The following is a 223,010-nucleotide window of genomic DNA, read 5'->3' on the forward strand; positions in this document are numbered from 1 at the left end:
ATACCGTCGTGCGAGGCGAGGAAGTTGAAGAAGAAGCAGCCCATCGGCGCCGGCGGCATGCGCATCTGCCAGCGGTTCAGCAAGGTCGAATCGCCGGTCAGAAGCGCATGCACCATCAGCGGCGGAAAGGAGAAGTTGTAGACCGCGTGCGCCTCGTTGCGGTTGCCGAAGTAGGAGAGGTTCTCGAAATTGGGGACGTTGGTCTCGGTGATCAGCACCAGCGCCTCGTGCGCGTAGTCGGCGAGCGTGCGCATCAGGCGCACGATCTCGTGCGTCCTCGGATGATGGATGCACGAGGTGCCGAGTTCCTTCCAGACAAAGGCGACGGCATCGAGGCGGATCGTGCGCACGCCGTTGTCGATGTGGAAGCGCATGATCCGGATGAACTCGAGCAGCAGGTCCGGATTGGCGAAGTTTACATCCACCTGGTCGTGGCTGAAGGTGCACCAGACGTGCTTTTCGCCCGACGGCGTCTCGACCGCCCGAAGCAGCGGATGCGGACGCGGGCGCACGACGGCGGAAAGATCGGTCGCCGGGTCGACGTCGATGAAATAGCCGCTCCCCGGCTCCTGGTCCTGCAGGAACTGGGTGAACCAGGCGCTGGAGCTGGAGACGTGGTTGAGCACGAGGTCGGCCATCAGCCGGTAATCGGCGCCGAGCCGCGCCAGATGGTCCCACGATCCGAGGTCGGAATTGACCTTGGTGTAATCGACCACCGAGAACCCGTCGTCCGAGGTCCACGGGAAGAAGGGCAGCACGTGCACGGAGCTGATGGCGCCGCGCAGATGCACCTTCAGGAAATCGTGCAGCAGCGTCAGCGGCGGGTGCTCGCCGTCGATCAGCGAATTGCCGTAGGTGATGAGCACCGCGTCGCGCTCGCTCCAGGGAGGAGCGCTCGCGCGCCGGGCGGTCGGCCGCATCCGGGCGCCGCTTCCGGCGGGCCAAAACGCCTCGATCACCTGAGCGGTGAGTTCTTCCGGGTCCCGCTCGGGATAGATGAAGCGCAGATGCGCCTCGAGCTTGCGCTGGAGCAGCGGGCGCGACGGGAGCGGGCGTGAAGCGGAACCGGCCATCCGCCGATTTCAGCCTATTGCAGTGCAACATGCAAGGTTGGCGGCGTCATCGGCTGCGCCGGCAAAGTGTCACCGCGCTGTCATCGCGATCGACTACCCGCTGACGAAAGCCTCCACCAGCGGGATTCGCGACCATGACAGACCTTTCCGCAGATATCGGCCTTTCCGGGCGCAGGCGCATCGGACGGGCCGTCTACCAGAACAAGGCCCTTACCAGGGAAGGTCTCCTGGAGCGGCTCTTCGCCCTCCTCTTCACCGGTCTCGTCTACCCGCAGATATGGGAGGACCCCGAAGTCGACATGGAGGCCATGCAACTCGGCGAGGGTCACCGGATGGTCACGATCGCTTCGGGCGGCTGCAACGTGCTTTCCTACCTCACGCGCTCGCCGGCCCGCATCGACGCGGTCGATCTGAACACCGCGCACGTGGCCTTGAACCGCCTCAAGCTCGCGGCGCTGACGCACCTTCCCTCGCAGGGCGACTTCTTCCGCTTCTTCGGCGCCGCCGGCAACGTCCACAACGTTAAGGCCTACGACCTCTTCCTCGCGCCGCATCTCGACGCGTCCGCCCGCCGCTACTGGGAAATGCGCGATATCCGCGGGCGCAGGCGCATCTCGGTCTTCGGGCGGGATTTCTACCGCACCGGTCTGCTCGGCTGGTGCATCGGCGCAGGACATCTCGCCGCCCGGATGCACGGCGTCAATCCGGCTACGATCCTGGAGGCGAAGGATCTGCGCGCACAGCGCATTTTCTTCGCCGAGCAGCTCGGACCGCTGTTCGAGAGCCGGTTCGTCCGCTGGGCGACCTCGAAGAAGGCGTCGCTGTTCGGCCTCGGCATTCCGCCGGCGCAATATGACGCGCTGGCCGGGGACAAGCCAATGGCGGACGTGCTGCGCGAACGGGTGCGCAAGCTCGCCTGCGATTTCCCGCTGAATTCCAACTACTTCGCCTGGCAGGCTTTCGCACGGCGCTACCCGAAGCCGGGCGAGGCAACACTCCCGCCCTACCTGGACGCTGCGAACTTCGGCACGATCCGCGGCAATGCGGGGCGCGTGAACGTCCACCACGTCAATTTCGTCGAACTCTTGGCACGCAAGCCCGAGGCGTCGGTCGACCGCTACGTGCTCCTCGACGCGCAGGACTGGATGACGGACGCGCAGCTGGAGGCCCTGTGGAGCGAGATCACCCGCACCGCCGCCCCCGGCGCCCGCGTCATCTTCCGCACCGCCGCCGCGCCGACCTTGCTGCCCGGCCGGGTCTCCGAGGCGATCCTGTCGCAGTGGCGCTACGAGGCCGAAGCCTCGGCGGAGTTTTCGGCACGCGACCGCTCGGCGATCTACGGCGGCTTCCATCTCTACGTGAAACGGGACTAGCGCGGTGAACGGCTCCGCCTCGAAACGCCTCGAGAGCCCCGACTCCGGCCATGCCGAACTCATGGACGGCGTCTACCGGGTCCAGCGCCATTTCTACGACGCGACACGCAAATACTACCTGCTCGGCCGCGACCGGATGATCGCCGGGCTCGACGTACCGCCGAGCGGCACGGTTCTCGAACTCGGCTGCGGCACCGGCCGCAACATCGTGCTCGCCGCGCGAAAATACCCGCAGGCGCGCTATTTCGGCCTCGACATCTCGGCCGAGATGCTGACCTCGGCCCGCAAGGCCGTCGAGCGCGAGGGGATGTCGGCAAAGGTCATGCTGGAGCGCGGCGACGCGACCGGTTTTGACGCGCAGGCTCTTTTCGGGAGAGCCTCCTTCGACCGGATCTTCGTCTCCTACGCGCTGTCGATGATCCCCGGCTGGGAGAAGACGATCGCCCTCGGCCTGGAAGCGTTGGCATCCGGCGGCTCGCTCCACGTCGTCGACTTCGGAGGCCAGGACCGCCTTCCCGGCTGGTTCCGCAGCGGCCTGCGCGCGTGGCTCACCAAATTCCACGTCGCCCCGCGTGACGAATTGCGCGAGCTGCTTGAATCGGAAGCGCAAAGGACCGGCGCAAGCCTCGATTTCGAATCGCTTTTCCGAGGCTATGCCGTCCACGCGGTGATGCGGCGCTGATCGCTATTCCACCGCTTTTACGAGCGCCTGCACCAGAGCCTGCGGCTTGTAGCCCAGCTTCGAGGGCGTCAGCCCCAGCCGCACCACGACCAAGTTCTGCGACGGGATCATGGTGATGGTCTGTCCATCGTGGCCAATCGCCCAGAAGGAGTCGTCCGGCAGCGTGAAGCCGGCGTCAGATTCCTCGCCCTCAGGCGTCCCGCCGCGCGGACCGTGCAGCCAGAGCTGCCCCTGCCCGTATTCGCCGTCGGAGGCCGCGACGGGCTGGCGCATCCAGCCGACGAAGCCGCCGGGCAGGATCTGGCGGCCGTCCCACTCCCCGTCCCCCAGCAGGAACTGGCCGAACCGCGCCCAGTCGCGGGCGCTGGCGTAGAGATAGGACGAGCCGACGAATGTGCCCGACGCGTCCGCCTCGAGCACCGCGCTTTCCATGCCGAGCGGATCGAAGAGCGCCTCGCGCGGATAGTCCAGCGCATTTTGCGGCTCGCCGATCGCGTCCTGCCAGATGCGCGAGATCATCACTGCCGTGCCGCTGGAATAGTTGAACGCCGCTCCCGGCTCAGCCGTCAGTGGCTTCGACGCGGCGAAGGCCGCCATGTCGGGTTCGAGATAGAGCATGCGCGTCACGTCGGTGACGTCGCCGTAGTCCTCGTTGAACTCCAGCCCGCTCGCCATGCCGAGCATGTCGGCGAGGCTGATCGCGGCGCGCTCGTCGTCCCAGCGCTCGAAGAGTTCCTGCTGGTCGGTCGCGAGCAGCCCTTCCTGCACCAGCGTGCCGACGATCGCCGCGTTCACCGTCTTGGTCATCGACCAGCCGAGAAGCGGCGTGGCGGCCGAGAAGCCCTCGCCGTAGCGCTCGCCCACGATGCGCCCGTCATGCACGACGACGACCGCTCGCATGCCGGCTCCGGTGAGTTCGGCATCGTCGAGGATGGCGGCGATCTTGGTATCGGTGGAGGGTTCCACCAGGTCGCCCTGAGGCCAGGGCGACTGCCGCGCCGTCAACGAGCCGGGCGTGGCGGAGATGTCTTCGATAACCGAACCGGCCGGAACGCTGGCGCAGCCCAGCCCCGCGCGATCGATCGCCCTGCTCTCGCCGAAGATGCCGAGCAGCGCGGCCGAGACCGAGCCTTCGGACACGTCGACGTCGACGTCGATATATCCGAGCAACCAGTGTCCCGGCGCCTGCACGTCGACGGCGAGGACCTGCTCCGGATCGCGCCCGGCGATGAAGACGTTCGAACACACGATCTTGGCCGTGTAGCCGGTGCCGACGCGGATCAGGTCCGGCGGGGCGAAATAGAGCCAGCCGGCAGCCGCCACCACCGCGAGCACCACGAGGATGACCAGCCACTTCAGGATGCCGATGACGATACGCATTTGAACCTGGCCGCCCCTGCCCTATTGTTACCCTGCGGTCTTCAAATCGCCGCCATCGCCCATTTTCGGTGTGGCGGACTTTCGGGCGGAAGCCGGGGAAATGCAACCGCCAAGCGCGGACGACCGTATGCCGATGTGTCACTCGCGGTGACCGGCTGTTAACCGTTCGTTTTCCATGCTCTCCCTCGGGTCGAAGGCGATTCGGGGCAACGAGGCGGAGGCAGAAGAATGCGCCGATGGGCGGCAGTGGCACTTGCCCTGGTGGTTGCGGGGTGCACCTCGACGGGGCTCGATCTCGCCGAGATCGCCCCGACGTCCGCTCCTGGCGACATCGTACTCAACCCGCGATACGGCGACCGCGATCCGCATGACTGGGGCGCTCGGACGCCGACGAGCTATCCGGTGCACGGCACCGACGTCGCCAAGTACCAGACGGAAGTCGACTGGGCGCAGGCCAGAGCCAGTGGCATCTCCTTCGCGTTCATCAAGGCGACCGAAGGCGGCGACCGCGTCGACGACTACTTCCACCGCAACTGGAATGCCGCAAAGGTCGCCGGCGTCGCCCGCGGCGCCTACCACTTCTATTACTTCTGCCGCCCGGCGATCGAGCAGGCGCGATGGTTCATCCAGCACGTGCCGCGCGACAAGACCGCACTTCCTCCCGTGCTCGACATGGAATGGAACCACCTGTCGCCGAGCTGCAAGTTGCGGCCGCCGGCCGCGACCGTGCAGGCCGAGATGAAGGTGTTCCTCGACGCAGTCGAGAAGCACTACGGCAAGAAGCCGATCATCTACACCTCGATCGATTTCTGGGAGGACAACCGGCTCTGGGAATTCAAGGGCTATCCCTGGTGGCTGCGCTCGGTCGCCGGGCATCCGGACACGAAGTACGGGAAGCAGTCCTTCCTGTTCTGGCAGTACACAGGCACCGGCATCGTTCCCGGCATCCGCGGCGACGCCGACATCAACGTCTTCAACGGCAGCGCCGCTTCCTGGCGCAAGTGGCTGAAGGCCAACGCGAGCTGACGTCCGGCGGCGCCATACCTGCGTTCAGAGCCTATCGAAGCCGTCCTTGTCGCGCGGGAGCAGGATGAGCGCGGTGGCGAGGAAGGCGAAACCGAAGGTGACGCCGAAGGACATGGCCAGGATGGCAAGCGCCGCGGCCCGCTGGTCCGAGTGCATGACGAGCTCTCCGAACCCGCGGACGTTGAACCAGATCAGCCCCGCGGCGACGAGCCAGCCGATCAGTATTCCCGTCAGGGAATTGACGATCACGAAGCGTATCAGCTTGGGCATCGGGCCATACCCTCTTCCGGGCCATTCCCGGCTCAGGCCATCGTCTCCAGGCTAGCAAAGCTTTCGGGCTGCGTCCCCTCGTCAAATGGACGCGACACTTCCACGAACGTGTCCGGGTAGAAGCCGTTGAAGCGCGACCTCAGCGCCAGCGAATAGGCGCCGATGTGTCCGATCTCGATCCAGTCGCCGGTGTCGACCGTCTCGGGCAGCCAGAAAGGCCGCGACAGGATGTCGACCGAATCGCAGGTGGCGCCGCAGACCTTGAAGGGGACGATCTTCTCGCGGTCGCCGTTGCGGCTGCGAATGGCGGGATCGGGAATGAAGCGCGCAGGCAGCGTGATCTTGCCGGTCCAGGAATCCGACAGCGACGACCAGATGCCGTCGTTGATGTAGATGCGTCGTCCCTTGCGCAGCAGAACCCGCACGATCAGCGAGAAGGCGTGCGCGCAGATCACGCGGCCGGGCTCGGCCACCAGCGGCATGTCGCCGAAACCCCACTCCGTGATGTCGCCCCGCAGGCGCGACATCAGCTGCCCCAGCGACGGCATTTCGGGCGCCTTGCGGTTCGGATCGTGGCCGTATTCGGCCGGAAACCCGCCACCGACGTCGAGCCCGGCCAGCGGCACGGCGGCCCGGTTCCGCACCCAGTCGGCGGTGCGCAGCGCCCGCTCGTAGGTGTCGGGGTCGGAAATCTGGCTGCCGACGTGGAAGCAGATGCCGACCTTGTAGCCGTTTCGGTCGAGCCGCCGCAGGAGTTCCACTGCGTGCGCCGGCCCCGCGCCGAATTTCTTCGACAGTTCGTAGGCCGCACTCCCCTTGGTCTGGATGCGCACGAAGACCGTCATGGTGCCCGGATCGATGTCGAGCGCCTGCACCACGCGGGCAAGCTTCGTCACCTCGTCCTCGTGGTCGATGGCGATGACGCGGATGCCATAGGTTTCCAAGGCCAGGCGGATGTCGGACTGTGCCTTGACCGGATGCATGTAGAGCATCTCGGCCTGGGGCGCGACGGACCGGACCGCCTCGAACTCGGCCGGAGAGGCCACGTCGAAGGCGGTCACGCCGGCCTCGGCCAGCGTCTTCAGGACGATCGTCTCGCCGTTGGTCTTGACCGCGTAGGCCGTCTTGCCCGGAAACATCTCCATGAAGCGCTTGGCGTCCGCCTTCAGGACCTCGGGCCGGAAACAGTAGACCGGGACGTCCGGCCGGAGCGAAAGGGCCGCATCGCGGGCGGTGTCGAATCGTTGCATGAGCTGTCCCCGTGTTGGCTCGAATCTAGGGCAACGGAGCCCGTATGGAAAACTCCGGTGTGACGGCACGGCGCAAGATCGGGAATCGGGTGGCGGTTTTTCGCCCCGAGACCTATCAGCCGGTGCATCGAACCAGGAGGATCGGCACTCGATGAACGGGAAATCCGCGGCCGCGCGGCCGATGTCGGCGGCAGTCTGGGCGCAGCTCCTGCTGCTCGGCGCGATCTGGGGCGGCTCGTTCTTCTTCGCCCGCATTGCGGTACAGGAGATACCGCCGTTCACGCTCGTGCTCCTGCGCGTGGCGATAGCGGCGGCCGCGCTGCACGGCTACCTGGCGGCGCGTGGCATATCGCTGGCCCCGGCGTTGCGGGTGTGGCGTGGGCTGCTCCTGCTCGGAGCGGTCAACAACGTGATCCCGTTCAGCCTGATGTTCCTCGGCCAGACCGAACTCGGCGCCGGGCTCGCTTCGGTTCTCAACGCGACGACGCCGTTCTGGACCATACTGGTCGGAAGCCTCCTCGTCGCCGACGAGAAGGTCACCGCCGGCAAGCTGGCCGGCATCGCGCTCGGCATCGCCGGCACGGCGGTCATGATCGGTCCCGGCCTGCTCGCCGGTCTGGGCGGGCCGGTATGGGCGAAGTTGGCCCTGATCGGCACCGCGCTTTCCTATGCCTTCGCCTTCGTGGTGGCGAAGCGTATCGGAGGGCTGTCGCCGACGGTGATCGCCGCCGGGCAGCTGACCGCATCGAGCGTGATCATGGTCCCGATCGTGGCAACGGTCCACGGAACGACGGAGATGTTCGCGGCCAGCGGGCGGACATGGGCCGCGGTGCTGGGGCTGGCGCTGCTGTCCACCGCTTTCGCCTACATCCTCTACTTCCGCATCCTGGCGTCCGCTGGCGCCACCAATGCCTCGCTGGTCACGCTGATCGTGCCGGTAAGCGCGCTCATCCTCGGCGTCGTCTTCCTCGGCGAGCGGCTTGAGGCTTTCGAAGCGGCCGGAATCGCGCTCATCGGATGCGGCCTGGTGGTCATCGACGGCCGGGTCGTTTCCACGCTGCGGCGCCGAAGGCCGGGACTCTCCGATGCGGGAATACCCCCTGAGCCGACGAAAAAATCCACATGAAACGAAGCGGCCGATACCGGAAGCAAATCAACGGCTAACAGGGTAGCCGCGCAACGCCCTTCCACACCGATGCCGCATCGCAGCATAGTTTTCGCTTGCGAGTGGCCCAAACTCGCCTACACTTCTGGCATAGTCTACGCAGGAGGCTATGACATGGGACTGACAAAGCCTATCAACGCATTGATGATCTGTTTTGCGTTTGGTTTCATCGGCGCCATGATAGTGGGAGTGATCCACTGAGCCTTTAAGCCGGAGCGCCCCGGCACGATGAGTAGCATGGACGAGGATGGCCGGGCCCTGGAGCCCGGCCATTTCCTTTTGTGCCGCCGCCGACCTCAGGCAGCGGCCGGCTTGACCTCGTGCAGCGGCTCTGCCGACCGGATGCCGATCATGTGGCAGATGGCGAAAACGAGGTCTGCGCGGTTCATCGTGTAGAAATGGAAATCGGTGATGCCGCGCTCCACGAGGTCGAGCACCTGTTCCGCGGCAACCGCCGCGGCAACGAGCGCGTGCGTCTGTGGGTCGTCGTGCAGCCCGTCGAAGCGCTCGGCGAGCCAGGCCGGAACGTGCGCGCCGCAGCGCGCCGAGAAATTGGCGACCTGCGTGAAATTGTGGACCGGCAAGATGCCGGGCACGATCGGCACGTAGATGCCGGCGCGCCGAACGCGTTCGACGTAGCGCTCGTAGCTGTCGTTGTCGAAGAAGAACTGGGTGATCGCCCGCGTCGCGCCACTGTCGACCTTGCGCTTCAGCATGTCGATGTCGGTGGCGAAATCCGGGCTTTCGGGGTGCTTTTCCGGATAGGCGGACACGGAGATGTCGGACGCGCCCTTTTCCCGCAGCGCCGCGACGAGTTCGGCGGCGTTGGCATAACCGCCCGGATGCGGACGGTACCGCGCGCCCACGCCTTCGGCGGGATCGCCGCGAAGCGCCACGAAGCGGGTGACGCCCATCCCGAGGAACTCGCGGATCACCTCGTCCACCTCGTCCCGCGTCGCGTCCACGCAGGTCAGGTGCGCGGCCGGACGAAGCCGCGTATCGCGCACCATGCGACCGACGGTGCGGGCGGTGCGCTCGCGCGTCGATCCGCCCGCGCCGTAGGTCACGGAGACGAAGGACGGAGCGAGCGGCTGGAGCCGCATCGTGGTCTCCCAGAGCTTCGCCTCCATGGCGTCGGTCTTGGGCGGGAAGAACTCGAAGGATACGGCGATCTTGTCACCGATGTCCGGCCGGCGGGAGAAACGGTACTGGTTCAAGCGGATAACTCCGTATCTTGATGGCGGCTTTCAATGGAATCGGCGATGAGCAGCCGGCGGTCGCGGGCGAGCCAGAGCTTCACCGTGAGGTTCTCGCCGGCGATGCCCTGCGGTTCGAATTCGAGCGTCGTTTCGAGATCGAGGGAGGCCTCCTCCAGCCAGTCGGCGATCTGGCGTTCGGTGAAGCCGAGGCGAACATGCGCGTGCTCGTCGCGCAGGAACTCCATCTCGTGCGGCGCGAAATCGACGATCAGGAGCCGCCCGGACGGGCGCAGCACGCGCCCGGCCTCCGCGATGGCGCGGCCGGGTTGATCGAGATAGTGCAGCACCTGGTGGATGGTGACGAGGTCGAACTGGTCGCGCTCGGCGGGCGGCGCGTAGATGTCGCCCTGCCTGACCTGCGCGTTGGTGATGCCCGCGTCGTCGAGCTTGGCGCGGGCGATGGCCAGCATCTCGCGCGACATGTCGACGCCGATGCCGTGCTGGTAGAAGGGCGAGAGAATTTCCAGCATGCGGCCGGTGCCGGTGCCGAGGTCGAGCATGCTGCGGAAAGGTTTTTCGCCGACCAGCCCGACGATGGAACGCTCGACGGCTTCCTCGGGCACATGCAGGGAGCGGATGCGGTCCCAGCTGGCGGCATTCGATTCGAAATAGGAGGCAGCCCGCTCCTGACGGCGCCGCTTGACCGCTTCGAGCCGTTCGAGATCCCGGTCGACCGGCGACTGCGACGTGTCGATCCGCGCGATCAGCCCCGAGACGAGTTCGCGCTCGAAGGTCTGGTCGGAGAGATGGAAATAGGCCCAGGAGCCTTCCTGGTAGCGGCCGATCAGGCTCTCGTCGAGAAGCAGCTTCAGGTGGCGCGAGACGCGCGGCTGCGACTGGTTGAGGATTTCGGTCAGATCCGAGACGGTCAGGTCGCCGCGCGACAGCAGGAAGAGTATCCGCATGCGGCTGGATTCCGCGACGGCCTTCAAGCTATCAACGAAAGTCTCGAGATCGGTAAGCGGACGTGTGAGCATCCAGTTCTCCAAACGATATAAAGATATGTTTATATCAATCTGGGACGAAGCGCAACCTCTCCCATCGATCCGGTCACGTCCCCTGGGAGGCAATGGTCAATGAAACGCGAAGGCGAAGTGGAGCTGGCCCGGAATCCCGCGGAGGACGCGACGGATGCGGGCGTCGTCTTCATCGGGCGGATTCTCTCGCCGTGGACGGACCGTTTTGAGTGCCCGAAAAACATGGCGGCCGCGCGCGAGGCCGGAAAGCCGGCACGCGTCGAACTGGACGAGACCTATCGGCGCGGCCTGATGGGACTCGACGGCTACAGCCACGTCGTCATCCTGACATGGCTCGACCGCTCGCAGCGCAATCTTATTATCCAGAAGCCCCGTCATGCCCAGGAACCGCGCGGCACGTTCGCCTTGCGCTCCCCTGCCCGCCCAAACCCGATCGGCATGCATGTCGCAGGGATCATCAGCATCGACGAGGCCGCGGGCGTGGTGGAGATCGACGCGATCGACGTGCTCGACGGCACACCCGTCGTCGACCTGAAGCCCTACTTCGCCTCCATAGACGCCTTTCCCGACGCGAGTCGTCCCGCTGACCGAGGCAGGCCGTGATTGCCCGCACAGGCCGGCGGCGCGCCGTCGCGAAGGCTCTGACCCTGCTCTTGCCCGCCGCTCCCTATTCCGACATCGAAAAGATCCGCGCCGACGCGCTGGCCCCACACCTGAAGGCGCTGCCCGCCTCGACGGCGGTCTGGCTCGCTGCCGTCGCCCATGTCCGCCACGAGCACACGAGCTACGACGAGCTTCTGGCGGACGGCTACGACCGCGACGCGGCGCGGTTCTTCGTGGTGGACGAAACCAACGCGGTGCTGACCCACTGGCGAGCGACGCGCCTGCTCGAGCCGGATGCCGACGACGAGTGACATGCCGCTTGAGCGGCCGTAAAAATGTCGTAACTGTCTCCATCAGCAGGACGTGGAACGCGGGCGGAGACAGGACGGCATGGCGCGCCAGAGGCGTAGGACGCAGACCGGGGATGAACCCGCGAGGCCGGGCGTGCTGGCGCGTATACGCGACTACCTCTCGCTTCCCAATCTCGAGACCCGGTCGACCAGCCTGCGGACCGTCTTCCTCAACGGCCTCTTCCTGTTGATTCTGGTGATCCTGCTTCCCGTGCTCGTCAGCCAGTTCAGGCGCGAGCAGGTGATCATCGAGCCGATCGCCGTTCCGGATGCGATGGCTGCGCAGGGGCTTACCGCAGAGGTGGCCGCGAGCCGGCTCTGGGACGGCTTGCACGACGTCGTGGTCGAGGCCCGCACGGCCAAGGAGAGCATCACCGCCCTGCCCGATTCGCGGCGCGTCGAGTTCTCCTTCCCCGATTCCGGCTTTTCCTTCGAATCGCTGATCTATCATCTGCGGAGGCTGTTCAACGCCTACGAGACGCGGATCGCGGGCGAGTTCGTCTGCGCGACGCCCGACTGCAACCGCGACGGCATGCAGCTGCGGCTGCGCATCGTGCGCGGCGACGTCGAGATCGTCGACCTGCCGCCGGTGGGCGAGCAGATCGAACGGGGCTACTTTCGCGAGGCCGCCGCCGGCGTGATGGCGGTGCTCGACCCCTTCGTCGCCATCGCGGCGAACTCCGAGAAGGAGCCGCTGCGCGCGACGATCCTTGCCCGCAAGCTGATCCGGTCCCACCACAAGGACGCCAAGTGGGCGCACAACCTGATCGGAAACATCAGGATGGCGCAGGGTGACGTTCCCGCCGCGATCGCCGAGTATCGGGCCGCACTCGACCTCGACCCGGCCTTCGTCATCGCCCGGACGAATCTCGGCAACGCACTGCGAGAAAACGGCGATGCGGTCGGCGCGCGGGGGGCCTTCGACGAGGCGGCGCGGATCGACCCGACAGACGTGCGCGCGGTGGAAGGCTACGCCGAACTGGCCGTCGGCGCGGGCGACGTGGACGGCGCGGTCAGATACTTCAGCGAGGCCGCCGCGCAGGACCCGCTGAACCCGCGCTACTTCGCCCGCGCCGGGCAAGTCCTGATGGATGCCGGCCGCGGCGCCGCGGCCGAGGTGATGCTCGCGCGGGCGCTGGAGATCGATCCCGGCTACCTGCCAGCCTTCGCCTTCCTGGCGGCGGGGCAGTTGGTCCGCGAAGACTATGTTGCAGCCGAAAAGACCTATCGCGACGCGGCCGACTATGCGCCGCAGGACGCCGGGGCACAGATCGCGCACGGGCGCATCCTGACGATCCTGAAGCGCTGCGAGGAGGCCCTCGTCCGGTTCGACCGGGCGATCGCGCTGGATGCTGCGAGCGTCGATCCGCGGCTGCAGAAGGCGCGCTGCCTGCAGATGCTGGAACGGCAGGAGGAGGCGCTGGCGGTGCTCGGCGACGCGCAGGCGCTCGACCCGGCGAACGCGGAGGTCTACCTGTCGATGGGCGACAGCCTGCGCGATACGGGTCGCAAGCAGGAGGCGGTCGCGGCCTACCGGAAGTTCCTCGAACTCGACACCGACTCGCCCATGCGCGCGGTGGCGGAAAGGTTCATCGAGCTTCTGTCGGGGTGAAGCTAAGGCCGATAGATCCACTGCTCGGGAATGCGCACCGACACCTCCTCGTCCGCCACGATGCGGCCGGGCTTCTCCACCCACGCGACGAGCCCGCGCAGGCGCTTGGCGACCTTGGGGAAGAGCAGCGCGCCGGCTTCCCGGTCGGGCATCCTCGCATGGTCGGCGACGGAGCGGCCGGCCAGGCGGCACGGCGCGTTCTGGCCATCGATCTTCAGCGTCACGCCGCCCTTGAAGAACAGCAGCGTGCCGGCGGGAAGCATCGACAGCCGCGGGACGCCCTCCAGCACCAGATTGGCGCCGATCCATTCCGGGCGGATTTCCCGCAGGTCCATGCCCGCGGCGATCGTCGCCAGTTCGTCGGACGCGACGATGGAGACCTGGCGCTCGTTGCGCATTTCCGTGCCGCGCGGATACCAGGGCTCGCGGCCGCCCGAGCGGCGCGTGGCGCCAGCGTGGAGATCGCCCGCCACACCTTCGAAATCGAGTTCGAGAGCCTCGACAGGACGCGTCACAAAATGATCGGAGGGGGCGATAAGTGTCGCGGACACTTTTGCGAGAAGCTTCCGGCCGGGAACGATCTCGACCTCGTCGTCGAAGCGCATCAGCGGGAGTTGCATCTCGAAATCGGCCCTCACATCATCCTGAGCAACGCGCCGCCGATCGAATAGCCGGCGCCGTAGGTGCACAGGAGCCCGAACTCGCCGGGCTTCATGTCGCGGTGGTTTTCCTCGAGCGCCAGCACGGCGCCGGCGGCGGCCGTGTTGCCGAGCCGGTCGAGCACCATCGGCGCGCGGTCGTGGCCGACTTCCTGGCCGAAGGCGAGCTTCAGGATCATCGCGTTCATGCGCGCGTTCGCCTGGTGCAGCCAGAAGCGGCGGATGGTGTCGGGCGTGTGCCCGTGCTCTTTCAGGAAATCGACGATGAAGCGGTGGCTGGCGACGGTGACGTCCTTGAAGACCTTGTTGCCCTGCTGCTTGATGAGTTTGCCCTCGGTCGGCACTCGGCTGGGGTCGTCCTCCTCGACGCGGTTGAGATAGCCGTAGTTGGAGCGGATGTTGTTGGAGAACTGCGTCCAGTTGCGCGTGTCCATAACCTCGAACCGGCCCGGTCGCTCCTCGCCGTCCTCGACGGCTTCGAGCAGCATGGCGGCGGCGGCGTCGCCGAAGATGAAGTGGGTCTGGCGGTCGCGGAAGTTGAGGTTTGCGGTGATCAGTTCGGGCGTCACCACCAGCGCGCGGCGGTGCGCCCCTGCCCGCACCAGATTGAACGCGACGTGCAGGCCCGCCGCAGCCGACGAGCAGCCGAGCGAGAGATCGAAGGCCGCGCCGTTGGCACCGATCTCCTTCTGGATCTCGATGCCGATGGAAGGATACATGCGCTGAAGATGCGAGGATGCGCAAACGACAAGGTCGACTTCCGCCGCGTCGACCTTCGCGTCCTCCAGCGCCCGACGGGCGGCACTCGCCCCGAACTCGGCCAGCACGGAGAGATCGTCGTCCTCGCGCGCGGCGAAGCGCGGCGCCATGCGGTCCGTATCGAGGATGCCGTCGGGCGTATGCGCGTGGCGCGCCTTGATGCCCGAGGCGTGGTAGATGAACTCAGCGCTCGACTTCTGCAGCGGATCGAGCCCGGCGGCGGCTCGCCGGCCGTTTTCCTCGTCGACCCACGCGTTGAAACTCGCGACGAGTTGCTCGTTGGTGATGGAGGCTTCCGGGATCGTGACGCCGATCCCGCTGACGATGACGCGCTTCATGCCACTCATGTCCTGTCCGCAACGCGGGCCGCGAACCCGCAAGACCGCATTGGGTTGTCTCTGCGTCCGCGCGGTTTATGCCAATTCGATGACGAGACACAATGCGCGATCGCGCCGGGATGGACGAAGGCACCGCCGGGCGCCGACGTTCCCGACGCAATGCGCCTTCCCCGAGCCAGAGGCAAGGCCGGCGAAGCGACGCGCACCGACCGCGGCCTCAAGCCTTCGTCGCCACGAGGAAGAGCCGCGGAAAGCGCAGCAGCACCTTGCCATCAAAGGTCTCGGGATAAGCCTCGGCGATTCGCGCTTCGTAGGCCGCCAGAAACTCGCCGCGCTCGCCCAGTGAGAGCGGATCGAGGTAGCGTTTGAGGCCCGTCGACTTCAGCCACTCCACGATCGCGCCGGCCCCGTCGAGCGGATGGTTGTAGACTGTGTGCCACGCGTCGAGCCGCGCGGCGAGCGGCTTGAGCACGTCGTAGTAGTGGCGCACGGGCGGCAGCGGATCGCGCGCCGCGCCCTCCATCTTTGCCGCGAACGGCATGGCGCGGGCCGCCTCGCGCATCAGCACGTGGCTCGGTTCGGTCAGATTGTCCGGCATCTGCACCGCCAGCGCCCCGCCCGGCGCGAGGAAGTCCATGAGGCGGGCGAGCAGCGCGGGATGCTCCGGCAGCCACTGGAAGACCGCGTTGGCGAAGATGACGTCGACCGGTTCGGCCGGCTCCCAGGCAGCGGCATCGGCCAACATGAAGCCCACCTGCGGCAGGCGCTTCTTGGCCTTCTCGATCATGTCCGGCGAGGTGTCGAAGCCGGTGACCGTGGCGTCCGGCCAGCGCTCGACCAGTAGTTCGGTCGAGTTGCCCGGCCCGCAGCCGATGTCGACCACCTGACGGGGCGCGGCAACCGGCACCTGCGCCAGGAGATCGCGCGCCGGCCGCGTCCGCTCGTCCTCGAACTTGAGGTACTGCGCGGCGGACCAGTCGGGACGGGAGGGAGAAGAACTCATCGATGGACCTCGCGGCGTGGGAGACGTGGCTTCCATGGAGGGCGACGGTGACGCCATTCGCCCTTGGGCGACGCCTCTTCCGGGTAGCCTTTACGCCCGTTCGATCCATAGCAACAGGGGCGCGCCGACGCGAGCCGGCACGATGTCTCGATCGGATTGTTTGGCAGGGTTCGCCCGCCGGCCGCGCAGATGGCAGCCTAGGACGTGTCGTTCGGCGCCCATTTCAGGGCCAAGCCGAAGCTGGACAGGACCTCATCGCCGAACGAACGGGGGCGTGTCGGCCGGCGGTCGAGCGGGCTTGCGTCCGGCAGCAGGAAGACGAGCGCGGCGGCCAGCGCCCGGAAGCGCGCGGCGAGCAGCAGCGCATCCGCCGCATCGTTCCCGACCGCCGCGTTTTCCACGACGGCCGAGGGCGGCACGCCGTGCGCGTCCAGCACATACCCCGTCGCGACGATTTCGGCGCGGCGCAGGAAGCACAGGACGAGGAAGCGCACAGGAAACGACCGCCCGGCAGCGCGCTCGGCGAGGGCGGCAAACGAGACGAGCAGCGCAACGATGCGCCGCATCATACTGTCTCCCCCGCCCGATCCATACACGCCCATCTTGCGGCCTTTCCGTCACCCGGCGGGGATTGTGGGCGAGGTGGCGGGGGTGTGGACAGAATTTTTCGGATTTTTTGCGGGCGATAGCGTGGTTCACCTTCGACATCGCGCCGCCCCTCATCCGGCCGAGCATCGCTCGGCCACCTTCTCCCCGTGAACGGGGAGAAGGGGCGGCTTCATCGAGGCCTCGCCAATCGCGGAAATCGCAGGGCGGGCGCCGAAATCGCGTCGTCCCCTTCTCCCCGTTCACGGGGAGAAGGTGCCCAGAAGGGGCGGATGAGGGGCGGCGCGGATGTTTGAAAGGACCGCTGGTATCAGCCTGCGCGGCAGGTTTACCGATACACTTCCCGCCGATTGCCAATCCGCACGACGACGACTGTGACGACCTCGTCCTCGATCGCGGCGATTATGCGGTAGTCGCCGATGCGATATTTCCAGTAGCCGGAGAATGGGCCGGCAAGCGCTTCGCCGATCTCGCGTGGGTCGGACCGGTTGACGATACGGTCGCGGATGAAGCGGGCGATCCTTTCGCGGTCAACTGATCCGATCCGCTTCATATCCTTCTTGGCGCGCTCTTCGAAACGGACCCGCCAAGGCACTGGTCAGACCTTTTGGGCCGGCCGGTCGAGATCAATATCCAGTTCGCGCAGGACGTCCTCGAACTCCACGAATTGCGGATTGTCGCGCATGCGCTGTTCGGCGAGATAGGCGTCTTCGAGATCAGCCAGATGTTCGAGTATCGCCTCGCGCGCGTAAAAGCTCTTGGTCCGGCCAGTCTTGCGGGCCAGATCGTCCAGACGTTTCTCGACTTCAGGCGGTAATCTCAGTGCGAGCATGGCTGGTCTCCTGCTGCTATACATGTATAGCAGCAGGCTCGGTTCGGCAAGGGAATGGCCCTACCTCGTCAGCCGCTTGTACGTCATGCGGTGCGGGTTGACCGCCTCCGGGCCCATGCGACGGATCTTGTCCTTTTCGTAGTCCTCGAAGTTACCCTCGAACCATTCGACGTGGCTGTCGCCCTCGAAGGAGAGCATGTGGGTGGCCATGCGGTCGAGGAACATGCGGTCGTGGCTGATGATGACGGCGCAGCCGGCGAAGTTCTCCAGCGCGTCTTCCAGCGCCGCCAGCGTCTCTGTGTCGAGGTCGTTGGTCGGTTCGTCGAGGAGCAGAACGTTACCGCCGGTCTTCAGCATCTTGGCGAGGTGCACGCGGTTGCGCTGGCCGCCGGAGAGATTGCCGACCTTCTGCTGCTGGTCCTGGCCGCGGAAGTTGAACGAGGAGCAGTAGGCGCGCGTATTGGCGTCGTGCTTGCCGAGCTTGACCACTTCGGCGCCGCCGGAGATTTCCTCCCAGACGGTCTTGTTGGGGTCGAGCGTGTCGCGGCTCTGGTCGACATAGCCGAGCTTGACGGTCTCGCCGATGCGCACGGAGCCGTTGTCCGGCTTTTCCTGGCCGGTGAACATGCGGAACAGCGTCGTCTTGCCGGCGCCGTTGGGGCCGATCACGCCGACGATGCCGCCGGGCGGAAGCTTGAAGGAGAGGTCGTCGATGAGCAGGCGGTCGCCGTAGCCCTTCGAAAGGCCCTCGACCTCGATGACGACGTTGCCCAGCCGCTCGCCGTGCGGGATGACGATCTGGGTGTCCGACGGGCGGCGGCTGTCGGCCGATTCGAGCAGCTGCTCGAAGGCGGCGATACGCGCCTTGGACTTGGCCTGGCGCGCCTTGGGGCTGGAGCCGATCCATTCGCGCTCGCGGGCGATCGCCCGCTGGCGGGCGTCGTCCTCGCGGCCCTCCTGCTTCAGGCGCTTGGCCTTGGCTTCGAGATAGGCGGTGTAGTTGCCCTCGTAGGGGATGCCGCGGCCGCGGTCGAGCTCGAGGATCCAGCCGGTGACGTTGTCGAGGAAGTAGCGGTCGTGGGTGATGATCATCACGGCGCCGGGATAGGCGCGCAGGTGCTTTTCCAGCCACGCCGTGGTCTCGGCGTCAAGATGGTTGGTCGGCTCGTCGAGGAGGAGCAGGTCGGGCTGGCGCAGCAGAAGCTGGCAGAGCGCCACGCGGCGGCGCTCGCCGCCCGACAGCTTGGTGACGTCGGCCTCCTTGGGCGGGCAGCCGAGCGCTTCCATGGCCATCTCGACCTGCTGCTCGATGTCCCACAGGTTGAGCCGGTCCATCTCGTCCTGGAGCTTTGCCGCCTCGTCGGCCGTCTCGTCGGAATAGTTCATCATGAGCTCGTTGTAGCGCTCGATGATGGCCGTCTTGGCCTTCACGCCTTCCATGACGTTGCCGAACACGTCGAGCGCCGGATCGAGGTCGGGCTCCTGCGGCAGGTAGCCGACGGTGGCGCCATCGGCGAGCCAGGCCTCGCCCTGCCACTCCTTGTCGACGCCCGCCATGATGCGCAGGATGGTCGACTTGCCCGAGCCGTTGGGGCCCAGGATGCCGATCTTGGCTTCGGGATAGAAGGACAGGTGGATGTTTTCCAGCACCTTCTTGGCGCCGTAGGCCTTGGAGAGGCCTGACATGTGATAGATGAACTGGCGTGCCATGGGGCGCGTCGCACTCCGTCGGATTCGAGGAAAAGCTGAAATTGTGCGCGCTATGTAGGCGAAAGCGCCGGCCGGGGCAATGCCGCCGGACAGCCATGCGCGCCATGCACTCGACATCGGCGCGCACAAGGACTATCAGGCGCGCAAGATTGTCCGCGACGGATTTCGCCGCGCGCAGGCGGGACCCGTGGTTCGGGCGCCGCTTCATGGGCCCCATACCCCGAAAGTAGATCATGTCCGATTTCGAAGGCGTCCTCCCGACGCTCGCCGCCGCGTTGCAGGAACGCGGCTACACAACGCTCACCCCGGTGCAGGAAGCCATGCTTTCGCCCGACCTGAAGGACGCCGACGCGCTGGTATCGGCCCGCACGGGCTCCGGCAAGACCGTCGCCTTCGGGCTGGCGCTGGCGCCGACGCTGCTGGGCGAGGAGGCTGCCTTCGGCAACCCCGGCGCGCCGCTCGGCCTGGTGATCGCGCCGACGCGCGAACTCGCCATGCAGGTCAAGCGCGAGCTCGAATGGCTCTATGCCGGGGCGGGCGCGCAGATCGCGTCCTGCGTCGGCGGCATGGACATGCGCTCGGAGCGCCGCACGCTGGAACGCGGCGCCCACATCGTGGTGGGCACGCCGGGCCGCCTGCGCGACCACATCACGCGCCACGCGCTGGACCTTTCCGAACTGCGCGCGGCGGTGCTGGACGAGGCCGACGAGATGCTCGACCTCGGCTTCCGCGAGGACCTCGAATTCATCTTGCAGGCCGCACCCGAGGAGCGGCGCACTCTGATGTTCTCGGCGACCGTCTCGAAGCCGATCGCCACGCTGGCGGAGAACTACCAGCGGAACGCGATCCGCATCGCCACCGAGGGTGCGCGCGAGCAGCATGCCGACATCGAGTACCGGGTGCATCCCGTGGCGACGCACGACCGCGACAATGCCATCGTCAACGTGCTGCGCTTCCACGAGGCACGCAACGCGCTGGTGTTCTGCAACACCCGCGCGGCGGTGAACCATCTCACGGCGCGGCTCAACAACCGCGGCTTCCCGGTGGTGGCGCTGTCGGGGGAACTGAGCCAGAGCGAGCGCACCCACGCGCTGCAGGCCATGCGCGACGGGCGCGCCAAGGTCTGCATCGCCACCGACGTCGCCGCGCGCGGCATCGACCTGCCGCATCTGGACCTGGTCGTGCATGCCGACCTGCCGACGAACCCCGACACGCTGCTGCATCGTTCGGGGCGCACCGGACGGGCCGGGCGCAAGGGCGTCTCGGCGCTGATCGTGCCCCTGCCGGCGCGCCGGCGCATCGAGCGCACGCTGATGTCGGCCAATATCACACCCGTCTGGGTCGCGGCGCCCAACGCCGACGACGTCGCCGCGCGCGACGAGGAACGGCTTCTGGCCGACTCGGCGCTGGTCGAACCGACGAACGAGGACGAGGCACAGGCGGTGGAAAAACTGCTCGCGCAGCATTCGGCCGGCCAGGTCGCCACCGCCTTCCTGCGGCTGTGGCGCGCCGGGCGCTCGGCGCCCGAGGACCTGAGCGAGGTTCCGGTCGACCCGAAGGCGCGCGTGCGGCGCGATCGCGACGAACCGTCCTTCGGCGAAGCGCCGCGTCCGCGCGACCGCGACATCGGGCCGACGGTGTGGTTCTCGCTGTCGGTCGGACGCCGCCGCAACGCCGAGCCGCGCTGGCTGATCCCGCTGATGTGCCGCACCGGCGCGATCACCAAGGCCGAGATCGGCGCGATCCGCATGCAGCCGGAAGAGACCTTCGTCGAGATCGCCGCGAGCCACGCCGACGCGCTGATGCAGGCGGCGGGACCGAAAGGCATGCTGCAGAACGACATAAGCCTGACCCGGCTCGACGGCATGCCGGACCTGTCGCCGCGCAAGGCGTGGGGCAAGGGCGACCGGCAGGACCGGCCGCCGAGGAGCGACGATCGCCCGCGCCGCGAGCGCGGCGACTGGAAGGAGAGGCCGGCACGCGACGACCGGCCGGCGAGAACGGGCGCACGCGACGAGGCGGCCCCGCGACCCGACTGGAAGAAGCAGAAGGAGCGCCCTGCCCGCACGGATCGAACCGACCGGCCCGCGGCTCCGGCGAACCGCGAGGACGCGCCGCCGGCGCGCGCCGACGAGGGGACGCCGTTGCGCAAGAAGCCGAAGAAGAAGGCGTTCAAGGACAAGGGCAAGCCCGATTTCGCGCGCAAGGCCGAGAAGAGGGCGAAGCGCCAGAAGACCGACGGCTGAGGAGCCGGCGGCCCCCCTCCGTCGCCGCTGCGCGACGCCACCTCCCCACTGCGTGGGGTGGAGGATAAGACGTCACCCGCCGCAGCGCCCATCCTCCACCCGAAAACGTGGGGCGGAGGGAGGAAGCCGAAGCGGCGGCATTCCGGAGACTGATCACCGCAAGCCCTCGCGTCAGGCCTCCCCGATCGGTCGCCAAGCGTACAGCAGCCGGGAATTTAGGCTCGGCACTTGCCCTGCGGCCGGGAATGGTCCCGAATGCCCGGTCCCGCAACAGGAGGAAAAGCGCAATGTCGACCGCACTGATCGTCGGCGTGGGTGACGGCCTGTCGGCCTCGCTCGCCCGAAAACTCGCCGCGCGGGGCATGAAGCTGGTGCTGGCCGCCCGCAAGGTGGACAAGCTCGAAGCGCTGGCAGCCGAGACCAACGGCGTGACGGTTTCCTGCGACGCGGCAAACGGCGAGGACGTCGAGGCACTGTTCGGGCGGACGGACGAGATGGGAGGCGACCTGGAGGTGGTGATCTACAATCCCTCGTCCCGGGTGCGCGGTCCGTTCGTCGACGTCGATCCGGGCGAGGTCCAGAAGGCGCTGCAGGTGACCGCCTTCGGCGCGTTTCTCGTGGCCCAGCAGGGAGCAAGGCGCATGCTGCCGCGCGGCAAGGGGACGATCCTGTTCACCGGTGCATCGGCCGGTGTGAAGGGCTATCCGCAGTCGGCATCCTTCGCGATGGGCAAGTTCGCGCTGCGCGGGCTGGCCCAGTCGATGGCACGCGAACTGCATCCGAAGGGCATCCATGTCGGCCACGTCGTCATCGACGGGGCGATCCGGAATCCCGGCCGCACCGAGCCGGCCGACAAGCCCCATTCCATGCTGGATCCGGATGCGATCGCCGAGACCTACATGCAGCTGATCGACCAGGACCGCAGTGCGTGGTCGTGGGAGGTTGAGGTGCGGCCTTGGGTGGAGACGTTCTGACCGCCCTGCCCTATTGCAGGCCGGCGGCGTCGACGATGCCACCGGAGCAGCCGGGGTCGGCGGTCGGGGCGGCGGTGGAGATGAGGTCGGAGAGGTTTGTCTCGTCGTCGATCTCGCCGGAGAGGCCGATGGTGATCTCGCCGATCAGTCGGCGCCCGTTCGACGGATCGGTCACGCAGGAGACCCGCACGCGCGATCCGGCTCCCGGCCCGAAAGCGGTGTCGAAGGCGGCGCGGATCTGTGTCGAGGTCAGCGAGGCACCGATCTTGCCAGCGAAGAGGTCGCGCACGGCCGAGGCGTTGAGGGAGCGCATCAGCGCCAACGAATCGGCGTAGTATTCCTCCATCGTCCCGCCGTGGCAGGTGCCGTGCTTGGTCCATTCGTGGCGTTCGAGCAGCGAGGCCGTCCCGGGCATGACCTTCGCCAGTTCCGCACGCGTCGCGGCCTCCAGGGTCACCTCCGGCAGGTCGCCCCAGCGGCCGGCGCGGTCGTCCTGCTCTGCATTTGCCGCCACGCCGCAGTAGATGTTGGAAAAGGGCTGCGGCCAGAGGCCGTGAAGGGCGAAATGGCTGGCATCGAAACGATCCGGCGTCTGTGTCCGGCATTCCCTAGTGTCTGGCCTAGTCTCGCAGAAACCCGGCTGCCAGCTCGCAGCCAGCAGGAACTCGACGCGCCGCGGCTGCCTTGCGTGTTCTTCCGGAGACGGCGGAGCTGACGCGGGAGATTTGTCGGCATGCACGCCGCAGCTCACGGCTACCCAGCGGCGATCGGGCTCGGCATCGGGGACGCGGATCAGGTAGTGGCTCGGCGGCTGCCTGTTGCCGGCCAGCATCTCGTAGGCCTGTCCAGCTTTCGTGGTCACACCGCCCGGATTGGCGCCGTTGCGGATCGATTGCGTGGCGGCGCATTCCCTTCCGGCGATGAACAGGCCGTCGAGACGCACCTCGGCATTTGCGGATGACGCAAGAAGAACGATCAGGGCGGCCAGGGCCTGAAGCCCGAACGCGCGCATGGCAGTCTCCCCCGGATTGCTTCGAGTTGCTTCATCCTAGACCGGAAACCATGCGCGAAGTGTGACGCGGGGCACGATCCCAGCCAGGACGTCAGCGACCAGAAGTGCCCGTGCTCAAGCCCCCATGGTCTGGCTGCGGTGCGCCCAGCCGGTCATGCGCATCTCGATCCACGCCATGAGGGCGTACATGACGATGCCCTCGATCGCCAGCATGACGAGGCCGGCAAAGACCAGCGGCACGTTGAACTGCGACTGCGCGCCCAGCATCATGTGGCCGAGCCCGGAATTGGCAGCCACCGTTTCGGAGATGACCGAGCCGACGAAGGCGAGCGTGATGGCGATCTTCAGCGAGCCGAAGAAATACGGCATCGAGCGCGGGATGCCGACCTTGAGCATGATGTCCATCTTCTTCGCGCCCAGCGCCCTCAGCACGTCCTCCATCTCCGGCTCGATGGTGGCGAGGCCGGTGGCGACGTTCACCACGATCGGGAAGAAGGCGATGAGGAAGGCCGTCAGCACGGCGGGAATCGTGCCGATGCCGAACCAGATGACCAGCACCGGCACCAGCGCGACCTTGGGGATGGCGTTGAAGCCGACCATCAGCGGATAGAGCCCCGCATAGATGAAGCGCGACCAGCCGACGAGGATGCCGAGCGCCAGCCCGCCCACGACGGCGAGCACGAAGCCGGCCACGGTCGTGTAGAGCGTCTGGAGCGAGTTCTTCCAGATCGCCGACCAGTACTGCACGATGGCGCCGGCGATCACCGTCGGCGCCGGCAGGATGTATTGCGGAATGGCGAAGACCCGCACCGCCGCCTCCCAGACCACGAAGAGCGCCGCCGTATAGAGCCACGGCGCGGCCTTCACCCAGTCGATGCCTGCACGGGGCGCGCTCATGCGGCCTTCCTCGCGTCTGCGATCGAGCCGCGCAGTTCGTGCACCACGTCGTTGAACTCCTTTTCATACATGAGTTCGAGGTCGCGTGGCCGCGCGAACGGCACCTTGCGTTCCTCGATCACCCGGCCGGGCCGCGAGCTCATGACGAAGATGCGGTCGGCGAGGAAGACCGCCTCGCGCAGATCGTGCGTGACCAGCACGATCGTGACGCCTTGCGCGGCATGCAGATCGCGGATGACGCACCACAACTCCTCGCGTGTGAAGGAATCCAGCGCCCCGAACGGTTCGTCGAGCATCAGGAGGTCGGGTTCGTGGATCAGCGCGCGGCAGAGGTTCGCCCGCTGCTGCATGCCGCCGGAGAGCTGCCAGGGGAACTTCTGCCCGAACCCCTTGAGGCCGACCGTTTCGAGCAGCGCCTCCGCCTTCGCGACATACTCCGCCTTGTGGGCGCGCAGCCTGCCGCGATGGCGCTGCACCACCTCCAGCGGCAAAAGGATGTTGTCCAGCGTCGTTCGCCACGGCAGCATGGTCGGGTTCTGGAACGCCATGCCGACGATGGAGACCGGCTTGGTGACCCGCTCGCCGGCCACCACGACGGAGCCCCCTTGCGGAATGTAGAGGCCGGTCACGAGCTTCATCAAAGTGGACTTGCCGCAGCCGGACGGACCGACCACCGCGGCGAATTCACCCTTGGCGACCGACAGCGTCAGGTCCTGGACGGCGAGCAGCCCTTCCGGGCCGCCATAGCGCATGTCGACATGCTCGATCGCGACGAGCGGCTGCATCCCCGAGCCCCCTTCCCCGGATCAGGGGAGCATCCGCTCCTCCTTGGGAGGAAGGTAGCTGGAATTGAACACCTCTTCCGCCGTCACCTTGCCCTGCAGCCCCATCGAGAGCTTCAGGAGGTCGATCGACTTCGTCAGCTTCTCCTCGTCGATGCCGCCGAACCCGTTTTCCTGGACCCACGGCGTATTGATGTTCATCGAATTCGCCATCTCCAGCCGCTCGACCTCGATCTCCTTGGTGAGGATCTCGTTGCGCGACATGACCGCGTCGACGCCGGCTTCCGGGTCGGAGACGGCATCGGCAAAGCCCTTCGCGAGCGCCTTCAGGAAGCCCTTGACCGCATCGGGATTGGCCGCGGCGAAGTCCTCGTTGACCATGACCGCGTTGCCGTAGAGGTCGAGCCCGTGGTCGGCCATCAGAATGGTGACGATGTCGTCTTCGGGGATGCCCTGCGCCTTGAGGTTGAGCACGCTCGAGAAGGCGAAGCCGAAGATCGCATCCACCGCGCCCTGCGCCAGCATGGGCTCGCGGACCGGGAAGCCGACGTTCTCGATCGTGATGTTCGAGGTATCGATGTCGGCGACCTCGACGAAGACCGGCCATTGGCCGAAGGCCGCGTCCGGCGGCGGCGCGCCGAGCTTCTTGCCTTCCAGAGACTTCGGATCCTCGGTGATGCCCTGCGCCTTGCGCCCGATGACGGCGAAGGGCGGCTTGTCGTAGACCATCATCACGGCCTCGACCTTCTGCGAGGGATCCTCGTCCAGGAACTTGATCAGCGCGTTGATGTCGCCGAAGCCCATGTCGTAGGCGCCGGTCGCGACCCGCGGGATGGATTCGCGCGAACCCGCGCCGGTGTCGATCGTGACGTTCAGGCCTTCAGCCTCGAAATAGCCCTTGTCGATCGCGAGCAGGAACCCCGCCGCCGGACCTTCGAACTTCCAGTCCAGCGTGAACTTGACGTCGGTCTGCGCCTGGGCGGCGTGCATGCCGGCGGCGCTGAGCGCGGCGGCAGACAGGATGGTCGCCGTGGCAAGCGAGAAAAGGCGTCTGGTGAGGAACATAGGCACACTCCGAAGGGATTGACTTCGGTGGCAATGAAACATCGCAGAACCGACTTGGCAAGAGCGATGTGCCCAAGGTTTTGGCACGCCCTACGCCTGAACAATCGCTGGGCATTCCGCCGCCCCACAAGACTGGAGGAAGGCTGGTGTCGCATTGTCGTCCCGGCGGAGGGCGCCACCGGCGGCAGACGGTTGTAATCACCTCCGCAAATCCGTACGCAAGGGGGATTCACGAAAGGACACGATATGGCGCGAACACCAAACTACGACTTCGAGCGGAAGGAACGCGAGCGCCAGAAGGCGGCGAAGAAGGCCGAGAAGCTGGCCGCGAAAGCTGCCGCCAAGGAACGCGAAAAAGCCGAGGCGGAAACCGAATCCACCTCGACCGAAGACAAGTAGCAGGACGTTGGAAAGACCAGCCGGCCAGACGGCCGGCCGGGGTCCGTCAGCCCGGGACCTTGTCGCTCACCAGGAGATCCGCCTCGCGCGCGGCCGCGACGAAAGCGCGCCGGGCCGTCATGGCCGGCTTGCCGCTGGAGACGGCATCGTGGCAGGCCTGGAGAGCGGCGCGGTGCTTCGCGCTTCTCTTTCCCTGCCAGCCGTTGAGGAGATAGTCGGACGCCTCGCGCGGTGAGGAGAGAACCTTGCTGTCGCCCTCGTTGCCCGTCTTGACGGTCACCGGTACTTCGAAATGATTTTTTTGCATGGCCGCTCATAGACCATCGGGATGGCGAAAGCGAGGCTCATGACGCCTTTGCGCGATATGACCGCGACGATTGCCGGTTCTGCCGCTAAGCACACGCGGCGATCCAGTTGACGCGGCGGCGCTCCTGCCGAATTGTCCCAGGCAGGAGGACCCCATGCCTTTCGATCAAAAAGCCGAAATTTCCGCACCGTCGGGCGCGCAGCTGAACCTCTACGGGAAGCGCCCGCCGGGTGCCGTCCGCGCCGTCGTGCAGGTCAACCACGGGCTCGCCGAACACGCCGCCCGCTACGGGCGCTTCGCCGACCATCTGGCGGACCACGGCATCGCGACCTTCGCGCACGACCATCGAGGACACGGCGCGACGCGCACGCCCGACGCGCCGCCCGGCATGTTTTCGCGCGAGGGAAACGGCGCGAAGAAGGTGATCTCCGACGTTCTGGCGGTGCACGACCACATCGCCGGCGAGATGCCGGGGGTGCCGGTGATCGTGTTCGGGCACTCGATGGGCGGGCTGATCGCGCTGAACTTCCTGCTGCAGCATTCGGACCGCGTTGCCGCGGCCGCGATCTGGAACGCGAATTTTTCCGCAGGTCTCGCCGGCCGGGCCGCGCAGGCCGTCCTCGCCTGGGAAAAGTTCCGGCTCGGGTCCGACGTCCCCTCCCGCATCCTGCCGAAGCTGACCTTCCAGGCCTGGGCGAAAGGAATTCCCGACCGGCGGACCGAATTCGACTGGCTGTCGCGCGATCCGGCAGAGGTCGACAAGTACATCGCCGACCCGCTCTGCGGCTGGGACGCTTCGGTTACGATGTGGCGCGACGTCTTCGATCTCATCTTCGCGGGTGCAGACGACGCCGGGTTTTCCGGCATCCGCCGCGACCTGCCGGTGATGATCGTGGGTGGCGAGAAGGACCCGGCGACCGACGGCGGCAAGGCAACGAAGGACCTCGCCAGGCGGATGGAGGCGATGGGTTTTTCGAATCTGACTTCAACGGTTTACGCGGGGACGCGGCACGAGAGCCTGAACGAGGTGAATCGCGAGGAGGTGATGGGGGATTTCGTGGCGTGGGTGGAGGGTGCGCTGTCGTTGCAAAACCTATCGTGATGGGTGACCTAGCGCAGGAAGGAATCCATGGCTGACATAACCGACGCCGAACTCGACGCCTTCGTTTCGGAAGGTTCTTCGAATGCGGGTGAGCTGCGTGCGTCGTCGGCGCGGTATGATTCAAAGAGCAAACGGATCGTCGTAGAGCTCACCAACGGCTGCACTTTCGCTTTCCCGCCTTCGCTCGCTCAGGGGTTGGAAAGCGCAACGGATGCGGAACTCGCCGAGATCGAGGTCCTGGGAGCGGGTTATGGCCTCCACTGGGAAAGGCTCGACGTCGACTTCACCGTACAAGGTCTGATTTCCGGCGTGTTTGGAACCGCATCATGGATGGCCCGGAGGGCGGGCAAGGCGACGTCGGCCGCGAAGGCGGCGGCCGCGCGCGCGAATCGGGCCAAGGGTGGCCGACCGCCAAAGAGCGCACGGCGATAGCTGCGTGACAGTCGCCCGCCGCGTCTGCTAGGCACGCGGCATCGTTCGCCTGGAGCTTTTTCTACCCATGTCCGCGCCACCGCTTTCCGGCATCCGCGTCATCGAGCTTGCCCGCATCCTCGCGGGGCCGTGGGCCGGGCAGCTGCTGGCCGATCTCGGCGCCGACGTGATCAAGGTGGAAAACCCCGACGGCGGGGACGACACGCGCAGATGGGGCCCGCCCTTCGTCACGGGCCATGACGGTGAGAACCTTTCCGCCGCCTACTACCACTCGACGAACCGCGGCAAGCGCTCGATCGGGCTCGATTTTTCCAAGCCGGAAGGCGCCGAGACGCTGAAGAAGCTGATCGCGACGGCCGACGTGCTGATCGAGAATTTCAAGCTGGGCGGCCTCAGGAAATACGGCCTCGACTACGACAGCCTGAAGGCGATCAACCCGCGGCTGGTCTACTGCTCCATTACCGGCTTCGGCCAGACGGGCCCCTACGCGCCGCGCGCCGGATACGATTTCATCATCCAGGGCATGTCCGGCATGATGTCGATCACCGGCGCGGCGGGCGGCGAGCCGCAGAAGGCGGGGGTTGCCATCTCCGACATCTTCACCGGCCTCTATTCGGTGATCGCCATCCAGGCGGCGTTGCGCCATGCGGAGAGGACCGGAGAGGGCCAGTTCATCGACATGGCGCTGTTCGACACGCAGATTTCGGTGCTCGGCAACCAGAACCTCAACTATCTCGTCTCGGGCGTCGCGCCGGTTCAGATGGGCAACGCCCACATGAACATCGCGCCCTACGAGGTGCTGCCGGTGAAGGACGGGCACATCATCCTGGCCGCTGGAAACGACGGGCAGTTCCAGCGATTCTGCAAGGTGGTCGGCCGCGAGGACCTCTCCGCTGATCCCGACTTCGCGACGAACCCGGCGAGGGTCGCCAACCGCGCGCGCCTGCGACAGCACTTGGAGGCGATCCTTGCAGAGTGGGAACGGGAGCCGCTGCTAGCGAGGCTCGAGGCGGCGAGCGTGCCGGCGAGCCCGATCAACACCATCGCGCAGATGTTTTCCGATCCGCAGACCATCGCGCGCGGCATGCGCATGGACCTCGACGACGACCACGGCAACAGTCTGCCCTCGGTGCGCGCGCCCATGTTGATGTCGGCCACCCCGCTCGCCTACGACCGCCCCTCGCCCCGCCTCGGCGAGCACACGAGCGAGATACTCGCCGAACTGGAGAAGAAGAACCCATGAAGACCGGCGGACAGTTGATCGTCGAGGCGCTCGAGGCGAACGGCGTCGAGCGCATCTACTCGGTGCCGGGCGAAAGTTACCTCGCCGTTCTCGACGCGCTGCACGATTCGAAGATCCGCAACATCGTCTGCCGGCAGGAAGGCGGCGCGGCCATGATGGCCGACTGCGAGGGCCGGCTGACCGGCCGCCCCGGCATCTGCTTCGTCACGCGCGGGCCCGGCGCCACCAACGCTTCTGCCGGGGTGCACATCGCGCGGCAGGATTCCAACCCGATGATCCTCTTCGTCGGCCAGGTGGCGCGCGGCAATCAGGAACGCGAGGCGTTCCAGGAAGTCGACTACAGGGCCTTCTACGGCTCGACCGCCAAATGGGTGGTCGAGATCGACGACGCGGCGCGCATTCCCGAACTGGTCACGCGCGCCTTCGCGACCGCGACCTCCGGCCGCCCCGGCCCGGTGGTGGTCGCCCTGCCTGAGGACATGCTGCGAGACACGGTCGAGGCGCCGGCCGCCCTGCCCTTCACGCCGGTGGAAACCTGGCCGGGTCCGGCCGAGATGGCCGAGGTGGAGCGGCTGCTCGGCGAGGCGAAGCGGCCTTTCGTCATCCTCGGCGGCACGCGCTGGACCGAGAGCGCCGTCAAGGCCATGTGCGGCGCACTGGAACGCTGGGCGCTGCCGGTCGGCTGCTCCTTCCGCCGCCAGGCGCTGTGCGACCAGCTTCATTCCTCATACGCGGGAGACGTGGGCATCGGGGTCAATCCGAAGCTCGGCCGCTACATCAAGGAGGCGGACCTGGTGCTGCTCGTCGGCTGCCGCTTCGGCGAGATGCCGTCGTCGGACTACACGCTCCTGAAAAGCCCCTACCCCGACCAGAAGCTGGTGCACGTCTTCCCCGACCCGGAAGAACTCGGCCGCGTCTACAGGCCCACCGTCGCTGTCAACGCCACGCCGGCCGCCTTCGCGCATGCCTTTGCCGAAACCGCGCCTTCGACGACGCCGGTCTGGGCGAACCGGACCGAGGAACTGCACCAGAGCTACCTCGAATGGTCGGCACCGCCGGAGAAGGGCGTGGGCGACGTGCACATGGGCAAGGTCATGGCCTGGCTGGAAACCGAGCTGCCGGAGGATGTGATCATCTGCAACGGCGCCGGCAACTTCGCCACCTGGGTGCACCGCTTCCACCGCTTCCGCCGCTTCAACACCCAGGCCGCGCCGACCTCGGGCTCGATGGGCTACGGCCTGCCGGCCGGCGTCGCGGCCAAGACGATGTTCCCGGACCGCGAGGTGGTCGTGTGGGCCGGCGACGGCGATTTCCTGATGCACGGCCAGGAGTTCGCCACCGCCGTCCAGCATGGCGCGCCGATCGTCGTCGTCATCCTCGACAACGGCATATACGGCACGATCCGCATGCACCAGGAGCGGGAATACCCCGGCCGCGTCTCGGGAACGAGCCTCCAGAATCCCGACTTCGCGGCTTACGCCCGCGCCTTCGGCGGCCATGGCGAGACGGTTGCCACGACCGATGAATTCGCCCCCGCCTTCGAGCGCGCCCGCGCGAGCGGCATGCCGACAATCGTCCACGTGAAGCTCGACCCGGAGGCGATCACGCCGACGAAGTCGCTGAGCGAAATCCGGTCTGGGAGGTAGGCGCAGTAGCGGAGAAATGAACAGGGAACCGGGGCGGGTTGCGAATTCGGGTGCGGAGAGGGCTAGCGACCGCATCGTCGCGATTCAGAGTACCTTCGGTCCCCCCCCAAAACCAGCCGTTCGTCCAGAACTTGCTAAACGGTAGAGCCGGGGTTGGGTGCGGACTTGCAAGTTCCCCGCAGCGGACCCACCGAGAGTTCCCCGATCATGGTTTCAGCGCGCGCTGGGTGGCTCGCCCGGCTTCGTCGATGATCGCTTCGACATCGGCAGGAGGTGAAGTCGAGATCAGCTGCAGGGCGATCCCGCGCAGGAGGCCAAGGAGGTAAACAGCCATCGCCTCGGGGTCGGCGTCTGCTCGCACCGAGCCGTCGCTGATCCCTTCGCGGACCGTGTCGGCCAGCAGTCCCCGGAAGCGGGCGTCTTGTTCCGCGTATAGCGGCATCAAGACAGGATCGCTGGCAATCGCCTCGCCCCACATCTGCAGGAACGCCCGGGCAGCAGGACGTTTGTTGCTGACGTTCTTCAGATAGGCGCGAACCGTATCCGACAGCCAGACACCAGCGCTTTCGCCAGGATCCGGGAGATCAAAGGCCTGAGCATCGCGCATCACCGCGCGGAGCAGATTCTCGCGGCTCCCGAAGTGATGGGAAACGATCCCCCGGCTATAGCCGGCGGCCGCGCCGACCTGCGCCAGGGTCAGCGCGCGCGACCCGCGCTCGGCGATCAGCGCCGTCGCGGCAGCAATCACCTTGCGTTCGGTCTGCTCGCGACGCTCTTGCTGCGTGCGGCGAGCGGGAAGCTGATCGGGCATCAGGACTGTCCGGTCATCAGGCCGACGGAGCAGGAAGCCCGCCGGTGTACGCACTCGTCGCGCCGTTAGCATGCGCAACTGAGCGCGCGCAAGCCGATCAGGCTGGATGATAGGCGTCGGTACTTGCAAGTGGGCCGACATGTGATACTTGTGTGTTAATCAACAAGTTTAATGAGAGCCGAATGTCCCGCACCCCACTTGTCCTCGTCCATGGCAATCCGGAGTCGGCCATCATCTGGGGGCCGCTCATCGGAGAGCTCAAACGGGCCGACGCCATCGCCCTGTCCCCGCCCGGATTCGGCGTCCCGGCGCCCTCTGGATTCGATTGTTCGACGACAGCCTATCGAGACTGGTTGGCGTCCCAATTGGAGTTGTTCCGCGATCCGGTCGATCTGGTGGGACACGACTGGGGCGGAATCCACGTCGCGGCGCTGGCCATGAGCCGTCCGGAACTGATCCGCAGCTGGGCCTCCGACGCGCTCGGCGTGTTCGCGCCAGATTACGTCTGGCATGCGCGGGCACAGAAGTGGCAGCAGGAGGGCGAAGGTGAAGCCTCGGTGCAGGAAATATGGGGCGGCGACCTGACGCAGCGACACGCGGTGACGTCGGCCCTCGGCATGACGGACCGGATGGCGGAGCGGGTCGCGGCAGGCATGGATCCTGAAATGGGCCGCGCCGTCCTCAACCTGTTGCGGTCGGCGCGACAGCCGACGATGGCCGAAGCGGGACAGCTCCTGCAAAGCGCTTCGCGACGCCCTGGCCTCGCTCTCATCGCCCTCGATGATTTCGGGCGAGCCAGTGGGACGGTGGAGCAGCATGAGTGGGCAGCGCAGCAATCGGGTGCAGAAATGGCGCATCTGGCGGGTGTGGGACACTGGTGGCCGGAGGAGACGCCCGCTCCGGTTGCTGAGGCGCTAACGAACTTCTGGTCGGCGCTGCCGAATTAGGCAAGGACACCTTTGTCCGGCCTCGGGGGGCAAGACCCGTGACGCGGTTCGCCCGTGCCGTAGCGACAAGGTCGTCAGGGGTAGTCCTCGAGGATGGCATTGGGACAGAATGAAGTCGATTGGAGCAGTGGACAGGCAACCACCGCTTCGGCCCCATCACTCGCCAAAACCCGCCAGTCTCCTCCCCACCCTATGTCAGAAACTCCGAATCGACACAGGAAGGTACTTCTCCAGGCCGGGTCGAAATCGAGCATCAGCTTCTCCGAAAGTCGCCGTGTATGGCAGGCGAGCGTGAAACCGGCTTCGAGCTCCCAGGGTTGAAGCGAGACGCTGACGGCGATCTCCGACAGGCGCGCGACTATTCCGCATCGGCAGGGCAGCACATGCCACCGGCGCAAGGCAGCGGTCGGCATCGGCGCGAAACCTGTCGCGGATCGGGCAGCGCACATAGGGCGTTTGGCGGGGCGTGGGCGGCGTGGTAGAATTGCGGCGTCCATCCAGAGGATAGCGCGATGAACAAGATCGACCGCGTCACCATCGACCTGCCGGCGGAGCAGACGGCGTTTATCGAACGACTGGTCGAGTCGGGCGAATTTGATTCCGCCAGCGAGGTGATAAAGGCGGGGATCGAGGCGCTGCAGTTGCACGACCGCGAGATCGAGCACTGGCTGCGGACGGAGGTAGCGGACACGTTTGACCGCATGCAGGCCGATCCCTCGCGCGGCATACCTCTCGAGGATGTCATAGCGCGGTTTGAGAAGCGGGCGAGCAAGCGACAGGGTTGAGAGGTGCGACGGCGACGCCTCGTCATCGCCCCAGAGGCGGAAGCCGACCTGGTCGAAATCGAGGAGCAGCTTCTGCGCGTAGCCTCGTCCCGAACCACGAACGCGTTCTTGGGCCGGATATTTGCATTCCTAGGCGGACTTCAGACAGCCTCCGAGCGTGGACATCGCCGGGACGATATCAGGAGGAGACTGCGCATCATCGGCTTCGAACGCCGCCTGACCATCGCCTTTGCCGTTCACGAGGATCGTGTCGACATCCTGCGCGTCTTCCGCGCCGGGCGGGACTGGGAGGCGGAGTTCGACGAGGGTTGAGCTTACCTCACACCGCGTCGAAATCCAGCACCAGCCTGTCCGACAGCGGCCGGGTCTGGCAGGCGAGCGTGAAGCCGGCTTCGATTTCCCAGGGCTCCAGCGAGAAGTTGACGGCCATTTCCGACTGGCCTTCCACGACGCGGCAGCGGCAGGTGCAGCACATGCCGCCGGCGCAGGAATAGGGCAGTTCGAGCCCGGCGTTATGGGCGGCGTCGAGCACCGTCTCGGCGCCCTCGCCCATCGGAAATTCCCGGCGCACGCCGTCCAGTACGACCTCGATGGCGACGCCGCCGGCGACCGCCTTCTGCGCCGCATCCGAGGGCGCGCGCGGCCGGGGCGCCTCGCCCGAGGGGGTGAAACGTTCGTAGCGGATGCGGTCGGGGTTGACGCCGTAGGCCTTCAGCGTCTCCGAGACGTCGTCGATCATCTCACCGGGTCCGCACAGGAACACACCGTCGCTGCCGAGCGGATCGATCAGGCCGAGATCGGCCATGTGCGCGATCTTCTTCCCGTCGATGCGGCCGTTGAGCAGGTCGAAATCCTGCTTCTCGCGCGACAGCATGTTGACCAGCGAGAAGCGCCGCATGTGGCGATCCTTCAGGTCCTGCAACTCCTCGCGGAACATGATCGTATCGGTAGAGCGATTGCCGTAGACCAGCGTCACCGTGCTTTCCGGCTCGTGGCCGAGCACGGTCCGGGCAATCGACAGCATCGGCGTGATGCCGGAGCCCGAGGCGATGAGGAGATAGTCGTGCCGTTCGCCGGCGAGCGAGGTGAAGCGGCCTTCCGGCGGCATGACGCGGATCGTGTCGCCGACCGACAGCACCTCGTTGACGAAGCGCGAGAAGCGGCCGTCGGCCACCTTCTTGACCCCCACCCGCAGATGCGAGTCGCCGGGTGCGGAGCAGATGGAATAGGAGCGGCGGACGTCTTCGCCGTCGACCTTCGCGGCGAGCGTCAGATACTGGCCCGGCCGGAAGCGGAAGGCGTCGCGCAGGTCGTCGGGGACGGCGAAGGCGATCGCCACCGCGTCGGTGGTCTGGCGTTCGATGCCGGTGACAGTGAGATCGTGGAAGCGCGGGGCCATTGGCGGTGCCTCAGATGCACTTGAAGTAGTCGAAGGGTTCGCGGCAGGCGAGGCAGCGGTAGTGCGCCTTGCAAGCGGTGGAGCCGAATTCGGAAAGCTTTTCGGTGTCGGCCGAACCGCAGCGGGGACAGGCGACCTCGACCTCGCCGAACAGCGAGCGGATGGAGGTGGAAGTCTTTTGGGGCGGCGCGATACCGTAGTCGCGCAGCTTCTCGCGGCCTTCCGGCGTGATCCAGTCGGTTGTCCAAGCGGGCGAGACGACACGCTCGACGCGCGCCTCGAAGCCGGCGTCGCGAAGCGCGGCCTCGACGGCGAGTTCGATGGCGAGCACGGCGGGGCAGCCGGAATAGGTGGGCGTCACCTTGGCGATCGCGATGCCGTCGACGATTTCTACCGAGCGCAGGATGCCGAGGTCGGCGACGGTGACGCAGGGGACTTCGGGGTCCGGCACGGAAGCGGCGGCGAGCCAGGCGCGGTGCTGGAGTTCCTCGTTCTCCCCGCTCGCGGGGATGAACGGGGAGAAGGGGTCGATCGCGGCTTCCTTCACCATGTCGCGCCCGGGAAGGTGCGCTGCATGTATTGCAGGTCGGCGAGCAGGAAGCCCATCGCCTCGCCGTGCATTCCCTTGCGGCCGCCGCGCTGCGCGTAGGGCGGCGTGATAAAACTCAGCCCCGCTTCGGCGAAGATCGGGCCGATAATGCGGTCGAAGGCGGGGCGGAGCGACGATGGCTGCGGGGTGATGCCGGCTTCGGCGGCTAAGACCGTGACGGTGTCGTCGTCGAACATCTCGTCCACGAAGGGCGCGAGGGATTCGATCGCGGCCTCCATGCGCCGCCGGCTCTCTTCTGTTCCGTCGCCGAGCCGCACCACCCATTCGCCTGCGTGGCGGATGTGATAGGCGACCTCCTTGACCGCCTTGGCGGCGATGCCGGCGAGCGTTTCGTCGCTCGATGTCGCGGCGGCCTTCCAGAAGGGCTCCATGAAGGCGGCGAAATAGAGCTGGCGCAGCATGGTGTGGGCGAAGTCGCCATTCGGCCGCTCCACCATCAGGCAGTTCAGGTATTCGCGCTCGCGCCTGAGATAGGCGAAATCGTCCTCCGTGCGGCCCCTGCCCTCGATCTCGGCGGCATAGGCGTAGAGCGCCCGCGCCTGGCCGATCAGGTCGAGTGCCATGTTGGGCATGGCGAGGTCTTCCTCCAGCATGGGCGCATGGCCGCACCATTCCGACAGGCGGTGGCCGAGCACCAGATGGTCGTCGGCGAGCCTGAGCACGAACGTGACCAGCATCTCGCGGTCGAGCGTGGTGGAAGACATCACATGTGCCCCACTTCGTCGGGGATCTCGTAGAAGGTCGGATGGCGATAGATCTTGGAGGCGGTCGGCTCGAAGTTCTCGTCCTTCTGCGCCGGATCGGAGGCCACGATCGCCGCGGACGGCACGACCCAGATCGAGACGCCCTCGCCCCGGCGCGTATAGACGTCGCGCGCGGCCTGCAGCGCCATCACCTCGTCGGCGGCGTGCACGGAGCCGCAATGCTTGTGCGACAGGCCGTTGCGCGGCCGGATGAAGACTTCCCAGAGGGGAATTTCGTTCTTTGCCATGGTTCTTTTCCTTACGCGCAGCGCTCTTCCATCCAGCGCTTCAGATGCGGCAGACCTTCCCAGCCGAAGGCTTGGTCGCTGCTGCCGTGCTTTTCGAAGTGGTCCAGCCTGCCCCGCGCCTCCGCGAGATCCGGTCGATGGCCGACAGGAACCGGCCACATGACGAAATACGGCTTGCCGGTGGTCCTGAACCATTCGGCCTTGCGGTGGTAGATCCGCTTGTGGACCGTGTTCCAGACGAAGTGCTCCAGATGCTCGGCGCTCTCCCAGACCGACATGTTGATCACCGCGTCGGGATCGTCGTCGAAGCGCAGGTCGGTCGCGTCGTCGCCCTCGCCGACCAGCCGCCAGACGAAGCCGGCGCTACGCTCGGCGACCGCGTTGACGCGGTCGAGATTGTCCACGAAATCCCCCATGCGCGGATCGTCGAGGGGGAAGCGCGGGTGTGCGACGTTGACCTGGGCGAGATGCATGGCCTTATTCCGCGGCATCTGCGAGGTTGCGTTGACGTACATCGGCGTGCCTGCCCTTGATCAGATCGATCACGTCTACGATGTGCGGCGGGTCGGCCGGCGGGAACGGGCTGCCTTCCTTCTCGATGAACTCGACCCACTCGTCGACGATGACGCAGAGTTCCGCGAAGACCTCCTCTTCGTTGGGACCGTCACATCCGCCCGTGAAGAGCGACGGCGCAATGCCGACGTAGCAGTTGTCTTCGTACGACCACTTCACGATCTTCATGTAATCCCTGGAACGGCTCATCGCTTCGTCTCCTCAATGGCCTGACGAACCAGCTTTTCCTTGTAACGATCCGCATCGTCACCCGGGGCCCCGGAAAGGGTCAATCTACCCGCAAACTTAGGATGGACGAAGTTGCGGTGGCTTCCCTTGCCTCCGACCTGACGAAAGCCGGCACGCTCGAGATCGCGAAACAGCATTCTCAGCTTTCGCGGCACCGCCGCTCACTCAGCCGCGAGCCGCGTCGCCTGCTTGCGTGCCCTGCGCTTTTCGGCGTGCGCCAGGGCTGCCTCGCGCACCCAAGCGCCGTCGTCCCAAGCCTTGCGGCGTGCTTCGAGCCGTTCGCGGTTCATCGGGCCGCCGCCCTTGACCACGCGCCAGAACTCGTCCCAGTCGATGGCGCCGAAATCGTAGGAGCCGCGCTCCTCGTTCCACTTCAGCTCCGGATCGGGGAAGGTCAGGCCGAGATATTCGCCCTGCGGCACAGTCGCGTCGACGAATTTCTGGCGCAGTTCGTCGTTGGTGAAGCGCTTGATCTTCCACTTCATCGACTGGTCGCCGTGCTGGCTCTCGGTGTCGTGCGGGCCGAACATCATCAGCGACGGCCACCACCAGCGGTTCAGCGCGTCCTGCGCCATCTCCTTCTGCTCGGGCGTGCCCTTCGCCAACGTCATCATGATCTCGTAGCCCTGGCGCTGGTGAAAACTCTCTTCCTTGCAGACGCGGATCATGGCGCGTGCATAAGGGCCGTAGGAGCAGCGGCAGAGCGGGATCTGGTTCATGATCGCCGCGCCGTCGACCAGCCAGCCTATGGCGCCGATGTCGGCCCAGGTGAGCGTCGGATAGTTGAAGATGGAGGAGTACTTGGCCTTGCCGGCCAGAAGCTCCTCGGTCATCTGCTCGCGCGAGACGCCCAGCGTCTCGGCGGCGGAATAGAGGTAGAGGCCGTGGCCGCCCTCGTCCTGCACCTTGGCGAGAAGCGCCGCCTTGCGGCGCAGCGAGGGCGCGCGGGTGATCCAGTTGCCTTCCGGCAGCATGCCGACGATCTCGGAATGCGCGTGCTGGCCGATCTGGCGCACCAGCGTGCGGCGATAGCCTTCCGGCATCGGATCGTTGGGCTCGATCTTCTCCTCGGCGTCGATACGCGCCTGGAAGGCCGCGAGGAAGGCTTCGTCCTCGGTGGTTTCGGTCTTGGCGCCGATCAGTCCCTGGCTGTACATCGCATCTCCTCCATGGTCGGATGATAGCACATCCGGCCGCTTGGGAATATGTAACGAAAAATGGTCGCGATTGCAAGTTTTCGTAACATGAAATGCGGGGAAGCGCGGTGACGGCATTCGGGGTGAAGGAAGCGGAAGAGACGCTGGCGCGGGTGTTCGCGCCCTGGATCGTCGAGATGGGCCTGAAGCCGGTCGGCTTCGACGCGAGGGGCGGCAGCTTCGTCCTGCCGGAGAACCGTGCGCTGGTCCATGTCGGCGGCGTCATCTGCGGCCAGGCGACCGCGGCGGCGGCCGACACCTGTTCGGTCGTAGCGCTCTCGGCGCTGAACGGGCGCTTCCGCATCTGCACTACGGTCGACCTCACCACCCACTTCATCCGGCCGCTGAAGCCGGGAGAAGTCGAGATCCGGGTCGACGTGCTCTCCAACGGCAGGCGCATGGCCTACACGAAGGTAGAGATGCGGGCGAAGGGCGAGGAGAAGATCGCGGTGACGGCGACGAGCGCGTTCGCGTATCTGGAGGATTGACTGGCGGCGGCCGGTTCGGCGGTGGCTTTGCGCCGAAGGTCGCAAGATCGCCGCCCGGCGCGTCGCGGGCGGCAATCAGAGAGGTCCAGGGGCTGAGCGTTACTCCGCCGCGATCGGGAGATCGTGGCCGGCGGTGCGTTCCAGGGCGTGGACGTTGCCGGCGTGCGCGCCATCCTCGCCGGGCTCGTCCTTCTCGTTGGGCCGCACGGCCCAGCGGAAGAGCCGTGACACGCCGAGCGCCGCGTCGTCCATGATCGTGTACATGGACGGGATGAAGACCAGCGACAGGACCGTCGAGACCAGGAGGCCGCCGATCACGGCGATCGCCATCGGCGCACGGAACTCGCCGCCGTCGCCGAACGCCATCGAAGCCGGGATCATGCCCGCCGACATGGCGATGGTCGTCATGATGATCGGGCGCGCGCGCTTGCGGCAGGCGTCCAGAATGGCTTCGGCGCGCGGCACGCCGTGCTTCACCTCCTCGATGGCGAAATCGACCAGCATGATGGCGTTCTTGGTGACGATGCCCATCAGCATGAGGATGCCGATCACGACGGGCATCGAGACCGCCGAGTTCGTCAGCCACAGGGCCGTCACCACGCCGCCGATCGACAAGGGCAGCGAGCCCAGGATCGTGATCGAGTGGAACACCGAGCCGAAGAGCAGGATCAGCACGACCAGAACCAGCATCAAGCCGGTGACCATTGCCATGGCGAAGCCCGCGAAGACCTCGCCCATGACCTCGGCGTCGCCCGTCTCCTGCACGCGAACGCCTTCGGGAAGGTTCTGCACGCGCGGCAGGGCGTTGACCAGCGCGAGGCCCTCGCCGATCTCGTAGCCGGGGGCCATGTCGGCGCCGATGACGACACGGCGCTGGCGGTTGAAGCGCTGGATCGACGACGGCCCCTGGCCGTAGCTGATGCTCGCGACCGAAGAGAGCGGCACGGTGGCGCCGGTGGCCGTCTGCACCGGCAGCGAACTGACGATCGAGAGATCGTCGCGCGCCGCCTCGTTCAGCTGCACGCGGATCGGGATCTGGCGGTCGCCGACCGTGTACTTGGCAAGATTGGCGTCGATGTCGCCGATGGTGGCGATGCGCAGCGTCTCCGACAGGGTCGCGGTCGAGATGCCGAGCTGGGCCAGGCGATCGAGATCGGGTTCCACGATGATCTCCGGCCGGTCGAGCGCGGCGTTGGACGAGATCGCGCGGAATTTCCCCGTCTGGGTCATGGCGCTCTGGATCTCGCGCGCCGTGGTGTCCAGCAGATCGCCGTCGGTGCCCATCACGCCGAACTCCAGCGAACGCTGTCCGCGGTCGTTGACGAAGTAGACGCGCAGGTCCGGCACGACGGCGAGCTTGGTCAGCAGCGTCTCCTCGATCTCGGCCTGCTTCACCTCGCGCTCCGACTTGTGGACGAGGTCGGCGACCACGGTGGCGCGGCGCGGCTCGAGCGAACCGGTCGGGCTGGAGCCGCCGATGACGTAGACATTCTCGACCTCGGGCATCTCCCGCATGATCTCGGTCACCCGGTCGGTGGTCTCGCGGGTGTCCTCCAGCAGGGTGCCCGGCGGCAGTTCGAGCGAGAAGACGATGCGGCTGGCATCCTCCTTGGGGATGAAGCCCGACGGCAGGAAGCCGATCGCGTACATCGACGCCCCGAAGAAGCCGATGCCGGCGAGAAGCGTCAGCCAGCGGAACCGCAGCGACGTGCGCAGGAAACCCATGTAGCCGCGCATGATGAAGCCGGGATTCGGCTCCTCGTGGCCGTGGGCGCGCAGGAAGTAGGCCGCGAGCATGGGCGTGATCAGCCGGGCGACGAGCAGCGAGAAGAACACCGCCACGGCGACCGTGAGGCCGAACTGCTTGAAGTACTGGCCCGCGACGCCGCCCATGAAGGAGACCGGCGCGAAGACGGCCATGATGGTGGCCGAGATCGCAATGACGGCGAGCCCGATCTCGTCGGCCGCCTCGAGTGCGGCGCGATATGGCGACTTGCCGAGCTTGATGTGGCGCACGATGTTCTCGATCTCGACGATGGCGTCGTCGACGAGGATGCCGACCACCAGCGTGATGCCGAGAAGGCTGACGAGATTGAGCGAGAAGCCCATCAGGTCGAGCGCCCAGAAGGTCGGGATGGCCGACAGCGGAAGGGCTGAGGCGGCGACCAGCGTGGCGCGGAAATCGCGCAGGAACAGGAAGACGACGAGCACGGCAAGCACCGCGCCCTCGACGAGCGTCTCCATGGCCGAATCGTAGTTGCCTTCCGTGTAGGAGACGGAATCGTCGACCTTGGCGATCGAGACGTCCGGATATTCCGCCTGGAGTTCGGCGATCGCCTCCGTCGCCCGCTCGTTCACCTCCACGTCGCTCTCGCCCTTGCCGCGGAAGATGCCGAAGGAGACGACGGTCTGGTTGTTGACCCGCGCGAACGACTTCGGTTTCGCCCAGGAATCGGTGACGGTCGCGATGTCCGACAGGGTGACGCGCCGGCCCCCCGCGAGCGGGATTTCCAGCGAGCGCAGGCCTTCGATCGAATTGGCGCCGCCGAGCGTGCGAATCGTCTGGTCGCGGCCGCCGAACTCGCCGTTGCCGCCCGTCAGGTCGACGTTGGCGGCCCGCAGCGCCCGGTTGACGTCGCCGGCCGTCGCACCGAGCGCCGTCAGGCGGTCCGGATCGATCTCGACCTTGATCTCGCGCGTCACGCCGCCGTAGCGATCGACGCGGGCCACGCCCTTCAGCCCCTGGAGATCGCGGATCACGACGTCGTCCACGAACCAGGAGAGTTCCTCGATGGTCATGGCGGGAGCGCGTACCGCGTAGGTCAGGATCGCCTGGCCTTCGACGTCGATGCGGTTGACGAGCGGCTCGTCGGAGGTTGCCGGCAGCGCGGAGCGGATGCGCTCGACGGCATCCTTGACGTCGTTGACGGCGGTCTGGGTGTCCACCTCGAGGCGGAATTCGACCATCGTCTGCGAATTGCCCTCGGTGATCGTCGAGATGACGTTCTTGACGCCCGAGATGTTGGCGACGGCATCCTCGACGCGCTTGGTGACCTGCGTCTCGAGTTCGCTCGGGGCCACGCCGGGGTCCTTCACGACCACCGAGACGAGCGGGATGTCGATGTTGGGAAAGCGCGTGATCGGCAGGTTGGCGAAGCTGATCAGTCCCAGCGCCGTCAAGACGATGAAGAGGAGGATGGAGGGAACCGGATTGCGGATCGACCAGGCGGAGAAGTTCCAGTTCATTGTGAGACGGCTCCCGTCCGGTCGCCCCGCACGGGCGTGATCGCGTCGCCGTCGGCCACGAAGGTGCCGGCACGGGAGACGACTTCGTCGCCTTCGGCGAGCCCTTCCAGGATCTCGACGTAGCCGTCGGCCCGGGCGCCGAGCACCACGGGGACGGTCGATACCTTGTCGTCGCCATCCAGGCGCTGCAGGAAGCCATCGCTGCCGCGGTAGACAAGCGCGGTGGACGGCACCGCGACGCCCTCGCGCCGCAACAGCTCGATGCTGCCGCGGGCGAAATTGCCGGCCCGCACGTTCTCCTCGGCGGAGAGCGCGATGCGGATCGTGCCCATGCGCAGTTTCTGGTCGACTTCGGGCTCGATCATGCGGATCTCGGCGGGGATCGCTTCGTCCATGCCGGGCAGGCGCACGTTCGCCTTGAGCCCGGCCGAAAGGCGCGGCAGGACGGTTTCGGGCACGTCGGCCGCGAGCTCGAGCTGGCCGTCGATGGCGATGCGGAACAGCGGCCCGACGCTCGCCCCGACGATGCCGCCGAGCGTGGCGTTTCGGGCCAGGATGAGCCCGTCCGCCGGCGCCTTGACCTCGGTCTTCTCGATCTGGAGATCGATGTTGCGCATCTGCGCATCGATGACGCCGAGCTGGGCCTCGGACGCGGCAAGCGCCTTCTGCGCCGAGACGAGCTTGGCCTGCGCGCTGTCATAGGCATTGACGGCATTGTCGAGTTGCGACTGCGCCGCGATGCCTTTTTCCTGCAAGCGGCGGGCGCGTTCCAGCCCTTCGTCGGCCTGGCGCACGCCGATCTCGGCATCGGTGATCTGGGCACGGACCTGCGCGATGCTCGCTTCCGCCTGGGCGCGGTTGGCCACGACCTGGGCGCGCTGCGTTTCCAGCATGGCCTTGTCGAGCACGGCGAGAAGGTCGCCCTTCTTCACCATGTCGCCCTGGTCGGCATGGAGTTCCAGCACGATCATGCCGGAAAGGTCGATGCCGACCGCGGCTTCCTCGCGCGGCACAACGCTGCCGGTCACCTCAAGTGTCTCCACCAGTTCGCGGCGCTGCGCCGGCACGACGCGGATCGCGGGGGGACGCGCGCCCTCGACCGCGACGGCCGACGTCTCGGCCTCCGGCGCGGTGAAGGCATCCTGGGAGATGCCGAGTGCCGCGGCTCCGGCTAGGAGCACCGCCGCGGCGGAAAAAAGGACCCGTCTGGTCTTCATGGTTCGCCTCGTGTGATGGCGGATTCAGTATCGGCCGGCCGTTTCAGGTCGTTGCCGCTCGTCAGGCCGTTTCGTGAAGCTTGCGTTTCGGTCGAAAGATCGCTTCCATCGTCACGCGCATCAGCGCCTCGACGCGGTCGAGCGACACTCCTTTCGAAGGAAGGTCGTTGATCGCCAGCCCTTCGCCGATCGCCATGAGGACCGGGAGGATCGTCTCGAGTTCGACACAGGGATCGATCTCGCCGCGACTTATCGCGGCTTCGAAGTAGTCGCGGAAGCTGGACTGCACCTCGCCCATCGACTGGTGGCAGGTGAACTGGATCGCCTCGTTGCGCATGGATTCGGCGCGGATCTCGGTAAACAACGGCGCATTGCCGCTTTCGTGGATGTAGCGGAGGTGCCCCATCGCGGCGTTGACGAAGCCGTCAATCACGTTCGGGTTCTCGCCCATGGCGGCGAACATCTCGGCCTCGTGGCTGCGGTCGGCTTCCGTGATCGCCTCGATGATTGCTTCCTTGGACGGGAAGTACCGGTAGAGCGCGCCGGGGCTCATGCCGAGCTCGGCGCAGATCTGATGCATCGAGGCACCCTGGAAGCCGGAGCGCACGAAGCAGGACTTGGCGGCATCGAGAATGCGCATCACCTGCTGGTCGCGGCGTTCCGCGCGCGTCATGGGCGCCTCGACGGCCTCGCCTTCCGGCTCGACCACGAGTGGCTGCGTGTAGGGCATGCTAATTTACCTGAATGCGAATGATCGTTCTCAATTTAAGCGAATGTTCGTTCGCAGTCAAGATACCGCACTGCACAATGATGAGAGCGGAAGGCCGCCGATCGAAACAGGCTTAATGTTCCGGGAGGTATACGAAGGCGCAGTCAGCGCGGATCGGACAGGAAGGCCGCGGCGGAACGGCGCATGTCGGCAAGGTCGTCGTCCTTCATGCGATCGAGCGTCGCGTACATCATCCGCATGCGCCGGTTGCCGCCGAGGCGTTCGCGGTGACGCGCCAGGAAATCCCAGTAGAGATAGTTGAAGGGGCAGGCATCCGGGCCGTGCCGCTTCTTCACGTCGAAACGGCAGGCGCCGCAATAGTCCGACATGCGGTCGATGTAGGAGCCGGAGGCGGCATAGGGCTTGGACGCCATCAGGCCGCCGTCGGCGAAGAGGATCATTCCGACCACGTTCGGCATCTCCACCCACTCGTAGGCGTCGTGGTAGACGACGAGATACCACTCCTGCACCTCGCGCGGATCGAGTCCCGCGAGGAGACAGAAATTGCCGATGACCATGAGCCTCTGGATGTGGTGCGCATAGGCGTTGGCTTTGGTCTCGCCGATCGCCTGGGCAAGGCAGTTCATGTCGGTCTCGCCCGACCAGAAAAACCAGGGCAGCGGCCGGTCGGCGCCGAGCGCGTTTGCGGTGGCGTAGGCGGGCATCTTCCACCAGTAGATGCCGCGCACGTATTCCCGCCAGCCGACGATCTGGCGGATGAAGCCTTCCACCGCGTTGAGCGGCGCGTGGCCAGAATGATAGGCATCTTCGGCACGCCGGCAGCACTCGGCGGGGAGCAGCAGGCCGCAATTGATAAGCGCCGAAAGATGCGAATGGAAGAGCAGCGGCTCTCCCGTGCGCATCGCATCCTGATAGTCGCCGAACAGCGGCAGGGCATGCTCGACGAACCAGTCGAGCAGGGTGAGCGCATCCGATCGCGTGACGGGATGGTCGAACGGCTCCAGGTCGCCGAAGTGCTGGGGAAAGTTCGCCGCGACCAGGTCGATCACCGTCCGCGTCGTCGCGTCGGGCTCGAACCGCGGCCGTCGCGGCACGTCGATGTCGGCGGGCAGCGGCCGGCGGTTCTCGCGATCGAGGTTCCAGGCGCCGCCCTCCGGCCGGTCGCCGCGCATCAGATAGCCTGTTCGGCGGCGCATCTCGCGGTAGAAGAACTCCATGCGCAGTTCGCCCTTCCGTGTCTCCGCCCACTCGGCGAAGTCGCCGGTGGAACAATGGAACCGCGTATCCTCCCGGATCTCCACCGGACAGGGCAAGGTCTCGGCCCAGTCGCGCATGGCCTGCAACAACCGCCATTCGCCGGCTTCGGTCACCACCACCCGGTCGGGGCGATGCCGTTCCACGGCGCGCTGCAGCGCCTCGCCCAGCGTCCGCGGCCCCCTCGCCTCCCCGAAACGGACGTAATCCACCGTAACTCCTTCGGCGCGCAACTCTTCGGCGAAGTGGCGCATGGCCGAGAAGAGGAAGGCGATCTTCTTCTTGTGGTGGCGGACATAGGTGGCTTCCGCGCCGACCTCGGCCATCACCACGACGTCGCGGCCGGGATCGAGCCCGTCCATGCTGGACATCGAGCGGGAAAGCTGGTCGCCGAGGAGAAAACGCAGGGTACGGATCATCGCCGGAAGAAATAGGCCCGAGCCGAAATCCGTCGAGCCTCGACTTTGAAGCGGCGGCGAAACGGGGCAAGATCGCCCGCGACAGCGAGAAAGGACGAAGATGCGCAGGACGGTGGTACCGGCGGCCCTGAAGGGCGTCTACGACAACTGGCATTTTGCGCCGGCGGTGATCGCCAATGGCATGATCTACTGCTCGGGCATCATCGGCACCAGCCCCGGCGGCGAGACGCCGGGCGCCGACGGGCTGAAGGGCGCCGAGGCGACGCTCGCCGACCCCGATGCGCCGCTGGCTGCGCTGGCGGCAGTGAAGGACCCGGAAGCCCAGTTCGCCACCGCCTTCGAGGCGCTGAAGGCCATTCTGGCCGAGTGTGGCGCGGAGCTATCCGACATCGTCGAGATCACGACCTACCACGTGGACATCGCCCGCCACATGGAGACCTTCATGCGGGTGAAGGACCGGTATCTCAAGGAGCCATGGCCGGCGTGGACGGCGATCGGGGTGAGCGAGCTGATCGTGCCGGGGGGATTGATGGAGATCAGGGCGGTGGCGGTGGCGCGGGGGTGAGAGGGCTCAGTTCTCGCGCCCCTCTTCAACCGCCCGGGTCTTCAGACGTGCGAGATCACGCTCCTAAATGGCGATCGACACCACGGTGAAGATTGATCCAATTGTCATCCTCGGCAAGTGTCGTGTGCAGCCCAAACGAAGCGAAGACAAGCATCTGCGTGATGACGGTAAGCACGTAGCTTATCGCGACATCGGTGAGGGTATCTGCCAGCAATATGACGCGCGACTGAGCAAAAATCTCCTAAATAAGTTAGAAGAGAGACGATTGTCTGACATCGTCGAGGCGTATCACACCATTGATCAGCCACGTATCGGGATAAAGCGAGTGGGTACCCATTGCGAGAAGCATCCCCTTTTTCGGGTACTCCTCGCCGAAAACTCGCTGCAACTGATCGAGCGCTTTGGTTTCTCCATAATTGTTCGACCAATTGAAATATGTCGCTTCAATCTCCCAATCCTGACAGGTGCCGAAACGTTCACCGTCCTCGGTGCGATATCGATATTTAAACCGAAAGGGGCACGGTCGATATGGCGTCGCTTGTTTTGAGAAGAGATCGCCCTGCGCTCGAAGTGCATCGAATCGCTTAGCTTCTTCGTCGATATCGGAAGATGATTTCTTCTCGGCGACAAACTCGATTATGTCTGGTTTCAGTAGCGCAAGCGATCGGCCGGCGTTCCGTTCTCGTTGAAGGCTGGTGATGATCGATTTCGTCAGGAACCGCTCGCGTTCCCCTCGCTTCAATTCACCAGAAATTTCAATCGAGTCCTGATCGACGCGCCTGCTTTCGGGACGAGGATCATCATTCGGCCGCCGCCACTTGAATTTTATGCGGTCCCACCGTCCGAATTTCTTGTTGGCATCAAGCAGTCGAAAAGAAACCGGATACAGACGGAGCCACTGGCCATATAGATCGAGACCGGCGCAGCAAACTGTTTCCCCGTGTCGCTGACCGACTTGGGGTGCTGCTTTGATGATAACGACCGCTTCGGTGTTACCCGAAGATGGCAAGTGCTCCGTCATGCGTGTGTTCAAACCCCCTACCGATCTTGGTCTTCAAGCCGCTTTGAACTCCGAGGTGAACAAGTCGAAACCCGCCATATTGAGCCATTTGATTGGCGACGATGCAACGATGACAATGTGTATGATCGCGCTCAAAACAAAGGAGACATGCCATCTTCTGCGAGGCAGCATCCAATCCGCGACGCATGTCGGTCTGCGCGGCTGACGACTTCAGGTGCGCTCCAAAAATCTGACGGAAATCATCGAAGCGCCCTTCGCGCGCAGCGATCCGACCAGGCTTGGGATCTCCAAGACCCTTCAGATGCAGGTATTCGATATCGCAGGTCTCCAACGAGCGCGAAAGCGCATTTTTTGAGAATCCCGGCTTTCTGGAGATCGGAACATCACGCACATCGATCAAGAGGTCGATCCCGAAAGCTTTCAGCGTCGCGAGAAAATCGCCGATAGAACTTCCTTCATAACCGACCGTGTACAGAGTCTTATGTTTCATTTACCTGCGAATCCCTCACGTAAGTTTTTACTAGACCATGACACACATGGTTAACAATTTCCTTTATGCATTCGCGACAGCGGTCCTGCGGCAGGCATCCAGCGTGCAAAGTGGAGGCATGGCCATCGCGATCAAGGGAAACCTGGATTTCGGCCTGCTGGCAACACATCATCCATCGGTCAGCAGTTCAGCCGAGAGAGAGTTGCAGCCCGCGCCGCAACCATCCCTCTCGGGCGTCTATCGCAAGTACTCTAAAGGCGAATAGTCGAAGCTACTCCCTACCCGAACTTCCCCGTCCGCGGAAACCCCTTCGGCACCATCCGTCCGGCGGCGGCGCGGTCGCCGGTCCATTCGGCGAGTTCTTCCTTCGACTTCACGAAGGCGCGGCCGGCGGAATCGGTCCAGGTCAGGCCGGCTTCGAGGGTGAAGGTCTTGATGTCGGAGACGCCGCCGTCCTTGTAGCGTTGCAGGCGCACGCCCTTGCCGCGGCCCATTTCGGGGATCTGGGCCAGAGGGAAGGCGAGCATCTTGCGGTTCTCGCCGACGACCGCGACGTGGTCGCCGTCGACCGGGATGCAGCGCGCCGCCTCGTCGGGCGCCTTGACGTTCATGACCTGCTTGCCCTTGCGGGTGTTGGCCGCCACCTCCTCTTCCGGCACGACGAAGCCATAGCCCATGTGCGAGACGAGCAGGAGCTTTCGCTTCGGATCGTGGACGAAGGCGGTGACGATGGCCTGATCGTTCTCCATGTCGACGATGATGCGGATCGGCTCGCCGTGGCCGCGTCCGCCGGGCAGCCGGTCGGCGCCAATGGTGTAGAACTTGCCGCCGGTGGTGAAGACGAGGATCTTGTCGGTGGTCTGAGCGTGGAAAGCGAGCTTGAGCTTGTCGCCCTCCTTGAAGGCGAGGCTGTCGAATTCCGCCAGGTGCCCCTTCATGGCGCGCAGCCAGCCCTTTTCGGAGACGACGACGGTGATCGGCTCCTTCTCGATCATGGCGTGCTGGATGTGGGTGACGTCGTGTTCGGGCGCGTCGGCGAAGCGGGTGCGGCGGCGGCCGAGTTCGGTGCGCGAGCCGAAGCGGTCGCGCAGCTTCTCGACCTCCCAGCGGATCGTCTTCCACTGCTTTGCGTCGGAGGCGAGCAGCGCCTCGATCTGCGACTTCTCGGCGGTGAGGTTGTCGAATTCCTTGCGGATCTCGAACTCCTCAAGCTTGCGCAGGGCGCGCAGGCGAAGGTTGAGGATGGCTTCGGCCTGGGTATCCGTCAGGTCCCAGCGGGCCATCATGACCTGCTTGGGCTCGTCCTCCTCGCGGATGATACGGATGACCTCGTCGATGTTGAGATAGGCGATCAGGTAGCCGCCCAGGATCTCCAGGCGCCGCTCAATCTCGGCCAGCCGGTGCCGGGAGCGCCGGACGAGGACCTCCTTGCGGTGGTCGAGCCACTGCTGCAGCGCCTCCTTCAGCGAGACGATGTTGGGCACGCGGCCGCGCGACAGCACGTTCATGTTGAGGCTGAAGCGGTTTTCGAGCTCCGACAGCTTGAACAGCGATTCCATCAGGATGGCCGGATCGACACTGCGGCTCTTGGGCACCAGAACGACGCGGATGTCCTCCGCGCTCTCGTCGCGGATGTCCTCCAGCAGCGGCAGCTTGCGCGCCATCAGGAGCTCGGCGATCTTTTCGATCAACTTGGCTTTCTGCACGCCGTAGGGGATTTCCGTGACGACGATCTGCCAGGTGCCGCGCCCCTGGTCCTCGACGGACCAGAGTGCCCTCACCCGGAACGAGCCGCGGCCGGTCTTGTAGGCCTCCACGATCGTCTCCCAGCGGTCGACGATGACGCCACCGGTGGGAAAATCGGGGCCGCGCACCATGTTCTCGTCGTCGTCCTCCGGGTGCGGCGTCTGGGTGAGCAGGTCCTCGACCGTCGCATCGGGATGGTCGATCAGGTGGAGCGAGGCCTTGCAGAGCTCCGCGACGTTGTGCGGCGGAATGGAGGTCGCCATGCCGACGGCGATGCCTGTCGACCCGTTGGCGAGCAAATTCGGGAAGGCGCCCGGAAGAACCGTAGGCTCCTCGTTCTCCTCGTTGTAGGTGGGGCGGAAATCGATCGCATCCTCGGTGATGCCGGACAGAAGCTCGGTCGCCGCCTCCGTCATGCGCGCCTCGGTGTAGCGCATGGCGGCGGCGTTATCGCCGTCGATGTTGCCGAAGTTCCCCTGCCCGTCGACCAGCGGGTAGCGCACGGAGAACGGCTGCGCGAGACGCACCAGCGCGTCGTAGATCGACTGGTCGCCATGCGGATGGAACTTGCCCATGACCTCGCCGACGATGGAGGCGCATTTGGCGAAGCGCTGGTCGGGATTGAGGCGCAACAGGCGCATGGCGTGCACGATGCGGCGATGCACGGGCTTCATGCCGTCGCGCACGTCGGGCAGCGCCCGGTGCATGATCGTCGACAGCGCATAGGCGAGGTAGCGCTCCTCGAGCGCCTTCTTCAGATCGACGGGCTCGATACCGTCGCCATCGCCATCGCCGGACCCGGGCGGAATCAGGCTTTTTCCCATGTCCGGGGGTTAGCGGAGCCGGCCCGCCGCGGCAAGCGGGAACGGATTGCCGTCCCCAGCGGATATGCGGGGAAACGCCATGCGGGCTCCACCGCCACGAAACGGCAACGTTGCGATGCGATCCGAAAGGTCCCCGGAACGCCGACGCGGGCGCCGTGGTGGATCAAACACGGGAGTGGCATAGTTTACAGACGGCGGCGGCTTGCGCGGGCAAGGACATCATACGGTCGCTTTTTCTTCGATTGATGAGAAAAGAAACGCACGGAAACCTCAGGGAACACATCATGACGCTTCACAAATCCAGGCTCAGAACCCTCGCCATCAGCGGCCTGCTCGCCGCTCTCGCGCCGCTGCCCGCCTTCGCCCAGAGCGCCGACGAGGTCGCCGCCCGCCTGAAGGCCATGTTCGAGAAGCAGGGTGTCCAGGCTTCCTGGGACGATGTGAGCGGTTCGGGTTCCTCCGTCATGCTGCAGGGCGTGACGATGAGCGCCCCGGGCGAACAGGAAAAGATTGCCATCGGCGACCTCGACCTCGAGGACGTTCGCCAGGATGGCGAGACGATCATCGTCGGGACGCTGACGCTGCCCACCTATTCCTTCTCCGGGGAAGGAGTGGAGGTCGACATGAGCGACATGTCCATCTCGGAGCTGCAGCTGCCGCCGCAGGACACGACCGACACGATGAATGACATCGCGGTCTACGATAGCGCCGATATCGGGTCCCTGAACGTCTCCTACGCCGGCAAGGACGTCTTCTCGCTGCAACAGCTTCATACCGAGATGACGGGCGGAGACGGCGCGCCCTATGCGTTCAGCGGCGCCGCGGAACGCTTCAGCGCCGACCTGTCGTCGATCGAGGATGCCAAGGCGAAGGCTGCGCTCGCGAGCGCAGGTTACGAGACGCTCGCAGGCACCTTCGAGATGGCGGGAAGCTGGGATCCCCAGAGCGGCAGGCTTTCGCTCGACCAGTACGACATCGCGGTCGACGATGCCGGCACGCTCGGCTTCACCTTCGAGATCACCGGCTACACGCCGCAGTTCATCGCCGCATTGCGCGAGATGCAGACGAAGATGGCCGAGACTGAAGGCCAGGACAACTCGGCGCAGGGCATGGCGATGCTGGGCCTGATGCAGCAGCTCAACCTGCACGGCGCCACGCTGCGCTTCGACGACGACACGCTGACCCAGAAGGTGCTCCAGTACTTCGCCAACCAGCAGGGCGCCAAGCCCGCCGACATCGCCAACCAGGCGAAGGCCGTGCTGCCCTTTGCGATGATGCAGGTCGGAAACCCGGAACTGACGGCCCAGGTGAGCGCGGCGGTGAACGCGTTCCTCGACAATCCCGAGAGCCTGGAAATCCGCGTCGAGCCGGAGAACCCCCTCCCGTTCGCCATGATCGCCGCCAGCGCCATGACCGCACCGACGTCACTGCCACAGCAGCTCGGCGTGGGGGTGTCCGCGAACGAGTAGCGGCGAAAAAGGCGCAATCGAACGCCGGGTTCAATCGTACCCGGCGGCCTCCCCCGTTCTCAGATGCTGTGCAGCCTGCGCCATTCGCGGCAGGTGAGGTCGAGGATGGCGAGGGCGCCGGCGCGCAGGTCGTCCGGGGTCAGCGTGTGGGCCGGCTTGTCGCCGGTGAGCGGGACGTGGACGAAGCCGCTGATGGCGGGGGCGAAGCTCTCGCAGGCCTTGGCGCGCGACAGCATGAAGACCGTGTTGCAGAGATAGCCGCCGGCGTCGTCCGACCATTCGACCGGCAGGTTCATCTCCGCGAGCCGGTCATGGATCGCTTGCAGCGGCAGGCCGGAGTCCAGCGTGTCGGGGCCGGCGCAAACCTGTCCGGCGTCGCGCAGGGCGCCGGAATTGTCTGGGCGGTCGGCAGCGAAGCGGTTGCGGGCAAGCCGTTCCAGGCGGAAGCCGGACGCCTCGTCTGCGAGGCCGAAATGGATCGCGACGTCGGGTGCGAAGTCGCGTCCGAGTTCGGACAGGCGCGGCCCGACGACGGCGTAGTCGACCGGAAGGACCGCGGCGCGGAACGCCTCGACATGCTCCAGATGGTCGACCGGCGGCTCCTCCGTCAGGCTCTTCACCAGCCACTCGGTCGGGTTCACCGGCGCGCCCGGGAAGGGCTCGAAGCCGGTGACGAGGACGCGCGGGCCGGCAGCCATGGCCTAGCTTTCCTTCTTGACCGGATTGACGCGCAGCGAGAGTTCGCGCAGCTGCGTCGCCGAGGCTTCCGAGGGCGCGCCCATCAGAAGGTCCTGCGCCTGCTGGTTCATCGGGAACATGGTGATCTCGCGCAGGTTCTTGGCGCCGACAAGAAGCATCACGATGCGGTCGATGCCGGCCGCCATGCCGCCATGCGGCGGGGCGCCGTACTGGAAGGCGCGGTAGAGGCCGCCGAAACGCTCCTCCACCACGGTATGGTCGAGCCCGACGATGCCGAAGGCCTTGACCATCACCTCAGGCAGATGGTTGCGGATGCCGCCCGACGCGATCTCGAAGCCGTTGCATACGAGGTCGTACTGGTAGGCCTTGATCGACAGCGGCTCCTCGGTTTCCAGCGCCCCCAGCCCGCCGCGCGGCATGGTGAAGGGGTTGTGGCCGAAGTCGATGCGCTTTTCCTCCTCGTCCCATTCGAAGAAGGGGAAGTCGACGATCCAGGCGAGCGCGAAGCGGTCGCGGTCGACGAGGTTCAGTTCCTCGCCCGCCCGCGTGCGGGCAGCACCTGCGAAGGGATAAAATTTCTTCGGGTCGCCGGCGGCGAAGAAGCAGGCGTCGCCCGGCTTGAGGCCGAGTTGCACGCGCACGGCTTCCGTGCGTTCCTCGCCGATGTTCTTGGCGATCGGGCCGGCGCCTTCGACCTTGCCGTTCTCCTCGCGCCAGAAGATGTATCCCAGGCCCGGCTGCCCCTCCCCTTGCGCCCACGAGTTCATGCGGTCGCAGAAGGCCCGGCTGCCGCCGGTCGGCGCGGGAATGGCCCACACGGCCGCTGCCGGATCGTTGGCGAGGATGTTGGCGAACACCTTGAAGCCGGAACCGCGAAAGTGCTCCGAGACGTCCTGCATCTCGATCGGGTTGCGCAGATCCGGCTTGTCGGAGCCGTATTTCGCGATCGCCTCGTCATAGGCAATACGCGGAAACTCCTGCGTGACGGGCTTGCCGTTGGCGAAGGCCTCGAAGACGCCGCGCAGCACGGGCTCCATGGTGCCCAGAACGTCGTCCTGTTCCACGAAGCTCATCTCGAGGTCGAGCTGGTAGAACTCGCCCGGCAGACGGTCGGCGCGCGGGTCCTCGTCGCGGAAGCAGGGCGCGATCTGGAAATAGCGGTCGAAGCCCGACATCATGATGAGCTGCTTGTATTGCTGCGGCGCCTGCGGCAGCGCGTAGAAGGTGCCGGGATGGATGCGCGAAGGCACCAGGAAGTCGCGCGCGCCCTCGGGCGAGGACGCGGTCAGGATCGGCGTCGAGTATTCGGTGAAGCCCGCCTCGCCCATGCGCTTGCGCATCTCGGCGATGATCTTCGTGCGCTGCACGATGTTGCGGTGAAGCGTCTCGCGGCGAAGGTCGAGGAAGCGGTACTTCAGCCGGATTTCCTCGGGATAGTCAGGCTCGCCGAAGACCGGCAGCGGCAGTTCCTTCGCGGAGGACAGCACCTCGATCTCCTGCGCGAAGATCTCGATTTCGCCGGTCGGCAGGTTCTTGTTCACGGTCTCGGGCGAGCGGGCCTTTACCTTGCCGTCGACGCGGATGACCCACTCGCCGCGCACCTTCTCGGCGGTCTTGAAGGCGGGCGAATCGGGGTCGGCGACGATCTGCGTCAGGCCGTAATGGTCGCGCAGGTCGATGAAGAGGAGCCCGCCATGGTCGCGCACGCGGTGGACCCAGCCGGACAGGCGCACGGTCGACCCTTCGTCGGACTTTCGGAGTTGAGCGCAGGTATGGCTGCGGTAGCGATGCATCGGAATTCCGGTCTTCTCGAGGAACGGTCACGGGGCCGTCGGCGCGACGCGCCCGGCCCCTCAAATTCGCGCGGAAAAGCGCATGCAGGCCGGCTTTTGTCAAGGATGCGACCCGAAGGCCGAAACCCTGCCGCATTCTCAACCGAATAGGGCCGCGTGGTACAATAAGCCAGTGGTGGCGCGGTTCATCATCGCGCCCCGTTCGCTTCAGCATGCAAAGTTCCGATGTCCGCCATCCGGCCGCTGATCCCGCTCCTCATAGCCGCCGGCATCCTGCTTGGCGGCAACGGCCTGCAAGGCACCCTGATCGCGCTGCGGGGCGCGCAGGAGGGGTTTGAGCCATCGACGATCGGGCTGATGGGGACGTCCTATTTCGGCGGCTTTCTGCTTGGCTGCCTGGCCGTCACCCGCATCCTGAAGGCCGTCGGGCATGTGCGGGCCTTCGCGGCGCTCGCCGCCATCGCCTCGGTCGGCACGCTGCTCCTGGTGCTTTTGATCGATCCGCTCGTGTGGTCCGCGATCCGTTTTGCCAGCGGCTTCTGCTTCGCCGGCCTCTTCACGATCATGGAGAGCTGGCTGAATTCCGGCGTCTCCAACGAGAGCCGGGCGCGCGTGCTGGCGCTCTACCGCATCATCGACATCGGCTCGGTGACGGGCGCGCAGTTCCTCATTCCGGCCATCGGCGCCGACGGCTTCGCCATTTTCGCCGTGATGTCGATCATGATCACGCTGTCGCTGGTGCCGGTCTCGCTCGGCGACCGCTCGAACCCGACGCCGCCGGAGGACGTCAGGCTCGACCTCGGGCGCGTCTGGCGGATCTCGCCGCTCGGCTGCATCGGCTGCATTGCGGTCGGCGTGACCAACAGCGCGTTCCGCACGCTGTCGCCCGTCTATGCCGAGGCGATCGGCATGTCGGTCGCCGACATCGTCATCTTCGTCAGCGCCGGCATCATCGGCGGCGCCATCATCCAGTATCCGCTCGGATACCTCTCCGACCGCTGGGACCGGCGCAAGGTGTTGCTCCTGACCACCGCCGCCTCGCTGGGCGCCGCGCTCGCCATCGCGACGGTCGCCGGGACCGACCGGCTCATGAACTTTTCGCTGGTGTTCGTCTTCGGCTCCTTCGCCATGCCGCTGTTCTCGCTGTCGGCCGCGCACGCCAACGACCGCGCCGGAAAGGGCGAGTTCGTGCTCGTCAACGCCGCGCTGATGCTCTTTTATTCCTTCGGCGCGATCGGCGGCCCCATCGCCGCCTCGGCCGCCATGCAGGCGCTGGGACCGCGCTATCTCTTCGTCTTCTCGGCCGCCGTCTACGTCGTCTTCATCGGCTTCATCCTCTACCGCATGGGCGCGCGCGGCGGCGTGCCGGCGGCACGGCGCGGAAGGTTTACCGCGCTGCTGCGGACCTCGACGGTGTTTTCGAGGCTGGCGCGGCGGGGTGGGGCGAAGAGCACGGGGGATTTGCGGGGGGATGGGGGCTAGGTGTGGTGGTGCGGCGCTATCTGGCCGGGCCGACGAGAAGCGACCTCGTTACTCACGAAGAGTATGGTTTGCCAGCAGCCCGAACCCCGCCGTTAGAACAGCGTTCGGATTTCGGTTCTAACGCGGCTCGATTGCCCACCGCCCGCATCTGGAAATGAAGTTTGAAATGCGGACGTTCGGCCGGCAGAATGCGAACGTGGATCGGTCATTCCGGCATGATCGCCTATTGGATCGGCGCTCGGGAGCACGCGACAAGCTTCGGGCTTCGCGGTTGCGGCGACGTCAGGCGGCTGGCCTGAGGCGTCGATGAAGGTAGTTCTCATCGAACCCTGCGATCTGGACGAGCGCAATCGGATCGATGATGGTCAGGCTGCCGCGTTGCAAGGTCATGGCGCCCGTCTTGCGGAGTTCCTTCAAGACGCGGTTGAGATGCACCGGAGTCATCCCCAGTGAATCCGCCAACAGGAGCTGCGACAAGGGAAGCTCCAGATGGGCGTTCGCGGTGATTCCGATGTTGCGGGCCCGCAGATAGAGTTCGCACATCAGGTGAGCGACCCGCTCGATGCTGCAGCGACGGCCCATGCTGGTGATCCAGGCTCGCATCGTGCCCTCATCGACCAGTTGCGCGATGTACATCGCCTTGGCGATCCTCGGATGCCGATCCATCATCGCGTCCATCTCGCGACGGTCGATCGTCGCGACGACTGCCGCGGTGATCGTCTGGATGCTGTGGTCCATTTCTCCAAGAAGGCCGATATGCAGGTCGCAGCAATCCCCCGGCATGAGATAAGCCAGGATTTGCCGGGTCCCGTTCGGAAGGATCTTGTATCGGCAGGCCCAGCCGGCGAGGATGACGAAAACCGGACCGGGGCGGTCACCCTCCCGGATCAGATCCTTGCGGGCATCGACGTTGCGCGCTCCCTCAGTCGCCGCCACCAGGGCGGCAATCTCATCATCACCGAGATTATCGTACCCCTGCAACTTTTCGACGAACCGATTGCCCATATCGCATCGTCCCACGTCGCGATAAGGTTTGATATTGTTCAAAGTTAATGTCGAAAGTTGATTTAGATGATGGCAATCGAGCTCTCGGCCTCCTACAGTCCGCCGATCGCCGGACTGGATTCATGGCCCCGGCGCCTGGGAGATGAAGTGCTCTCGCCAATGCGAGCGAAGGGCATGGCAACAAATATCGTCAACAACCATCAGGCGACGACTCACGCCGCATCGGACGGTCCCGACGCGCATGGGCAGGCTGCATTGCTCCTCGTCGAGAGCTTGATCCATATGCTTGTCGCGCGCACGGTGATCAGCGTCGAAGAGGCAATCGAGGTCGTCGAGACCGCTGCCGAGGTGAAGGCGGAAGTTGCTGAATCTCTGGGCGATTCCCCGGACCGGCTTAGGCACTCCCTCACGCTTCTCCGGAAGATTTCGCACAGCCTGAGCCAGGACCTCCCGTGAGATTGACTTACTGCGCCCTTAGGCGGGGTGGACAGGCAGAAAACGACTGACCTTGATCCATGTTGCAATGGCATCGTTCGTTACTCTGTATGCTGGTCTTCGTTGTACAGCAACGGAGACTCCGATGGACTATTTCAACTTGGTGCCCCTTACTGCCATCGACCCTGTTCTTGAGCAATCGATCTCCGCGGCGCTGCTGGCCTACCAGCCTCACACCCGCGCCATTTCCGTGAACCACATTCGCGAGACGGTGCTCTTGATTTACCCTACGTGCGAAGTACCGGTGGTGATCCTCAACAAGCACATCGGTGACCAGGCGATACGAGGCGGCTACAACGTTCATTTCGACGGAGAGGGAGTTTCGGCTCTCGATCTCGCGTCGGAATAATTTCTTCGAACGATATAATTTGTTCCTGATCAAACAGGGCGGAATGGTGTCGTTGGTGGACCGTTGGCCACCAACTTGGCCGTCAATCTCAATGGGCAAGTCCGCTTTCGGGAACACAGGGATCTGAGCCGAACGGCCGGAACGCGGGCGCGTTGCCGACGAGGTTCCGTCACTCGGTGCAGGTCGGCTTCGTCGATGGGGCCACCCGAAAACCGCCATACCCCTTTCCCGCCCCCTTTCCGTCTCCCTCCCCGCCCCCCGTCAAATTCCCGCCACAAGATGAAGACTCTTCGCTTTCGATATCCTAAAAACCACGCATGCACCTGATCACGTCCCCCGACGAGCTTGCCGCCGTCATCGCCGAACTCTCCAGATCCCACTTCGTCACTGTCGATACCGAATTCATCCGGGAGACGACGTTCTGGCCGGAACTGTGCCTGATCCAGATGGCGGCGCCGGGGGTCGAGGCGCTGGTCGATCCGCTGGCGCCGGGCATGGACCTCGCCCCGTTCTTCCAGCTGATGGCCAACGAGCGGGTGACGAAGGTCTTCCATGCCGCGCGGCAGGACATCGAGATCATCTTCCATCGCGGCGGGCTGATCCCCCACCCTGTGTTCGACACCCAGGTCGCGGCGATGGTCTGCGGCTTCGGCGACAGCGTGTCCTACGAGCAGCTGGTGCAGAAGATCACCGGCGGGCAGATCGACAAGTCATCGCGCTTCACCGACTGGCGGCATCGGCCGCTGTCGGAGAAGCAACTGACCTATGCGCTGGCGGACGTCACCTTCCTGATCGACATCTACAAGAGCCTGAAGGACCAGATCGACAAGGAGGGCCGCGCGCACTGGTTGAAGGAGGAGATGGAAATCCTCACCGCGCATCGCACCTACGATCCCCATCCGGAGGACGCCTGGCGGCGGCTGAAGATGCGCATGCGCAAGCCGCAGGAACTGGCGGTGCTCCAGTCCGTCGCGACCTGGCGGGAACTCGAAGCGCGCGAGCGCAACGTGCCGCGCGGGCGCGTCATCAAGGACGACGCGATCTACGAAGTCGCGCAGCAGCAGCCGCGCGACGCCGCCGCGCTGGCGCGCCTCAGAAGCATCCCGAAGGGCTGGGAGCGCTCCTCGGGCGCGGCCGGGCTCCTGTCTGCGATCAACGCCGCCCTGGCGATCCCGAGCAATGAATTGCCGAAGCTGCCCAAACAGAGCCACGCGCCGGAAGGATCGGCGGCGGCCGCCGAGCTTCTCAAGGTGCTTTTGAAGCTGGTCGCCGAGGACCACAACGTGGCCGCCAAGATGCTGGCGTCGAGCGACGACATCGAGAAGATCGCAGCCGAGGGCGAGAAGGCCGACGTGCCGGCGATGCACGGCTGGCGGCGCGAGGTCTTCGGCGACAAGGCGCTCAAGCTCGTGGGCGGCGGACTGGCGCTCCGGTTCGAAAACAGGCGCGTGACGGTCTTCGAGCTCTGAGGGACGGCGGATCGCTCAGTCGCCGAGCCGCATGTCGAGCGTCTTGCCGGTGAGTCGCGCCAGCTGCTGCAGCCGGCCATCCGGCCGCTCGCCCATCAGGTCGGCATGGGATTTCGGCACGACCAGCGTGATGCCGCCGCGGTCGTTGGCTTCCCATTTCAGCCTTGGGATGACGCCCGGCATCGAAGCCGAAAAGAGGTAGATGACGCGCAGGATGCCGCCGAGCAGGCGCGCACGGTCGAGGTAGCGCTGCGTCGCCAGCGCGCGGATCTGCGGCGCGGCGTCGTCGTTGAAGAGACCTTCGTGGCGGTAGAGATTGGCCAGCGCGATATAGGCGCGGCCGGGATGGTCGATGCCGAAGAAGGCGCCGTGGGCGATGATGTTGAGCGACTGGATCCCGCGATAATCCGGATGGGCGCGCCAGCCGATGTCGGCCATCAGGCAGGCTGCGCGGCGGTAGCGGGCCTCGTCCTCCGTCTCGTCCATGCCGAAGGCGGCGAAGGCCGAGCCGGTCCATTCGGCAAGCTCCCGCGCATGGGTGGCCGAGCGCGCGCGCAGCACCGCCAATTCGTCGGCTGCCGCAATGAGCGGATCGTTCGACTTGTCCGCGTCCTCGAGCAGCGAATAGAGATAGCCCTCGCGAACGCCGAGCGCGGAAATGACGATCTTGCCCGGCTTCATCAACGTGATGATGTGGTTGAGCACCGTCGCGCCGTAGGCGAGCAGGCCGCGCCGGTTTTTCGAGACCCGGTCGATGCCCTTCAGCTTGTCGATGTCGCCGCGCGCGACGCGCTTGAGGAAGGAGGCGGACGCCGCGACGTCCATCTCGTAGTGATGCATGACGTGCAGCGGATAGCCCGTCGCGTTCATGTGCAGCCGGGCGAGATTTCGCCACGTGCCGCCGACGCAGTAGAAGTTGCGGCCCGCACCGTTTTCGAGCAGCGAGGCCCGCGCCAGTTCGCGCCGGGCGATCCGGCCCGCCGAGGCGATGGAACCCTTCGACATGTCCTGCAGGCGAAGGCCGCCGAGCGGCAGCGTGATGCCGTCGCCGATCTCCTCGCCGCGCACGTCGACCAGCTCCAGACTACCGCCGCCGAGGTCGCCCGCGATGCCGTCGGCCGGGTGGAAGCCGGAGATCACGCCGAGGGCGGAATAGTGGGCTTCCTCCCGGCCGGAGAGTATCCTGATCTTCGTTCCGAGGATTTCCTCGGCGCGCTGGATGAAATCGGGACCGTTCTCGGCCTCGCGCGCCGCGGCGGTGGCAATCACGTGGAGTTCCTCCGCGCCCGCCTGTTCCGACAGGGCGCGAAAGCGGCGGAACTCGTCGATGGCCCGGCGCACCGCGTCGGGATCGAGCCGTCCGGTCGAGACGATGCCCTTGCCGAGGCCGGCCAGCATCTTTTCGTTGAACAGCACGGTGGGCGCGCGGGCGATGCCCTCGTAGACCACGAGGCGGACCGAATTCGATCCGATGTCTATGATCGACAGGGGGCGGCGGTTCTGCAGCCGGCCCTGGGAGTGTGCAATCATCAGGAAGCGGCTGCTTTCGCTTTCTTGCGCCGGCCGTGGCGGACGATACGCTTGGGCGCGTTGGATTTCAGGGCCATTCCTCGTCCCGAAAGGCTTGGATTGGTCATGAAATATTCCTGCGCGTTGAAAGGTTCCTCGCCCTCCTCCGGAGCCATGCGGCGCGAGGTGCCGTCGGGCAGTACTTCGAAACTCTGCTGGTTGTCCATGATGTTTCCCAGCATGATCTGGTCCAGCACCTGTTCATGCACAGTCTGGTTGGTGATCGGCACCAGCGTCTCCACCCTGCGGTCGAGGTTTCGCGGCATCATGTCGGCCGAGCCGATGTAGACCAGCGCCTCGTCCGACGGCAGGCCGTGGCCGTTGCCGAAGCAGAAGACGCGGCTGTGCTCGAGGAAGCGGCCGATGATCGATTTGACGCGGATGTTGTCCGACAGGCCCGGCACCTGCGGGCGCAGGCAGCAGATGCCGCGGATGACGAGGTCGATCTCGACGCCGGCGCTGCTGGCCTCGTAGAGCGCGTCGATGACCATCGGGTCGACCAGCGCGTTCATCTTCATCCAGATCTGCGCCGGCCGGCCGGCCTTCGCGTGACCCGTCTCGTCGTTGATGTGCTTCAGGATGCGCTGGCGTAGCGTGAAGGGCGAGACCGCGATGCGCATCTTCTCGGCCGGCTCGGCATAGCCGGTGATGAAGTTGAAGATGCGCGTCACGTCCTGCGCGATCGCCGGATCGGTCGTGAAGTACGACAGGTCGGTGTAGATGCGCGCCGTGATGGGGTGGTAGTTCCCGGTTCCGACATGGATGTAGCTCCGCAGACGCCCCTCCTCCCGGCGCACCACGAGCGAGAGCTTGGAGTGCGTCTTCAGCTCCATGAAGCCGAAGACCACCTGCACGCCGGCGCGTTCGAGATCGCGCGCCCAGCGGATGTTGGCCTCCTCGTCGAAGCGCGCTTTCAGTTCAACGAGCGCGGTGACCGATTTGCCAGTCTCGGCCGCGTCGATCAGCGCGCGCACGATCGGGCTGTCGTTGGAAGTCCGGTAGAGCGTCTGCTTGATGGCTACCACCTCGGGATCGGCGGCGGCCTGACGCAGGAACTGCACCACGACGTCGAAGGACTCGTAAGGGTGGTGGACGACGATGTCCTTTTCCCGGATGGAGGCGAAGCAGTCGCCGCCATGGTCGCGGATGCGCTCGGGGAAGCGCGGGTTGTAGGGCTTGAATTTCAGATCGTCGCGCGGGATGCCGACGATCTCCGAAATCTGGTTCAGCGCAAGCGGGCTGTTCAGAAGGCTGACGCGCGTGGACGAGACGCCGAGTTCGCCGGCGACGAAGGTGCGCAGCGGCTCCGGGATGTCGCGGTCGAACTCGATGCGGATGACGGACCCGCGGCGGCGCCGCTTCAGTGCGGTCTCGAAGAAGCGCACGAGGTCCTCGGCCTCTTCCTCGATTTCGATGTCGCTGTCGCGGATGATGCGGAAGGTGCCGGTGCCCTTCACCTCGTGGCCGGGAAAGAGCTTGTCGATGTGGAGGCCGACCACGTCCTCCAGCGAGATGAAGCGGATGGAGCGCTCGCCGTCGGGAAGCCGGACGAAGCGCTTGAGCGCGACCGGTAGCCTGAGCAGCGCCGTCATGTGCTCGCCGCTCCTGAGGTTGCGCAGGTCGAGCGCGATCGAGAAGCCGAGATTGGGGATGAAGGGAAAGGGATGCGCGGGGTCGATCGAGAGCGGCGTCATCACCGGATAGATCGCGTCGTTGAAATGATCCTCGAGCCAGCCGCGCTCGGCATCGGTGAGCCCGTCGCCGCGGACGAGGCAGATGCCTTCCCCGTCGAGCAGCCGCAGCAGCGCCGAGAAGCTCGCCTGCTGGTCCTCCTGCAGACGCGCGACCTCGCGCAGGAGCTGTTCGAGCTGCTGCTCGGGCGTGCGCCCGTCGGCGGAGAGCGTCGAGATGTTTTCCCGCACCTGGCCGGCGAGACCCGCGACGCGCACCATGAAGAACTCGTCCAGATTGGCGGCCGAGATCGACAGGAAGCGGACGCGCTCGAGCAGCGGATGGTTCGGGTTCTGCGATTCCTCCAGGACGCGGCGGTTGAACTGGAGCCACGAGAACTCGCGATTAACGAAGCGGTCGGGGTTGCCCTCGGCCATTTCGGGGCCGGTGGGTACCTCGCGCTGGAACTCGCTGGGTGCCGGCGTGAGTAGGTTCATGTCGATGTCTCGCTCCTTGCAGCGCCCGCGGCCGACCGGTGCTGGCGCATCCAGAAACCGCGGTAGCGACACAGTGTGACAACAGATAGCACGGACTTGCAAACGGGCCGATAATGATCCAAACGCTGGGCGCGTCACCAAGATCACCATCCCCGCAGGAGACGACGATGGCCGGCCACACGATCCCGCATTTCCAGAACGACGCCGGACATCACGCGGTCGACATCGGCGTCAAGGAATTCATGTGCACGGGCGCGACCGATCCCTTCGACCACCCGCACGTCTTCCTTGACATGGGCGACGACAGCGAGATCGTCTGTCCTTACTGCTCGACGCTCTACCGCTACGATCCTTCGCTGAAATCCTCCGAGACGCGGCCCGAGGGATGTATCTACATGACCCGCGCGGCCTGAAGCGTCCGAGAGAGCCAGCGTGACGGCGGACGCCCGCCCGAAGACGATCCTCATAGCCGGAGCCGGAATGGCCGGGCTGACGGCCGCGATCGCTTTCGCGGCTCGCGGACATTCGGTGCGCGTCTTCGAACGAGCGCCGCAGCTCGAGGAGATCGGGGCCGGCCTGCAGCTCTCGCCCAACGCGACGAAGATCCTCGACACACTCGGCGTGCTCGAAATGGTTCGCCCGGCCTCGGTGCGTCCGGAGGCGATCGTGCTGCGCGGCGCCTACGGGCTGAAGGAGATCACGCGCGTGGCGCTGGGCGATTTCGCCGAGAAGCGCTGGGGCGCGCCCTATCTCACCGTCCACCGGGCCGACCTGCAGAGCGCGCTCGCCTCGCGGCTGAAGCGCATGGCCGGCGTGGAACTGATCACCGGCGCGGACGTGCGCGATGTCGCCTTCCATCCGAAGGGAGCGACGCTCTCCATCGACCACGGCGGCCGCATCCTGGAGGCGACGGGAGATCTGGTGGTCGCGGCTGACGGCGTCTGGTCGACCCTGCGCGGCGACGAGGGCAATCGACAGTCCTTCACCGGGCTCACCGCCTGGCGCGCGACCATCCGGCGCGGCGAGCCGCACGGCTTTTCCGAAGGCATGATCGCCGGAGACGTCGTCACCGCTTACCTCAATCCCCGCTTCCACTTGGTGGCCTATCCGATCCGCGGCGGAGCGGCGGTCAATCTGGTCGCGATCACCAAAGGCGCGCGCATAGCGCCGTCATGGTCGGCCATGGCCGACAGCGGCGAACTCGTGAAGGCGCTGGCGGCGACGCCCGGACTGGCGAAGCTCGCCGAGGGTGCGGGAAGCTGGACGAAATGGCCGCTGCACGTCGTCGACCGGCGCGGCCCCTGGACCAGCGCACGCGGCATCGCGCTGATCGGCGATGCCGCGCATGCCATGACGCCTTTCGCCGCGCAGGGCGCGGCGATGGCGATCGAGGACGCGGCGGTGCTGGCCATGCTGGTGGACCGGCACGGCGACGACCTGCCCGCAGCGCTCGCCGCCTACGAGCGGCAGCGCAGGCCGAGGATCGCGCGGGTGGCGCGGCGCGGCGCCTTCAACCGATTCACCTGGCACGCGGCGGGTCCGATCGCGATCGGACGCAACGTCGTCGCGGGCATGCTCTCGCCGCGGCGGCACGCGACCGACCTCGACTGGCTCTACGGCTGGGACGCTTCGACGGCGGAGTGACGCGCGGGCGTCAGTCGACGGTCGCGCCGCGCGGCGGAACGTCGGCGTGCAGGGCGAGCGACCATTCGAGGAAGACCGGCAGCGGCGTCCAGAACCCGGTGCGGAGGCCGGCGGCGCGCAAGGCCGACGCCGTCCACACGTTGCAGCCCGCGAGCGCGTTGAACCAGCCGTGGGCATCGTAGAAGAGATCGTCGTCGCCATAGCCCGGCGCGGCCAGGCGGAAACCGCCGGCGTCGGTGTCGAAGCTTGCGACCGTGAAATCCAGAAGCGCCTCGAACTCCGTCTCATCGAGGTCGAGGACGGTGACGGCAGGATGCTCGGGCGAGATGTCGCCCGCGATAAGGACGTGCATCACTGAGCTGTCGAGCGTGAAGGCGCGCAACACCGGGAGCGGCTTCAGGTCGGCCCAGGTCGGGGTCTCGACGTAGAAGGAGCGCCCTCCCCAGCCGAGCACCAGCCAGCGCGCGCCGGGCGCGTCGATCGGCAGCCCGTCGGCGGCCATCGACGAAAACCGTGCCACGACGTCCGGATCGGCGGGCAGCGCGATGTCGGTGTGGATCGGATTGGAAAGCAGGAGGACGGTTCGGCGCGTGGCGCCCTCCTCACCCGCCCGCTGCAACGGCAGCAGCGGACGCGGGACGAGGATGCCGGCCGCAACGGCAAGGATCGCCGTGGCGGCGGCGAACAGGGCGAAGCGAAACAGCCGGCGCATGCGCCGCATTCGGGCGATTCCGGCGTCCCGGGGTCAGTGCAGGATCTGGCTCAGGAACAGCTTGGTGCGCTCGTGTTGCGGATTGTCGAAGAACTCGGCCGGCGTGTTCTGCTCGACGATCTGGCCCATGTCCATGAAGATCACGCGATTGGCGACCTGCCGGGCGAAGCCCATTTCGTGCGTGACGCAAAGCATGGTCATGCCCTCTTCCGCGAGCCCGACCATCGTATCCAGCACTTCCTTGATCATCTCGGGATCGAGCGCTGAGGTCGGCTCGTCGAAGAGCATGATGCGCGGGTTCATGCAAAGCGAGCGGGCGATCGCCACGCGCTGCTGCTGGCCGCCGGACAACTGGCCCGGATACTTGTTGGCCTGCTCGGGGATCTTGACCCGTTCGAGGAAGTGCATGGCAATCTCGTCGGCCTGCTTCTTCGGCAGCTTGCGCACCCAGATCGGCGCCAGCGTGCAGTTCTCCAGGATGGTCAGGTGCGGGAAAAGGTTGAAGTGCTGGAACACCATGCCGACTTCGCGACGCACCTCGTCGATCTTCTTCAGATCATTGGTGAGTTCGATGCCGTCGACAATGATCTTGCCCTTCTGGTGCTCTTCCAGCCGGTTGATGCAGCGGATCATCGTCGATTTTCCCGATCCCGATGGACCGGCGATGACGATGCGCTCGCCGCGCATGACCTTGAGGTTGATGTCCTTCAGGACGTGGAAGTCGCCGTACCACTTGTGCATGCCGACGATCTCGACGGCGACGTCGGTATCGGAGACCTCCATCTTGGCGCGTTTGACAGCCGTGTCGTCGGCCGGAGCCGCATTGTGCATAGCCATCGAGGTTCCCCTTTATCGTTGTTCCATGGCTGTTGACGGGAATTGTCTATCGTTTGTGGCCGGTGTCCAGCAGCCTTTCCATGAAGATCGAGTAGCGGGACATGCCGAAGCAGAAGAGCCAGAAAACGAAGCCGGCGAAGACCAGCCCGGTCATCGGCGTCTGCGGCGAGGCCCAGGCAGCGTCCGAGAAGTTCTGGCGGACGATGCCGAGCAGATCGAACATGCCGATGATCGACACAAGGCTCGTGTCCTTGAAGAGGCCAATGAAGGTGTTGACGATGCCGGGAATGACGAGCTTGATCGCCTGCGGCAGCACGATCAGGTACATCTTCTGCCAGTAGCCGAGGCCGAGCGAATCCGCGCCCTCGTACTGGCCCTTCGGGATCGCCTGGAGACCGCCGCGGATCACCTCGGCCATGTAGGCGGAAGCGAAGAGCGATACGCCGACGAGCGCGCGCAGGAACTTGTCGAAATTGACGCCGGCCGGCAGGAAGAGCGGGAACATGACGCTCGCCATGAACAGCACCGTGACGAGCGGCACCCCGCGCACCGCCTCGATGAAGATGACGCACAGCATCTTCACCACCGGCATCTTCGATCGACGGCCAAGCGCCAGGACGATGCCCAGCGGCAGGGACACCGCGATGCCGACGAAGGAGAGGACGAGCGTGACCAGCAGTCCGCCCCAGACCGAGGTCTCGACGTACTCCAGCCCGAACCAGCCGCCGACGAGCAGGAAGAACGCCACGACCGGGAAGACGAAGAAGAACAGGATGGCGTTCAGGCCCTTGCGCGGAGCGCTGGGGATCAGGAGGGGGATCAAAAGCGCCACGAAGATCGCCGCCACCAGAAGGACGCGCCAGCGCTCGTCGATCGGGTAGCGCCCGAACATGAACTGCTCGAACTTGGCGCCGACGAAGGCCCAGCAGGCGCCGGACCAGCCTTCGGGCTGCACGCCGCCCTGTGCGACCGTCGCGCATACCGAGCGATCCGATCCGGTCCACTGGGCGCTGATGAACGCCCAGTCGATCAGCGGCGGGACGACCAGGGCGATGATGACGAGCCCGACGATGGTCAGGACGATGTCCGCCGGCGTCGACAGGAGATTGGTGCGCACCCAGCGCACCGCCCCCCTCTCGCTGATCGGCGGAGGCTGGTTCGCGATCATTTCGGCGCGAACGAACGAGAGATCGTGCTCCTGCATGTTCGTCTACCGCTCCACCAGCGCCATTCGGGAATTGAACCAGTTCATGAACACGGACGTGGTCAGACTGAGGCTCAGATAGACCACCATCCAGATGGCCACGACCTCGATCGACTGGCCCGTCTGGTTGAGGATCGTGCCGCCGATGGCGACGAGATCGGGGTAGCCGATGGCAACCGCCAGAGACGAGTTCTTGGTCAGGTTGAGGTACTGGCTGGTCAGCGGCGGGATGACGATGCGCATGGCCTGCGGCACGATCACCAGCCGCAGCGCCTGCCCGGGACGCAGGCCGAGCGCGAAGGAGGCTTCCGACTGCCCGTGCGCGACGCCCAGAATGCCCGCGCGCACGATCTCGGCGATGAAGGAGGCGGTGTAGAAGGAGAGTGCCAGATAGAGCGCCAGGAACTCCGGCTTCACCGTCCAGCCGCCGTTGAGGTTGAAGGCGCCGAGCACCGGGTACTCGAAGGTGAGCGGAGCGCCCATTACCAGGAAGGCGAGGATCGGCAGCCCAAGGATGAGCCCCACCGACGTCCAGAACACCGGGAAAGTCTGTCCGGTCGCCATCTGTCGCGCATGAGCGCGCCGGGCCACGAACCATGACATGGCGATGCCGAGCACCAGGGCCAGCGGAACGAGCCAGGCGCCGTCGCCCCAGATGGCGCGCGGAAAGAATAAGCCGCGGCTGTTGAGGAAGCTGTAGAGCGGCAGTTCGATGGAATCGCGCGGGAGCGGCAGGACCGACAGAACGCCGAGGTACCAGAAAAAGATGACGAGCAACGGCGGAATGTTGCGGAAAACCTCGACGTAGACGGTGCAGATCCGCGAAATCAGCCAGTTCTTCGAAAGCCGTCCGATGCCGATCAGGAAGCCGACGATCGTCGCCGTGATGATGCCGACGAAGGCCACCACCATCGTGTTGATGAGACCGGTGACCAGCGCCCTGCCGAACGTCGAATCCGGCGTGAACGGGATCAGGGAGACGGCGATGTCGAAGCCGGCGCGGCTGTCGAGGAAACCGAAACCGGACGAGATGTTCGCCCGCCGCAAATTGTCGATGGTGTTGCCGACGATCCAGGCGACGAAAGCGAGGAGGCCTACGAAGACCACCACCTGGAAGACGACGGAGCGGACCTTGGGATCGTAGAGGAGCGACGAACGGGCGGAGCCGTGGTCGCCAAGCGTTTCCTGGGAAGCCATCGGGTACCTTTCAGAAGGCTCCGGGAGGCGCGTTGCGCCTCCCGGGTCCGGTGACGTTCCTTAGCGGATCGGCGGCGCGTACATGATGCCGCCCTTGGTCCAGAGCTGGTTCAGGCCGCGAGCGATCTTGAGCGGCGAACCCGAGCCGATGTTGCGCTCGAAGCTCTCGCCGTAGTTGCCGACGGCCTTCACGATGTTGACGACCCACTCCTTGTCGAGGCCGAGACCTTCCGCGAGCGTCGAATCGGCCTCCTGGCCGAGAACGCGCGCGATCTCGGGGTTGTCGGAACCCTTCATCTCCTCGACGTTCTCCTGCGTGATGCCGAGTTCCTCGGCGATGATCATCGCATTGAGCGTCCACTTGACGACGTCGAACCACTGGTCGTCGCCCTGGCGCACGGCGGGGCCGAGCGGCTCCTTGGAGATGATCTCGGGAAGCACGACGTGATCGTCCGGCGCGGCGAGCGTCAGGCGGATCGAATACAGGCCCGACTGGTCGGTGGTGTAGACGTCGCAGCGGCCGGAATCATAGGCGGCATTGACCTCTTCGAGCTTCTCGAAGACGACCGGGTTGTATTCCATGTTGTTGGCACGGAAATAGTCGGCGAGGTTGAGCTCGGTGGTCGTGCCGGTCTGCACGCAGACGGATGCGCCCGAAAGTTGCAGGGCCGAGTTCACGCCGGGCAGGTTCTTCGCGTTAATCATGAAGCCCTGGCCGTCATAGTAGTTGACGCCCGCGAAGTTGAAGCCGAGCGCGGTATCGCGGCTGAGCGTCCATGTGGTGTTGCGCGACAGCATGTCGATTTCGCCCGACTGAAGCGCCGTGAACCGTTCCTTTGCGGTGGTGGGGGTGTACTTCACCTTGGTCGCGTCACCGAAGACCGCCGCGGCGACCGCCTTGCAGATGTCCACGTCGAAGCCGGCCCACTCGCCCTGGTCGTTCGGAGAGGCGAAGCCGGCGAGGCCGGTGTTGACGCCGCATTGGACGAAGCCCTTTGCCTTCACGTCGTCGAGCGTCGCGGCCGAGGCGGCCGAGGCGGCCAGCCCGAGGGCCGCTGCGCCGAGTACGCCGGTCAAGATCGTCGTTTTCATACCTGAAACCCTTTTTCTGTTCCCGGGGTTTTCCCCGGTCTGTTACCCTCGCGGAAGTCTATCGCAGCCCCCGTTAACCCCCGGCGGCAGCGTACCTCTTCAGCACGCCTCCCTGCAGCTCCCGTACGCGCATCGAAGGCGATTATTACCAATTGGTCAAGGGTAAATGGCTGAATCCGGCCGCTTACTCCTTGTGGGAGCGGCGGTTTCGAGCCCGCCTGGACGGATTCGGTCGTGGTGCCCATGAAAGCGGCGGAGAAAGCCCGATCCGCGGGCAAAGCCCCCTGCCCTCGATCGTGCCTCGGAGCCGATATGATCCGTCGCGCCCTAATATTGCGCTGGCTTCGCCGCCGCATTATGGCTTGCCGCTAATACATTGCCAGGGAGAGAACATGGCAGCAAATGGCGACCCGAAGTCGGGCATCAATACGCGTCTCGCGCATGCCGGACACGATCCGCGGACGTTTCACGGCTTCGTCAATCCGCCGGTCGTGCACGCCTCGACCGTGCTCTTTCCCGATGCCGGGACGATGGCCGCGCGCAACCAGAAATACACCTACGGCACGCGCGGAACGCCGACGACGGACGCGCTGGCCGATGCCATCGACGAGCTTGAAGGCTCGGCCGGAACCATCGTGGTTCCGTCGGGGCTCGCGGCCGTGACGATCCCGCTGCTCGCGTTCCTCTCAGCCGGCGATCACGTTCTGATCGTCGATTCGGTCTATCACCCGACAAGGCGTTTCGCCGACACCATGCTGGCGAGGCTCGGCGTCGAGGTGCAGTACTACGACCCTCTCGTCGGCGCCGGCATCGATGCGCTGATGAAGCCGAACACGAAGGTGGTCTTTACCGAATCGCCCGGCTCCAACACGTTCGAGATGCAGGACATTCCCGCCATCGCTTCTGTTGCCAAGGAGCGTGGGGCGGTGGTGATGATGGACAATTCCTGGGCGACGCCCGTACACTTCCGCCCGCTCGACCACGGTGTCGACATCTCGATCCATGCGGCGACCAAGTACCTAGCGGGTCATTCCGACGTGCTTATGGGGACGGTTTCGGCAAACGAGCGTTGCTGGGCGCAATTGCACGAGACGTTCCTGACCCTCGGATGCTGTCCCGCCCCCGACGACGTCTATCAGGTGCTGCGCGGGCTGCGCACCCTCGGCGTGCGGCTGGAGCGCCATCAGAAGAGCGCGCTGGAGATCGCGCGCTGGCTGGAAGGCCAGCCAGGCGTGTCACGGGTGCTCTATCCGGGGCTGGAGAGCGATCCGGGACACGCGATCTGGAAACGCGACTTCCGCGGCGCCAGCGGCACGCTTTCGATCGCACTCGACGGCGGCGGGACGAAGAAGGCGCACGCTTTCCTCGATGCCCTGAAACTGTTCGGCCTCGGCTATTCCTGGGGCGGCTACGAGAGCCTTGCCGTGCACGTGTCGCTGAGCGACCGGATTGTTGCGAAGGGCGACTACGACGGCCCGCTGATGCGCCTCCAGATCGGGCTGGAGGACGTGGCCGACATCAAGGCCGACCTTACGCGGGCGCTGGAAGCGGCACGATCGACCGACGGGTAGCGGCGGGACGGTCGTCCCGCGCCCTTACCCGAGTTCGAGCGTGGTGACGGCGAAGATGCGCGACGCCGCGATGTCCGGCGCAGGACCGCGATACATGCGCGTCGTCTCGAAGCCCCTGCTCATGCCAGCGTTGAGGAGCATTTCCGTGAAGTCCGGGTGCCCGTCCGGCGCGTCCAGATGAACGTCCTCCCCGCAATCGCACGATAGCGCCGAAAGCAGCCTGATGGCCGTTTCGGTGTCGTCTGCGAAGAGCGGCCCGATCTTGAAGCCCTCGCGGCAGCGGCGGCGCACGGCGTAACCCGTCACGGCGCCGTCGCGCAGACTGACGAGCGCCAGGTGCGGAGCGTCGGTCCAAAGCCTCAGGAAAGCCGGCCGCGGCGCGGGAAAACAGGTCCGGTCGAACGCGGCGATCCCGGGAACATCATCCGGCTCGACCGGCCGGATTTCCGCATCGGAGCCGGCGACCTCGAACCGACCGCTGTAGCGGAACGTGCGGTAGGCCGGGACGAAACCCATGCGGGCGTAGTTCGCCTTCTGCGCCGGCACGGCGTCGAGGCCGATCGTTCGGCCCGACAGCCGTTCCATGCCGGCGTCCCAGACGGCCTTGCCGTGGCCCCTGCCGCGCAGGTCACCACGGCAGATGTAGAGCCCGATGAAACCGAAATCCGGACCGTAGCGGACGGCCGAAATCCCTGCCGCCAGATCGCCGTCGACGAATGCGCCGATAAAACCATCGGGATCGGCGGCCTGGAACGCTTCGGAGTCGTGAAGCCCCGGGTTCCAGCCTTCGAGAGCCGCCCATTCGACGAGCGTGTCGAGTTCCGCGCGGGTGAGCACGCGGATCGTGCGGCCGGTCATACCGCTTCCGCCGCCAGCGTCGAGAACGGCGCCATTGTTCCCGAGAAACGCTTCGGCGCCGGCGCGGCGTAGGCACCGCGCTTCGAGGTGGCGAGGCCGAGTGCCACCAGCGCCTCGGCCTGCTTGACGGCAGCGCCCACCCCGTCGATCACCGGCACGCCAAACTCGCCCTGCAGCCGGTGTGCCAGGTCCGCCATGCCGGCGCAGCCGAGCACGATGGCTTCGACATGGTCGTGATCGAGCGCGTAGCGGATCTCGTCGCGCAGGCGGCCGCTGGCGCCCGACGTCGGATCCTCCAGCGCGAGCACCGGAATGCCCGCCACCCTGACCCGCACCCGGCTGCCCATGCCGTAGCGGATGGCGAGTTCCTCGATCGGAATGCGCGCGCGCTCGTCGGTGGTGACGATCGCGATGCGTTTGGCGATGCAGGCGGCGAGGCTCAAAGCGGATTCGCAGATGCCGAGCACCGGAATCGCGGCCATGGCGCGCGCGGCGTCGAGCCCGGTGTCGTCGAAGCAGGCGATGACGGCGGCATCGCAGCCTGCCCGCTCGCCTTCCCGGATGAGGTCGAGCAGGCCGGGCACGGACAGCGCCTCGTCGAAATAGCCCTCGATGGATGCCGGGCCGGTGCAGGACGTGACCGCCTCGATGGTTGTCTGCGGCCCCGCCGCGGCACGGGCGGCCGCGGCGATCGTCTGCGTCATCGACGCGGTCGTGTTCGGGTTGACGACGAGAATGCGCATGATGCGGGAAGCCTATCCCTGCGCCCGCTTGCGGCCAAGCCACAGGATGATGCCGAGCGTCGCGGCGATGACCAGGAAGGAAAAGGCCGTCGTGACCGTGCCGAGCGCGTAGAGCACCGGCGTCGTCACGTTGGTGGTCATTCCGTAGATCTCCAGCGGCAGCGTGTTGTAGGTGCCGGACGTCATCAGCGAGCGGGCGAACTCGTCGTAGGAGAGCGTGAAGCCGAACAGGCCCACGCCCACGAGGCTCGGCGCGATCATCGGCAGGAGCACGTGCAGGAAGGTCTGCCACGATGAGGCGCCGAGATCGCGTGCGGCTTCCTCGTAGGACGGCGAGAAGCGGTTGAAGACCGCGAACATGATCAGCACCCCGAACGGCAGCGTCCAGGTAAGATGGGCGCCGAAGGCCGAACTGTACCATGCCGGCGGGATGCCGATCTGCTGGAACATCACGCCGATCCCGAGCGACACGATGATGGAGGGCACCACCAGGCTCGCCACCGCGAGGTAGAAGAGCGGGGTGGCGCCGAGGAACTTGCGCCGAAACGCGAGGCCGGCCAGCAGCGACACGACCACGGTGACCAGCATGACGCCGATGCCGAGCATCAGCGAGCGCCGGAAGCTGCCGCCGAAATCGCCCACCGCCTGCTGCTGGGTCAGATCGTAGAACCAGTGCAGCGAGACGCCGTTGAGCGGAAACGTCAGGCCGCCGCTCGGTCCCTGGAAGGACAGGATCAGGATCGCCGAGAGAGGACCGTAGAGGAAGAGGACGAACAGGACGAAAAAGACCGTGAGGATCCAGAACTCCAGGCCGCGCCTTTCGTGAGACATCTTAAAGCTCCTTTCGGATGTCGACGATCCGCAGGATGCCGGCGACCATGACGAGCACCAGCGCGAGCAGGATGACGGCGTTGGCAGCGGCGGCCGGATATTGTAGCAGCGACATCTGGTTGCGCATCATCAGGGCGACCGAGGCGCTCTGGCCGCCCGACATCACCTGCACGGTGATGAAGTCGGCCATCACGAGCGTCACCACGAAGATGGTGCCGATCGCGATGCCGGGCTTGGCGAGCGGCAGGATGACGTTGGTGAGGGTCTGGAAGCTGGTGGCGCCGGCGTCGCGCGCCGCCTCGATCAGGGAGCGGTCGATGCGCATCAGCGTGTTGAAGATCGGCGTGACCATGAAGAGCGTGTAGAGGTGCGTCATGGCGAGCACGACCGCGAAATCGGAGTAGAGCAGCCATTCGATCGGCGCCGGGATGAGGCCCATGTCGATCAGGGTCGAGTTGACCAGCCCGTTGCGTCCCAGCACCGGGATCCACGAGATCATGCGGATGATGTTCGACGTGAGGAAGGGCACCGTGCAGACCAGGAACAGGACCATCTGCATGGTGGTGGTGCGGATGTGAAACGCGAGGAAATAGGCGACCCAGAAGCCGAGGAAGAGCGTGACGGCCCACACGATGGCGGCGAACTTCAGCGTGTTCAGGTAGGTCTTCCACGTGACCCAAGAGCCTAGCGTGTCCTGATAGTTCATCAGGATGAAGTCGGGATAGAGCCGGGCGAAGTCGTAATCCCAGAAGCTGACGGTGGCGATGACGATCAGCGGCGCCAGCAGGAAGGCGCCGAGGATGAGCGCCAGCGGCGCCGCCTGCAGGTAGGCGGCGAGCGACGCGATGCCGGCGCGGCGCGTCCTCGGCCGGCGCGCGGCGGCTGCCTGTTCGACGGCGATCGTCATCATGGCCCCCAAAGGTTCGAAGACTGGCCGGAAGGGTCTTCCCGCGGACGGGAAGACCCATTGCTTGTCAGGAGGCGATGAACTCGTTCCAGCGGCGGACCATGTAGCGGTCCTCGTCCATGACCGAGTTCCAGCAGGCGACAGCGCCCATGCGCTCCTCGAAGGAGCCGCCGTCGCGCACGGCGCCGGCCTTTTCCATGACCTTGCCGTCGGGGGCCAGGATGTCGCCCTGTGCGGGCTTGCCTTCGACCCAGAAGCCCCATTCGTCCTCGCTCATGTACTCCTTGGCGGTGTCCATGGCCGCCGAGTAGTAGCCCTGGCGGTTGAGGTAGGCGCCGACCCAGCCGGACAGGTACCAGTCGATGTACTCGTAGGCCGCGTCGAGCTTGGCGCCTTCGAGATGCTTGGCGAGCCCGATGCCGCCGCCCCAGGAGCGATAGCCTTCCTTGAGCGGCTGGTAGACGCAGGGGATGCCGCGCGAGCGCACGGCGGCCACCGCCGGCGACCACATGGACTGGATGACGACCTCGCCGGAGGCCATCAGGTTGACGCTCTCGTCGAAGGACTTCCAGAACGCGCGGAACTGGCCGTCGCGCTTGGCGGCGATGAGGAAGTCGATGGTCTTGTCGATCTCCTCCTTGGTCATGTTGCCCTTGTCGGCGTATTTCACTTCGCCCATCGCCTCCATGATCATGGCGGCGTCCATGATGCCGATAGAGGGGATGTTGAGGATAGACGTCTTGCCCTTGAAGGCCGGGTCCATGATGTCAGCCCAGGTGGTGATGTCGCGGCCGACGAGGTCGGGCCGGATGCCGAGCGTGTCTGCGTTGTAGATGGTCGGCACCATCGTCATCCACTCGGTCGGTTCGGTGGCGAAGGTGGTCGAGTCCTGTGATTCTACGAAGCCGACGGTGTGCGGCGCCGTTCCCTGGGCGATAACGCTGTCTGGCGTGAGTTTGCCGGTGATGAAGAGCGGCACGATCTTGTCGTAGTACTTGAGGCGGCTCGTCTGCATCGGCTGCATGACGCCCGCCGGATAGACCTTCTTGGCGATCCAGTACTCGATGTCGGCGATGTCGTAGCTGTCCGGCTGGGTCACGGCACGCTGCGCGGCGGCATCGGAATCGGTCGCGGTCATCTCGAGCGTGATGCCGAGGTCTTCCTTGCACTTGTCGGCGATGGCGTTGAGGTTGGAGACCCCGGTGCCGAACTGGCGCAGCGTGATCGGGTTCTGCGCCCAGATGGTCGGGAATCCGGTGATCATGCCGGAGCCGGCCGCAAGGCCCGCCGCCGCCGCGCCCGTCTTCAGCAGTTTGCGCCGGCTGATGCCGCCCGTCGTTTCTTTGGTCATCTCAGTTCCCCTGTTCTGGTGGTCGCGCTCATGAATCCAGACGGCCGAGGACGAGCGCATCCTCCGCCTGCCACGCCAGCGGCACGGTTTCCCCGACCGCAACCGGCCGGGCAAAGAAGTCCGTGTCGCTGACGATGGCCGTGAAATCCTCGATGCCGGCGCCGCTCGCGGTAAGCTTCACCGACGAGCCGCGATATTCGACGTTGGTCACCGTGCCCGTGAATCCGAGCCCCGGCTCCGCATCCCCCGCGATGCGGACGTGATCGGTGCGCACGGCGATGTCGGCCGTCTCGCCGATCTCGCGCACGGCGCCCTCGGCGCGGAAGCGGCCGCCGCTCTCGACCTCGATCGAGATGCCGGTCGCGTTCCGCTCCACGACGCGGCCGGCGATTACGTTGTGATCGCCCATGAAGCGCGCCACGAAGGCGGTGGCGGGCCGCTCGAAGACGGTGCGCGGCTCGGCCGCCTGCTCGATGCGCCCGTCGTTCATCACCACCACGAGGTCGGCGAGCGCCATCGCCTCCTCCTGGCTGTGCGTCACGTGGACGAAGGTGATGCCGAGCGAGGATTGCAGGCGCTTGAGCTCGGCGCGCATCCTGATCTTGAGGAACGGGTCGAGCGCCGACAGCGGCTCGTCGAGAAGCAGCGCCTCGGGATCGGTGATCAGTGCCCGCGCCAGTGCGACGCGTTGCTGCTGCCCGCCCGAAAGCTGCGCAGGCTTGCGCGTCGCGAAGGTCTCCATGTGGACGAGCTTCAGCATTTCGGCCGCGCGCGCCCGGCGCTCGTCTTTCGCCACGCCCTTCATCTTGAGGCTGAAGGCAACGTTGTCGGTGACGTCGAGATGCGGGAACAGCGCGTAGGACTGGAACATCATGGCCGTGCCGCGCCGGGCCGGCGGGAGATCGGTGACGACCGTGTTGCCGAGCCGCACGTCGCCCGACGTGATGCTCTCGTGGCCGGCGATCATGCGCAGCGTCGTGGATTTGCCGCAACCGGATGGGCCGAGCAGGCAGCAGTAGCTCCCGGCGGGGACCTTCAGGTTGATCGACCGCACGGCGGCTGTCGTGCCGTAGAGTTTGGAGACGGAAGCGATGTCGATCGCGGCGGCCTTGCTCATGCTGCGTCCCTCGTGGCTCGATGTTGCGATGCATCATGCGTGCCAGATCGGACGGCTGCGGCTTCTTCGTTGTTTGCGTTGGTTTTTTGCTTCCGAACGGAAGTGCGCGACTTGTGGGCGAAACGAGACGCTGCTCAATTTCTGGGCGTTTGTACGAGAAAGAGATTATCGATTGTACACAATCCGTCCATGAGATTGCGACAAGATCGGCTCTTCCTTCTGACGCGATTCGCGGTAGAAGAGGGCGGGAGTTCGACCGGAATGAACATCATCGACGCAAGCCCGCTGGGGCACCGAGACGCGGGGGAGGATCGCTCGCAGGCCATCCGCGACCGGCTGCGCGACGCGATCGTCGACCGCAGGCTGGCGCCCGGGGCGAAACTCGCCGAGAGCGAGGTCGGGGCGCTGTTCGACGTCAGCCGCACCGTGGCGCGCGCGGCCCTGCAGATGCTCGCCTTCGAAGGACTGGTGCGGATCGAGCGCAATCGCGGCGCCTACGTCGCCGACCCCTCGCCCGACGAGGCCCGGCAGGTCTTCGCGGCCCGCAGGGTCGTGGAGCCGGGCATCGTCGCGGCGATCTGCACGCGGATCTCCCCAGTCGACGTCGCCACGCTGAGGCGGCATCTCGGCGAGGAACGCAACCACATGGATCGGCACGGACCGGGCGCGCGACGCGACGAGATCAAGGCCTCGGGCGATTTCCACCTGTTGCTGGCCACCATGAGCGGCAACGCGATCCTGCGCCGCTTCATGGAGGAACTCGTCGCCCGCTCCTCGCTGGTGATCGCGCTTTACGGCCGCTCCGGCGCCTCGAGCTGCGGCCACCAGGAGCATGGCGGCATCGTCGATGCGCTGGAAAAGGCCGACGCCGAAGCGGCGCGCACGCTGGTGCTGCGCCACATCGACCACATCGAGGCCGACCTCGACCTGCGGCGCAACGCCGGCCTGGCCCTGAGGGACGCACTGGAACTCTGAGGCAGCGGTGGAGGTGCCAGTCCGGCGTCTGTCAGCGCATACGGGGATCGGACCGGCGCCGGGCGTTGGCCGACGTGCGGGCCGGATCAGTCCGCGTGGCCGGCGATGACGGAAAGGAAGGCGGGGCCGTAGCGCTCCAGCTTGGCCTCCCCTACCCCCGCCACTTCCGCCATCTGCGCCCGCGAGGCCGGTCGCGCCGCGGCGAGTTCGGCCAGCGTCCGGTCGTGGAAGATGACGTAGGGCGGCACGTTCTGCGAACGTGCGATCTCCATGCGCTTTTCCCGCAGCGCCTGGAACAGCGCCTGGTCGCGCTCGGGAAGCACGGTGGCGGCGGCCTTGCGCGAGGCGGTGCCGCGCTCGGCGCGAGGCGGCGCCGGAACCCGTAACATGAGCGTCGGTTTCTCGCGCAGGAATTTGCGGCCTTCCTCCGAGATCGACAGCCCGCCATGGCCCGCGAGATCGACCGCGACCAGCCGCAGGGCAACGAGCTGGCGTAGGATCGCGCGCCAGGCACGGGCGTCATGCTCGGTTCCGATGCCGAACGTCGAAATTTTGTCGTGGCCGTTGTCCAGCACGCGCTTGTTGCCGGCACCCAGCAGCACGTCCGCGATGTAGGCCTGCCCGAACCGCTCGCCCGTCCGATAGATGCAGGAAAGCGCCTTTTGCGCGGCGATCGTGCCGTCGAACAGTTTCGGCGGCTTCGCGCAGGTGTCGCAGTTGCCGCAGGGCTCGCAGGTATCGCCGAAATAGGACAGCAGCACCTGCCGACGGCAACCGGCCGCCTCGGCGAGCCCCAGCAGAGCATCGAGCTTCTGGCGCTCCGTCATCTTGCGCTGTTCGGAGGCGCCCGATTCCTCGATGAAGCGGCTGCGCAGCGCCACGTCCTCGGAGCCGTAGAGCATCAGCGCCTCGGCGGGCAGTCCGTCGCGCCCGGCGCGGCCGGTTTCCTGGTAATAGGCCTCGATGCTGCTCGGCAGGTCGACATGGGCGACGAAACGCACGTCCGGCTTGTCGATGCCCATGCCGAAGGCGATCGTCGCCACCATGATCACCGCCTCGCCATGCTGGAAGCGCGCCTGGTTCGCCTCGCGCGCCGCCTTGTCCATGCCGCCATGGTAGGGCAGCGCGTCGTGGCCCTGCGAAACGAGCCATTCGGCCGTCGCCTCCGTCTTGCGCTTGGAGAGGCAGTAGACGATGCCGCTTTCCCCTTCATGGCTCGCAAGGAAGCGCTTGAGCTGCCCGCGCGGATTGTCCTTTTCTGCGACGGCATAACGGATGTTGGGGCGGTCGAAGCCGGCGATGAAGGCCGAGCCGGGATCGATCCCGAGATGCGCCAGGATTTCCGCGCGGGTGGGCGCATCGGCCGTCGCCGTCAGCGCCATGCGCGGCGTGTCGGCGAAGCGGGTCACGAGTGTGTCGAGCTGACGGTAGGAGGGACGGAAATCGTGACCCCACTGCGACAGGCAGTGTACTTCGTCGATGGCGATCAGCGACAGCTTCACCCGCGCAAGCCGGTCGAGCACGTCGGACCGGAGCAGGGTTTCGGGTGCGACGTAGAGCAGATCGAGCTCGCCCTGGCGAATGGCGCGCCAGAGACTGTCCCGCTCCTCGCCGGCAAGGTCCGAATTGAGCGCGGCCGCCCTCACCCCCGCCTGGCGAAGGGCCGCCACCTGGTCGGCCATCAGGGCGATGAGCGGCGACACCACGAGACCCATGCCGGGCCGCGCGATGGCCGGGATCTGATAACACAAGGATTTGCCGCCGCCGGTCGGCATCAGCACGAAAGCGTTTTCGCCGCCGATCACATGGTCGACGATGTCCTTCTGGAGGCCTCGGAAGGCGTCATAGCCGTAGACGGTCTTCAGGATGTGGCTGGGATCGGCGAGCAATGCGGGCCTTTCGTCCGGGAATCAGCGTGATCCCGCCTCCCTAGCAGATTTCGACGGCCCGGCGGCGACTCCGTCTCGAAACGCGCTGCCTGCAGCCGTACCTCCGGCCGTATCGCGAGCTCGTCTGCAGGACCGATCCGGCAACCCAGTGGATCGCTGCCCGTCAGGCCTCGTCGGACGGCAGACGCGGAACGATGAGATCGGCGGCCGAGCCGAGGTCGGACGCGATCGCCGCCTCGACAGCATCGGCGTCCCTGTCCCTCAGCGCTCGGATGATCTCGTTGTGCAGCGCCATCAAGTCGGCGCTGTTGATCTTGGAGGGATGATAATGGAGAGCGGGCCCCATGCGAACCCACAGATTCTCGATCAGGGCGAGGAGCGTCGGCCTGTCCGCCATCCGATAGATGGTGAAGTGAAAGCGGTGGTTGTCGGCGAGCGCTTCCTTGGTCGTGTCGAGACCGATCAATCGTTCGTTGATGCGTTCGAGCTCGCGGATCTTGCCGGCATCCACGCTGCCGATCGCGACGCGCCCCGCCAGGCCCTCCAGGCGCTGACGTATCTGGATGATATCGCGATACTCCCGTTGCGTTACGCGCCGCAGGAAAAAGCCGATCTGCGGACGGCCTTCCAGCACCCCATCCGCTTCGAGACGCTTCAACGCGTCGCGCACCGGCTGGGAACTGACCTTGAGCACGTGGGCGAGCGATCGGCTGGTCAGGGAGGTGCCGGGCGCGATGCGACCGCTCATCATGGCCTGGCGGATGCTGCGATAGACCTGCCTCTCGACCGTTTCGGAAAGCGCGACGTCTATCGCTTCCAGTTCGGGCGCCTGCGACTGCTGTCTACCGGGACCGGGCCGCCTGTTCACTTCCTTTATCGCCCCTCCGCTAATACTCCATAGCACGGCAATTTGCCGCTGCTAAGCCTTAACGTTAACGCGCGAGTGAATGCCCAACGAATTGGGTCTGATGGCATCGAACTGCCGCTGCCCGAAAGCATCATGGATGCAGAGCCGTCCCCGCGCGAAGTGCCGGGTGATCAGATGATCTTTCGCAGTCTATACGAGGAAAAAAGATAACAAGAATGATACTTTAGACAATGGTGGGCCCGGAGGGAAACCCCTGAATTTCCGGAAAGCTAAGCTAATTCAAAGACTTTTGGTCCGCCCTGTGTGGCGTCTGTGTAGCATCTTAAAGGGGCATAGGCAAGTTTTGTGAACCCGGGATCAAAAAGCGCGTAGTTAGAACTATTTTCGTCCCGAGGTTGCGCTTAATGGGAAGCCTTCAAACCCATGGAGACTAAACGTGGCAACATACCGCGACATTCAGGAGCATACTCGCCGGACCCGGTTATTTACACCGAAGCCATGTTGGATAGCGCACATCCTGTCCGATTATGGGCTGACGACGCGCCAAGCGTACAATCGATACCATCCAGACAAACGCGAGCACCCATGTCCGCCACATCGCCGGCGCGAACTAGAGGCAGCCATGCGAGAAGTCGGCGCCTTGCCAATCTAGCTTTGTACTTGATTCACACCGGCAGTCTCTCCGCCTTGGCAGAAAACAGTCAATTCCTCTGTTGCCGCTGTTCGCAGATCCCCGAGAACATCTGCTATGTCATTCTGGAAGCTAGGTGAACGGGCCGTCAGATCGTGCACGAGACGCCAAACCCAATTGTGCTTGGCCCGCCAGTCGCCGAATGCCGCTGTTGTCGCGGCAACAGCTTTCCGAAGGTGCGAGCTTTCGGTTTTGCCCTCCGCGACCGAGAGGACAGCATTCAAGATGCGAAGTCGCCCACGACGTTTGCATCCGTCGTCCGGCTCCACGGTGACGATATCTTTCTTGCGCCTGAATTTCATCCCGAGGAATTCGAAGCCGGCCGCGAGCGTCTGTGTACTGGACCTATGCATCACAAATCTTCCAGACGGGTGAGACGCGAACGTCTCGCGCAGGTTCTCGATCGCGGCGTCAACAGCAGCATAGCTTGGACCGAGGACCGCGAAGTCATCCGCCACATTGACGATATCGATGCCAGCCGGCAGTTCAACGTCCTTGAGGATGGTCGCGATTACATGGTTAGCTATTGCGGTTGACGTGGCAGCGCCCTGCGGCAGCCCGGCAAGTGAGGTGAGTTGTAGATAGTATGCGTAGATGTAGCTAAGGCCATGTTGTCCATGCCCTACGCCTTTCAGCCTAGCTCTTGTCCTAGCCATTCCTGTGAGATCAGCCATCAATTCCCCGAAGGGTTCATTCCGGTCCTCCAATAGTGCAGTTGACGTAATGTGGCGCGGCGGGACGGGGAGATTGGTCTTCACCCATTCCCGTTCGATGCTTGGATAGAAGTTTTCCAAGTCTAGGATACCCACGCAGCGAATAGCCGGGTCCGTCATGATCTCAGCCACGCGGTCGACGGCGGCGCGATGGCCGCCTCGCCCCTTGCCGGAGTAGGACGACTGACTTGTCGCCAGAACGCCGCCATATGCGTGCGATAGGAGCTTCTGCCTTACGCGATCGAACATGCCGAACGCGTGCATGGGGCGAAAGGTCTTCCCTTTGGGGACGGGAAAGACAGTGTACCTGTCATGGCGTTCCTGATGTGTCGGCACCGTAATCAACGGAGCGTTGCGGGGGTTGAGGCGCTCGGCAAGTGCGAGCGCATCCGTCGCTTTCTTCCGCCGCATGGCCCCACGCCCCGGAGCCCCATCTCCCACAAGAACGATGTCCCTTTCGATTACGATCTCCCCTCGTCTGAGTTCTTCCTCGTGATCTTGTGCCAACCTGTCGAACGCTGCGATCTGGTCCCGGTGCAACGCGTTGCACCAGTCCGGCGCGACGAAGTCGGGCTGTGGCTTAGGCTCATCCTCATTGCCACGCTGAGCCAGCGCTCTCCGGTTGTACCTACGGCATTCCTCGATTGCGATATAGCGGCGAACATCCCATGACCTCTCAATCAGACGGCCGATCTTCTTCGCATCGCGAGTTCGACCTTCAGCAAGAGCAGTTTGCTGCCTCCGCTGGAACCGCTCCAGCTCCTTCTTTCCGCGTCGATAGGCGGACGGGCTTATGGGGCGCCAGCTCTTCGGATTTCCGACCAGAGCGTGCTCGGCATCGGCCGATGGCTGAGAGGTAGTCATGTGAGTTGCCTATTCCGCGCCCGTTCAATTTTCTGGTCACCCGTCCCCGCACGCGAATAGGCAGAACTCGTGCGGGGACTTCAGGGGTAACCGATGTCGGAGGCCAATCCGACGCCGAATACTTACCATCTCGCGGGTTGAACAGTCAACTACAACCTCATTTTCTATAATAGTTGCCAAACACTTCGACGGTTGACCTTGTCATTTTTCTCAGTACTGCTGGCGTCTCTAAATCTAACCTCGAAGGGTGTCCCAACGTGATGCTTCAAGAATTCACCGAAACGCTGGACCAAGTCTGCACTCCTCTCCAGATCCGGGTCCTGCAGATCAGCGAAACCGAAGGTCTTAGCCTGTACGCGGTGCACCGGGTGCTCTCGTCATGACAGCGTCCTCCGGTCAACGCCTCCAAGACGATTTGGACGCCGCCATAGCCGAACTCCAACTCAACCACCATGCCACACCTGACGCTCGCGCGAACGCGGCCATGATCCGCAAGCTGTTTGGTGTGGAGCCGGGCGCGCTGAGTTGTGACCAGGCGAGTGATTATGAAGGGCGGCTATTTCATCTAGCCTTGGATGCTAATGGCATTAGGGCGCGAGCCCATGTTCTGAAAGCGAAGGCACTCGCCGGCGACGCTTCCTTGTCCCACATCGTTTCCGACCGTTGTCTCGACGACGCCGGCATGGAGCTTGAGACCATCACCGAGCGCGAGGCCCTTCTTGCGCAGCACGGCATGATCGACCCGGCTCTGTTGCCACAAGAGCCCCGGGAACCGTCTGCGGAAGCTTCACAATCCGACGCTGAAAAGCAGCATGATGCCGTTAGCTTGGAGGATCTGCGGTGCCTAGAGGCTCTCTCGCGTCTGGAGCGAGGCGCTACCCGCAAGGAGCTTACAGAGCATTATGGAAAAAGCTTCCGTACAATCTACACCTGGCTTGAAAAGGCAAAGAAGCTACGGCTCAAAGCTTTTGAGGAGGTCCGCCCTGCGGAAAAGCTCGCGGAAGCGAGTCACGATTTCGAAATGATCCGCTCGGATCTTCTAACGAGCTACGAAGAAGCTAAGAGGAAGGGCAACAGCCGGGCAGCGCTCGAAATCTTGAGGGAACTGCGGGCTTGGAGGCAGCAGGACCTCGATATGTGGAACGCAATTGGTTTTTTCCATCAGTACAAGCACCCTGTTGTTTTGGACGATATGAAGAAGGCGATGATGCACGACCTCTTAGGGGGACTGCTTTAATCAGCAGTCACTGCCGAAAACTGCCGATTTGCGAATTACCTTAGGTCCCAGATTGCAACCGGTTGCAAATGCCCCCACCAGCCAGGAGTGCTTCCGGGCCGTACGAAGCGAGATGCGCGTGTCCCGATGCTAGGAAGGTAATTGGCATGCCTAACCCATGTGACACAACACGGAAGCTGTGTGGCAGAGTGGCAGAACGTTACAGGCAAAAGGTCCGGCCACTTTTCCTTGCTGCGCCCAAATTCGGCGCAACCCGCATCTTCTACGCGGAAATGAGGCTGCGGCCTAGGGCTGAGACTCATTCAGACCCAGAATGCGACGAGGGTTGCGAGTGCGACGGCCGAGAGGAAGTTTCGGGCGAGCTTGTCGTAGCGGGTAGCGATGCGGCGGAAGTCCTTCAGCCTGCAGAAGGCGGCCTCGATGCGCCAGCGTCCCTTGTAGCGCACTTCGTCGTAGTCGATTGGCACTTTCCGGTTCGAGCGCCCGGGAATGATGGCCTCGGCACCTTCCGCGTGCAGGCGTTTGCGTAGCGCATTGGCATCGTAGCCCTTGTCGGCGATCAGGCAGCGCACCCGACCGGCCGCGTCCATCAACGGCCCGGCCATGGTGACGTCGGCGACGTTGCCGGCCGTCAGCCGCAGAATGGCCGGGCGGCCGAGAAGGTCCGTCACCGCATGGATCTTGGTGGTCTGGCCGCCGCGCGAGGGTCCGATGGCCTGTGCTTTCGCCCCCCTTTTCCGCCATGGGCGGAGCGGTGGGCCTTCACGTAGCTGGAGTCGATCGACGCCGACAGCGCAAGCACACCCCGGGCAACGAGGGCATCCAGGATGCGGCTCCACAGCTGTCTGCGAGACCAGCGATTGAAGCGGTTGTAGATCGTTGTGGGCGGACCGTATTCGGCCGGGCAGTCCTGCCAGCGGCAGCCGGTCTTCAGCACATGCAGGATGCCGCTGATGACGCGTCGATCATCGACCCTGCGCGCGCCCGGCTGGTTCCTTGGAAGGTGCGGTTCGATCGCCGCCCACGCCTCGTCGTCCAGCCAGAAAAGCCTGCTCATCATCGTCTCCGTCGCAATACGACGGCAGGGAATCTGATTTGCTACAGACCTTCAACAGCCTGATTGGGTTTCGACCCTAGTACCCCCACGGAACGGGAGGAGGTGCCCATCTCAGCCGTTCCCCGACTGGGTCCGGCCCGGCCACTCTCGAGGATATGCGGCTGAAGCGGACAGTCGCCAAACGGACCTGATTCCGCGGCACTAGATTGCCGAGCCAAGTTTTTATTACCTGTGCCAAATCTATGCCCCAGCAGTCGCGGATAACCGCTCTTCTTGGCCGAAGCTACTGATTGCGTCCCTACGGCGTTTCGGTACATATAACAGGATCTTTGGGGGGACTCGAACCTGCAGCCATTCTCGCCACGCGACCTGATAGCATGCAATCCGTGGTCGTCGATACTTCTTACGACCTACTCGCTCAGTCTGTCCTTTCTCGAGGCGATACCTCTCTCCTCGGTCTACCGGACCTATCGCAATTTCACCGTCATCTCCGACATCGAAGGATACCGTGCCTCGCTCGCCGACGTTGGTGCGGTCGGCGTTGGGCGCGACTACGATGTAGTTCCCGTCAGATGCCAGAATGGGATCTTCCATCCGAAGATCGCACTCTTAGCGGACGAGGCGGGTGAGATACGTGCCACGGTCGGCTCCGGAAACCTGACTTTCGGGGGGTGGGGCTACAACAACGAGATTCTCGAATACCTGCGGCCCGGGAGGGACTCGGCGTGTTTCGCAGATCTAGTCTCGATGCTCGAAGCGATAATGCGCGAGACGGCACCGACCGGCCGGCTCGTATGCGTAACCCCTCCTGACCTTAGCTCCTTCATCGAGCTCGGCCGGAAGGCGGCGGCTGTCGCAGGCGATGGCGGTTCGCGGCTTCTTCATACGATGGATAGACCCCTTGCCACGCAGATCGGGGAGATGGCTGCCGATCTTGGTGGTGCCGTGCATGTGAGCGTGGTGTCACCGTTCTTCTCAAGGCACCACGGCATCCGGCTCCTATGCAAATCTCTCCGTTGCGAACGAGTGTCGGTGGCAGTGCCTACGATTGCGCCATCGGTCTTCGACTTCGACGCGGCCGTGGCCGACGGTCTCGAAGTGTCGCCTGTGGCATGCGACGCCTTCAGCGATGACAGATCGCTACACTCGAAGCTGTTCGACATCGAATGCTCGAAGGGGCGCCTGATCGTGGGAGGCAGCGCGAACGCCACCATCGCGGCGCTTGGGGGTGCAAACGTCGAGGCCGTTGTGGCGAGGATACACGACCGCCCGCCACTCTTCGGATGGTCGCCGTGTATGGCATACAAGGAAGTGAGCCTCACGGGCGAAAAGGAGCCGAAAAACCGCGACGGGGCCGCCCTCGTCGTGGAATATGGAGGCGGCGCCCTGTCCGGCAGGATGGTGGGGGCAGACGGTGTTGCCGGAGAGTGGGAGGCGATACTGGCGGCTGGTGCGCGCCGCGCTGCGGCCGGCCGAGTGTGCGTCGCGGACAGCGGGTCCTTCACGGTCGTTGTGCCGAGCGATGTGGATCCCCTTTCCTTCGGCTCATCAGTGCAGGTTATCTTTGTCCGCGGATCCGAAGAAGTCAGGGGCTGGCTTATGCTGCGCGGTTTCCTCGATGCGATGAACCGCCGAGGGCCACTGGCGAGATCGATCGGACGGCAGGTGGCGGGGTTCGGCACCGTCGGCGACATGTCGCTCATTCTCGAGTTCATGGCGAGAGAACCATCCGCGCTTTTAGAGGCTGCGGAACGAACAGGCGGTGGGCGAAAGGCCACCGCCCCGGACCCGCACCTGTTCGTGAAAGGGGCCTTCGGCACGAAGAGCGCGCTCGACATGACCGAGACCTGGCGCAGTGGATCCGGAACCCACGGACATGACGATCTGATCGATGCGCTTGTCAGGCATCTCGCCAGTTCGCTTCTCGGCGGTTGCGACGATGCGGGGGACGACGAGGATGAGGAAAAGAGGGAAGGCTCCAGAGAGCGGAAAGACGGACCGGGCAAAGGAGGTAACACGGGCGGCACCAGCCAAAGGATTAAGAAACAGCTCGTTGAACGAGCTTTCGCGCAGTTGTTCGCAAGACTGGAGCAGGTTCCCGCGGGGTCAGCCCGCGGGAACGGCCTGTACGTTCTTTTCGACATGATCGTGCGGATTATTCCGAGGGCGGAGGAAGGCGAACGGCTTCTTGCCCCCTACCTCGAACGCTGGCTCACCCTTGCGAAGGGCGCGAGACCGCTAGGGGACGATCAGGTTGGACTCGATGACTGCGTGGCGGCCGTCGTCAGCCGACTGGTGATCGGCGACCGGGACAAAGCGGTGACAATGCATGAGTTCCTGCAGTCATGGATCAGCGGAGAGGTGCCTGACAGTTTTGCGAGTGAAAGGTCGCCGAAGGCAGGAAGCCTCAACCAGCAGCTCCTCGGCAGAGGGTTTGCCCAGGAAGAGTGGTCCGCAGCGTGGCGCTCCATTCTTAGGACGCGCACAACATGGAACACTGTCAACGACCTGCGGCGGACGCTCCTAGCGAGGGTTACGTCCTTCGTTGTGCCGGAAGGAGCAACAGATCAGGAGGTGGCGGTCTTCCGCAGATATGTGGCCGGCGAAGGAAGACCCGACCGGATATACTGGCTGGAGCGCCACTATGCTGCCCGTCCGGCATGCAGGTGCGGACATAACTTCCCAGGAATGCAGGAGAAACGCCTGAGAACGTTGCGCCTCGCCACCTGCGACAACATCCGATGCGGGCGGGTCGTTGTGGATGTTTCACTCTAGAGGGCGCGGACATGCGACTGGCTGAAATCGACGAGATTTTCGAGAAGGCTCCTGGGTGCCGCGTGGTTGACGAGCTGCGGACCGACGAAAGCGGCATCGATCCGGTGGGCCTGCGTCAGCTCAATCTCGATCTGATGGATGACTCCCTTCCAGGCATCAACAATGTGACGCAGCACGTCCGTCCCTATACATTCATGGCGTGGGCCGCATGGAAGGCTTCCATCGTCGCACGTGAGGCGGGGAACAGCGATCCGGCGCTGATCGCAGATCTTGCTGACCGCTATGAGGCCCTCTACGCATGGTCGCATTTGATCGCAGGCCGTCCATTCAGGGGAGCGTCGGCGCTGAAGCGGACTATCGGCCGCCGAGCGGACGGGGAGCCTTTCGTATTCAGTGGACCGGTATGGGACGAGTGCAGGAGGAGCCGCACCAGCTTCATGGCTCCGACCGAATACGGCCCATCGATCAAGTCCCTTCATTACATTGGTGCCGATTCCGGGCATATCGCAGACGAGGCCATGCCCGCGGTTCTCGATTTCAATGCACGGGTGGGCAATTTACTGCCAGCGCGCTTCTTCGCAATCGAAGCTCCTTCTGTCACGGAAGATGAGATTGCTCCCTTCGCCCAGCAACTCCCTGTAGACGCGCCGTCGGAAATCGAGATGAAGGTGTTCAGGAATCTGTTCTTCGACATCGGCGGACACGCCGCCTCGCCGGGAGCGGCGAAGCGCAGGAAAGGCACGATCGACCTCGTCCGCGGTCTCCTGCAACGGGAGGGGCCAAGCTCCGTCGACACGATCAGAAGGTATTTTGCCCGGCACGATTTGCCCGCGGTGTACGACGGCGATCCCGAACAGGTTGCCATCTCAGGCATGCTGCTATGCCTCCTCCAGGCGAGACAACTCCAGAGGCTCGCCACAGAGGCCATGCTTCTCTGGCTCGAGCGGCTACTTTCCGAAGACCGCATCGGCACAATGTACCAGCCAAAGACGTCCGAGGAGATCATTGCGAGGGCGCACGAAGCCGCGGCAGCGGGAGACCTCGTCTATGCTTCTTCGGCGACCGTCGGCGACTTCCTTCTGGCGATTGAGATCGAGGGCGACACGATCGGATGGCCGGGCGCGTCGTCGGCGAGCACGACCGACGCCGTATCGATGATTGCCGAACTCATCGAGGCGCAGCTCCGCGATGTTACCCGCGTCCCTGCACTCGCCGCCCGCTCATTCGCCATCGTGCGGGCCGTCGCCAATGCATTCGAGGGCAGAAGACCCCCAAGCGGCCTCGCCGACGGGGTAGAAGGCCGCCCTGACAGGCTTCCGATGGGGCTCATGGCCAGACGGCTGGAGGCCATAGGTGACCGGCCGATGCGCTTCATCTGGAAGGAAATCGTCGAGAGCTGGGTGATCGGCCAGCATGTCCACTGGTCAGCCGTCCGTGGCAGCGACGGAAAGAAACGTCTCCGGATCGGACTTGAGGGCGATGGCTGGATGAGGGTCCGGAGATCGCCATCGAGAGGCGTGTACGAGCCGACAGGCGACCGACTTCAGACGATGCTTTCCCTAGCGGTATCGTGCGGTCTCTTCTCTCGAGATGCAGACGGTCGATACATGGTTGTTTGACAGCGAGGCACTTCCGGCGGCTTCCGTGGCACCGCTAGGTGTTCCGTCGCCCCTCTGCCATTCGCCAGGGCCATCGATGCTGCGAAGTTCGCCGACCAACGGCAAACAAGAAAATGTTTATTTGTCAAACACTTAGACATGCGTTACATTCCTATATGTTCGATTAGGAATGGAACATGCCTCCCTAGATGCGACGAGCAGTGGCATACATCCGGGTCTCAACTTCCAAGCAAGGTCGCTCCGGGCTTGGCATCGACGCTCAGCGCGATGCAATCCAACGCTTCACAACTTCTGAAGGGCTTGAAGTAGTGCAGTGGTTCCACGAAATCGAGACTGGCAAAGGGGCCGACGCGCTCGACCGCCGCCCCGTGCTGGCGGCGGCACTTACTCTGGCGCGGAAACTCAAGGGGCCGGTGGTCGTTTCCAAACTCGATCGTCTATCTCGCGACGTGCATTTCATCTCGGGACTAATGACGCAGCGGGTGCCCTTCTTGGTGGCAGAGCTCGGCGCCGACACGGACCCCTTCGTACTCCACCTCTACGCAGCGCTGGCCCAGAAGGAGCGTGCGCTGATCTCGCTGCGGACGAAAGACGCCCTTCAGGCGAAGAAGATGACGGGCGTGCGACTCGGCAACCCATCCAATCTCGAGGAAGCGCAGCGGCGCGGCGCGGCGGCAAACGCCCAGGCGGCGGAAACCTTCGCCACCAACATCTTACCCCTCGTCCATGTCATTCAGAGTAGTGGTGTCACTTCGCTACGCGCCATTGCTGCTGCACTCAACGCTCGAGGGGTTCGCACCGCACGAGGTGGAGTGTGGCATCCAACGTCGGTGAGCCGCCTTCTGCGCCGCGGCTGACCGCGACCACTTAAGAAATTGCAACCCGTTGCACCGGAAAGAACTATGCCACGTCCCAATCGCTTGACGCCGTTTGGCACTTTCGAGCCTGTACCCGCACGCGGCACCGTTATGGGTAACCGCGGCTGCTTACACGATCGGGAGGGTGTACTTGGCACTAAACGATATAGACATAAGAACTGGATCATCTGCCGCCTAGAATTCAAGGATCGCCGGCGGACCATCAACGCGCCCGGCCTATACACCGAGCTCTTCGCACTTGATGAGGCTACCATGATGGCGGCTGGACACCGCCCTTGCGCCGAGTGCCAGCGTAAACGGTATGACCTTTTCAAAGTAGCTTGGCGGCAAGCGCATGGTCTTCCCAGCGATGCACATCTCAGCGCGTCCGAAATCGACGCTCACTTGCATACGGCGCGTATCGATCGGCTCGGACGCCAAATCAGGTACCAAGCCCGCCTGTGCGATCTACCCGATGGCAGCTTTGTAACCCTGCCCGGAGTTTCAGGACAGCCCCTCATCCTGTGGGATGGCACTCTACACGCGTGGGGGCATGAGGGATATTGGCCGCCTCAGAAGACTCGCACCGATTTAGTCGTAACGGTTTTGACGCCCCTGCCACTCGTCCGCGTCATGGAGGCAGGTTATTTGCCCGGCGTCCTGCTCCCTGGGATAGGATCACGTCGCGCTCTCAATCCTGCCTCATCTATGCCCACCGCCGCCTTGCGCTAGCGGCGAGTTGCTGAGCCGAGGTGTCAATCGGCATGGCCTGTTCGATTTCGTGCGTGAAGGCCGGAACGGTGTTGCCGGGCCGCGGCCGCTCGGCGACCGCTCGCAACGGATCATCCGTCAGCCTGTCGAGGTACTTGACGATGCCCTTCTTGACCGTCCGGTATTCCGGCGGATCCTCCCCCAACGTCTCGGCATGCGCCTTGATCGCAGAGACGATCTGCGCTTTCGGGAAGCGGCCGACGCCGTCGATTGTCACCTGCGCCAGGACGGCAGTAGCGTAGCCAAGCAGCTTCTCGGCGCGAACCAGCCGCTTGCAGTCATTCATGAGCAAGAGACCGGGCACCAAGTCGGGGGCACTGATGGAAATCGAGCGCATGCTGACGGCACGGATGCGTCGCGATGTCTCGGCACCTGACCGATAGACGGCGCGTCTGCTCAGGATTTTCTGCATGGGGCGTCTCGGAAATAGGCAGCGTGCAAGCTGCAGGGTTATGACCCCCAGGCTGTCCAGAGCCTGACGGATGTGTTCGGTCCGATCGGCGCGCTGTCGATGTCGATCGACACGAAGCGACGCAAGGCCAGTGCGGCGAGCCCGGTTATGGGACGCGTCTCCCTGAACGCTCCAAGACACTCGGCCACGCCAAGCGTGCCGTTCTCCTCGAGCCCCGCCAGCAGACGGATGCGGTCTCCGAGAGGGCATTCCCAACGGGCATAGCGGAGAAGGTCGCGCGCGTTCGCGAGACGGAATCCTTCACGGACGACAGCGGAGTCGACAACGACATAGGCGCAGCCGCGCTCTTCCGCCTCGTGAGAAAGCCATCCGTAGCCGGGTCCGCTTCCTGCATCGACAAGCTCGTGCCGTGCGCCTCGGCGCACCAGGAAGTCGGGTACGTGGCTCTGGTCGTCCCGCGCCAAGACGGCAGGAAGGCAGGACCATGCGGCGACGTCGTCGTCGACGTCCAGCAGGCAGGCAAGATCACGCGCCAGCTGAGTCCTGAACGACGGCGCGCCTTGGCACCGCACGGTGCCGAACGGCCTGAACAGGTTCGACGCAATTCCTGTTTTGGTAGGGATGGGACCCTGCAGGGGATCCGGTTGTTGCAGAGCGGCCATTGCCTGCTCCCATGCGCGCGTTCGACATGCCAGCGGTCACGCGGGCGGCGGAACGATCAGCGTATGAGCAGGGTCCGGATCATGGCGTCGGAACGAATACAGAACACAGCCAGGATCGTCAAGCATTGTCGCAAGCCACACGAACTCGCCATGGATGCGGGGCCGCCGCGCCGATGCCGGGCGGCGTTTCCATCGGCGCGGACGTTCACGGTCGAATCCTGAAGCGCCGGGACTCTGGGGTCCCAGCTACCGCGCCGGGTAGGTGACCGAACCGCCGTCATGAAAGACCGCGCCGTCAGTCGGGACTGCCGGGTCGATACGGCCGCTTCCCATCAAATGGAAGACCTGTTCGCCGTTGGCGAGAAGATGGTCCGAGATGATGCGCCGATGGCATCGCCACCAGACGGCCTCCGAGCACATGATGGCGCACCTGGATTCCCGCCCCAGGGCGAGGAGCCGGTCGAACCCGGCCTTGAAGTCCTCTGTAAGCGCGTAGTCCGCGTAATTGTGGAAGCTCCGGTTCTGCCACGCACCGTTCGTTTCGGCAGGGACGTCCTCGACCTTTTTTCGTCGACCGCCGAGCGGAACGATCAGCTCGTACCCGATCTGCACCTCGGCCAGTGTCTGAGCGAGGTTCTCGCTGTCGAACTGCGGATGGGCCCGCGATCCGGGCAGCCTGCGGACGTCGACGGCCATGCCGATCCTGGCCGTGCGCAGCAGATCGATGAATTCGTCGCCGGTCCGGTTCGAATGGCCGACCGTGAAGAAGGGCTGGCTCATGATCGGGCGGGGCCGGAGACGCTACTTCTTGCGGTCGCCTCGATCTCCCTGCCCGGGTTTCGCATCGTTCTTCGCCTTCCGCTTCTGGTCCTGGGCAAGGCTTCGCCCGACGTCCTCGACTTCCTTGAAACGGCCTTCGCCGTCTCGGCGGACATACCGCTTGTCCCCGGGTGTCGGTTCGATCAGTTCGCGCTTGGCTGTCATCGGGTGTCTCCTTCGCTTGGATCCACGTCCAACGGACTTGGATTCCATCTTGTTCCGGAAGGCGATGGCAGACGCTCTTTGAGGCGGCGGATCGAGGGCCGACGTGGCTGCTCTAGGCTCCGTCGATGATCATCCTGTCGAGCGGGATGTCGTGCCACTGCGGGTAGATGGTCGGCAGCTTCGCCAGCTCGTAGCCGACGCCGAAAGTCAGCGGCCTGCTCGGCATCGCAGCAAGCGTCCGGTCGTAGAACCCGCCGCCATAGCCAAGCCTGAACCCGGCGTCGTCATAGCCCACCACCGGAACCACGACGATGTCCGGAAGGGTCGCCGTGCCGCCAGCCGGCACCGGGATGTTCCATACGCCCTTCTCCAGCTTCTCCCCGGCAGACCAGGTACGGAACTCGAGCGGCTTTCCCTTTTCCAGGACGACGGGCAGGGCAAGCTGACCCCCGCGTGCCGGCACGCTGGAAGCCCATTCCCGGAGGTCGGGCTCGCCGCGGAACGGCCAGTAGATCCCGACGACGCTGCCCTCGACGATACCGATCTCCGCATCGAGCCGATTGGCTATCCTACGCGCCGCCTCTGCCCGCGCGTCCGCGGGAACGGCAAGGCGCTCTGCGATGAGACGCTCCCGCTGTGACTTTCGCCAGCGCGCGACATCTATGGTCGTCTGTGCATCGCCCGGAGAAATCCCTGAATAGGAAGGATCGAGCTCGTGCATGAAACAGGGTGGTGACGCGTAGCCTCTCGCATCCCTTTGCTTGTCCGTCATGTCCGTCCTCCTGTGGCTGCGTGTTCGCGAACGGGGTCCGTGCCCGTCGCTCCGTCGGACACCGCTGTCAACGCGACATCCGTGGTTCTCGCGTCGAGCGCGAGGGATTCGGGCGTCTGTGCAGGCAGCGCCGGCATGATGCGGAAGTCGGACCGCTCGGCTGGCGGCAGGGCGGGGCTGCGCATTGAACGCCAGAGCGCGTAGAGGCCATAGAGCGCGTATACGCCGCCCATGGCGACGAAGAACCCGTCCGGACCCATCTCGTCCATCAGCCTGCCGCCGAGCTGCGGCCCGACCATGTTGCCGATCCCGTAGACGATCAGCAGCCCTCCGGACACCTGCAGGAACTCGTCGGCGCTCGCCTGGTCGTTGGCGTGGGCGACGTTCAAGGCGTAGATGGTGAAGAGTACCGAGCCGAGCGCGAACACGCCGGTGACGATCGCGAAGGGGTCGGTCGGAGCGACCATCACCATGCAGGCGGAGATCGCGGCGCCGATCGCGCCAGCCAGCGCCATGACGTAGCGCCTGTCGATCCTGTCGGAAAGCCATCCGAACGGCACCTGGAAGACCACGCCGCCGACCATCGCGGCGGTCATCATCGTGGCGATGCCCGTCTCGGTCAGTCCCGCCGCCTTGCCGTACAGCGGCCCGAAATAGCTCCAGTTGCCAAAGATGACGCCTGCAAGGAACGATCCCACGACGGCAGCGGGAGACTTCCGGAACAGGGCCCCTGCGTTGATGGTCACCTGCGTCAGCGGTTGGGGCGAAGGGGCGACCGATAGTGCCACCGGAAGCAGTGCCGCCCCGAAGGCGAGCGCGCCGACCATGAAGAGCGTCTCCTTCGTGATGTCCCCAAGCGGCAGGATGAACTGGCCGACCGCCACGCCCGACATCGACACGATCATGTACGCCGCGAAGACCGTCCCCCGGCTGGCGTTGTCGACGCGTTCGTTCAGCCAGCTTTCGATGACCATGTATCCGCCGACCAGTGTCACGCCGCCCAGCGCACGGAAGAAACCCCAGGCGACCGGATGGGGGACGAGCGCGAGGAGCAGCAGCGAAGCGGCGAGCAGCGTCTGAAGGACCGCGAAGACCCTGATGTGACCGACGCGCCTGACGAAGAGCGGCGTCAGGATGCAGCCCGCGGTGAAGGCGACGGCGTAGGCGGTGCCGATCCAGGCAATGGCCGTCGATGACCAGCCTTCGGCGGACGCCCTAAGCGGAACGAGGACGTTGCCCAGTCCGGTCCCGACCATCATCAGGAAGGTCCCGAGAAGCAAGGCGGTGAAGGAGCGAAGCTGCTGCCACAAGATGTCGCTTACCGTAGATGTCGATGCATGGAGCTTATGCCACCCGGTCGGCACGGAGCCCCTCGAATGCGTCGTCTGCCTGGCGCTTTCCCGCCATTGGCCGAGGGCGTGTGCAGACTCGAAGCGGTCGGATTCGCGCCGAAGCAGGCGTTGGGCTTTGTGATCACCTGCGGTATGCTGCCAAGGGGATGCACTCGGTCGCGAAATTGCCGTGACGAAGTGGATCATGCTGGCAGTCGGCGTGCTGCTTTCCGCGAACGGCTTCTATACGCGCACCTTTGACTACCCGAACGACACCCCGGTCCGCAATTGCTTCAATATGGATGCTGTCGGTGTCTACGGATGTTTCCATAGCCAGCTGGCGCCCATGCTGATCGCCTGGGTGCCGTTCCTGGTCGGGATCGCACTCATCGCATGGTCTGCGTGAGGATAATCCGGAAAGCCGCCTGACCGGCTCGTTCCGTTGGGAAGGCAGCGCGGTTCCCTTGGCTTGACTTTCCGGTCGCGAAGGCCCACGTCTGGGGCATGTGCAGCACCGACCGCCACCTCCTTCTGTTCTTCAGGGTGTGCCCCATCGCGGGCATCTGACCCCCGGCCAGGTCGCGTCGCGCCCCGGCCGCGGGGCATAGGCTGAATTCCGGTTCGCCGGAGCTACCATCACTAAAGCGGCAACCAATCCCAGATCACCGAAGACAAGCGTTACGCCATGGCTGCGTGCGCGGGTCGCTTACATGAGAGGGCCCGGAGATGGCTCAACCGACCAAGAAGAACCGCAAGCCGGCGATCGCCGTGACGCGCACCGACAGCGAGCGCCTGTGGCGGCTCGCCGAATCCTTGGCTCACCGCAACCGCGCCGTGGCGGAAGAACTGCTCGCGGAACTTGACCGCGCGAAGGTCGTCGAGGACGGCCGGCTCGCGCCGGACGTGGTGCGCATGGGATCGTCCCTGCGCTTTACCAGCGATCTCGGCGAGGACAGGAACGTCACGCTGGTGTTCCCGGGCGAGGCCGATATCGCCGAAGGCAAGGTATCGGTCCTGACCCCGATCGGCGTCGCGCTGATCGGCCTGTCCGCCGGGCAGTCGATCGACTGGACCGCGCGAGACGGGCGCGTTCACCGCCTGACGGTGGAATCCGTCCGCCCACCGATGCCTTCTGTGCTTCCGGCAGAGGCTTCGCAGGAACTGCGGACAGCGTCATGACCGCAATCCGGCCGCCGTGCCGCCTCTCGTTGTTCGGGGGGTGCCTCATCGCAGGATAGCCGCCCCTGAGCCGCGCCATGCGGCCAGGGGATTCTCCAGTGCGCCGAAACGTAACCGCTCGAAGCCGAGCGATGGAGAACTGCGATGACGAAAGATACCTGCTTCCTCACCACCAAGGACTTCACCATCCTAGAGGTCATGCGCGACCGCTGCCTTGGCCGCGACGATCCCCTTGCGCCGATCCTCAAGCGGAAGATCGAGGCGGCGACCGTAATGTTCCGGGACGATATTCCGGTGAACGTCGCCACCCTGAGCAGCCGCGTGACGTTCAGCGTCAACGGCCGCGAGCCTGACAGCCGCATCATCTCGCACGACCGGATGACCTCTCCTATCGGAATGTTCCTTCCGATCACCACGGCGCGCGGGCTCGCATTGCTTGGACTTTCCGAGGGCCAGGAGTTCACGATCGCGAACGCCGACGGCGAGGAAGATCGGATCCTGCTTCACGAAGTGCACTACCAGCCGGAAGCGGCCAGACGGGAAAAGGAGGCCTTGGAGAGGATGAGCGGACCGACTTCGGGCAAGCCGTCCTTGCGGGTGATCAGGGGCACCTTTCACGATCAGCCCCGCCTCGTGCCGGTGTCGCATGACGGCTTCGACGACCCAGGCCCTTCGGCCGCCTGAGCGTCCGGCGCGGCGCAGGAGCAATAAATGATCGAATACCTCATCCTCGCCGCGGCGGCCTTCTTCGCCGGAATGCTGAATACGGTCGCGGGCGGCGGCACGTTCCTGACCTTCCCCGCGCTCGTATTCACGGGGGTGCCCCCGGTTGCCGCCAACGCCACCAGCGCCGTCGCGGTGTTTCCGGGGTACCTCGGAGGAGCGCTCGGGTTTCGCAAGGAGATCGCCGCCTACGACAGGAAGCGGCTGATGAAGATCGTCGCCTTTACCGCGATCGGAGGGCTTGCGGGCTCGTTGCTGCTCCTCGTCTCTTCAAACGAAGCGTTCTCCGTCGTGGTCCCCTTCCTTCTCGCAGCGGCCACCCTGGCTTTTGCCTTCGGCCCTCGCATCCAGGCGTGGGCGAGCCGCCGAAGCCTGGGCAAGCCGGAGGGCGCCTTGGGAACGCTGCTCGTCTCCGTGTACGGCGGTTACTTCAACGGCGGCCTCGGCATCGTGCTGCTGGCGCTGTTCTCGCTGTGGGGAATGCGCGACCTCAACGCGATGAACGGTCTCAAGAACGCGCTGTCCTTCGTGCTGTCCGGGATTTCGGTAGCCACCTTCGCGGCGGCCGGGATCGTCGCGTGGCCGCAGGCAGTCCTCATGATGGTCGCTGCCACTGTCGGCGGATACGCCGGGGCCCCCGTCGCAAGGGCGCTGCCTGCGTCCGTGGTGCGGACGATCGTCATCGCCGTCGGGGCATCGATGAGTGCCCTCTTCTTCTGGCGGGCCTTCGCATGAGCCGCCCGTCTCGCTTCCGGTCAGGAGCGTTGCTGATCCGCCAATGACCCCGGGGACCAGCTATCCGGGCACGCCGCCGACCGCGGCTCGCCGCCCGGACGCTTTTCGGAGACTGACATGTCTGATCATAACAATCCTCGCCCGCGATCCGCTTTCGCGCGGATGATCGTCCGTGGGTTCGGGCGATGGCAAAGACGCAAGGCGATGGACCAGCTTCAGGCCCTGGACGACAGGGAACTCTGGGACATCGGCCTCTCCCGCAACGACATTCCCCGTGCGGTCGAAGGTCTCTTCCGGGACAAGTAACCGGATGAAGCTCAGGTCATTTGCTTGAATGGAGATCGCCAATTGGACATGACGACCAAGGTCATAATCGCGTGCGGCACGCTTGGGCTCATGCTCATCGCGTTCGCGGTTCTCTGACCCTTCGACGAAGCCCTGCACGCGGAGAACTTTCCGCGTGCAGGGCTTTTCCTATCGCCGCTTGCCCGGCATCGTCGCTCGCACCATGAGCTCCGACACGGAACCGGTTCCGGTCTTCTCTGCCTTCTGCTGCTTGGGCTTGCGGGCTTCCTTGTTGCCCTTCCGTTTCGCCATGACGGCTTCCTTCCTGACGGCGCCGCGCACGGCTGCATGGCAGCTCGCGGCGCGGTTGATCCATGATGTGAAAGGAATGTCCCTGGCCCGCCGCCCGAGGCTGCACGAGCCAGGGCTAGATGCCGTTTTTCGGACGCTTCCGGAAAGGAAGCCGCATTTCGGAGAAAGCAATCACCGCCGCATCTTGGCCAGGATGCAGGCGATGTCAAACCGTCTTTGCAGTAAATGGCCGTTGGCCGGGCGACATAAGGTCGCCTCGCAAAGAGGGCTGCGAACTGCTATATCGGCGGCATGTGCATGGAGACTTTCATCAAGGTTTCGAGGCTTGCCGGGAACGGTCGCATCCGCCCCCGGAGCAGGCTTCCTCACCCCGATTTCCGCACCTGATCCTGCTCCGGGAAATCTCTACGAAACCTGCGGTCTGATCCTGCGGCGCCGAGCGCCGCATCGATGGAGCGTCCGATGAGAGCCCCCCGTTCACGGCTGATATGCCGTCCCTGCAACCGCCATCTCCCACTGTCCGCCAGCCGTTGTCCCTGGTGCCTGTCTCCGCCCGCCCACAGCTCCGCGGGCCCGTCCCGGATTTCCGCGCTTTCGCGCGTGATCTCGTCGGAAATGGGGACGCGGTCATGATGCAGTCCCTTAATGACCCTGCAGCTTCCGGCGACCTCCTGAGGGAACACGCGGCGCTCCCGTGGCGCATGAACTGCGACGGGAACCTCGAAGTCATGCTCCTGCGCCCGCGGAGGGGCGGAAGCTGGCGCGTTCCGGCAGCCCGCTTTTCCGTCACGAGAACGGAGCTCCAGTCCGCCGACCGCGCGGCCTTCCAGGAAGCCGGCATCATGGGAAGGGTCGGTTCCGAACCGCTCGGGCGATACGTGGCGCTGAGACTCCGACCATGCGGCAGCCGCAAGGCGGTCGAGGTGACGGTCCATGGGCTCCATGTCTGGGGCACCTTGGTCAGCTGGCCGAACGACGTGAAGGTAATCCGTCGCTGGATGGCTCCTGCCGAGGCGGCGGTCTCGATCGAAGAGGCCGGGCTTCGCGATATCTTCGCGTCCCTCGTCTCGGGCGCGGCGCCTGTCCAGCCGGAACTGCCGTCATGCAGCCGAACCGTCGCAGTCCGGAACGGGTCCGTTTCAGGGCTTGCTTCGTCGCCAACAACGGTTAGGTTCGCTCCATGCTGAAAATGCCAGCCTTCGTGCGCCTCGACGGCGCGCGCCTGCTCAAAGCGGGCATCTAACCCGGACGCGATCTGACCCCTGGCTCAGCGTCCGGGTCCGCCAGGCTCAAGCAACCTCATTCGATCTTCGCGCCCGCGATCCCGGGCGGTCGCCTGCGGCGTTCGGCCCGGGCGGGGAGTCATTCATGGAAATCCTCGATCTCCTGCGTCCCCAGGACGTCCTGATGCGCCATCCGGCGCAGGCGAAACGCCCGCTTCTGGAGGCCATGGCGCGTCAGCTTGCTTCGCGGACCGGACTTACTCTCGTTTCAGTGCTTTCGGCACTGCTCAGCAGGGAGAAGCTGGGTGCCACCTGCATCGGCCAAGGCATCGGCATGCCTCACGCGATGCCGGGCGGATTGGGGGAGCCGGCTGCTGTGCTTGCAGTCCTCGAACATCCGATCCCTTACGACGCGTCCGACGAGCAGTGCGTGGATGTCGTGCTGGGGGTAGTCTGGCCTCGCGAGGGTTCTACCGAATTCCTGAACGCTCTGGCGCGCTTCTGCAGGCACCTCTCCCGTCCGCAGGTCCTGAAAAAGGTCAGGGCCGCTATGTCGGCCGAGGAAGTCCTGCAGCATCTCGGCCAGCCGAAAGATGCCGGATGTCCCTCGGTCTCCGCGCTGTCGACCGCAGTCACGCCTGGGCCCCTGGCCATGCCACGGCCGCAGGCAGCAGCAATGTGGGCTTGGCGATGAGCACGATGGCGATGGACAGGCTCTCCGGCTGGCTGGACGGCCGGATGTCAGATCGGAATCTGGCGGACGCGCTCGGCTGCGACGTCGAATTCGTCCACCGTGTCTCGGAGTGTTGGACCCGGAACTCCCTTTCCAGGGCGCCCGCAGAGCGAACGCAGGGCGTGCAGACCTGCACAAGGCTGGCGATAGCCCACGCCCTGCACACGACCGGCGCGCTGACGCTGCCGGACGCTGCCGCCGTGGCGGCTGGAAGCTGGCAGGTTTCGGCGTCCCTGCTGAAGCTTCTGGAGTTCCGTCCGAGTGGCTGTCAGCCCGGCGACGGTGATGACGAAGCGGACCCTTTGATGCAGTTCGTCCCGCATGCGGCGGAGGCCATCCCGATCGCAGCAGCCGACGAATATCTGGATGTGGCGGACGGCCGCCGGGTCTACTGGCGCAAGCCGCGGCGCGACGCATACCTGCTTGCCTGTGACCTTCATCGCCTCTCCTGCGCAAGCAGACGCGAAGACACGCCTGCCCTGCAGGAAGAGTATCTCGAGCTGCTCGCCAGGCTGCGGGAGCCGGAGGACCACGTCTGCGAATGGATCGGGACCGTAGCCGACGGCCGCTTCCGCCCTGCTCCCGACAGGTTCGCCGAGCGCTCGCCCGCGATGCGGCAGGGACTTTTCCACCAGGGGAGCCGATCGTTCGCCGAGTCCTACGCGACGAAGGTTTCCGTCAACGTGTCGCTGGCGGCGCGCTCGATGAAGCGGCGCGCTCTTGGCCTTGCCGTGACCGATCCGCTGAAGATGACGGCCGCCCGGAAAGGCGACGGCAAAGCATGATGAAGACCCCGCACTACCTGATCGACAAGTCGAAGCTGCTCCGCAACCTCGAGCGGATCGAACACCTGCGCGAGAAGTCCGGAGCCAAGGCGCTGCTGGCGCTGAAGTGCTTCGCGGCCTGGAGCGTGTTCGACTTCATGCGTCCCCACATGGACGGCACGACGTCGTCCTCCCTCAACGAGGTCAGGCTGGGAAGCACCCGATTCGGCGGCGAAACCCATGCCTACAGCGTCGCCTGGGCCGACCACGAGATCGACGAAGCGGCCGGGTTCGCCGACAAGATGATCTTCAACTCGATCGGCCAGCTTGATCGTTTCGGCGCGCGCGCAGGCGGCCTTGCCTGTGGTCTGCGCCTCAACCCCGGCATTAGCGTCTCGCATTTCGACCTCGCCGACCCGGCGCGTCCGTTCAGCCGCCTCGGCGAAACCGACCCGGGCAGGATCGAAGCCGTCCTCGACCGGATCAACGGCTTCATGATCCACAACAACTGCGAGAACGGCGACTTCGCGCTGTTCTCTGAAATGCTCGACCAGATCGAGGAGAAGTACGGCGAACTGTTACGTTACGCCGACTGGATCAGCCTGGGCGGCGGCATCCATTTCACGGCCGACGGCTATCCGATCGAGGCCGAAGGGGTCGTGTCGGTCAAGCCGATGCCGAAGCCCGGCTGGACGATAGACAAGGTCGTCGCCCCTTATGAGGCGGAATACGAGCTTCACGGACGGAAGGTCGCGGAGGGAGTGACTGAAATCACATGGAGCGGCGGCAGCCTGGCCGACGACGAGTATGACGAGTTCGTTTTCCGCGGGACCGCGTCCGGTCATCGAGCCTTATGCGCTCACCGTCTCCATTCTTGAAACCGCCATGCTCGGAAGGTCCGGGAAGAAGAAGGGGACCAGTTCGTGACCCGTCTCGATTTTGCAACCCGTTGCAACGAATTCCGAAGCACCCTCCCCGCCGACGCGCTGGACATGACAGAAGTTCGCTTCGCGGCTCCCGGCGACGACGGAATCATTGAAGGCTACGCGACCCGCTTCAATACGGTGGACAGCTACCGGACCAGCTTCGATCGCGACGCTTTCGCATGGGAAGGCCGGTCCCTTCCGCTCCTGTGGAGCCACAATCCCGGAGATGTTGTCGGCAGCGTTCGTTCGATCGTCGTGGAAGACGCCGGCCTGAAAATCCGCGGCCGGCTCAATCTCGACGTACAGCGCGCCCGCGAAGTGCGCGCCATGCTGATCGCAGGCGATATCGGCGGCCTGTCCATCGGCTTCCGTCGCCTTGCTGACGTGCCTCGCCCCGGTGGCGTCCGCCACATTACCAAAGCGGAGCTTCGCGAAGTCTCGTTTGTCGCGATGCCGTTCGTACCCGGCTCGCAAGTCACCTCTATTCGTACCGCTACCCAGATCGGCCAAGCGCCCGCCTTGGCCTCTTTTGTCAACGCATGCCGGAAGACGGCGCGGGCGCTGAGCCGTGCTGGCTGGCCGTGGACCTTTCCAGCAATTCAGACCTCACCGTCATCGTTGCCGCGTGGCGCGATTGCAAAGGCGGCTACATCGTCCGACCGTGGTTTTTCTGCCCTGCCGACAACCTGACCCGTAAGGCGGAGCGGGATGGGGTCCCCTACCCTCTTTGGGCAGAGGGAGGTTTCATCGAACCGACCCCCGGCAACGTCGTGGATTTCCGTGCAGTGGAAGAGACAATCCGCGAACTGTGTGAGCGTTTCGATGTGCGGGAAATCGCCTTTGACCCTCACCTCGCCCGTAACATGATGAACACGCTACGCGAGGATGGCTATCCAGCGATTGAGATGCGGCAAGGCTGGGTGACGATGGCACCGGCGATCAAAGAGCTTGAACGCGCGATCATCGGCAGACAGTTCCGTCACGGCGGGCATCCGGTGCTCCGGGCGATCGGCTCGAAAGCACCATGGCAAATGCCGCCACCCGCGCGAGCATGGCGTTGAGGGGCATAGGCGCTGGCATCTTCGCCGGTCTTGCGGCCGGTGGCGTGGCAGGCGTCGTCAACCAGATCGGCCAAGTCGCGCAAGGCATTGCCGCAATAGGCGATGAGGCCAAGCGCGCAGGCGTATCTAATCGCGTGTTTCAGGAATGGGCGATAGTCGCGGAGCAAGCGCGAATTCCAGTCGACGCAATGATCGACGGGCTGAAAGAATTGCAACTTCGCGGGGATGAGTTCGCGATCACGGGAAAGGGTAGCGCTGCCGAAGCCTTCGCACGTCTCGGCTACGGCGCCGAAGAGTTGAAGAGCAAGCTTGCCGACCCGTCCGCGCTCTTGCTGGAAATCATCGATCGGCTCGGCAAATTCGATAAGGCTGCGCAGATCAGGATCAGCGACGAGCTCTTCGGTGGCTCCGCCGGGGAGCGCTTCGTAGAGCTGCTAGATCAGGGCGCGGCTGGCATTCGCCGAACGATCGACGAAGCGCACACACTCGGCAATGTGCTTTCCGATGAAGTGATCGAACGCGCCGCCGAGATCGACCGGCAATTCAAGATCATATCGCAGACAGTCGGCACGGCGCTGAAGGGAGCGATTGTCAACGCCGCTACTGCGCTTCAGCAGTTCATCGACAGTTTCAGGAATTTCGAGGATCAGCAGGATGCAACCCTCGACGCCAGAATTGCCGAGATCGGAGCGCAACAACTCGCCCTCGAAAACAGAATCTTGAAGCTGAAGGGGCAGCAGCACGACGGCGGCTTGTTCTCGCGCGATGTGTCCGGCGACATTGCATATCTTGAAGAACAACGTGCCGGGCTTTTGGAAGAGGAAGCGCAGATCATGCGCGTGATCGCGGCCCGCCAGAAAGCCCGCGAGATCGCGCCACTGCCCGCGATTGGCACACCTTTTTTGCCGCCGGCATACACCCCGCCTCCGCCAAGCGGCAGCGCCGCCCGCGATGCATCGGCCACGAAGATTGAACGCGAGCGGCAGGCTGTCACGGACCTGATCGCGGAGCTTGAACGCGAGTTGTCTCTGATCGGCGCGACCGATCTTCAGCGCCAGATTTCCAATGCGCTTCGGGATGCCGGGGCGGCGGCCACCGACGATCAACGCGCCAAGATCGCCGCGCTGATCACGGCGCTGCATGCGGAAGAGCAGGCACAACAGAAGGCGACCGATGCAAAGCAGGAATTCGCGTCAATCGCCAGCAACGCGGTGACCGGCTTCATATCCGATCTGCGCAGTGGTGCGACTGAAGGCGAAGCGTTCGGCAATATGATCAGCAACATCGCCGATCGCCTTATCGACCTTGCGGTGCAGATGATGATCATCAAGCCGTTGATGTCGGCCTTCGGCCTGAAGGGCGGCGGTTATGTCTCAACTGGCACATCGCCGGTGAGCCTCGCCACCGGTGGCTACGTGAGCGGACCCGGGACAAGCACAAGCGACAGCATTCCCGCCCGCCTTTCCGATGGCGAATACGTCGTCAACGCGGCGGCGACTAAGCGGAACCGGGCCTTGCTCGAGGCGATCAATGCGGGACAGATTCCACGTTTCGCCAGCGGCGGCCCAGTAGGACGCGGCGACCACCCGAAGGGCATGGCTGGCGCAAGCACGGGCAACATCACATTCGCACCCGCCACCTCAATCACTATCGAAGGCGGCTCGCGTGATCCGGCGGCAGATGAGAAAATGGCGAACAGTGTGGCAGCGAATGTGGAGCGTGTTCTTCAGGAGAAGATGGCCAGCTTCATGATGGAGCAAATGCGCGGAGGGAACGCGTTGAAGCGCGGCAGTTTCGCGTGAGGAAGGTTGCAGATGATCAATGCTATATTAGAATGAATGGAAAGCGCAGTGGGGCGTGAGTATGACAGATGAACTTTTGACTTGGTTTTTTAGCGTAATCACCTCCGCCGGCCTGGTGGGCATTGTCACCTATCTAGCGCGAGAGACGATCGCGAGGTTCTTTTCCAAAACAGTCGAACATCACTTCGAAAAAAAACTGGAAGAATTTAAATCGGAAATACGAGGTAAAGAACAAGAGCTAGAGCAAATAAGATCCTTCTTAATATCTTCCCATAAAGAACGCGATAATGCGCTGCAATCGAAACGCCGAGAGGCAGCTGAAACACTGCTGAAAATTCGCCGCGCCCTTTCTCAGTTTTCTTTGCTTGTTGAATACATGAGAATATTAAATATTGAGAATATTATACGAAGTAGCGATCCGAAGATACAAGCTCTTTTTGAGGCTCTAACAAAGCCTTTCGATATTGAAAGCAATTTAAGGAAGATAGGAGAGATAGACGATACGAATCCTCGTCTATATTTGAGTGAGAAATCATTGAGAGCATATGACGCATACAAAACAATCATCGTGCAAGCCACGATGATGATGAAGCTTTTTAGCTTACCCCTTACAGATAAGAAAAAGCTGGTAAAAGACGGTCATTTGCGAGATATGATTGTCAAGCTAGTTCCGAGTTCAAAAGAAGGTTTTGATAATTTTGGTGAAAGTTTTGCCTACGAATGGTCTCAATACTTCTATGATGAAATACTAATATCGCTGAGACATGAGATTTCCGGAGTGGATGACATGTCTCGTGATACTGATTCTGCTCAGCGACTTGCTCTAGATTCACGCCGCGCGCTCATCAATGTCCAAACCTCTATACGAACTGCCGGCCTGTCGGACACATTGTTGAAATCAGGTGAAATCTCCGACGATTCACCGTTGAAAGCATAGGCAATCAGCTAGGCTGCGGGAACGCCATCTTGGAGACCTATAATGAAACTCAAACTTTTGATCGATACATCTGTTTGGTTAGACCTTACAAAAGATCTCCGTCATTTGCCAATACTGGATGCACTTGCTGCATTAAATGAAGCGGGCGAAGTAGAGCTGATACTGCCGGAGATCATCCTCGACGAGTTCGCGCGAAATCGTGACCGGGTGATGGCATCCAGCCGCGCAAGCTTCTCAAGCCACTTCAAGCGAGTAAAGGACGCAGTTTTGCAGTTCGCGCCCGAGCAGGGGCGGGCCGACCTCATATCTCAGTTAAGCGAGATCAATCACCGCATTGCCACGGACGGCGAAGCCGTGAACGAAGCGGTTAGTATTATTGAGGGTCTGTTTCTCATCACCGGTACAATTCCCACCAGTGAAAGTGTTAAGGCCCGTGCAGCAGGGCGTGCAATAGCCAAGATTGCCCCGTTTCACCGACAAATCAACGGGATTGGTGATGCGATCATCATCGAAACTTATATCGACGAATTATCAAAGCGAAAAGAAGATGAAACATATGCTTTTATTACACATAACATCCATGATTTTAGTCAAAAAGGCGTAGACACACGAATACCGCATCCGGACATTGCCGACCTATTTGATGGATTACATTCGCACTACTCCACCAACCTCGGAGCACTTTTAAAAGAACATGCCAGCGATCTTATCGAAGAATTCACCTTTGATCGTGAGTACGTGAGCGAGCCGCGAACGTTGTCTGAGCTGCTCGAAGCGGAGGACAAGCTGATTGAACAGATCTGGTACGGACGCAAAGGAGGCATCATACACGCCGTCGAAACCGGCAGGGAAAAGCGTGTCTCCAGAGAAACGTGGGAAGCCGCTACGCCTGACGAGCGGCGAGGCATGATCATAGACGAAATTTGGGAGGGAATGATCGTTGCAATGAAGTCTGCGGAAGAGAAGTACCCCGGCGAACTCGGCCCGTGGACCGATTTCGAATGGGGCATGCTTAGCGGAAAACTCTCGGCAATTCGGTGGGTGCTTGGAGACGAATGGGACATGCTTAACACCTAGCCGTCACCAAAAACTACCGTCTTTCAGGTCACCGGCCAGTATCAAACCTTCATATTTCACTACTGCCATCCATCGCGCCAGCGTTGAAGGACGGGTACCCTGCCCATAGCGTTCCTCAACGCCGCCCGATCGCGCCCAACCACCCATTGCCCTCGTGGCATCGATGGGTACGCCGGCCTCGCGTAGCGCGTCCCTAAAGCCGTGTCGGAAAGAGTGAAACGAAACACCCGGCTCGTTGATGCCGAGCACCTTCTTTTGCCAATAGGCAAACCGCTTCTGGAACAGGTCCGACAACTCAGCCTGACTACTTCCCGGCAAATCGTGGAAGAGACGTGACCCGCCTTCCCCCCGCACATTTGCAACCCGTTGCAACAAACCAAGCCGGATCAATTCGGGATGCACCGGCAACACGCGTTCACTACCCGGCGTCTTCAGGCTCTTAGCCGCGGTCTTTCGCAGGATGAAGCATTCTACACCATCGCGAACGCCGATATCGTCCACGGTCAGCCCGACGATCTCTCCTAGACGCATGCCTGAGAAGATCGCGATCAGCGGCACCCACCGACGACCGGCAAGCGCACCGCCTTTCGACCACTCCCCAAGACCCGCGACAATTTTGTTCATCTCATCGATTGTGAACGGCCGCTTGGATATATCGGCCGCGCCCTTTGCCGGCGCGAGCCGCACCGCCGGGTTGACGGTTAGAAGCCCCTTGTTAATCGACCAATTGAAAAACGCGCTCAATGTATGCGTGTAGACCCGCACCGTGCCGACTGCCATCTTCCTATCATTGCGGGTAGCCGCGCGGGCGGCGATGTCGCGCAAGGTCTTGCACCCTTCATATGCTTTCAGCTTTGTGACGTTAGCGGGGATGCTGGCGAGCAGCTCTTGCACGGCCGAACAGTCGGCCCTCGTGATCGCTGCCAACGGCATGTCCGGCCCGATCACTTCCTTCATGGCGCGGAAGGTCATTACGTATTTGGCGTCGGCAGTGTCCCCTAGATGCGCCCGCGTCGGATCGGTTTCCATGCGCTTGATCGCCTCCCCGAGCGTAATCCCTTCCGACGCGGCCGGACGCGGCGACACTGAGTTGATGCCGGCGAAGAGCGGATCATGTGCGATGTCGCCATGCTGCCCGTCCATCCGATCAAGCATTCGCTTCAAATGCTCGATGTCAGCACGGCGAAGCAGTTCCAGCAGTTTCACGAGTTCGGGCGAAGCCTCGAACCTCTCCGCACGTATACCAATCCGACTTGGAGCCGGAAGCGGGACGCCGAGATTTCGCTCATTGATCAGCGAACGGGCCTGAGCAAAGAGCGCAGCTTCAGCCGAAGGGTCGCGGCTCTCATACGCGGCGATGTCATGTTCCGCGTTTTCCCGCACCTCGTCATCCCGTATGGTGACAGTATCCTGTTCCACCCGCCAGAAGTCGCCAAGAACGGCGCGGCGAATTTCGGCATCTGTCACCGACTGCGCAGGAACAGGCTCCCCGTTTTTCAGCGCTTCGCGGGCTCGATCCCATTCCAGATCAAGTCGGACGGATGCCCGCCGGGCTTCCTTGGCAGCAACCCGATAGTCAGTGGTTCCAAGCGCGATCCAGATTTCGCGCTTTCGGAGTGCTTTTACCAGATCAGTCGGAACACGCCGCCGAAGGCTGTACGTACTGCCCCGCCGTATCAAACCCGTGACTTTTTCCACCTGCTCCATCCCGCTAGTGTAGCGTTCTTGTGTAGCAGATCAATCTCCTACGGCTTTGATTTCGCTGTTTTTTCCGAGATATCAATCCCTTGCGGAGGGACTGGTGGGCCCGGAGGGACTCGAACCCCCAACCAAGCGGTTATGAGCCGCCGGCTCTAACCATTGAGCTACAGGCCCCACGGGGCGTGGATTAGTGGCTTTTTCGGGCTCGCACAAGCGGCGCGCCCAAAACAACGCACAATCGCGGCATAATCGGCCAGGGACATTCTTCAACGGAGACAACCCCATGGTCCGCACCGCCTCGTCCCTCTTCCTCGCCGCAGCGCTTGCCGCGGTTTCGCTTCCCGCGCTGGCGCAGGACGCGGATCGATGGCGGCCGCATATCACGGTGACCGGCGAGGGCGAGCACGCGATGCGGCCGGACACGGCAATCCTGAGCTTCGGCGTCATGCGCGAGGCCGAAACGGCGCAGGCGGCCATGCAGGCCAACAACGAGGCCATGGCGGCAGTGACGCGGGCGCTGAAGGAGGCCGGCATCGAGGACCGCGACCTTCAGACCGCCGGGATCCAGATCAATCCCCGCTACGAGTATCCGCGCGACAATCAGGGTGGCCAGACGGCCGAACTCGTCGGCTACCAGGTGACGAACACGCTGACGGTGCGGGTGCGCGACATCTCAAAGGCCGGCACCGTCCTCGACGAGGCGGTTTCGCTGGGCGTGAACCAGGGCGGCGGCATCAGCTTCGTCAACGAAGATCCCTCCGAGGCGCTTTCGCAGGCGCGCAGGGAAGCGGTCGAAGACGCGATGGAGAAGGCGCGGACGCTGGCCGAGGCGGCCGGCGTGAAGCTCGGCGCGGTGGCGAAGATCGCCGAACGGACCGGCTCCATGCAGCCGCCGCAGCCCTTCATGGCCAAGGCTGCCGCCGACATGCGCGAATCGGTGCCGATCGAACCGGGCGAGAACGCCTATCGCGTCGAGGTCGAGATGACTTTCGGGATCGACGGCGGCAACTGAGCCGGCCGAACAAGCACGAACGCCGCCGGGCGGGCCGGCGGCGTTCGGACCTAAGCGGATCCGCTCAGAAGCGGATGACGGGGCAAAACGGCGCGCGGCCCACCGTCACGCTGACATGACGACCGGACTTGCGGCCGTTCACTTTCACCGCACGATGGTTCGCCCAGGCGACATGGGCACGCCGGACGCCGAGCGAGCGGACCTTGGCGACCGCCTCGCCGTTCGTGCAGACCCGCGGGCTGAATCCCTTGCGACCGCCGTGGCGCGGGAAATGGCCCCTGCGCGGCTCGTCGCGGCGGAAGCGATGTCCCCGCACGTCGGGGCGTCGGGAATGGTCACGGCGCATCTCGCCGCGATGGCCGCCAGGGCCGAACTGAGCCTGGACGGTGGGAGCAGTGATATTCTGCGCCGCCATGGCCCCGCCGACGCTCGCGGCGAACGCGCCCGTACCGATTGCCGCGGCCAGTGCCACCGACATGATGTTCTTCATCCTGAGCATTCTGCTTTCTCCGATCTCGGTTATCTGGTTGCCGCTTCAGCGGACCCGGACAATGGCAGGTGACCCCTGAACCGGGATCGAACGGCCCGTTCAGCCGCCGTTCATGAAGATGGCCGGGAGAAAGGATCGGGCTCCCGCCGCCGGCGGGAGGAATCAGAAAGGAGATCCGGAAGCGCCGGAAGAAGATGGGGCGCCCCGGCAAGCGCCGGATATGTGACCTTGTCGGTGCACGTCCTGTTGAATGGGGGCAGTAGCCCTACGGCTCCTCTTCAAGCACGTGCTCGAAGTAGTCCTCGGGTTCATCGAGCTCCTGTTCCAGCGCGGTGATGCGGCCGCGCATGGAGATGCCGGCCTCGTGGACGCTCTCCGGCCGTCCCGACCTGAGCGGGTGCCAGTCCGGCAGGTCCCTGCCCTCTGCGACGAGACGATAGGCGCAGGTCGACGGCAGCCAGGAGATGGTCCTGACGTTCTGCGGGGTGAGCTTGACGCAGTCGGAGACGCGCGAGAGCCGGTTCGTATAGTCGACGCAGCGGCAGAGGTCGGCATCGAACAATCGACATCCCACGCTCGTCCAGTAAATCTCGCCGGTATCCTCGTCCTCCAGCTTGGCCAGGCAGCACTTGCCGCAGCCGTCGCAGAGCGATTCCCACTCGGCCTTCGACATTTCGTCGAGGTCCTTGGTTTTCCAGAATGGTCTGTCCATTGCGCGCATGTCGCGTCGCATAGCACCGAGGTCAAGCGACTGCGCAGGAAAAATGGCGGGGGCAGAGATGCGGACATAAAGGAACCATCCGGATCGAGGAGGGTTTGTGCCGCGAAGGGCTTACTCTCGAGAGGAGATACATTTCCATGAAACTTCATGCACGCATCGTCGCGGGCACAGCACTCGGCGTGCTGATGGCATCGGCGCCGAGCTGGGCAGACGGCCCCCAGGCTGACTCCGTCCCCGCGCGGAACATCCTGCTGGCGCAGAACGACGCTCCTCCCGCAGAGGAGGTCCCGTCGCAGGACGGCGCCCCGCCTGCTCCGGCGGGCGAACAGGCCGCTCCCGCGCCGCAGCCGCCGGCCGAAGAACCGGCCCCGGCACCGAATGCCGCCGAACCCGCGCCCGAGCCACAGCCGGCCCCCGAACAGCCGGCGCCCGAGCCGGAAGCCGCTCCGCAGCCCGCACCCGAACCCGCTCCCGCGGAAGCGCCGCAGGCCGAGACCCCGCCTGAACCGGCACAAATGGGGGATGGCGCGGCGCAGGACGCACCTGCGCCGGAAGCACCCGAGGCCGCGCCGCAGCCGCAGGACGCGGCACCTGCCCCCGAGGCCGCGCCCGCCCCGGAGCCCGAGCAGCCCGCACAGGCCGACGAACCTGCCGCCGGCGCTCCGGCCGTCGAACCCCCGCCCGCGGAAGAGGCGCCCCGTGATGGTGCGGCCCCTGCCCCCGAGGGTGCGGGCGACATGCCCGCTCCGGGTGGAGACACGGCGCCTGCCGAACCGGCACCGGCGGACGGAACGCCGCCTGCTCCCGAGCCGGCTCCGGCTCCCTCGGACCAGTCTGCTCCCCCGCCGCCTCCCGGCGACCAATCGCAAGACATGCCGGAGAATGCCGCGCCGATCCTGGACAGCGCCAAGCAGCCGGGCGGGATGACGGGCGACCAGCCCCTTCCCGAGACGGAGGTTCCCGAAAGCGCGGACGTTCCGCCACCGACCTCGGACCAGGATGCCCAGACGCCGGAAATCTCTCCGCGCGACATCGAATCGATTACGGCCACCGAGGGCCGCCGCATCGACCGCGATGCGTATCGTCGCGAACGCAACGAGGGTCCCGAAGGCGCCGACGTGCTGCGCGAGATCGGCGAGCGCATCATCTACCAGCTCGGCGGCGAGACGTTCGTGCGCGGTCCCGACCGCGGGCGCCTGGAACGGAATGCAGAGGACATCTACTACGACGAACTGCCGCGCGGCCGGGTTCGCGAGACCATCGTCCGGCCGAACGGCGTCCAGATCGTGACGGTGCGCAACCGCTTCGGCGACGTGATCCGTCGCTCGCGGGTCATGCCTGACGGACGCGAGGTCATCCTGACCTATGTGGACGAGCGCAACTACGACCGCCAGCGCGAATGGCGCGATCCGGGTCGGGACCTGCCGCCGCTGCGTCTGCGTATTCCCTATCGCGAATACATTCTGGACGCGGGCCAGGTGCAGGATCCGGACCGGTACTACCAGTTCCTGGATCAGCCGCCGGTGGAAAGGGCACGTCAGCTCTACTCCGTCGACGACGTGAAGCGGTCGGCGAGACTGCGCGATACGGTACGGCGGGTCGATCTGGATACGATCACGTTCGCGACCGGTTCGGCGGAGGTCGACCGAGGTGAAGTCGACGAACTGGAAGGAATCGCTTCGGCCATCCAGCGGATGCTGGACGAGAACCCGGCGGAAACCTTCCTGATCGAGGGTCACACCGACGCCGTGGGGTCGGATGTGTCTAACCTCGCGTTGTCGGACGCCCGTGCCGAAGGGGTCGCCACCGTCCTGACGCAGTACTACGACATCCCGCCCGAAAACCTCGTTACGCAGGGTTACGGCGAACGCTACCTCAAGATCGCGACCGACGGCCCGTCGCGAGAGAACCGTCGTGTCGCCATCCGGCGCATCACGCCGCTGGTGACGCCGGTGGCAAGCGCTCAGTAGCGGCGAACAGTCGTCGAAAATCGATGCCCGGCGGAGCGATCCGCCGGGCATCTTTCGTTGCGGGAGATGTCTCTTTTTCGATAGGCGGACGGCCGGTCGTCAGGAAAACGTGCCCGCCACCTTCGTGTCGGTTTTCTCGAACACCTCGTCTGGAACGAAGAAATCCGCGGCGAGTGGTCCTTTCGCGCCCGGCGCGTAGGTGGAGAAATCGGTCACGCCGGCTTCCCGCAGCACCAGCTCGTCGATGAAGAAATTGCCCGTGCACTCGCGCGACGGCCGCGTGACGATCGCATGGAAGGCATCGGCCATCACCTGCGGCGAACGGCTCATCCCGGCGACGGTCTCGCCGCCGAGCAGGTTGCGAACGGCGGCGGTGTCGATGGCCGTCAGCGGCCACAGCGAATTCACGGCGATGCCGTCGCGGGCGAACTCGGCGCTCATGCCGAGCGTGCACATGGACATGCCGAACTTTGCCATGGTGTAGGCGACGTGGTTCCTGAACCACTTCGCCTGCATGTCGAGCGGCGGGGCGAGATTGACGATGTGAGGGTTCGCCGCCTTCTTCAGATGCGGGATGCAGGTCTTGGAGACGAGGAAGGTGCCGCGCGTATTGATCTGATGCATCAGGTCATAGCGCTTCATGTCGGTCTGGAGCGTGCCCGTGAGCTGGATCGCGCTGGCATTGTTGACGCAGATGTCGATGCCGCCGAACGCCTCGACCGTGGCGTTCACCGCCTCGGCGACCATCTCCTCGTCGCGGATGTCGCACAGGACCGGCAGCGCCTTGCCGCCCGCCGCCTCGATCTCGGCGGCCGCCGTGTGGATCGTGCCGGGCAGCTTGGGATGCGGCTCGGCCGTCTTGGCCGCGATCGTCACGTTGGCGCCGTCGCGGGCGGCGCGCAGCGCGATGGCGAGACCTATCCCGCGCGAGCCTCCAGAAATGAACAGCGTCTTGCCTTGCAGCGACATCGCGACCTCCCCTGTCGTTAGAGTTGGTCGATCCTCGCGCGCCAACGGAGGGGAAGCAAGCCCGCGCACCGCTCGAAGGTGGCCATGGCGGATATTACGAGCAGGAGCGTGGGCCGCCTCAGCAGTGGATCGCGGCCAGCCGCTGGAGAAAATCCTGGAGGCGCTGTAATTCGGGCGGCAGTTCGGCCGATCTCGACCGGTAGCCGAAGGCGAGGCGTTCCAGATCCTTTTGCGCCCTCCAGATGTCGTAGGATCCCAACTCCGTCGCCCCCGCCGCTGGGACGGCCTCGTTCACGCTGCTCATACCCATCTGCGTCTCCTGCAAGCTTCAAGAGCCGCAACCTATCGTCGCAGGTGCCTGCCTTCTTTGCGCGCGGTCAAAAATGGCGGAAAATGTTCACACCGCGGCGGAATGCCGTGCCTCGCCCTGTTTCAGGTAGCTGTCGAAGCGGGCCGCCACGGTGCGCACCAGCGGCCGGTGCTTTTCCGGAACGACGAAGAGGTCGCCGCGTCGCACGAGCCAGGGATGGCGTCCGGTGGTCGAAAGCAGCGCCGCTTCGGCAATGAGCGGCCGCGCGACGGGTCCGAACCGAACTGCCGCCTCCTCCGCATCGAAGGCGAAGTCGCACATCAGGCGTTCGATGATCCAGGCGCGCGCATGGTCTTCCGCGCTGAGTTCGATACCTCTGACCGTCGCCAGGCCGCCTTCATCAACCGTTCTCTGATAGACCGAGGTCGCCGGCTGGTTCTGCGCGTAGCCCTGCCGGAACCGGCTGATCGAGGAGGCTCCTAGGCCAATGAGGGTCTCGCAGCGCTCGTCGGTGTAGCCCTGGAAATTCCGTTTCAGGCGCCCTTCCCGCGCCGCTTCGGCAAGACTGTCCTCCGGTCTGGCGAAATGGTCGATGCCGATTGTCTGGTAGCCGGCTTCCTCGATCAGGCGGGCTGCCAGCATGGACTGGGCGTAGCGTTCCTCGGGCTGCGGCAGCCAGTCGTCGGCGATCATGGTCTGGTGCTTCTTGAACCACGGAACGTGGGCATAGCCGAACAAGGCAATCCGGTCGGGCCGGAGGCTCAGCGCCTTCGTCACCGTCTGCTCCAGGGTCGCGCAGGTCTGGTGAGGCAGGCCGTAGAGAAGGTCGAGGTTGACGGACGTAATGCCGCGCTCGCGCAGGCCGTTCACCACCCGCTGTGTGCATTCGAAGCTCTGCTCGCGATTGATCGCCGCCTGCACCTTCGGGTCGAAATCCTGCACACCGAGGCTGGCGCGCGTCATGCCGATCGCGGCGAGCGCGTCCAGCCGTTCCTCCGTCATGTCGTTGGGATCGATCTCGACGCTGATTTCGGGCTCGTCGACCAGGCGGAACGAATTGCGCAGCGATGCGCCGAGCCGCAGGATGTCCTCGGGTTTCAGCATGGTCGGCGAACCGCCGCCGAAGTGGATCGCCCGCACCGGCGCGCGGTTGCCGATCAGACCCGACACCGTCTCGATCTCGCGGCAGAGCGAGGCGACATAGCTCGCCACCGGATCGTACTGCCGGGTCTGCTTGGTGTGGCAGGCGCAGAACCAGCACAGGCGGTCGCAGAACGGCACATGGAGATAGAGCGAGATCGGCTCCTCGCGCTCGATCCGGAGGATCCAGTCGCGAACGGTCTCCGCGGTGATTCCGGCGTGGAAATGCGGCGCCGTCGGGTAGCTCGTGTAGCGCGGTACGGCTTCATTCAGTCGTGACGTGTGCTCTTGGCGCATCCGGAAAGCTCCCTCGCAATGCTTTTCGAATGCACTCCGGGCTTCCGACCAACCTTGATTTCGGTCAATGTGGTTCCGGATGAGACAATCTGGCGCAAGATCGGCGCCGGCAATTCCGCTACACCGGCGCAACGGCGATCACGGTTCGATGGAAGACAGGCAGGATATCCACAACGCGGGCGTGCCCGTCCTTTGCGAAGCGTGCGAAGCGCGCCACCGGGGGATATGCGGAGCCTTGTCGCCCGATCAGCTGCTCGGCCTCTCCAAGACATCCTCGAAGCAGAAGATCGAAGCCGGCGCCGAACTGGTGGGAGACCAGGAGACGATCGATCACTATTCGAACGTGCTCGGCGGCGTGGTGAAGCTGACCAAAACGCTGTCGGACGGGCGCCAGCAGATCGTCGGCCTGCAGTTCGCCCCCGATTTCCTCGGGCGGCCGTTCAGGTCCGAGAGCGCGATCAACGCGGAAGCCGCCACCGACGTGGCGCTGTGCTCCTTCCCCAAGGCCACCATCGAACGCATGATGAAGGAGAGCCCGGGCCTGGAGCACCTTCTCCTGACGCAGACGCTGAAGGAACTCGACGAGGCGCGCGACTGGATGGTGACGCTGGGCCGCAAGACCGCTGCCGAGAAGGTGGCGAGCTTCCTGCTGCTGATCGCCCGCAACATCGATCCGACGGCTCAGACCAAGTCGGGCGCGAGCTTCGACCTGCCGCTGACCCGCGCCGACATCGCGGATTTCCTCGGCCTCACCATCGAGACGGTGAGCCGGCAGCTGACGCGCCTGCGCGCCGACGGCGTCATCCGGATCGAGAACAACCGCCACGTCGTGGTCGACAACATGTCCCGCCTGGAAGCAAGGTCCGGCATCTGAACGGGACCGGCCGCGAGGCCTCTCAATCCTGCCGGAAGCAGTGGTCCCGGCTTCCCACGCCGGGCATGTCATAGAGCAGGACGATCACCGGTTCGCCGTCCGCCACCCGCTCGGCGTTCATGCCGAGGATGGCGACCGCGTCGCCGTCGGATGGCGCGAGCGGTCCCGATAGCCATTCGAACGACCCGTCCGCGCCAAGCCGGAAAATGCCGCCGCCAGCGGCGAGATCGGTCATCGCATACGTGCGATCGGCGGAGAAATCGATGGAATGGCTGACGCCGCGCTCGCTGCGGCAGAGGTAGGAGCCGGCGACGAGGAGCGGCGATGCACGGTATTCCGGGTCGAGTTCGAACGGCTTTGCGTAGGCGCCGGCCGGCAGGGCCGCCATCAGGACCGCCAGTGCGATCGTCTCAACGCTCCGCACGGCCTTGCCACTCCTGCCTTGGAAACCGACGGCCAGCCTAGCGTTCCAGCGGCTCCTGTCCAGCAGGACCCAGTCGCTAGGCGTGCCGGTCGCCCGCCGAGGTCGCATGGATCAGCGGCAGGACGTGTTCCTGCTCGAACGCGACGTGGCGGCGCACACCCTCGAAGAAGGCGCGGAGCATGAAGCCGAGCGCTTCGGGGTTGGTGACGGCTTCGCCATGGCCGATCGCCAGCAGCGCTTCCGAAAGATCCTGCGCCGAGCATTCGTCCTCCACGTGCTCGGCCCGCAGGCGCTTCACCGTGCTTGCCGCGCGCTGGCCGGGTCCACCGACTTCGAAGGCCGGATAGACGATCTCTTCCTCGTAGCGATGGCATTCGCGAAGAAGAGGCACCAGCGAACTCGCCACCTCGAGGCACCGGAATCGATCGATGCTCGACGGCAGTCCGTCTGCGATGGCCTCCAGCGCGTCGCAGATGCCGAGCTTTCGCTCGTGCGCGCGGCCGAGTTCCACGCATGGCACCGCCCCCTCCCGTCCGCATGCGCCGGCGACCGGACAGATGTCCGGCTGCTCGCATGCCTGCGCCGCCGATTGCTTGTTCACCGGTGCGAATTCCCCTGCTGCACGGTTCGATCCGCAGAACGTGCCAGACCTCCCGGCGCCCGTTCTTGACCTGAATCAAGGCGGTGGGGGGTCCGAGGCGCGAGAAACCGGCACACGGGCGGCCACGAGTCGCCTGACTTTGGTTTCATGAGCGCGAGCGGGGAAAAAGATGAAATACGGCGCAGAAATCGTGGGGATAGGCCTCTTCGCCTTCCTGGCTCTGCTGGGTGCGGCCTTTGCGACCGACACCCTGTTCCAGCAACATATGTGGGTCCTCATGACGGTCCTCGTCATCAGCGCAGCCGTGCTCATGCGCAACACGTCATTCGGGCCGCGCGCCACGGCCGAGGCGGCGGCGATCCCCTTCAAGACGAACGGCACCGACTACCTGGACGGCGTCGTGCGCTACGGCGCCGTCGCCACCGTGTTCTGGGGTGTCGTCGGCTTCCTCGTTGGCGTGGTGGTGGCGCTTCAGCTCGCCTTCCCCGACTTGAACATCGAACCCTGGTTCAACTTCGGGCGCATGCGGCCGCTCCACACCTCCGCGGTCATCTTCGCTTTCGGCGGCAATGCGCTGATCGCGACGTCCCTCTACGTCGTGCAGCGGACATCCCGCGCACGTCTCTTCGGCGGCAATCTCGCCTGGTTCGTCTTCTGGGGCTACCAGCTCTTCATCGTCATGGCGGCGACCGGCTATCTGCTGGGCATCACCCAGGGCCGCGAATACGCCGAGCCGGAATGGTATGTCGACCTGTGGCTGACCATCGTCTGGGTCGCCTATCTCGTCGTCTTCCTCGGCACCATCATCAAGCGCAAGGAACCCCACATCTACGTGGCGAACTGGTTCTACCTGTCCTTCATCGTTACCATCGCGATGCTGCACGTGGTGAACAACCTGGCCATCCCGGTTTCGATCACGGGTATCAAGAGCTACTCGGCCTTCTCGGGCGTCCAGGATGCGCTGACACAGTGGTGGTACGGCCACAACGCGGTCGGCTTCTTCCTGACCGCCGGCTTCCTCGGCATGATGTACTACTTCGTGCCCAAGCAGGCCGGCCGCCCGGTCTATTCCTACCGGCTGTCGATCATCCACTTCTGGGCGCTGATCTTCCTCTACATCTGGGCAGGTCCGCACCACCTGCACTACACCGCCCTGCCCGACTGGGCGCAGACGCTGGGCATGGTGTTCTCCATCATGCTGTGGATGCCCTCCTGGGGCGGCATGATCAACGGCCTGATGACGCTGTCGGGCGCCTGGGACAAGCTCCGGACCGATCCCATCATCCGCATGATGGTGCTGGCGATCGCCTTCTACGGCATGTCGACCTTCGAGGGCCCGATGATGTCGATCAAGGCGGTGAACTCGCTCAGCCACTACACGGACTGGACCATCGGCCACGTGCATTCGGGCGCGCTCGGATGGGTCGGCATGATCTCCTTCGGCGCCATCTACTACCTGGTTCCGAAGCTGTGGTACCGCGAGCGGCTCTATTCGCTGCGCCTAGTGACCTGGCACTTCTGGCTCGCCACGATCGGCATCGTCATCTACGCCGCCGTGATGTGGGTCGCGGGCATCCAGCAGGGTCTCATGTGGCGCGAGTACGACGATCAGGGCTTCCTGGTCTACTCCTTCGCCGAGTCCGTCGCCGCGATGAAGCCCTACTTCGTCGTCCGTGCCCTGGGCGGCGCCCTCTACCTGGCCGGCGCGCTCGTCATGGCCTGGAACGTCTTCATGACCATCCGCGGCTACCAGCGCCAAGAGGAGCCCATCGGCGGCTTCGCTCCCGCTTCCGTGCAGCCCGCCGAATAAGGAACCTCACCGATGGCACTCATTGACAAGCATGCGATCCTGGAGCGGAACGCGACCCTTCTCCTGGTCGGTTCCTTCCTGGTCGTCACCATTGGCGGCATCGTCGAGATCGCGCCTTTGTTCTATCTCGAGAACACGATCGAGAAGGTGGAGGGGATGCGTCCCTATTCGCCGCTCGAACTCGCCGGCCGCGACATCTACATCCGCGAGGGCTGCTACGTCTGCCACTCGCAGATGATCCGGCCCTTCCGCGACGAGGTAGAGCGCTATGGCCACTACAGCCTCGCCGCCGAATCCATGTACGACCACCCCTTCCAGTGGGGATCGAAGCGCACCGGGCCCGACCTCGCCCGCGTCGGCGACCGCTATTCCAACGAATGGCACGTGCAGCACCTGACCGAGCCGCGCTCGGTCGTGCCGGAATCGGTCATGCCGAGCTATGCGTTCCTCAAGGAGACACCGCTCGAGGTGAAGGGCTTCTCCACCCACCTCGTCGCCAATGCCCGCGTCGGCGTGCCCTATACCGAGGAAATGATCGCCAGCGCGGAAGCCGACATGCGCGCCCAGGCGGACCCCGACGCAGACTGGTCGGGCATCGAGGAGCGCTATCCCAAGGCGAAACTCGGCGACTTCGACGGCGACCCGTCGGCGCTGACCGAAATGGACGCGCTCGTCGCCTACCTGCAGATGCTCGGCACGCTGGTCGACTTCTCGACCTACGACGAAGCCGCCGGCTACCGCTGAGGAGAACCGCCATGGAAATCTACACCGCCATGCGGCACTTCGCCGACAGCTGGGGTCTCCTGTTCATGACCCTGTTCTTTGTCGGCGCCGTGCTCTTCGCCTTCCGCCCCGGCAGCCGCAGGCATGCCGAAGAGGCCGCGCAAATCCCACTCAAGGACGACTGAAATGAGCAAGGAACACATCGACGAGGTATCCGGCGTCTCGACGACCGGACACGAGTGGGACGGCATCAGGGAGCTCAACAATCCGCTCCCGCGCTGGTGGGTCTGGACCTTCTACGCGACGATCGTGTGGGCGATCGGCTACATGATCTTCTATCCCGCGTGGCCGCTGGTCTCTTCGGCGACGACGGGGCTGCTCGGCTATTCGAGCCGCGCGGAGGTGCGCCAGGAGCTCGAGAACGCCGAAATCGCCAGGCGCGACTACGTCGGCGCGGTCCGCTCGTCCGAATTGAGCGACATCCTGGCCGACGACACGCTGCGCCAGTTCGCCACCGCGGCCGGCGCGGCGGCCTTCAAAGTCAACTGCATCCAGTGCCATGCGACCGGCGCGCAGGGCTCGCCGGGCTACCCGAACCTCAACGACGACGAGTGGCTGTGGGGCGGCGACATCGACGCGATCCACCAGACGATCGCGCACGGCATCCGCTTCGCAGGCGACGATGAGACCCGCATCTCCGAAATGCCCGCCTTCGGCGACATCCTGGAGCCTGACCAGATCAGGCAGACGGCGGCCTATGTCGCGTCGCTGACAGGAACGCCCTCCAGCCCGGAGATGGCGGAAGCGGGTGCGACGGTATTCGCGGAAAACTGCGCCGCCTGCCATGGCGACGATGCCAAGGGCATGAAGGATCTGGGCGCGCCGTCTCTCGCCGATCCCATCTGGCTCTACGGTTCCACCGAGGCCGAGATCGCCGCGCAGATCCGCGCACCAAGGCACGGGGTCATGCCCGCCTGGCAGGCGCGCCTGGGCGAGACGACCGTCAAGGAACTGGCAGTGTACATCCACTCGCTGGGCGGGGGAGAGTGAGGGGCGGCGCCATCGCTCTAAGCTTCCTCGAACAGGCATCCAAGGACCCGGCGCCCGCGCCGGGTTCTGTCTTTTTGGTACTCCTTCCGGGAGGCAGCTAGCCTTGGTCTGGCCCCGCGTCTTCCCGGTCCAGCCGGTCGAGTATGGCGAGAGCGGCCGGAACGTCGGCCATTGCCGCGTGCGCGCGAAACCGGGTCTCGGTGTCGAACGATGCGATCGCCTCGTAAGCCATGCGCTCGAAGAGCTTGTTCACGCTCATTCCGCGCGCCTTCGCAAGCCCCTTGAGCCGCTCGGCGGCGTCGTCCGGCAGTCGGATGGTCAAGGTGCTCATGTCAGCTGCTCCAGAAATTCGCGCGGCGTCATAATGCGTAGTTGGCGGAAGATCAGTTCGCCACGTGTGACGTCTCTAACATTGTGCGTCACGATGGCCGAGGCACGTCCGGCGATGGCCAGTTCGATCAGATGATTGTCCTTCTCGTCCGGCAGGTTGGGACGCCAGCCGAAATGGATCGTGACCCAGCGACCGGAATGCGCGAGCGCCATCAAAACCTGCCGCCTTTCTTCGGATGTCGTCTCCTCCGTCCAGATGTCCCGACCAAGCACGTCTTCGTATTCGAGCCAGAGCGCGTTCCCGAACAAAGGCCTGATCAGACCCAATAATGCGCGGCGGATCACTTCACGCGACGCCCCGCCTTGCGATCGCAACGCGGAGACAAAGACACTTGTATCGAGCACGACGTCCATCGGCCATGATGGCATATATGCTGGCATCCGAGAACCCGCAATTCTTCTCGGATGGCTGGACGCATGTCCGAGATCGCTTCACCGTCCGGCCCGCACCATCCCCCTCCCCGCATTTGACGCTGATCAAGGCCGCATGTGCGCGGCCGTGGGAGAAGCCGGACAAACCTGCCAGCAGAGTGCCCGCCGATGAACGTGACCGTGAAGAATCCCCCCTCCTCCGGGACCGTCGAACGTCTTGATGCCGAGGCGGTGAATTCGGCGAAGATTCGTCAGCCGCTCTATGCGCCGCGCAAGAAGATCTTTCCCAAGCGCGCCAGCGGCGGCTTCCGCCGCTTCAAGTGGCTGATCATGGCGATCACGCTCGGCATCTACTACCTGACGCCCTGGCTGCGCTGGGACCGCGGCCCCTTCGCGCCCGACCAGGCGGTGCTGATCGACCTCGCCAACCGGCGCTTCTATTTCTTTTTCATCGAGATCTGGCCGCAGGAGTTCTTCTACGTCGCCGGCTTGCTCGTCATGGCCGGCATCGGGCTCTTTCTCGTCACCTCGACCGTCGGCCGGGCCTGGTGCGGCTACACCTGCCCGCAGACGGTCTGGGTCGATCTGTTCCTCGTCGTCGAGCGGGCGATCGAGGGCGACCGCAATGCCCGCATCAAGCTCGATGCCGGACCATGGACGCTCGACAAGGTGGCCAAGCGGGTCTCGAAACACGCGATCTGGCTGGCGATCGCGGTTGCGACCGGCGGCGCCTGGATCTTCTATTTCGCCGACGCGCCCTCGCTGCTCGGCGACTTCCTCACAGGCAGCGCCGCCCCGGTGGCCTACATCACCGTCGCGGTGCTCACCGCCACGACCTACACCTTCGGCGGCCTGATGCGCGAGCAGGTCTGCACCTACATGTGCCCCTGGCCGCGCATCCAGGCGGCCATGCTCGACGAGCATTCTCTCACCGTCACCTACAATGACTGGCGTGGCGAACCGCGCTCCCGCCATGCCAAGAAGGCGGCTGCCGCGGGCGAGGTCGTCGGCGATTGCGTCGATTGCAACGCCTGCGTGGCGGTCTGCCCCATGGGCATCGACATCCGCGACGGTCAGCAGCTCGAATGCATCACCTGCGCGCTGTGCATCGACGCCTGCGACAGTGTCATGGACAAGGTCGGCAAGGAGCGCGGGCTGATCTCCTATGCCACGCTCAGCGATTACAATGCCAACATGGCGATCGCCACGGCCGGCGGAACGACCGCCATCGATCCCCGCCGGGTGCGCGACGGCGGCAAGCTCTCCGACAGGATCGCGCACTTCCACCTGCGCAAGATCTTCCGTCCCCGCACCTTCATCTATCTGGGAATCTGGACGATCGTCGGCCTTGCCCTCCTGACGGCGCTCCTGTCGCGCGACCGGCTGGAGGTCAACGTGCTGCACGACCGCAATCCGCAGTTCGTGACGCTGTCGGACGGCTCGATCCGCAACGGCTACACCGTCAAGCTGCTCAACATGATCCCCGAACCGCGCGTGATCTTCGTTTCCATCCAAGGGCTGCCCGGCGCGGTGATGACGGCGAACGGCATCGACCAGCCGGAGGGCCGCTCGCTGGCTATCCCGGTGGAGCCGGACAAGCTGCGCACGCTCAAGGTCTTCGTGCGCCAGCCGGCGCGCCACGTCGCGCACGAGACCCAGCATTTCCGCTTCGTCGTCGAGGACAAGGCAAGCTTCGAGACCGACGAATACAAGGCCACGTTCAATGCACCGGAGAGAAGACGATGAACCAGCGCGGTAAGACGTCCGGCGAATTCACCGGCAGGCACATGCTCATCATCATGCTGGCCTTCTTTGGCGTGATCATCGCCGTCAACCTCACCATGGCGAGCTTCGCCAACTCCAGCTGGTCGGGGCTGGTCGTGAAGAATTCCTATGTCGCCAGCCAGGAGTTCAACGAAAAGGCGGCCGCTGGCCGGGCGCAGGCGGCACTCGGCTGGTCGGCCACCATGGCCTATGCCGACGGAGAGTTCGCCTATTCGCTGGCCGACCGGGACGGGAAGCCGGTGAGGATCGACGGCGGCGTCGTGCAGTTCCGCCGCCCGATCACCGACGTCGACGACCACTCCGTAGGTCTCACCAAGAAAGGCCGCGGACGGGCCTCCGCTGCGGTCTCCCTCGGCGACGGCGCATGGATCGTCGAGGTCGACGCGGACGCCGGCATGGAGACGCCTTTTCGCGACGTGCGGCGGGTGACGATCCGGGGCGGCGTGCTGCAATGAGCTGCTGCGCGCCCGGCGTCGAGACCGCCGCCGAACTGGATAAATCCGAAAGTTCCGGCCCTTCGGCGGAGGAGCTGCTGCTTTCCAGCCGTGCCGTGGGCGAAGGGCTGCGTCAGACCGACCTGTCGGTCCCGGGCGTCCACTGCGGCGCCTGCATCCATGCGATCGAGACGGCGCTGTCGAAGCTCGACGGCGTCGAAAGCGCGCGGGTGAACCTGTCGGCCCGGCGCGTGTCGGTGCGGTGGCGCGAGGATACCATGCCGCCGATCGTGGAGACGCTGAACCGAACCGGTTACGCGGCCCACCTTTTCGACGAGCTCGCCGAAGGCAAGGACCGGGCGCTCGCCGAACTGGTCCGCGCAACCGGGATTGCAGGCTTCGCCGCGGCCAACATCATGCTCCTGTCGGTGTCGGTCTGGTCAGGCGCCGAGGATGCGACACGCGACCTCTTCCACTGGATTTCCGCGCTGATAGCCCTGCCCGCGCTCTACTTCGCCGGCGGTATCTTCTACCGCTCGGCCTGGAACGCGCTGCGCCACGGCACCATGAACATGGACGTGCCAATCGCGCTCGGGGTCACGCTTGCCTATGCGCTCAGCCTCTACGACACGATCAACCACGGCCAGGAAGCCTATTTCGACGCCGCCGTCTCGCTGCTCTTCTTCCTCCTGATCGGCCGGACGCTCGACCACGTCATGCGCGACCGGGCGCGCACCGCCGTCACCGGGCTGGCGCGTCTGGCCCCGCGCGGCGCGATGCGCCTGCGCGACGACGGCACGCGCGAATACCTGCCCGTGAACGAGATCGAACCCGGCATGCGCCTGCACGTCGCGGCCGGAGAACGCATACCGGTGGACGGCGTGGTCGCGGAAGGCGCATCTGACCTGGACTGCGCCTTGGTGACCGGCGAGAGCGCGCCGCAATATGCCGGTGTCGGCGAAGAGGTCCGCGCCGGCATGCTGAACCTCACCGGGCCGCTGGTCCTGAAGGCGACCGCGCGTTCGCAGGATTCCTTCCTGGCCGAAATGATCCACCTGATGGGCGTCGCCGAGGGCGGGCGGGCGCGGTACCGCCGGATCGCCGACCGCGCCTCGGCGCTGTATTCGCCGGTGGTCCATCTCACCGCCCTCGTTACCTTCGTCGCCTGGTTCGCCGTCTCCGGCGATTTCCACAAGGCGACGACCATCGCCATCGCGGTGCTGATCATCACCTGCCCCTGCGCGCTGGGGCTCGCCGTGCCGATCGTCCAGGTCGTGGCGGCGCGCCGCCTCTTCGAGGAAGGCATCATGGTCAAGGACGGGTCCGCCATGGAGCGCCTTGCCGAAATCGACCATGTCGCCTTCGACAAGACCGGGACGCTGACGATGGGCAGGTCGCGGCTGACCAACGCATCGGAGATCGGCGCTCGGACCATGGCGCTCGCCGCCAGCCTCGCGCGGCACTCCAGGCACCCGCTTTCGAAGGCGATCGTCGCCGCGGCGGGAAATCCGGTTTCCGGAATTCCGTTCGACGAAATCCGAGAGATCCCCGGCTGCGGCGTGGAAGCCGTATCGGAGGGGAGCGTCTGGCGGCTCGGACGGGCGGGATGGGCGCTCCGCGGCGACGGACGTAAGGACTTGGGGGGCGAGACAGTTCTTTCCCGCGACGGGGAAAGGCTCGCGAGGTTCGACTTCGAGGACCAGGTGCGCACCGGCGCCGCGAGAGCCGTTGCCGATCTCCGGCAGGCGGGATGTTCCGTGGAAATCCTGTCGGGTGACGCGCGACCGTCCGTTGCCTCGCTTGCCGTCCAGATGGGCGTGGAAACCCACAGTGCCGAAATGTTGCCGGCCGGCAAGGCGGAGCGGCTGCGGGAACTCGCGGACCAGGGTCGCAAGACGATGATGGTCGGCGACGGCCTGAACGATTCCCCTGCTCTCGCCGCCGCCCATGTGTCCATGGCACCCTCCACGGCCGCCGACATCGGTCGCAACGCTGCCGACTTCGTGTTCCTGCGCGACAGCCTGACGGCAGCCCCGCACGCGCTGGCGGTCTCGCGCAAGGCGGGGCGGCTGATCCGGCAGAACCTCGGACTGGCGATCGTCTACAACGCGGTGGCCGTGCCGGTGGCGATATCCGGCCACGTGACGCCGCTGATAGCGGCCGTGGCGATGTCGGCCTCGTCGATCCTGGTGATTGCCAACGCCATGCACCTCCATGTGGGGAATCGGGCCGAAGCCGAAGCTAGCCCCGCGACCGACGGGATCAAGCTCGTGGCAGGTGCGGCATGACGGCCTTGATCTATCTGATACCGGTGGCGCTCGCGCTCGGCGCCCTGGGGCTCGCCGCCTTTCTCTGGAGCCTGCGCAGCGGCCAGTACGAAGACCTGGACGGGGCGGCAGAGCGGATCCTTGTCGACGACGACGAACCGCCGGCTCCGCGCCGCCGATCCTCCCCCTCCGCATGCAAGTGATCCGGTACACCTTCCAGCATCTGGAACGATTCGCCGTCCCGGACTCTTTCTCCCGCAGAAGAAGACCAGGAGCCAGGCAATGGACACGTACTCCAAGGGCACGAAGGTGTCCTGGCGGTGGGGCGCCCACACCGCCGAGGGCAGGATCTCGCGCCAGTTCACCAGCGACGTGAAACGAACGATCAAGGGCACCGAGGTGAAGCGGCACGCCTCGCAGGACGAGCCCGCCTACATGATCGAACAGGACGACGGCGCGCGTGTCCTGAAGAGCCATTCCGAGCTGCGGAAGCTCTAATGCCCGGCCCCGGGGCGCCGGCCGACTGACGGCATTCGCCGGGTCCTCGCCGACCCGCCGATCGCCGCCCATCCTCCACCCGCTCATGCGCGGACGTTGACTTTTGTCAATGCCCGTGACTAATGACAATCGGGAGGAGGCACATGGCGTATCGTCCGGCAGAACAGATCGTCCACAAGGCCGCTTGGCTCTATTACACCCATGGCCTGCGCCAGGACGAAGTAGCCCAGCGCCTCAACATCTCGCGCGCCTCGGTCGCCCTGTACCTGCGCCGCGCGCGCGAGACGGGTGTCGTCAACATCGCTACCTCGACCCACCTTTTTCGCGAAGACATGCTGGCGCGGCGTCTTGAAGAAGTGTTCGGGCTCGAGACCGTCTGGCTGGTCGGGCGCGAGGGTTTGATTGCCGATCCCGCCGCCGAGATACCGCGGCTCGCCGCCAACGTCTTCGTCGACATGGTGGGCAATGGCGACCGGGTGGGCGTTGCCTGGGGCCGTACGGTCTACGCCATCGCCGATGCCATGGCCTATGCCGACCGCGAAGGCGTCACGGTGGTCGAGATGTGCGGCAATCTCGGATCGCCCTATTCCTACCGGCCCGACCAGTGCACCATGGAGATCGCGCGGCGCTTCAACGCGCGTGGACTGAACTTCTACGCCCCCCTCGTGCTCAGCACCGAAGCGCTCGCCGGCGACCTGCGCAGCGAACCGGTGATCCGCGAACAGCTCGACGGGATCGGCAGCTGCGACATGGCGCTGTTCAGCGTCGGGACGCTCGACGCCGACAGCCACGTCATCAAGTGCGGCGCGCTGGAACTCGCGGAACTGGCACGGCTGAAGGAACTGGGGGCCGCGGGCGTCATCGCCGGGCAGATCATCGATGCCGAGGGCCGCCTGCTCGACTGCGACTACAACCGGCGTGTGATCTCGGCAGACTTCGACGCCATCCGGGCGATTCCGCGTCGGCTCATGGTCGTGCAGGAAGACGAGAAGCTCGGGCCGCTCGAAGCGGCGATCAAAGGGCGCTTCTTCACCCACCTGATCGTGACCTCAACCGTCGGCGCCCGCCTGCTGAAACGCGCCGGACATGACCTCGCCGGCACGACGGCGACCGAAGCGATCGCCTGACCGACCGGTCGTCGCAAGCAACCACCAATCTTGGACCAAACGGGAAGACCATGCAGAACCTCTGGAACGACAGCGACGCCCGCAAACTCGTCGAGACCTACGCGGCCAAGGGCGTATCGGAAGATCTGGCACTGCGGGTCTACACGACGCGTCTGCTGGGCGGCGAACCGCGCCTGGTGCTTCACGGTGGCGGCAACACCTCGCTGAAAACGAAGGCCTCCGACATCCTGGGGCGGGAATGGGACGTGCTGTGCGTGAAAGGCAGCGGCTGGGACATGGGCGTGATCGAGCCGGCCGGACTTCCGGCGGTAAAGCTCGACGCCCTGCTCGACGCCCGCAAGCTCGACACGCTCGGCGACGAGGCGATGGTCGCCATGCAGCGCGCCAACCTGGTCGACCCCTATGCGCCGAACCCCTCGATCGAGACCCTGCTCCACGCCTTCCTGCCACACAAATTCGTCGACCATACCCATTCGACGGCGATCCTGGCCCTCGTTGACCAGCAAGACAGCGAGCCGCTCTGCCGCGAGGTCTTTGGCAAGCGCATGGGTTTCGTGCCCTACATCAAGCCCGGCTTCGATCTCGCCAAGGCGGCGGCCGACATCTACGACGCGGACCCCTCGGTGGAGGGGCTGATCCTCGACAAGCACGGCATCTTCACCTTCGCCGAGGATGCCCGCACCGCTTACGACCTGATGATCGAGTTCGTCACCATGGCGGAAGACCACGTGGCGAAGAAGGGCCGGACGCCGTTCCGGCCGGTGTCCCTGCCAGCCAGTATCGCGACTCCACGCGACATCGGGCGGTACCTGCGCGGTGCCATCGCGATCCCAGAAGGCGACGGCCGGTTCGGCCGCATGGTCTCGGATTTCCGCACATCCCCGAAGATCCTCGACTACGTGAACGCGCAGAACGCGGAGGAACTGGCGACGCGCGGCGTCTCGACGCCGGACTTGTCGATCCGCATCAAGACGGGTCCGATGGTTCTGCCCGCGCCCGAGGCGGGAAAACTCGACGGCTATGGCGAAGTGGTGCGCGAGCGCGTCGCCGGCTTTGCTGCCCGCTACCGAGACTATTTCGACACCAACGACGCGAAAGACACGGTGCCGCGCACCATGCTCGATACCATGCCGCGGCTCACGCTCGTGCAAGGCCTCGGCCTCTTCGGCCACGGCCGCAGCAAGAAGGAAGCCAGGATTGCAGCCGACGTCGGCGAGATGCTGGTGGAGGCGGTGACGGGCGCCGAGGCGATCGGCTCCTTCCATCCCCTGCCCCTCTCCGACCTCTTCGAGCTCGAATACTGGTCTCTCGAACAGGCCAAGCTCGCCTCCAACAAGCCCAAGCCGCTCTCCGGCCAGGTCGTCGTCGTCACCGGCGGCGCCGGCGCGATCGGCGCGGCGACCGCCAGGACCTTCGCCGCGCAAGGCGCGCATGTCGTCGTGGTCGATCTCGACGCCGACAGGGCGAAGGAGACCGCGCGGACGGCCGGCAACGACGCGATCGGGGTGGGCGCCGACGTCACCGATCCGGCCGCCGTCCGCGCCGCTTTCGAGCGGGCGACGAACGTCTTCGGCGGGGTCGACATCGCGATCTCCAACGCCGGCGCGGCCTGGGAGGGCGGGATCGGCGATCTGGACGACGCGACGCTGCGCAGAAGCTTCGAACTCAACTTCTTCGCCCACCAGCACGTGGCGCAGAACGCAGTGCGCATCTTTCGCATGCAGGGCACCGGCGGCGTGCTGCTCTTCAACACGTCCAAGCAGGCGGTCAATCCCGGCCCCAACTTCGGCGCCTATGGCCTGCCCAAGGCCGCCACGCTCTTCCTGTCTCGGCAATACGCGCTGGAATACGGCAAGTTCGGCATCCGCTCCAACGCCGTCAACGCCGACCGCGTGCGCTCTGGCCTCCTGACCGATGAGATGATCGCCAGCCGCTCCAAGGCGCGCGGGCTGTCAGAGAAGGATTACATGGGCGGAAACCTGCTCGGGCTGGAAGTGCGCGCCGAAGACGTGGCGCAGGCCTTCCTGCATCACGCGCTGGCCGAACGCACGACGGGTGACGTGACGACGGTGGATGGCGGGAACATCGCGGCGGCGTTGAGGTAAGGTGGAGGGGCGGCGCTACGCCCGATCCGTCCGGCTGAAGTCGTCGCCCTTGTAGAGCAGCGGCACGCCGACGGAGCGAGCGCAGGCATAGGCGAAGCAGTCGCCGAAGTTGAGCGCTGCCGGGTGGCCGACGAGTTTGCCGTAGATCGATTGCGCATCGAGCGCCAGCGAGCCCACCTGCGGCGAAACCGGAACTTCCTCGATCTGCATGCGTGCGAGGAACGCATCGAGTACCTGACGGACAGCATCGAACGTCGCGGGGGTCGGTCTCGAAGCGGGCGGGGTTTGCTTGCGAGCGAGAGCCAGGACCACTTCGAAGCGAACCAGCGGGGAGATGAAGAGACCGGTGGTGCTCTCCTCCAGCCGGGCAAAGATTTCCTCCCAGCCCTCCTCGACGCCGAGGATGGCGACGATCGCCGAGGCGTCGACGAACATCAGATGTCGCCCCACATTTCGTCCATGAAACGCTTCATGTCGAAATCGGGGTCGCTCGGGCCAAGCGCGGCGATCTTCTCCTGAAGCTCGGCGATACCGGCCACGCGCGTGCGCTGCCGCTTAACGCGCTCCAGTTCGTTCTCGAGAGCGACTCGGACCGCGTCCTTCTTCGTGGTGGTCTTGAGGGCCTTTTGCAACTCGACCGCCAGGCTGTCGACAGCCTTGTCCCTGATGAACAGCGCCATGAGATATCTCCTGCGAGCGCAGTATATATCCCGCGGGAGGAACGGTAAACGCCCGGTCTTCCGCGCGCCGAAAAGGGCGGCCCTGTCCGGACCGCCCTTCCCTCTCATCAGTCCATTCGGCGCCTATTCGTTCGGGTTCGGCATCCAGTCTGGCATGGCCACGTCGGCATGGGCGAACTGCGGCAGCTTGGCCGAGAGTTCCTCCATGTTCTTGATATCCTGGTCGTTCAGGTCCGCCTGAGTGATCAGGGTCGGCGGCACGATCACGCTGGCGCCGGGTTCCTCGCCGGCGAGCAGCATGGCGAGAGCGCGCACCGAAACCTGGCCGACGACCGCCGGGTTGGTGGCGGCAGTGGCGACCCAGGCGCTGCCGGGTTCGCGCATGGCGGAGATGTCGGCGGTCGAGATGTCGGCGGAGTAGATCTTGATCGAGCTCGACAGGCCGGCCTCGTCCACGGCAATCTTCACGCCCTTGGCGAACTCGTCATAGGGCGCGAACATGACCTGGATGTCGGGGTTGGCAGTGACCACCGAACGCGCCTGGTTGGCGACCGAGTTGGCGATCGGATTGTCGAGCGTGCCGAACTGCGCGACCTCTTCGATGCCCGGATACTTTGCCTTGAATTCCCGCCAGGTCTCGTCGCGGCGGTCAAGCGGCGCGATGCCGGCGACGTAGACGTAGCCCGCCTTCCAGGCCTCGCCATTGTCCTTTACGGCCTGCTCGAGAGCCAGGCGGGCGAGGTCGCGGTCGGACTGCTCGATCTGCGGGATGGCCGGGTTCTCGACGTTGACGTCGAAAGCGACGACCTTGATGCCGGCATCCACCGCGCGCTGCGCGGCATCCTTCATGGATTCGGTCAGCCCGTGCTGGATGATGATGCCGTCGACGCCGAGCGCGATCGCCTGGTCCACCATGTCGGACTGGAGCGCGGCGTCCTGGCGGCTGTCGAGGACGCGCAGATTGACGCCGAGCGCCTTGGCCTGGGCTTCCACGCCCGACAGATAGGCCTGGAAGAAGTCGCCGGTCGACAGATAGCGCACCAACGCGATCTCGACGTCGCCCGGATTGTCGAACGGCGCCGGCTTGTCCTGCGCCGCGGCAAGCGCCGGCCACAGCAGGGTGGCTCCCATGAGGCCGGCGGCGAGCCGGCCGAGGTGTCTACGCGAAATTCTCATGCTTTCCTCCACTTTTTACGTTTGGCATTTCCGGACGTTCCCGCCCTAGCGGCCATTGCGGCCGAGGAGCGCGAAGGTGAACACGAGCGCGATGACGAGCACCGCGCCCTTGACGAAATCCTGCGTGTAATAGGGCACGTTCATCATAGTCAGCCCCTGCAGCAGGATGCCGACGAAGAGCGCGCCGATGGCCGTGCCGAACGCGTTGGGCTTGGCGGCACCCAGGACCGCGAAGCCGATCAGCGCCGCGGCGACCGCGTCGAGCAGGAGATTGTTGCCGGACGCGATGTCGCCGCGCCCCAGCCGGGCGGCGAGCAGGATGCCGCCGATCGAGGCGAACACGCCCGAGATGACGTAGGCCCAGATCTTGTACGCCTTGACCGGCGCACCGGCGAACTCCGCCGCGCGCGCGTTGGAGCCAACGGCGTACATCATGCGGCCGAAGCGCGTGTATTCGAGGAAGAACCAGATCAGGATGGCGAGCACGATCAGCACCACCACCGATGCCGGCACGAGGTCGGCGATGAAGAAATCGAAGCGGTGGCGGCCGAGCGCCAGGAACTCGGCGCTGAAGGTGCCCTGCGCTGTCGAGCCGTCCGGCAGGGTCATGCCGGCGGCGATCGAGCGGCCCTCGGTCGGGATGCGCTGGACGCCGATCAAGAGAAACATCATGCCGAGCGTGGCGAGCAGGTCCGGCACTCGCATGTAGCAGATGATGAGGCCGTTGATCAGGCCGACCAGCGCGCCGATGGCAAGGCACGCCAGCACCGCCACGAGCGCGTTCTGCTCCAGCACGACCATGACGTAGGCCGCCGCCATCATCGCCGACGTCGCGATGGAGCCGATCGACAGGTCGAAGCCCCCGACCACCAGCGTGGCGGTGACGCCCAGCGCCAGGATGCCGGTGATCGAGACGGACTGGAGGATGAAGACGGCGGCCTGCGGGGAGGCGAAGCCGCGGGTGGCGAGCGAGAAGAAGACGACGAGCCCGAAGAGCAGCGCCAGGAAGCCGTAGCGGATTGCCAGCGACCGCAGCCCGAGGCGCGGGCGCGCTGCCACCGCATCGCCAGCCTGCACCACCGGGCGTTCCGCCACGTCGCTGTCCATCGTCACCCGTTCCCTCTACGCCGCGCCCTGGAGGCGCTTGCCCGCGACCTCGGCGAGCAGCAGGTCTATGTCGATGTCGCGGTTGAGGTGCTCGCCCACGATCGTGTGTTCCGACATGACGAGGATCCGGTCGGCCGTCTCCAGCGCCTCGTCCAGTTCCGTGAGGAACAGCAGCGTCGCGCGGCTGCCGGCGCTCTCGCGCAGCTTGGCCGCGATATCGTGGCGCGCCGAGATGTCGACGCCCTGGAACGGCTCGTCGAGCACCAGCAGGCGCGACGGCTGGGTAAGCCAGCGCGCCACCGTCACCTTCTGCTGGTTGCCGCCCGATAGCGTCGCCAGATCATCCCGCTCCGACTGGCAGACCACGTTCATGTCGGCGATCCGCTCGCGCGCGGCCGCCCGTTCGCCGCGCCGGCTGGCGACGCCAAAGCGCGAAAAGCGCGGCAGGAAGGGCAGGCTCATGTTTTCGTAGATGTTGAAGTCCGGCACGATGCCGGTGCGCGCCCGATCCTTGGCGACGAGGAAGACGCCGCTGCGGATCGCGTCCGCCGGCGTCCGCGGTGCGTAGGGCGCGCCGTCGAGGCTCATCGAGCCGAAGACCGGCGCCGACAGCCCGAAGATGGTTTCCGCAAGTTTCGTCTTGCCAACGCCGACCAGTCCGGTGATGGCGACGACCTCGCCGGTGCCGAGCGCCAGCGAGAAAGGCCGGGCGCCCCGATGGATGCACAGGTCGGTCGCGGTGAAGACGCGCCGGTCGGCATCGCGCGAGGCGAGCCCGCCGGAGTTCAGGTTCTGCCCGAGCATGGCGTTGACCGCGCCCTCGTAGTCGAGCGGCTTTTCGTCGAAGACGCCGGCGATGCGCCCGTCGCGCAGGCTGATAATGCGGTGGGCGAGACGGCGGATGTCGGACATGCGGTGCGAGATGTAGAGGATCGCCACGCCGCGCTCGCGCAGCCGGTCGATCAGGGAAAAGAGACGGGAGGCCTCATTGCTCGACAGCGACGAGGTCGGCTCGTCGAGGATCATCACCTTCGGCTCGCGCGCCATGGCACGCGCGATCGCCACCATCTGGCGGTCGGCGAGCGAGAGTTCGGTGACGTCGGCCCGCAAGTCAATGTCGAGGCCCATGCGCCCGGCGACTTCGGCCGCCTCGCGGCGGATGCGGCGGGGATTGAAGAACGCGCCGGAACCGGGGCCATTCAGCCGATCGAGGACGAGGTTCGTCGCGACGTCGAGGTCCCCGACGACGCCGTCGTCGATGTTCTGGTGCACGGTCACGACACCGGCCCGCATGGCGTCGGCCGGCGATCCCGGGAGGAACGGCGCGTCGCCCAGCATCATCACGCCGCGGTCGGCGCGGTGGATGCCGCTCATGATCTTGACGAGGGTGGATTTTCCGGCGCCGTTGGCTCCCATGAGCACGGTGACCTCGCCGGCGCGCAGGTCGAGCGCGATGCCGCGCAGCACCTCGTTCGGCCCGAACGATTTCCCCAGCCCCGCGATCCGGAAAACGGCGGTGTCTGCCATGCACTCCTCCCGATCCGACGCTAGGCACCGCCCGAGCAATTGTCAACATCATTGACAAATGACAGAGCCTTGCTAGCGTAATCGCGCTCCGGGCGGCGGTCCGGGACGTGAGGAGGAGCAATATGCAGGAGATCGCGTTCAAGGCCCTGTCGGTCGAGACGTTGGGCCGGAGGCTCGGCGGCGTCGCGGCGGTGGCTGACCGCGTCGGCGGCGCGGCCGAAAACTGGAAGATCCGCGAGGTCGGCGACGGCAACCTCAATCTCGTCTTCATCGTGGAAGGCGAGGCCGGCACGGTCGTGGTCAAGCAGGCACTTCCCTATGTCCGCCTCGTCGGCGACAGCTGGCCGCTCCCCCTGAAACGCTCCTTCTTCGAATACAATGCTCTTGTGCGCCAGCAGCAGAGAGCGCCGGGCATGGTGCCGGAGATCTTCCACCACGACGAGGCGCAGGCGCTAGTGGTGATGGAGTTCCTGTCGCCCCACATCATCCTGCGCCGCGCGCTGATAAAGGGCGAGCAGCTGCCGCGCATCGCCGAGGATCTCGGGCTGTTCATGGCGCGGACACTGTTTCGCGGCTCCGACCTTTCGCTCACGCCGCGCGTACGCAAGGAGGACATGGCGCTGTTCGCCGACAATGTTGAACTGTGCGACATCACGGAAAACCTCGTCTTCACCGATCCCTATTTCGACGCGCCGATGAACCGGCACACGCCGGGCCTCGACCCGGTCGTGGCCCGGCTGCGCGCCGATCGCGACCTGAAGGTCGAGGCGCAGAAGATTAAGCATCTCTTCGCCGCCAAGGCGGAGACGCTGGTGCACGGCGACCTCCACACCGGCTCCGTGATGGTCACGCCCGGCGACACGCGCATCATCGATCCGGAGTTCGCCTTCTACGGGCCGATCTCCTTCGATGTCGGCATGCTGCTCGCCAACTACTGGATGTCGTTCTTCTCGCAGGCTGGCCACGAGACGGAAGGCTCGCGCGACGCGATGCGGGCATACCTGCTGTCGGTGATCGAGAAGACATGGTCAGTGTTCCGCACGGAGTTCTCGCATCTGTGGCGCACCGAGCGCACCGGCATGCTCTACCACCGCAGCCTCTACGAGGACCAGGGCGACGATCTCGCCTCCGAGCAGGCGCTCGGCCATCTGCTGCACGAGGTATGGACCGAGTTGCTGGGCTTTGCCGGCGTCGAGATCCACCGCCGCATCCTGGGTCTCGCCCACAATGCCGATTTCGAGGACATCGCGGACGAGACGGCACGCGCGCAATGCGAGACCGCGGCGCTGGCGTTCGGCAGGCACATCGCCGTGAACCGCCGCCACATCCAGTCGCTCGCCGAGATCAATGCGCTCGCCGAGACGCTGAACGGCGCGCGGAAATCGATGCTCGCGGAGAAGGCTTCATGAAGGTTTCCGGCAGGCACTACCGCACGATCTGGGTCAATGAGGACGGCTGGTCGGTCGACATCATCGACCAGCGCTGGCTGCCGCACGATTTCCGCGTCGAGACGGTCCGCACCGTCGACGGCATCGCCACCGCGATCCGCGACATGTGGGTGCGCGGCGCGCCGCTCATCGGCGTCACCGCAGCCTACGGCGTGGCGCTGCGCATGCGCGAGGACGCCTCCGACGCCTCGCTCGATGCGGCATGGGAGACCCTGCACGCGACCCGGCCGACCGCGATCAACCTGCGCTGGGCGCTCGACGAGATGCGCCGCGTGCTGCGTCCGCTTCCTGTCTCCGAAAGGGCAAAGGCCGCCTATCGTCGCGCCGCCGAGATCGCCGACGAGGACGTGGAGCTGAACCGCGGCATCGGCCGGAACGGACTGGAGATCATCCGGACGATCGCGGCCAAGAAGAAGCCAGGCGAGCCGGTCAACATCCTTACCCACTGCAATGCCGGGTGGCTTGCCACCGTCGACTACGGCACGGCGACCGCGCCGATCTATCTCGCGACGGAAGCCGGGATACCGATCCACGTCTATGTCGACGAGACGCGGCCGCGAAATCAGGGCGCGCACCTGACGGCGTGGGAGATGGCGGGCCACGGCGTTCCGCACACGCTGATCGTCGACAACGCCGGCGGCCATCTGATGCAGCATGGCATGGTCGACATGGTGATCGTCGGCACCGACCGCACGACGGCCAACGGCGACGTCTGCAACAAGATCGGCACCTACCTGAAGGCGCTCGCGGCGAAGGACAATGGCGTGCCCTTCTATGTCGGCCTGCCCTCCCCCACCATCGACTGGACCGTACGCGACGGCGTGAAGGAAATCCCGATCGAGGAGCGGTCGGCCGACGAGGTCTCGCTGGTCTGGGGCCGCGACGAGGACGGCAAGACCCGGCAGGTGCGGATTTCCCCCGAGGCGACGCCCTGCGGCAACTACGCCTTCGACGTCACGCCCGCTCGCCTCATCACCGGGCTCATCACCGAGCGCGGCATCGCCGACGCCTCTGCTGAAGGACTGGCCCGGCTCTTCCCCGAGCGCAGCGGCATGGCGGCCTGAGGAAGCGACCGCGAGCGGTACGGCGCCGAGGTTGCGCCTCCCGACGATCGAAGTCATCATGCCCGCATGAGACTTCTTTGTCTTCTCGCCGTCAGTCTTCTGGCCGGCTGTGCCAGTCCCGCGCCCGTCTCGTCGGTCTATCCGCCGACGGATCCGGACGACGTCGATACCTCCTGGACGCCGACGACAGGCGCGGTCATGCTGGGACGGGTGAGCGGACATGCCTGTTCCGAAAAATACATCGACAGGCGCGATCCGTCGAAGACGGCGGCGCGCCGTGCCCTGAAGGAAGAAGCGGCAAAGCTTGGTGCGACGGGTATCCATCGCGTGACATACGTCGACCTGGGCACATTCGGTCCCTGCCGCGGTAAGCAGGGTGTCGAGGCAACCGGCATCGCCTACAGGGACGCCGATTGACCGCGTTGGTGGGTATCCCTCAGGGAACCTGTCGCAAGATCTCGTCTCTGATCCGGAACTTGTCTTGCGCCGGAGATGTTCTGGCAGCGGATTCGCTTTGATCCTATCATCGGCAGCGACTCGCGGTCCGTGCCGCACGGCGAGTCGGGCATCCATTATCGCCTGTGGAACGATCCGGACGGATGCATGCGATCTGGCGTACTGGTGCCGACGGCCTTCGGAGAACGGGTTCGGATGAAGATGTCGAATATCGATGGGCGGCGAGCCGGACGCGGGAATCGCGCCGACGGGAGAGGCGTGCGAACGGCCCTGCTCCTTTGCGTCGTCGCGCTGACTGCGTGCCAGTCGGCGCCCGCCGGCCCCGGAGCGGTCGCGACCTCGTCCAAGAGCGCGGCGTTGCGTACCATGGAGCAGGTGGCAATCAATGCGCACAAATGCTGGTTTGCCAGCAATGACCCGGCGTTCCGCAGCTACAGCTTCGCCAACGAGCTGAATTCTTTCTCCGGCCGGCCGCGCTTCCTTCTGGTGCCGAAGAGCAATTTCGGCGGAAAGCCGATGCTCGTCGTGCAGGCGGAAGGCGAACCGGCCCGGGTGGATGCATTCGGCCCGCTGATGGACCAACCCGTCGGCACCCGCGTCTCCGCCGACCTGAAGAGATGGATCGGCGGTTCGGCCTCCTGCACGCAGACGGCGTGACAAGCGACCCGACCGGACAGCTATTTCCAGAACGGCCGCGATGCTTCGCGGTGCGCCATCGAGCGGGAGATGCCGATATCCTTCAGCTGGTCGTCCGACAGCGCCAGGAGGTCGCGCCTCTGCCGCCGCCGCTCGAACGCATCCTCGATGCGGCGCAGAATCCAGGACAGCACATGCCTCAAACCAGGGCGGCGAACCGCGGCTGATCCGACGGATTCCGCATGCCCAATCTGTGTCGAATACATTGCGCTCATTGTTCCTATCCTTATACTCGATTGTACCCGCTCTTCGTCCCAGCCGATGTATGTATTGACTCACATTGCAGGACAATATAGAGAATTGTCACAATGACAAATTGGATGCCGAAACTCGCCGAAGGGGCTGGGCCGCTGTATCTGCGGCTCGCCGGTCAGATCGAGAGCGACATCGCCTCGGGCACGCTGCCCGTCGGTGCGAAACTCCCGCCACAACGCAACCTCGCCTACGACATCGGTGTCACGCTCGGCACGGTGGGCCGCGCCTATGCGCTGGTGCGCGAAAAGGGGCTGGTGTCGGGGGAAGTGGGCCGCGGGACTTTCGTCCTCGGCAGCGAGAGCGCAAGGACGTCGGCCCCTCATCCGACACCGGATTTCTTCGGCGGCACCCGCGCACTCGTCTCGCCGCCCGGCCTGCTGCGGCTCGATACGACCGCCGCGCCCGATGTCGGCCAGACCGCCGCCATCGAGACCGTGACGGCACGCATCGCGCGCGACCAGACGAGGCACAGCCTGGACTACGTCCGCGCCCCGGCGCCCTCATGGCGCGAAGCCGGCAGGGCATGGCTCGCCGCAGGCGACTGGCAGCCGGAGACGGACGACATCGTGCCGGCACTGGGCGCCCACGCGGCGATCCTCGCCGTCATCGCGGCCGTGACCGCGCCGGGCGACCGTATCGTCTTCGAGCAGCTCACCTATTCCTCGGTGGCGCGCAGTGCGGCGCTGATCGGCCGGCGACCGGTGGCGGTCGACATGGACGACGAGGGCATGTGCCCGGAGGATTTCGAGCATCTCTGCGCCCAGCAGCATCCGAAGATGGCGTTCCTGATGCCCGACATGCAGAACCCGACGCTCGGCGTTATGTCGGAAGCACGGCGGCGGCAGATCGCCGAGATCGCGCGGCGCTACAATGTCTGGCTGATCGAGGATGCGGTCTACGGTTCGCTGATCGGGGAGCGGGCGATCCCGCTCGCCGCACTAGCCCCGGAGCGGACGTTCCACGTCGGGGGGCTCTCCAAATCCGTGGCGGCGGGCATCCGCGCCGGCTGGGTCGCCTGCCCGCCCTACTACGCCGCCCGCGTCCAGACCGCCTACCGGATGCTGACCGGCGGCAAGCCCTTCCTGCTCGCCGAACTCGCCGCGCGGCTGGTGCTGTCGGGCGAGGCGGACGCGATCCGCACCAGGGTGCGACGGGAAATCGCCGAGCGCGAGGCCATCGCCCGCCAGCTTCTGGCCGGGCTCGACTTCGCCTCCGGCCCGCAGGCGCCGTTCCTCTGGATGAAGCTTCCCGAGCCGTGGCTTTCGGGCATCTTCCGTAACGCCGCGTCGAACGAGGGCGTGCTGATCGACGAAGAGGACGAGTTCAAGCCCTCGCGCACTGACAAGATCTTCCACCGCATCCGCATCGCCTTTTCGGATCCCCCCGCCCGTGACGACATGCGGCGCGGCCTGGGAACCATCCGCCGCTTGCTCGAGGGCGGCGCCGCCGGCCACGACAACTTCGGCTGATCGGGACGACCCCGCATTTTCAGTGGCTTTTTGGCTGCGCTCGGGTGCATCCGGGCCGGCGTTGCGCTATGGGGACGGCAGCATCGCGCCTTCGGAGTCCACGGCTGGCATGAACATCCCCAACACCGTTCCCATCACCCCGGAACTGATCGCCGCGCACGGGCTCAAGCCGGACGAATTCCAGCGCATCCTCGACCTGATCGGGCGCGAGCCGAGTTTCACCGAGCTCGGCATCTTCTCGGCGATGTGGAACGAGCACTGCTCCTACAAATCGTCCAAGAAATGGCTGCGCACACTCCCGACCAGCGGTCCGAGGGTCATCCAGGGGCCGGGCGAGAATGCCGGCGTGGTCGACATCGGCGACGGCGACTGCGTGGTCTTCAAGATGGAGAGCCACAACCATCCCTCCTTCATCGAGCCCTACCAGGGGGCGGCGACGGGGGTCGGCGGCATCCTGCGCGACGTCTTCACCATGGGCGCGCGGCCGATCGCGGCGATGAACGCACTTCGCTTCGGCGCACCGGACCATCCGAAGACGAAACATCTCGTGGCCGGCGTGGTGGCGGGCGTCGGAGGCTACGGCAATTCCTTCGGCGTGCCGACGGTCGGCGGCGAAGTGAACTTCGATCCGCGCTACAACGGCAACATCCTCGTCAACGCTTTCGCCGCGGGCCTCGCGAAGACCGACGCGATCTTCTACTCGAAGGCCGAGGGCGTTGGACTGCCGGTCGTCTACCTCGGCGCCAAGACCGGCCGTGACGGTGTCGGCGGCGCCACGATGGCCTCGGCCGAGTTCGACGAGAGCATCGAGGAGAAGCGCCCGACCGTGCAGGTCGGCGATCCGTTCACGGAAAAATGCCTGCTGGAAGCCTGCCTCGAACTGATGGCCTCGGGCGCCGTCATCGCCATCCAGGACATGGGCGCGGCGGGCCTGACCTGCTCGGCCGTGGAAATGGGTGCCAAGGGCGATCTCGGCATCCGACTCGAACTCGACCAGGTGCCGGTACGCGAGGAGCGCATGTCGGCCTACGAGATGATGCTGTCGGAGAGCCAGGAGCGGATGCTCATGGTGCTGCGCCCCGAAAAGGAGGAGGAAGCGAAGGCGATCTTCCGCAAATGGGGCCTCGACTTCGCCGTCGTGGGCCGCACGACCGACGACCTGCGCTTTCGCATCCACCACCAGGGCGACGAGGTCGCGAACCTGCCGATCAAGGAACTCGGCGACGAGGCGCCGGAGTACGATCGCCCCTGGGCCGAGCCGAAGGCCCCTTCCCCGCTCGCGGCCGATGACATCCCGCAGGCGGACGTCGCCGATTCCCTCCTGAAGCTGCTCGGTTCGCCCGACCTGTCGAGCCGGCGCTGGGTGTGGGAACAGTACGACACGCTGATCCAGGGCAATTCGCTGCAGATGCCCGGGGGCGATGCCGGCGTCGTGCGCGTCGAGGGGCATCCAACGAAGGCACTCGCCTTCGCATCCGACGTCACGCCTCGCTACTGCGAAGCCGACCCCTACGAGGGCGGCAAGCAGGCGGTCGCCGAATGCTGGCGCAATCTCACAGCGACCGGCGCCCTGCCGCTTGCCGCGACGGACAACCTGAACTTCGGCAATCCCGAGCGGCCCGAAATCATGGGCCAGTTGGTGCGCGCCATCGCCGGCATCGGCGACGCCTGCCGCGCGCTGGAATTCCCGATCGTGTCGGGCAACGTCTCGCTCTACAACGAGACAAGCGGGACGGGCATTCCGCCGACGCCGACAATTGCTGGCGTCGGGCTGCTCCCGGACTGGTCGAAGATGGCGCGGATCGGGTTCGCCGCGCCAGGACAGATGATCCTGCTCGTCGGCGCGCCGCCCTCGTGGGGAACGCATCTCGGCCAGTCGGTCTACCTGCGCGATATCCACGGCCGTGCGGACGGGCCACCGCCGCCCGTCGACCTGGCGCACGAGAAGAAGGTCGGCGATCATGTCCGCTCGCTCATCGAGCGCGGCATCGTGACCGCCGCGCACGACCTGTCGGACGGCGGCCTGGCGGTCGCGCTAGCGGAGATGGCCATGGCATCGGGCATCGGGGCAACCATTCCCGGACTGGTCGACGCCGACCCGGTTTCCGTCTTCTTCGGCGAGGACCAGGGGCGCTATCTGCTGACGCTCGGCATCGACCCCGACGGCGACGAATGGGACGCGTTGCGGGCCGAACAGGAGGGCCTCGGCATCTTCGCGCCGTGGATCGGGTCGACGGGCGGGACTTCCTTGAAGCTCGGCGAGGCGCGTGCGATACCGGTCGGCGAATTGAAGGCCGCGCACGAATCCTGGTTCCCCGGGTTCATGGACTGCAACTGACCGAGGTTTTCGCCATGCCCATGAATGCGCACGACATCGAACGGATGATCAAGGACGCGATACCGGACGCGAAGGTGACGATTCGCGACCTCGCCGGCGACGGCGACCACTATGCGGCGGAGGTCGTGGCCGAGAGTTTTCGCGGCAAGTCGCGCGTGAAGCAGCACCAGATGGTATACGACGCGCTGAAGGGCAACATGGGCGGCGTGCTGCATGCACTGGCGCTGCAGACCAGCGCGCCGGACTGAGCGCGCCAGGACAATCGCCCAAGCCGCGGAATGGCGGCAAGCGGGCCACGGAACTCGACAATCGGGCGGCTGTATTCTATCTATGGGGTCAATCCCCCTTCCAATCTCCGGCCTTGAACCGGACGAACGAGGAACAAGCAATGAGCGCGATCAACCAGTTCATCGACAACGAAGTGAAGAGCAACGACGTCGTCCTTTTCATGAAGGGCACCCCGGGCTTCCCGCAGTGCGGCTTCTCCGGTCAGGTCGTGCAGATCCTCGATTACGTCGGCGTCGACTACAAGGGCGTGAACATCCTGACCTCGGACGAACTGCGCCAGGGCATCAAGGAATATTCCAACTGGCCGACCATCCCGCAGCTATACGTGAAGGGCGAGTTCGTCGGCGGATGCGACATCATCCGCGAGATGTTCCAGGCCGGCGAGTTGCAGAGCTTCCTCGACGAGAAGGGCATCAGCGTCAAGGGCGCCGCCTGACCTCCATCAAGGCATAGCTGCCGGACCACGTCCGGTATCGTTTGAACGAAAATGCGCCGCAAGCCGGCGCGTTTTCTTTTTCGTCTTCACTTTTTCGGTGGTTGGCCATGGACCAGAAGGTTCCCGCTCCAGCAAAGGCTGCGTCCTTGCTGACGATCCCGCGCTGGGAGTTCATCGCGCTCGCCGCCGCCATGATGGCGCTGAACGCGCTCGCCATCGACGTGATGCTGATCGCTCTCCAGCAGATCGGGGCCAGCCTGATGGTCGACGACGAGAACGCCAGGCAATACGTCGTCACGGCCTATGTGGTCGGCTTCGGGATGATGCAGCTCTTCTTCGGTCCGATCTCGGACCGCTTCGGCCGCCGCGGACCATTGCTTGCCGGCCTTTCCGTCTACGTCGTGGCCGCCTTCGCCTGTGCTTTCGCGCCGAGCTTCACGGTGCTCCTGCTGCTGCGCTTCGTCCAGGGTCTCGGGGCGGCGGCGACCCGCGTCATCGCGGTGTCGATCGTGCGCGACGTCTATGGCGGACGCGCCATGGCCGAGGTCATGTCGCTCGTCTTCATGGTGTTCATGATCATCCCGATCGTCGCGCCGGGCATCGGACAGGTCATCATGCTGTTTTCGGAATGGCACATGATCTTCGTCTTCATCGGCGTGGTTTCGGGCGCCTTCACGCTGTGGACGTGGCTGCGGCTGCCGGAGACGCTGCGCGAGGAAAACCGGCGCCCGTTCACTTTGGCGAGCGTGGCCCAGAGTTTCCGCATGGTCGTCACCAACCGGGTGGCGATCTGCTACACGGTCGCCATGACGGCGGTGTTCGGCGCGCTGTTCGGCTTCATCAATTCCGCGCAGCAGGTCTACATCGGCATCTACGACACGGGCGAACTGTTCCCGGTCTACTTCGCCGCCGTGGCCGGCATGATGGCGGTGTCGTCGTTCCTCAATTCGCGCCTCGTCGGCCGGATCGGCATGCGGCGCCTCGCGCACGGCGCGCTGATCGGCTTCGTCGCGGTCAACACGATCGCCTTCGTCCTGTCCCTGCTCGGCCCGGTTCCGTTCTGGCTGTTCCTGGCGCTGTTCTCGATCGCGATGATGCAGTTCAGCTGGATCGGGTCCAACTTCAACGCGCTCGCAATGGAACCGCTCGGCCATGTCGCAGGAACGGCCTCCTCGGTGCAGGGCTTCCTCCAGACGGTCGGCGGAGGCGTCATCGGAGCGGCGATCGGGCAGGCCTTCGACGGAACGGTCGTGCCGCTGGCGGGAGGATACTTCTTCGCTTCGCTGGTCGCGCTCGTCATGACCCTGGTGGCGGAAAAGGGCAGGCTCTTCGAGCCGCACAACCCGCCGCTCTAGGGATTTTCATCAGGGCGGCTGGACAGCGCGGCGAAATCGAAGAGCTTGCGGTCGAGCAGGTGGCTCGGCCGCACGTTCGCCAGCGCGCGGATCATGGTATCGCGGCGGCCCGGCATGCGGGCCTCGATGTCGTCAAGCATCGCCTTCATGGCATTGCGCTGCAGACCTTCCTGGCTGCCGCAGAGATCGCAGGGGATGATCGGGAAGCGCATGGCGTCGGCGAAGCGCGCGAGATCCTTCTCGCCGCAATAGGCGAGCGGCCGCAGCACCATCACGTCGCCGTCGTCGTTCACGAGCTTCGGCGGCATGGCCGCCATGCGTCCTCCATGGAAGAGGTTCATGAAGAACGTCTCCAGGATGTCGTCGCGATGGTGCCCGAGCACCAGGGCCGAGCACCCCTCCTCCCGGGCGATCCGGTAGAGGTGCCCACGCCGCAGCCGCGAGCAGAGCGAGCAATAGGTACTGCCCTGCGGCAGCTTGTCGGTTACTATCGAAAAGGTGTCGCGGTACTCGATCCGGTGCGGAACGCCGACCGAGGCGAGATAGTCCGGCAGCACGTGCTTGGGAAAGTTGGGCTGGCCCTGATCGAGATTGCAGGCCAGCAACTCGACCGGCAGCATGCCGCGCCACTTCAGGTCGAGCAGCAGTGCGAGAAGTCCGTAGGAATCCTTGCCGCCCGACAGCGCCACGAGCCAGCGCTGGCCAGGCGTGGCCATGGCGAAATCGTCCATCGCCTGCCGCGCGTTGCGCAGCAGCCGCTTTCGCAGCTTGTTGAACTCGACCGATTTCGGCGCCGCTTGGAAGAGCGGATGCGATCCGGCATCTTCCGTTTCCGCCGGTGCGACGATCATGTTCATGGCCTGTCTCCCGGAACTGTTCCGACGGGACTACCCGAGGCCCCGCGCAAAGAAAAGGCCGCCTGGGCGGCGGCCTGATCCAAACCGGCGATCGATGCCGAAATCAGCGCGAGTAGTACTCGACGACGAGGTTCGGTTCCATCTGGACCGCGTAGGGCACGTCGCCCAGCGCCGGCACGCGTCCGTACTTGGCCGTCATCTTGGTGTGATCCACCTCGATGTAGTCCGGCACGTCGCGCTCGGCGAGCTGGACGGCTTCGAGCACGATCACGAGCTGCTTCGACTTCTCGCGCACCTCGATCACGTCGCCCGGCTTGCAGCGGTAGGACGGGATGTTGGTGCGGCGGCCGTTGACGTTGATGTGGCCGTGATTGATGAACTGGCGCGCCGACCAGATCGTCGGGACGAACTTCGCGCGGTAGACGACGGCGTCGAGACGCGACTCGAGCAGGCCGATCAGGTTCTCCGACGTGTCGCCACGGCGGCGGTTGGCCTCCTCGTAGGTCTTGCGGAACTGCTTCTCGGAGATGTCGCCGTAGTGGCCCTTCAGCTTCTGCTTGGCGCGGAGCTGCAGACCGAAGTCGGACAGCTTGCCCTTGCGCCGCTGGCCATGCTGGCCGGGACCGTATTCGCGCTTGTTGACCGGAGACTTCGGGCGTCCCCAGATGTTTTCGCCGAGACGGCGGTCGATCTTGTATTTTGCAGACTGGCGTTTGCTCATCGCATTCCCTTTCAAGCGATAGCGCCCGGACCGAAAGGATCCGGGCAAAGGAAACGCGCCCTCCTCTGGCTCCCGTTTTCGGAGCCTGACAGGATCCGTTCGCACGCTGCGACAGACCCGCGGGACACGTCAAAGTAATACACCGGCCCTCGCGGACCGGTGCGGTAGGCTCACTAGGCCATCACGGTTGCGAAGTCAACGACCGCGATTGGGGTTCGTCATCGGGTTCGGCGCGGCAGGCTCCGGCTTCTTCGTCTCTTCCACGGTCGAGACCACGGAGACCGTCTTCACCGGCGCGTCGGCCTTCTTCTTGACCGAACGGCTCGCGGAGGCGCGCGCCTTGCTCTTGCCGCCGACGAAGCTCTTGTAGATGTATCCGGTGCGGCCGTCATAGACCACCTTGCACCAGGAATCGCAGCCGAGGAGTTCGACACCGGCTCCGCCCGGAATGACGAGGATCACGCGGTTCTCGTCCCCGGGACCCGAGCGCATGTTAACGGCGGTGTTAACGCGGGACTGCCTGGCATCGGGAGCCGGATCGGCCGGCGCCTTGACCTTGGTGGCGGCGGGATCGATCGACCCGGTCTTTTCGTCGCCGGTGGCGTCCTGCTCGGGCAATTTGCCGGCATCCGCTGACGCATAGGCGAGCAGGTCCGGAGAAGACGCTTCGTCCCGCTTCGTCGCCCTGTCGCCTTTAACGAGGGATTTCATCGCGGCGAGCGCGGCCGCGCCGGATGGCGCCGACGACTTCGCCCAGCGCGGATCGTTCGCAGGCGGGATCGCGACCGCAACCTTCTGTGGTGGGGTCGCGTCGGCTGCCGACTTTTCGGCCTCATCCTTCGCGTCGGCTTCCGCAGCGACGTTGGGCGCGGTTACCGCAGCAATTTCGCCGTCAGTTTCCTCTTGTGCGCTTTCAGCGCCCGGCTCGCCTGCGTTGGCAGCCGTCAGCGAGACCGCGGATTCATCGGCAAGCGGCGTTCCGGGCATCATGTAGGCGAATGTCGCGGCCAGGGCCGCCGTGGTGCCGACCAGGGCCGATATGACCGGCAGGGCGAAACCCCGGCCCCGGCTGGGTCTATGCTGCGGAAGGAATATCGCCACCGGCTTTTCCTGAGCCGGCCTGAAAACCCGTCGCGAATTGGTGTCGTCGTATTTAGCCGTCACACGCCCTTCTCCACGCAGAACCGATGTCATTCCCGACAATGGGTACAGCGCCCCCGCACCGTCATTGTTCATCGTCCCGGCCCCTCGGCCGGCGGTCCCATGGATGTTGCGGTCCGGAACCCGTGCACTGACGCTTCTGGGGGCGGAATGTGGCAATCATTTGTTAGCAATCGGGAATTGGAGGTCTGGCAGGCGGTATTCCGCTGCATTTCCCGTGGAAATCCCTGCCCTTGCCGATCGAACGTGAACCGCTTCACAGCCTCGCGCCCGCCGATGCGGGATGATTCGCGCATCCACCCTGGATACGGGAGATCGCGATGAATCCCTGGACACGGGCCTGCATCGGCGCGCTGGGCGGGTTTGCGGCGTGGCTGTCGAAGCTCCTGGCCCTCGATGCAGCGACATTGAACCAGTTCGTCGAGCAGCAATTGTGGCTCCAGGCCGCCGACCTCAAGGTCAGCGTCTTCATCATCCTGCCGGTGCTCGTCTTCCTCGGCGCCGTGATCGCCTGGCTCACTGAAGAGAGCCTCCGGATCAAGCTGTTCGCCATCGGCGTGTCCGCTCCGGCGATCATCGCGCCCTGGACGGCCAAATCCACCATGAACGACATCGCTCTGCTGGAATCGATCGCGCTGGTCCAACCCGCCTACGCCCAGACGAAGGACGCGCGCCAGCAGGGTGTCGTCGACGGACTGAAGGTGCTCCTGGGCATCACCGAAATCCCCGATCCCAAAGAGGAACGCTACTGGGTCATCGTCGGCGCGTTCTCGGATCTCGACCAGGCCTATCTGCTGGCCAACGAGATCAACCACGCACACCCGGAACTCGATGCCTTCGTCGGCAGCCGCATGCCGGGCAATCCCCTCTTTCCGGTCATCGTGGGCGGCAAGGACGGCTACATGACGCTCGCGAACGCCCAGAAGCTCCAGCAACACGTGAACGATCTCGGGCTAAGCAAGGGCGGCGCCTATCTTTCCGCCTATGCGGAGCGGGTGCCCGAGGACGGCAATCCGAGATGATCCGCTGATTTCAAACCCGTGCGGATTCCGGCAGGCGGGCGGCGAGGCCGAACCCCTGCATGAGGCGCCGCGTCGCGAAATCCGGCGAGCGCGAGGTGAAGACGGCGATGTCGGCATGGGGCGCCGGCTCCCGGCCGGGCCTGTCCTCCGAGTACGCTGGGTCTCGCGGCAGGAGCGACAGCGCGCGTCGTGCGATCGCCTCGGCGGGATCCAGCCAGTCTACCGGCCAGGGCGCGGTCTTGCGCATCCGGTTCACCAGGAACGGATAATGCGTGCAGGCCAGCACCACGATATCGGTGCGTGCGCCGTCGTGCTCGACGAAGCACGGCTCGATCTCCGCTCTCACCGCCGCCTCGTCGACGAAGCCCTCGCGCATGTAGGTCTCGGCGAGGGACGCCAGCCTCTCGCTGCCGACGAGACGCACGTGGCATTTGGAGGCCCATTCGTGGATCAGGTCGCGCGTGTACTGTCGCCGGACGGTGCCCGGCGTGGCGAGTACGGACACCAGTCCGCTGCGGGTCCGCTCGGCGGCCGGCTTTATCGCCGGCACCGTCCCGACGAAGGGGGTGGCCGGATAGGCCGCGCGCAGGTCGGACAGGACCAGTGTCGAGGCCGTGTTGCAGGCGATCACCGCGATCTCGGGATCGTGCTCCTCGACCAGCCTGCCGAACAGATCGACGATCCTCGCCCTTAGCGCGTCTTCCTCCCAGGCGCCGTAGGGAAACCCGGCATCGTCGGCGACGTAGACGAAGCGGCGGTCCGGCATGAGGACGCGCGCCTCGCGCAGCACCGTGAGGCCGCCGACGCCCGAATCGAAGACGAGGACGGGCCGCTCACGCATCGCCGCTCCCGCCCCGCCCCGACGCGGCGCCATCGTCGAACGCCTTGCGCTCGGGATAACCCGCCCCGCGCGGCTCCTTGGGCGAGAAATAGTCGAGCGACGATAGCACCCCGCGCAGGACCTTGATCTCGGCCTCGGCGAACCCGGGGCGCGTCAGCACCGAACGCAGGTTGTCGAGCATCTTGGGCTTCTTTTCCGGCGGCCGGAAATAGCCGCGCACGTCGAGCGCGCGTTCCAGATGCGACAGGAAGGAATGCAGATGCTTGCGCGAGGCGGGTCTCAGGTCCGGCCCCTCGAAGGCGGTCTGCGTCTCCGTCTCCAACCCCGATTTCATCCACTCGTAGGACATCAGGAGCACCGCCTGGGCGATGTTGAGCGACGAGAAGGCGGGATTGACCGGGAAGGTGACGATCTCGTCGGCGAGCGACACCTCCTCGTTCGACAGGCCGAATTTCTCGCGGCCGAACAGGATGCCCGTCCTCAGCCCCGCCTCGACGCGGCGCCTGAGCACCCTGCCCGCTTCGACCGGGCCCTTCACCGGCTTGAAATTATCGCGCGGCCTTGCGGTGGTGGCGAAGACGAAATTGAGGTCGGCCACGGCCTGCTCCACCGTCTCGAAGACCGCGACGGCGTCGATGACATGGTCGGCGCGGCTGGCGGCCGCCCTCGCCTTCTCGTTCGGCCATCCGTCACGCGGATGCACGAGCCGAAGCTCGGCAAGGCCGAAATTCGCCATGGCGCGCGCCACCATGCCGATGTTTTCCCCGAGCTGCGGCTCCACGAGGATGATGACGGGACCCTGGAGGTGGTCCGGCTTGCCGCTTGATAATTCGTTCATGTGCATTCGCTGACGAGCAGAGGTGCCGTTTGCGGCAATTCCGCGTCACTGCCATACTCCGAGGCGAAATTGAAGCTTCAGCGGGTTTTGACGAATGACGGACGAACTTTCCGAGCGCATCCGTTCGGTGCTGGCTGACGATCCCAATGTCGGCGAGATCCGCATGTTCGGCGGGCTGTGCTTCACCCTAAACGGAAACATGCTGGTCGGCAGGATGAAGTCCGGGGACCTCCTTGCACGGGTCGGCGTGGAACGGGAGCCCGACGCGCTTGCGATGGACGGCGCGTCGCGGATGGACTTCACCGGGCGCGGAATGCCGGGGTTCGTCGTCGTCTCGGCGGATGCCCTGCAGGACGACGAGGTGCTGCGCAGCTGGATCGCGATGGCGACGGCCTATGTCGGACCGATCCCACCCAAGGTAAAGCCGGCACCCAGCGCGAAGAAGAAAGCCGCCAAGGCGAAGACCGCCTAGCCCGGTGCGACGAACGCCCTGATGGCGGCGGCGACCTCATCGGGCTTCTCGTGCAGGATCCAGTGGCCTGCGCCAGGCACGTGCCGGATCGTCAGCTCGGGCGCGAAGGCGTCCAGCCCGTCGAGGCAGGCGGTGGTCAGCGCCTCGTCCGCGCCGCCCCACACGACCAAATGCGGCATGCGCACGGTGACCCTTTCCGGATCGACGGAAAGCAGCGGCACATCGCCCGCTTCTTCGCCCGGTTTGGGCACCACGACCGGTGAGGAATTGTACCAGTGGAGCATGGCTTCCATGGCGCCGGGCTGCGCCCAGGCGTCCCGATATTCCGCAGCGGCCTTGGGGGTGAGCCAGTCCGTCCTCGAAAAGCCGGCGATCATCTTCATGGTCCGCGCGAAGCCGTCCTTCGCCATGTGCGCGGCGGCGTCCGGCGCGCGCAGGACATGGAAATACTGGCTCGCCCGGCGCTGCGCCTCGTCCTCGACGATCGCGCGCTGGAAGCAGACGGGATGCGCGCCGTTCGCGATGACCAGATGGGTCAGCCTGTCCGGATGGGCGAAGGCATAGGCATAGGCGATCGAGGCGCCCCAGTCGTGGCCAGCGAGAATGAATGGCTTCCCGGGCGACAGGTGCTCGGCCAGCCCGTGCAGATCCTGCACCATGTTGCGGGCGCGATAGGCCTCGACGCCGAGCGGCTTTGTCGACAGGTTGAAGCCGCGCTGATCCGGCAGGACGACGCGGAAGTCTCCCGCGAGCCTTTCCGCCACCGCGTGCCAGGCGGCCCAGTATTCGGGAAAACCATGCAGACAGACGACCAGCGGCGCGTCCTCCGGTCCCAGCGAGGCGCAATGCAGGCTGATCTCGTCGAGATCCACGCGAAAGAACTGGATGTCGGCCAATGTCGATCCTCCCGGCCGGAACTTCCGCCAGCCGGTGGTCGAATGCAAGCGGCTCCAAAGTTTTGCCGGATTGATCTAACCTGATAAGGGTCCGCGCGGGTTGGCATGGGCGAAGGGGGAGCACCTTGAAAAGGAGAATGGTCGCGCTGGCGCTGTCCGCGTTTCTCGCAGGCTTGCCGCAGACTTCACCGGCGAAGGATCAGCCGAATCAGAGGGCGACGGGTGCGGCCTTCGATGATGCCTACAGCCTGTACCGGCGCGGGAGGGCATTGCGGGAGGAAGGAAGCCGGGATCGTTCCGAGGAGGCGCTTCGCATCTTCCGCCGCGCGCTTGACCGCTATGTCGAGGAAGCCGGAGCGAACGGACCGCTCCTCGGCCACTATTGGGGCGAAGTCGCCTTCACCGCCGAGACCCTGGGGCGATCGGAGGAAGCGCGGGAAGCCCGGCGCAAGCAGGTCGCGGCGCTGGAGCGGCATGAACCGACCAGTCTCGCTCTGGCCGATGCTCTCACGCGCCTCAGCTGGCTCGAGTCCGAAGCGGGAAACCACGAGGCGATGCTCGCGGCCGCGACGCATTCGCGCGCCGTCTACGAAAAGCTGCCGGAACAGACCGGTTTCGTTCGCCTGCGCGAGGCGGGCAGCCATCTCGACGAAGGCGCGGCGCTGGTGCGTCTCGGACGTCCCGCGGAAGGCATGGCCGCGTACCGGACCGCCCTCGAGCGGTATCGCGAACTCGACACCGAGGCCGGCGAGGAGGTGCGCCAGGGAGCGGCCGAAAACCGCGTCACGACGCTCTCCAACATGATCGGGCTCGCCCCCGACCTGGAACTCGGCGCCGAGAGCCTCACCTGGCGACAGGAACGCGTCGACGTCCTGCGCCGGATCGCACCGGGGTCGGAGCGGCTGGCCGACATGCTCGCCGATCTCGCGACGCAACTGCGCGACAAGGAAAGATACGAGGATCAGCTTCGGGCGCTCGACGAGGCGATCGCGGTGCGCTCGGGTCTCGCGGCGAACGAGGCGAAGATGACCTCGCTGCATTGGGAGCGCGGCATCGGGCTCTACTATCTCGGCCGCAAGAGCGAAGCGGTCGACGCCTACGAGAAGGCGATCGCCGGCCTTGAGCGCGCCGCCGAGCCGAACCACGCCGACATTGCCGCCCTATACGGCAACGTCGCCGGGATTGCGCTCGAAGGCGAGGACGTGCGGGCGGAAGCGGCCGCGCTGGCAAAGCAGGTCGAGAACCTGCGCGCCGCCGCTCCCGGCGGCGAGAAACTGGCCGACGTCCTCGACCGCCTGGCGTTCATCGCGGCGAACGACCAGCGTTTCGACGAGGGTGCCGCGCTCCGCCGCGAAGAGGTGGCGATCCGGCGCAACCTCCAGCCCGATTCACTGGCGCTCGCGATCGCACTCGACAACCTCGTCTTCAACCTCCAGGGGCTCGGCGAGCACGAGGTGAGCCTGAAGCTGCTCGACGAGGCGATCGACCTCGGTCTGCGCCACGACCCGGAGACCCGGCAGAGCGCCATCGCGAGCGCCATCCGCCGCGGCATTTCGCTCAACGCGCTCGGCCGCTACGACGAGGCGATTGCCGCCTTCGAGGAAAGCCTCTCCTGGCTGGAAACCACCGAGCAGTCGGACCCGCAGAACCTCGTGGTCGCGCTCGACAACTTCGCCAATCTCGCCCAGTCGCTGGGGCGCTTTGCGCAGGCGGAGCGGATCGCCGGGCGTCAGGTGTCGCTGCTGCGCGAGTCGCAGCCCGATTCGGCCTTCCTCGCCTCCAGCCTCCTGAGGCTGGCGGAGGCCCGGATCAGGCTTTCCCGCTACGAGGCGGCGCTCGACCCGATCCGCGAGGCACGCGCCATGCGGATACGGCTGGAAGGCGACATGAGCGCGGGTGTCGGCGAGACCTGGAACATGGAAGGCCAGGTCTACGAGGGTGCCAAGCAGTACGAGCGCTCGCTCGCGGCCTATGACGAGGCGCTGTCGCGCGTGCGCGCCAGCGTCGGCGAGGAGACGATCGACTTCGCCTCGGCACTCAACAACGCCGCTTGGGCGCGTCGCTTCACCGGAGACCTGGAACGCTCGGAGCGGGAGTTCCAGCAGTCGACGGCCATCATCGAACGCCTACTTGGGCCGCTCCATCGCTTCACCGCGATCGGCTACACCAATCTGGGCATTCTCGCCCAGCTTCGGGGGCGCAACGAGGATGCCGTGAAGCTCAGCATGCAGGCCCTGTCCGGCATGATGCGCGACCGCCGCGCCACGCTGGACGAGCAGCGCTGGGCTTTCGAGACGTTGTCCAACGCCTTCAAGGAGATGGGCGACACCCGCCGCGCCATCCTCTTCGCCAAGCAGGCGGTGAACGCCCAGCAGGAACTGCGCGCCAACAACAAGGAACTCTCCAAGGAGGAGATCCAGGACTTCAAGACGGAATGGCGCCGGCTCTACGAGAACCTCGCCTCGCTGCTCATCTCGGAAGGCCGGCTGAGCGAGGCGCAGGCGGTGCTGGCGATGGAGAAGGAGGAGGAGTTCGTCGACTTCATCCGCCGCGACGCGACCGAGGACCTGTCCGACAGCCGCGCCATGCTCACGGATGGCGAGGAGACCGTTCAGGATTCCGTCGAGACGCTGCTGTCGCGCCCGATCGCCGCCGCCACGGAAGTCGCCGCGCTGATGGAACGCAAGAACGCCGGCCGGCTGAGCGGCGAAGACGAGGAACGCCTGGAGCAGCTCGAAGAGGTGCTCGACACCGCTTATTCCGACTTCATGGACGACGTCGACGCCTTCCTCGAAAACTCGGCGGAGGAAACCTCCGACATCCAGCGCGAGGTCGACGCGATCAACCTGTCCTTTACGGCCGACATGCAGGACGAACTGCGCGTGTTCGAGGGCCGCGCGGCGATGCTGCAGGTGGCGAGCCTCGGCGACACCACCCACCTCTTCCTCACCGTGCCGGAAGCCGCCATCCACCGCGAGGTGGCCATTCCGCGCGCCGAGCTTTCCAAGCTGATCTTCGAGGCACTGACGGCGATCGAGGAGCGTTCGCCGGAGGCGCAGGCTCGGCTCAAGGCGCTCTACGACGTGCTGGTGGCACCCATCCGCGCTGAAATCGACGAGACGGGCGCCGGAACGCTGATGCTCAACCTGCAGGGTTTCCTGCGCTACGTGCCCTTCGCCGCGCTCTACGACGGCGAGCACTACCTGATCGAGGACTACGCGCTTTCGCTCTTCACGCCGGCCGCCAGGACCGAGTTCGAAGCGGCAGACCGCGAGCCCGAAAAGAGCGCCGGCTTCGGCGTGACGGCCGCGCATGCGGGCTTTTCGGCGCTGCCGGGCGTCGCGCAGGAGATGCAAGCGATCTTCGACACCGGCACGCTGGCCGGCTCGGCGAGCCTGGACGACGCCTTTACGCGCGACAGCTTCAGCACCGCGCTGAAGGAGCGGCCCGCGATCGTCCACATCGCCAGCCACTTCAAGCTGGTGCCCGGCCGGGAGACCGATTCCTTCCTGCTTCTCGGCGACGGCTCGCCGCTGAACCTCGCCGAAATACGCAAGGGCCGAAATTTCCGCTTCGGCGGCGTCGACCTTCTGACGCTCTCCGCCTGCCAGACCGCGCGCGGCGGCGATTCGGACGGCGGCGAGGTGGAGAGCTTCGGCGCGCTCGCGCAACGCAACGGCGCCTCGGCCGTGATGGCGACGCTCTGGCCGGTCGCCGACGAGGCGACGGCCAGGCTGATGCAGGACTTTTACCGCGGCTTCGTGCGCGATGGACTGGACAAGGCGGCCGCCCTTCGCGCCGCCCAGATCGCCATGCTGCGCGGCGAGGCGGCCGTCTCGGCATCGGGCGAGCGCGGGGCCAAGTCGCTCACTGTCTCGGCCGCCGCTCCTGCCGCCGACCACCGCCATCCCTATTTCTGGTCGCCCTTCATCCTGATGGGAAACTGGCTCTAGAAAAGCCGGCATCGGCGGGCACGAAGGGCGACTTTCGGCGGCGTTGAGCGCGTTTGCGCCCCCTGTTGCGCTTTGCTATAGGGTCGCGCATTCGTTCAATCGCGGGGCATTCCAACGGTCCCGCCTCCCCGAAAGCGAGGCTACTCCATGTCGAAAATCAAGGTGGACAATCCCGTCGTCGAACTCGACGGCGACGAGATGACCCGCATCATCTGGCAGTTCATCAAGGACAAGCTGATCCACCCCTATCTAGACATCGACCTCAAGTATTACGACCTCGGCATGGAGCACCGCGACGCCACCGACGACCAGGTGACGATCGACGCGGCCAACGCCATCGCGCAATACGGTGTCGGCGTGAAATGCGCCACGATCACGCCCGACGAAGCCCGCGTCGAGGAGTTCGGCCTGAAGAAGATGTGGCGCTCGCCCAACGGCACGATCCGCAACATCCTGGGCGGCACCATCTTCCGCGAGCCGATCATCATGAAGAACGTGCCGCGCCTCGTGCCCGGCTGGACCAAGCCGATCGTGGTCGGCCGCCACGCCTTCGGCGACCAGTACCGCGCCACCGACTTCCGCTTCCCCGGCAAGGGCAAGCTGACCATCAAGTTCGTCGGCGAGGACGGCCAGACGATCGAGCACGAGGTCTTCGATGCGCCGGGCTCGGGCGTCGCCATGGCGATGTACAATCTCGATGATTCGATCCGCGATTTCGCCCGCGCCTCGCTGAACTACGGCCTGCTGCGCGGCTGGCCGGTCTACCTGTCGACCAAGAACACCATCCTCAAGGCCTATGACGGGCGCTTCAAGGACATCTTCCAGGAGATCTACGAGAAGGAATTCGCGGCCGATTTCAAGGCTAAGAAGATCACCTACGAGCACCGCCTGATCGACGACATGGTTGCGGCGAGCCTGAAATGGTCGGGCGGCTACATCTGGGCCTGCAAAAACTACGACGGCGACGTGCAGTCCGATACGGTCGCGCAGGGCTTCGGCTCGCTCGGCCTGATGACCTCGGTCCTGATGACGCCGGACGGCAAGACGGTGGAAGCCGAAGCCGCGCACGGCACGGTGACGCGCCACTATCGCCAGCACCAGAAGGGCGAGGAGACCTCGACCAACCCGATCGCCTCGATCTTCGCATGGACGCGCGGCCTTGCCCATCGCGCCAAGCTCGACGACAACGCCGCCCTCGGGACCTTCGCGGACACGCTGGAGAAGGTGTGCATCCAGACCGTGGAATCGGGCTTCATGACCAAGGACCTGGCACTGCTGATCGGCCCCGACCAGCCCTGGCTGTCGACCACCGGCTTCCTCGACAAGATCGACGAGAACCTCCAGAAGGCGATGGCCTGAGGCCATGGCGGCGGAGAGGCCACGCCTCTTCGGCGCCGCCTACAGCGTCTACGTGCGCATCGCGCGGCTGGCGCTGATCGAAAAGGGTGTCGACCACGAGCTCGTGCCGGTCGACATCTTTTCGCCGGAAGGCATTCCCGACTGGTACCGGGAGCGTCATCCCTTCGGGAAGATCCCCGCCTTCGAGCACGGATCGCTGCGCCTATTCGAGACCGCGGCGATCGCGCGCTACGTCGACGAGGCGTTTCCTGGCCCGGCGTTGCAGCCGGCGGACGTCGCCGAACGCGCGGTGATGAACCAGATTGTCGGCCTCCTCGACGCCTACGCCTACCGCACGCTGGTGTGGGACATCTATGTGGAAGCCGTGTCGAAGCCGCGCGAAGGCGGCGCCACGGACGCGGCGAAAGTGGCGGCCGCCCTGCCCCGCGCCCGTACCTGCCTCGAGACGCTGGAACGTCTCAAGCGGCCGGGGCCATGGCTCCTCGGCGAGCAACTCACGCTGGCGGACCTGCACGCGGCACCCATGTTCGCCTATTTCGTTCAGGCGAGCGAAGGCCGTGACATGCTCGCGGAGTTCCCCGGGCTGGGCGGTTGGTGGGAAGGCATCCGGGTGCGCGACAGCTTTATGAAGACGAACGAAGGAGATTGAGCGACGCCCGCCCGGTCTACCTCTATACCGCCCCGATACTTTAATATTCAGTGATATATAGAATAATGTCGCTCCGTTGTTGATGGATAACCATCAATCGCAATAGTCACCCCTCCCGCACCGCCAATATTTCTGCTTCACACCGTGATTCGGAACGGATAAATGTTTCGTGGGGATTCTTGCGGGGAAGCAAACATGCAGAAGAAACTTGCGGCCGAGTTCCTCGGCACGTTCTGGCTCGTATTCGGGGGATGCGGGAGCGCGGTGCTTGCCGCGGCATTTCCGGAGGTGGGAATCGGTCTCGTCGGGGTGTCGCTCGCCTTCGGTCTCACCGTCCTGACCATGGCCTATGCGGTCGGCGGCATATCCGGCGGACATTTCAACCCTGCCGTATCGGTCGGCATGGTCGTCGCGGGGCGGATGCCGACCGCGGATCTCGCAGGCTACGTCATCACGCAGGTGGTGGCCGCTGCCGCGGCGGGCCTTCTGCTCTATGTGATCGCCTCGGGCAAGGCGGACTTCGCGGCCGGCGGCTTCGCTTCCAACGGATATGGAGTGCTGTCGCCCGGCGGCTATTCGCTCCTTGCCGCCCTGCTTATGGAAGTGGTGATGACGGCCTTCTTCCTGTTCGTCATTCTGGCGGTCACCTCGCCCGGCGCGCCGGCGGGTTTTGCGCCGATCTCGATCGGGCTGACGCTCGCGCTGATCCACCTCGTGTCGATTCCGGTGACCAACACCTCCGTCAACCCGGCGCGCTCGACGGGCGTGGCCCTGTTCGCGGAGACCGCCGCCCTGGGGCAGCTCTGGCTGTTCTGGGTCGCGCCGATCGCCGGCGCCGCACTCGGTGCGCTGGTCTGGAAGGGGCTTCTTGCGAGCCGCGCGGACCCGGCCGGCATCGTGCCTGCCGAATAGAAAAACGGTTCGCGCCCGGCGGCCGGCCTTCCAGGCCGCGCCCCCGTTCGGCTCGGTCAGAGCAGGCTGGGGGCGCAAGGGGCGCCGCGACGAGCCCGTCGCGGCGTTGTCGTGCGTGCGCCGCGTCGTTGAAATCGCCACGGTTCCGTTCTATCGCCGTGGCGACACGCGACCAGCCCGAAACCCGCGAGCAAGGCCCGGCGATGAAAGATCTCTCGATTTCCCTCCTCACCATATGCGGCCTCGATGAAATCGAGCAGCACGGCTCGCGCGGCGTCACCCACGTGCTGTCGATCCTCGATCCGGACTGGCCCGAACCGGAGGGCTTTCGCGCCTACGACCGCCATCATCGCACGACGCTTCATTTCCACGACATCATCCAGCCCGCACCGGGCCGCATCCTGCCGCAGCCGGCCCATGTGGAGGCGGTGCTGGAGTTCGGCGACAAGCTCGCGGGCGAAGCCTCAGCGGACGAGGGACACCTGCTGGTCCACTGCCACATGGGCGTGTCGCGTTCGACGGCGGCGATGGCGACGCTGCTCGCCCAGCTTCATGCGGACGCGGACGAGGACGCGATCTTCTCGCATCTGCGCGATATCCGCCCGCAGATCTGGCCGAACTCGCTGATGATCGGCTATGCGGACGACCTGCTGGGCCGCGGCGGCCGCATGACCGCCGCGCTGCGCCGCCTTTATGCACAGCAGCTCGAACGGCGGCCGGAATACGCGCGCTACATGTCCGAGATCGGCCGCGCGCGCGAGGTGGATATGGCCGGCGCCGCCTGAGGCCGCGCAGGCACCCGCCGCTCAGGCGTCGAGTGTCGCCTTCACCGCGTCGATGGCGGCCTGCGCCTTCGAGCCGTCGGGTCCTCCGGCCTGCGCCATGTCGGGACGTCCGCCGCCGCCCTTGCCGCCGAGCGCTTCGGACGCGACCCGCACGAGGTCGACGGCGCTGAACCGCTCCGTGAGATCGTCGGTGACGCCGACAACGGCGCTCGCCCGGCCGTCCTCCGACTGGCCGATGAACACCACGATGCCCGAACCCACCGATTTCTTGCCGTCGTCGGCGAGCGGCTTCAGGTCCTTCGGCGAGACGCCGGAGACCACGCGGCCGAGGAAGTTCACGCCCGCCACGGTTTCGGCCGCGCCGGCGGCCTCGGGGGAACCGCCGCCGAGCGCCAGCTTCTTCTTCGCGTCCGCGAGTTCGCGCTCCATCTTGCGGCGCTCCTCGACCAGCGTCTCGACGCGGGCCAGCGCGTCGGACGTCGAAACCTTCAGCGCCGCCGCGATCGCCTTGAGGCGCCGCTCCTGTTCGTCGAGATGGCGCCGCGCGGCTTCGCCCGTCAGCGCCTCGATGCGGCGCACGCCGGCCGCGACCGGGCTCTCCGCCACGACCCGGACAAGCCCGATCTCGCCGGTGGCGCCGACATGCGTGCCGCCGCACAGCTCGATCGAATAGGTCTTGCCGGCCTTTTCGCCTTGCGTAGCCGTGCCCATAGAGACCACGCGCACCTCGTCGCCGTACTTCTCGCCGAACAGCGCCATCGCGCCTTCCGCGATCGCGTCGTCGACCGCCATCAGCCGCGTGGTGACGGGGCTGTTCTGGAACACGATCTCGTTGGCGACGGCCTCGACCCGGTCGAGGTCCTCGGGCGCGATCGCCTTGGTGTGCGAGAAGTCAAAGCGGAGCCGGTCGGGCGCCACGAGCGATCCCTTCTGGGCGATGTGGGTGCCGAGCGTCTCGCGCAGCGCCTCGTGCAGAAGGTGGGTCGCCGAATGGTTCATGCGCAGCCGGGTGCGGCGCGCGTGGTCGACCTTCATCTCGACCGGCGAACCAGCCTTGACCTCACCCTTCTCGACCGTGCCCGAATGGACGAAGAGACCGTCGGCCTTCTTCTGGGTGTCGGTGATGCGCACCCGGAAGCCCTCGCCCGAGAACGTGCCGGTGTCGCCCATCTGGCCACCGGACTCGCCGTAAAAGGGCGTCTGGTTGACCACGATGCCGATCTCGTCGCCCTCGCCGGCGCTCTCCACCACTGCGCCGTCCTTCACCAGCGCAGCGATGACGCCTTCAGCGCTCTCGGTGTCGTAGCCGAGGAACTCCGTCGGTCCCGCCTTGTCCTTGACGCCGAACCAGACGGTCTCGGCCGCCGCCTCGCCGGAGCCGGCCCAGCTCGCGCGCGCTTCCGCCTTCTGGCGGTCCATGGCGGCGTTGAAGCCTTCCACGTCGACCGAGATGCCGCGCTGGCGCAGCGCGTCCTGCGTCAGGTCGAGCGGGAACCCGTATGTGTCGTAGAGCTTGAACGCCGTCTCGCCGTCGAGCCGGGCACCCTCGCCCATGTTTTCGGTCGCGTCGGTCAGGAGGCCTAGGCCGCGCGTCAGGGTGGTACGAAAGCGCTTCTCCTCGAGCTGCAGGGTCTCGGTAATCAGCGCCTGGCCGCGCACCAGCTCAGGGTAGGCCTGCCCCATCTCGCGCACGAGCGCGGGCACCAGCCGCCACATCAGCGGCTCGGTCGCGCCGAGCAGCTGCGCGTGGCGCATGGCACGCCGCATGATGCGGCGAAGCACGTAGCCGCGCCCCTCGTTGGACGGCAGGACGCCGTCCGCGATGAGGAAGCTCGAGGCGCGCAGATGGTCAGCGATCACCCGGTGGCTCGCCCGGGTCTTGCCTTCGGCGGGAACGCCGGTCGCCTCGACGGAGGCCCGGATCAGCGCCTTGAACAGGTCGATGTCGTAATTGTCGTGCTCGCCCTGGAGAACCGCCGCAATGCGCTCCAGCCCCATGCCGGTGTCGATGGACGGCCGCGGCAGGCCGACGCGCTCCTCCTTCGTCACCTGCTCGTACTGCATGAAGACGAGGTTCCAGATCTCGATAAAGCGGTCGCCGTCCTCGTCGGGGCTTCCGGGAGGCCCGCCGGGGATGCCCTCGCCGTGATCGTAGAAGATTTCCGAGCACGGACCGCACGGACCCGTATCGCCCATGGCCCAGAAATTGTCCGAAGTCGGGATGCGGATGATGCGGTCGTCGCCCAGACCCGCGATCCTTTTCCACAGCGAAGCTGCTTCGTCGTCGGTATGGTAGACGGTGACCAGGAGCCGCTTCGCGTCGAGCCCGAACTCCCTGGTGATCAGGTTCCAGGCGAGTTCGATCGCGCGATCCTTGAAATAGTCACCGAACGAGAAGTTGCCGAGCATCTCGAAGAAGGTGTGGTGGCGCGCGGTGTAGCCGACATTGTCGAGGTCGTTGTGCTTGCCGCCGGCGCGCACGCATTTCTGCGAGGTCACCGCGCGCGAATAGGGCCGCTGCTCGACGCCTGTGAAGACGTTCTTGAACTGCACCATCCCGGCATTGGTGAACATCAGGGTCGGATCGTTGCGCGGGACGAGCGGGCTCGAGGCGACGACCTCGTGACCGTTCTTCCTGAAATAGTCGAGAAATGCCGACCGTATCGCGTTGACGCCGCTCATTCGAAATGCCTTCCAGAGACGCCCGGAGACGTCCGGGCAAACCGAACGGCTTCTTATCCACTGGCCGGGTCAGTGTCCAGAAAACACCGGCGCAGGTCGACGTTCCGCGCCGATCCCGTCAGTGGATGCGAAAACCGCCGGAGCGAGGCCGGCGGCAATCGACATGACAATCCGATCGGCTCGGGAGCCTACATCTCGGCTGCCTCGCCGCCATCCTCTTCCTCGGGGCCATGGTCGAGGAATTTTTCCGCGATCAGCCCGGCGTTCTGGCGCAGCGCCATCTCGATCTCGCGCGCCGCCTCGGGATTGTCGCGCAGGAACTGCTTGGCGTTCTCGCGGCCCTGGCCGAGACGCTGGGAATTGTAGGAGAACCAGGCGCCAGACTTTTCAACGATGCCCGACTTCACGCCGAGATCGACGAGCTCGCCGGTCTTGGAAACGCCCTCCCCGTACATGATGTCGAACTCGACCTGCTTGAAGGGCGGCGCGAGCTTGTTCTTCACCACCTTGACGCGGGTCTGGTTGCCGGTGACCTCGTCGCGCTCCTTGACCGAGCCGATGCGGCGGATGTCGAGGCGCACGGAGGCGTAGAACTTGAGCGCGTTGCCGCCCGTGGTGGTCTCGGGCGAGCCGAACATGACGCCGATCTTCATGCGGATCTGGTTGATGAAGACGACCATGGTGTTCGAACGCGAAATCGACGCTGTCAGCTTGCGCAGCGCCTGGCTCATCAGCCGCGCCTGCAGGCCGGGCAGCGAATCGCCCATCTCGCCCTCGATCTCGGCGCGGGGCGTCAGCGCCGCGACCGAATCGACCACCAGCACGTCAATGGCGCCGGAGCGGACCAGGGTGTCGCAGATCTCTAGCGCCTGCTCGCCGGTGTCCGGCTGCGAGATCAGGAGGTTTTCCAGATCGACGCCAAGCTTGCGGGCGTAGACCGGATCGAGAGCATGCTCGGCATCCACGAAGGCGCAGATGCCGCCCTTCTTCTGCGCCTCGGCGACCGTGTGCAGCGCCAGCGTCGTCTTGCCCGAGCTTTCGGGACCGTAGATCTCGATGATGCGCCCCCTGGGCAGGCCACCCACGCCGAGCGCGATGTCCAGGCCGAGCGAGCCGGTCGAGATCGTCTCGATCTCGACGACTTGCTCGTTGCGGCCGAGCCGCATGATCGAGCCCTTGCCGAACGCGCGCTCGATCTGGGACAACGCCGCGTCCAGAGCCTTGGATTTGTCCACCGAATTGTCCTCAACCAGCCGCAATGAGTTCTGAGCCATGATACATTACCCCTTGATCGTCAATGAAGTCCGGGCGCTTCGCTGGACGGATTTATTTGTACATGTTTTGTTCCGTTTCCGCAAGTCCCGGTCATCCTAGTGAAATCAACATGATACGCGACAAGTTCGTCGAATGTTCTCATCCCTCTGCCTCGGGATGGTCTCGCTCCGCTCGCACATCGGCCGGGCGGACATGCGGCCGGCGATTCGCCGCGGCGGCGGATGGAGTGCCAGCCCTGCGGGGTATCCCGGGACCTTCGGAGGCGAGCTCGCATGACGCCGGGTGACATCCACCTGCTGGGGATCGGCGGCGCGCATGTCGACCGGCGCGGCCAGGTGTCCGGCACCTTCGTGCCCGGCGCCTCCAATCCCGGCACCATGCGCGAGGAGGTCGGCGGCGGCGTCTTCAACGCGCTGCGCAACGTCGTGCGCCGCGGGGCGCGGGCCTCGCTGCTTTCGGTGCGCGGCGGCGACGGCGCGGGCGAAGCCGTTGCGCGGGCGATCGCCGAGGCCGGGATCGAAGATCTCTCGTCGGTCTTCCTCGACCGCTCGACGCCGAGCTACACCGCGCTTCTGGATCGCGAAGGCGAACTTTTGGCGGGGCTCGCCGACATGGCGCTCTACGAGATGGCGTTTCCGCGGCAGCTGACGCGCAGCAAGGCGCGGGACGCGATCGGCCGGGCCGGAGCAATCCTGTGCGACGCCAACCTTCCCGAACCGGCGCTGGCAAAGCTCGCGGATGCGGCCGCGGACAAGCCGCTCTTCGCCATCGCCATTTCACCGGCCAAGGTGGTGCGGCTGCGGCCGGTGTTGCCGGCGCTGACCTGCCTGTTTCTCAACCGGCGCGAGGCCGCATCGCTGACCGACGGGCGGGCGGACGCGCGCGCCGAGACGATGGTGGCCGAACTGCGCAAAGCCGGGCTCGAACGCGCCGTCGTCACCGCCGGCGCCGGCGCGATCGTCGCGTTCGAGGGCGAGCGCATCCATGCGATCGATCCGCCCGAACCCGAGCGGATCGTCGACGTGACCGGCGCAGGCGACGCGCTGGCCGGAACGGCGATCCTGGCCATGCTGTCGGGCGTCCCCTTCCCCGAGGCAGTGCGCCACGGGCTCGCGGCAGCGAAGCTTTGCATCGAATCCGCTCAGTCCGTGCCGGACCATTCCGAACCCGCCTTTTCCGACGCGCTCGCCCTTGTTCCCGAGATGCAGGCGATGGCATGAGACGCGCATGACACCGGAATCGGCACGGCCCCACCTGGACATCTTCGAACCCGTCGCGGCAGCATTGCGCGACCGGAAGCCCGTCGTGGCGCTGGAAAGCACCATCATCACCCACGGCATGCCCTATCCGCAGAATGCCGCCATGGCCGCGCGCGTGGAGGAGATCGTGCGCGAGGAAGGCGCGGTGCCGGCGACGATCGCGGTCATCGAGGGCCGTCTGAAGATCGGCCTGTCCGACGGAGAACGCGAGGCGCTGGCGAAGGAAGCCGGCGCGCTGAAGCTGTCGCGGGCCGATCTCGCCTATGCAATCGCGGAGCGGCGCACCGGCGGCACGACCGTCGCCGCCACGATGATCGCGGCGGCGCTCTCCGGCATCGAGGTGTTCGCCACCGGCGGCATCGGTGGCGTCCACAAGGGGGCGGAGACCACCTTCGACGTTTCGGCCGATCTCGACGAACTCGCCCGCACGCCCGTCATCGTCGTCTCAGCCGGCGCCAAGGCGATTCTCGACATCGAAAAGACGCTGGAAGTACTGGAAACGAAAGGCGTTCCGGTCGTCGGCTACGGCACGGACGTAATGCCGGCGTTCTGGTCCAGCCGGTCCCGGTTCCGCGCGCCGCTGCGCCTCGACACCCCGCAGGCCATCGCCCGCTTCCAGTCGGCGCGGCGGGATCTTGGGATCGGCGGCGGCATGCTGATCGCCAACCCGGTGCCGGCAGAGGCCGAAATCCCGGAAGCGGAGATGGCGGGCTTCATCGCCGCCGCGCAGGCGGATGCGGCGGCGAAGGGCGTCTCGGGCAAGGAAGTTACGCCCTATCTTCTCGGCCGTATCCTTGAATTGACGGACGGCCGCAGCGTGGTCACCAACATCGCGCTGGTCGAGAACAACGCGCGGCTCGCCGCCCGCATCGCCACCGCCTTGGCCTGATTCGGTCCGGGCGGAAACCCGCCGCAGATCACTGGACTAAAGTTCCATCGCCTGGCCGGTGCGGGCGCTCTCCTCCGCCGCAGCGCCGATCATGACGGCCCTCAAACCGTCGTCGAGCGACACTTCCGGCTGTCCGCCATGACGCACGAGGTTCAGGAACTTCTGGTGCTGGAAGAAGGTCGAACCATGGTGGTCTCCCGCCGCCAGGATGCGCTCCTCGACATGGATCTCCTCGCGCACGGGCAGCTTGGTCGCCCGCGGCGAGATCACGATCTCGGAGGCGCGCTCGCGTTCCTCGGGGGAGAAGCGGGCAGGCCCCGGCACGAACGCCTCGATGCGCGCCTTGTCACCGGTGGCGGCGATCTGCTCCTGCCAGTACGAGCCCTCGGCAAACATGCACAGATCGAGCATGGCGCGCACGCCGTTGTCGAAGTCGACGATCACGAAGGCATTATCCAGCACGTCGGGGGTGCGGCCGTCGTATCGTTCGTCGAGGAAATTCACGTCCATCGCACCCGAGGCGTAGACACGCACGGCCTCGGCCTCAGCCAGAAGGCGCATCAGGTCGAAGAAGTGGCAGCATTTTTCCACCAGCGTGCCGCCGGTGCGGGCCGAAAAGCGGTTCCAGTCGTCGACCTTGTGCAGGAACGGAAAGCGATGCTCGCGGATCGAGATCATGCGCAGCCGACCGGCGGTCCCGGCCGCAAGTTCGTGGCGCAGGCGCTCGACCGGCGGCATGTAGCGGTATTCCATCGCGACCCATACGGGTGCTGCCCGCCGCTCCGCCAGCCGCAGCACCTCGCGGCAATCCTCCACGGTGGCGCAGAGCGGCTTTTCGACCAGGATCGGCTTGTTCGAGGGCAGCACGTCCCGCAGGATCGCGGCATGGGTGTCGTTGGGGCTGGCAATCACCAGCACGTCGCAGCAATCGGCGGCCAGGAGTTCGCGATGGCCGGGAAAGACGGCGCAGCGCTCGTGCCCCGGCCCGGCCGCGAGTTCCCGGCTCTGGGAAAAGGGATCGGCGATCGCAGTTATCTCCGCGCCGTCGAGCAGGCCGATGTTGCACATGTGCTCGCGCCCCATCATGCCCGAACCGATGATGCCGTAGCGGATCGTCATGGGCCTCACGTCAGAGATCGAGAACGGGGATTCCGAGGGACTTTGCTGCGGCTCCGAGAGCATCGCGGTGGTCTCCGTAGGCGAGCGCCAGATGGTGCTCGAGCGCCGCGCCCATGATGCGGTCGAGCAGATTTTCTGCGGGGGTGTCGAAGCGGACGACGCCCGACGTGCCAGTGAAGGCCATCGGCCGTTTCAGCATCTCGCCGCCACCGATGACAGCGACGGTGCGACCGCGCGCCTGGCTGATGCGGAAAAAGGTGACGCGGCCGGGCTTCAGCGGAAATTCGTAGAGCAGCGGCATCTTGCGGTTGGTGTGGATCGTCGCCTGCGGCGCCGCGTCCGGATCGGCCATGGAGACCGGCGCCTGGCCGCAATGCCATACGACGCCGGTATCGTCGCCGGCTTCGAGGTCCACGAGGTCGGTCAGGAAGGCCGGCGCGTCGGCGACCTTCTGGAGGAGCAGCGCGGACAGCGCGCCGTAGACGTCGGCCTCGCAGGCGCAGGGCACCCGCCCCTCGCCCATCATGGAGACGGGTCCGCAGACCGCCCCGCCGTACTCGGTGAAAGTCTCGGGCCAGCAGCGGATGGCGAAGGCGTCGTAGCTGCCCTCGCGCCGCAGCGCCTCGATCGCCGGCTTGAGACGCAGCGACCGTTCGAGCTGCTGCTGGTCGACCGTATCGAGCCCGGAGAGCGCCGCGGACGCGAAGGCCCGGGCATCCGCCAGTTGCGCCGCGTCCACCGATCCGGCACGGGAAAAGAGGTATCCGAGGTCGAGTTCGTCGACCCGCACGCCAGCGAGTTCGCCGATCCGGCCCGCATCGTACGCGCAGGTCGGGAACCCGTCCGGGTGGCGGCCGATCTGGGCGATCCGTGCACCGCGAATCGCGTCGGCAGCCGCGACGCCGCGCGGATCGTCGCCAGCGGCGGGATGTGGGTCTACGTCGCGCGCCATGCGCTCACCGGAAAGAAGCCCATGCAGGGCGGCTTCGATCCCGGCGTCGTCCGGCGCGGCGTGAAGGTAGCCGAAGTCGCGCCCGGCCAGCCCCAGCGCATGCGCGGCGAGATTGAGGCCGCAGAAGGCGTTGAGCCGCAGCCGACCGCCGAGACGCGGCTCGGGGATCGACCAGATGGCGAGCGGCTGCGCGAACTCCTGTGCGGCCTCTGCCACCATCGCGGCATCGGTAAAGGTCACCTGCAGCACGAGAAGGTCGGTGATTGCCTGTCCGCCCAGGTCCTTCATGGCGGCGCGCGTGGCCTCGGCGTCGAAGAGCAGGTGGCGGGGACCCGTCACCGCCAGGCCAGCCGCGTCGAGCGCCGCCAGCATCGCCGCGAGCTTCTCCTCGGCGAAGGCCACGTCGAAAGTGGCGCGCGCAAGCGGCAGGATGCCGATGCGGCGTTCGGCGGCGGTGGCTTTACCTGACATGCGAGGCCTCTATCTGGACACTGGCCAAGGTTCTGAAAAAGGAAGATGACCGGCCATGCTTCGTATCCTGCTCGCGCTCGCGATGACCCTCGCCTCCTTCGCGTCCCTGGCACAGGAGGACGCCATTGCGACGCTCGAGGACGGCGGCAAGGTGCTGCTGATCAGGCACGCCCGGGCGCCGGGCACGGGCGATCCGGACAACTTCGTGATCGACGACTGTTCCACCCAGCGCAACCTCTCCGAGGAAGGCCGGCGGCAGGCAGCCGCACTCGGAGACCGGTTGCGGACAAACGGCATCGAGGTGACCGAGGTCCTTTCCAGCCGCTGGTGCCGCGCTCTCGACACCGCCCGGCTGGCCTTCGGCGACGACGCTGTCACCCCTTTCGAGCCGCTCGATTCCTTCTTTGGCGATCGCGGCCGGCGGGACGGTCAGACCGAGGCCGCGCGCCAGCGGATCGCCGCCTTCGACGGCCCCGGCACGCTCGTCATGGTGACCCATCAGGTGAACGTCACCGCCCTGACTGAGATCTTCCCGCGCGAGGGCGAGGCGGTCGTGCTGGAGCCCACATCGGAAGGCTTCGAGGTGATCGGCCGCGTGACGTTCGACTGATCGCGCAATTGCGACGTTCACGATCCGGAGAACTGCTCGCCTGTCCGTCATTTTGCTTGCCATGCGGAATGCCTATATCCAGTGTCTCGGACAGGAACACGCATGCATCGAATTCTCCTCGCTCTCACGCTCGTCATCTTCGCGTTCCCGGCAATGGCGACGGAAGCCGGATGGGCGTTGCTGCGCGAGGGCGGGCACGTCGTGCTGCTGCGCCATGCCTATACGCTCGGCACCAGCGATCCGCCCGGCTTCGACATCGAGGACTGTTCCACGCAGCGCAATCTCTCCGAACGCGGCAAGCTCCAGGCGCGCAAGATGGGCGCCTTGTTCGCGGCGCGCGGCGCTCCGATAGAACAGGTCTATTCGAGCCGCCTCTGCCGCGCGGTCCAGACCGCGAGGCTTGCCTTCCAGTACGAGGAGGTGGAGGAGTTCCCTCCCCTCGACCCGCTTCCCGCCGACCCGGGCGCGGCGGCGAAGGCGCGCGCCGCGACGATGGACCTGATCCGCAGCTACAAGGGCTGGGACAACATCGTGCTCGTGACCGATCTCGAAAACATCATGGCCCTCACCGGCCAGACGGCGCGGGAGGGCGAGGCCCTCATCATACGGACCTACGACGAGGATCTGCGCGTGCTCGGGCGCATCATCTTCAACTGAGCCGGTCACGCCGACGACCTCATGAAGGCTTCGGCTTCCGCCCTGCCAGGCGTGCCGGCGCGGCCGCCGAAGCGGGTGCACTTCAATGCGGCGACGGCATTGGCGAAGCGGATCGCCTCCCGTTCCGCCTGCCCCTCGCCCAATGCCAGCGCAAAGGCGCCGTGCCAGACGTCCCCTGCCCCCAGCGTGTCGACGACGTCCACGGCGAATGCCGGAACGTGCGCGGGCGCGCCGGCTTCGAAGAAGCTGACGCCTTTCGCGCCGTCCGTGTAGCAGACCCACGCGCCCGTCTCCTCGCGGGCCGAGCCTAGCGCCGCGTCGAGATCCTCGATACCGGCGAAGTCCCGCAGTCCCTGCGCGGAAAAGGCGATGTGGGAGGCCTGGCGCAGTGCCTCCTCCGCCTCGCGCACCGGCGCCTCGGCGTCGAGAATGCCGGGGATGCCGCGCTCCCGGGCAGCGGCCATGGCGACCGCGGCGCCTTGCGGCCAGCGCGTATCGGCAAGGATAGCATCGAGCGCGTCGGGGACTGCGGGTTCCAGCCAGGACGCATCGAAGCTCAGCGCCATGTCGCGGAAATTGACGATCTGCCGCTCGCCATCGGCATCGACGTAGATCGAGGAGAAGGAAGAACGTCCGTCCTCGATCCGGCGCACGAGAGAGCAGTCCACACTCTCGGCCTTCAGCCCCGCGACGATCATCTCGCCGATCGGGTCGCGGCCGATCCGCGCGGCCAGGAGCGCCTCGCCGCCGAGTCGCGCCACCGCCGCGGCCGCATTGGCCGCGCAACCGCCGCCGATGATCGCGCCATCGCGGGCGCGATACTTTTCGGGGTGGCGGGGCAGTTCGTCGACGGACATCACGATATCGATCACCGCGACCCCGACGGTCATGATTCTGGACATTGTCGCGGACCGGAAGCTCACGTGGCCACGATTGTTCGCGGCGACTGGGGCAGGATAGCGAGTCTTGTATAAGTTACAGGATAGCGAGTCTTGTATAAGTTACAAGACTCGGGGTTCCGCACTTCCGCTGGAAAACCACCCTGCCGGTTTGACATCTCGGTAAAAGCGATTAGGAACCGCGCAGATCATTTCCCCACGTTTTCCCAAGGTTCAAACGCCGTGACCAACACCTTCGACAAGGTTGCCGACATCATTGCCGAAACCAGCGAGATCGAGCGCGACACGATCACGCCCGAGAGCCACACGATCGACGATCTCGGTATCGACAGCCTCGACTTTCTCGACATCGTCTTTGCCATCGACAAGGAGTTCGGGATCAAAATCCCGCTCGAGAAGTGGACGCAGGAAGTCAACGACGGCAAGGCGACCACCGAGGAATACTTCGTCATGAAGAACCTGTGCGCCAAGATTGACGAACTGGTCGCAGCCAAGGCCCGCTGACCCCCGGCAAGCCGGCTTCCGCGCGGACGGCCTTGACGCGGCTTGCCCGCGCCGTCACATGATCTGCCCATGAACGAACACGACGCACTCGTCACCGGCATCGGCATCCTTTCCTCGCTGGGAGAAGGCACCGATGCACACTGGCGCGTGCTGACCAGCGCCTCCCCGTCGCCGCGCATCGACAGCGAACGTTTCAAACCCTACACCGTCCATCCGCTCTCCGAGATCGACTGGAGCACCCAGATCGCCAAGCGCGGAGACCTGCGCCAGATGGAAGCCTGGCAGCGGCTCGGCACCTACACGGCCGGCCTGGCGCTCGACGATGCGGGCCTCAAGGGCGACGAGGCGCTTTCGGCCAGCATGGACATGATCGTCGCGGCCGGCGGCGGCGAGCGCGACGAGGCCGTGGACGCGGCCATCCTTGAAGCGTCCCTGACACGCAACGATCGCGGCGTTCTCCTGAACGAGAAGCTGACGACGGAACTGCGCCCCACCCTGTTCCTGGCCCAGTTGTCGAACCTGCTCGCGGGCAACATATCGATCGTCCACAAGGTGACGGGTTCCTCGCGGACCTTCATGGGCGAGGAAGGTGCCGGCATTGCCGCGGTCGAGACGGCGGTCGCCCGGATAAGGTCCGGACAGTCGAGCCACGTCCTGGTGGGCGGCGCCTTCAACACGGAACACCCCGACCACCTGCTCGGCTACCAACTCGCCGGCACCATGCAGCACGGACCCTGGTCGTCCGTCTGGGAGCGCGACGAGAACCGGGGCGGCGGCGTGATTACCGGATCCGGCGCGGCCTTCCTCGTGATCGAGTCGCGCGAACATGCTGCCCGGCGCGGACGCAAGGCCTATGCCGCGATCGAGAAGGTCGTATCGGACCGGTTCAGGCGCGACCGCGTCGATCTGGCGGAAGCCATCGGCGGTGTAATCGACGCGACGGCCCCGGACGAAGCCGTCACGGCGGTCTCGGGTGTTTCGGGCGCGCATGCGCCGACACGCGCCGAGAAGGCTGCCTTCGACGCACGGCCGAACATCGCGGTGCGGGGCTTCACTGCGCTCACCGGCCACATGAAGGAAGCGCAGTTCCCCTTCGCGATCGCGCTCGCGGCACTGGCGATCCACGAGGGAGGCACGTTTCCCCCTTTCGATGCCGCCTTCGAGAAGCCTTCGCAGGCGACAGGCAGGATGCTGGCCACGACGATCGGCACGCGCCGCTTCGAAGGCGCCGCGCTGCTGTCGCCGGTCTGAAGCAAGGACGCAGGGCCATGACGAAGATGACGGACAATTTCGGACGGCCGGTCGTGGTGGTCACCGGCATCGGCGTGGTGACGTCGCTCGGCACGGGCAAGGAGCAGAACTGGGCGGCCCTGACCGAAGGCCGGTCCGGCATTCATCCCATCCGGCGCTTTCCCGTGGACCATCTGAACACCCGCATCGCCGGAACGGTCGACTTCCTGGATTCGAGCAACAAGGGCGCGGGCGCCCTCACCCACGAACTGGCGGATGCCGCGGCCCGCGAGGCGACAGGGCAAGCCGGCATCGGATCCGACTTCGGCGGCCCGCTGTTCCTCGCCGCGCCCCCGGTCGAGCTCGGATGGATCGAGCGCTTCGACCTCTACGGGCGCGTGTCGGAAGGCAGCGGCTACGACCGGTTGCTGGCTGCCGCGCAGGCGGTGTCGGGAAAGGAATTCCAGGAAGACACGCAGTTCGGCGCGATCGCCGACCGGCTCGCCGACAGTTTCGGCACCCGCGGCCTGCCGATCACGCTCTCCACGGCCTGCGCCTCGGGCGCGACCGCGATCCAGCTCGGCGTGGAGGCGATCCGGCGCGGCGAGTGCGATCGCGCGCTGGCGATCGGCGCCGACGGTTCCGCATCCGCCGAGGCGCTGATCCGCTTCGCGCTGCTCTCGGCCCTCTCGACCCAGAACGACCCGCCCGGCAAGGCGTCCAAGCCCTTCTCGAAGGACCGGGACGGCTTCGTGCTGGCCGAAGGGTCCGCCGCGCTGGTGCTGGAATCGCTGGAGGCGGCAATGGCACGAGGCGCCAAGGTGCTCGGCGTACTGCGGGGCTGCGGCGAGAAGGCCGACGACTTCCATCGCACCCGCTCCAAGCCGGACGGATCGCCCGCGATCGCCGCGGTTCGCGCCGCCCTTTCGGACGCCGGCATGGATGTGGACGAGATCGACTACATCAACGCCCATGGCACCTCGACGCCCGAGAACGACAAGATGGAGCACCTGTCTCTGTCGACCGTCTTCGGCGAGCGCATACGGTCGATCCCGATCTCGTCGAACAAGTCGATGATAGGCCACACGCTGTCCGCCGCCGGTGCGATCGAGGCCGCCTTCTCGCTGATGACGATGCAGGAAGGAGTCATTCCGCCGACCATCAACTACGACAATCCCGATCCGGCCATCGAGTTCGACGTCGTCCCGAACGTGAAGCGGGAACGGCCGGTGTCGAGCGTCTTGTCCAATTCCTTCGGTTTCGGCGGCCAGAACACCTGCCTTGTCATGACCCGCGAACCGGTCTAAGCGGACCCCCTTTCCACCGGGACGTCCCAAGCCCATGCGCGCATTGCAACTTGTAGAGGACCGCAGGCTCGAGGCGGTCGACCTCGACCCGCCGCCGCCGCCCGGCCTCGGCGAGGTGACGGTCGCGATCCGGGTCGTGGCGCTGAACCACATCGACGTATGGGGCTGGCGCGGCATGGCCTTCGCCAAGCGCAAGATGCCGCTGGTGATCGGGGCCGAGGCCTCCGGCGTGGTTGATTCGGTCGGCCCGGGCGTGACCGGTCTGCTTCCGGGCCAGCTCGTGTCGATCTACGGCGCGCGCACCTGTGGCCTCTGCCGCCCCTGTCGCGAAGGCCGCGATAATCTGTGCGAACACGTCGCCGGCGTGCACGGCTTCCATCTCGACGGTTTTGCCCAGGAGCACATCAACCTTCCGGCCCGGCTTCTCGTCCCGGCCCCGCCCGGCGTCGACGACGTCGGGGCGGCACTCGCGCCCGTCACATTCGGCACCGTCGAGCACATGCTGTTCGACAACGCCAAGCTGGAGCCGGGCGAGACCATCCTCGTCCATGCCGGCGGCTCCGGCATCGGCACCGCGGCGATCCAGCTTGCCCGCAAGATGGGTTGCACGGTCATCACGACGGTCGGCTCGGACGACAAGATCGACAAGGCGAAAGCGCTCGGCGCCGACCACGTCATCAACTACCGCTCCGACCGCTTCGAGGGCGTGGTGCGAAAGCTGACCAAGAAGAAGGGCGTCGACGTGGTGTTCGAGCATGTCGGCGCCGACACCTGGGCGGGCTCCATGCTCTGCCTCAGGCGTGGCGGCCGGCTGGTGACCTGCGGCTCGACCTCGGGCGTCTCCACCAGCATGAACCTGATGCAGCTCTTCCAGCAGCAGCTGAAGATTCTGGGCTCTTTCGGCTGCCGCATGGAGAACATGGCCGACGCCATGCAGAAGATGGCGGCAGGACTCGTCTCACCCGTCATCGACACGGAGATCGGCTTCGACGGGATCGGCACGGCGCTGGAGCGGATGGAAAGCCGCGCGGTCTTCGGCAAGATCGTCCTGCGCGTCTCGTGATGGCTTCGAAGGGCGGCATCCTGTTCAGACCGCTTGCCGCCCGAGCCTCGCGCGGCCTCAAGATCGCGAACTACTGGACCATCGCGCAGCTTTCGCTCGGGCTGCTCAAGACCATCCGCCTCCTGCCGGCGGACAAGGCACTCGATTTCCTCGACAACGCCGCGCGGCGCCTCGGACCGCTGATGGGCCGCCACCGAACCGCGCTGTCGAACCTGCGCGCGGCCTACCCCGACAAGCCGGATGCCGAACTCGAAGCGATCGCGAGGGACATGTGGGGCAACATGGCGCGGCTGGCCGGCGAGTACGTGTTCACCGAACAGCTGATGCGCCGCGATCCCGGCGCGAGACTTCCCGCCAACGTCGAAATCGTCGGCGAGGACCTTTTCGTGCGGCTATGCGAGGAAAAGGGGCCGCACATCCTGTTCACCGGACACGTCGGGAACTTCGAGCTCCTTCCCATCGTCGCAGCCGCCTACGGACTGAAGGTGACGGCGCTGTTCCGGGCGCCGAACAATCCCTTCCTGGCTGCCGAGCTTCTCGAGAAGCGAACCGAGACCATGGGAGAACTCGTCGCGTCGGGACGCGGCTCGGCCTTCCAGCTCGCGCGCGTGCTCGAGGCCAACGGCAACATCGGCGTTCTCGTCGACCAGAAATTCAGGCACGGTCTCCCCGGGACCTTCTTCGGCCGCCCCTGCGAGACGAGCCCGCTCCTGGCCAAGCTCGCCAGGCAGTTCGACTGCCCCGTCCACCCCGCGCGCTGCATCAGGCTGCCCGGAAACCGCTTCCGCCTCGAGCTGCGCGAGAAACTCGACCTGCCGCGCACGCCAAACGGCGCGGTCGACGTCGCCGCCACCACGCAGCTTCTCAACGACACCGTCGAGGGCTGGGTGCGGGAGTATCCCGGCCAGTGGATGTGGTTTCACAAGCGCTGGAAGCTCTCAGGTACGAAACGCCGGCCGGGCGCAAAGTCCACTCCGGCCTCCGGAGCATGACGAGGGCGCCCGACCAGTAGGGCGTCCATCCGCCTTCCGGCGGACGGCCACCCTCCCCACCACCTAGTTGGTGACGACGATCCGCGTGTTGCCGGCACCGACTTCCTTGACCAGCGCGTAGAGCTTGGCGGCGTTGGCCGTGTCGAGGCGCACGCATCCGTGCGATGCGGGCCTGCCGAGCGCCTTCACATAGTTGGTACCGTGAATGGCATAACCGCCACGGAAGAAGATCGAATACGGCATGGGCGACATGTCGTATTTCCGCGAGTGCCACATCTTGTGCATGCGGGTCGGGCTGTACTGCCCGCGTGGCGTCACGTATCCCTTGCGGGCCGTCGACACACGCCATTTGTAGAGGACGGTGCCGTGCTTCTTCACCGTCATCGTCTGTTCGGAAACGTCGATGCTGGCGACCAGGGAGGCCGCGAGACCCGCCGATGCCGCGCCCAGCAGCATCGCACCCGCCGCGACGATCGTGATCATGGTTTTTTCGATCTGTCGAAACCCCAAGCTACGTTGCAGATGCCGCAACGTAAGAGCTTCCAGATGAACCGTAAGTGAACAATTTAACAGGCTGTCGCAAAGCGTGATCGACTCATCGCGACATGACCGGTTCGCGCCGCTGGCTGAGGCGAAATTGCCGCTAACCCGCTTGCAAACCGCTGTTCCGGCTGCTCAATTCTCGACCATGAACGAACAGCTCTTCCGCGCGATCGAAGCTCGCACCGACGATCTCGTCGCCCTCACCGCCGATCTCATCCGCTTTCCCACGGTCAACCCGCCGGGCGACGCATACACGCCCTGCGCGGAGTTCGTCGGCGAGCGCATGCGCCGCTCGGGGTTCGAGACCCGATTCATCCGCGGCGAAGGCACACCGGGCGATTCCGACCGCTATCCGCGCACCAATGTCGTGGCACGTCGCGAAGGCCGTTCGCCCGGCCCGACCGTCCACTTCAACTCGCACATCGACGTCGTTGAGGCCGGCGAAGGCTGGACGGTCGACCCCTTCGCCGGGACGGTCCGCGACGGCAAGGTGTTCGGGCGCGGCGCCTGCGACATGAAGGGCGGACTGGCCGCTTCGATCGTCGCGGTCGAGGCGTTCCTTGAGGTCCATCCGGACTATCCGGGCGCGATCGAGGTCTCCGGAACGGTGGACGAGGAGTCCGGCGGCTTCGGCGGCGTCGCCTATCTGGCCGGCCTCGGCCTCTTCTCCAAGCCGCGCGTCGACCACGTCATCATCCCCGAGCCGCTCAACAAGGACCGCATCTGCCTCGGCCATCGCGGCGTGTGGTGGGCGGAGATCGAGACCAAGGGCACGATCGCACACGGATCGATGCCTTTTCTCGGCGATTCCGCCGTGCGCCACATGGGAGCCGTCCTCTCCGCTTTCGAGGAGGAACTGTTTCCCGCCCTCGACCTCAAGCAGACCCGCACGCCCGTGGTGCCGGAAGGCGCGCGGCGGTCCACCATGAACATCAACTCCATCCACGGCGGGCAGACGGAGGACTATTATCCGGGCCTGCCCGCGCCCAACGTACCGGATTCCTGCCGTATCGTGATCGACCGCCGCTTCCTGCTCGAGGAAGACATCCAGAACGTGAAGGGCGAGGTGCTGTCGATCCTCGAACGGCTGAAGAGCGACCGGCCGCGCTTCGACTATGCCGTGCGCGACCTGATGGAGGTCCTGCCGCTGATGACCGAGCGCGACGCGCCGGTCGCGGCCGCCGTCGCCGCAGGCATCCGCGAGGTGCTGGGCAAGGAGCCGGACTACGTCGTGTCGCCGGGGACCTACGACCAGAAGCACATCGCCCGCATCGGCCATCTGCACGACTGCGTCGCCTACGGGCCCGGCATCCTCGACCTCGCGCATACGCCGAACGAATGGGTGGGGATCGCAGACATGGTTGAATCGGCCAAGGTCATGGCGATGAGCCTCGATGTTCTGCTGCGGGGTGTCGGCCGCTAAGGACTCACCGACGACAGAATCCCTTTAACCATACCGGCACGACCACGGAAAGTTGATCACACGGTAACTTGAACGAAACTGCTCCCGTGCTGGATGATGTCGTGTATACTGCATTGGGCTTGAGGGGTTCTCGTATGATGCGTCTTTTGTATTCGGTTCTGCTTGCGGCCAGTGTGCTGCTCGTCCAGCCACTCACCGCTTCCGCTGCCAGCATCGTGGCACGCGTGGATCTTTCCACCCAGACGATGACCGTCTCGCACCACGGACATGTGAAATATCGCTGGAAGGTATCGACCGCGCGGCAGGGAAAGGTGACGCCGGTCGGAAGCTGGAAGGCGAAGTGGCTGTCTCGCAACCACCGCTCGAGCCGCTACAACAATGCGCCGATGCCCTATTCCATCTTTTACAACGGCAACTACGCAGTGCATGGGACCTACAGCATCAAGAGGCTCGGCCGGCCAGCCTCGGCGGGTTGCATCAGGCTGCACCCCGACAACGCCGCCGTCCTGTTCCGGATGGCCCAGCGCGAGGGGCTGTCGAACGTCCGGATCGTCGTGCAGCGCTGACCGCCGGGGCCATTCAGCCCCCATCCGTTTGCGGGCGCCGGCTCTCTCGACGCCGGCGCGGCTACCCGGAGCACTGCCCACCGGTTGAGCAGCCGCGTCGATTTGAACGTCAACGCCGCGCCCGCAAGCATGTGCTGCCGCCACATGGATCGTCCATTTTCAAAGTGGCAAGACCTGATCAATCATGATACGGCACCGCCGAGATCGTACGTGAGGCAATCCTTAGGCGAAGCATTGCCGGGCTGGTCCGATACTTGCGTCTTCAATCGCCGCACGCTACGCGTCCGACCGACCGGATTGGAGAGTCCCTGTTCATGAAACTGATCATCCAGATTCCCTGCTACAACGAGGCGGGCACGCTCGCCATCGCACTGGCGGAACTCCCCCGCCACGTACCGGGATTCGACAAGGTCGAGTGGCTCATCATCGACGACGGCTGCGTGGACGAGACGGTGGCGGTCGCCAAGGCAAACGGCGTCGATTACGTGGTGCGCCACACCGGTAACCAGGGTCTCGCCAAGGCTTTCATGACGGGTCTTGAGGCGTGCCTGGCGGCGGGCGCCGACGTCATCGTCAACACCGACGCCGACAACCAGTACAACGCCGGCGACATCCCCGCGCTCGTCGCGCCGATCGTCGAAGGCAAGGCCGAGATCGTGATCGGATCGCGCCCGATCGCGACGATCCAGCATTTCTCGCCGGTCAAGAAGGCGCTGCAGAAGCTCGGAAGCTGGGTCGTGCGCGCGGCGAGCAAGACCAAGGTTCCGGATGCGCCGAGTGGCTTCCGTGCCTATTCGCGCGCCGCGGCGCAGCGCATGATGCTGTTCAGCGAGTACACCTACACGCTCGAAACCATCATCCAGGCCGGTCAGAAGAACATGGCCGTGACGTCCGTGCCGGTGCGCGTCAATGGCGACCTGCGTCCTTCGCGACTGGTGAAGAGCATACCCTCCTATATCCGCCGTTCGATCGTCACGATCATACGCATCTTCATCATCTACCGGCCGTTCCGGTTCTTCGCGACCATCGGGCTGGTGCTCTTCCTGGCGGGCGTGCTCCTCGGCCTGCGCTTTCTGGCATACTATCTCATGGGCGACGGCGACGGCCACATCCAGTCGCTGATCCTGACCAGCGTGCTGCTGCTGATGGGCTTCCAGACCTTCCTGATCGCCTTCGTCGCCGATCTCCTGGCGGCCAACCGCAAGCTTCTGGAAGAGATCCGCTTCACCCAGCGCAGGGAGGGCGGCAACGGGCTGGCATCCTCGCGGACGCCGGTTGAAAAGGTCGCCGCCGAGTAGCCGCGACAACGCGCGATATCTGGTTCCTATTCAGTGGATTAATCGGCGATGACATCTGTCTCCATCATTGCGGCCACGTTTTACGGGAACCGTGGCGCCGAAGGCATGCTGAGCACGACGATCGGCATGCTGCGGCGACGGCTGGGAGACGACGTGACGTTCAACGTCTTCACCTATTATCCGGAGCGCGACCGCGAACTGGTCGGCGACCGTCGCATCTCGATGTACTCCTCGACGCCGGCCTATCTGGTGCTGGTGCTGTTTCCGTTCGCTCTGCTCCACCGCCTGTTCGGGCTCCTCATGCTGCGCCCGCTGCAGCGCATGATGCCCGCTTCCGTACAGGCGCTGGCACAGTCGGGCGCGCTGATCTGCCTCGCCGGCGTCTCCTTCGTCGGCGGGCGCACCAAGTTCGTACCGTTCAACATCGCGACCATCCTGCCGGCGATGATCCTCGGCGTTCCGGTGATCAAGTTCGCCCAGGCGCTCGGGCCATTCAGGGAGGCGGCGGTGAAGCTGGCTGCGAAGTTCATGCTGCCGCGCTGCGATCACGTCTTCACGCGCGGCGAGAAGACGCAGCACCACATGGAGGAGCTCTTCGGGACCAGGCGCTTCTTCGAGCGCGCCGACGATGTGGCCTTCCTGTTCGAAAAGGAGTTCTGCATCAGCCAGCCTGCCGCGGGCGGGCTCGACGGGCTGGCGATGCTGGAAGAGCTGAAGTCCGCCGGCCGCAAAGTGGTCGGCGTGTGCCCGAGCATCGTGGTCGCAAAGCGCGCCACGGCATCCGGCTGGGACTATGCCGCGCTGATGCGCGAGCTTCTGACGGGTCTGGTCCAGCGCGGCTACGGTGTGGCGCTGTTTCCCAACGCTACGCGCGGCGAGGACATGGACAAGACCCACAACAACGACCTGCCGCTGCTGCACGAGATCCATGACGGGCTCGATGCCCAGACGAAGGCGGCGACCGTCAGCTTCTCGGGGTCGCTCAACATCGCGCAGATCCACCAGATCATCGAGGCGTCCGACGTCGTGGCCGTGTCGCGCTTCCATGCCATGGTCGGCGCGCTTGCGGCCGGAACACCGGTCATGGTGATCGGCTGGAGCCACAAGTATTTGGAAGTCATGGCACGCTTCGCGCAGGAAGACATGGTTCTGGACTACAAGCGCGGCGAAATCGGCGTCGTCATCGACCGGATCGAACTTTTGATGTCCGAACGCGAGGCGCGCCGGCGGACGATCCTGGAAGCGCTGCCGGCGGTCAAGGCGCTCTCGACGCGCCAGATCGACTATGCGGCAGAACTCCTTTCCGGATCGCGTCCTTGACCTTCGCCACTGCCAAGACCATCGCCAAATGGGCATGGACGATCGCCATACTGGGCATTGTCGTGTGGTTCTGCGTCACCCGATGGGACAAGATCGTCCAGACGCTGGCGACCTTGCCTGCGGGCACGATCGCTTTGGCGACGCTGGCGATCGTGCTGGCGAAGTTCGGACTCGTCTTGACGATGCGGACGGCAGCCATCGGCGCCGGGTTGCCGCTGTCGGTCAAGGACAGCTACTGGATCTACAACATGACGCAGCTTGGCAAATACGTGCCGGGCTCCATCTGGCAGTTCGTCGGGCGCGTGGTGATCCTTAAGCGGCGCGGCGCCCCCGGCGCCAAGATCCGCGACGCGATGCTGTCCGAGCACGGCTGGGTGCTATCTACGGCTTTGGCGATCTCGGCCGTCCTGATCCTCCTCGCCCAGCCGCATTTTTTTCTCGACTGGGCCGACAGCATAGACATCTCGCCCTGGCTGTCCCTGGGGCTCGTCCTAGGGGTAGTGGGCTTCGTTTTCGCCGCCGGGCTTGTCTATTATCGCGGCCGGCTCATCCGCTGGCTCTGGCGCATGCGGCCGCCGCCGAGCGCCATCCTAGTGCTGGCCATCACCTGGCTCTTGCTCGGCTTGTCCTACTGGATCACGCTTGGCCCCTTCGCCACCTCGCCGGTGCCTTGGTATTATGCCGTCGGCATCTACTGCTTCGCCTATATCGCAGGGTTTATGGTGCCATTCGCCCCGGCCGGCCTCGGCATTAGAGAAAGCATCCTGACCTTCGCCATGCTGCCCTACCTGCCGATCGAGACCTCGGTACTCCTCGCCTCGATGAACCGGGTGGTCTACTTCGCGGCGGAACTGATCGTGGTCGTGCCCTGCTTCTTCATGGAGCGGGAGGGCGGTAGTGCCCCCGAGGCACCGGGGGCATAGCGGCGCGAAGGCGACCGGCTGGGAAGGTCTACGGGCATCCGCGTTCTCGACGCGACCGCCCCTTCGCCTCAGACGTTACGGGCTCAGGCGAGCTTGGGTTCCGACTGCGGACGCGCGCCCGCTTCGGCCTGCGCCTTCGACGGCACCTTCTCGCCGAGATCGTTGTAGCGCCGCAAGACGTCGAGCGACTTCTTCTCGGAATAGGCGATCAGTCCGTCCGGATCGGCATAGCCGACGGCGATCAGCATGATGACGCGCTCGTCGTAGTCGAGGTTGAGCGCCTTCTGCATCTTGGCTTCCAAGGGCTCGAAGTCCGGCCAGTTGATGACGCTGGAGGCGAGCCCGAGCGTCTCGAGCGCCATCATGAAGGGCATGGCGGCGAGCGCTGCATCGACATAGATGACGTGCCGGTCGCGCGGGCTGAAGTAATGATTGAGCCGGCCGATGACGACGATCACGGTCGGGATCTGGTGCGAATAGCCGGCAGAGCCGAAGGGGATGGCTGCCACCTTCTTGACCATCATCGGATCGTCGAAGATGCGGAACTCGTAGGGCAGCCGGTTGCACGCCGTCGGCGACTGGCGCCCGACCAGCAGCGCCTTGTCGATCAGGTCGCGCGGCACCGGCCGCTGCTCGAACCAGCGCACCGAGCGGCGCTGCATGGCGAGCGCAAGGAGGTCTTCGTAGGCGACCTTGCTCATCGGCGTGTCGGCGCGGCGATACGGCGCCTTGGTGGCGTCGTCGGGCTTGAACTCCGCCATGGTGGCGTCGAAGCGGTTATAGGCGCGCGCCACGACCGGGTTTTCCTTGTCGACGATGGAGAAATAGTCGTTAAGCACCCCGTAGGCCCAGACCATCTCGCCCTCGTCGGCCGCCGCGCCGCCGACGTAATGCGCCACCGCGCGTTCGTAGAACTCGATCGTCTCGATCAGGTAGTCGAGGCCGAACACCTTGCGCCGGGGGCGCATCAGGATGCCCTTCTCGAGACGGTGGATGTTGCGGCGCAGTTCGGTGCGCGAGGCGCGCTCGCGGGCAAGGTTGCGGTAGTAGTCGCGCCGCCCGCGAAGCACCGCGAACTGTTCGCGATTGAAAGTCGGGATGGAAAGCACGCTGTAGATCAGCGAGAGGAAGCGGTTGGCCGCCAGCACCTCAAGCACGGCCCGCATTAGTCCCTCGTAGAGGCGCCTGACCCAAACGATGGCGAGGAGGTCCTTGGCGATCTTCTTGAGCTTGTTGAGCATTCCAAACCTTCCCGAATGCAGAGATGCAACCGCGCCGTCCAAGTCCTCCCGAGGATCGAACCTAGAGGAAGGCGGGCGTAATGCCAATGATCGCCCACGGCGACACGGGGCCGCAATCGCGCAGGCTCTCTAGCGTGAAGGCCGTCTTCATGGAAGACGTAATATTCGCCCGGTCATCGCGCCGCGGAACCGAGATGTGACCGAAGGCGACAAAGACCTGCCGCCGGCCGTTGCAAGCCTGCCGTGGCAGTCCGCGCATCGTGTTCTCGCTTCAGGACCGCCGCACCGGTCTCGCAACCGCGGACGGTGACCACCGGGACCCGCATCGAACGCCGCGAGCCGCTGGCGATTGCCGGAAGCCCCGATTCTCTCGAATTCGCTTGCCGGAAATCCTCCTCGGATGTACCTCTGATAAATGTCAGTCAAGGGGGAAGTCATGTCTTTTCAACATGTAAAGGCGCACGCGATCGCTGCGCGCTCCGAGAAGGACATTGCCAAGAAGCTCGACATGATCGCATGCGCCCTGGAAGAACTCGCCAAGGGCCTGAGTGGCGAGTCGGCGGCAACGGGGGCGAATCGTCCCGAAGAGAAGCGCGTTTTCCGGTAGTCTCCACGCTATCGGCTTCCGGAATGGACGTCGTCCAACGGACGTGAGTCGCCCGGACGTCATCGGATGGTCTGGAACGGTCCGCATCGACTCCTAGCCTTGTAGGAAGGGCGCAACACTGCGCTCCATTCGCGGCGCTCCGAGCCTACAGGCGCCGCGCGGCCTATCCGCCGTAATAGTTCATGACTGTGTGGCGCGCTTCGGCGAAGAAGAGCCAGCGCTCCACCAAGAGGCCGGCGGCGAAGGCCACGCTCGCCATGAGGGTCGCCACAGCAGCGATCCGCCCGCCCTCCCCGGCGAGGAGCAGCACCCCGGCCACGAGCAAGCCCGGCAGCAGGCCGCCTGCGAGTAAAGCGATGATCCAGAGCTTTCGCGCGTGCTTGCGGGCGACGCGAAACCCCATTTCGCGCGTCAGGTAGTTTTCCGTCATGTGCGGTCGCTCGAGCAGTCGCACCCGGCCGATGGTGCCGAGCCCGGTCGCCGTTTCGGGCGTCGAGGCCGGGACCAGCGCCTGCGCGCGCTTCCGCCAGGCGCTCTTCGTCCCCCATGCGGCGAGAAGGAGGACGAGCGCCGCCACGCCCGTCAAAATGACTGGGGTGCCGCCGGCGGCGCCGAAGAACGTCGCCAGCAATGCCCCGCCGGCACCCGAGAACAGGAGATAGCATGCCGGTGTCAGCGGCGTGTGCCAGCTTTGGACCGCGCGCAGCGACGCATAGATCATGGCGGTGCAGTAGACCGTCCCGATGCACATCGCCGATCCCAGCCAGCCGATCGGCCAGAAGAAGTCACCGGTGAAGATCGAGAGGGCGGCCGTCACAGTCAGCGGCAGGAAACCCGCGAGCGCCATGACCCCTTCGCGCGAAAGCCAGCTGGAACGCCACTGCGACAGCGCCCGCCAGGCGCGCTGCGGATTGCCGAGATGGAGCGTGGAGGACAAAAGCCCGCCGCCGATCAGGCAAAGCGCCAGGACGTGCGAGACGCGCGTCGCCGGTTCGGCCGGGTCGAGAAGGCCGAGCCCGAGGAAGAACGCCTGCCCGTAGCCGAGCCCGGACGCGACGGTGAAGACGATGATGGAAGGCGCGGGATGCACTAGGAGCGGACCGGCGAGAGACTGTTGCGGTGAAGAAGCGTATCGAGAGCCATCGCGCCGGTCAGAGCCTTTCCAGCATGCCATCGAGCCAGGAGAAGAACCCCCTGGCGCCTTCGGTGTTCTCGGCGAGGGGCAGGCCGCGCGCGCTGTCGGCAAGCGGCTTTCGCGGACGCGGCGGCAGATACTTGTTGACCGGCCGGGTGCCCTGCTCGGGCATGAGGTCCATGCCGCCGCGCTCGGCGACCATTCGGGAAACACTGGACGAGGGGTCGGCGAGGTCGCCGAAATGGCGCGCATTGGTCGGGCAAGTCCGCACGCAGGCGGGCACGCGATCGACCTCCTCCAGCGTCTCGTTGTAGATGCGGTCGATGCACAGCGTGCACTTCTTCATGACGCCGGCGGCAAGGTCCATCTCGCGCGCGCCGTAGGGGCATGACCAGGCGCAAAGGCCGCAGCCGATGCACTTGTCTTCGTCGACCAGCACGATGCCGTCGGCGGCGCGCTTGTAGGAGGCGCCGGTCGGGCAGACGGTGACGCAGGGCGCGTCCTCGCAATGCAGGCAGCTTTTCGGGAAATGGACGATACGAGCATCGCCCGCCTCGCCGACAACCTCCCCGCCCTGCGGAACGACCTCGAAGGTGTGGACGCGGTTCAGCCAGGCGCCCGAGACGTCCGCGCCGTAGGGATCCTGGTCGGACAGTGCCGCTCCGTAGCCGCCGGTGTTCCACTCCTTGCAGTTGACCACGCAGGCATGGCAGCCCACGCAGACGTCGAGGTCGATGACGAGGCCGAGCTTCTTTTCGGTTGGCAGCGACGGCAGGCTGGTCATTCGCTCCACTCCTGTCCGTAGCGAAGCTCCGAGGGGACGCCATCGGCGTTCGCCACGGCAGAAAGCTGCGGTTCGCTCGCCTCCGCCGGCCCGGCCTTCTCGATGCGCACGCGAAGGTCGTACCAGGCCGCCTGCCCCGTGACCGGATCGGAATTCGACCAGCGCAGTCCGTCGCCCTTCGGCGGCAGGAGTTCGTGGATCAGGTGGTTGAGCAGGAACCCCTTCCTGGCCTCCGGCGCGTCCGCGTCGAGGCGCCAGGCGCCCTTGCGCTTGCCGATGGCGTTCCAGGTCCAGACGGTGGACCCGTTGACCGCTTCCATCCGCGCCACTTCCACCTTGATGCGCCCGTGCGGCGAGATCACCCAGGCCCAGTCGCCATCCTCAAGCCCGAGCGAATCGCAAATGCCGCCGGGGACATAGAGCGGGTTCTTCGTGTGGATCTGCCGTAGCCAGGCGTTCATCGATCCCCAGGAGTGGTACATCGCCGCCGGCCGCTGGGTGATCGCGTGGAAGGGATACGCGTCCCGGTCGATTGCCGCCTCCTCGAGCGGGCGGTACCAGACCGGGAGCGGGTCGAAGGAGGCCAGGATGCGCGCCCGGTGGGTATCGGGCGCCACGGGCTCCCGCACGCCCTCGGCGGAAAGGCGAAACTTCTGCAGCGTCTCGTTGTAGAGCTGGAACGTCACCGGCTGCGGCGTGTCGAAGAAGCCCATCCGGACGGCAAAGTCCTGATAGGCCTGGTTCGCGTGCTTGAAGAACTGCGCCTCGGCCGGAATGTGGTGGACGAAGAAAGAGCCGTTCCCGATGTAGCGGTCGAGCTGGTCCGGGTTCGACGCGCCGCGCCCGGTGCGCTCGCCGTCCGTGCCGCGAAAACCTGCCAGCGGGCCGATCCCGGGCCGCCGCTCGTGGCGCACGATGTAGTCGGCATAGTCCCGGTAGAGGGGCACGCCGCGGCTGTCGGCGAAGCCCGGCAGCCGCAGCCGCGCGCCGAGGTCGAGCAGCACCGACTGGAATCCGCGCACGTCGCGGTCCGGTTCGAGCACGGGCCAGCGGATCGCGTCCTGCACGGCGTCGGGCTCGGAGATCGGCCGGTCGAGCATCGAGATGCAGTCGTGGCGTTCGAGATAGGTCGTGTCGGGCAGCACGAGATCGGCATAGGCCACCATTTCGGAGGAATAGGCATCCGAGACGATGATTTTCGGAATGCGGTACTCCCCGGTCGCCTCGTCCTTCTCCTCCAGCATACGGATCACCGCACCCGTGTTCATGGAGGAATTCCAGGCCATGTTGGCCATGTAGAGGAATAGAACGTCGGTCGGATACGGGTCGCCGGCATGCGCGTTGGCGATCACCATGTGCATCAGCCCGTGCGCGGAGATCGGCGCATCCCAGGAAAACGCCTTGTCGAGGCGTGTCGGCCGGCCTTCGGCATCGACCAGCAGGTCCTCCGGCCCGCGCGGAAACCCCAGATGCGGACCGGCGAGCGGTTGCGAGGAGCCGAAGTGCTCGGACTTGCCGTGCGGGCGCGGATGCGCCTCGATCGGCTTTGGATAGGGCGGCTCGAAGCGGAAGCCGCCGGGGCAGTCGACCGCGCCGATCAGCACCTGCAAGAGGTGCAGCGCCCGCGCGGTCTGGAAGCCGTTGGAATGGGCCGAGATGCCGCGCATGGCGTGGAAGGAGACCGGGCGCCCCGTGAAGCCGCTGTGCCGCTCGCCGCGGACGTCCGTCCACGGCTGGTGAACGAATATCTCCTCCTCGAAGGCGACGCGGGCGATCTCCGCCGCCAGCCCCCGGATCGTGTCGGCGGAAACGCCGGTCTCCGCGGCGACGCTCTCGGGCGCATACTTCTCGTCGAGATAGGTCTCGGCCAGCATCTGGAACGACGGCACCGCGAAGCGCCCGTCGCCGAGATCGAAGCGGCCGGAGAGCGCCGGGTTCGCGCCCTTCGCGTCGTGGGCCACCGCCCGTTCGGTCACCGTTTCCCAGACGAGCGCCCTGCCCTCCCGGTCGCGCGCGAAGAGGCCGTGCTCGGCCGTGCCCGGGGCATCGATCACCAACCAGGCCGCATTGGAATAGCGCACCAGATAGTCGACGTCGATCTTCCTCGCCTTCAGCAGCTCGTGGACGATCGAAAGTATCATGAGGCCGTCGGTCCCCGGCCGGATGCCGATCCAGTTGTCGGCGATGGCCGAGTATCCGGTGCGCACCGGATTGACCGAGACGAAGCGCGCGCCGCGGCTCTTCAGTTTCGAGATACCGATCTTCAGCGGGTTCGAATCATGGTCCTCCGCCACGCCGAACAGCACGAAGAGCTTCGTGCGGTCCCAGTCGGGCGCGCCGAACTCCCAGAAGGCGCCGCCGATGGTCATGATGCCGGCAGCCGCCATGTTGACCGAGCAGAAGCCGCCATGCGCGGCATAGTTCGGCGTGCCAAACTGCTGAGCCCAGAAACTGGTCAGCGCCTGGCTCTGGTCGCGGCCGGTGAAGAAGGCGAGCTTCTTCGGGTCGGTCTGGCGAATGTCGCCCAGCCATTCGGTGGCGAGATCGAGCGCCTCGTCCCAGGATATGGGCTCGAAAATACCCGACCCGCGCGGTCCGGTCCGCCGCATCGGGCCGTTGAGCCTCGCGGGAGCATAGTGCTGCATGATGCCGGCGGAACCCTTGGCGCACAGCACGCCGCGGTTCACGGGGTGGTCACGGTTGCCCTCGATGTAGCGAATCTTGCCGTCCTTCAGATGGACGTCGATGCCGCACCGGCAGGCGCACATGTAGCACGTGGTCTTGCGAACCGTGTCGGCGACGGGCCGCGACAGCGCAAGACGCGGTTCAGGACTCATGTGACACTCCCCATGCCGACAGTCTTATATAGGACCTGGCCCGTTGGGAATGACCCGACCCTTTCACACGCGCCGGAATGGGCGATACCGTTTTTCTTTGTTCGTGCCCCTCGATTGCCCTAGACCTCTCTCCCGCCATCGGCGAAGCATTTCGGAGCGCCGGGCGAGGCGACGCGAGCGGAGTGCATGACGATGAAGACGGTTCACATCCTGAACGGCCCGAACCTCAATCTGCTTGGCAAGCGGCAGCCGGAGATCTACGGCCGCGAGACGCTCGCCGACGTGGAAGCCGCCTGCGCAAGGGTGGCGGAGCAATTCGGCTTCGGCATCCGTCTCATGCAGTCGAACGCGGAGCACCAGATCATCGAATGGATTCATGCCGCCCGCGAGGAGGCGGCCGGCATCATCATCAATCCGGGCGCCTACACCCACACCTCGATCGCCATCCTCGACGCGCTCAACACTTTCGAGGGTCCGGTCCTGGAGGTCCACATCTCGAACATCCACAAGCGCGAGAGCTTCCGCCACCATTCCTACGTGTCGATGCGCGCAGACGGTGTGATCGCCGGTTGCGGCGTTGAAGGCTACGCGCTCGCCACCCGGCGGATGGGCTCCCTCATCGGGGGACAGAAGGCCTAGAAACGCGAGGAAATCGCGAGAAAAATGCGCGCCACAACGACTTGCGCCGCGGCGCGACTGCGGCAGTCTCTTGTTGGGCCAGTTTCAGCCGCAGCATGTATGAAACTTATGCGGGTAGGGATCGGTTCCGGAAAAGTAGGATAGGCGAATGGAAATCCGCCTGGATGGAACCGCCCGGCGCGCGCCTGTTCATCAGCGTCGCTCTTCGACACTACCGCCGAAGCTGAGGCTGAAGACGCGCCGGCCGTCCTCGTCGATCACTTCCATGACCCATGCGCGAGCGGGCTCGAGGGTCCGGTACTGGTCCCGGATCATCTCGCCGCAGGTGCGTACCGCCTCGGACCACGCGGCGTGGGTGTCGGGGAACTCGAACCCCTCCTCGTCGCGTCGCGCCCCTTCTCCACTCAGATGGAAAAAGAAGCGAGGCATGGCTTTCCCGGCGTGTTCGATTGGCGCTGGCTCAAAACGGCAGATTGTCTAAGTTGTTCCCGCTATGTCATTTATTAACGAACTCCAACCCGAAATGCGGCAGTTGAATGACGGTCACCGTCAGGCGGGGAAAAGGCAAACGGAGCTGACAGGATTGGAAGACTTCATCCCGGAAGCGCTCTACGCCATGCTGGAGCGGCGTGACGAGCTTTCCGCCATCGAGCGCAAGGCGCTCGCATCGCTTTCCTGGCGCCTGCGCACTTACGGCGACGGCGACGAGATCATCGGCGAAGGATCCGAGCCGACGGAAAGCTGTCTTCTGGTCGAGGGTCTCGCGGCACGCAGCAGGCAACTCGCCAACGGCAACAGGCAGCTGACCGCCGTGCACGTTCCCGGCGATTTCGTCGACCTGCACGGCCTGCTCCTCAAGGTCATGGATCACGCCGTCATGGCGCTGGCACCCTGCAAGGTGGCATTCGCCCCTCACACCGAGTTGCGGCGCGTCGCAGCCGAGCTTCCCCATCTCGGGCGCATGCTGTTCATGTGCGTGGCCATCGACGCGGCGGTGCAGCGCAACTGGATCGCCTGCATGGGCAGGATGGACCCGCTCAGGCACATCGCCTATCTCGTCTGCGAGGTCTACCGCCGGCTCGACGTTGTCGGCCAGGTCAGGGACGGAGCGTTCGAGTTTCCCGTCACGCAGTCGGAAGTGGCGGATCTGGTGGGGTTGTCGATCGTCCACACGAACCGGACCATCCAGGAACTCCGGGCCAGCGGTTACGTCACGTGGCAGGGAAACCAGGTGATCGTCCACGACTGGGACGGCCTTTCCCGGCTGGCGGAATTCGATCCCACCTATCTCAATCTCGTGCGCCGCCCCCGCTGACGATCCGTCGGGTGGCATCGGCGTGCGCGAGGAACATGCAGCGAGCATTTCGCGTTGCGCGCGAAGGGATGTACAAGGGCGACAGGACGGACGGGAGCGCGACGTGGAAGAATTCAGCATCATCGTCGAATACGAGACCGAGGACGGCCGCGAGGACGAGTTCCTGCAACTCGTCACTGACCATGCGCGCAGGACGCTCGAGGAGGAATCCGGCTGCCTCCGCTTCGAGGTCCTGAAGCCCGTTGAGCGCGGCGGCGCGCCCATCCCGAACAGGATCATCGTCAGCGAGTACTATGCCAGCTACGGCGCGGTCGAAGAGCACGAGAACAATCCCCGGCTCGAACGTGTCCGATCGGCTCTCGCGCCGCTGGTGAAGTCGCGCCGCCTCGTGCTGTCAAAAGCCTTGCAGCAGCGCCCCGCCGAGGAGGGGATCAGGCCCGAGAACCTGAACGCGGCCAACGACGACTGACCGCCTTTCGGTTGGCCACGGTTACCGGACCTGGTCGAGCAGCCTCTTGCACTCAAGGAGATCGAACAGCGCTTCCTGCAACAGGGCGCGGTTGTCGCGCGACAGCCTGTTCTCGCCGGCCGCCACGGGACCCTCCTCCTCCGCCTTGCCCAGACCGAAGAAGCGGCGGCTCGGGCGCACCTTCGGCTCGCCGAGCAGCACCTCGTCGTCGTTCTGGCGGGAGGGCTGGCCGGCGGGCGCCGCGGCCTGCTTGCGCTGCGTGATCGCTTCGACGGCGGCCATGTCCCCTGCCCCGATGGCCGAGACGAACTGGTTGCCGTTCTCGCGCAGCAGTTTCTGGACACCCTTGATCGTGTAGCCCTGGTCGTAGAGCATCGCCTTGATGCCCTTGATCAGTTCGACATCCTGCGGACGGTAGTAGCGCCGGCCGCCGCCGCGCTTCAGCGGCTTTATCTGGGTGAAGCGGGTCTCCCAGAAGCGCAGCACGTGCTGGGGCAGGTCGAGGTCTTCGGCGACCTCGCTGATGGTGCGGAAGGCATCAGGGCTCTTGTCCACGGGAGTCCCTCGCAGGAAATCGATTCGGCCCCATTCGAGCGCTTTGCGGCCCGGCATTCAAGCCCGCGATACGAGCGAACGCCGAGGGGTGCTGGCTATTTCCCGTCCTTGTCCTTGTCCCCGCCCTTGTCCTTGCTCTTCGCCTTCTTGTGGGCTTGCAGGATGCGGTTCTTCAACACGTTCGAGGCCTTGAAGGTCATCACCTTGCGCGGCAGGATGGGCACTTCCTCGCCGGTCTTGGGATTGCGGCCGATCCGCTCGTTCTTTTCGCGCACCTGGAAGGTGGCGAAGGAAGAGAGCTTCACCGTCTCTCCCGCCACGATCGCCTCGCAGATCTCATCGAGGACCATCTCGACGAGTTGAGCGGATTCGGTGCGCGACAGACCGACCTTCCGGTAGACGGACTCGGCCAAGTCGGCGCGCGTAAGAGTTTTTCCCCCCATCGTCCGTCCGATCTTCGAAAAATGTCAGTTTATACAATAGGCTGGAACGTTAGGGAATCGACCGGGAGAGGTCAAGGACTAGCTTGGCTTCGAAGGCTAACCAAGCGTTACCAGCGGACGAGGACGGCGCCCCAGGTGAACCCGCCTCCCATGGCTTCCAGCAGCACCAGATCGCCCTTCTTGATGCGCCCGTCCTGCACCGCGGCGCTGAGCGCCAGAGGGACGGACGCCGCGGAGGTGTTCCCGTGCAGGTGGACCGTGATCACCACCTTCTCGTCGGCGATGCCGAGCTTCTTGGCAGAGGCATCGATGATCCGCTTGTTGGCCTGGTGCGGGACGAACCAGTCGAGATCGTCGGCGGTGATGCCGCCTGCCCCGAACGTCGCCTCGACCACGTCCGTGATCATGGCGACCGCGTGCTTGAAGACCTCGCGGCCTTCCATGCGCAGATGCCCGACGGTGCCAGTCGTGGACGGGCCGCCGTCGACGTAGAGCTTTTCCTGGTGCGATCCGTCTGATCTGAGGCTGGTCGCCAGGATGCCGCGGTCCTCTATCGTCCCGCCGCCTTCGGCCGCCTCGAGGATCACCGCGCCCGCGCCGTCCCCGAACAGCACGCAGGTCGAGCGGTCGGTCCAGTCGAGAATGCGCGAGAAGGTCTCCGAACCGATCACCAGAACGCGCTTTGCAAGCCCGCCGCGGATGTAGAGATCGGCCGTGGTCATGGCATAGACGAAGCCGCTGCACACCGCCTGCATGTCGAAGGCGAAGCCATGGTGCATGCCGAGCCGTTCCTGGATCTCTACGGCGGTGGCGGGGAAGGTTCGGTTCGGGGTCGAAGTGGCAAGCACGATCAGGTCGATATCGTCCGGCGTCATGCCTGCCGCTTTCAGGGCGGCCCGGGCGGCGGCCTCGCCGAGCGAAGCGGTCGTCTCGCTGTCGTCGGCGATGTGGCGCTGCGTGATGCCGGTTCGCTGCACGATCCAGGCATCGGAAGTTTCCATCATGCCTTCGAAATCGGCATTGCGCATGATGCGGCGGGGTAACGCGGATCCCACGCCGCATACGACGGAACGTATCATGCTTGCCCCTGCTCGCCGTTCGGTTCGGCCCGGACTCGCACGTCGGGCACTTTTGCGTGGAACAGGTCGATATCCGCTCTGATCTTGTCGATCAACCTGTTGCGGACCATGTCGTAGCCGAGTTCGACGGCGGCGGCGAAGCCCTCGTCGTCAGTGCCGCCATGGCTCTTCACGACGATGCCGTTCAGGCCGAGGAACACTCCGCCGTTGATCTTGCGCACGTCCATCTTCTCGCGCAGCCGCTGGAAGGCGTCGCGCGCAAAGACATATCCGAGCCGCGCCATCCAGGTACGGCTCATCGCGGCCCGCAGGTACTCGGCGATCTGCTTTGCCGTTCCCTCGGCCGTCTTGAGCGCGATGTTGCCGGAGAACCCTTCCGTGACCACGACGTCGACCGTGCCCTTGCCGATGTCGTCGCCCTCGACGTAGCCCCGATAGTCCATCGTCTTCAGGTCGGCCTCGCGCAGGAGCCGGCCTGCCTCGCGCACGTCTTCCTGGCCCTTGATCTCTTCGACGCCGACATTGAGCAGGCCTACCGTCGGCCTCTCGACCTGGAACAGCGCCCTGGCCATCGCCGAGCCGAGAATGGCGAAATCGATCAACTGGTGTGCGTCGGCGCCGATCGTGGCACCGACGTCGAGAACGATGCTCTCGCTCCTCGCGGTCGGCCAGATCGCGGCAATCGCCGGACGCTCGATGCTCGCCATCGTGCGCAGACAGAATTTCGACATGGCCATCAATGCGCCGGTGTTGCCGGCCGAGATGCAGACGTCCGCGTCGCCTGCCTTCACTGCCTCGATCGCCTTCCACATGGAGGATTTCCAGCGCCCATGGCGCAGCGCCTGGCTGGGCTTGTCGTCCATGCGCACGGCGATCTCGCAATGCACGAAGTCCGAAACGGCCGCGACCTTGGGAAACCGGTCGAGGACCGGAGCCACCACGTCTTGCTGGCCGAAGATCAGGAAGCGGACGTCGGAACGCCTCTGAACCACGTTCTGGAGGCCGGCGACGGTGACCGCCGGTCCGTGGTCGCCGCCCATGGCATCGATGGAAATTCTTACCACGCGTTTCCCGTCATGATCCGCACTCCGAAATGCGTCTGCAAAGTGCGGCGAAAATAGCTGTTTTCGCAGCCGGCACAACCGTTATCGGGCCCCGTCGCCAAAGCGTTCAGAGTTTCGTCTTCAGAGCCGCGAGCCTGGCGAAGGGCGATTCGGTCTCGTCCCTGAACGATCTGTCCCCGTGAACGGTTTCACCGTCCGGCGCCCTCTTGCGCGGATAAGGGTCGATGCCGAGCGCGAAGAACTCCTCCGCCAGGGCGCCGACGTCGATCTTGTCCCCGGTGAAGATTTCGGGCGCGTCCGGTCCTTCCGGATCGATCAATAGCTCGCCGGAGGGATCGCTCTCGTAGCGCGCGAGCGGCGAATGCTCTGGGATGAACAGGGCATCGATTCGCTCGTGCACCTCGCTTTCCACCGGCTCCAGAGTGACCACGCAGGCCTGCGTGACATGCGCGGAGACTTCGCCCGACACCCGCACCCCGTCGCCCTTCCACGGCTCCACGAGCATGTCTGCGCGGAAGCGGTCGAGGCTCAGGAGGTCGTGCTCCTGAGCCAACCGCGCGCGCTCGGCGTCGTCGGGTTCCAGCACGACGGGCATGCCTTTCCTGGGCAGCCGCAGGATAGTGGCATAAAACGAGATCGGACTTTTCTGATGTTCGTTCATATCGGTAATCCGCGCTCTAGCGAACCGGCGATGGGAATTCCACCCTGCCCTGGAGCAGGTCTTCGGAGGTCTGCGTCGCAAGGCTCCGCTCGACGTCCATCGCGTAAAGCGACAAGGGGCCGGCTCCGTTCCAGTCCTTCAGGTCGGGCCGTATGTTACGCTGGAAGGCTGCGGCGAGCGCCGGCGCATCGCCGGCCTGCAAAGCGGCGTCATAGGCTTCCGCGCGGCCGTAGAACATCCGCGCGAGCTTCTTCATGCGCTTCGAGATGCCCATGTCACCAATACCCAGTTCACGCAGGGAATGGTCGACGTCGGTGAAGAATTCGTCCGTCAGCTCCTGCGTCAGGTCGGCGAGCGCCTGGTCGCCGCCGCGGGTCCGGTGCATGAACAGGAAGACATGCAGCGAAAGCATCTCGAAACGCCCGAGCGGCGTATCCGGCACGTCCCAGTCGGCGTAGAATTCGGGCTGCCGCGCCGCCGCCACGATTCGGGCGTAGACGGCATCCGCTACGGCCCTGTTGGCGTTCGGCCGGAGGCCCAACAATCGTCTGAGCATGCCGGGCATGTCTCCCTCGTGTGCCACGCACGCAGCGGGTCAGGTTGCATCGGCGAAGAAGCTGGTTTACCGAGTTCGCGGCCCCGCGCAAGCTTGCAGGGCCGATTTGCATGGAGATGTCGGTGCGGTCGCAGTTTTTCAAGGCAGGGTCCATCCTTCGACCGGCGGTGTTGTGCGTTGCTGGCGCGGGGGTCGTCCTTTCCGGGTGCACCACCGCCTCCCTCGCCCCCAGCGAGACGCTCACCCAGGGCTACGTGATCGACGAGCAGGCACTCGAACTCGTTCCGGTGGGCTCGAGCCGCGAACAGGTGCTTCTGGCCCTCGGCTCGCCTTCCACGACCGCGACCTTCGATAGCGAGGTGTTTTACTACATCTCCCAGAAGCGCGTGCGACCGGTGGCCTTCATGAACCCGAAGATCGTCGATCAGCAGGTGATGGCGGTCTATTTCAACGATGAAGGCCGCGTGGACAACATAGCCCACTACGGCCTCAAGGACGGCAAGGTCTTCGACTTCGTCTCGCGCACCACGCCGACCGGCGGCAAGGATCAGTCCTTCGTCGGCCAGCTTCTCTCCGGTCTCTCCAGCGGCAAGCCGCCCGCAGGTGGCCCCTTCGGCAACAGCGGGCCGAACTAGAACAGACGCGGCTCCTCCCACTTCGGGAACAGAACTCACCTCAAGCAGTTCCTCCACGTCATTCGGACGAGGAACGAACTTTGCGCACGACTTACTCGCCCCGGGTGGCAATACCGGCCCGGAACGAAGCCGCCAGACTTCCGGGCATCGTCAGGGCGCTCGCCGGCCAGTCGTGGCAACGACTAAGCGGCGCCGTGCTGCCTGTCGTCATCGTCCTGAACAACTCCGACGACGGTTCCCGCGAGATCCTCGAGACCGTCATCGCGAACACTCCGTCGCTTAGTGTGACCATTGTGGACGTTCGGTTTTCCAAGGACGACGCGCACGTTGGTTCGGCACGGCGTCTCGCGATGGAAGTCGCAATTAGTCAAGAAGGACCTGAACCACTGGTGCTTCTCACGACCGATGCGGATGCAATACCCGATACCCGCTGGGTGGAGGCCAACATCGCTGCCATCGATACGGGAGCGGACGTCGTCGGTGGTGAAATCTTCGGCGATGAGGACGAGGAGCGGAGCCTGGGGCCCGGTTTCTGTAGAAGAGCTTCACTGCACAGAACCTACACACGCCTGGCCGACGATTTGGCCGCCCTGATCGATCCGCTGGAGTATGACCCGGCACCCCGGCATACCGACCACTCAGGTGCCAGTATTGCGGTGACGGCCGCGGCCTATCGGGCGGTCGGAGGTTTGCGGGCGCTTCCCGTGCGAGAAGACATCGATCTGGTCGAACGCTTGCTTTTGGCGGGTTTCAAACTGCGACATGATCCCGCGGTCAAGGTCACAGTCTCGGCGAGACTTGTGGGCCGCGCACGAAACGGAATGGCCAACTGCATAAGAGAATGGGTGGAACAAGAGGCCGTGGGGATGCCGCATCTCGTGGAAGGTCCGCTGAGAATCGAACGGCGTCATGCTTCGCGGCGTGCCATACGCACCACGGATTTTCGGCGACCGGTTGAGGTGGCATCGCTTGCAAACACTTTGGGTGTCGACCTCTCACGTCTTCTCGATTCCGATGGTGGGCCTCTGGGGATAAACCATTTGATCGCACGTCATGCGCCCGCCGAACTCGACGCTCCCGGAACGACACCGGTCGATCAGGCAATCGCAGCCATCATGGAGCGAATAGCCCAACGCGAAGGACGCGCCCATGCTGCATGAACCTCGGATAGGCCGCGACAGCTTCGCGGGCCTCAGTGAGGCGATCGCGGCGCACGCCCCCGCCCACGATGCGAACGGCAGCTTTCCGCAGGAGGCATTCGAAGAACTCGCGATGCGGGGCCACCTCGGCCGTCCACCGATCGCCGTAGGCCAGGCAGCGGATCTTCTCCATCTCTTGAGCGCGGTGGGACGAGGCGACCTCAGCGTGGGCCGGATCTTCGAAGGCCACGTAAACGCGCTCGTCCTGATCGATCGATTCGGCACCGCACACCAGCGCGAGACCGCCTTCCGCAACGCCAGCGCCGAAGCGACATATGGCGTCTGGAATACGGATGCACCGTCAAATCCCCTGGTCTTGGAAAGTGGCAGTTTGAGCGGCGCAAAGAATTTTGCCTCCGGGGTGGATGGCCTCGCCTGTGCGATCGTGACTGTCACGCTCGCCGAAGGCAGACAGATGATCCTACTCCCCACGAGCGTTCTTACGGTGGACCGGAGCTGGTGGAAGCCGAGCGGCATGCGTGCCTCCGGAAGCCACATCATCTCGGTCGAGAATCTGAACGTGTCGGATGAGATGTTTCTAGGTGCGCCCGACACCTACATTCGCGAACCATTGTTTTCCGGGGGCGCGATCCGTTTCGTCGCGGTACAAACTGGCGGCATACATGCGATATTCGATTGTGCTGTCGAGCATCTCCGTCGAACCGGGCGCGCCGGAAACCCGTATCAGAGCCAGCGCATCGCGTTGATGGGGGCAGCGCTCCAAACAGCCTATGATTGGCTGCTGCGTGGTGCCGAGGCTTGGGAGCAAGCGGAAAACGATCCGGAGGACAAGGCGGCTGCAAACCGTTTGATCGCGACGACGCAGGCCGCGCGTGCGGTGATCGAACGCTCGGCGATGACTGTGCTCGAACTGGCCGAACAAGGCGTCGGCGCGGCTGGGTTCAACGCACCCCATCCGCTTGAGAGACTAGACCGCGACTTGCGCACCTATCTGCGTCAACCCAACCCCGATGGCTCGCTCGCATCGCTCGGCGACGCGATCACCGCGGGTGCATGGGGCCCCTCCTTTCCTCGAAATTTGATCGCCGCGATTGCAGAGCCCCGATGATTAGCCACGGGCAGTTCGAACGGCAGGTCGGCTCCGCTCGACGCATACTGGTCGTGGCGCCGCATCCGGACGACGAGACGCTTGGGTGTGGCGGCCTGATCGCCGCCGCGGTCGCTCGCGGGAGCCGGGTCCATACGTTGTTTGTCACCGACGGAGGCGCTTCGCATCCTGCTTCGCCTGCCTGGCCCCGTCCAAGACTGGCGATGGTACGCGAACGGGAGGCAGAAGAAGCATTGAGATTGCTGGGCGCGGGCGAACAGCCGCGCACCTTCCTGCGCTTGCCGGACGCCGCGATGCCGGCCACGGGGTCGGAAGAATGGACTTCCGCAAGAGATCGAATTGCCGATCTGATCCGCGAGTTTGATCCGGATCTGGTGGTTCTGCCGTGGCGACGCGACCCGCACTCCGATCATCGAGACTCCCATACGCTGGTTTGCGAAGGGCTTCGTGCTGCCGGTTGCGCGGCACCTTGCCTGGAATATGCGATCTGGCTCGAGAAATTCGGCGCACCGGAAGATTTCCCGCGCGACGGCGAGGTAGAGGTCGTTTCGCTATCGATCGCCACGCAGCGATCGAAGAAGATCGAAGCCCTGATGGCGCATTCCACGCAACTCGGTGCGATTGAAGCAGAAGCTCCCGGAGGTTTCGTCCTCGACCAGGAAACGCAGGCGCGGCTGACCGGGCCGGTCGAAAGTTACTTCCGTCCATGCATGTGATCAATCCCGCGGGTTTCGAAGCGTTGTTTCGCGCCAATCCGGATCCATGGAACTACGCGACCTCCCGGTTCGAGGCCTACAAGCGCGGGATTCTCCTGAAAGCTTGCGGGCCGACCATCCGAGGACGGGCGCTGGAACTCGCTTGTGCAAACGGCGAGACGACCCGCGCGCTGGCTCCGAAATGCCTACGCCTGCTCGCGCTCGATGCCTCAGCAACCGCTGTCGGTGAGGCGTCGCATCGTCTGGCGGGGATGGAGACCGTGACGATACGCCAGGCACTTCTGCCTGCCGACTTGCCGCGGCAGCCGTTCGACCTCATCGTCGTGTCAGAACTCCTTTATTACCTAAGCGCTTCAGATTCCGAGCGGTTGATCGTATCGCTCGCAAGATCGACCGCCCCGGGAGGCCGGGTCGTCCTGCTGCATCATCATGTCGACTTCGATGACGCCGCGCAGCACCCGAACGACGCACACCGCAATGCGGTTCGAAGTCTCGCCAGGATCATGTCCATCGTGTTTCATCATCGCGACAGGCGGTTCGATTGCGTGGCCTTTGCCCGTGGCAGATGAGGAATGATCGGGATTATCAGGCAGGCTGTTTCCTTTGCAGGTCGTCTCCGTTTCCCGGACGGGGATATGATTCGACACCGAAATATCGATCGTGGTCTGCCCAGAGGTTCAGACGGGGCTGGGTTCGGTTCGTGCCGCCGCGGACCCCACCGTGGCAAGTTCGGATGGCTCGCGTGCCACCGGCAATTGGGTCTCGAAGCCATTTACCCGTTCCCAGGCGCGAAAGATCACGAAGCCGACCTGCGGTTCGATCTTCATGAGCAGCGAGACGGCGCGGCCAGGAAGGCGGCGGACGCGACCCAGGCCGATGCGGGACATGAACGCCCTGATGCCCGTCTCGCAGAGCGCGGATTCGTAGGCATCTCAATCGTGATGCGGAGAGAGACACGTCCAAGAAGCAGGTCGCGCGCGAGCGACTCGACCTCCCGCCAGCGACGGCGCACGCGCTTGCGTTCCTCCCACGCCGCTTCGGCCTCGATGATCGCGCTGCCGGCATCCGGCGCCAGCGAATGGTAGCCCAGCGCCTTGTCGATGTGCCTGACCATCCACATCGGCTGGCCTTCGAAGGACACGCCGCGGAAGGCTGAGATCATGCCGCCGCTTGCATGAACGACATGCCGCATGTCCAGCCACATGTGCACCCAGTTCTCACGACTGACGACGATCCCGTCGTCGACGCCCTGATCCAGAACGGATGGTCTCGCGGAGGCGTTTCGCAGTTCAAGGAGCGTTTTTTTGGCATTTCGCCGGGCCCGCATCAGCATCGTTCACCTCCTGAACTGAACAGTGATCGATCAGAACATTAGCCAATGCCGATGGGGAAATAGTGCGACGTTCGTGTGATACCGGCATGCTTCGGAAAGGTCCGACAGTCGGCAGACGGCGCCGACAAGTTGTGGACTGACGGGACTTAGTCGCTAAGCTGTTCGCCGGATCATCGGCCGGGGGTGTCATTGGACGCGGATTTCCTCAACCAAGCCGTCTCGCGGATTTACGACTGCGCCATCGAGCCGGATGGTTGGGAGGCGACGCTGGATTTCATCCGGGATCGGCTGGACCTTGCTTTTCTGGCCATCCACTTCGTCTCGTTCCCGCAAGCCGGGACCAGCGCGCCACCCCAGCTCCTTACCCTGCGGACCGACTGGGACGAGGGGCGCATGGTCGAACTGCTCGGCAAGCTGGAAACAATCCCCGGCTTCCAGAACATGCGCTCCGCGCCGATCGACTCTCCGGTGGTCCAGCTGCGCCTCGTGGACGAGCAGCAGTTCCGCAGGACCGACTTCTATCGGACCTGGGTCGGCCCGCAGGGCCTGAAGGATGCCTGCAACACACCGGTCATTCAGCGTCGCAATCTCACCGCCATGCTGTCGGCATGGACGTCGGCCGATCGCCCTCCGGTGACCGATACGGAGATGGAGGTCATGTCGATGCTGACGCCGCACATACGGCGGGCCTTGCTGATCTCCGACATGCTCGACGACGCACATGTGCTGTTGCGCATCCATCGCGGCGTTCTCGACCGTCTTACTGTCGCGATCTTCATCGTCGGTGCGAGCGGAAGGCTGGTCTACCACAACGCGGCTGGCGAGGCGCTCCTTTCGCGCGGCAACTTCATCCAGGCCGTTGCGGGCAATCTGCGTCCCTTGTCCGAGACCCACAGGAGCAGCTTTGTCACGGCCGTCGACATCGCCTGTTCCGGTATCGACAGCAATCTGGGCACCTGGGGCGCCGGCATGGCGCTACCCGGCAGCGATGGTGAGGCATGCGTCGTCAACGTCCTGCCCTTCGGGATGTCGGACCGGCGGCGCGCACTCGGTCCGGGGATGGCAGCGATTTTCGTGACCGGCAGCGGCGCAGCGAGACCACCGTCCGTGGAAGTGCTGTCGGCGTTGACCGGGCTGACGAGTGCCGAAGCCGAGATTGCACTGGGTGTTGCCGAAGGAGAAAGCGTCGACACCATCGCGAGGCGAAGGGGGATCTCTATCAACACGGTGCGCAAGCATCTTTCCAACGCGTTTAATAAGACAGGAGCCGCCGGACAGAACGAGCTCGGCGCGCTTGTGAACCGTTTGCGCGTTTCACTTGATACGGGTGAACATGGATAGGGCTAGATCGTAGCCATGTCTTGCATGTTGCAGTCCTCTCCATCCGACGGGGTGCGACTGAAACAAACATTCCCGCATTATTCATATCGATGATGCGATCTCCCCCTATCGCCACTACAAATTCGCAACGCGGCTTGTCTGGGAACGGAGCATGATCGGCGGACGCACCAACCCGGGCGAGAACCGCGATCTCCTTTCGCTGGTCGGGCGCGTCTATGACGGCGCGCTCGGCGACGACGACTGGCCGGCGATCCTCAACTCGATCGCGGACTTCTGCGGAGCCGACAACAGCGCTCTCGTGATCGTCGACAACAGCGCAGGCTATTCCTCGGTGACCACGCCGAGGGCCGATCCGGACGTCGTCGCAAGCTTCGGCGACTACTGGTGGCAACACGACCCGACATCGAAGGCAACGGCTTCAGCCCCGGTCGGAACGATCACCACCCTGGCCGACACGGGCCGCGACCGCTTCTTCGACAGCACCTTCTACAAGGACTATTGGCGAAACTCCGGCCTCGGCAGCGAGCGACTGGCCTCCAATCTGGCGTTGGGAGAGAACTTCTTCGCGAGCCTCGTCCTGCAGGCATCGAGCCGGGAAGACCGGATCGAGCAGGAGAGCTTCCGCGCCTTTGAAGCGATCCTGCCGCATCTGGTGCGCGCCATGCGCTTCACCCAGAAGTTCCGCTGGCTCGAGCAGGTCGATGCCCTCGCGCAAGCGGGAAGAAGCGAAGAGCATGGCATCATCCTAGTCGATCAACTTGGGACCGTGACGCATGCGGACGCGATTGCCGAGGAAATCCTGTCTCGCTCGACCCTGCTCAGGATGCGCGACAAGGTGCTCTTTCTCAGCGATCCCGCGTCGGACGAGCGCATGCGCCGTCTCATCCGGGAGTCTGCGCGGCTGGAGTTTGCCACCTCCGGATCATCCGGGGAGACGATCGCCTGCGGGCACGACGGCCGGCCACGGATCACGATCGAAGTGCTGCCGTTCCGGCCAGCCATGGCGACCAGAGACCTCCTGGCCATTCGCAGGCCGTCGGTAATCCTGCGCGTAGTCGACAACGAGGCTCTCAGGGTCCGTCGCGCGGCGGACTTTCGGCAGCGGTTCGGCTTGACCGGCGCCGAAGCGGCCCTTGCGGTGGAGATGCTTGCAGGCGACGGCCGCGCGGCCGCGGCCGGCCGATGCGGAATTTCGATCAACACCGCTCGCACCCATTTGATGCGCATCTTCGAGAAGACGGGTGCGAACCGTCAAGCCGAACTGGTGAGCCTGCTTCTCGCCTGTACCAAAGGATAGGCGGCATCGGCCGGTCGCCGCGACGGATCCCCGAACTTGCTAGCCGTGCATCGCAACAGAAAGAAAAAAGCCCCGCCGGATCGCTCCGGCGGGGCCTCTTGAACCGATCTGCGCCCTATCAGCTGTGCGCGAGCACTGCCAGCAGCAGGAGCGCCATGATGTTGGTGATCTTGATGGCCGGGTTCACGGCCGGCCCGGCGGTATCCTTGTAGGGATCGCCGACCGTGTCGCCGGTCACCGAGGCCTTGTGGGCCTCGCTGCCCTTGACGTGCTTGACCCCGTCCTTGTCGATGAAGCCGTCCTCGAAGGACTTCTTGGCGTTGTCCCAGGCGCCGCCGCCCGAAGTCATCGAGATGGCCACGAAGAGGCCGTTGACGATGACACCGAGCAACGAGGCGCCGAGCGCCGCGAAGGCCGAGGCCTTGGAGCCGGAGATCAGGAGCACGCCGAAGTACACCACCAGCGGCGCCAGGACCGGCAGCAGCGAGGGGATGATCATCTCCCGGATCGCGGCTTTGGTCAGCATGTCCACCGCGCGGGCATAGTCCGGACGGTCCTTGCCTTCCATGATGCCCGGCTTCTCGCGGAACTGCCGGCGAACCTCCTCCACGACCGCCCCCGCAGCGCGGCCGACCGCCGTCATGGCGATGCCGCCGAAGAGATACGGGATCAGTCCGCCGAAGATCAGGCCCGCCACCACGTAGGGATTGGAGAGCGAGAATGACACGTTCTCCATGCCCGCGAAGTAGGGGTAGGTCTCGCTGTTGGCCATGAAGAATTCGAGGTCGTAGGAATAGGCCGCGAACAGCACCAGCGCGCCGAGGCCGGCCGAACCGATCGCGTATCCCTTGGTGACCGCCTTTGTGGTGTTGCCCACCGCGTCGAGCGCGTCGGTCGACTGACGCACCTCCTTGGGCAGGCCCGACATCTCGGCGATGCCGCCCGCATTGTCGGTCACCGGGCCGAAAGCGTCGAGCGCCACGATCATGCCGGCAAGCCCGAGCATGGTCGTCACCGCGATCGCGGTGCCGAAGAGGCCGGCGAGCTGGTAGGTGACGATGATGCCGCCGACGATGACGGTGGCCGGCAGCGCGGTGGCTTCGAGCGACACGGCCAGGCCCTGGATGACGTTGGTACCATGGCCGCTCACAGACGCCTGCGCGATCGAGTTCACCGGGCGCTTGTTGGTGCCGGTGTAGTATTCGGTGATGACGACGATCAGCCCCGTCACGATCAGGCCGACGATGCCGCAGACGAACAGGTAGGTGCCGTTGACGGCCACGCCGCCGCCCACCCCGATATCGCCCCAGCCGACCGTCAGCGAGGTCGCGCCGCCCAGCCCGATGATGGAGAGCAGGCCGGTCACGATCAGGCCCTTGTAGAGGGCGCCCATGATGGAGCCGTTGGAGCCGAGCTTGACGAAGAAGGTGCCGATGATCGACGTGATGATGCAGGCCCCGCAGATGGCGAGCGGGTAGAGCATGACGCTGCCCAGGATGGCGGTGCCGCCGAAGAAGATCGCGCCAAGCACCATTGTCGCCACGACCGTGACGGCGTAGGTTTCGAACAGGTCGGCGGCCATGCCGGCGCAGTCGCCGACGTTGTCGCCTACGTTGTCGGCGATGGTCGCCGGATTGCGCGGATCGTCCTCGGGAATGCCGGCTTCCACCTTGCCCACGAGATCGCCGCCCACGTCGGCGCCCTTGGTGAAGATGCCGCCGCCCAGGCGCGCGAAGATGGAGATCAGCGAGGCGCCGAAGCCGAGCGCCACGAGCGCGTCGATGACCGCCCGATCGTTCGGGGCGAGGCCGAGCACGCCGATCAGCACCCAATAGTAGACGGCGACGCCGAGCAGGGCGAGGCCGGCGACCAGCATTCCGGTGATGGCGCCCGACTTGAAGGCGATGTCGAGACCCGCCGCCAGGCTGTTGGAAGCTGCCTGCGCGGTGCGCACGTTGGCGCGCACCGACACGTGCATGCCGATGAAGCCGGCGGCGCCCGACAGCACGGCGCCGATCAGGAAGCCGATCGCCGCCAGTCCGCTGAGAAGCCACCAGGCGAGCAGCAGCACCACGACGCCGACGATGGCGATCGTCGTGTACTGGCGGGTGAGATAGGCTTGCGCGCCCTCACGGATCGCGCCGGCGATTTCCTGCATGCGCGCATTGCCCTGGTCGGCCGCAAGGACCGACTGCGTCGCCCAGATGGCGTACACGATGGAGAGCGCGCCGCAGAGAATGACGACATAAAGTATTGTCATTTGCGGAATTCCTCGATTGGTGGCCCGAAAGAACCCCTCCCCGGGCCGTTGATGGCAGGCCGGCCGCGCGACGCGGTTTCCGGCCGATCGTCGCGGTGTATGCGAAACGGCCAAGTCAACGTCAAGGATTTGTTATGGTTTTGCCCGGCTTTCGTCACGAAGCGGGCCGAAGCGCGGGCGTTCAGGCGTGGCTTTCGATCTTGCGGCCCGCGGAAAGCCTCAACCAGACGAGTGCGACCAGGCAAAGGGCGGCGACCGGGAATATGACCCAGTTCAGCATATCCCATCCCCAGTGGTTGTAGACCTGACCCGACATCAGCGATCCGAAGGCCACCGAGCCGAAGAGCAGGAAATCGTGGATGCCCGAAATCTTGCCCTTCTCGGATTCGCGGTAGCACTCCGAAACCATGGCCGTCGCACCGATGAAGCCGAAGTTCCAGCCGATGCCGAGCAGGATCAGCGCCGTCCAGAACTGCCACAGCGCGATGCCGGAGAGTGCGACCAGGCCGCATCCGATGAGAAGCAGCAGGCCTGTCGCGACCACGTTTTCCTTGCCGAAGCGCGCGATGAGGCGCCCGGTGAAGAAGCTCGGCGCGAACATCGCCATCACGTGCCAGGAGATGCCGAGTGCCGCCTCGTCGGGCGAGAAGCCGCAGCCCACCATGGCGAGCGGCGCACCGGTCATGACGAAGCTCATCAGAGCGTAGGAACCGATGGCGCACAGGAGCGCCACGACGAAACGCGGCTGGGAAAGGATTTCGCCGAGCGGCCGCGCCGGTTCGGCGCCCGCCACCACCGGCTTCGGCCGTTTGTCGTGCAGGCGCAGGAAGGAGAGGATGACGGCGCCGATCGCCGCCAGACCGATGATGGCGGCGAAAGAACCTGCGAACATCACCGGGGCGAAGAGTTCGCGCGAGAAGATCACCACCTGCGGCCCGACGATTGCCATGGCGACGCCGCCGGTGAGCACCGTCGAGATGGCGCGCGCCTTGTAGGTCGATGGTGCGTTGTCGGCCGCCGCGAACCGGTACTGCTGCACGGAGGCGCCGCCGAAGCCGATGACCAGCAGCCCGGCGGCGAAAAGCCAGAACTCGCCGCGGAAGAGGCCGAGCGTAGCGATCGCGCCGCCGAGCGCCGTCGCCAAGGTGCCGGAGACGAAGGCATTGCGCTGCCCGACATTGCGCACCAGCGCCGCGAGCGGCAGGGCGCCGAGTGCGACGCCGATATTGTAGGCCGTGATCGGAGCGGTCGCGAGCGACTTGTCGGCGTCGAGCAGGTAGTATCCCGCCAGTCCGCCGGTCGAGATGGAGATCGGGGCTGCGGAGCCCACTATGGCGCTGGCGCAGGCGAGGATGATCGCGGTGCGCCGCGCCTCCTTCTGCTGCGTCTCGAGCGACGCTGTCACTGGGCGTCCTGGCCGCGGCCTTCGCCGCGGATGCGCCGGGCGACGCGGTCGAGCACGGCGTTGACCAGCCGCGGCTCCTCCTCCTCATAGAAGGCCTTGGCGATGTCGACATACTCCGACACGATCACCGCCACCGGCACGTCGCGCCGCTCCATCAGCTCGTAGACCCCGGCGCGCATGATCGCGCGCAACGTCGAGTCCAGGCGAGACAGCGGCCAGTCCTCGGTGAGCGCGTCGTGGATGACCGGATCGATCGTCTTCTGGTTCTGCACCACGCCGGCCAGGATCGACCGAAACCACTGTGCGTCGGCCTCGCGATAGACGGCGCCGTCGATCTCCTTGCCGAGCCGGAAGGATTCATACTCCGCGGTGATCTCGAGCAGCCCGCTGCCGGCCACGTCCATCTGATAGAGCGCCTGCACGGCGGCCAGACGCGCGGCACCGCGCTTGTTGGCCTGCCGGGGCGCCCGATCGTCGCCGCTGGTCGCCTCCTTCACGGGATCAGGCTCCGAGCTGTCCACGGATGGCGATCATGGTCAGCGCGGCGCGCGCCGCGAAGCCGCCCTTGTCGCCCTCGGTTTTCCTGGCACGGGCCCAGGCCTGGGCCTCGTTCTCGACCGTGATGATGCCGTTGCCGATCGCCAGCGCCTCGTCGACCGCGAGGTTCATCAGCGCACGCGCCGATTCATTGGCGACGATATCGAAGTGGTGCGTCTCGCCGCGGATCACGCAGCCGAGCGCGACGAAGCCGTCGTACTCGGTGCCGTCGTCCTCGGCGTCGAGCGCGAAGGCAATGACCGCCGGCACCTCGAGCGCGCCGGGAGCGCTGATGACGTCGTAGGTCGCGCCGGCTTCGTCCAGCGCGGCCTTGGCGCCTTCCAGGAGCGCGTCCGCCAGTCCGTCATAGTAACGGGCCTCCACGATGAGGAGGTGGGGTTTTGAGGACGAGGCCATGAATATCTCCGAATGAGCCGGTCACTTAGGCCGATCGGCGCGGAACGGCAAGGCGCAGTTTGACGCGAGGAGGGCTTTCTTGCCGGTCCGCTACAGTCCCTGCGCCGCCGCCTCGGCGAGCCGGGCCGCGTAGCGCGCCATGGTGTCGATTTCGAGATTGACCTCGTCGCCTATCGACCGCTCGCCCCATGTCGTCACCGAAAGCGAATGCTGGATCAGGAGCACGTCGAAGCGGGCGCCCTCGACATTGTTGACCGTCAGCGACGTGCCGTCGAGGGCCACCGAGCCCTTCGGCGCGATGAAGCGGGCGAGCTCCTTCGGTGCTTCCAGCGTGAAGCGCACCGCGTCGCCCTCCTCTTTGCGCGCGACGATTGTGGCGGTTCCGTCGGCATGGCCAGACACGATATGGCCGCCGAGCTCGTCGCCGACCTTGAGCGCCCGTTCCAGGTTGATGCGAGTTCCCTTGTCCCAAGTCCGCGCGGTCGTCAGGCGCAGCGCCTCCTCCCAGGCCTCGACCTCGAACCAGCGGGCGTTGGAGCCCGCCTCGGGCAGCGCCACCACCGTGAGGCAGACGCCGGAACAGGCGATGGAGGCTCCGATGTCGATGCCAGCGGGATCGTAGGCGGTCTCAACGCGCAGCCGCACGCCTTCGTTGAGCAGGCGGACGTCGGCCACGGTCCCGACGTCGGTGACGATCCCGGTGAACATCAGGAACTCCTCTCGTATTCAATGAGCCGGTCCTCGCCGAAGCGGCTTTCCGCCGTTGCGCGGAATTCGGCAGGCACGGTTGCCTCGTGGACCGGCGAGGCTATGCCGCCCTCGCCCACGGTCGCGGCCCCCTTGAACAGCAGGAGCCGGTCGACCAGACCGGCATCGAGGAAACGGCGGGCGGTCTCGGCGCCACCCTCCAGGAAAACGCTCTTGATCCCGAGCACGCCCAGCATGCGCAGGATCTCGCGGGGCTCCATGCGGCCGCGATAGTCGGAGGCGATGGTGTGGAGGCCGGCGCCCTTGCGGCGCAGGAGGTCGAGCGAACGGCGCGGCGCCTTTTCGGTCGTCAGCACCAGCGTGCTTCCCGGCCGGCCGGACAGCATCCGCGCGGTGTCAGGCAGGCGCGCCAGCGGATCGACGACGACGCGCAGCGGCGACCTGTCTTCAAGCTCCGGCAGCCGCACGGTGAGCAGGGGATCGTCTTCGATGGCGGTGCCGACGCCGACCATCACGGCCTCGTGCTCCAGCCGCATGGTCTGGACGGCGGTGCGGGCGAGCGGGCCGGTGATGGCGACTTGGCCCTCGCCCTTGCGGCCCAGCATCCCGTCGGCCGAGACCGCGAGCTTGAGGGTGAGGAACGGGCGGCCCCTGGCCTTCAGCGACAGGAACCCGGCCATGGCGCGGCGCGCCTCGCCCTCCATGCAGCCGGTGACGACTTCGATGCCGGCCTTGCGCAGGATCGCGACGCCGCGCCCCGTGACGCGGGGGTCCGGGTCGAGCGTCGCGATGACGACGCGCGCCACGCCGGCCGACACGAGCGCGTCGGCGCAGGGCGGTGCGCGGCCGATGTGGGAGCAGGGTTCGAGCGTGGCGTAGGCGGTGGCGCCGCGGGCGGCATCGCCGGCCTCGGCCAACGCCTGGAGTTCCGCATGCGGCCTGCCGCCGGGTGCCGTCACGCCGCGGCCGACGATCACCGGGCCGCCCTGGCCGGTGCGTACCACCAGCGCGCCGACCGAGGGGTTTTCGGCGGTCAGGCCGAGGTGGCGGAAGGAGAGGCGGATGGCCGCCGCCATGAATCGGCGGTCGGTTTCCTCCTGCGGCTGATCGACCGGAGAATAGGTTGCCATGGGCCTACTGCGCGTCGCCGTCGCGGCCCTCGCCGCCGAGCTCGCCCAGAAGCTCCTGGAAGTCGCGGGCCTCGCGAAAATTGCGGTAGACCGAGGCGAAGCGGACATAGGCGACGTCGTCGAGCGATTTCAGGGCTTCCATCACCAGCCGGCCGACCTCGCTGGAGGCGACCTCGGCCTCGCCGGAGCTTTCGAGCTGGCGCACGATGCCGGAGACCGCGCGGTCGATGCGGGCGGGCTCGACGTTGCGCTTGCGCAGCGCGATGTCGAAGGAGCGCTGCAGCTTGTCGCGGTCGAAGGGCGTCTTGCGGCCGGACTTCTTGACCACGACGAGTTCGCGCAGCTGCACCCGCTCGAACGTGGTGAAGCGGCCGCCGCAATCCGGGCAGACCCGGCGCCGGCGGATGGCGGCCCCCTCCTCGGCGGGACGGGAATCCTTCACCTGCGTGTCTTCGGACTGACAGTAGGGGCAGCGCATTCACAAAACCTCGTGGACCGCGGGAGGCTTACGAGATTTTGTCGGGACAGGGAAGCGCGCGGGCGACGTCATGTCCCGCGCATACGGCATCAACCCCGGCCGCGTCGCGATCGGGAGGAATTGGCGGATTTTTCGCGGCCGCGGCGCCGCTCTACGATGTATCGGGCAGCGCCTCGTGGGCGAAATGGTTCAGGTCGCGCAGGATCTCGTGGATCTCGTGTCTGGGCCGGCGGCTTGCCGCGCAAAACTGGCCGGGCGGCCGGCCGACGCGCAGCGGCGAGAGGCGACGCCACGCGCCTTGCGCCCGGGCGCGGGCGCGCAGCGCCTGCAGGCGGACGAAGCGGCGGGCCTGGCGCGGCAGGTCGTCGAGTGCTTCGGCCACCGCCTTGAGCCGCAGCACCAGACGCGTCGCGTCGAGCGGATCGTCGGGCGTCGGCGGCGGCGGCAGGCGATGCGGCACAGCGTCGCCGAAGGAGAGAATGCGGGGGGCGGCATGCGGCGGCACGGTGCGCGGGCGCGCAGCGCGGGGATTGCGCAGCCGGTCGACGAGGGGCAGAGCGATAAAGGTGCGCGGGCGGCGCACGGAAGGGACGGCGCGCCGGGGCGCGGGAACGGCGGACGGCGGAAGCACCACGGCAATGCCGAGGCTGCGCAGGACGGCGACGGCGGCATTGTCCTTCCGCCCGCCGGTGTGCCGTGCCGGCCGCGCGGGCCCGGGCGGCGTCTCGGCCTCGGGGGGCGTCTCGGGCAGGGTCTTGGCCGCCACGATGACCAGCCGCCGGGCGGCCGATTCGGCCGGGCGCAGCAGGCGCAGCACGGCGCGGTGGAGCCGGCGGGGGAGTGTTGCGGCAATCGGCGGTCGGCAGTCGGCAGTCGTTGCGGAGCCCTCCCCTGACCGCCCGGGAGCCGGGGACAGTTTACTTTTTTCCGCCTGCGGATCTTCCCGGAGCGCCGCGCTGTCCGGACGGAAAAAAGTAAACTGTCCCCCGAGGTCCCCCGCCGGGTTCCCGCTGCCTGCGGCAGCGTCCCGGCCTTCTCCGCCTGTTGCCGTGCCACCGGCACGGCAAATTTGCGCCTCCGGCGCAAACCGACAGTCGAAGCCAGCCATGGCGACGAGCGCGGCCAGCACGCGCCGCAGCGCCGCCCCGTTCCCCTCGATCACCACCTGCCAGTCCATCGCCGCCTTCCGTTGGTTTGGGCGGTGGGAGTATGGGGCGGGGTTTTGGGGGTGTGGATGGAAAAGCGGTGGTCGGGAGTGGGAAGTCGGCAGTCGGGCGAGCGAAATCAGGGGGTGGGGGGGGGGGATGTTTTCGGGAGGAGGAAGTTTGTCCACGCCTGAGGTGGCGGCAGGAATGGTGTTCGGAGGGCAGAACAGCGCCCCATATCGGCCGGCTAAGGCTGACCCTCATCCGCCTGAGAGCGGACCATGAACCATCAAGGTTTGGTATGGTCCGAGTGGTTATCCGGCCGCGTCACGCTTCTTTTCAACGATCAAGTGAAGCGCTTGAAGTAGTTGTCCTTGATTTACACGCCTGAGATGAGTGGGTGCGACGCTTCGGTCTGTGGTCGCGGCAGTGCGATAGGCATCTTCGAAATCTTCGTCAGATAGAATGGCAGGGAACTTTCCTACCTTCGAACCTGCGCGCTGCCGCTCGTAAGAGACATAAGTTTCGGCGATACCTTTAACTTCCGACGCGTCAGATATGGCGATCAAATCTGCGCGCGACCCCTCTTCGAAGCCCAACCGCTGAAACAACGGATAGTTGTAGTCGCGAAGATTCGCTGCTCCTCGTGGAGTTGACGCCGACAACATCAAAAGAGAGTAGCCCTCATCATTACGAATAGCTTCATCGAAGAGGTAGCGAAGATCTTGTAGATATCCTTGTATCTTTGCCGCGCTGTATCCACTACCAAAAAGCGTTTCAACTTCATCAAGGCACAGCATTACTCCAAAAACTATGCCTTTGCTGCGTGCAAACGCAAGCAGCTCTGTCATATTGCGTGTCATCATCGCTGCGCTAGCGAGCCGAGCAAAGACACCTAGGTGACGCTTTTCTGTATTACTCAGCGCCGCACCTCCAAGCCATTTCTTGGCTAGATCTCTTAGAGGTTCGAACAACATGCGCCCGTCACGATCTGGCGGCATGAATCCAGGCCGGCTTGCTCTAAAAAGAAGCTGAAGTACGTTCTTTAGCTCGCCCTGCTTCAATCCATCGAACTCTGCTGCATCTTCGCAACTTCGTATGATTGCGGTGAGCAGATCATATTCACCGGACAGTTTGGCGGCCTCATCAGCTTCGCGAAGCACCTCCCTTACGAGGTGAGAGGCTGAATTTGATCCAGCCAGGATCTCAACGACCGCAAAAGGACGCCCGGAGGTTCGCCGGAACTCCCTCATCAAATACTGACAATGCCGCAAGAAGTGGGTCTTGCCTCCCCCCGTGCTGCCTTGGACACCCATAGCGCGGCGTTGAGGCTCTTCAGCCAGCATCTCTCGCACGAGGCCGACAAACCGATCCCGTGCGTCGACCTGATTGTATAGCACCTCCTCAATGATCGTTCGGGCCGCCGGAAACGGATTACGCTTGAAACCGAACCGACCGTAGAAGGGATCATTGTGATCCTTCTGATCAAGCGTCTCGCCGAGAAGCTCCGCGAGAGACGGCATCACCGCACCCTTTCAATGGTGAAGACGGGTCGCCCACCGATTTCAAATCTATCCATTGGTACTGGCACTTCCTCAAGTTCGAGCAGCGACCCGGAGATAACAGCGTCAACGCCGGTCGGCTTCCCGCCGACAGCGTATCCGAAAGCGAATTTCTCAGATAGCACCCTAGCATGCTCTTGAAGCGAACGGGATACAGCCCACGGTGAAATAAGAACTCCCCGGCAAATAATCGGTAGAAATTCAGATACTTGCGCAATGTTGTCGCGCGCTGCACTCTCATATGCAGTCTCGAAGGCTTGCAGGAAGCCCGGCGCATCAGGTCGCCGCGAACCGTCTCGCCAAACGGCCCCATCAGACCAGCACTGCCCGAGCAGCACATGATAGCGGACAAGGCGGATGCTAGCCTCCTGCGCCACTTCAGCGCCGAGGGCTGCGGTGAGGATGCCCCTCACATGCTCCCTCGTCAGCTCACCGTTCTCCTGAAGATGGCCTAGGATCACTCGATAAGGTTCAAAATTCTGGAACTGCTTACTAACCCGATCCAAGTCCGCTCTTTGCAGGCAACCTTCTACGTCATCCAACTCTGCTCGGGAAACGATCGTTTTTCCGTCGAAATCAACGAGTTTGGCCCGACGAATCACCTCCAGGCTCCTGCGAACATTTCCCTCATTGGGCCGGCTTACAGCGGGCAACTTCTCCATTAGTTCTGCAAACGTTAGTTTTCCTGAAGCGTAAAGGGCGCCCGCTATCCGCAGGGCGAGAGGCAATGAGGATTGAGGGATTGCAGCGTTGCTGAATACCCGACTAAAGGCGTCGGTCCCCGGTTCTTCTTCGGGCGAAGTCGCACCATCGGGTCGTTCCACGGCCTCCACCGGCATTGATATCACCGGATTCGCGTCCTTCGCCTTTGCTCCCTTCCTTTTGGCGGTCTGCGCTGGCTGCGGAGGCGCTGACCCGGCCTTCTTCGCCGGGGTGGCGGCATCATCTAGATTGCGAACGTCTAAACACTCTGCCACCCAGTCTTGCGGCTGTTTACCCGGCCAATAGCAGCTCAAGCTGAGTGACACTTTTCTTGAACTTTGCATCCTGACGGTTCCGAAAGCGTGGGTCAGATCCCAGAGCAAGCCCCTTATCGAGGTACCCATAAATGTGCCGGCCCAGGCGTCATAACGAAAGCTGGGGATTTCCTTCTCTTGCAGCTTAGGGGTGGGCAGACAGATGTTCGGTATTCCCTCCGCGCCCAAGACGCGGGATAACAGAACATCCGAAGTCACAACCAACTGCTTGGCTCGTGTTCGTGTCGAGCGCAGAACTGTATGCACCCCCTCAATCAAGAGGCGGTCCTCAAGGACATCACCTTCATCTTGGTCTAACCCCCCCTTGCCAGCAGCACGCAAGTACCGAAGGAGCGACGGATCGAGTTCCAGAACCTGATAGCGATGCTGATTGCGTTCAAGAAAACTTAGGCCCGCATTCACCAACGCCCGTGAGCGAAGCGCCTGCGCAAGATTTCCATCCTTGCCGCTTCTAGCGAGCGACTTCAGAGTTGCCTCGCGGGCCTGCATTTGCGTTAACGACATCACGAAAGGCATTAGCCAAACAGTCGTCTCCTTAAGGACGTTCAACAGCCAATGGAGGGTACCGTTATAGAGGCTGTTTGTATCGGGTATAAGAACAATGCCCTTTGCACTCCGAAGATCAAGCAACTGCTGGGCCGTTCTACCGGACACAAGTGGCGATAAAATGCCCAATCTCGTAGCGCAAAGGGAAATAGTATCAATTACGACATTAGCGTTTCTGTCCTTCCGGTCTTTTACCTCTTTACTATCCTGTTCTCCCGATAAAAATCTTTTATCCAAGTTCAACTTCAGCCGAAATGAGCATTCTCTCTCGTCTTCGGATGGTGGTGGTTCGTTGATCCCAATCGAGACGAGACTGCACCACTCGCCGTTCTTGATGTGGGTGCTGTCAGTATAAGAAACCGACAATGTTCCTTCGCGGACGCCTAAATAGCGCTGGTCCTTCGCAAAATCAGCTTGACTGAAGAGTGTGGTCATTCGATCCGGACCCAAACGTGCTTCTTATCTAGCGATTTCAATAGATCCAGTGCATTCAGACAGACGCTTGCTACCGCTTCCGATAGTGGGATGTCTGTCGTGAACATCGGCGAAGCCGCAACAGCTTGTTCTGTCAAATTCAACGATGTCCAGCCTTCAGCCTCTTTGGTCCAGTCCAAAGAAGCCAGCAGCGCTGCAAAATCTGCCAGCTTGTACCAAACGCCGGGCTGGGCCTCCGGGATGAATGACAAAATCGCCGCTGTCGTAACCCCTGAAGCCTCTTCATCATCGGAAGCACCAACGCCCCCGTACCAAAGCTCCTCCCAGTCGCCCGCTATATCTGGCGATTCCTGGGAGATAATTGCCCTTAGTGCCAATTCTTCTCTCCCCAGCCATCCCCACTATACTGTCGCATGGCTATCTTCTCATAACACCCACTCTGTCGATCATCGAGTCGCTACGATATCTCGCAAATAATGGCACGTAGCAGCCGCACTGTCGCCCCGCCAAGACAGGAGCGCGCACCCGTCAGCCATTTCATGAGCTCTCGCAAAAACTGGCCAGTCCCGCTCACGGACTCACACCGGTCATTAGACGCTTCAGCGCACCGCCTTCCCCCGGGTGCAACCCGCCGCCTGCGGCAAGCCCCACCCGTTCGCAGCCTGCCGTTAAGCCCCCGGCATAACGGCTTCGCCTGCGGCGAACCGGCCTCTCACCCCATGAACGGGTAAAGCGGGAACCGGTCCGTCAGCGCGATCACCTTCTTCTTCACCGCTTCCTCGACCGCGGCGTTGCCCTCATCGGAGTTGGCGGCCTTGAGGCCGTCCAGCACCTCGGCGATGAGCTTGCCGATCTCGCGGAATTCGGCCTGGCCGAAGCCGCGCGTGGTGCCGGCGGGGGTGCCGAGGCGCACGCCGGAGGTGACGAAGGGCTTTTCGGGGTCGAAGGGGATGCCGTTCTTGTTGCAGGTGATGTTGGCGCGGCCGAGGGCTGCCTCGGCGCGCTTGCCCGTGGCGTTCTTGGGGCGCAGGTCGACCAGCATGGAATGGTTGTCGGTGCCGCCCGAGACGATTTCGAGGCCGGTCTCCTGCAGGCTCGCCGCCAGCGCGCGGGAATTGGCCACGACCTCGTGCGCGTAGGCCTTGAAGTCGGGGCGCAGCGCCTCGCCGAAGGCCACCGCCTTGGCGGCGATGACGTGCATGAGCGGGCCGCCCTGCAGGCCCGGGAAGACGGCCGAATTGACCTTCTTGGCGATGTCCTCGTCGTTGGTGAGGATCATGCCGCCGCGGGGCCCGCGCAGCGACTTGTGCGTGGTCGTGGTGACCACGTGGGCATGCGGCAGCGGCGAGGGATGCGCGCCGCCGGCGACGAGGCCGGCGATGTGGGCCATGTCGACCATGAGATAGGCGCCGACCGCGTCGGCGATCTGGCGGAAGCGCTGCCAGTCCCAGATGCGCGAATAGGCCGTGCCGCCGGCGATGATCAGCTTGGGCTTGTGCTCGTTGGCGAGGCGCTCGACCTCGTCCATGTCGAGGCGATGGTCCTCGCGGCGCACGCCGTAGGAGATCACGTTGAACCATTTGCCGGACATGTTGACCGGCGAACCGTGGGTCAGGTGGCCGCCGGAGTTCAAGTCGAGGCCCATGAAGGTGTCGCCCGGCTGCAGCAGCGCCAGGAAGACGGCCTGGTTCATCTGTGAGCCGGAATTGGGCTGGACGTTGGCGAAGCCGCAGTCGAACAGCTTTTTCGCGCGTTCGATGGCGAGGCTCTCGGCGATGTCGACGAACTGGCAGCCGCCATAATAGCGCTTGCCGGGATAGCCCTCGGCATACTTGTTGGTCATGATCGACCCTTGCGCCTCGAGCACGGCGCGGGAGACGATGTTTTCCGACGCGATCAGCTCGATCTCGTGGCGCTGGCGGCCGAGTTCCTTGCCGATGGCGCCGAAAATCTCGGGATCGACCTGTTCGAGCGGCAGGTTGAAAGGGTTTTCCTGGATCGTCTTGGCGGCGTTCGCGGTGGCCATGGGCAGCGTCCTTGGGCGGGAGATCTTCGTTCGGGGGCGCAATACCACAGACGGATGCCGCCTGCCACGCAAGGGACGCGAATTTCGCCGGTCCGTTTGCGCCGTCGCGTGGCAGAGGCCCGCGCAAACGAAAAGGGCCGCCCCTGCGGACGGCCCTTTCGAAGGAGTGATTTTCGGCTCAGAGCGCGGAGGACAGCATCAGTTCCTCGACGCCGTCGCGGCCGTAGATGTCGTCGCGGAAGTGGACGACACGGTCGCCGGTCGACCAGGCCGAGATGTAGGTGAAGTAGACCGGCACCGGCGTCGACAGCGCGACGGGGGTGCTTTCGCCGGTCTTGATGGTCTGCTCGAAGCGCTGGCGGTCCCAGCCGGGCGTGTCGCGCAGGAGCCAGGTCACGAGATCGCGCACGTTCTGGACGCGCACGCAGCCCGAGGAATCGAAGCGCATCAGATTGTTGAACAGGCTCTGCTGCGGGGTGTCGTGCATGTAGACGGCGTGGGGATTGGGGAAGTTGATCTTCACCGAGGCCATGGCGTTGATCTTGCCCGGATCCTGGCGGAAGTGCAGCTTGGCGGCCTCTTCGGTGTTCCAGTCGATCGTCATGGGATCGACCTCGACGCCGCCGGGACCGAGGATGCGGATGAAGTTGTCCTTCAGGTAGTTCGGGTTCTTGCGCATCAGCGGGATGATGTCCTTGCGGACGATCGATTCCGGCGCGTTCCAGTACGGATTGACGATCACTTCGTTGATCTGGGAGTTGAGGATCGGCGTCTGGCGGTCGATCTTGCCCACGATTGCAGTGTGGCGCGAGACCACGCGGCCGTTCTCCACCGCCTCGATCTGCGCGGCCGGGATGTTGACCATCACGTAGCGGTCGCCGAGGAAGCCGGACATGGAGCGCAGGCGCACCAGGTTGGTCTCGAGCTGGCCGAGCCGGACGGAGGCCGAGACGTTCATCGCGGCATAGGTGTGGGCGCCCATGACGCCGTCTTCGGGCAGGCCGTGGCGGGCCTGGAAGCGCTTGACGGCGGCGTCGACGTAGGAATCGAAGGCTGGCGAGATGCCGGCGCTGGACGACAGGTCGCCCGAGATCATCAGGCGGCGGCGCAGCATGTCCACGTCGGGGTCGACGACGCCGAGCCGGAGCTTCTTGGTGGCGGGAACCATCGGCCAGCCGCCCTGCCCCTGGATGCCCATGTACTGCGAGATCGCCTGTTCCACGTAGGAAACCGTCTCGGGGCTGAAGATGGGCAGATTGGTCGCCACCTTGCCGCCCTCGGAAGCGCGCGCGTCGAACTGGTCGTTCCAGCTCCCGCGTTTCGGCGAGAGGATCAGGTCGCGGATGATGTCCTGCGCATGCGCGGATCCGGCAACCGCGGTCGCGGCCATCGCACCGGCGCCGGTAAGGAAAGTACGGCGGTCTGTCTTCATGATGCCTTCAACCCTGTGGTGGTCGCGCCGCAGGCGCGTCGTCGATGCCGGAAAGATAGGTCGGGGCTGTTAACAAAGCACCAACCATGTCTCCCCTGATACGCCGCCGAGAAACCGTCGGAATGGTCGCGAAGAAATCCACGCGGCGCTTCGAAGTTCAACACCATCCGAATATGGCCGCATGAAGGCCCCAGCCGACACAAACCGGTGAGACGACGGCCAAAGGGCGTCGGGGCCGGCGCATGGCACCGGCCCCGAAGACGGGATCGAAAATCGCGGCCGCAGACTACATGCGGTAGGCGATCGTGTCGTTCCAGAACCGGTCGAGCCGCAGCAGGAACTTGTTCATCTGCTTGAACTCGTCGGCGTTGATGCCGCCCACCTGCTCGATCGAACCGATGTGGCGCTCGTAGAGACCGGAGACGATCTCGGCGATCTCCTGGCCCTTGCCGGTGAGGCTCACGCGCACCGAGCGGCGGTCGACCCGCGAGCGCTGGTGGTTGATGAAGCCGAGGTCGACCAGCTTCTTGAGATTGTAGGAGACGTTGGAGCCGAGATAGTAGCCCCGCGTGCGCAGTTCGCCGGCCGTGAGCTCGGAATTGCCGATGTTGAACAGCAGCAGCGCCTGGACGGCGTTGATGTCGGAGCGGCCGTTGCGTTCGAACTCGTCCTTGATGACGTCCAGCAGGCGGCGGTGGAGCCGCTCGACGAGCTGGAGGGATTCCAGGTAGAGCGAACGGATCGCGTCCTTGCGGTCATCGAGAACCGGGACCGGCTTCTGGGCCTGTCGTGCGTTGATCATTTTTCTGTGCCTCGTGTTTGACGCCGGTGATTGTTTTTTTCTCACCTTGGCCCCAACCTATCGCGGACACCTAAAATTCGACTTAAACGCCAGCCTTAACAAGGCCTTTCGATACGACCGACTGAAGGATGCGTTAATTTTTCGTCAATCGCGAACTTGCCGTCGCTGAAAAAACAGGGTCGTACGGAAGCCCGCGTAGATCACGGCGACGAGGATGTGGGAGGCGACGATCAGCTGCCGTTCGCCGAAGATCGGGGACATGGCCTGGAACATGACCACCTCCGTGGCAGCGCAGATGAACCAGATCACCGGCCCCCACGAGGCCGTCATCCACAGGCCGATTCCGGCGATCGGGAACAGCGCCGCGAGCACGACGCTTGCCACCTGCCACTCGATCGGCATGGTGTCGAAGCGCCAGAGTGCGCCCGGATAGATCCCGATCAGCCGCACCCAGTAGAAGACACCGAACAGCAGGCAGTACGCCGCGACGATGCGCAGGAAGGCCTCGAAGAGGCTGTCGATCAACGCCGGCCGCAGGACCGGGGTGTCGAAATCCTCTTCCATCACACGGCCAGCTCCGAATCTCCGAGCGGCGCGAAATAGGCCTCGATCTCGGCCTCGCCGACGTCCTCGATCGTCGCGGGCTTCCACTCCGGCTTCGATCCCTTGTCGATCAGCGCCGCGCGGATTCCCTCGTAGAAATCGTGCCCCTTGAGCATGCGGTTCAGGATGCGGAATTCCATCCGCATGCACTCGTCCATGCTCAGCATGCCGCCCGCAAGGATCTGGCGGTGCGTGACGTGAAGACTGGTCGGCGAGCGGGTGCGGATCGTCGCCAGAGCCTTGCCTGCGAATTCGTCGCCGTGCTCGCGCCCCTGCCCCAGGCTGACCAGGATGTCGTTGATGTTCTCAAGCGAGAAATGCCGGCCGATCGAGGAGAGCGACGCGTCTTCCGTCTCGCGCGCCGGTTCGAACGCGAAGCGCTCGCAGACCTCGTCCGGATCGCCCGATTCGGCTAGCGCCTCGACGATCGCGTCCCTATCGGCCGAATGCACCGCGTGCGTGGCGATGCCGCTCCATAGCGCATCGCCGAAGCGGATGCGCTCGCCGGTAAGGCCGAGCCAGGAGCCGAAGGAATTCCGGAGACGGGGCAGGAAGAAGCTGCCGCCGACGTCGGGGAAGAAGCCGATACCGACTTCCGGCATGGCGAAGACGGCGTTTTCGGTGAACAGGCGATGGCTGCCGTGAACCGATATGCCGACGCCGCCGCCCATCACGATGCCGTCGATGAGGGACACGTAGGGCTTCTCGAACCGCGCGATCGCGGCGTTCAGCCGGTATTCGTCGGCGAAGAAGGCGACGGGAAAACCGCCGGCCTTGCCCGCTTCGTAGATGCGCAGGATGTCACCACCGGCCGAAAAGGCGCGCCCCTCCGCAGTGACCACCACGACCGCAACCCGGTCGTCCGACTGCCATTCGTCCAGCGCGCGCGTCAGCGCAAGCACCATGCGGTGGGTGATGGCATTGAGCGCCTTCGGACGCGTCAGCGTCACAATTCCGGTGGCACCGCGCCGCTCGAAGCGGATTTCGTCACCTCCTCCGAAGTCCATCGAAAGCCCTTCCGTTTCAGTGATCCGAGGCTTAAGCAGGCGCTGCCGACGCGTCAATGGCGCAAGCGGGCGTGGGGTGGCCAAGGCTGGCTTGCGCATTTTGTCGACCGCTTGGGCATGATATCACTCCGCCGACGGGAGAAGAGCCATGAACAGGATGTTCCGCGACTTGAAGACGGGCCACCGCCCGGTGGACGAGATCACCGGCTCGCGGCGCCTGAGGCGCATGCGCAAGGCGGACTGGTCGCGGCGGCTGGTGCAGGAGAACCGGCTGACGGTCGACGACCTTATCTGGCCGATCTTCGTGATCGATGGCGAAGGCCGACGCGAGCCGATCGACGCCATGCCCGGCGTCTTCCGTATGACCCTCGACATCGCGGTGAAGGAGGTCGAACGGGCGGCGAAGCTCGGCGTGCCGGCGATCGCGACGTTCCCCAACGTCGACCACTCGCTGCGCGACCAGACCGGCTCCGAAATCCTCAACGCAGACAACATCCTCAACCGGGCGAGCCGCGCCATCAAGGCGGCGGTGCCGGAGATCGGCATCATCACCGACGCAGCACTCGACCCGTTCACCAGCCACGGCCATGACGGCATCCTGCGCGACGGTATCATCGTCAATGACGAGACGGTGTCGCAGATCGCCGAGGCCGCGGTGCTGCAGGCGGCGGCGGGCGCCGACATCATCGCGCCGTCGGACATGATGGACGGGCGCATCGGCGCCATCCGCGACGCGCTCGACGCGAACGGCTTCCAGGACGTGGCGATCATGTCCTACGCCACCAAGTTCGCCTCGGCCTACTACGGCCCCTATCGCGAGGCGATCGGCACCGCCGGCCTGCTCAAGGGCGACAAGAAGACCTACTACATCGACCACGCCAATTCAGAGGAAGCCGTGCGCGAGGCCGAGCAGGACATGCTCGAAGGGGCCGACATGCTGATGGTCAAGCCCGGCCTGCCCTATCTCGACATCATCCGGCGGCTGAAGGACGAACTGAAGATGCCGACCTTCGCCTACCAAGTGTCGGGCGAATACGCGATGATCAAGGCGGCGGCCGCCAACGGCTGGATCGACGGCGAGAAGGTGATGCTGGAATCGCTGCTGGCCTTCAAGCGCGCGGGCTGCGACGGCATCCTGACCTATTTCGCGCCCGAGGTGGCGGAACTGCTGAAGAGCTGACGACGGCAGGACGGTGATTTCAAAGAAGGGCGGACGGGGATGAACGAACGACTGAAATATGCCTCCAGCCTGTTTTCGGGCGCGCGGCAGGACGACACGTTCGGCCGGGTGCACGAGATCTTTCCGGTCGCCACGATGACGGCCTCGCCGGAACCCTTCGTCTTCCCGCAGGGCGAGCCGATAGAGCTGCCCCAGAACTTCATGCACGAGGGCACCGCGAAGGACACGATGGCGTTCCTGGGCGAGACCGACACCGTCGCGCTGCTCGTCATCAAGGACGGCGCGATGCGGCTCGAGCGCTACTGGCTCACCGGCAGTCCGACAACCACCTGGGTCTCAATGTCGGTGGCCAAGAGCTTCGTCTCGGCCGCGCTGGGCATCGCGCAGGCCGAAGGCGGGTTCGGTTCGGTGGAGGAGCAGATCGTCGACCACCTGCCGGAACTGAAGGGCTCCGCCTATGACGGCGCGCGGATCAAGGACGTGCTGCAGATGTCGTCCGGCGCCCGCTGGAACGAGGACTACAGCGACCCGAATTCCGACATCAACCGGTTCGTGTCGATCTTCGCCCATGGCGGCTCGTTCAACGACTTCGCCGCGACGCTGGAGCGGGAGCACGCTCCGGGGACCTACAACCTCTACAACAGCACCGACACGCAAGTGCTGGGCATGCTTCTGAAAAAGGTGACCGGGCGCCCGATCCGCGACTACATGGAAGAGAAGCTCTGGCATCCGCTCGGCATGGAGCACGATGCGCACTGGCTGATCGACGAGACCGGCATGGAGATGGCCTATGGCGGCCTCAACGCCACCGCGCGCGACTACGCCAAGATCGGCGAACTCTATCGCAACGGCGGCACCTGCGGCGGCCGCCAGATCGTGCCGGCGGACTGGGTAGAGGCCTCCGTCACCGCCGACGCGCCGCACCTGAAGGCCGGCAGCACCGGGCTCATCGGGACCATCTTCAGCTACGGATACCAGTGGTGGCTGCCCTACGACGAGGGCGAGTTCTCCGCCATCGGCGTCTACAACCAGTTCGTCTACGTGCATCCGGGCCGCGGGCTCGTGATCGTCAAGCTTTCGGCCAGCCGCAACTACGGCACCACGAACGACGAGACCTCCTTCCGCGAAACCGAAACGATCCACCTCTTCCAAGCCATCGGAAAGGCGCTGGAGGACTGACCGCGCGGCCGCGCCGGCGGTAACGGGGGACTGGCCTCCGCGGCATATCCGTGTGACACTCGCTTCGACATGCTCGCGCGGGTGCATTCGGTCTATCCAAATCCGCGAAGATCGCACTCGCCCGCAAGGGTCCGGCCCAGGAGGGCTCATGATGCGAACGGTCGGAATCTTATGTCTCGCCGCGGTCTCCGCCTTCACGACGGCGCCCGCCATTGCGCAATCCGGTTGCTCGATCGAGCAGGTCGGCGGCACGCAACGCCAGATCGTGCGCTGCGGAACCGGCATCACCATCACCGTGGAGCCCGGCGCCGAATACACGCTGCGCGACCGCAATGGCGACGGGACCGTCGACCGCGTGAACCTTTCTTCCAAGGCGCTGCTGCTCGAAGCCTCCGGGGACGCCGCGTCTTCCGGCTTCGAGGTCGTCGCCCCGCAGGCGATCGCGGCCGTGCGCGGCACGCGCTGGGCTGTGGACGCCGAGGGCGCGGAGACGTCGGTGTTCGTCGTCGAAGGCCAGGTGGCGGTCGCCCGCCGCAACGGCGAGGTGCGCGTCGTGCTGGATGCCGGAGAAGGCGTCGATGTGGATGCCGGCACGGGGGCGCTGACGGTGAGGACCTGGCCGGCCGCACGCGTCAATGCCCTGCTCGCCCGCTTCGGCCTCTAGCCCGGGGCGCTTGCGGTGACGGGGCGGACGGCGCAGCTGATCGTTGCGCTGGTCCTTGCCGGAGCATGGGGCCTGTTGCTCGCCGCCGGCCATCTGCGGGGCGAGCTGCCCGTCCTCGAACGGCTCGAAGCCACCCTGACGGATTTCCGGCTTCTCCTGCGCGGAGAGCGGCAGCCGGCCGGCGCGGTGGCGATCGTCGCCATCGACGACGCAACGGTGCAGCGGGCGGGCCGCTTTCCGGTTCCGCGCGCCGTGCTGGCGGACCTCCTTTCGGCGATCGCAAGCCACGAACCGGCGGTGA

At 65.2% G+C, this 223,010-nt stretch carries 222 protein-coding genes, 1 tRNA gene and 3 pseudogenes (2 of these 226 cut by a window edge); 107 read left to right on the top strand and 119 right to left on the bottom strand.

What is annotated here, in order from left to right:
• Positions 1-1,073, bottom strand: partial view of a sugar phosphorylase gene (locus BSQ44_RS16540; protein WP_072606122.1) — the 5' portion only. Its footprint begins 718 nt before the window's first position; 1,073 of the gene's 1,791 nt are visible here — the first part of the coding sequence; the start codon lies at positions 1,071-1,073; the stop codon falls past the left edge of the window.
• Between the two features lie 134 nt (positions 1,074-1,207).
• Here BSQ44_RS16540 and BSQ44_RS16545 point away from each other — a divergent pair, with 134 nt between their 5' ends.
• Positions 1,208-2,446 carry a BtaA family protein gene (locus BSQ44_RS16545; RefSeq protein WP_072606124.1) on the top strand — a complete coding sequence of 413 codons (1,239 nt, stop codon included), beginning with the start codon at positions 1,208-1,210 and terminating at the stop codon, positions 2,444-2,446.
• A 61-nt stretch (positions 2,447-2,507) separates the two neighbouring features.
• Positions 2,508-3,128: a class I SAM-dependent methyltransferase gene (locus BSQ44_RS16550; protein WP_072608112.1), complete on the top strand. Its 621-nt coding sequence runs from the start codon at positions 2,508-2,510 to the stop codon at positions 3,126-3,128.
• A gap of 3 nt (positions 3,129-3,131) precedes the next feature.
• Here the strand turns inward: BSQ44_RS16550 and BSQ44_RS16555 are convergent, their stop codons facing one another.
• A complete protein-coding gene (locus BSQ44_RS16555) occupies positions 3,132-4,508 on the bottom strand; it encodes a serine hydrolase domain-containing protein (protein ID WP_072606126.1) in 1,377 nt (458 codons plus the stop codon).
• A gap of 228 nt (positions 4,509-4,736) precedes the next feature.
• Here BSQ44_RS16555 and BSQ44_RS16560 point away from each other — a divergent pair, with 228 nt between their 5' ends.
• Positions 4,737-5,534 (top strand): glycoside hydrolase family 25 protein, encoded by a 798-nt coding sequence (locus tag BSQ44_RS16560; protein WP_072606128.1) that lies wholly within the window; start codon positions 4,737-4,739, stop codon positions 5,532-5,534.
• 24 nt (positions 5,535-5,558) lie between these two features.
• On the opposite strand, the gene BSQ44_RS16565 is transcribed toward BSQ44_RS16560, so the two are convergent.
• On the bottom strand, positions 5,559-5,804 hold the full coding sequence (locus BSQ44_RS16565) for a hypothetical protein (RefSeq protein WP_072606130.1): 246 nt from the start codon (positions 5,802-5,804) through the stop codon (positions 5,559-5,561).
• Positions 5,805-5,836: 32 nt separating this feature from the next.
• A complete protein-coding gene (locus tag BSQ44_RS16570) occupies positions 5,837-7,054 on the bottom strand; it encodes an alanine racemase (RefSeq protein WP_072606133.1) in 1,218 nt (405 codons plus the stop codon).
• Between the two features lie 151 nt (positions 7,055-7,205).
• Between BSQ44_RS16570 and BSQ44_RS16575 the strand changes: the two genes are divergently transcribed.
• Positions 7,206-8,180, top strand: a complete 975-nt coding sequence (locus BSQ44_RS16575; protein ID WP_235633252.1) for a DMT family transporter — start codon at positions 7,206-7,208, stop codon at positions 8,178-8,180.
• Positions 8,181-8,515: 335 nt separating this feature from the next.
• On the opposite strand, the gene metF is transcribed toward BSQ44_RS16575, so the two are convergent.
• Both metF and BSQ44_RS16585 read right to left on the bottom strand, forming a co-directional pair.
• Positions 8,516-9,436: a methylenetetrahydrofolate reductase [NAD(P)H] gene (metF, locus tag BSQ44_RS16580; protein ID WP_072606135.1), complete on the bottom strand. Its 921-nt coding sequence runs from the start codon at positions 9,434-9,436 to the stop codon at positions 8,516-8,518.
• A complete protein-coding gene (locus BSQ44_RS16585) occupies positions 9,433-10,455 on the bottom strand; it encodes an ArsR/SmtB family transcription factor (protein ID WP_072606137.1) in 1,023 nt (340 codons plus the stop codon). The genes metF and BSQ44_RS16585 overlap by 4 nt, the downstream gene beginning before the upstream one ends.
• Positions 10,456-10,554: 99 nt before the next feature.
• Between BSQ44_RS16585 and tsaA the strand changes: the two genes are divergently transcribed.
• The 3 genes from tsaA (at position 10,555) to BSQ44_RS16600 (ending at position 13,020) form a co-directional block, all read left to right on the top strand.
• Positions 10,555-11,058 carry a tRNA (N6-threonylcarbamoyladenosine(37)-N6)-methyltransferase TrmO gene (tsaA, locus tag BSQ44_RS16590; protein ID WP_072606139.1) on the top strand — a complete coding sequence of 168 codons (504 nt, stop codon included), beginning with the start codon at positions 10,555-10,557 and terminating at the stop codon, positions 11,056-11,058.
• A complete protein-coding gene (locus tag BSQ44_RS16595; protein ID WP_072606141.1) occupies positions 11,055-11,369 on the top strand; it encodes a DUF2293 domain-containing protein in 315 nt (104 codons plus the stop codon). The genes tsaA and BSQ44_RS16595 overlap by 4 nt, the downstream gene beginning before the upstream one ends.
• 79 nt (positions 11,370-11,448) lie before the next feature.
• Complete coding sequence (locus BSQ44_RS16600) at positions 11,449-13,020, top strand: tetratricopeptide repeat protein (protein ID WP_072606144.1); 1,572 nt, start codon at positions 11,449-11,451, stop codon at positions 13,018-13,020.
• A 2-nt stretch (positions 13,021-13,022) separates the two neighbouring features.
• On the opposite strand, the gene BSQ44_RS16605 is transcribed toward BSQ44_RS16600, so the two are convergent.
• From BSQ44_RS16605 to ettA, 7 genes are all read right to left on the bottom strand, one after another.
• Positions 13,023-13,640, bottom strand: coding sequence for an MOSC domain-containing protein (locus tag BSQ44_RS16605; protein WP_072608114.1), 618 nt, complete (start codon positions 13,638-13,640; stop codon positions 13,023-13,025).
• A gap of 14 nt (positions 13,641-13,654) precedes the next feature.
• On the bottom strand, positions 13,655-14,776 hold the full coding sequence (locus BSQ44_RS16610) for a beta-ketoacyl-ACP synthase III (RefSeq protein ID WP_072606146.1): 1,122 nt from the start codon (positions 14,774-14,776) through the stop codon (positions 13,655-13,657).
• A gap of 217 nt (positions 14,777-14,993) precedes the next feature.
• On the bottom strand, positions 14,994-15,779 hold the full coding sequence (gene tam / locus BSQ44_RS16615; RefSeq protein WP_072606148.1) for a trans-aconitate 2-methyltransferase: 786 nt from the start codon (positions 15,777-15,779) through the stop codon (positions 14,994-14,996).
• A gap of 197 nt (positions 15,780-15,976) precedes the next feature.
• Positions 15,977-16,348, bottom strand: coding sequence for a hypothetical protein (locus tag BSQ44_RS16620; RefSeq protein WP_072606150.1), 372 nt, complete (start codon positions 16,346-16,348; stop codon positions 15,977-15,979).
• Positions 16,349-16,713: 365 nt separating this feature from the next.
• Positions 16,714-16,938 (bottom strand): type II toxin-antitoxin system RelE family toxin, encoded by a 225-nt coding sequence (locus BSQ44_RS16625; RefSeq protein ID WP_210187880.1) that lies wholly within the window; start codon positions 16,936-16,938, stop codon positions 16,714-16,716.
• Between the two features lie 45 nt (positions 16,939-16,983).
• A complete protein-coding gene (gene relB / locus BSQ44_RS16630) occupies positions 16,984-17,217 on the bottom strand; it encodes a type II toxin-antitoxin system RelB family antitoxin (protein ID WP_072606154.1) in 234 nt (77 codons plus the stop codon).
• 60 nt (positions 17,218-17,277) lie between these two features.
• Positions 17,278-18,927, bottom strand: a complete 1,650-nt coding sequence (ettA, locus tag BSQ44_RS16635) for an energy-dependent translational throttle protein EttA (RefSeq protein WP_072606156.1) — start codon at positions 18,925-18,927, stop codon at positions 17,278-17,280.
• A gap of 233 nt (positions 18,928-19,160) precedes the next feature.
• Here ettA and BSQ44_RS16640 point away from each other — a divergent pair, with 233 nt between their 5' ends.
• A complete protein-coding gene (locus tag BSQ44_RS16640; RefSeq protein ID WP_072606158.1) occupies positions 19,161-21,173 on the top strand; it encodes a DEAD/DEAH box helicase in 2,013 nt (670 codons plus the stop codon).
• Positions 21,174-21,460: 287 nt separating this feature from the next.
• The gene (locus BSQ44_RS16645; protein WP_072606160.1) at positions 21,461-22,147 is read left to right on the top strand and encodes an SDR family NAD(P)-dependent oxidoreductase; all 687 of its coding nucleotides are present in this window, start codon (positions 21,461-21,463) and stop codon (positions 22,145-22,147) included.
• Positions 22,148-22,157: 10 nt separating this feature from the next.
• Here the strand turns inward: BSQ44_RS16645 and BSQ44_RS16650 are convergent, their stop codons facing one another.
• From BSQ44_RS16650 to BSQ44_RS16665, 4 genes are all read right to left on the bottom strand, one after another.
• Positions 22,158-23,159, bottom strand: coding sequence for a ribonuclease T2 family protein (locus BSQ44_RS16650; protein WP_072606162.1), 1,002 nt, complete (start codon positions 23,157-23,159; stop codon positions 22,158-22,160).
• Positions 23,160-23,273: 114 nt separating this feature from the next.
• Positions 23,274-24,056 carry an ABC transporter permease gene (locus BSQ44_RS16655; protein ID WP_072606164.1) on the bottom strand — a complete coding sequence of 261 codons (783 nt, stop codon included), beginning with the start codon at positions 24,054-24,056 and terminating at the stop codon, positions 23,274-23,276.
• Complete coding sequence (locus tag BSQ44_RS16660; protein ID WP_072606166.1) at positions 24,053-24,841, bottom strand: ABC transporter ATP-binding protein; 789 nt, start codon at positions 24,839-24,841, stop codon at positions 24,053-24,055. The genes BSQ44_RS16655 and BSQ44_RS16660 overlap by 4 nt, the downstream gene beginning before the upstream one ends.
• A gap of 21 nt (positions 24,842-24,862) precedes the next feature.
• Positions 24,863-25,903 (bottom strand): ABC transporter substrate-binding protein, encoded by a 1,041-nt coding sequence (locus BSQ44_RS16665; RefSeq protein ID WP_072606168.1) that lies wholly within the window; start codon positions 25,901-25,903, stop codon positions 24,863-24,865.
• Between the two features lie 246 nt (positions 25,904-26,149).
• Between BSQ44_RS16665 and BSQ44_RS27240 the strand changes: the two genes are divergently transcribed.
• Positions 26,150-26,302: a hypothetical protein gene (locus BSQ44_RS27240; RefSeq protein WP_169858332.1), complete on the top strand. Its 153-nt coding sequence runs from the start codon at positions 26,150-26,152 to the stop codon at positions 26,300-26,302.
• Positions 26,303-26,348: 46 nt separating this feature from the next.
• Here BSQ44_RS27240 and BSQ44_RS16670 read toward each other — a convergent pair whose 3' ends face one another.
• Complete coding sequence (locus BSQ44_RS16670) at positions 26,349-26,582, bottom strand: DUF982 domain-containing protein (RefSeq protein WP_235633253.1); 234 nt, start codon at positions 26,580-26,582, stop codon at positions 26,349-26,351.
• 181 nt (positions 26,583-26,763) lie between these two features.
• Between BSQ44_RS16670 and BSQ44_RS16675 the strand changes: the two genes are divergently transcribed.
• From BSQ44_RS16675 to BSQ44_RS16690, 4 genes are all read left to right on the top strand, one after another.
• Positions 26,764-27,711, top strand: a complete 948-nt coding sequence (locus tag BSQ44_RS16675; RefSeq protein WP_072606172.1) for an alpha/beta fold hydrolase — start codon at positions 26,764-26,766, stop codon at positions 27,709-27,711.
• A gap of 27 nt (positions 27,712-27,738) precedes the next feature.
• A complete protein-coding gene (locus BSQ44_RS16680) occupies positions 27,739-28,143 on the top strand; it encodes a DUF2442 domain-containing protein (RefSeq protein ID WP_072606174.1) in 405 nt (134 codons plus the stop codon).
• 67 nt (positions 28,144-28,210) lie between these two features.
• Positions 28,211-29,386, top strand: a complete 1,176-nt coding sequence (locus tag BSQ44_RS16685) for a CaiB/BaiF CoA transferase family protein (RefSeq protein WP_072606177.1) — start codon at positions 28,211-28,213, stop codon at positions 29,384-29,386.
• Entirely contained in the window at positions 29,383-31,032 is a 1,650-nt protein-coding gene (locus BSQ44_RS16690) for a thiamine pyrophosphate-binding protein (protein WP_072606179.1), read from the top strand. The genes BSQ44_RS16685 and BSQ44_RS16690 overlap by 4 nt, the downstream gene beginning before the upstream one ends.
• Positions 31,033-31,237: 205 nt before the next feature.
• Here the strand turns inward: BSQ44_RS16690 and BSQ44_RS16695 are convergent, their stop codons facing one another.
• The gene (locus tag BSQ44_RS16695) at positions 31,238-31,843 is read right to left on the bottom strand and encodes a TetR/AcrR family transcriptional regulator (RefSeq protein ID WP_072606181.1); all 606 of its coding nucleotides are present in this window, start codon (positions 31,841-31,843) and stop codon (positions 31,238-31,240) included.
• 182 nt (positions 31,844-32,025) lie between these two features.
• Here BSQ44_RS16695 and BSQ44_RS16700 point away from each other — a divergent pair, with 182 nt between their 5' ends.
• The 3 genes from BSQ44_RS16700 to BSQ44_RS16710 all read left to right on the top strand — a co-directional run bounded on the left by BSQ44_RS16700 (position 32,026) and on the right by BSQ44_RS16710 (position 33,887).
• Positions 32,026-32,790: an alpha/beta fold hydrolase gene (locus BSQ44_RS16700; RefSeq protein ID WP_072606183.1), complete on the top strand. Its 765-nt coding sequence runs from the start codon at positions 32,026-32,028 to the stop codon at positions 32,788-32,790.
• Positions 32,791-33,302: 512 nt separating this feature from the next.
• Positions 33,303-33,575 (top strand): ribbon-helix-helix domain-containing protein, encoded by a 273-nt coding sequence (locus BSQ44_RS16705; RefSeq protein WP_072606186.1) that lies wholly within the window; start codon positions 33,303-33,305, stop codon positions 33,573-33,575.
• 3 nt (positions 33,576-33,578) lie between these two features.
• Positions 33,579-33,887 (top strand): type II toxin-antitoxin system RelE/ParE family toxin, encoded by a 309-nt coding sequence (locus BSQ44_RS16710; protein ID WP_072606188.1) that lies wholly within the window; start codon positions 33,579-33,581, stop codon positions 33,885-33,887.
• Positions 33,888-33,894: 7 nt separating this feature from the next.
• Here the strand turns inward: BSQ44_RS16710 and paaE are convergent, their stop codons facing one another.
• Genes paaE through paaA form a run of 8 tightly spaced genes read right to left on the bottom strand, consistent with a single transcriptional unit; the run spans position 33,895 to position 38,533 of the window.
• Positions 33,895-34,974: a 1,2-phenylacetyl-CoA epoxidase subunit PaaE gene (paaE, locus tag BSQ44_RS16715; RefSeq protein ID WP_072606190.1), complete on the bottom strand. Its 1,080-nt coding sequence runs from the start codon at positions 34,972-34,974 to the stop codon at positions 33,895-33,897.
• A 10-nt stretch (positions 34,975-34,984) separates the two neighbouring features.
• Positions 34,985-35,524, bottom strand: a complete 540-nt coding sequence (paaD, locus tag BSQ44_RS16720) for a 1,2-phenylacetyl-CoA epoxidase subunit PaaD (RefSeq protein ID WP_083534783.1) — start codon at positions 35,522-35,524, stop codon at positions 34,985-34,987.
• Positions 35,518-36,288 carry a 1,2-phenylacetyl-CoA epoxidase subunit PaaC gene (gene paaC / locus BSQ44_RS16725; RefSeq protein ID WP_072606192.1) on the bottom strand — a complete coding sequence of 257 codons (771 nt, stop codon included), beginning with the start codon at positions 36,286-36,288 and terminating at the stop codon, positions 35,518-35,520. Before paaC ends, paaD begins: the two co-directional genes overlap by 7 nt.
• Positions 36,288-36,575, bottom strand: a complete 288-nt coding sequence (gene paaB, locus BSQ44_RS16730) for a 1,2-phenylacetyl-CoA epoxidase subunit PaaB (RefSeq protein WP_072606195.1) — start codon at positions 36,573-36,575, stop codon at positions 36,288-36,290. The genes paaC and paaB overlap by 1 nt, the downstream gene beginning before the upstream one ends.
• Positions 36,576-36,586: 11 nt before the next feature.
• Complete coding sequence (locus BSQ44_RS16735) at positions 36,587-37,048, bottom strand: DUF3291 domain-containing protein (RefSeq protein WP_072606196.1); 462 nt, start codon at positions 37,046-37,048, stop codon at positions 36,587-36,589.
• A 4-nt stretch (positions 37,049-37,052) separates the two neighbouring features.
• Positions 37,053-37,337 carry a hypothetical protein gene (locus BSQ44_RS16740; RefSeq protein WP_072606198.1) on the bottom strand — a complete coding sequence of 95 codons (285 nt, stop codon included), beginning with the start codon at positions 37,335-37,337 and terminating at the stop codon, positions 37,053-37,055.
• Entirely contained in the window at positions 37,334-37,513 is a 180-nt protein-coding gene (locus tag BSQ44_RS16745) for a type II toxin-antitoxin system HicA family toxin (protein ID WP_210187881.1), read from the bottom strand. Before BSQ44_RS16745 ends, BSQ44_RS16740 begins: the two co-directional genes overlap by 4 nt.
• A 24-nt stretch (positions 37,514-37,537) precedes the next feature.
• Positions 37,538-38,533, bottom strand: a complete 996-nt coding sequence (gene paaA / locus BSQ44_RS16750; RefSeq protein WP_072606202.1) for a 1,2-phenylacetyl-CoA epoxidase subunit PaaA — start codon at positions 38,531-38,533, stop codon at positions 37,538-37,540.
• 107 nt (positions 38,534-38,640) lie between these two features.
• Here paaA and BSQ44_RS16755 point away from each other — a divergent pair, with 107 nt between their 5' ends.
• Entirely contained in the window at positions 38,641-39,060 is a 420-nt protein-coding gene (locus BSQ44_RS16755) for a PaaI family thioesterase (RefSeq protein ID WP_235633254.1), read from the top strand.
• Between the two features lie 99 nt (positions 39,061-39,159).
• On the opposite strand, the gene BSQ44_RS16760 is transcribed toward BSQ44_RS16755, so the two are convergent.
• From BSQ44_RS16760 to BSQ44_RS16775, 4 genes are all read right to left on the bottom strand, one after another.
• Positions 39,160-42,306 (bottom strand): efflux RND transporter permease subunit, encoded by a 3,147-nt coding sequence (locus BSQ44_RS16760; RefSeq protein WP_072606207.1) that lies wholly within the window; start codon positions 42,304-42,306, stop codon positions 39,160-39,162.
• Positions 42,303-43,523, bottom strand: a complete 1,221-nt coding sequence (locus BSQ44_RS16765) for an efflux RND transporter periplasmic adaptor subunit (protein WP_072606209.1) — start codon at positions 43,521-43,523, stop codon at positions 42,303-42,305. The genes BSQ44_RS16760 and BSQ44_RS16765 overlap by 4 nt, the downstream gene beginning before the upstream one ends.
• 61 nt (positions 43,524-43,584) lie before the next feature.
• Positions 43,585-44,253, bottom strand: a complete 669-nt coding sequence (locus BSQ44_RS16770; RefSeq protein ID WP_072606211.1) for a TetR/AcrR family transcriptional regulator — start codon at positions 44,251-44,253, stop codon at positions 43,585-43,587.
• A 143-nt stretch (positions 44,254-44,396) separates the two neighbouring features.
• The gene (locus tag BSQ44_RS16775) at positions 44,397-45,926 is read right to left on the bottom strand and encodes a cryptochrome/photolyase family protein (protein ID WP_072606213.1); all 1,530 of its coding nucleotides are present in this window, start codon (positions 45,924-45,926) and stop codon (positions 44,397-44,399) included.
• A 100-nt stretch (positions 45,927-46,026) separates the two neighbouring features.
• On the opposite strand from BSQ44_RS16775, the gene BSQ44_RS16780 reads away from it, so the two are divergent.
• A complete protein-coding gene (locus BSQ44_RS16780; protein ID WP_072606215.1) occupies positions 46,027-46,491 on the top strand; it encodes a RidA family protein in 465 nt (154 codons plus the stop codon).
• A gap of 55 nt (positions 46,492-46,546) precedes the next feature.
• Here BSQ44_RS16780 and BSQ44_RS27920 read toward each other — a convergent pair whose 3' ends face one another.
• The 3 genes from BSQ44_RS27920 to BSQ44_RS16790 all read right to left on the bottom strand — a co-directional run bounded on the left by BSQ44_RS27920 (position 46,547) and on the right by BSQ44_RS16790 (position 48,002).
• Positions 46,547-46,666: a hypothetical protein gene (locus BSQ44_RS27920; RefSeq protein WP_418202141.1), complete on the bottom strand. Its 120-nt coding sequence runs from the start codon at positions 46,664-46,666 to the stop codon at positions 46,547-46,549.
• 75 nt (positions 46,667-46,741) lie between these two features.
• Positions 46,742-47,512, bottom strand: coding sequence for a hypothetical protein (locus BSQ44_RS26940; protein WP_157894615.1), 771 nt, complete (start codon positions 47,510-47,512; stop codon positions 46,742-46,744).
• On the bottom strand, positions 47,484-48,002 hold the full coding sequence (locus tag BSQ44_RS16790) for a DUF488 domain-containing protein (protein ID WP_072606219.1): 519 nt from the start codon (positions 48,000-48,002) through the stop codon (positions 47,484-47,486). The genes BSQ44_RS26940 and BSQ44_RS16790 overlap by 29 nt, the downstream gene beginning before the upstream one ends.
• 118 nt (positions 48,003-48,120) lie before the next feature.
• Here BSQ44_RS16790 and BSQ44_RS26945 point away from each other — a divergent pair, with 118 nt between their 5' ends.
• Positions 48,121-48,267 carry a hypothetical protein gene (locus BSQ44_RS26945; protein WP_157894616.1) on the top strand — a complete coding sequence of 49 codons (147 nt, stop codon included), beginning with the start codon at positions 48,121-48,123 and terminating at the stop codon, positions 48,265-48,267.
• 13 nt (positions 48,268-48,280) lie between these two features.
• On the opposite strand, the gene parC is transcribed toward BSQ44_RS26945, so the two are convergent.
• Positions 48,281-50,572, bottom strand: a complete 2,292-nt coding sequence (parC, locus tag BSQ44_RS16795) for a DNA topoisomerase IV subunit A (protein WP_072606221.1) — start codon at positions 50,570-50,572, stop codon at positions 48,281-48,283.
• Between the two features lie 284 nt (positions 50,573-50,856).
• On the opposite strand from parC, the gene BSQ44_RS16800 reads away from it, so the two are divergent.
• Positions 50,857-52,041, top strand: a complete 1,185-nt coding sequence (locus BSQ44_RS16800; RefSeq protein WP_072606223.1) for a hypothetical protein — start codon at positions 50,857-50,859, stop codon at positions 52,039-52,041.
• 59 nt (positions 52,042-52,100) lie between these two features.
• Here BSQ44_RS16800 and BSQ44_RS16805 read toward each other — a convergent pair whose 3' ends face one another.
• Both BSQ44_RS16805 and aspS read right to left on the bottom strand, forming a co-directional pair.
• Positions 52,101-52,739, bottom strand: a complete 639-nt coding sequence (locus BSQ44_RS16805; protein ID WP_072606225.1) for a pyroglutamyl-peptidase I — start codon at positions 52,737-52,739, stop codon at positions 52,101-52,103.
• A gap of 3 nt (positions 52,740-52,742) precedes the next feature.
• Entirely contained in the window at positions 52,743-54,533 is a 1,791-nt protein-coding gene (gene aspS / locus BSQ44_RS16810; RefSeq protein ID WP_072606227.1) for an aspartate--tRNA ligase, read from the bottom strand.
• Between the two features lie 225 nt (positions 54,534-54,758).
• Between aspS and BSQ44_RS16815 the strand changes: the two genes are divergently transcribed.
• Complete coding sequence (locus BSQ44_RS16815) at positions 54,759-56,015, top strand: MFS transporter (protein ID WP_072606229.1); 1,257 nt, start codon at positions 54,759-54,761, stop codon at positions 56,013-56,015.
• A 282-nt stretch (positions 56,016-56,297) separates the two neighbouring features.
• Here the strand turns inward: BSQ44_RS16815 and BSQ44_RS16820 are convergent, their stop codons facing one another.
• A complete protein-coding gene (locus BSQ44_RS16820) occupies positions 56,298-57,062 on the bottom strand; it encodes a Crp/Fnr family transcriptional regulator (protein ID WP_210187882.1) in 765 nt (254 codons plus the stop codon).
• A 24-nt stretch (positions 57,063-57,086) separates the two neighbouring features.
• On the opposite strand from BSQ44_RS16820, the gene BSQ44_RS16825 reads away from it, so the two are divergent.
• From BSQ44_RS16825 to rnd, 3 genes are all read left to right on the top strand, one after another.
• The gene (locus BSQ44_RS16825; RefSeq protein WP_072606233.1) at positions 57,087-57,476 is read left to right on the top strand and encodes a hypothetical protein; all 390 of its coding nucleotides are present in this window, start codon (positions 57,087-57,089) and stop codon (positions 57,474-57,476) included.
• Positions 57,477-57,600: 124 nt separating this feature from the next.
• Positions 57,601-57,864: a hypothetical protein gene (locus tag BSQ44_RS16830; RefSeq protein WP_072606235.1), complete on the top strand. Its 264-nt coding sequence runs from the start codon at positions 57,601-57,603 to the stop codon at positions 57,862-57,864.
• A 317-nt stretch (positions 57,865-58,181) separates the two neighbouring features.
• The gene (gene rnd / locus BSQ44_RS16835) at positions 58,182-59,333 is read left to right on the top strand and encodes a ribonuclease D (RefSeq protein ID WP_072606237.1); all 1,152 of its coding nucleotides are present in this window, start codon (positions 58,182-58,184) and stop codon (positions 59,331-59,333) included.
• A 15-nt stretch (positions 59,334-59,348) separates the two neighbouring features.
• Here rnd and ppx read toward each other — a convergent pair whose 3' ends face one another.
• Positions 59,349-60,863 (bottom strand): exopolyphosphatase, encoded by a 1,515-nt coding sequence (gene ppx / locus BSQ44_RS16840; RefSeq protein ID WP_072606239.1) that lies wholly within the window; start codon positions 60,861-60,863, stop codon positions 59,349-59,351.
• On the bottom strand, positions 60,863-63,070 hold the full coding sequence (locus tag BSQ44_RS16845) for an RNA degradosome polyphosphate kinase (RefSeq protein ID WP_072606242.1): 2,208 nt from the start codon (positions 63,068-63,070) through the stop codon (positions 60,863-60,865). Before BSQ44_RS16845 ends, ppx begins: the two co-directional genes overlap by 1 nt.
• Before the next feature lie 167 nt (positions 63,071-63,237).
• On the opposite strand from BSQ44_RS16845, the gene BSQ44_RS16850 reads away from it, so the two are divergent.
• Together BSQ44_RS16850 and BSQ44_RS16855 are read left to right on the top strand one after the other, a co-directional pair.
• Positions 63,238-63,483, top strand: coding sequence for a zinc-finger domain-containing protein (locus BSQ44_RS16850; RefSeq protein ID WP_072606244.1), 246 nt, complete (start codon positions 63,238-63,240; stop codon positions 63,481-63,483).
• A 67-nt stretch (positions 63,484-63,550) separates the two neighbouring features.
• Entirely contained in the window at positions 63,551-64,714 is a 1,164-nt protein-coding gene (locus BSQ44_RS16855) for an FAD-dependent monooxygenase (RefSeq protein WP_072608116.1), read from the top strand.
• Positions 64,715-64,724: 10 nt separating this feature from the next.
• Here BSQ44_RS16855 and BSQ44_RS16860 read toward each other — a convergent pair whose 3' ends face one another.
• From BSQ44_RS16860 to BSQ44_RS16880, 5 genes are read right to left on the bottom strand one after another with little or no spacing between them, the layout of a single operon-like run.
• Positions 64,725-65,435: a TIGR02117 family protein gene (locus BSQ44_RS16860; RefSeq protein ID WP_072606246.1), complete on the bottom strand. Its 711-nt coding sequence runs from the start codon at positions 65,433-65,435 to the stop codon at positions 64,725-64,727.
• Positions 65,436-65,459: 24 nt separating this feature from the next.
• Positions 65,460-66,263 carry an amino acid ABC transporter ATP-binding protein gene (locus BSQ44_RS16865; RefSeq protein ID WP_072606248.1) on the bottom strand — a complete coding sequence of 268 codons (804 nt, stop codon included), beginning with the start codon at positions 66,261-66,263 and terminating at the stop codon, positions 65,460-65,462.
• A 46-nt stretch (positions 66,264-66,309) separates the two neighbouring features.
• Positions 66,310-67,467, bottom strand: coding sequence for an amino acid ABC transporter permease (locus BSQ44_RS16870; protein ID WP_072606250.1), 1,158 nt, complete (start codon positions 67,465-67,467; stop codon positions 66,310-66,312).
• A 6-nt stretch (positions 67,468-67,473) separates the two neighbouring features.
• A complete protein-coding gene (locus BSQ44_RS16875; protein ID WP_072606252.1) occupies positions 67,474-68,664 on the bottom strand; it encodes an amino acid ABC transporter permease in 1,191 nt (396 codons plus the stop codon).
• 60 nt (positions 68,665-68,724) lie between these two features.
• The gene (locus BSQ44_RS16880; RefSeq protein WP_072606254.1) at positions 68,725-69,756 is read right to left on the bottom strand and encodes an amino acid ABC transporter substrate-binding protein; all 1,032 of its coding nucleotides are present in this window, start codon (positions 69,754-69,756) and stop codon (positions 68,725-68,727) included.
• A 392-nt stretch (positions 69,757-70,148) separates the two neighbouring features.
• On the opposite strand from BSQ44_RS16880, the gene BSQ44_RS16885 reads away from it, so the two are divergent.
• On the top strand, positions 70,149-71,327 hold the full coding sequence (locus BSQ44_RS16885; RefSeq protein ID WP_072606257.1) for a cystathionine beta-lyase: 1,179 nt from the start codon (positions 70,149-70,151) through the stop codon (positions 71,325-71,327).
• Between the two features lie 24 nt (positions 71,328-71,351).
• Here BSQ44_RS16885 and BSQ44_RS16890 read toward each other — a convergent pair whose 3' ends face one another.
• The 6 genes from BSQ44_RS16890 to BSQ44_RS16915 form a co-directional block, all read right to left on the bottom strand.
• Positions 71,352-72,185, bottom strand: coding sequence for a GNAT family N-acetyltransferase (locus BSQ44_RS16890; RefSeq protein WP_072606260.1), 834 nt, complete (start codon positions 72,183-72,185; stop codon positions 71,352-71,354).
• Positions 72,182-72,928 (bottom strand): aspartate/glutamate racemase family protein, encoded by a 747-nt coding sequence (locus BSQ44_RS16895; protein WP_072606262.1) that lies wholly within the window; start codon positions 72,926-72,928, stop codon positions 72,182-72,184. The genes BSQ44_RS16890 and BSQ44_RS16895 overlap by 4 nt, the downstream gene beginning before the upstream one ends.
• Positions 72,929-72,940: 12 nt before the next feature.
• A complete protein-coding gene (locus BSQ44_RS16900) occupies positions 72,941-73,759 on the bottom strand; it encodes an ABC transporter permease (protein ID WP_072606265.1) in 819 nt (272 codons plus the stop codon).
• 1 nt (position 73,760) lies between these two features.
• Positions 73,761-74,669, bottom strand: coding sequence for an ABC transporter permease (locus BSQ44_RS16905; RefSeq protein WP_083534784.1), 909 nt, complete (start codon positions 74,667-74,669; stop codon positions 73,761-73,763).
• Between the two features lie 64 nt (positions 74,670-74,733).
• Positions 74,734-76,017 (bottom strand): ABC transporter substrate-binding protein, encoded by a 1,284-nt coding sequence (locus BSQ44_RS16910; RefSeq protein ID WP_072608118.1) that lies wholly within the window; start codon positions 76,015-76,017, stop codon positions 74,734-74,736.
• 28 nt (positions 76,018-76,045) lie between these two features.
• Positions 76,046-77,134, bottom strand: coding sequence for an ABC transporter ATP-binding protein (locus BSQ44_RS16915; protein ID WP_072606267.1), 1,089 nt, complete (start codon positions 77,132-77,134; stop codon positions 76,046-76,048).
• Positions 77,135-77,395: 261 nt separating this feature from the next.
• On the opposite strand from BSQ44_RS16915, the gene BSQ44_RS16920 reads away from it, so the two are divergent.
• Positions 77,396-78,109: a GntR family transcriptional regulator gene (locus BSQ44_RS16920; protein ID WP_072606269.1), complete on the top strand. Its 714-nt coding sequence runs from the start codon at positions 77,396-77,398 to the stop codon at positions 78,107-78,109.
• 86 nt (positions 78,110-78,195) lie between these two features.
• On the opposite strand, the gene recQ is transcribed toward BSQ44_RS16920, so the two are convergent.
• The 3 genes from recQ to BSQ44_RS16940 form a co-directional block, all read right to left on the bottom strand.
• Positions 78,196-79,998: a DNA helicase RecQ gene (recQ, locus tag BSQ44_RS16925; RefSeq protein WP_072606272.1), complete on the bottom strand. Its 1,803-nt coding sequence runs from the start codon at positions 79,996-79,998 to the stop codon at positions 78,196-78,198.
• 163 nt (positions 79,999-80,161) lie between these two features.
• On the bottom strand, positions 80,162-80,866 hold the full coding sequence (locus tag BSQ44_RS16930; protein ID WP_072606274.1) for a GntR family transcriptional regulator: 705 nt from the start codon (positions 80,864-80,866) through the stop codon (positions 80,162-80,164).
• A gap of 648 nt (positions 80,867-81,514) precedes the next feature.
• On the bottom strand, positions 81,515-83,134 hold the full coding sequence (locus BSQ44_RS16940) for an RNA-dependent RNA polymerase family protein (protein ID WP_072606279.1): 1,620 nt from the start codon (positions 83,132-83,134) through the stop codon (positions 81,515-81,517).
• Between the two features lie 484 nt (positions 83,135-83,618).
• Between BSQ44_RS16940 and BSQ44_RS16945 the strand changes: the two genes are divergently transcribed.
• Positions 83,619-84,371, top strand: a complete 753-nt coding sequence (locus BSQ44_RS16945; RefSeq protein WP_157894617.1) for a hypothetical protein — start codon at positions 83,619-83,621, stop codon at positions 84,369-84,371.
• 302 nt (positions 84,372-84,673) lie between these two features.
• Here the strand turns inward: BSQ44_RS16945 and BSQ44_RS26370 are convergent.
• A protein-coding gene (locus BSQ44_RS26370) for an IS5 family transposase (protein WP_114579985.1) occupies positions 84,674-85,428 on the bottom strand; the annotation gives its coding sequence in 2 pieces (ribosomal slippage) (positions 84,674-85,098 and positions 85,098-85,428; 756 coding nt in all).
• 747 nt (positions 85,429-86,175) lie between these two features.
• On the opposite strand from BSQ44_RS26370, the gene BSQ44_RS16960 reads away from it, so the two are divergent.
• From BSQ44_RS16960 to BSQ44_RS16970, 3 genes are all read left to right on the top strand, one after another.
• Complete coding sequence (locus BSQ44_RS16960) at positions 86,176-88,203, top strand: phospholipase D-like domain-containing protein (protein WP_072606285.1); 2,028 nt, start codon at positions 86,176-86,178, stop codon at positions 88,201-88,203.
• A gap of 11 nt (positions 88,204-88,214) precedes the next feature.
• Positions 88,215-89,822 carry a hypothetical protein gene (locus BSQ44_RS16965; protein ID WP_072606287.1) on the top strand — a complete coding sequence of 536 codons (1,608 nt, stop codon included), beginning with the start codon at positions 88,215-88,217 and terminating at the stop codon, positions 89,820-89,822.
• Between the two features lie 200 nt (positions 89,823-90,022).
• Positions 90,023-90,679, top strand: coding sequence for a recombinase family protein (locus BSQ44_RS16970; protein ID WP_378216075.1), 657 nt, complete (start codon positions 90,023-90,025; stop codon positions 90,677-90,679).
• A 706-nt stretch (positions 90,680-91,385) separates the two neighbouring features.
• Here the strand turns inward: BSQ44_RS16970 and BSQ44_RS16975 are convergent.
• The 6 genes from BSQ44_RS16975 to BSQ44_RS17000 form a co-directional block, all read right to left on the bottom strand.
• Positions 91,386-91,862: a hypothetical protein gene (locus tag BSQ44_RS16975; protein WP_072606292.1), complete on the bottom strand. Its 477-nt coding sequence runs from the start codon at positions 91,860-91,862 to the stop codon at positions 91,386-91,388.
• 38 nt (positions 91,863-91,900) lie between these two features.
• Positions 91,901-92,524, bottom strand: coding sequence for a hypothetical protein (locus tag BSQ44_RS16980; RefSeq protein ID WP_072606294.1), 624 nt, complete (start codon positions 92,522-92,524; stop codon positions 91,901-91,903).
• A gap of 246 nt (positions 92,525-92,770) precedes the next feature.
• The gene (locus BSQ44_RS16985; protein ID WP_072606296.1) at positions 92,771-93,304 is read right to left on the bottom strand and encodes a DUF488 domain-containing protein; all 534 of its coding nucleotides are present in this window, start codon (positions 93,302-93,304) and stop codon (positions 92,771-92,773) included.
• A 21-nt stretch (positions 93,305-93,325) separates the two neighbouring features.
• Positions 93,326-93,508 (bottom strand): hypothetical protein, encoded by a 183-nt coding sequence (locus BSQ44_RS16990; RefSeq protein WP_072606298.1) that lies wholly within the window; start codon positions 93,506-93,508, stop codon positions 93,326-93,328.
• Between the two features lie 112 nt (positions 93,509-93,620).
• Entirely contained in the window at positions 93,621-94,280 is a 660-nt protein-coding gene (locus tag BSQ44_RS16995; protein WP_114579986.1) for a 5-formyltetrahydrofolate cyclo-ligase, read from the bottom strand.
• Entirely contained in the window at positions 94,277-95,539 is a 1,263-nt protein-coding gene (locus BSQ44_RS17000; RefSeq protein WP_083535017.1) for an MFS transporter, read from the bottom strand. The genes BSQ44_RS16995 and BSQ44_RS17000 overlap by 4 nt, the downstream gene beginning before the upstream one ends.
• A 262-nt stretch (positions 95,540-95,801) precedes the next feature.
• On the opposite strand from BSQ44_RS17000, the gene BSQ44_RS17005 reads away from it, so the two are divergent.
• The 5 genes from BSQ44_RS17005 (at position 95,802) to BSQ44_RS26375 (ending at position 98,554) form a co-directional block, all read left to right on the top strand.
• The gene (locus tag BSQ44_RS17005) at positions 95,802-96,017 is read left to right on the top strand and encodes a hypothetical protein (RefSeq protein WP_072606304.1); all 216 of its coding nucleotides are present in this window, start codon (positions 95,802-95,804) and stop codon (positions 96,015-96,017) included.
• 320 nt (positions 96,018-96,337) lie between these two features.
• A complete protein-coding gene (gene rnk / locus BSQ44_RS17010) occupies positions 96,338-96,790 on the top strand; it encodes a nucleoside diphosphate kinase regulator (RefSeq protein WP_072606306.1) in 453 nt (150 codons plus the stop codon).
• A gap of 144 nt (positions 96,791-96,934) precedes the next feature.
• On the top strand, positions 96,935-97,474 hold the full coding sequence (locus BSQ44_RS17015) for a GreA/GreB family elongation factor (protein ID WP_072606308.1): 540 nt from the start codon (positions 96,935-96,937) through the stop codon (positions 97,472-97,474).
• Between the two features lie 27 nt (positions 97,475-97,501).
• Positions 97,502-98,248 carry a sulfite exporter TauE/SafE family protein gene (locus BSQ44_RS17020; RefSeq protein WP_072606310.1) on the top strand — a complete coding sequence of 249 codons (747 nt, stop codon included), beginning with the start codon at positions 97,502-97,504 and terminating at the stop codon, positions 98,246-98,248.
• 204 nt (positions 98,249-98,452) lie between these two features.
• Positions 98,453-98,554 carry a YjiS-like domain-containing protein gene (locus BSQ44_RS26375; protein ID WP_418202142.1) on the top strand — a complete coding sequence of 34 codons (102 nt, stop codon included), beginning with the start codon at positions 98,453-98,455 and terminating at the stop codon, positions 98,552-98,554.
• Positions 98,555-98,722: 168 nt separating this feature from the next.
• Here the strand turns inward: BSQ44_RS26375 and BSQ44_RS27765 are convergent, their stop codons facing one another.
• A complete protein-coding gene (locus BSQ44_RS27765; protein WP_256381702.1) occupies positions 98,723-98,845 on the bottom strand; it encodes a hypothetical protein in 123 nt (40 codons plus the stop codon).
• A 629-nt stretch (positions 98,846-99,474) separates the two neighbouring features.
• Between BSQ44_RS27765 and BSQ44_RS17035 the strand changes: the two genes are divergently transcribed.
• The 10 genes and pseudogenes from BSQ44_RS17035 (at position 99,475) to BSQ44_RS17080 (ending at position 107,368) form a co-directional block, all read left to right on the top strand.
• Positions 99,475-100,032, top strand: coding sequence for an NUDIX hydrolase (locus BSQ44_RS17035; protein WP_157894618.1), 558 nt, complete (start codon positions 99,475-99,477; stop codon positions 100,030-100,032).
• 181 nt (positions 100,033-100,213) lie between these two features.
• Positions 100,214-100,762, top strand: a complete 549-nt coding sequence (locus BSQ44_RS17040) for a PTS sugar transporter subunit IIA (protein WP_072606315.1) — start codon at positions 100,214-100,216, stop codon at positions 100,760-100,762.
• Positions 100,759-101,586 (top strand): hypothetical protein, encoded by an 828-nt coding sequence (locus tag BSQ44_RS17045; protein ID WP_157894619.1) that lies wholly within the window; start codon positions 100,759-100,761, stop codon positions 101,584-101,586. The genes BSQ44_RS17040 and BSQ44_RS17045 overlap by 4 nt, the downstream gene beginning before the upstream one ends.
• Positions 101,583-102,212, top strand: a pseudogene (locus tag BSQ44_RS17050) (type III PLP-dependent enzyme domain-containing protein); the annotation flags it as partial. The gene BSQ44_RS17045 and the pseudogene BSQ44_RS17050, both read left to right, overlap by 4 nt.
• A 27-nt stretch (positions 102,213-102,239) precedes the next feature.
• A complete protein-coding gene (locus BSQ44_RS27550; protein WP_335623214.1) occupies positions 102,240-102,443 on the top strand; it encodes a DUF1775 domain-containing protein in 204 nt (67 codons plus the stop codon).
• Between the two features lie 114 nt (positions 102,444-102,557).
• Positions 102,558-102,926 (top strand): annotated as a pseudogene (locus BSQ44_RS27555) (HK97 family phage prohead protease); the annotation flags it as partial.
• Between the two features lie 131 nt (positions 102,927-103,057).
• Positions 103,058-103,495, top strand: a pseudogene (locus BSQ44_RS17065) (terminase TerL endonuclease subunit); the annotation flags it as partial.
• A gap of 20 nt (positions 103,496-103,515) precedes the next feature.
• Positions 103,516-105,354: a hypothetical protein gene (locus BSQ44_RS17070; protein ID WP_072606319.1), complete on the top strand. Its 1,839-nt coding sequence runs from the start codon at positions 103,516-103,518 to the stop codon at positions 105,352-105,354.
• A gap of 61 nt (positions 105,355-105,415) precedes the next feature.
• Positions 105,416-106,291, top strand: a complete 876-nt coding sequence (locus BSQ44_RS17075; RefSeq protein WP_072606321.1) for a hypothetical protein — start codon at positions 105,416-105,418, stop codon at positions 106,289-106,291.
• Positions 106,292-106,333: 42 nt separating this feature from the next.
• The gene (locus BSQ44_RS17080) at positions 106,334-107,368 is read left to right on the top strand and encodes a PIN domain-containing protein (protein ID WP_072606323.1); all 1,035 of its coding nucleotides are present in this window, start codon (positions 106,334-106,336) and stop codon (positions 107,366-107,368) included.
• Positions 107,369-107,371: 3 nt separating this feature from the next.
• Here BSQ44_RS17080 and BSQ44_RS17085 read toward each other — a convergent pair whose 3' ends face one another.
• Positions 107,372-109,066 (bottom strand): site-specific integrase, encoded by a 1,695-nt coding sequence (locus tag BSQ44_RS17085; protein ID WP_157894621.1) that lies wholly within the window; start codon positions 109,064-109,066, stop codon positions 107,372-107,374.
• Between the two features lie 101 nt (positions 109,067-109,167).
• Positions 109,168-109,243: transfer RNA gene (locus BSQ44_RS17090), tRNA-Ile, on the bottom strand.
• A gap of 109 nt (positions 109,244-109,352) precedes the next feature.
• Between BSQ44_RS17090 and BSQ44_RS17095 the strand changes: the two genes are divergently transcribed.
• Positions 109,353-110,081 (top strand): SIMPL domain-containing protein, encoded by a 729-nt coding sequence (locus tag BSQ44_RS17095; protein ID WP_072606327.1) that lies wholly within the window; start codon positions 109,353-109,355, stop codon positions 110,079-110,081.
• 64 nt (positions 110,082-110,145) lie between these two features.
• On the opposite strand, the gene BSQ44_RS17100 is transcribed toward BSQ44_RS17095, so the two are convergent.
• Both BSQ44_RS17100 and BSQ44_RS17105 read right to left on the bottom strand, forming a co-directional pair.
• Complete coding sequence (locus BSQ44_RS17100; RefSeq protein WP_157894622.1) at positions 110,146-110,571, bottom strand: hypothetical protein; 426 nt, start codon at positions 110,569-110,571, stop codon at positions 110,146-110,148.
• 265 nt (positions 110,572-110,836) lie between these two features.
• Complete coding sequence (locus BSQ44_RS17105; RefSeq protein WP_072606330.1) at positions 110,837-111,283, bottom strand: YcgN family cysteine cluster protein; 447 nt, start codon at positions 111,281-111,283, stop codon at positions 110,837-110,839.
• Between the two features lie 146 nt (positions 111,284-111,429).
• Between BSQ44_RS17105 and BSQ44_RS17110 the strand changes: the two genes are divergently transcribed.
• Positions 111,430-113,262 (top strand): OmpA family protein, encoded by a 1,833-nt coding sequence (locus tag BSQ44_RS17110; RefSeq protein ID WP_072606333.1) that lies wholly within the window; start codon positions 111,430-111,432, stop codon positions 113,260-113,262.
• 99 nt (positions 113,263-113,361) lie between these two features.
• Here the strand turns inward: BSQ44_RS17110 and BSQ44_RS17115 are convergent, their stop codons facing one another.
• The 3 genes from BSQ44_RS17115 to hemN all read right to left on the bottom strand — a co-directional run bounded on the left by BSQ44_RS17115 (position 113,362) and on the right by hemN (position 115,978).
• Complete coding sequence (locus BSQ44_RS17115) at positions 113,362-114,231, bottom strand: SDR family oxidoreductase (protein WP_072606335.1); 870 nt, start codon at positions 114,229-114,231, stop codon at positions 113,362-113,364.
• A 118-nt stretch (positions 114,232-114,349) separates the two neighbouring features.
• Positions 114,350-114,541: a hypothetical protein gene (locus BSQ44_RS17120; protein WP_072606337.1), complete on the bottom strand. Its 192-nt coding sequence runs from the start codon at positions 114,539-114,541 to the stop codon at positions 114,350-114,352.
• 87 nt (positions 114,542-114,628) lie between these two features.
• Complete coding sequence (gene hemN, locus BSQ44_RS17125) at positions 114,629-115,978, bottom strand: oxygen-independent coproporphyrinogen III oxidase (RefSeq protein ID WP_072606339.1); 1,350 nt, start codon at positions 115,976-115,978, stop codon at positions 114,629-114,631.
• 148 nt (positions 115,979-116,126) lie between these two features.
• Between hemN and BSQ44_RS17130 the strand changes: the two genes are divergently transcribed.
• A complete protein-coding gene (locus tag BSQ44_RS17130) occupies positions 116,127-116,852 on the top strand; it encodes a Crp/Fnr family transcriptional regulator (RefSeq protein ID WP_072606341.1) in 726 nt (241 codons plus the stop codon).
• A 22-nt stretch (positions 116,853-116,874) separates the two neighbouring features.
• Here the strand turns inward: BSQ44_RS17130 and BSQ44_RS17135 are convergent, their stop codons facing one another.
• Both BSQ44_RS17135 and BSQ44_RS17140 read right to left on the bottom strand, forming a co-directional pair.
• Positions 116,875-117,276: a hypothetical protein gene (locus BSQ44_RS17135; RefSeq protein WP_072606343.1), complete on the bottom strand. Its 402-nt coding sequence runs from the start codon at positions 117,274-117,276 to the stop codon at positions 116,875-116,877.
• A 76-nt stretch (positions 117,277-117,352) separates the two neighbouring features.
• Positions 117,353-117,877, bottom strand: coding sequence for a hemerythrin domain-containing protein (locus tag BSQ44_RS17140; protein WP_083534788.1), 525 nt, complete (start codon positions 117,875-117,877; stop codon positions 117,353-117,355).
• A 169-nt stretch (positions 117,878-118,046) separates the two neighbouring features.
• Here BSQ44_RS17140 and ccoN point away from each other — a divergent pair, with 169 nt between their 5' ends.
• From ccoN to ccoP, 4 genes are read left to right on the top strand one after another with little or no spacing between them, the layout of a single operon-like run.
• Complete coding sequence (gene ccoN, locus BSQ44_RS17145; RefSeq protein ID WP_072606345.1) at positions 118,047-119,687, top strand: cytochrome-c oxidase, cbb3-type subunit I; 1,641 nt, start codon at positions 118,047-118,049, stop codon at positions 119,685-119,687.
• A gap of 12 nt (positions 119,688-119,699) precedes the next feature.
• Entirely contained in the window at positions 119,700-120,431 is a 732-nt protein-coding gene (ccoO, locus tag BSQ44_RS17150; RefSeq protein WP_072606347.1) for a cytochrome-c oxidase, cbb3-type subunit II, read from the top strand.
• Between the two features lie 11 nt (positions 120,432-120,442).
• Positions 120,443-120,595: a CcoQ/FixQ family Cbb3-type cytochrome c oxidase assembly chaperone gene (locus BSQ44_RS17155; RefSeq protein WP_072606350.1), complete on the top strand. Its 153-nt coding sequence runs from the start codon at positions 120,443-120,445 to the stop codon at positions 120,593-120,595.
• Between the two features lies 1 nt (position 120,596).
• Complete coding sequence (ccoP, locus tag BSQ44_RS17160; protein ID WP_072606352.1) at positions 120,597-121,460, top strand: cytochrome-c oxidase, cbb3-type subunit III; 864 nt, start codon at positions 120,597-120,599, stop codon at positions 121,458-121,460.
• Between the two features lie 97 nt (positions 121,461-121,557).
• On the opposite strand, the gene BSQ44_RS17165 is transcribed toward ccoP, so the two are convergent.
• A complete protein-coding gene (locus BSQ44_RS17165; RefSeq protein WP_072606355.1) occupies positions 121,558-121,791 on the bottom strand; it encodes a ribbon-helix-helix protein, CopG family in 234 nt (77 codons plus the stop codon).
• On the bottom strand, positions 121,788-122,204 hold the full coding sequence (locus BSQ44_RS17170) for a putative toxin-antitoxin system toxin component, PIN family (RefSeq protein WP_072606368.1): 417 nt from the start codon (positions 122,202-122,204) through the stop codon (positions 121,788-121,790). Before BSQ44_RS17170 ends, BSQ44_RS17165 begins: the two co-directional genes overlap by 4 nt.
• 186 nt (positions 122,205-122,390) lie before the next feature.
• Between BSQ44_RS17170 and ccoG the strand changes: the two genes are divergently transcribed.
• From ccoG to BSQ44_RS17205, 7 genes are all read left to right on the top strand, one after another.
• On the top strand, positions 122,391-123,968 hold the full coding sequence (ccoG, locus tag BSQ44_RS17175; RefSeq protein ID WP_072606370.1) for a cytochrome c oxidase accessory protein CcoG: 1,578 nt from the start codon (positions 122,391-122,393) through the stop codon (positions 123,966-123,968).
• On the top strand, positions 123,965-124,462 hold the full coding sequence (locus BSQ44_RS17180; protein ID WP_072606372.1) for a FixH family protein: 498 nt from the start codon (positions 123,965-123,967) through the stop codon (positions 124,460-124,462). Before ccoG ends, BSQ44_RS17180 begins: the two co-directional genes overlap by 4 nt.
• Positions 124,459-126,729, top strand: a complete 2,271-nt coding sequence (locus tag BSQ44_RS17185; protein ID WP_072606374.1) for a cation-translocating P-type ATPase — start codon at positions 124,459-124,461, stop codon at positions 126,727-126,729. The genes BSQ44_RS17180 and BSQ44_RS17185 overlap by 4 nt, the downstream gene beginning before the upstream one ends.
• Positions 126,726-126,911, top strand: a complete 186-nt coding sequence (ccoS, locus tag BSQ44_RS17190; protein WP_072606376.1) for a cbb3-type cytochrome oxidase assembly protein CcoS — start codon at positions 126,726-126,728, stop codon at positions 126,909-126,911. Before BSQ44_RS17185 ends, ccoS begins: the two co-directional genes overlap by 4 nt.
• Positions 126,912-126,990: 79 nt before the next feature.
• A complete protein-coding gene (locus tag BSQ44_RS17195) occupies positions 126,991-127,206 on the top strand; it encodes a hypervirulence associated TUDOR domain-containing protein (protein ID WP_072606377.1) in 216 nt (71 codons plus the stop codon).
• A gap of 143 nt (positions 127,207-127,349) precedes the next feature.
• Positions 127,350-128,333 carry a sugar-binding transcriptional regulator gene (locus tag BSQ44_RS17200; RefSeq protein WP_072606378.1) on the top strand — a complete coding sequence of 328 codons (984 nt, stop codon included), beginning with the start codon at positions 127,350-127,352 and terminating at the stop codon, positions 128,331-128,333.
• Positions 128,334-128,383: 50 nt separating this feature from the next.
• Positions 128,384-130,438 carry a bifunctional aldolase/short-chain dehydrogenase gene (locus tag BSQ44_RS17205; RefSeq protein WP_072606379.1) on the top strand — a complete coding sequence of 685 codons (2,055 nt, stop codon included), beginning with the start codon at positions 128,384-128,386 and terminating at the stop codon, positions 130,436-130,438.
• Between the two features lie 15 nt (positions 130,439-130,453).
• Here the strand turns inward: BSQ44_RS17205 and BSQ44_RS17210 are convergent, their stop codons facing one another.
• The 5 genes from BSQ44_RS17210 to BSQ44_RS17230 form a co-directional block, all read right to left on the bottom strand.
• Positions 130,454-130,873, bottom strand: coding sequence for a type II toxin-antitoxin system VapC family toxin (locus BSQ44_RS17210; RefSeq protein WP_072606380.1), 420 nt, complete (start codon positions 130,871-130,873; stop codon positions 130,454-130,456).
• On the bottom strand, positions 130,873-131,118 hold the full coding sequence (locus BSQ44_RS17215; RefSeq protein ID WP_072606381.1) for a type II toxin-antitoxin system VapB family antitoxin: 246 nt from the start codon (positions 131,116-131,118) through the stop codon (positions 130,873-130,875). Before BSQ44_RS17215 ends, BSQ44_RS17210 begins: the two co-directional genes overlap by 1 nt.
• A gap of 123 nt (positions 131,119-131,241) precedes the next feature.
• A complete protein-coding gene (locus tag BSQ44_RS17220; protein ID WP_072606382.1) occupies positions 131,242-132,294 on the bottom strand; it encodes a substrate-binding domain-containing protein in 1,053 nt (350 codons plus the stop codon).
• Positions 132,295-132,339: 45 nt separating this feature from the next.
• Complete coding sequence (locus BSQ44_RS17225; RefSeq protein WP_083534789.1) at positions 132,340-133,401, bottom strand: ABC transporter permease; 1,062 nt, start codon at positions 133,399-133,401, stop codon at positions 132,340-132,342.
• A gap of 15 nt (positions 133,402-133,416) precedes the next feature.
• Positions 133,417-134,928 (bottom strand): sugar ABC transporter ATP-binding protein, encoded by a 1,512-nt coding sequence (locus tag BSQ44_RS17230; RefSeq protein WP_072606383.1) that lies wholly within the window; start codon positions 134,926-134,928, stop codon positions 133,417-133,419.
• Positions 134,929-135,050: 122 nt separating this feature from the next.
• Here BSQ44_RS17230 and mtnK point away from each other — a divergent pair, with 122 nt between their 5' ends.
• The 4 genes from mtnK to BSQ44_RS17250 all read left to right on the top strand — a co-directional run bounded on the left by mtnK (position 135,051) and on the right by BSQ44_RS17250 (position 138,553).
• Positions 135,051-136,337 carry an S-methyl-5-thioribose kinase gene (gene mtnK, locus BSQ44_RS17235; RefSeq protein ID WP_072606384.1) on the top strand — a complete coding sequence of 429 codons (1,287 nt, stop codon included), beginning with the start codon at positions 135,051-135,053 and terminating at the stop codon, positions 136,335-136,337.
• On the top strand, positions 136,334-137,440 hold the full coding sequence (gene mtnA / locus BSQ44_RS17240) for an S-methyl-5-thioribose-1-phosphate isomerase (RefSeq protein ID WP_072606385.1): 1,107 nt from the start codon (positions 136,334-136,336) through the stop codon (positions 137,438-137,440). The genes mtnK and mtnA overlap by 4 nt, the downstream gene beginning before the upstream one ends.
• Positions 137,441-137,506: 66 nt before the next feature.
• On the top strand, positions 137,507-137,857 hold the full coding sequence (locus BSQ44_RS17245) for a hypothetical protein (protein ID WP_072606386.1): 351 nt from the start codon (positions 137,507-137,509) through the stop codon (positions 137,855-137,857).
• Between the two features lie 234 nt (positions 137,858-138,091).
• A complete protein-coding gene (locus BSQ44_RS17250; RefSeq protein ID WP_235633255.1) occupies positions 138,092-138,553 on the top strand; it encodes a hypothetical protein in 462 nt (153 codons plus the stop codon).
• 20 nt (positions 138,554-138,573) lie between these two features.
• Here the strand turns inward: BSQ44_RS17250 and BSQ44_RS17255 are convergent, their stop codons facing one another.
• A complete protein-coding gene (locus BSQ44_RS17255; RefSeq protein WP_072608123.1) occupies positions 138,574-138,726 on the bottom strand; it encodes a DUF1127 domain-containing protein in 153 nt (50 codons plus the stop codon).
• Between the two features lie 174 nt (positions 138,727-138,900).
• Between BSQ44_RS17255 and BSQ44_RS17260 the strand changes: the two genes are divergently transcribed.
• The 5 genes from BSQ44_RS17260 (at position 138,901) to BSQ44_RS17280 (ending at position 144,733) form a co-directional block, all read left to right on the top strand.
• Positions 138,901-140,316, top strand: a complete 1,416-nt coding sequence (locus tag BSQ44_RS17260; RefSeq protein WP_072606387.1) for an aminotransferase-like domain-containing protein — start codon at positions 138,901-138,903, stop codon at positions 140,314-140,316.
• A gap of 109 nt (positions 140,317-140,425) precedes the next feature.
• Entirely contained in the window at positions 140,426-142,654 is a 2,229-nt protein-coding gene (purL, locus tag BSQ44_RS17265; RefSeq protein ID WP_072606388.1) for a phosphoribosylformylglycinamidine synthase subunit PurL, read from the top strand.
• 14 nt (positions 142,655-142,668) lie between these two features.
• Complete coding sequence (locus BSQ44_RS17270; RefSeq protein WP_072606389.1) at positions 142,669-142,902, top strand: BolA/IbaG family iron-sulfur metabolism protein; 234 nt, start codon at positions 142,669-142,671, stop codon at positions 142,900-142,902.
• Positions 142,903-143,042: 140 nt separating this feature from the next.
• Positions 143,043-143,378 (top strand): Grx4 family monothiol glutaredoxin, encoded by a 336-nt coding sequence (gene grxD, locus BSQ44_RS17275; protein WP_072606390.1) that lies wholly within the window; start codon positions 143,043-143,045, stop codon positions 143,376-143,378.
• A gap of 107 nt (positions 143,379-143,485) precedes the next feature.
• On the top strand, positions 143,486-144,733 hold the full coding sequence (locus BSQ44_RS17280; protein ID WP_114579989.1) for a multidrug effflux MFS transporter: 1,248 nt from the start codon (positions 143,486-143,488) through the stop codon (positions 144,731-144,733).
• Here the strand turns inward: BSQ44_RS17280 and ttcA are convergent.
• The 3 genes from ttcA to BSQ44_RS17295 all read right to left on the bottom strand — a co-directional run bounded on the left by ttcA (position 144,730) and on the right by BSQ44_RS17295 (position 147,412).
• Positions 144,730-145,590 carry a tRNA 2-thiocytidine(32) synthetase TtcA gene (ttcA, locus tag BSQ44_RS17285; RefSeq protein WP_072606391.1) on the bottom strand — a complete coding sequence of 287 codons (861 nt, stop codon included), beginning with the start codon at positions 145,588-145,590 and terminating at the stop codon, positions 144,730-144,732. The genes BSQ44_RS17280 and ttcA overlap by 4 nt on opposite strands.
• Positions 145,591-145,693: 103 nt before the next feature.
• Positions 145,694-146,311, bottom strand: coding sequence for a 30S ribosomal protein S4 (gene rpsD, locus BSQ44_RS17290; protein WP_072606392.1), 618 nt, complete (start codon positions 146,309-146,311; stop codon positions 145,694-145,696).
• A gap of 195 nt (positions 146,312-146,506) precedes the next feature.
• A complete protein-coding gene (locus BSQ44_RS17295) occupies positions 146,507-147,412 on the bottom strand; it encodes an SH3 domain-containing protein (RefSeq protein ID WP_072606393.1) in 906 nt (301 codons plus the stop codon).
• Positions 147,413-147,792: 380 nt separating this feature from the next.
• Here BSQ44_RS17295 and BSQ44_RS17300 point away from each other — a divergent pair, with 380 nt between their 5' ends.
• Positions 147,793-148,494, top strand: a complete 702-nt coding sequence (locus BSQ44_RS17300) for an SPOR domain-containing protein (protein ID WP_072606394.1) — start codon at positions 147,793-147,795, stop codon at positions 148,492-148,494.
• 10 nt (positions 148,495-148,504) lie between these two features.
• Here the strand turns inward: BSQ44_RS17300 and murI are convergent, their stop codons facing one another.
• Positions 148,505-149,335 (bottom strand): glutamate racemase, encoded by an 831-nt coding sequence (murI, locus tag BSQ44_RS17305; protein WP_072606395.1) that lies wholly within the window; start codon positions 149,333-149,335, stop codon positions 148,505-148,507.
• Positions 149,328-150,173: an RNA methyltransferase gene (locus BSQ44_RS17310; protein WP_072608125.1), complete on the bottom strand. Its 846-nt coding sequence runs from the start codon at positions 150,171-150,173 to the stop codon at positions 149,328-149,330. Before BSQ44_RS17310 ends, murI begins: the two co-directional genes overlap by 8 nt.
• 94 nt (positions 150,174-150,267) lie before the next feature.
• Here BSQ44_RS17310 and BSQ44_RS17315 point away from each other — a divergent pair, with 94 nt between their 5' ends.
• Positions 150,268-150,645 carry a TfoX/Sxy family protein gene (locus BSQ44_RS17315; protein WP_072606396.1) on the top strand — a complete coding sequence of 126 codons (378 nt, stop codon included), beginning with the start codon at positions 150,268-150,270 and terminating at the stop codon, positions 150,643-150,645.
• On the opposite strand, the gene BSQ44_RS17320 is transcribed toward BSQ44_RS17315, so the two are convergent.
• On the bottom strand, positions 150,642-151,541 hold the full coding sequence (locus tag BSQ44_RS17320) for an alpha/beta fold hydrolase (RefSeq protein ID WP_157894623.1): 900 nt from the start codon (positions 151,539-151,541) through the stop codon (positions 150,642-150,644). The genes BSQ44_RS17315 and BSQ44_RS17320 overlap by 4 nt on opposite strands.
• Before the next feature lie 125 nt (positions 151,542-151,666).
• Between BSQ44_RS17320 and BSQ44_RS17325 the strand changes: the two genes are divergently transcribed.
• The 5 genes from BSQ44_RS17325 to BSQ44_RS17345 all read left to right on the top strand — a co-directional run bounded on the left by BSQ44_RS17325 (position 151,667) and on the right by BSQ44_RS17345 (position 159,199).
• The gene (locus BSQ44_RS17325) at positions 151,667-155,494 is read left to right on the top strand and encodes a CHAT domain-containing protein (RefSeq protein ID WP_157894624.1); all 3,828 of its coding nucleotides are present in this window, start codon (positions 151,667-151,669) and stop codon (positions 155,492-155,494) included.
• Between the two features lie 147 nt (positions 155,495-155,641).
• Positions 155,642-156,853, top strand: a complete 1,212-nt coding sequence (locus tag BSQ44_RS17330; RefSeq protein ID WP_072606398.1) for an NADP-dependent isocitrate dehydrogenase — start codon at positions 155,642-155,644, stop codon at positions 156,851-156,853.
• 4 nt (positions 156,854-156,857) lie between these two features.
• Positions 156,858-157,502, top strand: a complete 645-nt coding sequence (locus BSQ44_RS17335; protein WP_072606399.1) for a glutathione S-transferase family protein — start codon at positions 156,858-156,860, stop codon at positions 157,500-157,502.
• A 195-nt stretch (positions 157,503-157,697) separates the two neighbouring features.
• The gene (gene aqpZ / locus BSQ44_RS17340; protein WP_072606400.1) at positions 157,698-158,414 is read left to right on the top strand and encodes an aquaporin Z; all 717 of its coding nucleotides are present in this window, start codon (positions 157,698-157,700) and stop codon (positions 158,412-158,414) included.
• A 203-nt stretch (positions 158,415-158,617) separates the two neighbouring features.
• A complete protein-coding gene (locus BSQ44_RS17345) occupies positions 158,618-159,199 on the top strand; it encodes a tyrosine phosphatase family protein (RefSeq protein WP_072606401.1) in 582 nt (193 codons plus the stop codon).
• Between the two features lie 21 nt (positions 159,200-159,220).
• Here BSQ44_RS17345 and alaS read toward each other — a convergent pair whose 3' ends face one another.
• Both alaS and recA read right to left on the bottom strand, forming a co-directional pair.
• Positions 159,221-161,881 carry an alanine--tRNA ligase gene (alaS, locus tag BSQ44_RS17350; protein WP_072606402.1) on the bottom strand — a complete coding sequence of 887 codons (2,661 nt, stop codon included), beginning with the start codon at positions 161,879-161,881 and terminating at the stop codon, positions 159,221-159,223.
• Between the two features lie 188 nt (positions 161,882-162,069).
• Positions 162,070-163,155 (bottom strand): recombinase RecA, encoded by a 1,086-nt coding sequence (gene recA / locus BSQ44_RS17355; protein ID WP_072606403.1) that lies wholly within the window; start codon positions 163,153-163,155, stop codon positions 162,070-162,072.
• Between the two features lie 273 nt (positions 163,156-163,428).
• Here recA and BSQ44_RS17360 point away from each other — a divergent pair, with 273 nt between their 5' ends.
• Positions 163,429-164,376 carry a carbohydrate kinase family protein gene (locus BSQ44_RS17360; protein ID WP_072606404.1) on the top strand — a complete coding sequence of 316 codons (948 nt, stop codon included), beginning with the start codon at positions 163,429-163,431 and terminating at the stop codon, positions 164,374-164,376.
• Between the two features lie 7 nt (positions 164,377-164,383).
• Positions 164,384-165,304 carry a pseudouridine-5'-phosphate glycosidase gene (locus tag BSQ44_RS17365; protein WP_072606405.1) on the top strand — a complete coding sequence of 307 codons (921 nt, stop codon included), beginning with the start codon at positions 164,384-164,386 and terminating at the stop codon, positions 165,302-165,304.
• A gap of 36 nt (positions 165,305-165,340) precedes the next feature.
• On the opposite strand, the gene BSQ44_RS17370 is transcribed toward BSQ44_RS17365, so the two are convergent.
• A complete protein-coding gene (locus BSQ44_RS17370) occupies positions 165,341-166,423 on the bottom strand; it encodes a Gfo/Idh/MocA family protein (protein WP_072606406.1) in 1,083 nt (360 codons plus the stop codon).
• Positions 166,424-166,433: 10 nt separating this feature from the next.
• Complete coding sequence (locus tag BSQ44_RS17375; RefSeq protein ID WP_072606407.1) at positions 166,434-167,846, bottom strand: L-fucose/L-arabinose isomerase family protein; 1,413 nt, start codon at positions 167,844-167,846, stop codon at positions 166,434-166,436.
• 55 nt (positions 167,847-167,901) lie between these two features.
• On the opposite strand from BSQ44_RS17375, the gene BSQ44_RS17380 reads away from it, so the two are divergent.
• Together BSQ44_RS17380 and BSQ44_RS17385 are read left to right on the top strand one after the other, a co-directional pair.
• On the top strand, positions 167,902-168,456 hold the full coding sequence (locus BSQ44_RS17380; RefSeq protein WP_072606408.1) for a histidine phosphatase family protein: 555 nt from the start codon (positions 167,902-167,904) through the stop codon (positions 168,454-168,456).
• Between the two features lie 102 nt (positions 168,457-168,558).
• Positions 168,559-169,113, top strand: coding sequence for a histidine phosphatase family protein (locus BSQ44_RS17385; RefSeq protein WP_072606409.1), 555 nt, complete (start codon positions 168,559-168,561; stop codon positions 169,111-169,113).
• 5 nt (positions 169,114-169,118) lie between these two features.
• Here the strand turns inward: BSQ44_RS17385 and BSQ44_RS17390 are convergent, their stop codons facing one another.
• A complete protein-coding gene (locus BSQ44_RS17390; RefSeq protein ID WP_072606410.1) occupies positions 169,119-170,015 on the bottom strand; it encodes a PfkB family carbohydrate kinase in 897 nt (298 codons plus the stop codon).
• A 219-nt stretch (positions 170,016-170,234) separates the two neighbouring features.
• Between BSQ44_RS17390 and BSQ44_RS17395 the strand changes: the two genes are divergently transcribed.
• The 5 genes from BSQ44_RS17395 (at position 170,235) to BSQ44_RS17415 (ending at position 175,108) form a co-directional block, all read left to right on the top strand.
• A complete protein-coding gene (locus tag BSQ44_RS17395) occupies positions 170,235-170,516 on the top strand; it encodes an acyl carrier protein (protein ID WP_072606411.1) in 282 nt (93 codons plus the stop codon).
• A gap of 69 nt (positions 170,517-170,585) precedes the next feature.
• On the top strand, positions 170,586-171,767 hold the full coding sequence (locus BSQ44_RS17400) for a beta-ketoacyl-ACP synthase (RefSeq protein WP_072606412.1): 1,182 nt from the start codon (positions 170,586-170,588) through the stop codon (positions 171,765-171,767).
• Between the two features lie 17 nt (positions 171,768-171,784).
• Positions 171,785-173,053 (top strand): beta-ketoacyl-ACP synthase, encoded by a 1,269-nt coding sequence (locus BSQ44_RS17405; RefSeq protein ID WP_072606413.1) that lies wholly within the window; start codon positions 171,785-171,787, stop codon positions 173,051-173,053.
• Positions 173,054-173,087: 34 nt separating this feature from the next.
• Entirely contained in the window at positions 173,088-174,116 is a 1,029-nt protein-coding gene (locus BSQ44_RS17410) for a zinc-binding dehydrogenase (RefSeq protein ID WP_072606414.1), read from the top strand.
• Positions 174,116-175,108, top strand: coding sequence for a lipid A biosynthesis lauroyl acyltransferase (locus BSQ44_RS17415; protein ID WP_072606415.1), 993 nt, complete (start codon positions 174,116-174,118; stop codon positions 175,106-175,108). Before BSQ44_RS17410 ends, BSQ44_RS17415 begins: the two co-directional genes overlap by 1 nt.
• Before the next feature lie 63 nt (positions 175,109-175,171).
• Here BSQ44_RS17415 and BSQ44_RS17420 read toward each other — a convergent pair whose 3' ends face one another.
• Entirely contained in the window at positions 175,172-175,591 is a 420-nt protein-coding gene (locus tag BSQ44_RS17420) for a L,D-transpeptidase (protein WP_114579990.1), read from the bottom strand.
• A gap of 205 nt (positions 175,592-175,796) precedes the next feature.
• Here BSQ44_RS17420 and BSQ44_RS17425 point away from each other — a divergent pair, with 205 nt between their 5' ends.
• From BSQ44_RS17425 to BSQ44_RS17445, 5 genes are all read left to right on the top strand, one after another.
• Positions 175,797-177,074 (top strand): acetylornithine deacetylase/succinyl-diaminopimelate desuccinylase family protein, encoded by a 1,278-nt coding sequence (locus BSQ44_RS17425; RefSeq protein WP_072606416.1) that lies wholly within the window; start codon positions 175,797-175,799, stop codon positions 177,072-177,074.
• Between the two features lie 134 nt (positions 177,075-177,208).
• Complete coding sequence (locus BSQ44_RS17430; RefSeq protein WP_378216050.1) at positions 177,209-177,640, top strand: L,D-transpeptidase; 432 nt, start codon at positions 177,209-177,211, stop codon at positions 177,638-177,640.
• Positions 177,641-177,954: 314 nt separating this feature from the next.
• Complete coding sequence (locus tag BSQ44_RS17435) at positions 177,955-178,938, top strand: glycosyltransferase family 2 protein (RefSeq protein ID WP_072606417.1); 984 nt, start codon at positions 177,955-177,957, stop codon at positions 178,936-178,938.
• Positions 178,939-178,986: 48 nt separating this feature from the next.
• Entirely contained in the window at positions 178,987-180,258 is a 1,272-nt protein-coding gene (locus BSQ44_RS17440) for a polysaccharide pyruvyl transferase family protein (protein WP_072606418.1), read from the top strand.
• Positions 180,255-181,181, top strand: a complete 927-nt coding sequence (locus BSQ44_RS17445; RefSeq protein ID WP_072606419.1) for a lysylphosphatidylglycerol synthase domain-containing protein — start codon at positions 180,255-180,257, stop codon at positions 181,179-181,181. Before BSQ44_RS17440 ends, BSQ44_RS17445 begins: the two co-directional genes overlap by 4 nt.
• 83 nt (positions 181,182-181,264) lie before the next feature.
• On the opposite strand, the gene BSQ44_RS17450 is transcribed toward BSQ44_RS17445, so the two are convergent.
• Positions 181,265-182,422: a nitroreductase family protein gene (locus BSQ44_RS17450; protein WP_072606420.1), complete on the bottom strand. Its 1,158-nt coding sequence runs from the start codon at positions 182,420-182,422 to the stop codon at positions 181,265-181,267.
• Between the two features lie 415 nt (positions 182,423-182,837).
• Here BSQ44_RS17450 and BSQ44_RS26955 point away from each other — a divergent pair, with 415 nt between their 5' ends.
• Entirely contained in the window at positions 182,838-183,029 is a 192-nt protein-coding gene (locus BSQ44_RS26955) for a hypothetical protein (protein ID WP_157894625.1), read from the top strand.
• A gap of 163 nt (positions 183,030-183,192) precedes the next feature.
• On the opposite strand, the gene BSQ44_RS17460 is transcribed toward BSQ44_RS26955, so the two are convergent.
• The 3 genes from BSQ44_RS17460 to BSQ44_RS17470 all read right to left on the bottom strand — a co-directional run bounded on the left by BSQ44_RS17460 (position 183,193) and on the right by BSQ44_RS17470 (position 187,785).
• Positions 183,193-184,119: a dimethyl sulfoxide reductase anchor subunit family protein gene (locus BSQ44_RS17460; protein ID WP_072606422.1), complete on the bottom strand. Its 927-nt coding sequence runs from the start codon at positions 184,117-184,119 to the stop codon at positions 183,193-183,195.
• A gap of 61 nt (positions 184,120-184,180) precedes the next feature.
• On the bottom strand, positions 184,181-184,948 hold the full coding sequence (locus tag BSQ44_RS17465; RefSeq protein ID WP_072606423.1) for a 4Fe-4S dicluster domain-containing protein: 768 nt from the start codon (positions 184,946-184,948) through the stop codon (positions 184,181-184,183).
• Positions 184,945-187,785: a molybdopterin oxidoreductase family protein gene (locus BSQ44_RS17470; protein WP_072606424.1), complete on the bottom strand. Its 2,841-nt coding sequence runs from the start codon at positions 187,783-187,785 to the stop codon at positions 184,945-184,947. Before BSQ44_RS17470 ends, BSQ44_RS17465 begins: the two co-directional genes overlap by 4 nt.
• A 192-nt stretch (positions 187,786-187,977) precedes the next feature.
• Between BSQ44_RS17470 and aroQ the strand changes: the two genes are divergently transcribed.
• Complete coding sequence (aroQ, locus tag BSQ44_RS17475) at positions 187,978-188,424, top strand: type II 3-dehydroquinate dehydratase (RefSeq protein WP_072608129.1); 447 nt, start codon at positions 187,978-187,980, stop codon at positions 188,422-188,424.
• 192 nt (positions 188,425-188,616) lie between these two features.
• Here the strand turns inward: aroQ and BSQ44_RS17480 are convergent, their stop codons facing one another.
• On the bottom strand, positions 188,617-188,853 hold the full coding sequence (locus BSQ44_RS17480) for a DUF6894 family protein (protein WP_072606425.1): 237 nt from the start codon (positions 188,851-188,853) through the stop codon (positions 188,617-188,619).
• 154 nt (positions 188,854-189,007) lie between these two features.
• Here BSQ44_RS17480 and BSQ44_RS17485 point away from each other — a divergent pair, with 154 nt between their 5' ends.
• Complete coding sequence (locus tag BSQ44_RS17485) at positions 189,008-189,739, top strand: Crp/Fnr family transcriptional regulator (protein WP_162276745.1); 732 nt, start codon at positions 189,008-189,010, stop codon at positions 189,737-189,739.
• A gap of 103 nt (positions 189,740-189,842) precedes the next feature.
• On the top strand, positions 189,843-190,208 hold the full coding sequence (locus BSQ44_RS17490) for a putative quinol monooxygenase (RefSeq protein WP_072606426.1): 366 nt from the start codon (positions 189,843-189,845) through the stop codon (positions 190,206-190,208).
• 21 nt (positions 190,209-190,229) lie between these two features.
• Here BSQ44_RS17490 and BSQ44_RS17495 read toward each other — a convergent pair whose 3' ends face one another.
• From BSQ44_RS17495 to BSQ44_RS17520, 6 genes are all read right to left on the bottom strand, one after another.
• Positions 190,230-190,763, bottom strand: coding sequence for a MerR family transcriptional regulator (locus tag BSQ44_RS17495; protein WP_072608131.1), 534 nt, complete (start codon positions 190,761-190,763; stop codon positions 190,230-190,232).
• A 95-nt stretch (positions 190,764-190,858) separates the two neighbouring features.
• Positions 190,859-191,206: an integration host factor subunit alpha gene (locus BSQ44_RS17500; protein ID WP_072606427.1), complete on the bottom strand. Its 348-nt coding sequence runs from the start codon at positions 191,204-191,206 to the stop codon at positions 190,859-190,861.
• Between the two features lie 107 nt (positions 191,207-191,313).
• Complete coding sequence (locus tag BSQ44_RS17505) at positions 191,314-192,285, bottom strand: beta-ketoacyl-ACP synthase III (protein WP_072606428.1); 972 nt, start codon at positions 192,283-192,285, stop codon at positions 191,314-191,316.
• Positions 192,282-193,349, bottom strand: coding sequence for a phosphate acyltransferase PlsX (plsX, locus tag BSQ44_RS17510; RefSeq protein WP_072606429.1), 1,068 nt, complete (start codon positions 193,347-193,349; stop codon positions 192,282-192,284). Before plsX ends, BSQ44_RS17505 begins: the two co-directional genes overlap by 4 nt.
• 106 nt (positions 193,350-193,455) lie before the next feature.
• Positions 193,456-194,010, bottom strand: coding sequence for a YceD family protein (locus tag BSQ44_RS17515; protein WP_072606430.1), 555 nt, complete (start codon positions 194,008-194,010; stop codon positions 193,456-193,458).
• A gap of 16 nt (positions 194,011-194,026) precedes the next feature.
• On the bottom strand, positions 194,027-194,566 hold the full coding sequence (locus tag BSQ44_RS17520; protein ID WP_072608132.1) for a ubiquinol-cytochrome C chaperone family protein: 540 nt from the start codon (positions 194,564-194,566) through the stop codon (positions 194,027-194,029).
• A 110-nt stretch (positions 194,567-194,676) separates the two neighbouring features.
• Between BSQ44_RS17520 and BSQ44_RS17525 the strand changes: the two genes are divergently transcribed.
• The 5 genes from BSQ44_RS17525 (at position 194,677) to BSQ44_RS17545 (ending at position 198,754) form a co-directional block, all read left to right on the top strand.
• The gene (locus BSQ44_RS17525; protein ID WP_072606431.1) at positions 194,677-195,201 is read left to right on the top strand and encodes an outer membrane protein assembly factor BamE; all 525 of its coding nucleotides are present in this window, start codon (positions 194,677-194,679) and stop codon (positions 195,199-195,201) included.
• A gap of 80 nt (positions 195,202-195,281) precedes the next feature.
• Entirely contained in the window at positions 195,282-196,361 is a 1,080-nt protein-coding gene (locus BSQ44_RS17530) for a glycosyltransferase family 2 protein (protein WP_072606432.1), read from the top strand.
• Positions 196,351-197,469 (top strand): acyl-CoA dehydrogenase family protein, encoded by a 1,119-nt coding sequence (locus tag BSQ44_RS17535; RefSeq protein ID WP_072606433.1) that lies wholly within the window; start codon positions 196,351-196,353, stop codon positions 197,467-197,469. Before BSQ44_RS17530 ends, BSQ44_RS17535 begins: the two co-directional genes overlap by 11 nt.
• Positions 197,466-198,185, top strand: a complete 720-nt coding sequence (locus BSQ44_RS17540) for a PIG-L deacetylase family protein (protein ID WP_072606434.1) — start codon at positions 197,466-197,468, stop codon at positions 198,183-198,185. Before BSQ44_RS17535 ends, BSQ44_RS17540 begins: the two co-directional genes overlap by 4 nt.
• Positions 198,176-198,754: a class I SAM-dependent methyltransferase gene (locus BSQ44_RS17545; RefSeq protein ID WP_072606435.1), complete on the top strand. Its 579-nt coding sequence runs from the start codon at positions 198,176-198,178 to the stop codon at positions 198,752-198,754. The genes BSQ44_RS17540 and BSQ44_RS17545 overlap by 10 nt, the downstream gene beginning before the upstream one ends.
• Positions 198,755-199,008: 254 nt before the next feature.
• Here the strand turns inward: BSQ44_RS17545 and BSQ44_RS17550 are convergent, their stop codons facing one another.
• The gene (locus tag BSQ44_RS17550; RefSeq protein WP_072606436.1) at positions 199,009-199,518 is read right to left on the bottom strand and encodes a hypothetical protein; all 510 of its coding nucleotides are present in this window, start codon (positions 199,516-199,518) and stop codon (positions 199,009-199,011) included.
• A 189-nt stretch (positions 199,519-199,707) separates the two neighbouring features.
• Here BSQ44_RS17550 and BSQ44_RS17555 point away from each other — a divergent pair, with 189 nt between their 5' ends.
• On the top strand, positions 199,708-200,859 hold the full coding sequence (locus tag BSQ44_RS17555) for a helix-turn-helix transcriptional regulator (protein ID WP_072606437.1): 1,152 nt from the start codon (positions 199,708-199,710) through the stop codon (positions 200,857-200,859).
• A gap of 151 nt (positions 200,860-201,010) precedes the next feature.
• Positions 201,011-202,156: a helix-turn-helix transcriptional regulator gene (locus tag BSQ44_RS17560; RefSeq protein WP_072606438.1), complete on the top strand. Its 1,146-nt coding sequence runs from the start codon at positions 201,011-201,013 to the stop codon at positions 202,154-202,156.
• 118 nt (positions 202,157-202,274) lie between these two features.
• Here the strand turns inward: BSQ44_RS17560 and BSQ44_RS17565 are convergent, their stop codons facing one another.
• The 16 genes from BSQ44_RS17565 to BSQ44_RS17640 form a co-directional block, all read right to left on the bottom strand.
• A complete protein-coding gene (locus BSQ44_RS17565) occupies positions 202,275-204,416 on the bottom strand; it encodes a sodium-translocating pyrophosphatase (RefSeq protein WP_072606439.1) in 2,142 nt (713 codons plus the stop codon).
• 181 nt (positions 204,417-204,597) lie between these two features.
• On the bottom strand, positions 204,598-205,821 hold the full coding sequence (locus tag BSQ44_RS17570) for an MFS transporter (protein ID WP_072606440.1): 1,224 nt from the start codon (positions 205,819-205,821) through the stop codon (positions 204,598-204,600).
• Positions 205,818-206,225, bottom strand: coding sequence for a transcription antitermination factor NusB (nusB, locus tag BSQ44_RS17575; RefSeq protein WP_235633434.1), 408 nt, complete (start codon positions 206,223-206,225; stop codon positions 205,818-205,820). The genes BSQ44_RS17570 and nusB overlap by 4 nt, the downstream gene beginning before the upstream one ends.
• 97 nt (positions 206,226-206,322) lie before the next feature.
• On the bottom strand, positions 206,323-206,775 hold the full coding sequence (gene ribH / locus BSQ44_RS17580) for a 6,7-dimethyl-8-ribityllumazine synthase (RefSeq protein ID WP_072606442.1): 453 nt from the start codon (positions 206,773-206,775) through the stop codon (positions 206,323-206,325).
• Positions 206,776-206,865: 90 nt separating this feature from the next.
• Positions 206,866-207,483 (bottom strand): riboflavin synthase, encoded by a 618-nt coding sequence (locus BSQ44_RS17585; protein WP_072606443.1) that lies wholly within the window; start codon positions 207,481-207,483, stop codon positions 206,866-206,868.
• Entirely contained in the window at positions 207,483-208,613 is a 1,131-nt protein-coding gene (ribD, locus tag BSQ44_RS17590) for a bifunctional diaminohydroxyphosphoribosylaminopyrimidine deaminase/5-amino-6-(5-phosphoribosylamino)uracil reductase RibD (RefSeq protein WP_072606444.1), read from the bottom strand. The genes BSQ44_RS17585 and ribD overlap by 1 nt, the downstream gene beginning before the upstream one ends.
• Positions 208,614-208,617: 4 nt before the next feature.
• Complete coding sequence (gene nrdR / locus BSQ44_RS17595; protein WP_072606445.1) at positions 208,618-209,091, bottom strand: transcriptional regulator NrdR; 474 nt, start codon at positions 209,089-209,091, stop codon at positions 208,618-208,620.
• 151 nt (positions 209,092-209,242) lie between these two features.
• Complete coding sequence (locus BSQ44_RS17600) at positions 209,243-210,268, bottom strand: hypothetical protein (RefSeq protein ID WP_072606446.1); 1,026 nt, start codon at positions 210,266-210,268, stop codon at positions 209,243-209,245.
• Between the two features lie 282 nt (positions 210,269-210,550).
• Positions 210,551-211,759 (bottom strand): hypothetical protein, encoded by a 1,209-nt coding sequence (locus BSQ44_RS17605; RefSeq protein WP_072606447.1) that lies wholly within the window; start codon positions 211,757-211,759, stop codon positions 210,551-210,553.
• Entirely contained in the window at positions 211,759-213,816 is a 2,058-nt protein-coding gene (locus tag BSQ44_RS17610) for a hypothetical protein (RefSeq protein WP_157894626.1), read from the bottom strand. The genes BSQ44_RS17605 and BSQ44_RS17610 overlap by 1 nt, the downstream gene beginning before the upstream one ends.
• A complete protein-coding gene (locus BSQ44_RS17615; protein WP_072606449.1) occupies positions 213,813-214,193 on the bottom strand; it encodes a hypothetical protein in 381 nt (126 codons plus the stop codon). Before BSQ44_RS17615 ends, BSQ44_RS17610 begins: the two co-directional genes overlap by 4 nt.
• Positions 214,194-214,528: 335 nt before the next feature.
• The gene (gene glyA / locus BSQ44_RS17620; RefSeq protein WP_072606450.1) at positions 214,529-215,842 is read right to left on the bottom strand and encodes a serine hydroxymethyltransferase; all 1,314 of its coding nucleotides are present in this window, start codon (positions 215,840-215,842) and stop codon (positions 214,529-214,531) included.
• 178 nt (positions 215,843-216,020) lie between these two features.
• Positions 216,021-217,274 (bottom strand): L,D-transpeptidase family protein, encoded by a 1,254-nt coding sequence (locus BSQ44_RS17625; protein ID WP_072606451.1) that lies wholly within the window; start codon positions 217,272-217,274, stop codon positions 216,021-216,023.
• Between the two features lie 286 nt (positions 217,275-217,560).
• Positions 217,561-218,076 (bottom strand): transcriptional regulator LdtR, encoded by a 516-nt coding sequence (ldtR, locus tag BSQ44_RS17630; RefSeq protein WP_072606452.1) that lies wholly within the window; start codon positions 218,074-218,076, stop codon positions 217,561-217,563.
• A gap of 144 nt (positions 218,077-218,220) precedes the next feature.
• Positions 218,221-218,640: a DUF6163 family protein gene (locus BSQ44_RS17635; RefSeq protein ID WP_072606453.1), complete on the bottom strand. Its 420-nt coding sequence runs from the start codon at positions 218,638-218,640 to the stop codon at positions 218,221-218,223.
• Positions 218,640-219,686 (bottom strand): enoyl-CoA hydratase/isomerase family protein, encoded by a 1,047-nt coding sequence (locus tag BSQ44_RS17640; RefSeq protein ID WP_072606454.1) that lies wholly within the window; start codon positions 219,684-219,686, stop codon positions 218,640-218,642. Before BSQ44_RS17640 ends, BSQ44_RS17635 begins: the two co-directional genes overlap by 1 nt.
• A gap of 148 nt (positions 219,687-219,834) precedes the next feature.
• On the opposite strand from BSQ44_RS17640, the gene hemB reads away from it, so the two are divergent.
• The 4 genes from hemB to BSQ44_RS17660 form a co-directional block, all read left to right on the top strand.
• Positions 219,835-220,866 (top strand): porphobilinogen synthase, encoded by a 1,032-nt coding sequence (gene hemB, locus BSQ44_RS17645; RefSeq protein ID WP_072606455.1) that lies wholly within the window; start codon positions 219,835-219,837, stop codon positions 220,864-220,866.
• Positions 220,867-220,905: 39 nt separating this feature from the next.
• Positions 220,906-222,045, top strand: a complete 1,140-nt coding sequence (locus tag BSQ44_RS17650; protein ID WP_072606456.1) for a serine hydrolase domain-containing protein — start codon at positions 220,906-220,908, stop codon at positions 222,043-222,045.
• A gap of 148 nt (positions 222,046-222,193) precedes the next feature.
• Positions 222,194-222,709 carry a FecR domain-containing protein gene (locus BSQ44_RS17655; RefSeq protein WP_072606457.1) on the top strand — a complete coding sequence of 172 codons (516 nt, stop codon included), beginning with the start codon at positions 222,194-222,196 and terminating at the stop codon, positions 222,707-222,709.
• A gap of 15 nt (positions 222,710-222,724) precedes the next feature.
• Positions 222,725-223,010, top strand: the 5' end (the start) of a protein-coding gene (locus tag BSQ44_RS17660) for a CHASE2 domain-containing protein (protein WP_235633256.1). The gene runs 1,568 nt beyond the window's last position; only the first 286 of its 1,854 coding nucleotides appear in the window; its start codon is at positions 222,725-222,727; its stop codon lies off the right edge, out of view.

The sequence above is a fragment of the Aquibium oceanicum genome, assembly GCF_001889605.1.
Taxonomy (GTDB): domain Bacteria; phylum Pseudomonadota; class Alphaproteobacteria; order Rhizobiales; family Rhizobiaceae; genus Aquibium; species Aquibium oceanicum.

Excerpts from the sequence above, each read along its gene's own strand:
- BSQ44_RS16680 (WP_072606174.1), top strand. The coding sequence starts at position 27,739 with ATGGCTGACATAACCGACGCCGAACTCGACGCCTTCGTTTCGGAAGGT.
- BSQ44_RS17130 (WP_072606341.1), top strand. The coding sequence starts at position 116,127 with ATGGAAGACAGGCAGGATATCCACAACGCGGGCGTGCCCGTCCTTTGC.
- BSQ44_RS17560 (WP_072606438.1), top strand. The coding sequence starts at position 201,011 with ATGATCGGCGGACGCACCAACCCGGGCGAGAACCGCGATCTCCTTTCG.
- BSQ44_RS26940 (WP_157894615.1), bottom strand. The coding sequence starts at position 47,512 with ATGACGGAGCACTTGCCATCTTCGGGTAACACCGAAGCGGTCGTTATC.
- BSQ44_RS16675 (WP_072606172.1), top strand. The coding sequence starts at position 26,764 with ATGCCTTTCGATCAAAAAGCCGAAATTTCCGCACCGTCGGGCGCGCAG.
- BSQ44_RS16790 (WP_072606219.1), bottom strand. The coding sequence starts at position 48,002 with ATGAAACATAAGACTCTGTACACGGTCGGTTATGAAGGAAGTTCTATC.
- BSQ44_RS16985 (WP_072606296.1), bottom strand. The coding sequence starts at position 93,304 with ATGAGCCAGCCCTTCTTCACGGTCGGCCATTCGAACCGGACCGGCGAC.
- ldtR (WP_072606452.1), bottom strand. The coding sequence starts at position 218,076 with ATGATCAACGCACGACAGGCCCAGAAGCCGGTCCCGGTTCTCGATGAC.
- BSQ44_RS17180 (WP_072606372.1), top strand. The coding sequence starts at position 123,965 with ATGAACCAGCGCGGTAAGACGTCCGGCGAATTCACCGGCAGGCACATG.
- BSQ44_RS16780 (WP_072606215.1), top strand. The coding sequence starts at position 46,027 with ATGCGCAGGACGGTGGTACCGGCGGCCCTGAAGGGCGTCTACGACAAC.
- BSQ44_RS16560 (WP_072606128.1), top strand. The coding sequence starts at position 4,737 with ATGCGCCGATGGGCGGCAGTGGCACTTGCCCTGGTGGTTGCGGGGTGC.
- BSQ44_RS17155 (WP_072606350.1), top strand. The coding sequence starts at position 120,443 with ATGGAAATCTACACCGCCATGCGGCACTTCGCCGACAGCTGGGGTCTC.
- BSQ44_RS16885 (WP_072606257.1), top strand. The coding sequence starts at position 70,149 with ATGGCAGCAAATGGCGACCCGAAGTCGGGCATCAATACGCGTCTCGCG.
- BSQ44_RS17270 (WP_072606389.1), top strand. The coding sequence starts at position 142,669 with ATGCCCATGAATGCGCACGACATCGAACGGATGATCAAGGACGCGATA.
- mtnA (WP_072606385.1), top strand. The coding sequence starts at position 136,334 with ATGAAGGTTTCCGGCAGGCACTACCGCACGATCTGGGTCAATGAGGAC.
- tam (WP_072606148.1), bottom strand. The coding sequence starts at position 15,779 with ATGAGTTCTTCTCCCTCCCGTCCCGACTGGTCCGCCGCGCAGTACCTC.
- BSQ44_RS17450 (WP_072606420.1), bottom strand. The coding sequence starts at position 182,422 with ATGCTCAACAAGCTCAAGAAGATCGCCAAGGACCTCCTCGCCATCGTT.
- BSQ44_RS17425 (WP_072606416.1), top strand. The coding sequence starts at position 175,797 with ATGAACGAACAGCTCTTCCGCGCGATCGAAGCTCGCACCGACGATCTC.
- BSQ44_RS16990 (WP_072606298.1), bottom strand. The coding sequence starts at position 93,508 with ATGACAGCCAAGCGCGAACTGATCGAACCGACACCCGGGGACAAGCGG.
- BSQ44_RS17095 (WP_072606327.1), top strand. The coding sequence starts at position 109,353 with ATGGTCCGCACCGCCTCGTCCCTCTTCCTCGCCGCAGCGCTTGCCGCG.
- paaB (WP_072606195.1), bottom strand. The coding sequence starts at position 36,575 with ATGGCAAAGAACGAAATTCCCCTCTGGGAAGTCTTCATCCGGCCGCGC.
- BSQ44_RS16890 (WP_072606260.1), bottom strand. The coding sequence starts at position 72,185 with ATGACCGGCCGCACGATCCGCGTGCTCACCCGCGCGGAACTCGACACG.
- BSQ44_RS17105 (WP_072606330.1), bottom strand. The coding sequence starts at position 111,283 with ATGGACAGACCATTCTGGAAAACCAAGGACCTCGACGAAATGTCGAAG.
- ccoG (WP_072606370.1), top strand. The coding sequence starts at position 122,391 with ATGAACGTGACCGTGAAGAATCCCCCCTCCTCCGGGACCGTCGAACGT.
- BSQ44_RS17370 (WP_072606406.1), bottom strand. The coding sequence starts at position 166,423 with ATGACGATCCGCTACGGCATCATCGGTTCGGGCATGATGGGGCGCGAG.
- BSQ44_RS16815 (WP_072606229.1), top strand. The coding sequence starts at position 54,759 with ATGTCCGCCATCCGGCCGCTGATCCCGCTCCTCATAGCCGCCGGCATC.
- BSQ44_RS17020 (WP_072606310.1), top strand. The coding sequence starts at position 97,502 with ATGATCGAATACCTCATCCTCGCCGCGGCGGCCTTCTTCGCCGGAATG.
- BSQ44_RS16660 (WP_072606166.1), bottom strand. The coding sequence starts at position 24,841 with ATGCAGCCGCTCGTCGCGATCGAGCATGTCGACATGCGCTATGGCGGC.
- BSQ44_RS17100 (WP_157894622.1), bottom strand. The coding sequence starts at position 110,571 with ATGAAGAACATCATGTCGGTGGCACTGGCCGCGGCAATCGGTACGGGC.
- nrdR (WP_072606445.1), bottom strand. The coding sequence starts at position 209,091 with ATGCGCTGCCCCTACTGTCAGTCCGAAGACACGCAGGTGAAGGATTCC.
- BSQ44_RS17420 (WP_114579990.1), bottom strand. The coding sequence starts at position 175,591 with ATGATCACGATCGTCGCGGCGGGTGCGATGCTGCTGGGCGCGGCATCG.
- purL (WP_072606388.1), top strand. The coding sequence starts at position 140,426 with ATGAACATCCCCAACACCGTTCCCATCACCCCGGAACTGATCGCCGCG.
- hemN (WP_072606339.1), bottom strand. The coding sequence starts at position 115,978 with ATGCGCCAAGAGCACACGTCACGACTGAATGAAGCCGTACCGCGCTAC.
- BSQ44_RS17545 (WP_072606435.1), top strand. The coding sequence starts at position 198,176 with ATGCATGTGATCAATCCCGCGGGTTTCGAAGCGTTGTTTCGCGCCAAT.
- BSQ44_RS16875 (WP_072606252.1), bottom strand. The coding sequence starts at position 68,664 with ATGGCTTCCCAGGAAACGCTTGGCGACCACGGCTCCGCCCGTTCGTCG.
- BSQ44_RS16865 (WP_072606248.1), bottom strand. The coding sequence starts at position 66,263 with ATGGCTATGCACAATGCGGCTCCGGCCGACGACACGGCTGTCAAACGC.
- BSQ44_RS17550 (WP_072606436.1), bottom strand. The coding sequence starts at position 199,518 with ATGCTGATGCGGGCCCGGCGAAATGCCAAAAAAACGCTCCTTGAACTG.
- paaE (WP_072606190.1), bottom strand. The coding sequence starts at position 34,974 with ATGGCCCCGCGCTTCCACGATCTCACTGTCACCGGCATCGAACGCCAG.
- BSQ44_RS17410 (WP_072606414.1), top strand. The coding sequence starts at position 173,088 with ATGCGCGCATTGCAACTTGTAGAGGACCGCAGGCTCGAGGCGGTCGAC.
- BSQ44_RS16545 (WP_072606124.1), top strand. The coding sequence starts at position 1,208 with ATGACAGACCTTTCCGCAGATATCGGCCTTTCCGGGCGCAGGCGCATC.
- BSQ44_RS17625 (WP_072606451.1), bottom strand. The coding sequence starts at position 217,274 with ATGAAGACAGACCGCCGTACTTTCCTTACCGGCGCCGGTGCGATGGCC.
- BSQ44_RS17605 (WP_072606447.1), bottom strand. The coding sequence starts at position 211,759 with ATGCCGTCTCTCGCGGAGCTTCTCGGCGAGACGCTTGATCAGAAGGAT.
- BSQ44_RS16995 (WP_114579986.1), bottom strand. The coding sequence starts at position 94,280 with ATGACGGACAAGCAAAGGGATGCGAGAGGCTACGCGTCACCACCCTGT.
- BSQ44_RS17080 (WP_072606323.1), top strand. The coding sequence starts at position 106,334 with ATGAAACTCAAACTTTTGATCGATACATCTGTTTGGTTAGACCTTACA.
- BSQ44_RS17170 (WP_072606368.1), bottom strand. The coding sequence starts at position 122,204 with ATGGACGTCGTGCTCGATACAAGTGTCTTTGTCTCCGCGTTGCGATCG.
- BSQ44_RS16910 (WP_072608118.1), bottom strand. The coding sequence starts at position 76,017 with ATGACCAAAGAAACGACGGGCGGCATCAGCCGGCGCAAACTGCTGAAG.
- tsaA (WP_072606139.1), top strand. The coding sequence starts at position 10,555 with ATGAAACGCGAAGGCGAAGTGGAGCTGGCCCGGAATCCCGCGGAGGAC.
- BSQ44_RS17440 (WP_072606418.1), top strand. The coding sequence starts at position 178,987 with ATGACATCTGTCTCCATCATTGCGGCCACGTTTTACGGGAACCGTGGC.
- BSQ44_RS16575 (WP_235633252.1), top strand. The coding sequence starts at position 7,206 with ATGAACGGGAAATCCGCGGCCGCGCGGCCGATGTCGGCGGCAGTCTGG.
- BSQ44_RS17430 (WP_378216050.1), top strand. The coding sequence starts at position 177,209 with ATGATGCGTCTTTTGTATTCGGTTCTGCTTGCGGCCAGTGTGCTGCTC.
- BSQ44_RS16625 (WP_210187880.1), bottom strand. The coding sequence starts at position 16,938 with ATGAAGCGGATCGGATCAGTTGACCGCGAAAGGATCGCCCGCTTCATC.
- BSQ44_RS17480 (WP_072606425.1), bottom strand. The coding sequence starts at position 188,853 with ATGCCTCGCTTCTTTTTCCATCTGAGTGGAGAAGGGGCGCGACGCGAC.
- BSQ44_RS16975 (WP_072606292.1), bottom strand. The coding sequence starts at position 91,862 with ATGCAGAAAATCCTGAGCAGACGCGCCGTCTATCGGTCAGGTGCCGAG.
- BSQ44_RS17375 (WP_072606407.1), bottom strand. The coding sequence starts at position 167,846 with ATGTCAGGTAAAGCCACCGCCGCCGAACGCCGCATCGGCATCCTGCCG.
- alaS (WP_072606402.1), bottom strand. The coding sequence starts at position 161,881 with ATGAGCGGCGTCAACGCGATACGGTCGGCATTTCTCGACTATTTCAGG.
- BSQ44_RS16690 (WP_072606179.1), top strand. The coding sequence starts at position 29,383 with ATGAAGACCGGCGGACAGTTGATCGTCGAGGCGCTCGAGGCGAACGGC.
- BSQ44_RS16825 (WP_072606233.1), top strand. The coding sequence starts at position 57,087 with ATGATGGCAATCGAGCTCTCGGCCTCCTACAGTCCGCCGATCGCCGGA.
- BSQ44_RS17280 (WP_114579989.1), top strand. The coding sequence starts at position 143,486 with ATGGACCAGAAGGTTCCCGCTCCAGCAAAGGCTGCGTCCTTGCTGACG.
- BSQ44_RS16960 (WP_072606285.1), top strand. The coding sequence starts at position 86,176 with ATGCTCGAAGCGATAATGCGCGAGACGGCACCGACCGGCCGGCTCGTA.
- parC (WP_072606221.1), bottom strand. The coding sequence starts at position 50,572 with ATGGGAAAAAGCCTGATTCCGCCCGGGTCCGGCGATGGCGATGGCGAC.
- BSQ44_RS17520 (WP_072608132.1), bottom strand. The coding sequence starts at position 194,566 with ATGCTCAGACGATTGTTGGGCCTCCGGCCGAACGCCAACAGGGCCGTA.
- BSQ44_RS26945 (WP_157894616.1), top strand. The coding sequence starts at position 48,121 with ATGGCCATCGCGATCAAGGGAAACCTGGATTTCGGCCTGCTGGCAACA.
- hemB (WP_072606455.1), top strand. The coding sequence starts at position 219,835 with ATGAACAGGATGTTCCGCGACTTGAAGACGGGCCACCGCCCGGTGGAC.
- rnd (WP_072606237.1), top strand. The coding sequence starts at position 58,182 with ATGCACCTGATCACGTCCCCCGACGAGCTTGCCGCCGTCATCGCCGAA.
- BSQ44_RS16740 (WP_072606198.1), bottom strand. The coding sequence starts at position 37,337 with ATGAGCCGTTCCAGGGATTACATGAAGATCGTGAAGTGGTCGTACGAA.
- BSQ44_RS17470 (WP_072606424.1), bottom strand. The coding sequence starts at position 187,785 with ATGAGTCCTGAACCGCGTCTTGCGCTGTCGCGGCCCGTCGCCGACACG.
- BSQ44_RS16765 (WP_072606209.1), bottom strand. The coding sequence starts at position 43,523 with ATGAAGACCAGACGGGTCCTTTTTTCCGCCGCGGCGGTGCTCCTAGCC.
- BSQ44_RS17610 (WP_157894626.1), bottom strand. The coding sequence starts at position 213,816 with ATGACCACACTCTTCAGTCAAGCTGATTTTGCGAAGGACCAGCGCTAT.
- glyA (WP_072606450.1), bottom strand. The coding sequence starts at position 215,842 with ATGGCCACCGCGAACGCCGCCAAGACGATCCAGGAAAACCCTTTCAAC.
- aspS (WP_072606227.1), bottom strand. The coding sequence starts at position 54,533 with ATGCATCGCTACCGCAGCCATACCTGCGCTCAACTCCGAAAGTCCGAC.
- BSQ44_RS17070 (WP_072606319.1), top strand. The coding sequence starts at position 103,516 with ATGGCAAATGCCGCCACCCGCGCGAGCATGGCGTTGAGGGGCATAGGC.
- nusB (WP_235633434.1), bottom strand. The coding sequence starts at position 206,225 with ATGGACGTGGCCGGCAGCGGGCTGCTCGAGATCACCGCGGAGTATGAA.
- BSQ44_RS26955 (WP_157894625.1), top strand. The coding sequence starts at position 182,838 with ATGTCAGTCAAGGGGGAAGTCATGTCTTTTCAACATGTAAAGGCGCAC.
- relB (WP_072606154.1), bottom strand. The coding sequence starts at position 17,217 with ATGCTCGCACTGAGATTACCGCCTGAAGTCGAGAAACGTCTGGACGAT.
- BSQ44_RS16940 (WP_072606279.1), bottom strand. The coding sequence starts at position 83,134 with ATGACTACCTCTCAGCCATCGGCCGATGCCGAGCACGCTCTGGTCGGA.
- BSQ44_RS16850 (WP_072606244.1), top strand. The coding sequence starts at position 63,238 with ATGGCCGGCCACACGATCCCGCATTTCCAGAACGACGCCGGACATCAC.
- BSQ44_RS27550 (WP_335623214.1), top strand. The coding sequence starts at position 102,240 with ATGCCGAAGCCCGGCTGGACGATAGACAAGGTCGTCGCCCCTTATGAG.
- BSQ44_RS17635 (WP_072606453.1), bottom strand. The coding sequence starts at position 218,640 with ATGGAAGAGGATTTCGACACCCCGGTCCTGCGGCCGGCGTTGATCGAC.
- BSQ44_RS16945 (WP_157894617.1), top strand. The coding sequence starts at position 83,619 with ATGATCCGCAAGCTGTTTGGTGTGGAGCCGGGCGCGCTGAGTTGTGAC.
- BSQ44_RS17385 (WP_072606409.1), top strand. The coding sequence starts at position 168,559 with ATGCATCGAATTCTCCTCGCTCTCACGCTCGTCATCTTCGCGTTCCCG.
- BSQ44_RS17120 (WP_072606337.1), bottom strand. The coding sequence starts at position 114,541 with ATGGGTATGAGCAGCGTGAACGAGGCCGTCCCAGCGGCGGGGGCGACG.
- rnk (WP_072606306.1), top strand. The coding sequence starts at position 96,338 with ATGGCTCAACCGACCAAGAAGAACCGCAAGCCGGCGATCGCCGTGACG.
- BSQ44_RS16700 (WP_072606183.1), top strand. The coding sequence starts at position 32,026 with ATGTCCCGCACCCCACTTGTCCTCGTCCATGGCAATCCGGAGTCGGCC.
- BSQ44_RS17215 (WP_072606381.1), bottom strand. The coding sequence starts at position 131,118 with ATGGCGCTGTTCATCAGGGACAAGGCTGTCGACAGCCTGGCGGTCGAG.
- BSQ44_RS17115 (WP_072606335.1), bottom strand. The coding sequence starts at position 114,231 with ATGTCGCTGCAAGGCAAGACGCTGTTCATTTCTGGAGGCTCGCGCGGG.
- paaC (WP_072606192.1), bottom strand. The coding sequence starts at position 36,288 with ATGTCTTCCACCACGCTCGACCGCGAGATGCTGGTCACGTTCGTGCTC.
- BSQ44_RS16570 (WP_072606133.1), bottom strand. The coding sequence starts at position 7,054 with ATGCAACGATTCGACACCGCCCGCGATGCGGCCCTTTCGCTCCGGCCG.
- BSQ44_RS17220 (WP_072606382.1), bottom strand. The coding sequence starts at position 132,294 with ATGAGAATTTCGCGTAGACACCTCGGCCGGCTCGCCGCCGGCCTCATG.
- BSQ44_RS16895 (WP_072606262.1), bottom strand. The coding sequence starts at position 72,928 with ATGCGCATTCTCGTCGTCAACCCGAACACGACCGCGTCGATGACGCAG.
- BSQ44_RS17585 (WP_072606443.1), bottom strand. The coding sequence starts at position 207,483 with ATGTTCACCGGGATCGTCACCGACGTCGGGACCGTGGCCGACGTCCGC.
- BSQ44_RS17500 (WP_072606427.1), bottom strand. The coding sequence starts at position 191,206 with ATGGGGGGAAAAACTCTTACGCGCGCCGACTTGGCCGAGTCCGTCTAC.
- ppx (WP_072606239.1), bottom strand. The coding sequence starts at position 60,863 with ATGATTGCACACTCCCAGGGCCGGCTGCAGAACCGCCGCCCCCTGTCG.
- BSQ44_RS16640 (WP_072606158.1), top strand. The coding sequence starts at position 19,161 with ATGTCCGATTTCGAAGGCGTCCTCCCGACGCTCGCCGCCGCGTTGCAG.
- BSQ44_RS17435 (WP_072606417.1), top strand. The coding sequence starts at position 177,955 with ATGAAACTGATCATCCAGATTCCCTGCTACAACGAGGCGGGCACGCTC.
- BSQ44_RS16605 (WP_072608114.1), bottom strand. The coding sequence starts at position 13,640 with ATGCAACTCCCGCTGATGCGCTTCGACGACGAGGTCGAGATCGTTCCC.
- BSQ44_RS16665 (WP_072606168.1), bottom strand. The coding sequence starts at position 25,903 with ATGTTCCTCACCAGACGCCTTTTCTCGCTTGCCACGGCGACCATCCTG.
- BSQ44_RS17650 (WP_072606456.1), top strand. The coding sequence starts at position 220,906 with ATGAACGAACGACTGAAATATGCCTCCAGCCTGTTTTCGGGCGCGCGG.
- BSQ44_RS17365 (WP_072606405.1), top strand. The coding sequence starts at position 164,384 with ATGACACCGGAATCGGCACGGCCCCACCTGGACATCTTCGAACCCGTC.
- BSQ44_RS17405 (WP_072606413.1), top strand. The coding sequence starts at position 171,785 with ATGACGAAGATGACGGACAATTTCGGACGGCCGGTCGTGGTGGTCACC.
- BSQ44_RS16845 (WP_072606242.1), bottom strand. The coding sequence starts at position 63,070 with ATGAACCTACTCACGCCGGCACCCAGCGAGTTCCAGCGCGAGGTACCC.
- BSQ44_RS17165 (WP_072606355.1), bottom strand. The coding sequence starts at position 121,791 with ATGAGCACCTTGACCATCCGACTGCCGGACGACGCCGCCGAGCGGCTC.
- BSQ44_RS17185 (WP_072606374.1), top strand. The coding sequence starts at position 124,459 with ATGAGCTGCTGCGCGCCCGGCGTCGAGACCGCCGCCGAACTGGATAAA.
- BSQ44_RS16550 (WP_072608112.1), top strand. The coding sequence starts at position 2,508 with ATGGACGGCGTCTACCGGGTCCAGCGCCATTTCTACGACGCGACACGC.
- BSQ44_RS17110 (WP_072606333.1), top strand. The coding sequence starts at position 111,430 with ATGAAACTTCATGCACGCATCGTCGCGGGCACAGCACTCGGCGTGCTG.
- BSQ44_RS17200 (WP_072606378.1), top strand. The coding sequence starts at position 127,350 with ATGGCGTATCGTCCGGCAGAACAGATCGTCCACAAGGCCGCTTGGCTC.
- BSQ44_RS16565 (WP_072606130.1), bottom strand. The coding sequence starts at position 5,804 with ATGCCCAAGCTGATACGCTTCGTGATCGTCAATTCCCTGACGGGAATA.
- BSQ44_RS17310 (WP_072608125.1), bottom strand. The coding sequence starts at position 150,173 with ATGAACGAATTATCAAGCGGCAAGCCGGACCACCTCCAGGGTCCCGTC.
- BSQ44_RS17245 (WP_072606386.1), top strand. The coding sequence starts at position 137,507 with ATGAGACTTCTTTGTCTTCTCGCCGTCAGTCTTCTGGCCGGCTGTGCC.
- BSQ44_RS16585 (WP_072606137.1), bottom strand. The coding sequence starts at position 10,455 with ATGCTCACACGTCCGCTTACCGATCTCGAGACTTTCGTTGATAGCTTG.
- BSQ44_RS16860 (WP_072606246.1), bottom strand. The coding sequence starts at position 65,435 with ATGCGGCGCATGCGCCGGCTGTTTCGCTTCGCCCTGTTCGCCGCCGCC.
- BSQ44_RS17230 (WP_072606383.1), bottom strand. The coding sequence starts at position 134,928 with ATGGCAGACACCGCCGTTTTCCGGATCGCGGGGCTGGGGAAATCGTTC.
- BSQ44_RS17225 (WP_083534789.1), bottom strand. The coding sequence starts at position 133,401 with ATGGACAGCGACGTGGCGGAACGCCCGGTGGTGCAGGCTGGCGATGCG.
- BSQ44_RS27765 (WP_256381702.1), bottom strand. The coding sequence starts at position 98,845 with ATGGCGAAACGGAAGGGCAACAAGGAAGCCCGCAAGCCCAAGCAGCAG.
- BSQ44_RS16855 (WP_072608116.1), top strand. The coding sequence starts at position 63,551 with ATGGCCGGGCTGACGGCCGCGATCGCTTTCGCGGCTCGCGGACATTCG.
- ribH (WP_072606442.1), bottom strand. The coding sequence starts at position 206,775 with ATGGCCTCGTCCTCAAAACCCCACCTCCTCATCGTGGAGGCCCGTTAC.
- BSQ44_RS17505 (WP_072606428.1), bottom strand. The coding sequence starts at position 192,285 with ATGATACGTTCCGTCGTATGCGGCGTGGGATCCGCGTTACCCCGCCGC.
- BSQ44_RS17210 (WP_072606380.1), bottom strand. The coding sequence starts at position 130,873 with ATGTTCGTCGACGCCTCGGCGATCGTCGCCATCCTCGGCGTCGAGGAG.
- BSQ44_RS17390 (WP_072606410.1), bottom strand. The coding sequence starts at position 170,015 with ATGTCCAGAATCATGACCGTCGGGGTCGCGGTGATCGATATCGTGATG.
- BSQ44_RS17465 (WP_072606423.1), bottom strand. The coding sequence starts at position 184,948 with ATGACCAGCCTGCCGTCGCTGCCAACCGAAAAGAAGCTCGGCCTCGTC.
- ccoP (WP_072606352.1), top strand. The coding sequence starts at position 120,597 with ATGAGCAAGGAACACATCGACGAGGTATCCGGCGTCTCGACGACCGGA.
- mtnK (WP_072606384.1), top strand. The coding sequence starts at position 135,051 with ATGCAGGAGATCGCGTTCAAGGCCCTGTCGGTCGAGACGTTGGGCCGG.
- recA (WP_072606403.1), bottom strand. The coding sequence starts at position 163,155 with ATGGCTCAGAACTCATTGCGGCTGGTTGAGGACAATTCGGTGGACAAA.
- BSQ44_RS16900 (WP_072606265.1), bottom strand. The coding sequence starts at position 73,759 with ATGTCTCACGAAAGGCGCGGCCTGGAGTTCTGGATCCTCACGGTCTTT.
- BSQ44_RS17525 (WP_072606431.1), top strand. The coding sequence starts at position 194,677 with ATGGAGATGTCGGTGCGGTCGCAGTTTTTCAAGGCAGGGTCCATCCTT.
- BSQ44_RS17360 (WP_072606404.1), top strand. The coding sequence starts at position 163,429 with ATGACGCCGGGTGACATCCACCTGCTGGGGATCGGCGGCGCGCATGTC.
- BSQ44_RS17565 (WP_072606439.1), bottom strand. The coding sequence starts at position 204,416 with ATGACAATACTTTATGTCGTCATTCTCTGCGGCGCGCTCTCCATCGTG.
- BSQ44_RS17260 (WP_072606387.1), top strand. The coding sequence starts at position 138,901 with ATGACAAATTGGATGCCGAAACTCGCCGAAGGGGCTGGGCCGCTGTAT.
- BSQ44_RS17640 (WP_072606454.1), bottom strand. The coding sequence starts at position 219,686 with ATGGACTTCGGAGGAGGTGACGAAATCCGCTTCGAGCGGCGCGGTGCC.
- BSQ44_RS17400 (WP_072606412.1), top strand. The coding sequence starts at position 170,586 with ATGAACGAACACGACGCACTCGTCACCGGCATCGGCATCCTTTCCTCG.
- BSQ44_RS17345 (WP_072606401.1), top strand. The coding sequence starts at position 158,618 with ATGAAAGATCTCTCGATTTCCCTCCTCACCATATGCGGCCTCGATGAA.
- BSQ44_RS16770 (WP_072606211.1), bottom strand. The coding sequence starts at position 44,253 with ATGCCCTACACGCAGCCACTCGTGGTCGAGCCGGAAGGCGAGGCCGTC.
- BSQ44_RS17015 (WP_072606308.1), top strand. The coding sequence starts at position 96,935 with ATGACGAAAGATACCTGCTTCCTCACCACCAAGGACTTCACCATCCTA.
- grxD (WP_072606390.1), top strand. The coding sequence starts at position 143,043 with ATGAGCGCGATCAACCAGTTCATCGACAACGAAGTGAAGAGCAACGAC.
- BSQ44_RS16775 (WP_072606213.1), bottom strand. The coding sequence starts at position 45,926 with ATGATCCGTACCCTGCGTTTTCTCCTCGGCGACCAGCTTTCCCGCTCG.
- BSQ44_RS16830 (WP_072606235.1), top strand. The coding sequence starts at position 57,601 with ATGGACTATTTCAACTTGGTGCCCCTTACTGCCATCGACCCTGTTCTT.
- BSQ44_RS16610 (WP_072606146.1), bottom strand. The coding sequence starts at position 14,776 with ATGAAGCGCGTCATCGTCAGCGGGATCGGCGTCACGATCCCGGAAGCC.
- BSQ44_RS16905 (WP_083534784.1), bottom strand. The coding sequence starts at position 74,669 with ATGATGACGATCGCCGTCGAACAGGCAGCCGCCGCGCGCCGGCCGAGG.
- aroQ (WP_072608129.1), top strand. The coding sequence starts at position 187,978 with ATGAAGACGGTTCACATCCTGAACGGCCCGAACCTCAATCTGCTTGGC.
- ettA (WP_072606156.1), bottom strand. The coding sequence starts at position 18,927 with ATGGCACGCCAGTTCATCTATCACATGTCAGGCCTCTCCAAGGCCTAC.
- BSQ44_RS16695 (WP_072606181.1), bottom strand. The coding sequence starts at position 31,843 with ATGCCCGATCAGCTTCCCGCTCGCCGCACGCAGCAAGAGCGTCGCGAG.
- BSQ44_RS17655 (WP_072606457.1), top strand. The coding sequence starts at position 222,194 with ATGATGCGAACGGTCGGAATCTTATGTCTCGCCGCGGTCTCCGCCTTC.
- BSQ44_RS17515 (WP_072606430.1), bottom strand. The coding sequence starts at position 194,010 with ATGAACGAACATCAGAAAAGTCCGATCTCGTTTTATGCCACTATCCTG.
- BSQ44_RS17040 (WP_072606315.1), top strand. The coding sequence starts at position 100,214 with ATGGAAATCCTCGATCTCCTGCGTCCCCAGGACGTCCTGATGCGCCAT.
- BSQ44_RS17195 (WP_072606377.1), top strand. The coding sequence starts at position 126,991 with ATGGACACGTACTCCAAGGGCACGAAGGTGTCCTGGCGGTGGGGCGCC.
- aqpZ (WP_072606400.1), top strand. The coding sequence starts at position 157,698 with ATGCAGAAGAAACTTGCGGCCGAGTTCCTCGGCACGTTCTGGCTCGTA.
- BSQ44_RS16915 (WP_072606267.1), bottom strand. The coding sequence starts at position 77,134 with ATGAGCAAGGCCGCCGCGATCGACATCGCTTCCGTCTCCAAACTCTAC.
- BSQ44_RS16620 (WP_072606150.1), bottom strand. The coding sequence starts at position 16,348 with ATGATGCGGCGCATCGTTGCGCTGCTCGTCTCGTTTGCCGCCCTCGCC.
- BSQ44_RS27240 (WP_169858332.1), top strand. The coding sequence starts at position 26,150 with ATGGCGCGAACACCAAACTACGACTTCGAGCGGAAGGAACGCGAGCGC.
- BSQ44_RS17415 (WP_072606415.1), top strand. The coding sequence starts at position 174,116 with ATGGCTTCGAAGGGCGGCATCCTGTTCAGACCGCTTGCCGCCCGAGCC.
- BSQ44_RS16800 (WP_072606223.1), top strand. The coding sequence starts at position 50,857 with ATGACGCTTCACAAATCCAGGCTCAGAACCCTCGCCATCAGCGGCCTG.
- BSQ44_RS17035 (WP_157894618.1), top strand. The coding sequence starts at position 99,475 with ATGATGCAGTCCCTTAATGACCCTGCAGCTTCCGGCGACCTCCTGAGG.
- paaD (WP_083534783.1), bottom strand. The coding sequence starts at position 35,524 with ATGGTGAAGGAAGCCGCGATCGACCCCTTCTCCCCGTTCATCCCCGCG.
- BSQ44_RS17335 (WP_072606399.1), top strand. The coding sequence starts at position 156,858 with ATGGCGGCGGAGAGGCCACGCCTCTTCGGCGCCGCCTACAGCGTCTAC.
- paaA (WP_072606202.1), bottom strand. The coding sequence starts at position 38,533 with ATGTACAGCCAGGGACTGATCGGCGCCAAGACCGAAACCACCGAGGAC.
- BSQ44_RS16980 (WP_072606294.1), bottom strand. The coding sequence starts at position 92,524 with ATGGCCGCTCTGCAACAACCGGATCCCCTGCAGGGTCCCATCCCTACC.
- BSQ44_RS16645 (WP_072606160.1), top strand. The coding sequence starts at position 21,461 with ATGTCGACCGCACTGATCGTCGGCGTGGGTGACGGCCTGTCGGCCTCG.
- BSQ44_RS16685 (WP_072606177.1), top strand. The coding sequence starts at position 28,211 with ATGTCCGCGCCACCGCTTTCCGGCATCCGCGTCATCGAGCTTGCCCGC.
- BSQ44_RS16880 (WP_072606254.1), bottom strand. The coding sequence starts at position 69,756 with ATGAAAACGACGATCTTGACCGGCGTACTCGGCGCAGCGGCCCTCGGG.
- BSQ44_RS16965 (WP_072606287.1), top strand. The coding sequence starts at position 88,215 with ATGCGACTGGCTGAAATCGACGAGATTTTCGAGAAGGCTCCTGGGTGC.
- BSQ44_RS16805 (WP_072606225.1), bottom strand. The coding sequence starts at position 52,739 with ATGGCTGCCGGCCCGCGCGTCCTCGTCACCGGCTTCGAGCCCTTCCCG.
- rpsD (WP_072606392.1), bottom strand. The coding sequence starts at position 146,311 with ATGAGCAAACGCCAGTCTGCAAAATACAAGATCGACCGCCGTCTCGGC.
- BSQ44_RS17205 (WP_072606379.1), top strand. The coding sequence starts at position 128,384 with ATGCAGAACCTCTGGAACGACAGCGACGCCCGCAAACTCGTCGAGACC.
- BSQ44_RS17315 (WP_072606396.1), top strand. The coding sequence starts at position 150,268 with ATGACGGACGAACTTTCCGAGCGCATCCGTTCGGTGCTGGCTGACGAT.
- BSQ44_RS17300 (WP_072606394.1), top strand. The coding sequence starts at position 147,793 with ATGAATCCCTGGACACGGGCCTGCATCGGCGCGCTGGGCGGGTTTGCG.
- BSQ44_RS16600 (WP_072606144.1), top strand. The coding sequence starts at position 11,449 with ATGGCGCGCCAGAGGCGTAGGACGCAGACCGGGGATGAACCCGCGAGG.
- BSQ44_RS26375 (WP_418202142.1), top strand. The coding sequence starts at position 98,453 with ATGGACCAGCTTCAGGCCCTGGACGACAGGGAACTCTGGGACATCGGC.
- ccoN (WP_072606345.1), top strand. The coding sequence starts at position 118,047 with ATGAAATACGGCGCAGAAATCGTGGGGATAGGCCTCTTCGCCTTCCTG.
- BSQ44_RS17250 (WP_235633255.1), top strand. The coding sequence starts at position 138,092 with ATGAAGATGTCGAATATCGATGGGCGGCGAGCCGGACGCGGGAATCGC.
- BSQ44_RS16735 (WP_072606196.1), bottom strand. The coding sequence starts at position 37,048 with ATGCATCTCGCCCAGGTCAACGTCGCACACCCGCGCTTCCCCCTCGAC.
- BSQ44_RS16650 (WP_072606162.1), bottom strand. The coding sequence starts at position 23,159 with ATGCGCGCGTTCGGGCTTCAGGCCCTGGCCGCCCTGATCGTTCTTCTT.
- BSQ44_RS16760 (WP_072606207.1), bottom strand. The coding sequence starts at position 42,306 with ATGAACTGGAACTTCTCCGCCTGGTCGATCCGCAATCCGGTTCCCTCC.
- BSQ44_RS16745 (WP_210187881.1), bottom strand. The coding sequence starts at position 37,513 with ATGCTGTTTCGCGATCTCGAGCGTGCCGGCTTTCGTCAGGTCGGAGGC.
- BSQ44_RS17045 (WP_157894619.1), top strand. The coding sequence starts at position 100,759 with ATGAGCACGATGGCGATGGACAGGCTCTCCGGCTGGCTGGACGGCCGG.
- BSQ44_RS17380 (WP_072606408.1), top strand. The coding sequence starts at position 167,902 with ATGCTTCGTATCCTGCTCGCGCTCGCGATGACCCTCGCCTCCTTCGCG.
- ribD (WP_072606444.1), bottom strand. The coding sequence starts at position 208,613 with ATGGCAACCTATTCTCCGGTCGATCAGCCGCAGGAGGAAACCGACCGC.
- BSQ44_RS16870 (WP_072606250.1), bottom strand. The coding sequence starts at position 67,467 with ATGCAGGAGCACGATCTCTCGTTCGTTCGCGCCGAAATGATCGCGAAC.
- ttcA (WP_072606391.1), bottom strand. The coding sequence starts at position 145,590 with ATGAACATGATCGTCGCACCGGCGGAAACGGAAGATGCCGGATCGCAT.
- BSQ44_RS17600 (WP_072606446.1), bottom strand. The coding sequence starts at position 210,268 with ATGGACTGGCAGGTGGTGATCGAGGGGAACGGGGCGGCGCTGCGGCGC.
- BSQ44_RS17330 (WP_072606398.1), top strand. The coding sequence starts at position 155,642 with ATGTCGAAAATCAAGGTGGACAATCCCGTCGTCGAACTCGACGGCGAC.
- murI (WP_072606395.1), bottom strand. The coding sequence starts at position 149,335 with ATGCGTGAGCGGCCCGTCCTCGTCTTCGATTCGGGCGTCGGCGGCCTC.
- BSQ44_RS17000 (WP_083535017.1), bottom strand. The coding sequence starts at position 95,539 with ATGATGGTCGGGACCGGACTGGGCAACGTCCTCGTTCCGCTTAGGGCG.
- BSQ44_RS16920 (WP_072606269.1), top strand. The coding sequence starts at position 77,396 with ATGAACATCATCGACGCAAGCCCGCTGGGGCACCGAGACGCGGGGGAG.
- BSQ44_RS16655 (WP_072606164.1), bottom strand. The coding sequence starts at position 24,056 with ATGAGCGCGCCCCGTGCAGGCATCGACTGGGTGAAGGCCGCGCCGTGG.
- ccoS (WP_072606376.1), top strand. The coding sequence starts at position 126,726 with ATGACGGCCTTGATCTATCTGATACCGGTGGCGCTCGCGCTCGGCGCC.
- BSQ44_RS17540 (WP_072606434.1), top strand. The coding sequence starts at position 197,466 with ATGATTAGCCACGGGCAGTTCGAACGGCAGGTCGGCTCCGCTCGACGC.
- BSQ44_RS17535 (WP_072606433.1), top strand. The coding sequence starts at position 196,351 with ATGCTGCATGAACCTCGGATAGGCCGCGACAGCTTCGCGGGCCTCAGT.
- BSQ44_RS16555 (WP_072606126.1), bottom strand. The coding sequence starts at position 4,508 with ATGCGTATCGTCATCGGCATCCTGAAGTGGCTGGTCATCCTCGTGGTG.
- BSQ44_RS17075 (WP_072606321.1), top strand. The coding sequence starts at position 105,416 with ATGACAGATGAACTTTTGACTTGGTTTTTTAGCGTAATCACCTCCGCC.
- BSQ44_RS16705 (WP_072606186.1), top strand. The coding sequence starts at position 33,303 with ATGAACAAGATCGACCGCGTCACCATCGACCTGCCGGCGGAGCAGACG.
- ccoO (WP_072606347.1), top strand. The coding sequence starts at position 119,700 with ATGGCACTCATTGACAAGCATGCGATCCTGGAGCGGAACGCGACCCTT.